Source organism: Acinetobacter sp. NyZ410, assembly GCF_022828975.1.
In the GTDB taxonomy this organism is placed as follows: domain Bacteria; phylum Pseudomonadota; class Gammaproteobacteria; order Pseudomonadales; family Moraxellaceae; genus Acinetobacter; species Acinetobacter guillouiae.
In genome coordinates this window covers 2998919-3229604 of sequence record NZ_CP094620.1, presented here as the reverse complement: position 1 = coordinate 3229604, position 230686 = coordinate 2998919, and the positions used below count along the sequence as shown (strand labels likewise).

The window sequence follows — 230686 nt, the reverse complement described above, 5'->3', positions numbered from 1 at the left end:
GACCAGATGTTCAAGAGCGTATTAAGTTTCTACAAGAAGAACGTGCGGAAGAGCTTGGGATTGATGCTTATTATGTTCTTAAGAATCTAAAGTCTATTGCCGAGCGGTGTATGCAAGGTGAGCAAGTAACTGATCGTGATGGTAGTCCTGTATTTATTCAGGGACCCGATGAAGAATATGCAGCGCTCTATAAATTCGATCAAGCAGGTGCGAATAAATCCCTTGAGATGATTGGTAAACATCTTGGTATGTTTAAAGAAGAAGTGAAGTTGACGGGTAATTTAAAGATTCAAGCGCCAACTTTTAACATTGTTGGAGTTAAGCCAGATGGAGATAAAGATACCGTTTAAGCTGACTCCAGCTTTCGAGAATTTAAATACTTGTCAATATGATGCAATTGTTTGGGAAGGTGGGCGTGGTGGTGCAAAATCTGAAGCACTGGCACACATCGGAATTTTAGAATCGTATATTGATGATGGGGTGATTCTTTGTTGCCGCGAGATTCAGAAATCAATTGATGATTCAATCTATTCGATGTTGGTTGCCAAAATTTCTCAGCTTGGCTTAGATGAGCAATTTAAAATTCTCAAAGATGAAATTACCAACCTAATAACTGGTGCACGCTTCATTTTTGCGGGATTGAAGTCAAATATCACAAGCATAAAGTCAATTACGAAATTACGTGTTGTGCTTGTGGATGAAGCTGAAAATGTGAGTCAAAACTCATGGGATATTGTTAGACCAACGCCTCGTTATGGAAAGGTTAGAATTTATGTAGTGTTTAACCCGAAATTTGAAACTGACCCAACTTGGCAAGAGTTTGTAGCTAAAAAAGATAATCGAACTCTACATATTAGTATTGGTTGGCGTGACAATCCTTGGTTTCCTGAATCTTTAAACAATCAGCGTTTACGTGATGCTAGAGGTGATGCAGGTCGTTATGAGTGGATATGGGGTGGGAAGTTTTTAAAGCTTTCCGAGGCGTCAATATTCGGCAAAAAGCTTAGACAGCGTGAATTTGAAGTTGATGAAAGTTTTGGCGATCCAATGTTGGGCGTGGATTGGGGATTTAGTACAGATCCAGTTGCGACAATTGAAGCTTATGTAAAAGGACGCACTCTATACATTCGAAATGCAGCAAGTAGAGTGGGGTTGGAGTTGGATGATACTGCTGCTTGGCTTTATCGACACATACCCAAACTCAAAACCAATACATCAAGAGCAGATAACTCTAGACCCGAAACAATCAGCAAGGTTCAAAAGGATAAAGAATGTCCACTACCGTTGTTGAAAGCGTGTGTGAAGTGGTCAGGCTCAGTTGAGGATGGTGTGGTTTACATTCAATCTTTTGATGAAATTGTTGTTCATCCTGATGCTGATAATTGCTATGCAGAATTAATGGCTTACAGCTACAAAAAAGATAATTTCGATGAAATCACTACGGAAATCTTAGATAAAGACAACCACTATGCGGATGCATTGAGATATGCCTTGGAACCTTACATAGCAGTTAAACATGTTCAGAAAGTCAAAACTCGAAGAATTCGAGGGATGGCTTAAACAGTTTGCACCTTCGGGTGTTTTTTTATTGGTAATAATATGGCAGTTACAGATCAACATCCGCAGTACGCAGCGGTCAAAAAGAGTTGGCAATTGATGCGGGATTCAAGCTCTGTTGCTGGCGAAGAAACTATAAAAGAGGCTACAACCAAGTATCTACCAAAGTCAGCAGGTCAAATCGAAGCTGAAAAACAAAGTCCACTTGGTAAAGAAATTTATAATGGATATCTGCAGCGAGCTCAATATCCATTGTGGGTCCAAGATTCTTTGCGGACCATGATTGGCTTAGTTTCTAAACTTACTCCTGAAATTCAGATCAAAAGTAATTTGATGAAGCATTTAGAAGAAAATGCAACAAATGATGGATTCGGATTAAAGCAGTTATTCATTCGAATAGTTGAGCAGATTATTGAATTTGGCCGTTGTGGGCTTTACATCGATGTAGATGGTGATGGAAAACCTTATTTTGCTCTGTATGACGCACTGTCTATCATCAACTGGAAGGAAAACAGTGTTGAAGGACGTAAAGACACCACATTGGTTGTTTTAGAAGAACAACATAGTTCAGGTGATGATAAGTTTAGCCATAGTACAAAGACAGTTCAGCGTTCTTTAGAATTGAATGATGGTAATTTTGAAGTGTTCCTACATGATGGTGGGAAAACTGAAGAAAAAACACCAAAAATTGGAAACAATAATCTAGGTTTTATTACATTTGTTTTTATAGGTGCAACAAACAATTCTTCAAATATTGGATCAATTCCATTGTTATCGATGGCAAAGGCAGCAATTAAGTATTATCAATTATCTGCTGACTATTTTCAATCACTTCATCATACGGCTCATCCGCAACCATGGATTACTGGCCTATCGGATGATGATGAAATCAGTGTTACTGGTGTAATGGCAGTTTGGGATTTACCTCAGGGTGCTGAGTGTGGATATTTAGAGATCGAAGGCGTAGGAATTGATAAAACCAAAGCTGAAATGGATTCTCAAAAGAATGCTGCATTAGAAGCAGGTGCAAAGGTTATTGATACCAATACCCAAGAATCAGGTGAAGCACGTCGAGCAAGACAAGATGATCAGCATGCAAGCTTACACAGCATTGTGACTTGTGCTGCAGAGGGTATAGAACAGGCATTAAAGTACGCAGCTCAATGGCTTGGTCTGAATCCCAATGATTATGTGTTTACGGTTAAGCCTGAATTTTCCAATCAATCCTATGACATTAACCTAGCTAAGCAACTTTATGAAGGTGCTTTGGCTGGTAAAAACTCGTTCTCAACTTATTGGGACTACATTGCTACTGGCAAACTTCCTGAAGGTGGATATCAAGAAGAATTGCTTAAGGTTGAACAAGAAACTGAAGGCACACTAAATATGGGTTAGACGATGAACAACTCGATTCAAGAACAAGCTTTTCTCAATGCATTTATTCAGCATCAAACTTATTTGCACCGGGCATCGAGTCAAACTGTTAATGAAATGTGGCAGCTTTTAAGCAATCAATCAAATGAAATGGTTGTGAGACTTCGTGATTTGCTGGAAGAATTAAGCGATCAAGAGAAAATAGCCTTATCTGGTGCACAATACACAACACCAGAGCTCAAAGAAGTACGCAGCCTTATTGATGAATGGTTCCTAAGCTTGTGTGTCGCGCTGCCTGAAACATTTGCAATTACAGCAACGGCATTCGCAGTTTACGAGTCCATATGGTTATCCAAGGCGCTAAATAACCCAGTAAAAGAGCCTGATGGCAAAAAGTTGTATACAAAGATCAAGCATAAACCTTTAACTGGTGGCGCTTTAGTTGATAGCTTACTTGAAAATATTGCCACTACAGCTCGCCAAAAAGTTGAATATGCGATTCGAGATGGAATTAATTCAGGTCAAACGAATCACGAAATTGTTAAGCGTATTCGTGGTTATGACAAAACCATAGATGGAAAGAAAGTTCATTTTGACGGCTTGATTGATCAATCTTTTAAGGATGTTGATCGAGTTGTTAGAACTGCACGAAGCCATGTGTCGAATCAATCTTATGAGTCTACTTGGGATGCTTTAGGTTTTGAATTCTACAAGTTTTTCAGTGTGCTTGATGGCAGGACATCAATGCTATGTGCGTCATTAGATCAAACTACATGGCAAAAGGGTGATCCAAATATTAGACGACCACCTTTACATCCTCATTGTAGATCAACTTTGCTTGGCGTGGATGCAGATGGGAAGATTGCAGGATTACGACCATTTGTAGCTGATAATCGAGCAGTTAAGGATATTCCGAAAGATCAACGTGATGGCAAGATAGGTCAAGTTGATGCCAATACATCATATAAAAATTGGTTTAAGCGACAAGATGAAACCTTTCAGCGTAACTGGCTCGGCAAGACTCGATATGAGCTGTATAAGTCTGGCCAGTATCCATTGGATAAATTCATTGATCCATTAAGTGGTAAGCCTTTTACCATTGCAGAGCTTAAGAAAGTGGATGAAGACACATTTAAGGAGTTGGGATTGTGAAAGTAATTAGTCGAGGCACACCATCTGAATTGCAAACCTATACAGCATCATGTGGTAAATGTCACTCAGTACTTGAATTTCAAAAGAATGAAACTCGGGTAATGATTGATCGGAATGAAACAATGTATGTATTAAGTTGCCCTGTATGTCGTAATGATATTTGGATTGCATCACAGGCATTAAGACCAGTAATGCAAGGCACGGATTTTCGAGACAAGCCATACAATCCGAAGTAAATCAAATTCAAATCACAGCACCCAATCGGGTGCTTTTTTATTGCCTTGAGACAAGGTTTAACACAATCAAACGAGAGGTTTGAAAAATGGCTTTACCATTTGTAGTTGATTCATTAGATGCAATTAAAGAAGAGCATAAAGCACTTTATGTCGAAGTGGACGGGAAGTTTCGCTTAGATTTAGATGGTTATGAAGACCCTAAAGGGCTTAAATCTGCACTTCAAAGCGAGCGTGATGCTGCGAAAATTGCAAAACAAGAATTAAAGACTTTGCAAGATCAATTTAAAGGAATTGATCCCGAGAAAACACGACAATTGCTTGAAAAGCTTAGTCTTGATGAGGACTCGCGCCTGATTGCCGAGGGCAAGATTGATGAAGTCATTCAAAAGCGAACTGAAAAAATGAAGCAGGATCATGACAGACAATTGCAGGCTGAAACTGAGCGAGCAAATAAAGCGGAAGCATATGCAAACCAGTTTAAACAGTCGGTAGTGAAAGGCCAGATCGCACAAGCATTCAGTGGTGTAGGTGGTTTAGCGGAAGCTACAGATGATGTTACGGCCTTGGCTTTATCTCAGTTTGCTTTAGATGAAAAAGGCAATGCTGTGATGATCGATGCCAATGGCGAAACAATCATTGGGAAAGATGGCTCAACCCCATTAAGCCCTAAAGAATGGGTCGAAAGCCTGCGTGAAACCAAGTCTTATTTCTTTCCTAAAGCGCAAGGTTCTGGTGCACCAGGTTCAGGAACATCAACTAAAAAATGGTCTGACTATACAGAATCAGAACGTGCAGCAATTGCGCGTGAAAATCCAAACGCATTTCAACAGTTATTAAAAACTAAGGAAAACTAATTTATGCCAGCTACTCGTATTGCGGATATTTTTGTTGGGGATTACTACCAAACATTAGATCCAGTGAACTCACCTGAAAAAACGGCAGTTTATCAATCAGGTATTGTTACCAAAAACCCAGCTTTGAGTGATATTGCAAATAATGGTCAAGGCACTTCAACAATTTCTTATTGGCAAGATCTTGATGCCAATGAAGAGGCAAACGTCTCTACAGACGATCCGGATCAAAAAGGGAAAGTGGGCAAAGCATCGCAAGGCAAAATGCAAGCTCGAACCCTTTATCTGAACAAACCTTATGGCGTGTCAGATTTAACGACTGAGCTTGCCAATAGCGAACCAATGCAACACATTCGAAACCGTTATGGTAAGTATTGGGAGCGCCAATGGCAGCGTTATTTATTGGGTGCTGCGCGTGGTGTGATTGCATCTAACCTTGCAAATAACTCTGGCGACATGGTTATTGATGCAGGTGCAACGATGACTGCTACGGCAATGCAGGATGCAGCATTTACCGCTGGTGATGCAGCTGATCAGTTTGCTGCAATTGGTGTGCACTCTGTTGTTATGAAGCAGATGGTGCAAAAAGACTTGATTGAGTATGTGAAAGACTCTCAAGGGAACATCATCTTAACCACCTACCTTGGTAAACCAATCTTTATGGATGATGGTCTTACTTATGGCGCAAACCAGTACCTTTCAATGTTCTTTGGTACGGGTGCCTTCGGTTATGGTGAGGGCACTCCAACCAATCCAGTCGAAGTTCAGCGTGATGCCTTAGGTGGTAACGGTGGTGGTTCTGAAATCATCGTGGAGCGTAAGACTTACATCTTGCAGCCTGCTGGATTCTCTTGGAAAGGTGAAGAGGATCAAAATAAAACCCCAACAATTGCTCAGTATGCAAATGCTGCAAATTGGGAACGTGTCTTTGATCGTAAACTTGTGCCTTTTGCTGCGGTAATCTCAGGTACACCTTAATAAACTTGGCGGCTTCGGTCGCCTTTGTTTTGGAGAATAAAGTGAAAGTAATTTATACAAATACAATTCCTGAAAATCAACAACCAAATGCTTGCTACCGAACTTCATTTCTGGGTGTTATTTCTGCTGCAACTTCGGTTGAAGTGGATGATGAGTTCCCGAATGCTGAAGCAGTAAAACAAGCCTATGCGTTCTTAAATGCTCAGGCTCAATCAGTTCAAGTTAATGTGGGCATCACCCCAGAATTACAGGCTGTTGTTGATGAAGCAAAAGCTGAGTGTGAAAAAGTAGTTGCAGAACGTGATGAAGCTTTAGACCAGCTTAAAACATCAAAAGGTGAATTTATTGCATTCCAAAATGATATTGAAGCAATGAAAGCCCGTATCACCGAATTGGAAGCAAACGCCGATAAAACGGATGAAGAAAAACCGAAAACAACCAAAGCAAAATAGGTGAGTTATGAGTTTTGTCACTGAATCAGAAGTTGAGCAAGCGCTTGGGGATACTTGGAACAACCAAAGTGAAAGTGACAAGGCTCAACTTCTCAAGAAAAGTCGGGCATATTTAATCGCTCGAAACGTCAAAGATTATGAAAATGTTGACGATGTGCCACAGGATTTAAAGGATGCGTCCTTTGAGATCATTAAAGGCATTATTAATAAAAAACTCTATATTGATAAAGACCAAGAGCTTAAATCTAAGCGAGTCAAAGCAGACAGTGTTGAAAGTGAAAAGGTATACCAAGATGGCTCCAAATCAATAAATGCAGTAGAACAATACATTTTGGATTTGATTAAGCCTTATACCAAAAAGTCACGTGTTCAAATGGTAAGGAAACTGTGATGGGATTGAGAGATGAACTACAAACCGACATTGCAGAGGCATTTGATACCGATTTAGCTGACACCATCACTACTTTCACTTGCTCCAAAGAAATCCAATCTGGTGATTTTGACTTTGAAACACAGACTTATCCAATGGTGACTGTTGAGCAATACTCTGGACGTGGCGTATTTGGCTCATATAAGCGAGATTTGGTAAAGCCTATTGATTATCAAGTTGAAGATGTAAAAGCTACTGTGCTTCAAAATGAAGTAACTGGTGTGCCTCAGATAGATGATGTTTGGGTGGCAGGTGGTCAATTCAAAGTTTTGAGTGTAGGCAAAGACCCAAGTGAAAGTATTTTGGTTTGTCAGTTGCGGAAAATTTAAGGTTGACATAAATGAGGTTTATGCTATTGATAAGGTCAAAATTTAATGTATTTTATTACTAGCATGGGGGTTCATCATGGAAAAATTTAATAATATTTGTGCTGTGTATGATGGGAGTATATTAAGTAAAATAAAAATAATAAAATTACTTTCAAAACTCAATTCATTAGATATTTATAAATTTAGAGAACATGTTGAGAGTTTATTAATAAAATCAATTAATGAGGATTTTGAAACGACAAAACAAAAAATTGAAAATTTTTTTCAAAATTTCATTAAGTCTGACGGTGATTCATTAGAGTTATATATGGAAACCTCTTTGGTTCTTAGCCTTTATTACCAAAGTACCAATAGAAGTCAAATAAAAGAATGGGGGCTATCTATATATTTTAAAGATTTAATTGATAAAAAAGAATACATCCTGTCTGTAGAAATTATGAGTTTATTAAAGTTTCAAAAATTAAAGGAAACATCTATTTTAAAAACAAGAACTGAAGTGTCTCAACCTAATTTTAATAAAAAAGATATGGTTAAAGATATTGAATATATCATTAAATTATTGGACATAACTAAAGAGTCAATCAGTATAGATAGTCTTTCACTTAAGTTGAGTGAAAAATTAGAAAATATAAAAATAACACCTGATATGTTTGATCACGTTTTAAAATTGATTATGAAGGAAAATGGCATTTGGTTATAAATACAAACCCACCTTGGTGGGTTTTTTAATGGGTGAAATATGAGTTGGAACGGATTAAGACCATCACAATTCACACTCCAAGTATTACGTGATGGCTCAGAACTACAAAGAAAAATCACTGCTGCAATGCTTCAAGGTGTTGTGCTTAAAAGTCCAGTCGATACAGGGGCTTTCAGAGGTAATCATCGAGTTTCAATTGGTAGTGTGGATTACACCAAAGACTTTCAGAAAAAAGATACTTCAGGCACCACAACCATTGCAGATGGAATGGCTAAGGTACTGAGCGTTCAATTAGGGATGAGAGTCTTCATTAGTAATAATCTGCCTTATGCAGTTGCTCTAGAGAATGGACATTCTGGGCAAGCACCACTAGGAATTTATTCAATCACTTTCCAGTCAGTTACGAGTAGATATAAATGATGACTTTATCAGAGGCTGAATTGGCGATATACAAGCGAATAGGTCAATTTAGTGGTGTGGAAAAAACAAATCTTCGTATTGAAAATCAGAAAACTCCAGATGGCAAACCATTTGATCCACCATCAAATAAACTTTGGTGCAAAGTTTATATTCAGTATGGCGATAGTTTGATTGCAGGTATTGGAAATGAACCCTGTATTCGAGATATAGGCACTATTTCAATTCAATGCTTTGCACCAAAGAATTCAGGCACGATTGAAATGACAAATCTATGTGTTAAATGGCGTGACTTTTTACAATCCTTTGGTGTTTCCACTCTTGAAGTATATAAAGTGCATGCGCCACAAGATATGGATGATGACAATTTTTATGCAAAAATTTTGAGAGCAGAATTTCGAGTGAATTAGCGTATGAATATTAAAATAATCTTACTAGTAGGTTCATGCATGCTTACGCAATGTGTAGCCGCTGTAGAGATTAAACGTGAAAAGTTCTGTAATAATTTTCGGGATGTAGCTTTTGCAGTTATGCATAAAAGGCAAATTGGCGTACCTATGGAAGTTGTTAAGAGTGCAGCTAAGGATGGAACTAATACGCGCTTCATACCAGTTTTAAACCGAATGATTGATTATGTTTATACAACTGATGTTGCAGCTAATGAACCATCAAGGAATGAACTAAGTTATCAATATGCTCAAAATGAATTTAAAGCCTGCCTAGATGGAGACATACCTGAATTTAAAGAAATTGAAGACGAATAACCTTGAAACATAAGGGTTTAACTTTATCCACCTCCTTAAAGGAGGTTTTTTTATGCCTAAATTAAGGAGAACTTAATGAGTTCTGGAGCCAAACAATTAACCCGAATTGGTTTTGAAGCATCGCCTGGTATGATTTCAACAACCTGGAATACATTTGCATTTACCACTAATGGTTTAGATGCATCAGCACAAACCACCGAATCACAAACGATCAAAGATTCACGAATTGCAGCTGGTACTTTAGTGACTGGTATAGAAGTGCAAGGCGATATTGAATCTGAATGGGCTTATGGCATTCAAGATGGAATCTTAGAGCTAATTGCCTTCAATGCTTGGAATAGCAACGTTTTAACATTTGGGGGTACTACTCGAAAAACGCTTTCGATTATTCGCGGCTTTAGTGATATCGATAACTTCCAAGTTTTCACTGGTTGCCACATTAACCAATGGACTTTATCAATTCCTGATAGTGGCATTGTGACTTCTAAATTCGCAATTATGGGAATGAAGCGCACAGCTTATGAGGTTGCACCGACTGGTACGGTAACACCTGCAGTGGATGCAGTACCTTTAACTAGTCTATCTACCGGCGACATTCTTATTGATGGTGAAAAGAAACCAGGAATGTGCATCACTCAGATTGAATTAACCATTGATAATACAATGCAAATTCAGAAGTGCTTAGACTATGAAAATAATATTGCTGCAATCTTAGAAACAATCATGAAAGGCAGTGGTAACTTTACAATTGCATGGTCCAAAAACACTGCAGAACTTTATGAAAAACAATTCTTAAATGAGCCGATCGGCCTTGAATATTCATTGAAAGATACTGCAGGTAATAAATACACACTCAAACTACCTAAGGTTCAAGTATCTGCGCCTTTGCCAAGTGGTGGTGCTGGTGATGTATTAACTACTCAGTTTTCATTCACGGTCGCGGATGTTGCACCGACTCTTACACGTATTCCTGTAGTTGTGGGGCCTTAATCATGTTAATTGAAATTGAAGAACAGAAGACCATTGAATACGTTCAAGAATGGTTTGATTTTAAAGATGGCGTGAAATTACTCATTGCGAGTATTGATAAGCCATCGTTTCAACGTTCACTTGAACTTAATGGGATTCAAGCCGAGCAAGAGCTTGCAGGCATTAAGGCAGTAACAGATGAAGGAGCGGTTAAGGCCAAATTAGGTTTTAACCGTGCTGTATCACATCTGTTGCTAGGATGGGTTGGGCTAGTAGGTAAGGATAAGAAGCCGATCGAATACAGCGCGCAAAATGCAGAGCTGATTTGTACAAGCTCAAAGCAATCACTTGAAATTATTGTCTTCATCATGGAAAAGGCTAAGGTGATCCATAACTCTAAGACTGAAGAGATTGTCGATGAAGTGGGAAAGTCCTCAAGCACTACGAACAAAGAAACATCAAATGGTGCGAAGAAAAAACCGCAGAAGTCTACCAAAAGCTCGGCATAAAACCACCTGAGCGTTTAGAGCCAAGTTACACCGCAAACCATATCATTAAAGCCTTTAATCTAATTTCAAAGGCTCGACGCTTTATTGCCTTTCCACAGGGTGGTGGGTTCTATGACTCACTCACTCTTGCTGATATCAAAAGTTATTTTGATGTGTACGGTTGTGACTTGGATCGAGGGCTTTTTGTTGAGTGTATTTTTGCACTGGATGGGAAGCGCTTGAGTGAAGTGAATAAGTCATAAGCGCTATCAAATCAAAACTTCTAACAAAATTTAATTAGAGGTGCACGTATAAGAGAGAACAATATTCGTATGGTTTTCTTTATTCCAAAACAAAACCCCGAGAGTTCACAGCTCTTGGGGTTTTTGTTTCCAACCCACAATGCACACTTGAGGATTAGAACATATATGAATTATACCCCCAAAAACCAATTAAAGGTAGACGGAAAAATGAGCGAATTAGGTGCTGATAAAGCTAGTAACAAATTAGCAACTGCCGCAATTATTGCATCAGTATTATTTGGAATCGCGGCAGTGATTGCTGCCATACGCTGGTGGTAATAAACATGATCATCAAACCATAAAGCCGATCTTTTAAAAGGTCGGTTTTTTATTGTCCGCAATGCGCCCTTAGGCGCTTTTTTTACGCCTAAAGGAAAAGCCATGGCTGAACAACGCAGCACACTCATTATTGAAATTAGCTCAGAACAAGCAGCACGTAATGCACGTGCTTTAGATCGAGAGCTACAAAGTATCGAACGCACTGGTAATTACGCAACTACTTCAATGAACTCTATGTCAGTGGCAGCACGTCAGTTGGCAGGGTATTTGGCAGGGGTTGTGACTGTTGGTACTGCGATCGCTAAGATGGATACTTATACTGGTTTAAATAACAAACTTAAATTAGTCACTAAAAGCCAATCTGAACTCAATACTGCAATGAACGATACCTTCAAAATCGCTCAAAACACTGCACAAGCATGGGATTCGGTTGCACAGATCTATCAACGTTTTTCCGACAATGCACAGCGCTTAAACATTACTCAAGCCAAAACTGCTGAACTAACTGATACCGTTGCTAAAGCAATCGCAATTAGTGGTGGTTCAGCTGCTTCGGCCGAGGCTGCATTAGTTCAATTTTCACAAGCTTTGGCTTCCAATGTTCTACGCGGAGAAGAGCTTAACTCTGTTATGGAGCAAGCGCCTGGACTTGCAAAGGCAATTGCTCAAGGTATGGGAATCACAGTAGGTCAATTACGTTCAGTTGCTGCAGAAGGAAAGATTACAGGTGATGTACTTGTTGACGCTTTAACAAAAGCACGTGGCTCAGTAAATGAACTATTTGGCAAAACAGATTTCACTATTGCTCAGTCATTTACTCAATTATCCAATGCCGTTACTAAATTTGTAGGCGAGGCAGGTAAAGGAAGTGGGGCAGCATCTGCAATTTCGAGTTCTTTAAGTTCTCTTGCAAACAACCTAGATACAGTAACAAACATTGCCATGATCGGTGGCGCATACTGGTTAGGAACCTACATTCCAGCACTTTATAAAAGTGTGGCTGCTCAACAAACAAGAATTACAACACTTGTCTCAGAAGTTCGAGCTGAGCAATTAGCAAATGAAATCACGGCTCAAAGAACAGCACGTATTGCACATTTATCCACTATAGAGTTGGCGAATGCTGAAGCTCAATTAGCTCGTATGACAGGTATGGCACGAATAGCATATCTAGAGAAAACAGTTTTGCCGTTAAGACAGGCGAACACAGCCGCACTTCAAGCAGATACTATTGCTCAAAATGCTAATAACGCATCTAAATCCCTAGCTACTCGTGCAGGAACATCGCTAATTGGGGTTCTTGGTGGTCCAGTCGGTTTGGGTTTAACTGTTGCTGCGGTTGGCGCATCTATGCTCTTAATGGGGGATAATACTGAATCAGCTACGAATTCCCTTGAAAATCAAAAAAATACTGTTTCCGAATTAACTGCTGAATATGGAAAATTATCAACAGCCAAACTTGTTTCTGAAATGGATGAAATTGATAAAAGAGTAAGCGCTGCTGAATCTAAAATTTCAAAGTCCAAAAATGGTCTTTTGGGGATGGTTGCAGGAAATTCTGATTCTATAAGCAATGAAGAAATTAAGCGCCAAAATCTAATACTTGATCAGCTTAAAAAGATCGAAAAGGAAGGATTAAGCACTGCATCGGCATTACAGGCAATTGATGCTTCCAAACTATTTACTGATGGTGAAATTAAACAGGCTCAAAAATTCTTTGCAAAAATGGAAGAGGGTAACAATGAGCTTGCGCGTGGAACTGCTCAACGTCAATTAGCAAATAGCGCCCTAGATAAAGCTTCAGGCATCTATGAGAACCTTGCTAAAGAAAGCAGCAATCTCACTCTTGAGCAAGAAAGATTAACGTCTAGTCTAGAATCGGCTAAAAGTGGCTTTAGCTTTGTGTCTGATTCATTATTGCAGAGCGCTGCGAATGCTGGCGTGTCTAAGGATGGTATTGAGCAGCTAAAAAAATCTATAAATGCTTATAGTGCTGGCGCTTTATCAGCAACTGCTTTACTTAAGGAGTTTCAAAAATATATTCCAATCAAAGAGTCTGATCTGAAATCATATTTGCAAATAGCAAATAATGTCGAAGCACAGCAAAAAGCCTTAACTCTTAATGAAATCCAACTGAAGAAAAACAAGTCTATTCAAGATGGCTTAAATAAATCTCTTAGTGACTCAAACGTTACTGGAGCGAATTTCAATAAAGTTTTAGAAGATGGTACTAAAAAAGCTGTTGCTACTTCAGAGAGTGTTAAAGGATTAAGTGTTGAGATTCAGAAATTCATTAATCAGTCTTTAAGTGATATCTCTACTAATAGTGAAATATTAGCTTTAAGAGCAAAAGGCATTTCAAAAGAAGTTGCTGAGAATTATGTCAAGCTAAAAGAGGCACAAGGTTTACTTGGTAAAAATCAGCCTATAGATACAGGCGCCTTTAGTTTAATGATGGCGGATCTTTCAATTAAGCAAAAGATCAAAGATTTAGATGATCTACAAGCTAAATCCGAAAAAGATCGAACTAAAGAGCTTGAGAAGCAGCTTAAAGTCTTACAGGTCAACGAAAAAGTTAAGGCTAATGCTGCTAAATATGGCTTTGAAAATATAGAGTCAAAATACGCTATTTTGCCAGGGCTGCTTTCAGGCATTCATATGCAGGAATCACGAGGTAATGCTAATGCCATTGGTCCTATGACCAAGTATGGTACTGCAAAAGGTGGATTTCAATTTCTTGATGATACAGCTAAGCGTTTCAAATTGACTGGAGGCGATGTATTTGATTTGGGTAAATCAGCAGAAGCGGCCGCTAAATATCTGCAAATTCTCTACAAAAAATTCGGCTCTTGGGATAAGGCTATTTCAGCTTACCACGCTGGCGAAGGCAATGTAGATAAAGGCACAAACATTGGACCAGTAAACCGTCAATATGTTCAAAATGTAAAAGGATATATTGCAGGAACAAATGGTTTTGATGGCTCAACTAAAGACTTTGATAATTCTATCAATGATTTGGTTAAGTTCTTGCAAGCCAAGCAAGATATTGAACTGCAATATTCAAGTGGTGAAATTCAACGAAAAACTGAACATGAGAAAAAATTAGCAGATATTCAATCTTATTTTACAGGTGAAGCTTTGGCTAAATTTGAACAAAAAGAGAATGAACGATTTGCAAATGAAAATCGACTTGCAGAACTTCAATTTGATTTACAGGTTAATGGATGGAAGTGGACAAATGAGCAGCGAATTCAAAATGAAATTGACACTCAAAAAGTAACTATTTCTTTAAACAAAGAATATTCTGATATTCAAAAACAGATTGCTAAAGAGGAGGTTGATGAAAAATTTGCGTATGAACTTGAAAAGTCAAAACTTGCTAAAAATCAGCGTTTACTTCAAGCAACTGAATTTTACATGTCAGAGCTTCAACTAGCTAAGGCTAGATATGACATAGAAAAAAAGCTTATTGCTCAGAGCAATGAAGACCCAAAAGAAAAAGCTTTTAAATCGCAGATGCTTGAACTTCAAAATCAAGTTGATATGAATCGGCGTTTAAAAGATGCCTCTATGGGATGGGATTCTGTTCAATCCCAAATGAATGGATCTACTGGTCGATACCAAGTTAACCAAGATAGATTCAGCAGAATGGGCGCATCGCAAAATCTATTCGATACACAGATTGCAGATGTTGAAAACCAAGAGCAAGAACCAGGCGCTGATTTACAAAAATTAGCAGAGGTTCGTGAACAAATTTGGGCTGCACATAATCAGCGAATGATTGATATTGAAAATCAGTATCAAACCGATTCCTTGAATCTGCAATTAACTCAAGCTCAGCAGTTAACCGGTTCATTTGCAAATATGTTTAAAGGTATTCTTGGTGAAAGTTCAGGTGCATATAAAACAATGTTTGCTATGCAGCAGGGTTTTGCACTTACTCAAGCTGGTATGAATTTATGGTCATCTGTTTCTGATGCTTATGCTAAAGAACCAGGTACTGTATGGCAGAAAGTAGCCGCAGGTGCTAAAGCTGCTTTGGATCAGGGCACTTTCTTAGCAATGATCCAAGCTATTACACCTCAAGGTTTTGCAACTGGCGGACACATCACAGGCAAAGGCACTGGAACGAGTGATGATATTCCAATCATGGCATCCAATGGCGAGTTTATGATGAAGGCTTCAGCTGTTTCCAAACTTGGTTTATCCGCTTTAAATTACATGAATCAGACGGGTGAGATACCATTTCAGCGTGAATATCTTGGCATGAAATCTCACCATTTAGGTTCTACTCAACCAGATTTAAATGCTCAAAAATTCAAAAATGGAGGGCTAGTGGGAGTTTCACGAATTAGTGGTGATGATGTTGATAGAAGGCAGTTTCAATCTATTCAGCATAATTCCCCACGGAGCAGTGAACCCAATATTATCATCCAAGTAAGTATTACTGATTCTGGTGTTAATACTTCAGGTGGTAATACTCAGGATCAGCGACAGTTTGCTCAGGTTGTTGGTAATGCTGTACGAGCTGTGATTATTCAAGAGAAGCGTCAAGGCGGTTTGTTGTCAAAATAAGAATAGCCACTTCGGTGGCTCTATTCAAAATGTAATCAATTTGTTAAATTAGGTAAATATTAAAAAATATGAGACACCCTATGAAAAATGTTGTTTTACTGGGACTTTCTATAGCTACAATTTTTTTGGGTGGATGTGCAACTGCACCAATATCAACCTCACTTGCAAAAACAACTCCTAAAGATCGAATTTTAGCTTATCAAGAGAAATTAGATGGTTATGCTGAGGTTGAGATTACGCGTGATACTGGATTTTTGGGGGGTGGTTGCTACTTGAGCGTTCTTTTTAGAAATGAAACTATTGGACGTTTCGACACTGGTGAGAAAGCAACATTTTATTTACCACCAGGGCAATGGGCAATGGCTGTAGCAAGTGATCCAGACGGCAGGGGATTATGTGCTGCAGCAGGGTTTAATCCAGCATTCGAACAACAAAATATCAAGTTGAATATTAAGAATATATTTCGTATTAGCTCAGGGCCATATCGTAGACCTAGATTATTACCATTATGATTGAGTGTAAGTAATGAAAAGATTATTATTAATAGGGGTTCTTTTGTTTTCAGGACTTGCTAATGCTGAAGCACCATTTGGATTAAAAACAGGAATGTCATTAACAGAAGTAAAAAGAATAGCAGGGGATCCAATAAAAATTAGTGATAATTATTATATGTTTACAAAAACTCCAAAGCCTGTTGCAGGTTTAAGTAGCTATGGCATGTTAATCACGCCAAAGTCAGGATTATGTAAGGTTGTAGGGGTGGGAAAAACTTTAAATACTAATGTATATGGTGATGCAATAAAGTCTGAATTTTTAGATTTAAAGAATCTATTAACAGCTAAGTATGGAAAACCAACAAGAGATTATGATTTTTTAAGAGCAGGTAGTATTTGGAAAGAACATAATGATTGGATGATGGGATTGTACAAAGAAGAAAGAACTTTGACTGCAATGTGGGGTGTTAATGAATCAAATGGCATTGAAGATTTAATGCTGAATGCGATTGCTGATAGTGGAAATACAGGTTATGTGACGATTACTTACGAGTTATCAAATATTAATAGCTGTTCAAAAGAAAGAAAATCCCGAGATGCAAGTGGTTTATAAATAAAAGCACCCTAAAGTTCTTATTATTGTTAATTGAAAAAACCCACCTAAGTGGGTTTTCCTACTTTCGCCTAATGTTTATCCAAATCACTTCTGTTAGTATGATTACAAGAACTAACAAAGTGGTTACATTATGAGAAAAGTAGTTTTGTTTTCATTTTTGGCCTTGTCTGGCTGTGCTCAAGAAGATCCAAATAGTAAGCCTGTTTATGGTAAAGACTTAGGTTTGCCTGCTAATTGTAGAGCTTATGTTCAGGTTGCTGTGGATGAATGGCGAAAGGGAACTTATGACACAGAAACAACGATGAATGCAATTGAGCGAAATTGTGGTGAGCATGGAGCGCTGTGGGATTACAAACCAAATTAATATTAAGTAATTATACAGAGACTAAAATGAGCAATCTTGCATCAACAGTTATTACTACTAAATTGTCATGCGGTAAATTTGTTTGCAATGAAGGTTCAATTAGTGGATCTAAGAAAATTTGCGGAAAATAAGCAATGGGATTAAATTTTAGAAAAAGCATTAAAATTATGCCTGGTGTTCGTGTGAATCTCACTAAAAAGGGAGTTTCAAGCGTATCTGTTGGGAAAAATGGTGCAAGAGTTAATGTAGGTAAAAAGGGCACAAGAACTACAGTTGGATTACCAGGAACAGGGCTATCCTATTCGTCTTATTCACCTAGAAATAAACAAAGTAAGGTGAAGACATCACTTTCTTCAGATCAAGACTCTAGAGATGCAGGATCATTTAAGGGAGTATTTAAATTTTTATTAATTTTAGCTGTCATCGTGTTCTTTCTTTACTTGATTTTTTAATGCTAGAGCCTTTTAGAAAGCATCGTAGGGTGCTTTAGTTACGAAGAATTATGTCGCAGTGCTATTGAACAAAAATGTAAAGATGTTAAATTATACTCAATGTTAAGATATTTATAGCTTATAGCTTATAGCTTATTGGTTAAAGGGAGGGAGTTCTTATGAAGATTAATTCTGATTACACATTTTCTCTTTATATCACTGGGATTAACTTATCAGAAATTAACCCTCTAGAATCCGCAAAACTATTAGAAGCATTATGCAAAATTGTGGGCGCTAAGAACTTAAAATGGGGTGATATTAGAGAAGGTTCAGCTGACTATGCTGTAAAATTTGATCCAGAATTTCTTGAAGAAAAAATTACGTACGCTCATAAATCTATTGCAGACCAAACAAATGCAATAAAAACAATTACTGATTTTCTTACAAAATACCCAACTGCTAAGTCAGAATTGAGATATAAAGATTCTTCAAATGAGAGCTATATTCATTTTTATGAATTTAAAAAGAAAGAAGAGGGATTTACATTTACTCAACTTGAAGTGATTCGAGGTCGAGTTATAGGTCTAAAAGAAGGGACTGATAAAACAGACCATATTCAAATTAAAACAATCACTGGAAATAATGTAAGTGTTGCTATATCACCAAATTTGTCTGCATCTTTAGGTGCTAAGTGGAGAACGGAACACCAATTAGAATTTACAGGTAAGGCTAAGTATAAATACAGAAGTTATGACGATTTAGAATTAGTGGAATTTATTGCTGATAGTATTGATGAAATTCCCGATGGGCGCCTTTCTGATTGGATAGAAGAATTTAAGAATGCTGGAGATAGTGGTTGGGATAAGTTTGACGACCCTATAGATGAATGGCTTACGGAGCGTCATGAGTGATTGTTGCTATTGATAATTGTATTTTAGTTTCTTTAGTGTCAGAAAGGGCAGTTTATAACAACCTTGAGACTTTTTTACATCAAAATAATGCAACCTTATTAATCCCAACACCAGTGATAGCCGAATTTATTGCTATTGACCATAACAATCGTCGCAATAAACTTTTAACAATTTCTCACAACAAAGTTTTAAATGGTGCTTTTGACAAGAAAACTGCATTTATTTGCGGGGAGCTAGCTAGTAAATTAGATAAAGAATTTTTACGCACTGATAAACAAAAAGTTAAAGTTGACCTACAAATTATTGCGATTGCTTTGGCTAACAATGCTGAAGTACTTTTATCAGAAGATAGAGGAATAATAAATGCTGTTAAAACATTAGAGTTGAATTTGAAGATATACAAAAGAGATGATCTTAAAATAGGATTGGATTTATTTGATAAACAATAGAAATTTATAATAATTATTACAAACCACCTTCGTGTGGTTTCTTTTTAAACCAATAATTAGTATCTTGAACTAAATACTAGAGATATATCATGAAAAGCTTATTTATAATTTTCTGCTTATTGGTTTCCAGTTTTTGTTTTGGAGCAGATTCTAAGGTTCAAGTTGAGCCAAGAACTGTAGATGAAAATATGATTATAAAATGGATGAAAAAACCGATATTTAGAATCAATAATGATGAGTTGAAAGGTTATGATAGATATCTTGTGGTGAGGATTGAGACGGATGTTAATGGTTTTGTTAAGGTTGCTGAAATAAATAAAAGCAGTGGGCTTCAGGATCTAGACAACAAGATAATCGAGGTCTTTAAAAAAGCAAAAATATTTGCAAAATATCCAAATGATAAAATCGAAAATTTTCCTATTCGCTTAACTCAACCAGTTGAATTGAGCGTATCAAGAGTTCCGGAATATGCTGAGTATCCAGAATTTAATTTTAAAAATACTGACTTAAAAGGAAGTAATAGAACTATAACATTGAGTGTAGAGGCTAATGAAAAAGGTAAATTAACCAAAGTTAAGGTTACTAAAAGCACTGGAATCCCTGCTTTAGATGAATATGTTTTAAGTGAGTTTTTCAAAAAAACAAGTTTTAAGCCTTTAGTCATCAATGGAAAGCCTCAGCGCATATCAACAACTGCAGATTTTAGGTTTAATTTAAGATCAGCAAGTGATTAATAGTCAGATACTTATTCAGCATTAAACTTAAAACCCACTCAACCGAGTGGGTTTTTTATTGGACCCAATTTATGAGCAATGAAAAATTTACATTTCCATGTGATCTAGTTGGAAACTCAAGCAAACAAAACTTCAATATTTTGACTTCAAAATTTGGTGATGGCTACGAACAGAATATCTCAGTAGGCATCAACAATAAAAGGGGGGAGTGGCCATACAAATTCACATCTACCAAGGAAGAGATTCTTCAAATCAAAGCTTTTTTTGATCGACATAAAGGGGCTGATTCATTTCTATGGAATTCTCCATTGGATGGAGAGGTGAGAGTTAAAACAGATACAAGCTATTCACCGAGTCAAGTGGGTGGAATGATCTGGACTATTTCCACAACCTTTACCCAAGTTTTTTACCCTTAAATCTAATTAACTTCACACCCCACTCGTTGGGGCTTTTTAGTGAGAAAAATATGACAATTCAAACTGGAAATTTAGGAACAGCACCGAGTGGTGCAGGCGGTGATACCTTTCGCTCATTTGCCGCCAAGATGAATGAAAACTTCACAAATAATACGCATGCTGCGAGTCGATTGGTTGGTACAGCTGCTGGCAATTTAACGGAAATAGGCTTGGATGGTTGGACAGCTGGATTAACTACCCCTGCTTATGCTGGTGGGGGTGGTATTCAAAGTTTAAGGAACGGTATATCAAACTGGATTAATAGTCGCTCTGTCTTGGTGATTAAAGGGGATCTGATATGTGCTGAATTAGCAGGAGACTTTCACTTGGGATATGCTAGGCAGCTAACCGATAAAAGTTCTCTGCTATTTGATTTGGCGTTTTAAAATCCAAACTCTTTTGAATTCTTCGCTGATTATAAAATAACACAATGTATTTTGTAATATCTGCTTTAGCTTCATCTCTGGTTTTATAGTTGCAATGATGCACTAATTCATTCTTGAGTATGCCCCAGAAACTTTCAATCGGTGCATTATCGTAACAGTCCCCACGTTTGCTCATTGAACCTTGAAAATCACATTTTTCCAGTATCTTTCGATATTCATGGCTGCAATATTGGCTGCCTCTGTCCGAATGAATAATTAAGCCTTTCGTTGGTTTTTGATTACGAATCGCCATAGTCAGTGCATTGCAAACAAGTTGTGCGGTCATACGCTCATTTAAGCTATAGCCAACCACTTGTTTCGTGTACAGGTCTTTTACTGCTGCCAAGTATAACCAACCTTCAGCAGTCCAAATGTATGTAATATCGCTTGACCATGCAAGATTGGGCTTAGTCATTGAAAACTGTTGCTCTAGTAAATTTGCGTAGATCGCTCGATTATGATCACTCTTCGTAGTTCTTTTGAAACGCTTATGACGCTTACAATACAGCTGGTTGAGCTTTTTTATTTGACGTACAGCATACGTACTGATTTTGATACCTTGCGCTTGTAAATGCTTAGTTAATCGAATATAGCCATAGCTTTGTTTAGTTTCCTCATGAGCTATTTTGACCAAAATTGTCTGTTGATTTCGCTGAACCAATCTTTTATTCATGCCTCGTTTTAGCCAATCATAAAATCGTGACACTGAAACGTGAAGTAATCTAGCCATAAAGCTAATCGGGAATAAATATCTTTGCTGTTTCATATAGGCGTACCTTACTGACTTTCTTTCGCAAAGTACGCTGCTGCCTTTTTTAGAAATTCACGTTCCATTTCAGCTGTTTTGAGCTGTTGTTTGAGCTTTTTATTTTCTTCGAGTAAGGCATTTAGATCAGGTGAATATTGTTTAGTGCCTGCTAAGGTGCCAGTCTTTGCTTTATTATTCCAATTTGAAAGAGTTTGCATTGAAATGCCAAGTTGTCTGGCTGTTTCCGATACATTGCCTTGATTGGCTTCAATCAATTTTATTGCTTCAACTTTAAATTCTGCGGTGTAAGTCTTCTGTTTCTTGCTCATGGTAAACTCCTGATGAGTGTCTATAGTTTACCAAGTTAAAACCTCCTGTTTTCTCAGCACACATCAATCAGCCATGGCGAGGTATTCATATAGGTTGTGCAAATAATGTCGGAAACCCTCGTGATTTATATATAATTTGTGGGAATGATACTGATAAGAATTGGGGGCCAAATTATTTAATTTATAATTCAGCGAATACCACGGTGGATAGTAATGGATTTATCAAAAAGGCTTCTCCTATTATCAAATTATTTTCAGATAAAATTGAAGTAAATGAAGAGGCTTATGAGCAAAATCCAGTTTTTGAAAAAGTCGATGTTGGTCACTATTTTTTAAAAAATACAGAAGGCTTTTCAGATGATGGTTGGTATATCGAAATGCCAAAGGATGCCAATGGTAATGTTTTGGTTGCGGTTCAATATCAACAGCTTGAAGATAACACCATCGAAGTTAAAACCTTTGCCAAAAAGTTTGATGAAGAAACAGGTGATATTGTTCCGAATTTTGAAAAGCCTCGAGATATACCTGCTGGTCGTTGGATCGATATTCGATTAAAGGAATTACCAAAACCTGAAATTGAAATCTCTAACACACCACCTGAATTTCAACCAACAAACTTAGCTCAAGCTGTTGCGGAGGCATTGAAAGATGACACTGAACAGTGATTTTCAAAAGCTGTACGTAGATGGATTAATCACATTATTTGAATTAGATGCCAGCGCTTTAGGTGCTGGCGTTTTACGTTTCCATGGTCATATTTCATATGAAGACTGGGAAAAGATTTACGGCTCGATAGGTTCAAATGGGCTGATTGGGTCTGATACTGGTTTGATCGGTAAAGTTTTTGATGTTGGTACAGATAAAGTTTGGCAGCGAAACATTATATTCAATGGACAGACTTTTGAGCCAATGGCGTTGCAAGTTAGTGGCTTGGAAATGCGAAGTGATGGAAAAGCCTCAGCACCGACACTCAGCATGGCAAATAATATCAAAGGTATTCAAGGTGCGGTAACTGCATATTGTTTACAGTTTGGTGATTTTGCTGGTGCAAAGATCAAAGTTATTACAACATTAGCCAAATATCTTGATGCTGAAAACTTTAGTGCTGGGAATACCAGTGCGAACTCAAGCGAGAAACGTGAGCAGATTTGGTTTATTGAACAAAAGACTTCCGAAAATGCTCAGCAAGTGACTTTTGAACTTTCTAATCCAGTGGATTTCGAAGGGCTAAAAATCCCTACACGGCAAATTTCAAACTACTGCAACTGGGAATATCGAAGTGAAGAGTGCGGATATATCGGATCTGCAATGTTTACTGAAAAAGATGAATCGACAGACAATCCAGCTTTAGATCGATGTAACTACCGAACATCAGGCTGTCGTTGCCGAGAGAATGAGCTTCATTTTGGTGGATTCCCTGCATCTTCGATGGTGTAAATATGAAATTAAATAAAAAACTAAAAGCAGCGATTCTATCTCATGCTGAACAATGTTTCCCCGCAGAATGTTGCGGGGTAATTGTTTCAGGTGATTACATTCCATGCCGCAATGTCGCTGAAAAAGGTCAGTTTCAAATTCATCATGAAGACTTGGCGAATGCTGAAGATCAAGGTGAGATTCAAGCCTATGTACATTCACATCCCAATGCTACAGCACGTGCTTCTGATTTAGATTTATTACAAATTGAACTTCATGAAATGCCATGGGTGATCTGTGCTTGGCCTGAAGTAGATTTTCAAGTCTATAAGCCATGTGGTTATAAAGCACCACTCATTGGTCGTGATTATCATCATGGATATCAAGATTGCTATTCAATTATTCGTGATTTTTATAATCGTGAGCTAGGTGTTCAGTTAATTGATTTCGAGCGTAAAGATGATTGGTGGAGTGATAAAGACCATAAATCCCTTTATCTAGAAAATTTAGACGCAGCTGGATTTTATGAGGTCAGTGAACCTCAGTATGGTGACATGTTGGTGTGTAATGTTGGCCGTACAGAACACCCGAATCATGCTGTGATTTGGTTGGGAGATCAGTGGCAATTAAAGTCAGAAGAAAGCACTAGTTGTTTTGGTGGACCATTAATCCTACATCACCCTTATGGTCGAAAGTCAGTGCGTGAAATTTTTGGGCAACAATGGCAAGAGCGTGTTGTAAAAATTGTGAGACATAAGAATGCTTAAAACGATCAAATTATATGGCGTACTGGGAAAGAAGTTTGGTAAGGAATTTAAGCTTGCTGTTGAAAGCACCCGTGAAGCTGTAAAAGCGCTATCAGTCCAAGTGCCCGGCTTTGAACAATTCATGCTAACCGCTCATGAACAAGGGCTTACCTTTGCTGTTTTTCAAGATGATGAAAATATCTCTGAGGATCAGATTGATTTTGAGACTGGCGCCAAAGTTATCAAGATTGTGCCTAAAGTCATTGGGGCTGGTGGTGACAGTGGGGTTCTAAATTTAGTTTTAGGGGTTGTGTTGATAGTTGCTGGCTATTTTACTTTTGGAGCAACAACTCCTTATGGTGCAGCATTGATTGGTGCAGGTATTGGAATGTCCATTGGTGGTATTGCACAAATGCTTACCCCAAAAGTTGATGCACAAGATCAAAACCAAGATGGAAATAAGTCTAACAAGGGATTTGGTGGAGCAGTCACCACAATCGCACAAGGCAATCCAGTTCCGATTCTTTATGGTCAGCGTGAGGTTGGTGGATTCATTGTAAATGCTGGTCAATTTGCAGTAGATACTTTTAGTTCTGCAGATGCTGGTTTCACAGGCGGTGGCAGCAGTGGTGGGAAGAAATAATTTAAGAATATAAGCGCATTAAGCGCTTTTTTATTGTGTGGGAAAAAGTATGCTTAGAACAGTAAAAGGCGCTAAAGGTGGCAGTCAAAGCCAAAGACAACCCAAAGTTGCAAATGATACCACCGCTTCAAAAACCTATGCACGTTTACAATACGGTATGAGTGAAGGAGAAGTTGAGGGCTTAGCAAATGGCTTTAAATCAATCTTCCTTGATGACACACCAGTTGAAAACGATAGTGGTGCAAGAAACTTTCAAGATGTCACTCTAGATTTTCGCTCAGGTACCAATGATCAGGCATACATGGAAGGTTTTGAAAGCATTGCTTCTGAAACTGCTGTTGGTGTTGAACTTAAAAGTGATACGCCTTGGGTTAAAGGGGTTACCAATCTTAATCTCGATGCCGTGATTGTAAGAGTGCGCTTTGGGGCTTTAAAACAGCAAGACCCAAGTAATGGCGATGTCTCAGGTATTGTTATTGATTACTTGATTGAAGTGCAGACTGATGGGGGATCATGGGAGTTAATGCTTGATACTCAAATGTCAGGAAAAACTTCAGCAAATTATGAACGTACCCATCGTATCGGCTTACCAAAAGCCAATAATAATTGGTTGATTCGAGTCACACGTAAAACACCGAATTCAAGCTCTGAATATGTCAGCGATAAGATGTATATTCAAGCCATTACTGAAGTTGTCGATCTTAAGCTGGCCTACCCAAATACTGCATTGATTGGCGTGCAATATGATGCTGAAACATTCTCAAATATTGCCAAAATTGCAGTTGATCTAAAGGGTGTAAAGATCAAAGTACCAAGCAACTATGATCCTGTAGGCCGTACTTATGTGGGGATTTGGGATGGTCTATTTAAGCGTGCTTATAGTAATAATCCAGCTTGGATTTACTACGATTTATGCACCAATAAGCGATATGCACTTGGCAACCGTTTAACCGAGCAAATGATTGATAAATGGTCGTTGTATCGTTTAGCACAATATTGTGATCAGCTGGTACCGAATGGCAAAGGTGGTCAAGAGCCACGGTTCACTTGTAATGTGTATATTCAAAGTGCCGAATCTGCTTTCGATATTTTAAGCAAACTTGCAGGTTTATTTCGTGCAATCAGTTATTGGGATGGCGCATCGATCGTATGTGAGGCTGATTTACCTCAAGATGCTATTTTTACATACACATCTGCCAATATTATTGATGGCGTTCTTGGTATCAATTACACCGGTACGCGTGCACGTGATCGGCATAATGCAGTCAAAGTTGCTTGGGATAATCCACAAAATCGCTATAAGACAGAATATGTTTTTGTGCGTGATGAAAAATCAATTGCAGAGGCTAAAGCAGTACGCTTATTAGAACTAGAGGCATGGGGCTGTACATCAGAAGGACAAGCACAACGTACTGGCCAATGGGCTTTAAAAACAGAACAACTCGAAACTCGAACTGTCACATTTAAAGTTGGGTTGGATGGCTATATTCCATTACCAGGTAAAGTGATTGAACTTGCTGATGAGTTGTTAGCTGGTCGTGCAAATGGTGGGCGTATTTCTTCAGTCAGTACTGATTTAAAACAAATCACCTTAGATCGTGATGATGTTGTATGCCGAGCTGGTGACCGTCTAGTTGTTAATGGCGAGAATGGAAAGGCACAAGCACGAGTTGTATCAAGTATTGCTGGTCGAGTTGTTAGTGTTGTGTCAGCATTTGATAGTGTTGCGCCTGAAAATGTATGGGTGATTGATGCACAAGATTTAGCGACGATGAAATTTCGTGTTACGTCAATTACCCAAGATGATGAACATCAATTCACAATAACTGGTTTGCAATACAATCCATTAAAATTTAATGCGATTGATCATGGTGCATTTATTGATGATCGACCGATATCAATTATCAATCCTACAACTCAAGATCCTGTTGAATCAGTCAGCATTTCCAGTGAGCAAATGGTTCAGCAAGGAATGTCTGTTGAAACCATGGTGATCAGTTGGCCACAAGCCCAAGGTGCAACCAAATACCAAGTTGAATGGCGTAAAGATAACGGCACATGGTTAAAGCTACCCTTAACTGGAAATAACTCAGCTGAGGTTGCTGGAATTTATGCAGGGCAATATGAAGCGCGAGTATTCGCGATCAGTGCTTTTGATATTTCGTCCTTGCCAACGTATTCAGTTTTGACAGAATTGAAAGGCAAGCAAGGAAAACCGCCAAAACTCGCCTACATTCATGCTGAAGGTATTTTATTTGGCATGAAATTAACCTGGTTGTTTCCTACTGTTGGTGCACTTGATACTGCCTATACCGAAATTGAAGTTTCACCAGATAGCACCTCAAATATTGCTCAACTTGGTTTGTTTGCTTATCCGACTACTGTTCACACCATTCAAGGTATACAGCCAAACTTACGTCAGTATTACCGTGGTCGTTTAATTGATCGTATTGGCAATGTGGGTGATTGGTCTGATTGGGTCAGTGGTGTGACTTCTGCAGATGCTTCTGATGTGCTTGAACTATTGAATGATCAAATCTCTGAAAGTCAGTTAAATCAGGATTTGAAAACTAAGATTGATCACATTGAAAATATTGATACTGATATTTCAGGTCTTAAGACATCTGTACAGCAAGCGAAAGAGTCAGCTCAAAAAGCAAATGATGATTTAGCAATGGAACGGACTGAGCGTATTGACTCAATCAATTCAACCACTTCAAAGATCAATACTGAAATACAGGATCGAAAAACTGCGATCAGTGCTTTGGAAGATGGATTAACAAAGCAAATTAAAACAGGTGATGATGCTGTTTTAGAAGTAGTGGATACAGTTAAAAAATCAAGTGACCAAGGTTTAGCGGCAGCACAATCAAGTATTAAGGTTGTTGCTGATGATTTGAAACTTACTGCAGAGAAGACTGATGGTGTTTATGCGCAACTAAATCCAAAATTGATTGGATCTACATCTGATCTGATCGGCAATGATCAAGGTTTTGCAGGGACTTGGTCACTCCAATCAGCAATGATTGAAGGTGATCTAGCCCTTAGTAAACGAGTTGATACAACAGTTGCGCAAATCAATGATGTACAGGCATTGGCACAGCAAGAAGTTCAAGCGCGTGTTGATGGAGATAAAGCGAATACAGTTGCTCTAAATAACTATATTTCGAGTAATAATTCAGCCTTGTCTTCAGTACAGCAAAAAGCTGAAACTGCTGTAACACAATCAACAGCAAACAGTAGTTCTATTGAGGCATTAGATAGTCGCGTTGATGTTGCTGAATCTGATGCATCAACTGCAAAAACTAATGCAGCCAGCGCATTAAGCAAAGCAAATACTGCGGTTACTGATTCAAGTGCGGCAGCATCTATGGCGCAACAAGCCAATGCAACCGCAACTTCCGCAAAAAATACAGCCGATAATGCATTAACCAATTCTGCAACTGCTTTATCAAAAGCTGATGTGGCTGTGACGAATGCAAGTTCTGCTGTATCGAAAGTGGATGCTGTAGAAGCGAAGCTAGGCAATTATGCGACGACTGGTGCACTAAGTACTGTTGAATCGAAAGTTGTTGATGTTGACAATAAATTGACAGCAACAACAACTAAGATCGACGGTGTTTATGCCCAAGTCAATCCACCGTTGATCGGCTCTGAATCTGATCTGATTGGTAATAGCAGTGGTTATGCTGGTGTGTGGTCTGAACAATCTGCAGGAATCGAAGCAGATATGGCGCAAGCCATTCGGACGGATACAGTCCAAACAGAATTGAATGGTAATAAAGCTGCCGTTCAAGAAGTTACACAATCTGTTAATGGTCTTTACGCGCAGAAATTTATCAAGCTTGATGTGAATGGGAAAATTGCAGGGTGGGGTGGCGCAAATAATGGTGTTGAATCTCAATTTATTTTAAATTTTGATTCATTCGCTATTGGTAGTGGAAATAGCACAGGTTATTACCCTTTTATATTTCGAACTACACCATTTACTGATCCTGTTACAGGAACTGTTTTCCCTGTCTCAGCTTATCTAAAAGCTGCAATGATGGATTACCAATCAGTGAATACATCTCATATTGTTGATTTATCTGTTAAGACGGCCAAGATTGATTCTTTGGCTGTGACAACTGCAAAAATTGACAATTTAGCTGTGACAGGGGGGAAAATAGCAAACCTTGCGGTAGATACGCTAAAGATCAAAGACAATGCTGTGACTGTTCCTGTTTCGGCATTTGCTGAAGCGAATCTGACCATTGGTACAAGTTATACCACTGTGCAAACTTTGGCTGTACCAGCAGATATGGGCCATACGATCTTAACTTTTGGATCTGTATTTAGCTTTGTGGGTTATACATCGAGTCAGCGTTTACTGTGTCGAGTACTCAAAAATGGATCTGTCATCTTTGAAGATTTAGAAGTGCATTTTATTGATTATGCTTCTGTTGGTACAACGACTCAAAACAGTGGGCAACATAATCACAGTATAACCGTCAATGTTAGTGGCTCAATGACCGATTCAGGAAGCCATTCGCATTCATTCAATGGTAATACCCAAAACTCAACAGCTGGAACAATTTCGGGTTCTTCACATAACCATAGTTACAATGGATCGACCAACACAACGGGTTCACATAGCCATAATTTAAGTTTGTCGGGAAGTGCATCAATGGGTTTAGACGGGATTCATAATCACAATGTTGAGATTAGAGGCAGTGCTCGAAGTGCAGGAACCTTAAATATTTCAAGACATGATTCCACATTGATTGCGGGAACGTTTGAGCTTCAATTGCGCTCAGATTCTGGCGGCAATGTGAATGTATCACAGCGTTATATTCACGCAATGACGATGAGGAAATAATGGCATATTTTGCAGTGTATTGTATCGAAACAGGTGTCATTCTAAATGTTGTTGAATGCCCTGAATTTTTAAAGCAAAGAATACATCTTGATCCTGGTCAGGATGTTTTTCAAATAGAGGACCAGATAGAGCAACAGCGATATCTTGTCAAAAATCAGCAGCTGGTTGAAAACCAATATTATTTGAATTGAAAGCACCTATAAAGGTGCTTTTTTATTTTCTGGAGAAATAGGTCATGGCTGAACCAGCAACATCAAGCACAGCATCATTCGGTTTAGCAACAAATTTAGCAGGGGGATCAATGGTTATATATGGGGGATTATCTACTACCGAATGGATGGCCGTTGTAGGGGGGATTTGTGCTGTAGTGGGTTTAATCATTCAGCTTTGGTCAGCATATCGCAAAGACCAGCGGGATCAGCAATTACACAATAAACGCATGCATGGGAAAGACTATGAACAAGACTAAATACATAGTAATAGGTTTAGCAGCTTCGGCTGCTTTTTTTACGTCATTAATAAAGTATGAGGGCTATGAGCCAAAACCATATTTAGACAGTGCAAAAGTTGCAACGATTGGTATCGGCTCCACTCAGTACGAAAATGGTACTAAAGTCAAAATGACTGATAAGCCGATTACCAAAGAACGTGCAGTACAAATTGCCAAGGCTCATATTACAAAGGATGAAGTAGCATTTCGCAAATCTTTATCAGGCGTAAAGCTTACTCAAACTGAATATGACGTATATCTCGACTTTGTTTACAACTATGGTCAAGCAAACTGGAATAGCTCATCAATGCTTCGTAATCTCAAAGCAGGGCAGTATAAGCAAGCTTGTTCATCTTTACTTAAATACAAATACGTTGCCAAGCGTGATTGCTCAATCCGATCTAATGGTTGCTATGGTGTTTGGACACGCCAACAAGATCGTTATAGCAAGTGTATGGGGGTGCAATGATGCAAGCATTCTTAGCGAAATTTTATGAAACCGTCATTATTATATTGGCGGTTTTTTTATTGTTGGCCATTACGGCTTTAGGTGTTCAGTCATGGCGTGTTTATCACTTCAAAAGTGAATACACATTATTGAATGCAAAATACAAAACTGAAGTTGCTGAAGTTAAAGCACTGGCAGAACAAGCAAAAGCATCTGCAGCACTCAAAGAAAAACAATGGTCTGAACAACAGTTAAAAGCGGAGCAAAACTATAATGCCAAAATTAAACAAATTGAGTCTGATAGTCGCCTTGCTAGTGCCAGCGCTGACAGCTTGTCAAAGCAACTCAAATTTGCAAACAGCCGTTTGTCCAGTGCTCCCACAAAAACCATCATTGAGTACACAAATACCAACAGTGACATACTCGAAAAGTGCGTCACTGAATATCGAACAGTGGCAGAAAAAGCTGATGGACACGCAGCTGATGCAGAAAAATTGATTGAAGCATGGCCTTTAAATTAAAAGCCATGCAAGTAGATTTATTAAGTGCTTTTCTCCACAACTTTGCAACTATCATTAATATTGTTGTTACTGCCTACAACAATACTTATTTTCTGACAGTTTTCCACCAATGGCACTGTAGTAAAATTAATTTTTTCACTACTACAACTGTTGTTTAAAATAGCCAAGCACAAAACCAAGCTAGTATGAATTATTTGTTTGTTAATTTTACGCATTAATTGAACCCTCAATTTTACATCATTTAGATTTACACCAGGGCTCAGATAACAAGAAATTTGACATACAAAAAAAGTATGCATATAATTTCTTAAGCGTTTCATACATCGATTATCTAGTCGGCAAAACTATATAATCAATTTCTAAGCCCTAAAGTTTAGAACACACAAATTTCCACCTACTTCTAAGTTTGGTGGTCTTTTGCGTTCATGTGTTTAAATATACTATATATTTTTTTAAAGCGCATCTAAGTTTTTGGTTTTGTTCAGATTCTATACATAGTTAATATTTTTTTATTTTTAATATTAATCACTTACAGTCAACAACTCATCCCAACTAAAACTTACTTAACTTTTATCATCCCATTCTTTGTAAAATAATTCTTAGATAGCATGTCTCGACTCATAGACCACTTACGATCTTTAAAGTAACACGGACCTACAGAAATCTTAGCTTTGCCGAATTTTGATTGAATATCTTCATAAGCCTGCATCAAGCTTTCATTCTCAATTCTAGTTTGATGATCTGAAAGCAAGTCGGGGATATGATTTGATTTCAGAATTAACTCTGAATAAAACACACCGCATTTCTTATATCTGATGTCTGGTTTATAAATTCTTTCCAATAGTAAGTAAGCAACTTCAACTAAATCTAAAATGCAATCAGTTGGCTCAGCGAACTTATAAGTCTGTGCTTTGCTGTAATAAGGTGCGGATGCATCAAATGGATTCGATTGAACAAAAGCAGTAATAACACCACATAGAAGTTTTTCTTTTCTCAAACGCCCAACTGCATCTTGTACATACTTCGACATTGCTTCTTTTAAGTCTTGCAGCTCTGTAATTTTCACACCAAATGATCTGCTTGCAACGATCTGCTGCTTTGGCTTTGGCTGGTCATCGATTGGCATACATGAAATACCTTGCAGCTCTAAAACTGTTCTCTGCATACAAACTGTAAACATCTTGCCCATAACTGGCGGATTTGCTTTCGACAGATCTAAAACAGTTTTAATCCCCATATCATTCAATTTCTTATTCTGCTTTCTACCCACACCCCATACTTCACCCACTTCAACAAGTGACCAGAAATAATCACGATATTTCGGGTCCATAGTTGCCAAGTCACATACCCCGTTAAAACGCTTTCCTTTCTTAGCCATGTGATTAGCGATTTTTGCTTCAGTCTTTGATCTTCCTATTCCAATAGAAACAGGTAATCCAATCCATTGTTGAATACGTTCGCGCATGCCTTGGCAGTACGCAACAAGATCATAGTTATGTTTAAAGCTTGTCAGATCTAGAAAGCATTCATCTATGCTGTAAATTTCTTGTTCATGTGGTGCGACATAACTTGCAAGTATCGAATGAAATCGACGTGACATTTCAGCATATATCGCATAGTTGCTTGAAAGTACTTGAACGTTATTTTTTTGGACTACATCCTTTATCTGAAATAGCGGAACACCCATTTTAATCCCCATTTGTTTAGCTTCATTGCTACGGGCAACTGCACACCCATCGTTATTTGAGAGTACGATGACTGGGAGGTTATTCAACTTGGGATTAAAGAAGCGTTCACACGAGACATAGCAATTATTGATATCAATAAGAGCAAATATCTTTTCTTCATGTTTCATTTAAAGTTCTTAATAACTTTGGTGACAACACCCCAAATTACAAGCTCTTGTTCATTGCGGGGGAGGATGGGTTTGTATTCAATGTTTTCAGGTTTAAGCCATACTGCGGGCAAATTTCTAAGATCACTTTCATTATGAAAAATATCAAACAATTCATCATGAGACATGCGGTTTGTAATCATCATTCTTTTCACGGTGAAATCATTGTCAATGAATGCGATAACGATGTCTTGATGCTGTGAGCGAATACTTCTATCGACAATTAAATAATCATTTATATCAATTCCGATATCTTTCATCGAAAGCGACTCAACTTGAACTATAAAAGTTGCTTCTTTATTAGAAATAAGAAGGTCATTCATGTCGACAGTTTTATCTATATAGTCTTCTGCCGGGGAGGGAAAACCTGCAGCAATTTTGTTTAAAACAAGTGGAATTGAATACTTTGTAATTGCTTGGAAAGATGAGATTTTTGATATATCAGATAGACATCTCGCTTTAGAAGAATGTGCTCTAATATCTATAACTTTAGAGTTCTTCAAGTGATCTAGACTTGCATCTTTAAGCTTTTGAAGTTTTGCTTTTGAGAAGCCTGTATTTAATTTAATATTCATAAAAAATATCACTTGAATAAGTTACGTATTCAAGATTTTAAATGTAATAGTTTTTAAATTCAAATTTAAAACATGTGGATAAACAGCATTTATTTAAAAAAGGTCACTTTGTTTTGTTGCTTCAGATGAGTGGTCACGTGGGAAAGTGACAAACTCATCACGCATTTCAAAAAAATATTCATGTGCATTTTCTTTATCAACATTCAGCCAATCTTTCCGATATTCTTCTGGTATGACTATGATCGATCTTTTCTCATCATTTGGTGCATGAAATTGCTTCATAAAAGGGTGGTTGTCAGAATTGATCGTAAGCATTGAAAATGATCTGACTTTTGAATCTTTAATTACAGCATCATCGTAGATTGCAGCAACTGTGAAAGGCTGGCCGTCTTCGCGTTTGATTGTGTACCAGTGGCTTTTACCATCAATGTATTTGGGTTCGTAAAATTCCTGTACAGGTACGAGACAAAATTTGCTGTATTTCCATGCGTGTCGAAAACTCGGCTTTTCAGCGACTGTTTCTGTTCGTGCATTATATGTATAGCTACTAAACTTGAAATCTTTAGCCCAACTCGGCAGCAATCCAAACTTACCGAAATCTAAATCAAAACCCTTCATGATTATGGGTGCGTGGTAACCCGGATAAATGTGTGATTTTAGATCCAGCTCTAACTGATCGACTTCGACATCAAGTAAGGCGAGGGCATCTTTGGTGGGAATTTCATAGTTTGAGCACATTTCTTATTCTCGACATGAAAAACTGAATGCTGTGTATAAATACCATATCCCTTATATTTATAGAATTCAGTGCCGATTTGTAGCGTTTGCTTAATGTAGAAGTAGAGCCAGTTTTTCATTTTAAACTTACCAACTATCAACGATATCAGTCCAGTCTTGAATCATTTTCCTTCTTTCATCCAAATTTTGAGCATGATTATAAGTACCACGTACAATATTTTTATCAACATGGGCAAGTTGCATTTCAATCCATTCTGAACTGTAATTTTTTTCATGCAAAATAGTGGATGCTGTGGCGCGGAAGTCGTGAGCTGTGCAATTCAAGCCCATTGTTTTTAAGGCCTGATTGATTGTACTTTTGTTCATTACTTTAGACTTATTAAAAACCGAACAAAACACATATTCATCGTTAGATTGGATTTTTTGGTTTTTAAGAATCTCAATCATCTGTCTACTTAAGGGAACCAAGTGCTGACGGTTCATCTTAATATTTCGCTCACCTGCAAGAAGTTGATCTCTAGATGCTGGTGGTATAACTATTAATTCTTTTTCAAAATCTACCCATTCCCATTTTAAGCGACAAATTTCAATGGATCTCAACATAGAGTACATGAGTAATCGAATCGAGTTTTTGACCATCTCTGTGCTTTTAGATTTAGATAGTGCAGCATTAAACTTTGCACGATCTTCCATAGATAAAGGCTGAGCAGTTTGTTTAGGTGGCTTTTCGACTGTTTGCCCCAGAGATATAGCAGGATTATCTTCACACCTTAAATTAGCGATGGCGTAATTAAATATAGAGTTCACATACTGTCTATTTCTAATTGCAGTTGTTTCACCCGTGCCATGATTCATCTGTTTGCTTATACGCGCGATAGTGTCCTTTTGCATTTTCAGAACATCATAAGGTGTAATGGATCGAATGCTTTTATGTCCAAAAGCAGGAAATAGATCCCTTTCAAAAGCTTTTTCTACATCGCGTCTAAATGACTCTGATCGCTTACTTTCCTTGGTGCTATACCACTCTAGTGCAATTTCTTTAAAGGTGGACTCAGCAGCAAGTTTAGCCCTTTCTTTTTCTTCTAATTTATACTTTGAAGGATCAATATTTTTATCAAGCAAAGCTTTCTGTTCATTTACTTTTTGTCTAGCTTGGGCAAGAGTTACAACAGGGTATTCTCCCAAACTTAGCATAGATGCCTTACCAAGAAATCTAAATCTATAACGCCACAATTTAGAGCCATTCGTACGCACTTCCAAGCACAAACCTGAATGATCTGCGACTCTATACATTTTATCTTTGGCTTTTAATTGCTTGATTTTAGTATCACTTAACATGCTTGTGAGTAACTTTATTAAAATAGCTGTTACTCACTATCTTACTCACAAACCCCATTAATGTCACTTAGACCTATTTAATGCAATTTTATAGAATGATGTTCTTTAAGGTTTTGATTAAACTGTCGTTTTTATTCTATTTAATAGTATTTTATGAAATTGCTTCTTTTCGATCATTAGAAGCATATTGATACTAACCTATAGAAATTAATCAATTTATTTTGTTTGATGGTTTTGGATACCCGTTAGGTTACCCGTTTTGAAAAAAGTACCTAGTTACAGCACAAAATATAAAAAGCCTGCTAGTGCAGGCTATGATATCAGATTCTTGTTTAAATTCTTCCACTTTTTGCTTTACATAGGACTCATACCAGAACACATCTTTTTCTGAAATTCGATTCGGCTGTTTGATATTTCCTTTCTTTATTTCAGAGTAAAATTTTTTCTGACCATATCCGCCCAGTCTTCAATATATTGACCACACATTTTTTCAAGTGATTTGCAGTTATTTCGGTTAAGAATCATTGGCTTTTATCTTGCTTGGACAAGCTACAGCATATCGGGTGTGCTTAATTGCTACAGATCAAATGGGGGAAGATTAACCTAATATTAATAAGCAACGGCAGTTGGCTTTAGGTGTTGAATCTTATAAATGGCAAATTGTGAAGGATGATCGTGTGCGTTTAGATCACCAACATAAGCATGATAAAAGCTTCCGTTGGGATGCACCGCCTAGTGGTGGACATCTTGGTGAAGCTATTTGCTGTCGGTGTGTAGTGTTGCCAAATTATGATGATATTTGGGTAGATTTACTGTATATTTTGTAAGGTCAATTTTGAATTTTACATAAAAAAGTTTAACTATGAATATTTACAAAAATCTTTTAGTTTCATCGACTATTTTTATTTCAATTTCTTGTTTTGCGATACCCGACTTTAAAGAAAAAGATATACAAACTAGAACGGAACCGCAACTTGATAAATTTCTAGGCAGGAAAATGGACTTTTCAAACGGCTTATTGTTTAAAGATGAAGTACTTTCTAATATTGAATTGGGCGATGACAGTAAAAGAGTTGTATTGAACAAAGATAAAATGGATGTAACTTTTTTTACAGATCCTAAAGATAATTTTAACAAAATCAAGGCGAATATTGGCTTAGATTTCTATGTTAATGATATTAAACAACCTGGTGAATATAACTTAAATTTACATTGCCCTGTAATTCAAGAAAAGTATATAGAAGATAAACTTTTACATAATGAACAGGTAAAAAATCATGAAAAAATATTAACGTATAATTTAATTTTTAACATCCTAGAGAGCAAAGTTGTGGATCAGGGTTCTTTCTCTTTCAGTTTTAGTCCTAATGATGTTAGCCTACTTAAAATAGAAGAGACAGACACTGATAAAGAGCAATTAAGATTGGAGCATACTTCACCAAATAAAGAACTTTTAAGGATGAATATCCTAAATATTTGCCAGTTTATTGATTTAGATTTGCAAATGTTAGATATAAGTAGGAATGTTAGAACTGAAATTATTCCCCTTAAATAAACTTGCATAATATTATCTTAAATCCTTAGATAATAGACTTCTTTCATAAATCACTTTTTACTCAGTTCTAAATTATAAATACCTGCAATCAAATTGAATCTTAAGCCAAGTCTTTTCCCTCTATTTCGATAACGCTCTGCAAGGATTTTGAAAGTTTTTAATGTACCAAATACATGTTCAATGACTCTTCTTCTTTTATTAATTTCTCGATTATATGTTTTTAGCAAAGGATCTAATTCACAACGTTTTTTAGCCTTGCACGGTAACAAGCTATTGGGATATATAGCATAAATCCCTTGATAACCTTTATCTGCAAGAATAAATGAATTTGTTGGGACTAAATGCAGATTGCGTTTGAACAGTTCAAAGTCATGTACAGCGCCTTTGCTCATGCATAAACTTAGTATTTGCTGAGTTTTACAATGAATGATCGCTTGCACCTTAAATGTGTGAGCCTTTTTCTTACCACTATAGCTTTTCTTCTGTTTTTTTAGGCCTTTGAATTGGAATTTCAGTGGCATCTACGATCACTACATTCCAGTCTATACCTTCACCTTCAGCGATTCATTGACCCTTTGACTGATCAGAAATATACGTTGAAGCATTTAAAAGAAATGGATGAAAAGACATTTATGGATTCAGAGCTTTAAGTATAATGTTGCTAAATATTTTTAAAGAATGGACAAAACTTAAATGAAATTAATAATTTCTTTCTTGGGATTTTTATTTATTACTAATAGTTTTGCAGGGTCAGTTCAGTCATTTGAAGATGAATACTACAGACTGCAAACTAAGTTTATTGAAGCTCAAACTAATAGTAATGACGTTTATAGGTATCCTGACGGGAGTATGGTTACCAAGGTTGAGGATAAAATCAAAATTCAAGCCTCTAGAGATTGTTTAACATGGAAAGCAGAAAGAGATTTTGATTTACATATTGTAAATAACTTTAAAGAGTATGAAGCTGCAAAAGAGAAAACATTTTTTATTAATGCTAGTAAAGATGAGTGGCTAGACAATTTAAAATATTTAAATGGAAAGATAAACAATCCAGAGAATAAATGTATTTAATCTCAAATTAGAGAATGCCGCCGAATGGTGGGTTTTTTGGACCCAATTTATGAGTAATGAAAAATTTACACATCTCTGTGATCTAGATGGAAATTTAGGTAAGCAAAACCTCAATATTTTGACTTCGAAATTCGGCTATGGCTACGAGCAAAGCAACTTAGTAAGGATCAACAATAGCAAGGAGATAGTGGTCATATCAGAGAACGTAAAGCAAAGATGAGACTATTCAAAACAAAGTCGTTTTTGATTAACATAAAGGTGCTGTTCGTTTCTTTGTAATTCTTCATTGGATGGAGAGGTGTGAAATTAATTGCTGTACTTCTATTTACTATTACGAACAGCCTTAGAGAGGGCAAAGTATTCTGTGTAGTTAAGTGTAGGGGCTAAAAAACCAGTTTTAAATTCTACATGCCATGCTTTGTATTTGTAACCTATAGGCTTCCATGGTGATGAGGTATTAGACCAATATTCACCATCTCCCAAACTAACCAACCAAAAGTGGGTTAGTGTGATTAACAGGTATTCACAATCTAAGTATCAGATGTATATCTTATATTCATAGCTACACTAAAAGTGTAGTTACAAGGGGTTGCATGATCGTCAGATCCTTAGTAATTTCAGTTGTGGTGATTTCCACCATACCTGGTTCTCAGAATCTGAGTACCACCTTCAATTTAATCAAATTGAATTGGCAGTCTTAATCTGGCAACAACTGCCTTGCCATTTACTTTCGGAATATCAAACTGCCAACGTTTAACCGCTGTAAGCGCCAACCAACTAAATTCATCATTATTCCCAGATACAATTTTAGGTAAAATCACCATACCATCCTGATCTAAATAAAATTCTAACATTACTTTTGATTTTTGTGATTTATCAGAACCTATAGGCATTTCAGGGTGTGGTGCATATAATGGTTTAGGTACCGAATCTAAATCTTTCAACTCATAGATTTTTGTTTTTCCACGCTCTAAATTAGCCAATATTTGAGTTGTTGAGTGGCTATTTGATGTATCTCTATTAAACTGATTAAAATTCTGTTCTTTTGTGATCACTGACCAACTATGTTTACCATCTTTTTTTGCAGGATAAAATTTCCATGACTGTAAAGAAGCCTTCGCAGCTAAGCCAAATGATGGCTCACTGGCTGAAAGCACATTGGCTTGACGCACATTTCCATCAGGATCTATAACTACATACACCTTAGCTTTACCAGTAGTTTTCGATTTAAGTAGCTCATAGGGATAAACTAAAGGGGCTGCTATACGAATCTGCGGTGCGACATCATACTGTAAATCTGCTGGAAGGTTTTTTGATGCAGCAGGGATTCTAAAAGGATCAACACCATTACTTAAACCTGCTGACACAGAAAATTCAATGGGTATTTTCACAAAGCCGCTTTGTGGCTTACCATTAATTTTTTCCGGTTCAAACAGTGCCCCCATGACAGCTTGAACAGCGGCACGTTCTAAATCGGGGTGTGGTGAATCCAGTACCTCAACTTCACTAACTCTGCCTGTTTCAGTAATTAATACTTTAAGCAGCACTTTACCCCTATTACCGAAATCGCTAAGATTTTTAGGGTAGGTGATTTTTGGTCTTTTTATGTACTTTATAGGGGTATTATTAGTGGATAAGGTTTGCATTACCCCAACATCTGGCAATGACTCTGTACTAGTAGTATTTGGTATTACTTCAGACCAACCTTCTATCGTCAACAGCAATAGTCCCAATAAATAAATTCTTTTTATTACCATCTTGATATCATCCATTTTTGTTTGAAAGTTAAACTTAAAATTATTAATGCATTTAATCTCATTGGATCAATAAAATTCACAGGATTATTCCCCAAATAGAAGTTTTATACATTTTCAAATTAATTTCATTTTACTACATCCATGGTCAATTTGATAAAAACAACGGGTCAGTTGCATAAAAATATCTAAGTAGCAAGCTCAACACTTGCTACTAGATCATTTAAGTTTCTAAAGAGTGATTCAGGCAGTACAATGATCAACGATTATTGTTTAAATATGGTTACTTTTAAATTCCATCAAATAAAACATTTAATCAAATCTAAAATAAAATGCAACAAAAACGCAACTTTTTGTTATAAGTATTTGATATTTATATTTAATAAAGGGGGTTGGTGCGCCTTTTTTTTGATATATTAGCCTTCATAAAATAAGCAATTTTATATATCGTTAAAATCCTAATACAGAAATATACGATACGCAAAAGCATATGGAATTATAAAGAAACAGTTGATGTTTTAAGAATGATAATTAAGTAACTACTATGTACAATAAGTGGAGTGCTTTGAATGATGTGAAGAATAAGGCTTTTAAATAAGGCTTTTAAATAGGGCTTTATTTCTAGGAATAATTTTGGAATAAAAAACCACCAAAAAAAAAGACAGTATTAGTCAATACTTTAATTTAATAAAAAATAGTAGTTCACCACTGCTTTTGTTTTAAAATAAAGTCGCTATTGATGTTTTGCTATCTATTACATTGAATAACTCTAAATGGCTTTCTTTAAATGATTTTTTCTAAATCACTTTGTCTATATAATCAAAGCTAATTAAAGATGGGATAAAACAAATGAACAAAATAATCTGTATTCTGATTCTCAGTTGTAGCGCACTTTCAAGCTTCAGTCATGCCTGTGATCCGACTTCATTAGACTGGGAGAAATTTTATAAAATCTATGATTCAAATAAAAATGGTACTTTTGAACTTAATGAATTTTTAAAGGTTAAAGATTTTGAACCATATCCTTGGCCAGATGATAGACGGTTTCAAGGCAAAGATAAAAACATTAAATTATTTAAATATTTAGATGAAAATCAAGATGGAAAACTTGTAGAAGATGAATTTGTCAAAATTTACGGTTTATTACCTAATCCTTGTACTAATTGGCCTGATAAAGCTTGGTGGAAATTTTGGTAAGTGATTCAAAATATATATCCTAAGGTTCGTCAGAATAAGACGTTTTGTTTTTCTTCATCACGCGGAAAAGTGACAAACTCATCACGCATTTCAAAGAAATATTCATGAGCGTTTTCTTTATCAACATTCAATCAATCTTTGCGGTATTCTTCTGGTATGACTATGATTGAGCGCTTTTCATTGTCAGGCGCGTGAAATTGCTTCATGAAAGGGTGGTTGTCAGAATTGATCGTAAGCATTGAAAATGATCTGACTTTTGAATCTTTAATTACAGCATCATCGTAGATTGCAGTAACAGTAAACTGATCAACTTCGACATCAAGTTAGGCGAGGGCATCTCTGGTGGGAATTTCATAGTTTGAACACATTTGCGTTCATTCTTAATTTTCATTTTATCTTCTCTACATTTGTTATTATTTTAATCGAATCCATATAAGTATGAACGTATGCATATTGAAAGCAAACCTTGTCTCCATTTTTAATTATTTCGTTATTTTTAATTTTATTATGAAGATCAAATTGTGGAAAAATATTAAATGCCTCAACTTTATTTTCATCATTTTTAAAAGCAAAGTAGTCTTCCTTAAATCGAGCATTTATGGTTTTTACACCTAAAAAAGTACCGCATATATTTATTTTACTCTCTGAATTTATCGTGGAATTGATTCTAGATCTTGTAGAAAAACTGTCATATAACAAAAAAACAAGTATTCCAATAATAAGCAAAATAATAAATTTCATCTTAAATTTACCAACTATCAACGATATCAGACCAGTCTTGAATCATTTTTCTTCTCTCATCTAAATTTTGAGCATGGTTATATGTACAGCGTACAATGTTTTTATCAATATGGGCGAGTTGCATTTCAATCCATTCTGAACTGTAATTTTTTTCATGCAAAATCGTGGATGCTGTGGCGCGGAAGTCATGAGCAGTGCAATTTAGGCCCATTGTTTTTAATGCCTGGTTAATTGTGCTTTTGTTCATTACTTTGGACTTATTAAAGACTGAACAAAACACATATTCATCGTTAGATTGGATTTTTTGGTTTTTAAGGATTTCAACCATTTGCTTACTCAATGGAACCAAGTGTTGACGGTTCATTTTAATATTTCGCTCACCGACAAGAAGTTGATCTCTAGATGCAGGTGGGATAACTATTAAATCTTTTTCAAAATCTACCCAATCCCATGCTAGGTCTAGTTAGATTGGCAACAAACTATCAATTTAGAAGTTGCATCATTGGGGCTTGAAAGTCAGGGTATATTGTGGCATATTTTTGTTATAGTGCGCGAAGTTATAGTAATTCACTAGATATTAAGCTCACTTTTTAGTGAGCTTTTTTGTTGGTCAAATCTTTTATGATTAACCAACATTTAGCCAATTTATTAGAGTGAATATTCACTAACTTTAAACTTAATTACTAACAATATTTATATTTTTTGATTTATTGAATCACATAAGAATAGATAGAGATGATTGCAGATATATTTAGTAAAACTCTTGGCGGGTTAAGAAAAGATTATTTCATTAGAAATCTTATAATTGGTATTGTTGCTGCTGTACTAGCTTGGTTGATGATAGATACATTAGAGGCTAGAGCAACCACACCAAAACCATTCTGGAATTTAGTTATTATAAAAGGATTTTTTATATTAAATGGGCTGTTATACCCCTATGCAAAATATTTATATGATTATGTATGGGAGGTTATTACTGGAGACGCAGTTTACGTTTACTCTATCAATATCATTACAATATGGTTCAAGCTAATTGCAAGATTAATGTGCTTCTTTTTTGCATGGGTATTAGCTCCAGTTGGACTACTTATTTTATATTTTAAGAATAGTTAATTTTTTAATTAAGCCACTTTTGAGAGTTTTTTAATACTTAAAGATTTTTAGTTTAGTTAATTAGCGAATACCTGAATCCTAGCAATCAGACAGAATGCAACCCCTGAAATAAATCCGCAAAGTAGGGAGAAGATGATCCCGTAAAGGTCAGGCATTCGTTCGGGTCCACCATTTAACAGATAAATGTAGGCTAGAATGTAACTGGTGCAAGTAGAGTGCACCAAAGGCACAATCGTGCAGAAGATAAAGCGTTTATATTGCGAAGAAAGATAGCCATCGGTAAAACCAGTGTAAAGGTGATAGTGTATGTAAAGGGAAGCCCAAACATAAGACAGAGAAAAAACATCGCAAAGGCGCCACCAAGATCTCCTTGGAAAAGCATAACTGTACCGTATGCCATTCCAATGACTAAAGGAACAACCAAAGGGGAGATAGACACCCCCTGTTTCAGGCTTCCTTCATGCTGAAGTTTAGAGTTTTTATAATGCATATTCATCAATCGAATGCTTGTAAGATTAGCTTGTCAATTGTGTCACTTTAGCATTGCAAAAGGTTTTACAAAAGATTTTCAATTAGATCAATAAATTATTGAGATTTAGTAGTAGTCCCTCACAGTTGAGGCTTTTTTAATACTTAGAGGAAAGCTATGACAGACACAGTACAGGTTAGAAAAGACTTAGAGCTTTGCAGTGTTGAGTGATTGATTAAACCTAAGCAAGTCTTGATTTAATATCAAAGTTTGCTTTATAAACAGATTTACATATTTTGGGTTAGGGAGGCTATTTATTGGATGAAATATATATTTTTCTTAGCAATAATAGTGTCACTACTCATAATTATCTATAAACCTAGTATTCCCTCAGAAAATAAAGAAAGTAAAGAATTTGGTGGTGTATCAAAAAGTATGCTAAAAAAAAGCAGGTTGAATTTTGATAAAATAGAGAAATGCAAATAACTCTAGAAATCAAATGTCCAACCTGCCTCAGTGACAGTATAAAGAAAAATGGCATCAAAGTAGATGGGAAACAAAACTACCAATGCAAAGACTGCAAACGTCAGTTTATTGGTGACCATGCTCTGAGCTATCTAGGATGTAATTCTGGCATTACTCGTAAAATATTACAGTTAATGGTCAGAGGCAGCGGTATACGAGATATCGCTGAAGTTGAGCGCATTAGTATCGGTAAAGTCTTACGGACTTTAACTGAATCGGCCTATCAAATTCAGCCTAAACAAAGTCATTATGAATCTCTCGAAGTAGATGAATTCTGGACTTTTGTTGGAAATAAAAATAATAAACAATGGCTTATTTACGCCTACCATCGAGAAACAGGTGAGATTGTTGCTTATGTTTGGGGTAAGAGAGATTTAGCTACAGTCCAAAGGTTGAAGACAAAGCTTAAACAATTAGGTATTCACTACACCCGAATTGCAAGTGATCATTGGGACAGTTTCATCACTGCTTTTAAAAACTGCAAGCAAAGTATTGGTAAGTTGTTTACTGTAGGAATTGAAGGTAATAATTGCAAAATAAGGCATCGAATAAGGCGTGGTTTTAGAAGAAGTTGCAATTTCTCCAAAAAGCTTGAAAACCATTTTAAAGCCTTCGACTTAACCTTCTTTTACATCAATAATGGCTTCATTTAATGTCAGCATACTTTTTAAAACACCACCAAGAATTTCATAGACTAGGGACAGTACTAACTGAATGCCAGGGCATAGACCCACCCAAAGAGCTGGATAAGAGAAAGTATTACGATTATTGTAAATGCGTTAAGAATCCTGTTGATGCACGTAACAAGGAAGAAAAAGAGGAGAGTTGTATTGAAGATTTAAGAGGCGCGAATTAGTCGGGATTTTTGTTTTATTTTTGGAATTCTTTATATAAGAATTATGAGTGTAGAGTAAAAAGTATGCTCATTGCACGACAATAAAGCTAAAGGATATGAGGGCGGGCGATCCAAATTTTTCGTCAGGATTAAATCAAATTATATTAATTTGGGCTTGAACAATAATTTTACTCATTTTATTAAATCCAAACTTCCTTCGAGAGAACTTTTAATAGGTGATATCAATGGAAATTAAGCAATTGTAACCGATTTATTAAGGCTCTAAATATTATTGTTTTTATTTGGACTAAGCATCTCGGTCTATACTTCGAAAGCCTTCTATTCTCCATTTTGTTAGATTGAACAATAGAGCGTGTATATTTGAAGTTGAGGACATTGGGAAAAATAGGCTAAATTAAATAAGATGAAAGTTTTTTATGACATAATTCTTTCAATGAGAACAACTTTTAAGAAATCAGTATGACAAGACTTCACATCGAAAATAAAAAAAATGCTCATTTAACAGATGAGGCTCAAGAGTTGATTTGCTTTGCAAAAATTTGTGATATTAAATCTTGGGAAGAAGTCCTGAATCAGTATGTAGAACTAAAAGAGAAAATTGCTCCCAAAAAAGTTTTATTGCTGTTAGAAGATATTGGACAATGTAACTATACTTCGATGCATGCTTCTATGGGTGATGGGCTTTACTTTGATGTATCAGAATATATTGAAGAAGGTGAAAACGAAGATGCCAGTTATGAGAATGCTTTACCTTTTGGAGTTCAGTATCATATTGAACAACTCTTAAAGCCAGAGAATCATGTAAGTATTCGTGACTTGCATGGAAAATTCAGTTATAGCCATCAAGATCTCTCTACTTTAATGCAGATTAATATGCATCCTGAGAAAATTTTGGATGAATGTGTAGAGGTAAAAGTATTAAGGAATACAACTGAAACTCAAAAGTTTGCAGCACAGCTAAATGGCTATTTTAGTTGCGATCTCAATCCATTTGAGTCTTTTAGCTTAATTCAATTTTTAGATAAAAATTTTGGCTTAGAGTACATTGGGTTAGGTGCAAGTTTATTATTCTTTATTAAAACATCAAAGTTTACAGCAAGTAGTTTAGATGAACTATTTAAAGAGTTGGATAAAATTTATAGTTTTAATCAAACTATGAGTACACAGTTGAAAGAACATTTTTTAGTTCATGATTATATCATTTTACCCTATGTAGAATCATTGGAAGTATTTGTTTTAGATTAAGATAGTTGCTGGATATGATCGCTCAGTACAATATACACAGTTTGAAAAATCACAATTAAATGTATAGCCAAACCTCCCTCAGGAGGTTTCTTTTTAACCCTATTATTAGTATCTTGGTCTAAATTTATAATTTAGGATAGGTATGAAAAAACTAATAATATATCTCTCTACAGGATTTTTGTTACTTTCTAGTATATCTAGCTTGTTTTATAGTCTTGATTTGTTTGAAAATTACCATTCAAAGGGAAGAGAATTGCCAGATAAAATATATTCTGTACCCTTAGATAGCCATGGCACAGTTCAATATGTATCCAAAGATCAAAATAATAGAATCAATTCCTTTTTTTACATCGCAGGGCTTTGTTTTATATTTTCTGCTGGAGGATTGATTTGGATTCAAAAAAATAAAGTTGGCGGTATTTGAACTGGAAAACTTAAACCAGAATGCCTGAGATATTCTTAAAACAGTATAATCATAAGCACTGGAATAGCTTTTTGCATAGACGGTTTTTGTGCATTCTTCTTAGACTGGTTCCTTTTTATCTAAATTATTAGTATCTTAATCTCATTAATTTAGGGGCATCCCATGAAAAGAATAATTTTAATTTCTGGTTTATTGATTTCAAATTTTTGTTTTGGAGCTAACTGGATAGAGGTTGAGAATAAAGAGGGGAGTTCAGTACAAGTAGATATAGACTCAGTTAAATCTATATCTAGTCAAAAAAAATTGGCATGGACTAGGGTGATAAAAAATGAAGATAATGATTTGATAAACTCGACTATGAACGTTGAAGTAGATTGTTCAAATAAAACTCTTAAAAATAAAGAATTAATTATTCGTGCAAATGAAGAAGTAGTTTTCCAAAATAGTAAAATGAATAATAAAACGTATACTCCAAAGCCTGATTCGGGTGCTGGGTTAATTCTAAAAACTTTATGTTCATAAGCATCGAAATGCATTAGTGCATTGACAATTATGTAACATTCTAAGCCAGTGGTTTTACACCACCTAAAATGTTAAATTTTATCTATTTATAAAACACTAGTTTAAGTGAACTTTATATGAAAATTTTAAATATAATTTTAATTGCATTTTTATTTTGTCTTGGATCGAATGTTCAAGCTCAAGAAGGGCAAAAAATTACAAATGATACAACTTTAGCTAGGTGGATGAGAGCACCAAAAGTTTCGTTTAAAAATGAATTATTAGAAGGCTATGACAGGAATGTTGTAATCTCATTTAAAACTGACGCGAGTGGCAGGGTTGAACACGCTGAAGTGTTTAAAAGTAGTGGATTGGAAGAATTAGATCATAAAGTATTAAGGGCTGTTCAAATGTCTAAATTACGAGTTTGGAATGAAGGAGAAGAGAAAACCAATTATCCTGCTCGTGCAAAGCAACCTTTTCAATTTAATGTTTCAAGAGAAGCTAAATTCAACTATGAACCAAGAATCGCTGTAAAAAAATCAGATTTGGAGGGGGAAAATAGATCAATAACAATCTACTCAGAAGCTGATGACCATGGGAAACTTACCAAAGCAGAGATTACTAAAAGTAGTGGATTAACTAAATTAGATAATTACGTATTAAATGAATTTCGAGAAAAAGCAAGCTTTCAACCATTAAATATTAACGGCAAACCTTATCCAATTAAAAATAAAAAGGAATTTTATTTTTCTTTAGATTCTGCTAATGAAGGGTAGACTGTTTCTTTTCTGCAGAATTTAGTAAAACGAAACCCACTCTCCCGAGTGGTTTTTTATATTCTAAATCTTCAACAATTTTCATTAGTTAATTTTAAAAAAAATTGATAGTTTTCTAATATTAAGTCAAATAAAATAATAGAAACATAAGGGGGAATAAATAAAAAAACTAATTTTATTAGCAACTTTATAGCTAGCGCAAACCAATACACGCTAAAAAAATCAATTGGGATGCATAGCAATATAAGATTAATTGATCAAATGAAAACAAATTTATTCATGTTATCGATATTAATATACAAATGTTATTAATATTTTTTAATAAAACATTTAGTTTTATTAAAATTGATTGGCATTATTACTAAGCTAAAATATCACTTGCTTAGCTTGATTTTAAATTAAATTGTTGAAATTTAATAACATATTTTATTTGTGTTATCTGGGTTAAATTTTACTTGAGATTTTTTTTAATAACTATTCTTGTATTTTATACGCTTAATAGTATATTAAATTTGTACAAAATTTTTACAGCAAATATAGTGTTTTGTATTTTATTTTTAAATAAAAATGATAAACTGTTCACACTCTATATGGGGCCATGGGGGCTAAATGAAAGAAGAAATAAAAATCGCTATATTCGGTTTGAGTTTAAATGTGCTCGATGCAATTAAGCAGAAAATACGATCTATGTATGATGACTCACTTCAAGTAAGTTGGGCGAATATTGCTGACCCTCATTTAGATATTCTTCTTGTGAATGATATGTTTTTTAGTTCACCTACAATTCAAAATTTGGTCGGTGTCAAAAAAGTCCCTTATTTACGTCTGGTCAATAAGAATGAAAAATCAGGGCAAATAGAAGGAGATAAATTATATTTACCTTTTTCACCCTCAGATGAAATTCGAAAATGGTTTAAAGATCGCTATTTACATGTACCTGTCAGTGAGAAAACCGTCAATATTGTCAATCAGATTTCTAAAAAAGCCGATTTAACCAAGGTGGTTCCTGAGCTTTTTAATGAACGAAATGGCAATGTTCAAGTATTCGACTCAAAAGGCAACATTGCATTAGTCAATATACGCACACAGCAAGTTTGGATAGATCCATTACGAAAAGTACAAGGGACGGATGTTTCTTTAAATTTTACTTATGCAACTATGCAAATGGCACAGTCTGTGAGTACTTTTCAAGGTATAGAACTTAGATCTTGGGTGTGGAATTTATTGTGGTATTCAGATGATGTCAATATTCCAATCAATTCTAGCGATTGTTATAAACTGCTAGATTGGCCGCAACCGAATCATCAAAATGAACGGCAAATGGTTTTTAAAATAGCAGCGTGTTTTGAATTGGGAGCAAGTGTTTCCCAAGTGGCTCAGAAAACAGGCTATAGCAAAGAACAAGTCGCTAAATTTGTTTCAATTGGCATATTGACCAATGCGCTGAAAAAAATAGCGCTTGAAGATGCAAAACTGCATACTGAGGAAAAACAATCTTCAGGCATTTTACGTGGGTTTTTTGGTAAGTTAAGGAAAAAATTAGGGCTTTAAGTGTGTAAAAACATACAAATCAAATAAGGCTTTTAAAAATTAACCCTTAAATCAAGTTTGTTTAAACTGACACGATAAGTAAATCTATATCCAGTTTATATGATGCAGTGATAAGTTTAAAAAATAGGTGATGATGTGATCTTACAAAAGTATAAAATTGTTTTTGGCGGTAAAATGGGTGCTGGTAAAACAGAAGCAATCAAATCATTATCTGAAATTTCAGTCTTATCTACAGAAGCACAAAATACAGATGAGCAGGCACACAGTAAGGCATTGACCACTGTTGGGATTGACTATGGCGAAATCAAATTAGATGAAGGCGTTATTGTTGGATTATATGGTACGCCAGGGCAGGATCGCTTTGATTTTGTTTGGTCAGTGATATGTAAAGGTGCAATCGGAGCGGTCGTATTGATTGACCATACGCAAAAAGATGCACTTGAAGATTTAAAATTTTATTTTCAAAGTTTTAAAGAACATCTCAATAATATTGTGGTTGGTGTGACCCATATAGATGAAAATCCGCAGCATCTATTAAAATCGTATAAAGATTGGATGCAATTAAATCAATTGACCATGCCAATTTTTGCAGTAGACGCCAGAAAAAAAGATGATGTATTGATCATGGTTGAAGCGCTCATTGCAAGGGCAGAAGTTGAATTTGGCTAATTGTCGATATAGTAGATCGTAGATTATAAAATCATATTACTTTATTAAGGGCTGTATAGAACAATGTTAAAGGCGTATACAGACTGAATACGCCTTATTTTAATGCTTTTGAAATAAAAAATTGCCATCATCTTAAAAAATAGTCGATAAAAAGTGTTGTTCGCGTAATATAAGCACCAAGATAAAACATTTTATTCAGTTTGCACAAAAATAGTGCGTTAAAATTGTGCGTAATAATTTTAAAATGAGAAGTGTGTTTGAATATGGTGCAATTCTATTTGCACTCAGTATAATAGATGGAATTTAATCGTTGCTAAGCTTATTTTCTGATAAGAAATTCAATATTTTAGCAATTATTTTAAAAGTTGGTATGCTACTTGCTATATAAATACCAACTACTAACACGCACTTCACAAGTGCAACAAAAATTCATTGGAGCAAAATGAGCATGGCGAACAAGGTCCTTCAACTCATACAAGAAAGTGGCGCAAAATGGGTCGATTTTCGCTTTACTGATACTAAGGGTAAAGAGCAGCACGTAAGCTACCCATCAGACACTATCGATGAAGATACTTTTGAAGATGGTAAAATGTTTGATGGTTCTTCAATTGCTGGTTGGAAAGGCATTGAAGCATCTGACATGATTTTACGTCCAGATCCTGAAACTGCTTTCCTTGACCCGTTCTTTGCTGAAGCAACCATCGTCGTTACTTGTGATGTTATTGAACCATCTACTGGTCAAGGCTATGACCGTGATCCACGTTCGATTGCTCGTCGTGCGGAAGAATACCTAAAATCAACAGGTATTGGTGATACTGCATTCTTTGGTCCAGAACCAGAATTCTTCGTTTTTGACGAGGTTAAATGGGACATCGATATGTCTGGCGCTCGCCATACATTAATCGCTGAAGAAGCTGCTTGGTCTACAGGTAAAGACTACGAAGCAGGTAACTCTGGTCACCGTCCTCGTGTTAAAGGTGGTTATTTCCCAGTTCCTCCAGTAGATTCTTCACAAGATATGCGTGCTGAAATGTGTGCACGTATCGAAGACATCATGGGCCCTGGTCGTGTAGAAGTGCACCATCATGAAGTTGCATCTTGCCAATTAGAAATTGGTGTAAGCTTCAATACGATGGTTCGTAAAGCTGACGAAGTTCAACAGTTCAAATATGCTGTTTGGAACGTTGCGCATCAATATGCGAAAACAGCGACGTTTATGCCTAAGCCTATGGTTGGTGATAATGGTTCAGGTATGCATGTTCACATGTCCATCTCTAAAGATGGCAAGAACTTGTTTGCTGGTGATGAATACGCTGGTCTTTCAGAAATGGCGCTTTACTTCATCGGTGGTATCATCAAGCATGCGCGTGCATTGAATGCGATCACAAACCCTTCTACTAACTCGTATAAGCGTTTGGTTCCTCATTTCGAAGCGCCAATTATGCTTGCTTATTCTGCACGTAACCGTTCTGCTTCGATTCGTATCCCATACGTTTCTAGCCCTAAAGGTAAACGTATTGAAGCACGTTTCCCAGATCCAATGATGAACCCATACTTAGGTTTTGCGGCATTATTGATGGCTGGTCTTGATGGTATTCAAAACAAGATCCACCCAGGTGAAGCAGCTGATAAAAACTTATATGATCTTCCTCCTGAAGAAGAAGCTAAAATCCCAACAGTTGCGCATAGCCTAGATATGGCACTTGAAGCACTTGAAGCGGATCATGAGTTCCTTCTTAAAGGTGGTGTATTCACAAAAGAAATGTTGGATGCATACATCGAGCTTAAAACTGAAGATGTACGTCGTTTAAATACGACGACTCACCCAGTTGAATTTGATATGTACTATAGCTTGTAATTCGTTTTCGAATTTAAGTGATGAAAAACCTGCCTTGTGCAGGTTTTTTTATGCCTGAAAATTAGAAATTCAGCATTTTAATTTTAAAATTATGAGAGGGGAGAATTGTTAGTAGTGGTGTGTTTTGATTTTGACGATAAAAAGCCAGTTAAATAACTGGCAATGAATGAAATTTAAAAATATGCTTAGTGTGAACCCGTGATATTCTGTTGATATTTCACCATATATTGTTCACGAATTTCATTACGTTCATCAGATGTTGATGCTTTTTGCATTTTTTTACGCATTTCGTTGCGCTCAGCAGTGCTCATTTGCTGCCAAACTTCACGCATTTTTTGCTTTTCTTGTTCAGGAAGCTGAGTAAACCAATCCATGCGTTGTTGCAGTGCTGCACTTTGATCAGTCGGAATTTCTTTTAAATTTTGATAGCGCTTAATCAGTGCCTTTTGCTCATCCTCAGAAAGGGCATCCCATGTTTCATTGACTTGACTGTTCGCATCTTTAGAAAAAATCCAAAAACGTTCAAATCCAGCAAAACTTGTTTGTAGAAAACCAATAGCACAAAATGCCAAAGCTAATTTTCTAGCTGCCATGAGAATTTTTATCCTCACCAAATACCGATAACATGTCTAAATCTTCCATCATTTGAGGTGAAAGTTTAGGACTAATCACCACTTGTTGTGGGGTTTGTGATTCTGGTGATATATCAAAAGCATTGGGAATCACAACAAAACCAGTAATTGCCGCTGCAAGTGCAAAACCAGTCATTTTCCAGTGACCAAAACGTGAGGTTTGTTTATCTTGGATATGGTCAAGCACATTGTTCATCACCACTGCTTTATTGCGGTGATGACGTGCAGCTTCATCCAGTTTTGCCGTCACTTGTTTGGTGAAATCATCATTATTCATGTGATGAACCTCCATACGGATTTAAATGTGAGAGCGAAGTTCTTAGTCCTTGAATAGCTCTGTGATAATGAGTTTTTACACTACCTTCTGTACAGTTCATAATAGATGCAGTGGTTTGAGTATCAAATCCTTCCCAAGCACGTAACATAAATGCTTGTTGCTGGCGTACAGGGAGGCGGCTAATAGCTTCTTGAATTTCCTCAACGGTGACATCTTGATCTAGAAATTGAAGTGGATTAGGTGTGGACTCATCCACAATTTCCATAGCTTCTTCATCATCAGAATCTAAATCAATTTTTCGAAATAACGAAAATGGAGAAGCGCGTCGTGCTTCTTTGCGTCGCCAATCTTGTAATTTGTTATTTAAAATTGTATAGAACAGTGGATACCATTCTTCAGTAGATTTCTCAGCATAAGATTTATGTAAGGAAATAAATGCTTCCTGTACCAAATCCATCGCAATCCCATTGTGACCTTGGGTTGCATTTTCCATCATCACTAGGGCACGACCCGTCACGTCCTGCATGAAAAAACGCAGGCGCTGCTCACTCGTACTCGTTTGAGCACTTGCTGTTTCAGACTGTGACTTCTTTGGTGCTAAGTCCATAGAGATGGAAAATCCCGTCATGGGTACCCACCATTATTTTAAATTCATATCTCTATAACGTTAAAAAAATGGTTTGGGTTGACATGTAAATCAATTATTTTTTTCAGTTTAAATGATTTTTTCCAATAACGGGCAATATTTAAAATAAATTAACCTTATAGTCGTTGTCTAACCATTTCAAAGAAACAAATCGAGCCAGCAACTGCAACATTGAGGGATTCTTGACCACCGGGTTGCGGAATAGATACCGCTTCTGCGCGTTTAAGGGCGAAATCTGAAACACCTTGACCTTCATTACCTAAAATCCAAACACATTGTTTGCGCAGGTTTTTAGTGTAAAGGCTTTCTGCCTGATGCGAACTGGTCACATACACAGGAATTTTAAATTGCTTGAGCAGGTCTTCAAGGATCACGTTTTCATATGTGTGTAATGAAAAATGCGCACCCATACCGGCACGTAATACTCGCGGTGACCATAATGATGCAGAACCTTTGGTACAGACAATTTGTTCAATACCCGCAGCAGCCGCTGATCTGAGTAATGTACCTACATTGCCTGGATCTTGGACATTTTCAAGAATTAGCGTGTCTTCAGTAAAATTCAGTGCCTGAGTTGAACTCGGTAAATCCACAATGGCTAGACATGCAAGGCTGGTCCCAAGGGTACTTAAATCTTTGTATAAAGATTCACCGACCACAAACACGATACCTTGATATTGGTCAAGGATGCTGCCTAAATCTTCATGATCTAAGGCATGTTCAGTGGTGAAAATTGAATTAATTTTTCGACCTTTTTCTAACCATGCAAGCGTAAGATGGGTTCCCTCAAGTACAGTTTGTCCTTGTTTTTTACGGTAAGCATTTTGTTCAATTAAACCTCTGAGGTGTTTAATTTTGGGATTGTCTTTTGATTCAAGGAAAATTGTAGGCATGGGAGAGTACGTCCAAAAAATTAAGTAGGGTCTGTGATCATTCTATAAAGAAATTGCAACAGACCCTAGCTGGCGTTACTCCCTAAATAGAGAGTAAGAAAAGAGAAGAATTAGTTATGGTAGCCGGTAACAAGCTCAACTTCATTCTTAGAACCAATGATAACAGGAACACGTTGATGTAACTCAGTCGGTTGAATCTCTAAAATACGTGTACGACCTGTAGTCGATGCGCCGCCAGCTTGTTCCATTAACATACTCATTGGGTTGGCTTCATACATTAAACGTAGACGACCTGCTTTTTTAGGATCTTTAGTATCGTATGGATATAAGAAAATACCGCTACGACATAAAATACGATGAATATCACCTACCATACACGCCACCCAACGCATATTGAAATCTTTTTCACGTATAGATGTTTTACCTGCTTGTAGTTCATCAATATAACGCTTTACAGGCGCTTCCCAATGACGTTGGTTTGATGAGTTAATCGCAAACTCTTTGGTATCCGCAGCCACTTGAATATTTTCAGAAGTGAGCAAGAATTGCTTTTCTTCAGGGTCGTAAGTGAAGAATACAACACCCGCACCAACGGTCAAAGCCATCATTGTCGATGGGCCATAAAGTACATAACCTGCTGAAACTTGTTGAATCCCTGCTTGCATGAAGTCTTCAGCTTGCGTTACGGCATTTTGAGCAGGAAGGATAGAAAAAATTGTTCCTACACACATATTAATGTCAATATTACTTGAACCATCTAATGGATCAAATAAAACCAAATATTTGCCATTGTCTTGAGCTGGGGTAAATTCATCTAATTCTTCAGATGCGAGTCCGCCTACATTTGGATTGGCTTTTAAAGCATCAATCAAATAATCATTTGAAATCACATCAAGTTTTTTTTGCTCTTCACCTTGTACATTTTCATGTTGTGCACTCCCCAAGACACCAGCTAAAGCACCTTTCTGTAAAGCCTGATCGATGGTTTTACAGGTATTGGCAATTGTTTCAATCACATTGGCAAGTTCAGGTGTTAAGTTCCCTTGTTGTTGTTCTAAATATTGGGATAGGGTGCGATATGACATATCAGAGGTGCTCCAAAAGCGATAAATTTTTACAAACCAAATAATGGAGGCTATTTTAGATGAGTTCAGCACAAAATAGAAATTATCCTGTGTTATTTGTCGTGAAATTACCCTTGAAAGTATTTTAGAAAGTGTTATGTTGAATATACGTACAATAGCGTATAGGAGCACTGACATGACAACGACAAAGTTTGAAGCGACTCCGACTCCAAATGAAAGCATTGATTTAAAAGATATTAGTGCTGAAAAAGTGAAAGAAGCATGGAAGAATTACGAAGCTAAGCCTGAATTCAAGGAATTCAATAAGCATGACATGATTGAATCTATGCAAAGCCCCAAGCCAGATGAGTCAAAGGCTTAATCAATAAAAAGCGTTCATTGCGATATGAGCGCTTTTTTCTATTCATTTATTTTATATTAACTCCGAACAATAAATCTTCATGATAGAGATTGATCACAAAACAGACATTATCATTCCATTTAATAACATTGGTGAAGCGGAGTGGGATGTTAAAACTCGCCTAATTTTAGAATCTTTTGCTGATTTAAATGATGATGAGATTGCACCTGCAATTGATGATGAGCAAATTTTAAAACTTGAACAGCGTTTAAATTGTCGCTTACCTGAATCTTTAACGATCTTCTATCAACACTTTGGGATTGCTGATATTGGTGAACAATTGCAGCAATTTGATGATATTGGCTACTTAAAAGATATTTGGGCAAATGCACCGCAATATGCGCCTGAATTTAGTCAGGCCGATTTAGCAGTTTTACCTCATCTGATTACATTTAGTGATTATCTTGGTAATGGCAATATGTTTTGCTTTCATGACATCAGCAAAGAAATCTATTACTTTGATCATGACGACACGCCTTATTTAAGTAAAATATTGGACTGTGTGGATGACTATATTAAAGGTTGTCTGATTTTAGTACAGTCTGAGTTTTTTGCTGAAGCGCATCCAGATGAGGTGGATGAATGGGTAGAGGAACGGTTTATTGCGTTATTTAATGAGCAAATACTCAAGAAATGGCGTTATTAATATAAATTACCTTGAACATGCTAAGCAGTTTCTTATTTTACTGTACTAAATCAAAATTTTATCTTGAAATAGGAAAGCGCTGAATAAGAATAAGCTCTGGTAAAAATGCCCAATTGAATTGGGCATTTTTTATGGTCTATTTTAATAATGCAACTTTGGCATTATTTTAAAAGAGGAGGAACGGCTTCGTAGTTGATTTCAACACGGCGGTTTTCTTTCCAAGCCGCTTCATCATGACCAGCATTGATCGGCATTTCCTTACCGTAGCTTACTGCTTCTAATTGGTTTGCTTTAACACCATTGGTGATCAGGTAGCTTTCAACGGCTTTAGCACGACGCTCACCTAAAGCCATGTTGTACTCACGCGTACCACGTTCATCTGTATGACCTGTTAATGCCACTTTAGAGTTGGCATTGGCAATCAAGAACTGCGCATGTGCTTGTAGTGTTTGGTAGTCATCATTGGAAAGATCACTACTGTCATAATCAAAATGTACCACACGTTTTGCTAAAAATGCTTTATTGGCTTCAGTCACGCCTTTAGATGAAGCACCATTTAAATTTTGTGCATTTAAAGCAGCATCTTCACTTAAACCACTGGTATTTACTGTCGTCGCACTATTTGGATTGGTTCCTGACTCTACAGTGGCAGCAGGTTTACGGCTTGCACAACCTGTCATCACTAAGCTTGCTGCTAATAAGGGTAAAGCTAGATATTGAATTGACTTCATGTTGATCTCCGGTATTTCAATTTTAAATAAGTGATTTACATCTTGATTAAATTATTTAGGGGCCCAAGCAGGTTCACGTACTTCACCTTGTTCGCTTGGTAAGTTCATGCGGAAGCGACCATCTGTAGACATGATTGCCAATAAGCCACGATTACCCTCACGTGTTGCATAAACCACCATTTGCCCATTTGGAGAAAAGCTTGGTGATTCATCTAAACTTGTTGGTGTCAAAATATTGGTGATACCTGTAGAAATTTCCTGAATGGCAACTTTGTAGTTACTACCAGAAGGGCGGTGTACCAATGCCACATATTTACCATCAGCACTTAATGTACCACGTGCATTAAATGCACCACGGAAAGTTAAACGTTTGGTCGAGCCATCATCAAAACTATAACGGTAAATTTGTGCTGATCCACCACGGTCAGATGTGAAAATAAATGATTTTCCATCTGGAGCATAACGTGCTTCTGTGTCAATTGCGCTATCGTTGGTCATGCGCTTCACTTGGCGTGAATCTAAATCCATTTGATAAACTTCAGGATTTCCATGCATAGACGCAGTAAACAGCATTGATTTCCCATCAGGAGAGAAACTTGGTGCACCATTTAAACCGCGAAATGCAGCGAGTTTTTCTCGTGCACCTGTGGCTAAGTCTTGGATATAAATAGCAGGGCGCTTGGTTTCAAATGAAACATAAGCAATTTTTTTCGCATCTGGCGTCCAAGCAGGTGAGAGAATAGGATCTCTTGAACTTAATACTGTTTTAGGTTGCTCACCATCGGTATCTGCAATTTGTAAGGTATAACGAGTCTCTGGTGTTGCAGGGTTACGTAACACATAAGCAATACGTCCTGTGAAGTCGCCTTGAATCCCTGTAAGCGCTTGATAAATTGCGTCACTGATCATATGTGCCGCAGAACGCACACGTGATGCTGGAATCGAGAGCAATTCATTTAATAGGAATTTCTGCTTTTCAACATCATAGAGTTGGTAATGTACTGCCAATGAACCATCTGCATTGGTTTTAGAGTCACCTAAAACCACATAAGGAACCCCAGCCGCTTTCCATGCTTCTGCATTTATATTGTTTATGTTTGCAGTAGCAGGAAGATTTTTTGATGAACTGGTAAAGCGCCCAGAGCGATTTAAATCTTGTTCAACAATAGGGTAGATAGATTGATCATTACTAAATGGAATGATGGCAATTTTAGGTGCAGATTCAGGTGCTTTGGCAATTTCTAATTGCAATTGTGCATATGATGTGGTGATCAATGCTGGACTAAATGCAACAATAATTGCGAATCCTAATAGATGTTTAGGCATGATTTTCATTGGACTTCATGTACTCAAATATCAATTTTTAACTATGCTTAGCTTTGTAGCACAAAGACATGATTTTAATCTATATAAAGCATGTAATTGTGAACAAAAGATTATCATTGAACAGATTTACTAAAAAAATTAAATTCAAATTTATTACACCAATGAATTTCGTCTTGATCTTTGGGCATTGTAAATGGTGCAGTTTTAAAAATTACTTTTTTATTGATTTGACAACAATGTCATTGTTGCTGCCATTAAAATATATTATCTCGTGTTGAATAGAGTCTTATTCAACACGGAATTTGATGCGAATCACTTTTAATAATTGATTGAGCGATGACTGTTTAGACATTTCAAAAGGTGCTGTTTGCTGAATCGCCGTTTTGATTGCGTTTGAAAACGCTTCGCTGTCTTGTTCTGTGATTAAAATATCTTTTATATTCCCGCTGTCATCTAAGTAAATAATAACATCGGCATTTTCTTGGATAATTGTTAAATTTTTCAACTTTTTAACAATCCGATTGACTCTAGCGGTATTTATCCGCTGAGCCATTTGACTTTGTTGAAGTAATGCTTCTGTTGTTGGTACAGACGGTTTGTTTTCGTATGACGCAGAAGGTGGGTGTTGTTGCGTATTTACTTCAAGTATTTTTTCTTGCTCGATATTTTTTGCAAATAATAATGCAGTTGGAAAAAATAATGAAATTGCTACAAATATGGGTTTAACTCGCATTTGATTTTTCCGAGTGATTGTTCTTGCATTAAATTACACCCTGCCAAGACAGGGTGTAATTTTAAAATTATTTCACTGTAAAATTTGCACTAAAACTTCGTGCTTCGCGTCTGGCATCTGGATCAGATGGCATTGGGAAAGGTGCAGCATTGCGAACTGCTTGTTCCACACTTGCTTTTACATCTGGATCTGATGCATTGACAATGATCGAGGCCACAGAACCGCTATCCGTTAGTGTAACACGAGCTGTTGCCTTTTGACCTGTTGAGCCAGCTGGCATACGCCAAGCATTCCGGACTTTACTTTCGAAGTCCTTTTTCGCAGAAGATGCAACTTTTCTCGCTTCTGCCTTTTTATTTGCAGCAGCTTCTTTGGCTTTTTCAGCAGCAGAGGCTTTTTCTTCATCTAATTCGCGTGCTAGATCAGCTTTACGTTTTGCGTCCGCATCCGCTTTGGCTTTTGCAGCAGCATCTGCTTTAGCCTTTGCTGCAGCATCTGCTTTGGCTTTTGCAGCAGCATCTGCTTTAGCCTTTGCAGCAGCGTCCGCTTTGGCTTTTGCATTAGCATCTGCCTTGGCTTTTTCAGCAGCGTCTGCCTTGGCTTTTGCAGCAGCATCTGCCTTAGCCTTTGCAGCAGCGTCCGCTTTGGCTTTTGCATTAGCATCCGCTTTAGCCTTTGCAGCAGCGTCAGCTTTAGCTTTTGCATTAGCATCCGCTCTGGCTTTTTCAGCAGCTTCTGCCTTAGCTTTTGCAGCAGCTTCTGCCTTGGCTTTTGCATTAGCATCCGCCTTGGCTTTTGCAGCAGCATCCGCTTTGGCCTGTTGGGCCTTATCTGCGGCTTCTTTCCTGACTTTTTCAGCAGCTTCTGCTTTGCTTTTTGCTTCGGCATTGAGTCTTGCGAGTCTAGCTTTTTCCGCAGCATCCGCTTTGGCTTTTTGAAGCGCCTCTTGCTTGGCCTTAGCTGCTGCATCTGCTTTAGATCTTGCTTCAGCTTCAGCCTTAGCTTTCTCAGCAGCATTTTTAGCCTGCTTTACTTTTTCAGCTGCCTCTTGTTTGGCTTTTTCAGCAGCATCTGCTTTAGCTTGAGAAAGTTTTAAGGCTTTTTCTTGTGCTGTTTTAGCCGCTGCCATAGCCAATTGCTGTTCTAATGCGGCTGCCTTGGCCTGTTCGGCAGCTTTTTGTGCATCTATCGCCTTAGTATCTGGTGCATTATTTGCTTCAGTTGGAATTTCTGGTGCAGTTTGATCGGGTTCCGCTGTTTGCTGAGTATTTTCTGCAACCTTGCTATCTGCCGTTTCAGTGGCATCAGTTTCTACTAAAGGCTTGGGTTCAGGCGGTGGTAAATCTTCAGGCTTAATTAAAACGGTTTTAATTTGCTTGGGTGGCTCAGGTGGTTGACTTAAACCGAGAAAAAGTAAGCCAGTAATCGCCACCACATGAATACCTAGGGTAAATCCAAGTGCAATCGCTTTTTCTTTAGATTGTGGCTTTTGAATATTTTTCATAACTTACTTTACAGACTCTGTCAGTAAACCCACTTGGCTTAAACCAGCATCTTGCAGTGTAGACATGAGTTTCATGACTTCACCATAAGGGCGTGATTCACTACCATTGATCAAGACACTCAATTGCTTGTTATTTGCTTGAGCCTGTTGCTGATTTTCTGTAAGTACTGTTTTTAACTCATCTAAAGTTAAAACCTCATTTTTATGGTTTTTGTCTTCAAGTTTAATCGTACCATCTGCTTCTAAAGTCACGATGGCTGGTCGATCTTCAGATTGAATCGGATTATTGTTTGCTTGAGGTAAATCAACTTTAACACCCGTGGTAATCATGGGTGCTGTCACCATAAAAATAACCAATAAAACCAACATGACGTCGATATATGGAACGACATTCATATCACTTTTTAAAGGTTTTTTGACGCGTTCAAAACGTCCAGAACGTTGGATTGTCATTATTCATCTTCCTGTGTAGTTCCCACAGACTGACGTTGTAATAGCGCCACCATTTCTTCTGCAAATAATGCACGATCTGAATAAATTTCTTCGCCTTTTGCAGTGTAATGGTTAAATGCTAGTACCGCTGGTATTGCAGCAAATAAACCAATCGCAGTTGCAATCAATGCTTCAGCAATACCTGGTGCAACAGTGGCTAAGGTAACTTGTTCAACCTGAGCTAAGCCAATGAATGCACTCATAATGCCCCAAACAGTACCAAATAAACCAATATAAGGTGCGACAGAACCGATACTGGCGAGAGAGCTTAAGCCTTGCTCTAAACGACCTTGGTCACGACTGAGTCCTACACGCAAGATACGTTCAGTACCTTCAATCATCGATGCAGTTTCAGCATGACGTTTTTTAAGTTTTAAAAACTCACTTAAACCCTGATAGAAAATATCTTCTAAACCGCTTCGCTTAGAATTAAGCTGAGCATTGTTATATAAGGTATTGAGTTCAGCACCAGACCAGAAGATTTTTTGGAAATGCTCATCGCCTTGATGTGCTTTCTTATAGCCCATATGCAACTTGGCAATCAAATACCAACTAAAAACGGATGCGAGTACTAAGATTAGCATCACCAATTGAACCACAGGGCTTGCTTGTAAAATTAAATCAGAGATGTGTAAAGAAGATTCTAGTTGTGTTGCCATAGTTACATGTGCCAAAAGTATTTTTTATTCGTGAGCTAATTCTCGAAGAATTAAATCACGGATTTCGTCAGGAATTCTACGAGGTTTCATATCTGTACTTAAACATGCCAATTCCACCTCGCCAGAAGCAAGCATGATTTCACCACGATATATATTCTGTTGCAACACAAATGACGAAGCTTTACATGAAACTACACTTGCTGTAACAGTAATAAGATCGTCCATGAGTATAGGGCGAGAATATTTCAATGCAATTTTATGCACGACAAAATTGTAATCTTTTTGATGCCAATAGTGGTCAATACCGGATGCACGTAGCCATTCTGTCCGTGCACGTTCCATAAAGCGGATATGATTGGCATGGTATACGATACCGCCTGCATCTGTATCTTCGATATATACACGGATTTGGAATTCGAATTTATTACTCATGTTGCTATGCATTCCTGTGTTGTTTATTGCATATCTATCAATTGCTTGCCAGTATTTACTTGCGCTGATTCAATTTCAAATCAGTCAGTTAAAAAAACAAGAGCTTTTTATATTGCTGATCTGATTGCTTGATTGAATTTTACGATATTTATAAGTGAACCTATCAACTATACCAAAAGCATCTATGAGATGTTTTGAGAGAAACGGAAATCTACATGAACAGCAGACTGTTGCTTGAACAGTACGTGTATATAAGCTTTAGAGGCTATATTGTAGAAAAGTAAATTGATTTGCCCCACTTATAAATTTGCACAAGAGTTTAACCCTGACTTTGGCGCGAATTTTAGCACAAGGCATGCTTTCTCAAATGGCACAAGATTACAATCCGAATGAGGAGAGTAGGGCTGAAGGAGATTAGCTTGTGGATTCTGTTAATGAAGTGGTATCACTGAGTACTGTATTATCCTCACGACCATACTAAAAAGTTAAATTACAAAATATCGCGCAATGGTAAAGCAGCTGATACAGAAAGATTGATTGAAGCATGGACCTCTGAGTGAGGGCTTATTTAAATTAAATTAACAAATTCTCATGAAGTTTAAGAAAAATAGCACTCCAAGAATAAGTAAAACCCCAACCGTAATCAGTGTATATTTTAGATATTTACTCAGATATTCCCTTTTTATATAGTTTTGATAAAATTGTAATGTAGAAAAGTTTCATAAAATGTTAGTTTGTGTAACTAGTTTTAGCCAATTTTTATTTAATATTTCAAATTCTAAGAGCAAAAATATGAAATTTAAAATTCTATTACTTTTATTGTTAAGTTCTTCTGCTTTCGCAAATGAAGCTGATGAATGCAAAATTGTTGAAGAGACAGCCGACATGATCATTCAAATGCGCCAAGGAGGGATTGATTTAAAGAAAGTATTTGATGATACAAAGGATGGGTTAATGGAACATCAAGTTCAATTATTAGAGGACATGATTGCTGATGCGCTATCTAAGCCCGTGTATGTAACAATGCTAGGGCAGCAGAAGGTCATAAATGAGTTTGTCACTGGCTGGAAAAAATCGTGCTTAAAATCAAATAAGGTAAATAACTCATCCCAACTAAAATAATTTTGAGTAAATTTACCAAAGTTCATTTCATCATTTTCATGTTGTTTTTGAGCATGTTTATACTAATAGGTTGAAAACAATTATTAATATTCCTTATAACCTTACAAAGAGAAAAATATACATGTTTAGAAGAATAGTAATTTTCCTAGCTTCCTTATTATTTTTATTGAATTTAGCATTGGTTAATGCTGTAACAATTAATGGATGGAATCTATTAAATCCAACTGCTGTTGGAGGATCCATCTTATATGATGCGACAAAAGGCCCAGTTATGTCGTCAGTTTTAATTACTCCAAACGCATCGCAAGTTGCTAAAGTTTTACGTGGTGGCTAGCTGGATATGCGCTAACTTTTGCAGTAGAGCAATTATTAGGTGCTGTGGAATGGGTGCTAGATCCTGCTAATAACCAAATTAAATATTATCCTCCTAACTCAGAATCAGACCCTACTTATCAATGGGTATATAATGGTGTTTTATATAATTCTGCCACTGCTGCATGCAGTGCCTTTTGGAATAAGACAGGATTTGGTTGGACGTTTGTATCTGTTGATCGATCAGATAGGGAATATCCTGTTTGTGTTGGTTATAATGCTGAACAAAATAGATATGATGCTTATCAGCCTACGCAACGTGTTGCACGTATCGAACCTATTGAACAAAAAAACCTCTCCCTCATAACCGTTGCCCAACAAGTCATTGAAAATGCAGAAAGTGATAATCTTGATGCACAGTTTACTGTTTTAGCAGCAGCTACAAATATTTTGTCAGAGGCTGAACAGGATGATTCTAAAGCTAAACCAATAGCTGATGAGTTGGATAACAATTCTAAATGTCCAAGCGGTATTGTTAGAAATGGTAGTTGCTGGGTTTGTGATAAATCTCTATTTATGCCATACACTCGCGCCACAAGAGATGCTAAAAATGCTACAAGAGGGAAAAGTTGTAAGAATGTAACAGATACAACTGTGAAAGCAGCTAATGCAACTCTTTTTAGAAATTTAATCAATGCAAGAGTTCAAGAAAATGCTTGTTGGTTACCTCCTGATCCAAACCACGCTATTGCTTTGATTGATGCACAAAATGCCTTGAGTCTATGTGAAAATTAATTATGAATGCAGATATTAAAGATCAACTTGAGAAAACTTTTCCACCTTTTGAATTGGGTGAAAATCGCTCATTGTTAGAATGTGATTTTTTCGATACTTATTATTGTTATTTTGACCAAATTGATGATGATTTCCTATCACAAAGGCAAATGTCTACTGAAGACTTGTTTCTTAAAATTAACTTTGATTGGCCAGAATTTTACTTACAAATTGGACTTGAAGCAGCTCACTCACGTAGTAGGCCAAATGAGCGGATCAGAACATGGAAAGATGTGAGCTATGAGTATTTATATTATTTTGGACAAGAGTGTTATAGTTTAAGTTCGGAAGGTTTTAAATTCTATTTCCCTGCTGCGATTTATCACTTCCTAACAACTGATAAAAACAAGGCTTTTATGGATAGTTTTGGTGTTAGGCTAAATGCACGATGGGGTGAAGATAATCATGTTTTTAGTGAAGCTCAAAAAGAATTTATTATCAAATTTAAAAGGAAACATTGTTGATACTCACAATTTGAGTATCTGAAGATAACCACACTAAAAGTGTAGTCAATAAGGGGCTGTCAATTGTACAGGCCCTTTTTTAATCTTTGTGATTTCCAAAAATGAATAAAACTAAGTTGATTTTATCTCTTAAGTCTACTTATTAAGAATATTGAAAAAGTAGACCCATAGTAGACCAAAAATAGACTGCTAAATATTCCTAAATATTGCTTGTTAAAGTTGAATTTACATAACCAATTGAATATGTTGATTTAATATTTTGTTAGTTAATTCTAATTATTGCTTGATATTGTTGGATTTTATATAAATATTAGAATTTGGAATTCGAATTTATTACGCATGTTGCTATGCATTCCTGTGTTGTTTATTGCATATCTATCAATAAAGAACATAACGATATTCCTACAATTAATTAAAGCTCGTTTGTAAGAGGATCAATACTTGCTATGATCAATTTAAATGTCGGCTTATTCATCAGAAGATTATATTGAATAAGCCGTTTAAATAACTTTTTACAACGAAATCTTTTACATCCTAAAAAGTAGGGGGCATATACGTTAAAGTACGTCCAAGAATCCACAATAAGAATAAAACCAAGGGTAAATGGAAGACAAGCTGAGTAACTGTAAATCCAATAACATCTTTGGCTTTTAACTTTAAAATTCCCAGCATAGGTAACATAAAGAAAGGGTTAATTAAATTGGGTAAAGCTTCTGCTGCATTATAAATCTGAACAGACCAGCCTAAATGTACTTTTAAATCGTGTGCAGCCTGCATGACATAAGGTGCTTCAATAATCCACTTACCACCACCTGATGGAATGAAAAAGCCTAAAATAGCCGAATATAACCCCATAACAATTGCGAAAGTTTCTTTGGATGCAATCGATACAAAGAATTCAGCAATATAATGAGATAGAGATAAATCCTGTGCGTTCATAGCACTTGTCATAATAAAAGCAATACTTCCATAGAGTGGAAATTGAATCAGTACGCCAGAAACCGCAGGGACAGCTTTAGAAACTGCATTTAAAAAATTTCGAGGCGTTCCGTGTAAAGCAATACCGAGCATTAAGAAGATAAAGTTGTAAGTGTTTAAACTGGAAATGGCAATAATCGGATTGCTTTTTGTAAATTCATTAAACATCCAGATCAGACCTAAAACCACAATTAAAATGCTCAGAATAGGGGAGTTTTCCAGCCAGTCACCTGGGCGTTTTTTGCTTTGGACTTCGGTCTTTTCATCTTCAAAATGAATATCAAATTCATCAATGGTTTTTATGCTATTGCCTTTAGGTGCAGACCAGAATGCAATGGCAATTGATACGATAATCAATACGGCAGTCATAATCATAGACTGTGGTAAAAAGATCGTTTCAGTAAAAGGAATGATACCCGTTAAGTTATAAAGTGGTTCAGGTAAGCTTGCTTTGTTTGCCTGTAACTGGGCAGCGGAAGAACTAATACCCAGTGCCCAAGTTGCACCCATACCAATAATAGCGGCTGCGGCAGCTGCACGATAATCCATATTCAGCTCTTTACGCTTGGATAGTGCAATCACCAAAAGGGCAGTTAAAACCGTACTCATGGCCCAGTTAATCAGTGAAATCAAGAGACTGACGGTCGCTACAAAAACGATAGCATTCCTTCCAGATGTGGGAATCTGAGCCATTTTTTGGATCAGCATTTCGACGGGTTTAGATACTGAAACCACATAACCAACGACAATCAACATACACATTTGCATCGTAAATGGAATCAAACTCCAGAAACCATTGCCAAATGAAATTGCGACATCCTGAACAGAGGCTCCTATTCCAATCGCAGCTATGGCAACAATGATGACGCCTAACAGGGCAAAAATATAGGAATCAGGAAACCATTTTTCTGACCAATCACTGACTTTTATTGCAAATTTTTGTAATATATTCTGAGTGTTATCCATATTTAAATATCCTATTTATTCGATTATGAAACCAGTACATCCATGTTGAAAATATTGATTTTCGGGCGATAACGATCAATATCAGCGAGTTTGAATATTTGTATAAAAGACTCTCGAATGAGCTTTAGGTATATGCACTGTTAAATTTTTTCTAAACTCACATTCCATGCAAGTTCACTCAATTTGATTCCTTTTTTGTGTTGCTCAGTCAAGATTAGCAATTGTCCTTTTATTAAATTATTAACATTGAATTGGCTTTTTTATAAATTTAAAGTTTTAAACGTACAATAAGAAAAACTCATCAATCCAAAATGTATGCCAATCTGTATTTGCAGCGTGAAATAAATGATGTCAATTGAATATCCGTTCTATATTTCATAACTTCAACGCTCGACAAAGCCCATTCATTCCAAAATTATTTTTTTGTAATTGTTTAAATAACCAGCATGGTTATATGATGCTTTGGTGTTTTTATCTTTGAACTACTTATGAGCAGCCAATTGAGTGTAGGCGTTTATATCCGGAACTGATTGAAAAGGATGTATCAAAGAGAATTTTATAAAATAATAAAATCAAATATTAACAATAACTTATTTGTTTTAAATAACAAATTTTTAATGAGATTGATGTAATTAAATCAGCCTATTAAAACCAACAAAAGTTTTTTATTAAGTTTTAATTAAATTAATGTGTAATAACTCTTTACTATGCTTGTTGTTTTTTGTATGCTTTTTATTGCAAATGATAATTCTTATCATTCATATTTAGATGTTTTATTTGTTTTCAATTGTTTATGTCGTCCATCTACTGGAATTCTATTTATGAGTAAGTTTAACCTTCGTCCTATTTCAATCGCACTTTTAGGAATTACAACAACTTCAGCCTTTGCAAATAGCAAGGTAGAATCCGATGCTACACAACAACTTTCAACGATTGTTGTTTCTGCTGCGGGTTATGAGCAAAAACTAAAAGATGCACCGGCAAGTATTACTGTGATCACCGCACAAGATCTAAAAGGCAAACGTATAAACTCTATCGCAGATGCTTTAGTTGATGTAGAGGGGGTTGATGTCAGTCTTATGGAAGGAAAAACCGGGGGATTAAATATTCGGATTCGTGGTATGAGTGCGGAATATTCTCTGGTTTTGATTGATGGTCGCCGTCAGAACAGTACTGGAGATATTGCACCAAATGGTTTTGGTGAGTCAAATAACAGTTTTATTCCTCCAATCTCAGCAATTGAACGAATTGAGATTATTCGAGGACCAGCTTCTACATTGTATGGTTCTGATGCCATGGGTGGCGTGGTCAATATAATTACAAAAAAAGTTTCAAATGTATGGACAGGCTCTATCACATTAGAAGGGACTTTACTGCCAAACAGTTCTGATTTTGGTAACCATCGTGCAGCAGATGCTTTTCTTAGTGGACCCATTGTTCAGGATTTATTGGGAGTGCAGCTTCGTGCACGAAAGGCTCAACGGAGTCAGTCCAATGTGGGGTATCTCGATGTAAATGATAATTCGGTAGAGCTAAACAGGGGGGATAACCCAACCAAATCAGATTTAGAAACTATAGGGGCACGTGTAACATTTACCCCAACTAAACAACACGATCTCTCGGTAGAATATGAAAAAACTGAACAATGGTATGACAACAGTAAGAGTCAACTTGGTACGCTTGGTGCAAATGGTGGTTATGATAAATCGAAAGAATTTAATAGAGATCGGCTAACACTTGTACACACATGGCGCAATAAAATTGGGACCTTGGAATCAAGTATAAGCAATACTCAAACTGAAACAATTGGTCGCCTTATTCCCGCACGTGCTCAAGCAGGTTCAAATGTGATCACACCGCGTCTTTTAGAAAGTGAGGATACGATTTTTGATACTAAATTGGCCACTCAATATTTTAAAGGACACAATATTACCCTTGGTGGGCAATGGTGGGATGCAAGTATTAAAGACGGATTAAGGGTAAATAAGGAGGTGTCGTTTCAGCAATTGGGTCTTTTTGCTGAAGATACATGGGCACTTACCCCAGATCTAGCTTTAACAACGGGTTTACGTTTTGACAATCATGATACATTTGGTAGTTTTTGGACACCTAGAGCATATTTAGTTTGGAATGCAAATGACAATTGGACATTTAAAGGTGGCTATAGTGAGGGCTATAAAGCGCCTCGCTTAGAGCGCCTGACCAATGGGATTTATAATGTTGGCGGACAAGGACGAACTCCTCTTTTTGGTAGCCCAAATTTAAAACCTGAAACAAGTAATAACTTTGAGCTGGGTACTTATTTTAATAACGGTTCCAATTTTGATGCTAACATCACAGCATTTTTCAGTCAGATTAAAGATAAGATAATTAATGGACCAGTGGAAAGAACCTGTGATGCCAATCTTACTAAAGCTGACTGTGAAAAAGAAATGGCAAGACTTGGTACACCATGGCTAATGCAAGCTGGAGATACTGACAAACGTGCTTGGAATATTACTCGTCCGATCAATGCTCAAAAAGCAGAAAGCTATGGTATTGAAACAGGCTTAAATTGGGAGTTTGTACCGACTTGGAAATTTGGCCTGAACTATACATGGACGGAGGCAGAAATTAAGGACAAAGCGAGTGGTAATCCACCATTAAACGATACGCCTAAACATATGATCAATGCATCATTAAAATGGCAAGCGGATGATAAAATCCAATTATGGGCGCGAGGTGAATACCGGAGTGAACGTGCGCGTTTTACACCAGATTATTATAATAGTCTACCTCAAGTTAACCAAGAAGTTTATGATGCATTAGGTGATTATAAAGCATACGGTTTGATGCATATGGGATCAAATTTTAATGTAAATAATCAGTGGGATATTGCTGTGGGTTTATATAATGTCTTTGATAAAAACTTTGTTGATTATCAAAAAGTAGGCGCAGACTATTTTAATCGGTATAAAAATACTCAAGAAGGGCGCCGTGTTCAATTGAGCACAACGTTTAAATTCTAATAAAACTTATCTTCGATTAGCATTAGAAAAGCCCTATTTGTATAGGGCTTTTCTATATAAAACTATAAAATACACAAGGGAATATTGAATATTCCTTTGTATTGATTATTTTGGTTCAGGTGGTGTCATCCCAAATTGTAAATAGGCTTGGTTGGTTGCAATACGCCCACGAGCAGTACGCATAGCATAACCTTGCTGAATCAAATAGGGTTCAATCACATCTTCTAAGGTGCCTGAATCCTCAGCCATTGCTGCAGCTAAAGCTTCAACACCAGCAGGGCCGCCATCAAAACGCTCTAATAACATCGATAAATAACGACGGTCTAATGTATCTAAACCATCTTTATCAACATTTAACATATCCAATGCACGTTGTGCCATGTGTTGAGTGACTTCACCCGTACCTTTAACTTGTGCATAGTCACGGACACGACGTAACAAACGGTTAGCAATACGCGGAGTACCACGCGCACGACGAGCAATTTCTTTTGCACCGTCTGCTGTTGTGGGAACATTCATTAATGACGCTGAACGTGCCACAATATGGGTCAAATCTTCAACTGAATAAAATTCTAAACGTTGCACAATTCCAAAGCGATCACGCAAAGGTGAGGTGAGTAGACCTGCACGTGTTGTCGCAGCAACTAAGGTAAATGGTGGTAAGTCTAATTTTATCGAACGTGCGCCAGGGCCCTCACCAATCATGATGTCGAGTTGGTAATCTTCCATCGCAGGATAAAGAATTTCTTCAATCACTGGAGAGAGGCGGTGAATTTCATCGATAAATAGCACATCACCTTCTTCCAGATTGGTCAGCATTGCAGCCAAATCACCTGCACGTTCCAGTACTGGGCCAGAGGTAGATTTAAGATTTCCCCCCATTTCACGGGCGATAATATTGGCCAATGTGGTTTTACCTAAACCGGGTGGGCCAAAGATCAAGGTATGATCAAGTGCTTCACCACGACCACGAGCAGCACCAATGAAGATTTCCATTTGCTCTCGTACAACAGGTTGGCCTATATAATCATCCAAAGAGGTTGGACGAATGGCACGATCAAAATGATCTTCGGGTTTTTCAGCCCCACTGATTAAACGGTCTTGCATGAGTGTCTTAATCTGTCTTATTTATTCATGGATTTAAGTGCAGCACGGATAATGTCGCTTGCTTCAGTATAGTCTGCTTTCACGGCATTAATCAGTTTTTGTGCTTCCAAAGGTTTATAACCTAAAGATTGCAATGCCGCTTCAGCTTCTGCAACAGCAGAATTACCCGTAAATTGTATTTGAGTTGAAGTTGAATTACTCGGTGTGGTCCCTGTAGCAAAGGCTTTAAAGCGATCACGAAGTTCAATCATTAAACGTTCGGCTGTTTTCGCACCAACGCCAGGGACTTTAACTAAAGTTTTGACATCACCATTCTCAACAGTATGTACCAACATTTCGACACTGAGTGTAGATAGAATGCCTAAAGCCATTTTAGGACCGACACCATTCACTTTTAGCAGGGTGCGAAAGATGGTTTTTTCTTGAGCATTAGAGAAGCCATATAGCAATTGAGCATCCTCACGGACGGCTAAATGTGTCCATAAGGTAACTTTTTGACCTTTTTGTAATTGGCAAAATGTTGAGAGTGGCGTGTCGATCTCATAACCCACGCCATTTACATTTAAAAGTACGGTAGGTGCTTCTAAAGCTAAGACTTCACCAATAAGACATCCGATCATTGAGTTTGTTCACTTATTTGTTAATGGTTGAATAGTAGATGCCATTTGCTCTAAACGCAAAATTGCTTTAAGAATTTCTTTGCGATTTCGGGCAGATTTTATCCAAGCAGGTAAACGATTAAAATAGGTTTTATTGGTATTTAAATAAGTTCTTTGTCTAAGGTTTGCAGAAATATAATCTTTTAAACAGTTAATATGTTCTTGATTATAGGCGAAAACAAGTCCATTTCTTGTTGCTACACATAGTGTTAGGCAATAACCAAAATAAGGATCTGTATTGAAGCCGCGATTAAATTGTTTGCGTATATCAAATTGGTTAGGATAGATCCGTTTGGAAATTGGGCAAAAGTTGCAATTCAATTCAATAAATTGAGGAACAAAACTCTTTTTTGCATAGTATTGATGAAACTGAAATTTTCCACGTTTACAACGACAAGTTTCTTCAATATCTAAATAAACCCCAGAGAAATAGCCTAAGTTATTTTCCTGTTTGGCTTTTTGGTCAAATGATTTACAACAATTTTGGCAATTAAAAAAGGGTTGCTCGAAATCAACATCATCAATTTTTTTCGTATAGACGGTGGCATTTTTTAAACAAAATGGACATTCTACTAAAATAGGTTGCCGAGAAAATCTATTCAATGTGATTCCATCATCTACAAACCGTTTCATCAAAAGAATCCTACTTTATTACCTTGGAGTTCTTGCGCTAAGTTATAGGCTTGATGGTCTGAAAATTTACTCACAATATCTAAGACTTGCATAATATTGTCATAGTGATGATCACTAAAGCGTGCACCAAACCGTTCTAAAATAGACAGTAAACGACCATCTTTAAAACTTAATGTTTTATTCGGTGTCGTAAGGGGAATAAAAGCATCTAAAATATGCTGTAAACTCTGATGGGCAATAATTTCCAAACCTGATTTTTGCGGGTGTTCAAAAATTTTTTCACGGGCAAGGTTTTTTGCTCGATCAATCCCAATCTCAATATCTTCAGCACAGTATTGCAGTAATGAACCTTTTAGCTGGCCTGACAAAATTTGATAATGTTGTTTTGCGAAAGCAGTAGTTACTTCATCGACCAAACGTTTCATAACACGACCACGCAAAGCGGCAATTTTTTGTTGCCAAGTCATATATGGCATACTGAGTTCAGCGGGAACGCCATAATCTCCTAATAAATCAAGAAAAATAGGTTCAACTTCTTCATAGCTGAGCATATTGAGAATAATGCCGTCTTCTAAATCAATTAAGGCATAACAAATGTCATCAGCAGCTTCTAGTAAATACGTCAGTGGATGACGACACCAATGATATTCACCCAATTGAATTAAACCGAGTTGATCTGCAATCTGTTTAAGAATTTCTTTTTCAGCTTGATAACAGCCAAATTTAGCCCGTTTGCTTGCAGGAGTATTCCCTTGAGATTCGATGGTTTTAGAAAGCCAAGGATACTTTAAGTAAGCTCCTAACGTTGCGTAAGTAAGACGCATACCTCCATCATGAGGATGATAGTCAATTTTAGTAAGCAGTCTTAAACCTTGTGCATTACCTTCGAACTGTCGTACATCTGCTTGTTGTTCAGGGCTGAGGTCTTGTAAAAAATTTGTATGTGCAGCGTCATCAAACCATTCACGAATCGCATATTCACCAGCATGTCCAAAGGGTGGGTTACCGATATCATGTGCTAAACAGGCGGCTTGAATAATCGCCCCTACATCTGCTGGAGAGATCCAAACGGGGAGTTCATTTTGGATTTTTTCAGCAGCGAGCATTCCCAAAGAACGCCCAATACATGACACCTCTAAAGAGTGCGTAAGCCGTGTATGAATACCATCATGTTGGGTTAGTGGATGGACTTGAGTTTTACGATTGAGTTGTCTAAAACTTTGCGAAAATATAATGCGGTCATAATCTTTATGAAATGGACTTCGTGCCTGTTCTGTACTTTGCTTTTTACTACCTAAACGAACTGTTGAAAGGAGTTCTAACCAACGCATTTGAGTCATTTATCATTATTCATTCTTTCGTTAATCGTATGATGCCAAATTTATTGAAAATGTACTAGGGGCGAGCGACATAAGTTGTCTTGGTCGGTTTATATTTGAGAAATATTTTCCCAGTATTTTTCACCCTTATATTTAAAATAATTCACAATGAAGTTATAAAAGTTGGCTTCAACACTAAACCAATCATCTCTCGTTTTAATTGGATTCACGACAACAACAGAGCCATAATCAGGTTTTTCAGAATCAAGGCGAATTAAAAGCTGTTCACCATCACCTAAAAATTATCCAATAATACAATCGCCTGTTAATTTTTGATCTTTTTTATTCACTAAATATTGAGCAGTAAATTTTAGAATGATCAGTAAACCAATTTATAATCTAGATAGTCCAAACATTAGGAAAATTTCAATGATTAAAGTTAATATGTTTATCCCTATAAACAGTTAAAATGAATAAACATTGTCCTTGTATCATTAAAAAAAGAGTAAAGCATGAATAAAAATTTCTTCTTATTAACTATGATTATTCTATTTGCAGGGTGTAGCCCAACTGATAAAAATCTATCCAATCAGAACAAAGAAATCGAAACTCAGAAAAAGATTGAAGTGAGCAAAGCTGAAATTGAAGAAAGCATTCCTGCGAAGCCTGAAGCAGTAGATCAAGCTTTCGCGACTTTTGCTTTTCAAGAAACGCCAGATGGTCATCTGACAAATAATTGTATTTGGACAGATGATCCAAATGCGCAAAATAAACAGTATTGGAGCATCTTACCAAGCAGTATGTTGAATGGAAAAGCTAAATTTACAATAGAGGATCTTACACCTAGCAAGGTGAAAATTGGGCAACCAATTAAAAACTGCAACGAAGCTTATAAAAATGATGCGGCAAACTATGCGTATGCGATCAATAAAAGTGGCGATTTGGTTAATGCGGTGGCCCTCAAGCTTGATCGAATGACTCAAAATGCAGATCATACCTATACAATTGATCTGAATAAAAACTCGCATCCTGAAAAAATCTATGTGTGCTATAACATGGAAAGTTTAGATGTATTTTTCATTGACTCTGCATCTCAAAACCCATATTTAGAACATATCAATGTCCGATTATCCTATGATATTGATGGCGAAATCGATCCTGAGATTTCTTGTGGAAAAGTCTTTTATCAAAAAAGCGGAATCATTGCGAAAGAAGATCCTAAAACGGGTGAGTTTCATTATACAGCTCAATAATTCAATTGTTACGAATCATGTTTAAAGGCGAAAGTCAAAGTAAATCGGATATTTAAAACCAAGATTTCAGCGTTTTTTAAGTGGGATATGACTAGCTGAAATCTTGCTTTCACAGTAGAATATGCGCTCTCTTCAAGTCACATTGAGGTAGGTTGCCAAAACCTGCCCGTGGAGCCAAAAACAGCATGTTTATCGTTGCCGGTGCACCTGCACACTCTTCTTTTAAGCAAACACAACTATTAACACGCCTTGCGTCGATCAGTTCTGTTCAATCAATAGAAAGCCAATGGGTTTACCTTTTCGACCAAACGCTCAACGAGCAACAACAGCAATCTGCTTTACAGCTTTTAAACGATGGCGCATCGTTTGAAGTTCGTCAGGCTGCAAGTGACGAAGTCCAGATTTTAGTCACGCCACGTGTCGGTACAATTTCACCGTGGTCATCTAAGGCAACCGATATTTTTGCCAACTGTAATACACCTGTACACCGCTTAGAACGCGGTGTTTTGTTTACTTTAAAGGGGATTTCTGAAATCTCTGATGCAGTAAAACAAATTTTACATGACCGTATGACAGAAAGCGTTTTCAATAAAATTGATGACGCAACAGCTTTATTCTCTGAAACTGAGCCTAAGCCTTTAAACTCAATTGATATTTTGGGGCAAGGTAAAGATGCACTGGTTAAAGCAAACTCTGAGTTTGGCTTTGCCTTGTCAGATGAAGAAATTGACTATTTAACCGCAGCATTTAATAAGATGGGGCGTAATCCACACGACATCGAGTTGATGATGTTTGCTCAAGCAAACTCAGAACATTGTCGTCATAAAATCTTTGGTTCAGAGTGGACAATTGATGGTGAAAAACAACCATTATCATTGTTCCAAATGATTAAAAACACTTACAAAGAATCACCTACAGATGTTTTGTCAGCATATAAAGATAATGCTTCTGTAATTGTGGGTTTTGACACACAGCGTTTCTATCCGAAAAAAGATGAAGCTACGGGCCACCATATTTATAAATACAAGAGCCAAGCTGCTCACATTCTCATGAAAGTGGAAACCCACAACCATCCAACAGCAATTGCTCCATTTGCAGGTGCTGCGACAGGTTCTGGTGGTGAAATTCGTGATGAAGGTGCAACAGGCCGTGGTGGTAAACCAAAAGCGGGTTTAACGGGCTTTACGGTTTCTAACCTTAATATTCCCGGTTTTGAACAGCCTTGGGAAGAAAACTACGGTAAACCATCTCGTATGGCATCACCACTTCAGATCATGATTGATGGTCCTTTAGGTGGTGCAGCATTTAACAACGAGTTTGGTCGCCCTGCGTTAAATGGTTACTTCCGTACTTTTGAGCAAAATGTTAATGGCGAAGTAAAAGGTTTCCATAAGCCGATTATGATTGCGGGTGGTTACGGAAATATCCGTCCTGACCATGTTGAAAAAGATGCAATTCAGCCAGGCGATTTACTGATTGTACTGGGTGGCCCTGCAATGCTCATTGGTTTGGGCGGTGGCGCAGCTTCTTCTGTAGATAGTGGTAAATTGGGTGAAAACCTAGATTTTGCTTCTGTACAACGTGAAAATCCAGAAATGGAGCGTCGTTGTCAGGAAGTGATTGATGCATGTTGGAGAATGGAAGACTTTAACCCGATCGTATCTGTACACGATGTAGGGGCGGGTGGTGTTTCCAATGCAATGCCTGAACTTGTGAATGATCACGAATTGGGTGCAACTCTTGATCTTCGTAAAATCCCATCGCTTGAACCTGGCATGTCGCCAATGGAAATTTGGTCAAATGAAGCGCAAGAACGTTATGTGCTTGCCATCAAACCAGAATCATTAGAGTTATTTGAATCGATTTGTGCACGTGAACGTTGCCCATTTGCGGTATTGGGTGAAGCGACTGAAGCACGTCAATTAACTGTAAACGATCCATTGTTTGAAAACAAAGCAGTGGATATGCCAATGCAAGTCATGCTTGGTGGCACGCCACGTATGAGCCGTTCATACGAAACGATCCAACGTAAAGGTGACGAGTTCGATGCATCTAAAGTCGATTTAAAAGATGCGATCTTCCGTGTATTGAAAAACCCGACAGTGGCTTCAAAATCATTCCTAATCACTATTGGTGACCGTTCAATCACGGGTATGGTATCGCGTGATCAGATGGTCGGCCGTTGGCAAGTTCCTGTTGCGGATGCTGCGGTAACTACAACAAGCTTACAAGGCTATACTGGTGAAGCAATGGCAATGGGTGAACGTCCTCCTGTTGCATTGTTAAATCCTGCTGCTTCGGCACGTTTGGCTGTGGCTGAGTCCATCACCAATATCATGTGTGCCAATATTGAACAGATCAGCGATATTAAACTGTCTGCTAACTGGATGGCGGCCGCAGGTCAAAAAGGTGAAGATCAAGCATTATTCGAAGGCGTAAAAGCCATTGGTATGGAAATGTGTCCTGCATTGGGTATCGCAATTCCAGTGGGTAAAGACTCATTGTCAATGCGTACGACTTGGAATGACGAAGGCGAAGATAAATCTGTAACTTCACCAATGTCTGGTGTCATCACTGCATTTGCACCTGTGTTGGATGTTCGTAAAACATTGACACCTGAATTGAAAAATGAAGATTCAGTTCTGGTACGTATTGATTTATCTAAAGGTCAGTTCCGTTTAGGCGGTTCGATCCTTGCACAAGTGTATAAGGCAATTGGTTCTGTTACACCTGATGTTGATAACTTTGATGAGTTCAAAGCATTCTTTGCATTGGTTCAAGATTGGAATAATCGCGGTTTGATCAAGGCATATCATGACATCGGTGATGGTGGCTTATTGGCAACTGTTGCTGAAATGATGTTTGCTTCACGCTTAGGTGTAGCACTTGAAGATCAATCTAATGAAAGCTTATTTGCTGAAGAAATCGGCGCAGTATTGCAAATTTCTAAAGCAGACTGGGCAAGTTTGACAGATGAAGTTGCAACTTCTAGTTTAAGAGAAGCGATTCGCGTTGTTGGTACTGTCAATGATTCTGATAAATTGTCAGTGAACGGTTTGGTACTTGATCGTGCTGAATTGCAACAAGCTTGGACTGAAGTGTCTCATCAAATTCAACGTTTACGTGATAACGTAGAAACCGCTGATTCAGAATTTGCATTAATTGCTGATAAAAACCATAAAGGTATAATTGCATTACTAACATTTGATTTAAATGAGCCTGTTGAAGCACCTTATATCAATGAACGCCGTCCAAACATGATGATTTTACGTGAACAAGGCGTAAATGGTCATGTTGAAATGGCTGCGGCATTCGATAAAGTTGGTTTTAATACGGTTGATGTTCACATGAGTGATTTACTTTCAGGTCGTGTAGATTTAGACGACTTTGAAGGTTTGGTTGCTTGTGGTGGTTTCTCTTATGGCGATGTTTTAGGTGCTGGAGGTGGTTGGGCTAAGTCTGTGCTGTTTAATCCTAAACTTCGTGATCAATTTGAGAAATTCTTTAACCGTGACAATACTTTCTCTGTAGGTATTTGTAATGGTTGTCAAATGTTGGCTCAGCTTGCACCTCTTATTCCGGGTGCAGACAACTGGCCACGTTTCCGCCGTAATACTTCAGAAGTATTTGAAGCACGTGTTGTGAATGTGAAAGTTGAGAAATCTCCATCGATTCTTCTAGAAGGTATGGAAGGCTCTATTTTACCAATCGCTGTTGCACATGGTGAAGGTCGTGCAGAAACTTCTGCTGAAAACTTTGCTGCGTTAAATGCGGGTAACCAAGTAATTTTACGTTATGTAGACAGCTTGGGTAATGCAACTCAACAATACCCATTGAACCCTAATGGCTCTCCTGAAGCGATTTCTGGGGTGACTTCAAAAGATGGTCGTGCAACGATTATGATGCCGCATCCTGAACGTAATTTCCGTGCAATTCAGCACTCTTGGAAGCCTGAAGAGTGGACTGAAGATGGTGCATGGTTACGTATGTTCCGTAATGCGCGTAAGTTTATTGGTTAATTAGACTAGACCAATAGATTAAAAAAGCCCCGTAAGGGGCTTTTTTGTTTTTAAACTGATCAATATTTTCATTATCTCCACTCAATGGTGAGATTTATGCTGCCACGTGATAGCGGCACTATGTATGATTAAATAATGAAACATCAAAATGAGTTGATTTATATCAAGTTAATTATATAGATAAGTATAAGATAATTTTAGTTACAGTTTTAACGTTGGTTTATTTTTTGCATGTTATACATTGTCTATTAAAAGACCGATGTTTTGCCCCAAAGATGTTCCATGATGTAGCAAGAATGAGGTGATAAAATGATAAGAACAGTCAATTATTCAACAGCAGATAAGGTCATCCTTCGCCAAAAAGGCTGGAAATGGTTTAGTGTTATTTTAGCTGTACAAATGCTGATTATTCTCAGTGCGTATTTAATTGCATAGCTAAAGAAACGAGTACGTTTTCTGATTGATAATTTTAAATGCTAATGACAAAAGCCACTTTATTGTGGTTTTTGTGTCTCTGATAACAATATGGTCATGAGATAAATTCAAGAGCAAGCTATTTACATGTTTACTGTAAATAGCACTTTATATTTATTTTGATTTAGATGATTTTTCTGCTGCTTGTGCTTCTCGTTCAGCAGCTTCGGCAGCATCAGCGGCTGTTGCCGCTGCATCTAAAGCAGCGGTACTTGTTGAGATGTCGAAATCAACATTTTCAGGTTCTAAAGCTGCCTCTTGAACAGCATCAAAAGATACAATCTCAGCCTCTCCACCACTAGGAATGTATTTGGAAGATTGTGCAACATCCTCGTTTTTAGCATGTGCTTGACTTAAAAATATAGTTGATAGCATGACTGCAATTAAATAGCTGTTTCTCATTGGTCTTTCTTCTATGAAATCTAAAAATATAAAGGTAGCTATTTAATAATTTAAAGTAAATATAAACCGTCTTATGTGGCTCGCTTTTTTATGGGAATACAAAAAATGCCAGATGATGAAAATAAACAAAAAAAGTATTAATATGAGAGAATTAATTTAGAAAAATCAAAAAATTTAAATAGATGAGTTTATGAAAAGAAGCATATTTCTAATACCAATACTGATTTCTTTAACTAGCTGTTATCCGATATACAAAACACAGAAGCCTCAAGTGACTGTGACTGTTGTAAATGAGCAGGGAGTAGCAATTCCTGATGTAAAAGTCGTGTTAGTAACGGCAGTACATCCTGCAAAAATAGCTGATCAATATGATGAAAAGTTCACAAATAAATTGGGGATAGTGAATTTTGAAAAACGGGCCGAATGGAAAGTTGAAAGCTTAATGATTCATGGGATGCAAGTTTACGATTGGAATGTATGTCTTGCAAAAGATGGTTATTTAACCCAAGAATTTATTAAGATAGCTTCAGATTCAAAAATGAAAATAATATTGCTCAAAGGAAACAATCCATCAAGAGAGTTTCCTTATTTTTGTTAATTAATTAGAGAAAATCACAATTAATTTATAATAAAAATATCAAAATTACGGCTGTGTTGAACATGATATTGATTCTGCAACTTATCTAATTTTAAATCTCCAGCTTTTGCAAAGACGACCAATTTTTGCTTAGATTTAATTGCTTGGTTAAATTGTGAAAACTTCCAAAGATACTGCGCTTTGTTAGCTTCAAAAAGTAAGCCATCTTTAAGTTCAAGCGAGGAACTATCAGTATTTACTTTTGACCAATCTTTTACAACATAAACAGGATTTTTGAGATTCAATAAGAAAGGAACATCATAGAAATAATTATCATAAAAAATGATAGGTAGATTCTTTGGAATATCTTGAACAAAACTAACCTGATTTGAGTTAGATTTAACATCAAAGAATTGCACGCTACTACTTGCCATACTACATAGCAGCATCATGCAAGCAACAATAAAGGTGAAAAAATCAATTTTATGTTTTTTAAACAAGACGATTAAGATACCGCAGAGAATCATCACAATTCCTGCAACTGCGAAAATTTGATTTTTCTCAGCGGAGTAAAAGCCAATATCTCGATGCATGGTAAATGGGGCAACGACTAAGCTACTCGCCAATACAAATAGTAATGTTGGAAGTACATAAACTTGGAACTTGCTCAATTTATTTTCTTCAATGATTCGATTTGTCATAAGTGCGAAAATCATTGTAAATGGGGCAATTGAGGGTAAAATATAACCTGCAAGTTTCGATGGTGGGATCGAGAAGAACAACAAAACGGACAACGCCCACCAGACGAGTAAACTAAAAATAGGTTGGGTTGTTTGTGCGCGAATGGCGGTGCTCGAAAATTTGAAGCCATTAGCGAGTATGATTGGTAAAAAATTCACAAACAGTAAGGCAGCATAAAAATACCAACCTTGTTTATTATTAAATTCGCCAGAGTTAAATCGACTAAATTGTTGCTCAATAAAAAAGTAGTGTAAAAAGTTTGGATAATGTTGTTGAACGATAAATACCCAAGGCAAAGCAATTAGCGCAAATAACAAGAGACCAAACGGGTTTAAAACTGCTGGGATTTTTTTCCATTGTCCTATGTAAATCATCCAAGGAAGAATAACCATTCCTGGAATCAGTACACCAATTAATCCTTTACTTAAAAATGCACATGCACATGCAAAATAACCGAGGAATAAAATATTTCTTTTACCACTGAGGATGAAATCTGCAAAGCAAAATACTGTTAAGCTAATCCAAGATGCAACTAATATGTCATGATTAATGTATTCAGCGCAGCCATAAAATAATAACCCAGTTGCTAAAATAGCAGTCGAAATTTGGGCAATACTTTCATTCACATGTTTCTTAGTAAAAACAAATAAACTGACCAAAATGATAATGCCAGCAAATGCAGGAACTAGACGAGCAACCCAAACATGTGAACCAAATATTTCCATTAAACTTGCTGTTAACCAGTGTAGTAAGGGTGGTTTATGCATAAATGGAATACCATTTAATCGTGGTATTAACCAATCACCACTTTCATACATCCAGCGGCTAATATCCCCATAGCGTCCTTCATCTGGCACAGACATTGGGCGAATAAAAACTGAGATGAGTAACCAAAGTGATAAGCAAATCAGCAAAGTTTTAGATGAACGAAAAATAGGTTTCATGGCGCTTATCCTGAAAATTTAAAAGCAAAAAACTTGCTTAAAAAAAATGTAAAAATTGCTGTAATCACAATAGTTAAAATGATAAGAGTTGATAAGTTTTCAGCATGGAAAAAATGCTGGGTCGTGAGTAGGAATGCTTCGTTAAAGATAAAACCTAGACAAGCAACAAGTAAAAATTTGGGTAATACATGTATATGTCGAGTTTTTTGTGCATTGAAGGTAATAATGCGATGCCCAAAGTAGCTCACCCAAAATGCAATGCTGAACGCGATTAAATTCTCTAACGCAAGTGTTATTGATGTGAGGTGGATAAGCAGCATTAACACCAAATAATGTGTTAATGCTGCAGCGCCACCAACGATACAAAACTTTGAAAATGCATAAATATTTGAATTAACCATATTTTTAAAAGATTTTATTTTTATTTGAAGGTGTGTAATGAAGGTACTTCGTATTGGAGTATTTATTGGAAACAATATAACGAGGTCGATCTTTTGTTTCCGTATAAATTCGGCTGATATATTCCCCCAATATTCCAATAAATAATAATTGAATACCGCCCAATAAGCTGATTTCAACAATTAATGTTGCCCAACCTGGGACTTTTATACCTTCGGCTAAAGTCTCAAAAATAATATAGAAGCCATAGGAAACCGAAGAAAGTGCCAACAAAGCTCCAAATGCGATACACGCTCTTAATGGAAGATTAGAAAATCCTGTAAGTCCTGAAAGGGCAAGGTTAAATAAAGCCTTGAAGTTAAAGCTTGATTGACCATTTTTTCTTTCTAACTCAGAGAAGTGAATACCAATTGATTTAAAGCCGACCCACGCATATAAACCTTTCATATAACGGTTTTTCTCGGGAAGTGTTTTAATCGCTTCTACGACTTTTTCATCTAATAAGCGGAAATCGCCTGCATTTTCAGGAATAACGACTTCTGAACTTAAATTGAGAATTCTATAATAAACATATGTAAATAAACGTTTTAGCCTAGATTCAGTATTTCTATTGCGAATTCCATAAACCATGTCATAACCATTTTTCCAAAGATTGATCATGGTGGGAATAGCATCAAGAGGATGCTGGAAATCAGCATCGATCATTAAGGTTAGATTCCCCGTTGTATGATCTAGCCCTGCACTTAAGGCGGCTTCTTTACCAAAATTTCGTGACAGTTCTAAAATTTTAAGCGGATAGCGATCCAACATACTTTCAAGCACGGTCATGGTATTGTCTTTGCTACCATCATCAATCACGATGATTTCAAAGGAAACTTTTTGCTGTTCCAAGGTTGCTGCAAGAGCTGGAATAAATGTTTTTAAATTTTCTGCCTCATTATATGCAGGCACAACACATGAAATAAATGGTTCTAATCTATTCATAGCATTTCTACTCATAGCATTTGGCCTATTGGTTGGAGTTCAATATTGAAAGTTTTACAATCCCGAAAAAATTGTTCAGAGTTGAAATATTGGTACTCATCAATACGAGCATCTTGGATTTCGTCAAATTCTTTTGGTTGAGCAGCAGCAGGGTGGCACATGATCAATAACCCATTTTGAGCGGATTTTAGCCATTCATAATTCAGTGCAGCATAATTTTCATTCTTGAAATCATAAATTCCAGCAAAATAAGTATTCGTTTTGAAATGATTTTTTTGATTAAGTTTTAGTGTCTTTTTAGCACCAAGATATTCTAATGTTTTGCTTTTGAATTGATATTTTTGAACAGAAATGGTGTGATCTAGATTGCGAATCCACCCGTTAAAGTTTTTTTCTTTTAATACATCGATTAAAACTTCACGAATGACAGGAAATTGGTGGATATGTTGGTGTCCATCTACAAAATTTGGCTGTGTACCAAGTGCTTCAACAAAAAGTTCCCATTGCTGAATTATACTTGTTCTTATTTTTTCTTTATTTAAAGTTCTTGACCATGCTCTTAACATGAGTTCATTAAGTGGATAATAAAGGAAGTTGCTATGGTCAAAATAATGGGTAAAGTTAAGATGTAAACCAATTTCAATTGGATGATTTATCTCCGCTTTAAGCGTACGTAATTTATTTGCGTGTTTATGCCAAATTGATGATTGTGTCATACAAGATGTTGCTTGCAAGGCATTTTTTTTAAGAAGTACACATACGGCATGACTGATTTCATCATTCAATGCAAAATCATCAGCACAATAACAAATCATTTTCATGTGTAGCACTTCCAATTGTTTGTAGTGATTGAAAATTAAACAAAATTGTATTCCACATGTTCTTAGAACATATTGGACTGCTACTATTAAAAAAATGACTTAAAATAACCTGAATCGGAACTTAAAACGTTTTAAGCAAGAAAAGCCTAATCAACTGTTATAATCTAAGCTTTTGAAATTTATAAAAATATTAAAATAATTATTTATCTGCAGTTTAAGCAAGTATATGCATTTATTTTGTAAGTAAATTTACCGTTTAAATTTTGATAACCATAGCGTATAAAAAAAGCCACCCGAAGGTGGCTCTTATTTATCTTAAAAATTAATGTGTGGCATCAAAATTATAAGATTTTTGTTTTTCAGTATCGAATTTGCCTTCCCATTTACTAATCACGAGTACAGCAAGTGCATTACCAATCACATTTAATACAGTACGAGCCATATCTAAAATACGGTCAATACCGGCAATAAATGCTAAGCCTTCTAGTGGGATACCCACGCTGCCTAAAGTTGCCAATAGAACCACGAAAGACACACCAGGAACGCCTGCGATACCCTTAGAGGTAATCATCAGGGTCAAGACCAAAACAAGCTGTTGAGTGATGGTTAAATCAATACCGTAAAGTTGCGCAATAAAGATAGCAGCAATACTTTGATAGAGTGTTGAACCATCTAAGTTAAATGAATAACCGATAGGAACGACAAAACTGGTAATTGATTTTGGCGCACCATAAGCTTCCATTTTTTCCATCATACGTGGTAAAACGGTTTCAGAGCTTGCAGTGGAGTAGGCAAGAATAAGTTCATCTTTTAAGATTTTGATAATTGTCCAGATACTGAAACCACAGAATCTAGCCACAAAACCAAGCACAATAAAGATAAAGAACAGGATTGCCCCATAAACTAAAACAGCAAGTTTAATTAATGGTAATAATGAACTAAAACCAAAGTTTGCTACAGTCGCAGCGATCAAACCGAATACACCAAATGGTGCAAACATCATGATCATGTGAGTTACTTTGAACATTGTTTCAGAAACAGCTTTTAACACGTCAATTAACGGTTGCTTGGTTTCTTTAGACAATGAACCTAGACCAATACCGAAAATGACTGCAAAGAAAATAATCGGCAACATGTGCCCATCACCCATTGCAGCAAAAATATTCGGTGGGATAAGTGAAAGAACTGTATTCACTAAGCCATGAGCTTCATGGCTGACTTCCTGTGTCGTTTCTTTATATTGCGAAATATCAGAGGTTGTCAGTGTAGACATATCAATGCCTGCACCAGGTTGGAATACATTGGCAGCAACTAAGCCTACAATAATTGCAACTGTCGTAATAATCTCAAAATAAACAATGGTTTTTAACCCAAGTTTACCGACACTTTTACTGTCACCCGCATTGGCAATTCCTAAAATCAGCATGGAAAGCACAAGTGGAATTACAATCATTTTGATCAGATTAATGAAAATCTTACCCAATGGTTGTAAAAAGTTTGCAATGATGTCACCGCGAATTTCAGGTGCGTTGTGCAAAAAAGCACCAACAAGAATACCTAAGAAGAGCGCAATAACAATTTGCCAAGCGAGGCTAATTCTCATTTTCTTCATACTGAGCCCTTAAAATTCAGATTTTGGCGAAAAGGAAAACTCTATCAAAAAAACACAAAAGAAATCCCGCTAAAGCATGTGGGTGCATTAGGGTGGGAGATTCTGAGTATTCAGAGTATTTCGAAAATGGCCTATTCTGACGCTATTTGCGTCAGCAATACTAACTTTTTTATCAAAAACGCGTTCAAATGATTAAAAATAGTTCAGTTTGATTAAAAGATTCGATTTTATTGTTAATTTTAATTCATTATATAAATTAAATTTCACACAACTATTCTTATTTTTTATATGTTTGCGTTAGGCGTATATATGCCCATATCATCAAAATTCCTGTTAAGCATACGAGATAAATTAACTTAGGAATAATCACCTGAATCGGCACACCCATTTGATTTAACTGAATAAATAAATTAATCCCTTGAGTGGACGGGAAGAGGTGAGCAAAATACTGCATCCAAGTTGGCATTGCTTGCAGGGGCCAAGCTGCACCTGATAGTAAAAACAATGGAATTGAGGTGAAAACGATCAGATGTCCAGCACGTTCTGAAATATCTAGATAGCTGGCTAAAAGCATTGCCATTGCAATCACGCAACTAATAAAAATCGGAACGGAAAACAGCATGCCCCAGAAATTGCCACCTCTCGGGTAATCATTGATCCAGTAAGTGAAACCAAATAGATAATAGCAGCCGAGGCAACCAATCGTGAGTGCTGCTAGATAGATTCCAAAAAACTCAGCGGTTGTGGCTCGCCATCGTCGTTCACGATACCCCGCAATCAACATGCACAGACCTAGAACAATAGTCTGGTGAATGATCAGCGGTGCAATTGCAGGAAAGATATAACTGCCATATCCTGAAAGTGTGTTAAACAACGGGATTTGATGGATCGGAAGCGCGACTTGGAAATGTGAAATTTTGCCAAACCTTTCGGCTTGCTCTGCAACCGCATTTTCAATTGCAGTGGCTAAGCCTAAACCAATCTGTTTGGTTTTAAGAAAATAAGCACTACTGAGATATAAACCAATACCACCAGCCTCACCTCGAACCACACTATTGGATAGGTTCTCAGGTAATAATAAAATACCATCGGCTTTTTGCTCTTGAACCATCCGTTTTGCTTGTTCAAAATTTCCAGTAATTTCAGTGATTTTTACATTGTGACTTTTGGAAACTTCAGTAATGATGGTATTGCTCAGATAGCTTTGTTCTTCATCTACAATAATAATCGGCAAACTTTCAGCCGTTTGTGCTTTATAGGCTGTAGGATAAAAAATGCTATAAAAAAATACTGAAAGCACCATGGTGGTCAAAATAGACGAGTTTTTCCCAATATTTTTAAAAGTGTCTATATAGTATCGAGCGAGCTCTTTAAAGAATTTAATCATGTTTTACTCCTTTTAAATTTTTATTGAGGAGTAAACTTGATAATGCAAAATAGAAAATACAATATGCGGCAAGAATAGCTAGAGGAATCATCGAAATAAAACTAGGACTGCCAACAACCCATTGCTCAGTTTGTAATTTCGCATAAGGTGTATAGGGAATAATATTGGCCCAAAATTTGGTAAAAATTGGTGCATTATTTAAGGGAAGCGTTACGCCTGCAAAACTCAGCGAGGAGCCACCATAGACTGCAATAAATCCAAAAGTTTTAGATAAATTTTTAGTTGCGAGAACGACGGTACTACTGATCAGTGCATAGGCTGAATAAAGTAAGAACTGTCCAAGTAAAATCATCCATAGACTGCCAGCAATGAACCAACCTCGGATCACCACCAGCCAAAACAGCCATACCCAAGTCCAAAAACAGAAAATTAACACATAGACCATATTTTTTGCCAAAAGTGCATTCAATACAGATTTGTCTTGGACCCATTGATTTAAAGTGCCGTATTTCAATTCTTGACCCACTGCAAAAGCCACACAACAACACAGCAATAAGTGCAAAATTGCTGGAATCATAAAGGGTTCTAAGTAGAACTCATAACTGAGATTGGGATTGAACAGGGGAGAAATTTTTATATTTGCGGTGGAAAGTTCAGCATAAGGAATTTTATTTTCAAAATATGAATTTTTGGCAAAATCAGCAATGGCTTCAACTGTAGAGAGAAGCATTGCTGAAGAAATTCCATTACCAATACTAAAATAGGACTGATTAAAAGCAATACTGATCTGTGCATCTTGTGCTTGAACCATGCGTTGTTCAGCACCTGCTGGAATATGCACATATCCCCAAATCTTGGTCTGATTGAGCAGATGCTCAACTTCATTGGGATTGTCTGATACTGTGTAGATTGAAAGCGTGTGATTATGACTAAGATACTTTTCTATATTGCGACTCAGTTCACTCTGATCTTGATCAATAATTGCAATCGGTAAATGTTCAGCTTTTCCTGCATAAAACATACTACTGAATAAAATAATCACAAAGAGCGGGGCAAGTGTGACTAAGCATAAATCCCATTTATGCTTGAGCAAATATTGAAGCTCTCTTAACATGCCTGCCCACATGTTTATTGGCTCTCTTTTAATTTAAAGATCACGCTCATGCCTACTTTTAATTCAGGCACGGCTTCAGTGGGTGTAAGCTTGACTTTAAAACTACGAATATCATATCCACCTGTCTGACGTGTGGTTTTAATAGTTGCAAACTCACCTTCAGCATCTATATTTTTGATGTTAAATGACACTGTTCTATTGAGTGCGGGTATAAAACCATCTAAGCTTTTTGCTTGATAAACTTGGGTGTATTGATCTTCACGGACATTTAAACTGACCCAATTTTCTTCATCTTGAATAATACTCACAACAGGGACACCAATAGCCACCAGTTCTGAGGGTTTACCATAAGTTTTAGATACAGTGCCGTTTACAGGAGAATATAGTTTGGTTTCTGCCTCTAAAGCATTGGCTTCCGCAACAGCGGCTTTTGCAATTTCGACTTGTGCATCAGCCCCAGATTTTTGTTCAGCGGTACTGCCACGTTTTGCACGCGCATATTGCTGGTAAGCGGCTTCACTCATTTGAGTGGCTGATTGCGCAGCGGCATGCATTTCATCACGGCGTTGACGCGAAATTACCCCTTGTGCAAAGAGGTTGGCACCACGTTGATAGGTCGTTTTTGCAAGATTTTCTTGCGCTTTTACACTTTGCCAATTGGCATATAAGGTATCAATATTTTCTTGTTGAGAACCTCTGTCTGCCGTCGATTGTAAGGCTAAGGCGGATTGTAAACTTGCCAGTGCTTGTTGTTTTTTGGCAGCAATTTCTGGACTACTTAGAGTAACTAACAGTTGTCCTTTTTCAATTTTTTGACCATCGCTGACAAAGATGCCTTCTATCCGACTTGGAACTTTAGTGCTGACATGTAATGTTTCAGCCTCAACACGTCCTTGAACATCGACTGTTTTAGGTTGATAACTTTTCCATAGACCAAACGCAATCAATCCCAATAATAGAATTAAAATTATTGCGCCAATGCCCAGAATTGTTTTCTTTTTAGAAGGTTTTTGATCAGCGTTGATGTTTGTCGCAGCACTTTGTTCCTGTGCTGAGTCTCTGATTGGTGTCTGTTTTTCAGCTTCAATTTGATCGGCTGTAGGTTGTTGTGCTACAGCTGTATCAGATAAAGCAGTCGGATCTGTATTGTTTTGTGTATTCATTTCTGGATGAACTAAATTTTCATTTGATGAAATATCTGAGTTTGCATCAGCTTGCGAAGTTGAATCATTTTGTCCATTGTGATGGTCATGCTGTTTTGTCATTTTATGCTCCATCTTAACGAATATAATCTGTATTAGTTTGATTGACGTAGTCTTTAAATTGTTCAATAGAACCATGGCTTTGTAGCAAAGTTGCTAGAGAGAGTACGTATTTATAGGCATTGAGTGCTTTTTCTGTTTTGAGTAGGCTGAGTTGATTCTGTGCATCGATGACTTGAGTGGCGGTGCCCATATCTTCTTTAAATGATAATTGTTGGATTCTTAAATTCTCTAACACTGCTTGTTCATTTTGTTGCAGTAATTGATTGGACTGCTGTGCTGTGGCGAGTTCACTATAGGATTTGTAGATAATATTCTCAATCTCTTGTTGGGTGCGTGCTGTCATAAGCTCTGTTGCATATCTTTGTAATTCAGCGGCTTGGACATTTTTGTTTTTATCAATCCCTGAAAACAGGTTGTAGCGAGCAGCAACACCCACAATCCAGTTTTGGTTTTGATCTAAACTATATTCCCCAAACGCAAAAAGGGTTGGTTTTTTTGCGGCGCTCTGTATTTTGACATTCTGATTGGCAAGCTGCGTATCCATTTGCATTTTTCGAACTAGGCTTGAAGTTTCAGGATAAGAAGCAAGGAGTTGGTTGAGTGATTGGCTTTGCTGACGATTGACAAATAAGGGTGTCGTCAGTTGATCAATTTTGGATTTATGCAATAAATTTTGAAGTTGGAACTGACTGGCTTGTAAATTTGCCGAAGCATTTTGTTCTGAACGCTGGGCATTATTGCGCGCAACTTCAAATTGCATGCGCTGTCCTTTGCTAATAAATCCCTGTTTTTCAAGTTTGAGTGAATTGTCATAGTGTTGTTGCATTGCACTCAGATTGAATTGACTGGCATTGAACAGCTGTTGTTGTAATTGCACATTAAAATACGCCTGAATCACTTCAAAACGTTGTGTATCTTGCTGTTGTTTAGCATCGAGTTGACTACGTTCAACTTTTAAATTGGCAATCTGCTTTGTTGTCGAGGTAATCCCGCCAGTATAAATTGGCATCATCACAGAAACTGTAGGGCGAACAACTTCATCTTCAAGGACAACATTGGCTGTATCTGGAATTAAGCCAATACCACTATGAATTCCTTGGTTTAGTCCTTGTTTTAAAGGATCTGTGATATTCGATGGAATGTTCTGTTCAGATTGCCATTGATCAACCCGATCATTCACCCCTTGTGAAAGCGTCTGTTCCAGATTATTTTTGACCCCGTTTAGCGGAATATCTGTTTCAGTATGAAACTTATAGGCACGTACATTTAAATCGATGCGAGGTAGACCAATATTTTTGACAGCCTCTGCTTGAAGTTTAGATGCTTGATTGAGTGCTTGATTGGCTTGGGTGGTATAAGAATTTTCAAGTAAATATTGTTCTGCTTGTACATAGCTTAGATTTTCAGCAAAGGTGACAGATACAAAGACCGTATTTAAGGCTGCAAAACTGCTTACTTGTATCAATTTTGATAATGCTTTAAGTGAATAGCAAGTTTTAAATTTCATCTGAAAAATCATCAGCATTTGTTTAAATTTGAGACTATTCTAACCTTGAATGACTAGAATAAATAATCTAAATGTATACTTTAATATGTGTGGTTTTTGTAGTTTCGATCATCAGTATAAACCCGATTAAATTATAATCAAAACTATGATAATTCAATCAATAAATTGAATCTCAAAATATATCTAGGGAGAATAAAAATGGCAAGAATTACCGTTGAGTCTGTGGTCACAGCGCCAATTGAATTGGTTTGGGATATTTATAATAATCCTGAGGATATACAGCAATGGAATACCGCTTCAGCGGATTGGCATACAGTTAACTCTAAAAACGATTTACGTGTGGGTGGTCAATTTTCAAATCGTATGGAAGCCAAAGATGGCAGTATGGGCTTTGATTTTGCGGGCACATATACTGAAATTATTCCCCATAAAAAAATTGCCTATTCTTTTGGCGAGCGAAATGCTGAAGTTCAATTTGCACAGAAAAATGATGCTGTTGTGGTGAGAATTAGTTTTGATCCTGAAACGATCTATCCGATTGAACAACAGCAAGCAGGTTGGCAAGCAATTTTAGATAATTTTGCACGCTATGTAGAAAATAAAGTTTAGTTCTGCACAAACGTACAATACAAAACATTTCCACAGATTTACTTTGAGTTTCTGAAATTCGTTTAGATCAAAGTTGAGTGTTGTTGTGGAAATCTTTCTTTATACCTTGAGTGTGATGTATAGCCCCGGTCCTGTAAATTTCATTGGATTGAATTCAGGACTGCTTGGGCAGCTTAAACAATCCATCGGTTTTTTCATTGGGGTGGGTTGTGCAATGTTATTTCTATTTCTGACCTTGGGCTATGTTGGTGAGGCTGTTATTCCTCACCACTGGCTACACTATATTTCTTTGGTTGGGGCGGTGTATACCTTTTATATGGCTGTTAAAATGTTGACAGCCTATTTAGAAAGTACTGACAAAGCCGAACATCAACTGAGCTTCTTAAATGGTTTCTTAATTCAATTATTTAACCCTAAAGGGATTCTGGTTATTTTACCCGTCACGACAATTATGTATCCTGCTGCTAAAATTACAGGCGTGATGATTTTCGTTGTATCTTTGATCATTTCAATGGGTGCTGCTGGAGCGCCATTTGTATATGCTTTGGCGGGCAGGTTTTTAGGAGATAAAATTTCTGATCCTAAATGGTTTAATTATTTAAATAAAATTATGGCAATCATACTGATTGTTACAGGGCTTGGAATGCTACGCGATTTTATTATAGGAATGAATTTGCTGTGATGAAGCACCAGTTTGAAATGAATCTGTATGTATTTTACGCCTAAGGCAAGTGATTGATCTTTTTCCAATGCGCAGGGCTGAGCCCAAACGCTTGTTTAAAATGTCGGGTCATATGGCTTTGATCATAAAATCCAGCATCTGTTGCCGCCGCAACCAAAGAAGCCCCTTTGATTAAATTGATTTTAACTTTTTCCAGCCTCCGCATGGTTAAATAACGATGTGGGCTGGTTCCAAACAATAAACGAAAGTCGCGTGACAAACTCCAACGGTCGCGTCCAATATTTTTTTCTAAATCATCCAAGCTGATATTTTGTTCAGATACAGCATGAATAAATTCTCGAGCTTGTTCTGCTGCACGATAATCAAAACTTAGTCGTTGTGATAATGGTTGAACAGAAATTTCATTTAAAGCCATGGCCAGATCATACAGCGCATCTTCTTCTTCCAAGACTTCCATATGATTTTCGATGCTTTGTAGAAAAGTATTGGTGGCTTTAAATAATCGAGGATCTGTGCTGATCCCGTGTTGGATAAAGGGGAGAGGTTTACCCTTTAAAATAGATTGAATTTTTGCAGGTTCTATATACACCATACGATAGCGGAAACCATCTTGAGTACCTGATTCACCATCATGTTTTTCATCAGGATGCAGCACCATGGTCATACCTTGCTGGCTATGTTGCATGACACCTTGATAATGAAAACTTTGAACGCCTGAAAGTGTGCGACCAATGGCATAGGTATCATGCCGATGTGGTTCATAGGCATGATCATTAAAAAATGCTTCGATACGTTCAAATCGATCTGTTTCCGATGCTGTGCGAATCCAATCCTGATGATTTGATGCTGGCATTGAACATCTACCAATGAATAAAGTTTAAGCTGGATAAATTATAACTGAGTTCAGCTGATAAATTGAGTTTTCTATTGGTATATGGTTATGCGTAACGAATGTTCTAGTCTTGTGCAGTCAGCTAGAAAAGCAGGTAGATAACAAGTCATTGTTTTAGCGTTGTGTTTAAAAATATCAATGAGCAGTCTAACTAGAATATTTTGCTTCTCTCAATATCGATAGTTAATTGAATTATCAACTCTAAATCTCTAAACATATTGAAATATTGACTGACAAAGCTACTGCATGAAAGGTCGATTTGTGGTTAAATGCGCCTATTTCATTCGTTTCACTTTTAAAAAGGGAAAAATCATGCGCGCGTACAATTTCTGTGCTGGTCCTGCTGCATTACCTACTGCCGTTTTAGAAAAAGCTCAGGCTGAGTTATTGGATTGGCATGGTAAAGGCTTATCCATCATGGAAATGAGCCATCGTAGCAAAGACTATGTGGCTGTCGCTGAAAAAGCAGAAGCAGACTTACGTAAATTGATGAACATTCCAGAGAACTATAAAGTATTGTTCTTACAAGGTGGTGCATCACTTCAGTTTTCTGCAATTCCACTCAATTTATTGGGTAAAAATTCTAAAGCTGATTATATCCATACTGGGATTTGGTCAGAAAAAGCCACTCAAGAAGCGCAACGTTATGGCGATATCAATATCGTTGAAGCGGCAACAAGCATCAATGGAAAGCTTGCAATTTCTGAGCAAAGTACATGGAATTTGTCAGACGATGCGGCTTATGTCCATTATGCTGAAAATGAAACAATTGGCGGTATTCAATTTGCCAATATTCCAGAAACAGATAAACCTTTAGTTTCTGATTTTTCATCAAGTATTTTATCTGCACCATTAGACGTATCTAAGTTTGGTTTGATCTATGCTGGAGCACAAAAGAATATTGGTCCAGCAGGTTTAACTCTTGTGATCGTTCGTGATGATTTATTGGATCAAGCAAAACCTGAAATTCCAAGCTTGTTAAAATATGGTTCACAAGCAAAGAATGATTCTATGGTGAATACGCCAGCAACTTATGCTTGGTATTTGTCTGGTTTGGTTTTTGAATGGTTACTTGAGCAGGGCGGTGTAGACGCAATGTATAAAACCAACCTTGAAAAATCTAAACTGCTATATGGTTATATTGATTCTAGTGATTTTTATAATAACCCGATCGCACTTCCAAACCGTTCAATCATGAATGTACCGTTTACATTGGTAGATGAAGCATTGGATAAATTATTCTTGAAAGAAGCTGAAGAAAATCATTTGCTCAATCTTGCTGGTCATCGTTCAGTGGGTGGTATGCGAGCAAGTATTTATAACGCTGTACCTTTGGAAGGCGTACAAGCACTTGTCAACTTTATGGATGACTTTGCTCAACGTAACGGCTAATCTCACTTCAAAACATTTATGTAGTTGAACAGGACCTTAATTTTTCCTTGATTGAATAAACAGGGGAGGGGAACTTAGGGTCTGTAGACATTTCATAAATGGCTTGCGTTGTAGGTTAAAATTGAGCAGGCAAGGCATGAAACGAAGAGAATAGCGAGACTATTTTCGAGTTTCATAACGAAGGCTGAGATAATTTTAGCCACAACCCTTCGGGACTAGCGTGTTTTTTGCCGCTACGTCGTTACGAACTACTTATTTAGAATGACTAAATTTCGTATTTCGTGCCTAGTATCGCCTAAAAAGCACACGTAGTCGCAAACGTAGACGAATTGTCAACAGACCCTAAAGTCTTAGACATAAAAAAATCCCTCCAGAGTGAGGGATTTTTTTATGTGAGATAAATGTCGTAAAACATTAAGTCGTCGGGAATATGCCTAATATATGGATCATCATTGCAGCTAAAAACATACCTAGAACAAAAAAGCAGCAGGCTCCTTTATCCAAGCGTAAGTGAAAACCACTAACTTGATTGATTAGACTAGTCGATTGTTCAGGTATAATTTTCATTACTGAGCCTAGATTTTTAAATTATTGTTTAAATCCTATTGGTTCGTCGTATTTTTAACATAATTGACTGGTTAAATAAAGTGCTAAATTACATTATTAATATGTTGCGGCTTTTATTATCTCCCGATCAATAAAAATATTATGAATTTATAATCATGGTTTTGTGGATAGATTGTGGATAACTTGACTATTTTTTAGTCTTTATATGGATAATAATCCGATTTAGGTATAAAAACGAAGTCTATTTTTTAACAAGATCATGATATTTATTGGTTTAATTGTTATGCTTAAGCTGCTGTTTTTAAATTTATTTTTAAATTCGTTTTCTTGGGATTTTTCAAATAGGGGAATGTATTTATTATTTAAATAAACAGGCGATATTCTTCAACTTAAATAGTTTTAAAAAGGGCTTATTATTTAATTTTGAATTTAAACTGTGGATAACTGGTAAATTTGAATTCAAAAAGATAAAAAGTGAAGGGATCTATTTAGATATAATAGAAATGTTACAAAACATGTAATAAAAAAGCATGATGGGTTTTCCATCATGCTGATCATGTGTTTTTTGAATCAAGCAGCAGAATAAATGTTTGCTTGAATCCAGATATTACCGCGAATATATTGTCCAATTTCAAAATTTTTGAAAGCAAGATCCTTGGTTGCGATACGGACTAAGATTGCGGGTTGGTTCTCTTCAAGAATTAAAGTCACATCATAAAGGGTATAGTCTTGTTGCATAAACTGCATTTGAGTTTTACCGACCACTTTACCTTGAAACCAAGCTTCATCCTCTTGCCCTAGCGTTTCTCCATAGAGGTATGCCACCATTTTAGAAAAATCGACAGTAACAGGCGCTTTATCATCTTCTGACTTCGCTTCCCATGCATCAATTTGCTCTTGAAGGTTCTCAGGTGCAATACCATTATTTTGTGACAGGATATCGTTTAATGCACGATGGTGTTTGATTGAAGCAGGATCATCAACAATAATTTGTTCATGGTCAGAAACTTTTTCAAGTTCATAGGCCCATGCATTCAGTTGAACTTTATATTGCTGATCTTGCAAATATTGATGGCCGTTTACACTGTACAAGCTGTCAAATGCATAAACTACGCTATTTGTTCCTACTTTTAAGCTAAGTACTGCTTGAGTATTGGTTTTACAGGTAATAATACGGTCAATAGAAGCATTTAATTGATAGGGACTTTCAAAACTTGGGAAAGCCGTTTTTACAGCTTTAGGTTTGTTATTCTCAACATCAATCACTTGACAGAGCTGTACAGAAGAACCGCTTGGACCTTGGATTAACCAAGTTGATACATCCATATCGCATTCTTTTGAACAAAGCCCCATGGGCATCACTGGTGCATCCAAAGCCAAACCTAACCATTTGGGCACTTCGGACGTTGGATTTTCAGTCAATAGACTCCAATGTTCGACATGGCTACCAAAATTCTGATCTTCTATGATAATTGTTTCAGGTCTGTTTTGATTGTTCATTTTCACGATTTTAAATGCCTCTCTTATGCTATTAAATCGAGGGTGATTGCTAGATTTCAAGTCCTGAAATGTAAAATCATAAGAAAAACCAGAATATTAAACTCAATTGCTATAAACCACGCCCGAAATTGTACTTTTAATCACCAAAAGCGAGATGCAAAATTTGATTGAATCTGAAAGTCGTTAAAGATTTGCACGATAAATAAAAGAATATGCATAGGACAGCGAAGCGGCATTTTGCTAAAATGTTGAAAAATCTTTATCAGAGATGTTGTGTGCTGCCATTTAAACTTTGGGTCGATGCAGATGCTTTACCTAAAATTCTTCGTGAAGTGATCTTACGTGCATCAGACCGTTATCAATTAGAAGTTACTTTTGTTGCAAATCAGCCTGTGGGCATTACGCCGTCTGTACGGATCAACTCAATTCAAGCAATGTCGGGTGCAGATCAAGCTGACCAAGAAATTGTTGATCGGATGGGTGAGCATGATATTGTGATTACTCAGGATATCCCTTTAGCGGCACAGGTCATTGAAAAGGGTGGTGTGGCAATTCACCCACGTGGAGAGGTGTACACTTCAGCCAATGTCAAAGCTCGCCTACATTTGCGTGATTTTATGGATACTTTGCGTGGTGCAGGTGTACAAACAGGTGGGCCACCACCGATTTCTGAGCGTGATAAACGTGAGTTTTCGAGTAGCTTAGACCAAACCATTCTCAAGCAGAAACGTAAGACTTCGATATAAGTTTAATTCATGCTTTGAATAATCATCTGCGACTGATTTTTTCCACCTTTTGAATGACTCGATCTTGCTTTTCAATAGATCTTCACGTTGCGTGATTAAGATTTAATTGAATTTGCAAAGATCAATGTAGAAATTCATTTTTAAACCCAGCACATTTTAATTCACATCCAGCAGTCATTTAGGAATCTATATGCCCTCCAAATCCAACCTGATGACGACTTATATTTTATTGGTCTTCATTTGGGCAAGTACGCCTTTGGCAATTGTATGGAGTGTGGCAGATTTACATATGATGTGGGCTTTGGTTTTGCGGTTTTTTATCGCCTTGCCGATTGCTTTAATTCTATTGCTGATTTTAAAAGTTAAATTACCGTTCAATAAAATTGCTTTACATAGTTATTTAGCCGGCTCATTTAGTCTGATTGGTTCGCAAATTTTTACCTATGCTGCGACCAGTTATTTAAGTTCAGGTATTATTGCTTTGATGTTTGGATTAGCTCCAATTATGGCAGGGCTTATTGGTCGTTTTGTTTTTGGTCAAAGATTATTGGGGATTCAATGGCTTGGGATGCTGGTTGCTGTTATTGGCCTAGCCATTATTTGTACCAGTAGTGGGGCAAGTCAACATGTGCATCCTGTTGGAATCTTGTTGATGTTGATGAGTGTATTTACCTATGCTTTTTCGATCTTTTGGGTAAAAAAAGTAAATGCAGATGTTGTTCCGATGGCGCAAGCAACAGGTTCAATCTTGGTTTCTACGCTGGCTGCAATGTGTATTATTCCTTTTATTTGGCAGTATGCACCTACGCATATTCCCGAAACCAAATCATTATTGGCGTTGATTTATACCGTATTGATGGCTTCATTACTGGCGATGTTTTGTTATTTTAAATTGGTGCAAAATATTAAAGCCACGACTTTATCATTGACGACTGTGATGACCCCGATGATTGCCATGTTTTTAGGTGCGATGCTCAATAATGAAAAACCGACAATGAGTGTGTTTATTGGTGCGGCGGTTTTGATCTTTGGACTAATTTTATACTTCTATAAAGATTTTAAAGCACGTCAATTGCTGGCTAAAAAGATTGAAAATTAGCATCGAATTTTTCTTTTGTTTTTAGATTTTATCCTGAGTGATTAACCTTAAACTAAGTTTGGATTCATGCTTTTTAAATAAGATGTGTTTTTAATTTTTATACTAAGTTAATCATGCTACTTACAAAATGATGAAAGCCAATATGAGTTATTTTAAATAAAGCACTTTGTATAAAATAGTATATTTACTTCACTATTTTAGATAAAAGCAATCATGATAATAATTGAAGATATTGAGATAAAAGAATAAAGATAAATGGCATAGGATAAAAATAATAACCAAAATGAGTTGAAGAGAAATGACGAAGCAGATCCGCTTTAACGCCTTTGAAATGAATTGTATTGCCCACCAATCTCCTGGTTTATGGCGTCATCCTTCAGATCGTTCGACAGAATATAAAGATATTGAGTATTGGACTGATCTCGCTAAAATTTTGGAAAAGGGCGTGTTTGATGGCATTTTTATTGCGGATGTACTCGGGATATATGATGTTTACCACCACAGTGCAGAACATGCATTAACAGGTGCAGTACAAGTCCCGGTCAATGATCCTTTGCAAATTGTCCCAGCGATGGCTGCGGTAACACAGAACTTAGGTTTCGGTGTAACTACATCAATCTCATTTGAACATCCTTATCCTTTTGCACGAAGAATCAGTACATTAGATCATCTTACCAAAGGTCGGGTGGGATGGAATATTGTCACCTCTTATTTGGAAAGTGGTTCTAAGAACTTGGGGCTAACTACGCAATTAAATCATGATGATCGCTATGATGTTGCCGATGAGTATTTAGAAGTGCTGTATAAGCTGTGGGAAGGGTCTTGGGAAAATGATGCTGTTTTAAGAGATAAGCAGTCTGGAATCTTTGCTGATCATACAAAAGTTCATCCCATTTTACATGTGGGGAAATACTTTAAAGTCCCCGGTATTCATATTTGTGAACCTTCACCACAACGCACACCTGTGCTATACCAAGCAGGTGCGTCAGCTCGGGGACAAAAATTTGCAAGTCAAAATGCCGAATGTATTTTTATTGCGCCACCGTCAAAAATAGCAGCTAAGAAAATTGTTCAAAGTATTCGTGAAAAATTAAAACAGGAAGGGCGAGATCCTTATGCGGTTAAAATTTATACCTTATTGTCAATTGTAACGGATGAAACGGATCAAAAGGCACAGGCGAAATTTAAAGAATATCAGTCTTATGGAAGTTATGATGGTGCTTTAACTTTGGTGTCTGGTTGGTCTGGTGTGGATTTTTCACAGTATCAACCGCATGATAAAGTTGAGTATATTGAAACCAATGCGATTCAATCGATGTTAGATGCTTATGTCAATGCAGATCCTAAGCGTATTTGGACCATTGAAGAAATTGCCCATTGGAATAGTGTGGGGGGAAATGGCCCTGTATTGGTTGGTTCAGCCCAAACGGTCGCTGATGAGTTACAACAATGGGTAGAAGATACCGATGTCGATGGTTTTAATTTAGCTTATATTCTTGCTCATCAAACTTTTATTGATATTGTAGATTTCATTGTACCTGAGCTACAACGCCGTGGTGTTTATCAAACAGAATATCGTCAGGGGACTTTACGAGAAAAACTATTTCAACAAAGTGCTTATTTGCCAGAGAATCATCGAGGCGCACAATATCGCAAAGACAATAAGAATAGCTTAGCGCAAGCAAGTTAGTCTAAGTCCAATTTTAAATAAGCATCTAAAATAATTGTTTATTGCATATTGATTGTGCTTATCCGTTAGAAATTAGTCCACATTATGTGGGCTTTTTTTATGATTTTAATAGTTATGAATTTTAATGATAAATTTATGATTTTGTTTTGAATAATAAATGCATTTATTCATATAAATAGTATAAAAAAATAGTGCTAGTTTAAATCCATGCTTATTTAAAAGAGTAACAACAATGACTGATTTAAACCAAAAAAACTTTTCTTCTCAGACAGCGGTTCCTTTGCAATTTTTTGAATTGAATCATGATGCACATGTTATTCAATCAGATGCGGAAGCTATTCAAGTGGCGAAAAATTTGGCCAAAGAATTTGCCAAAGAGGCATCACAACGTGATTATGAACGTCGTTTGCCGCTTGAAGAGATACGGCTCTATTCACAAAGTGGTTTATGGGGAATTAATATTCCTCAGGCATTTGGTGGAGCTGAAGTGAAATATCGTACTTTAGCCGAAGTGGTGAAGATCATTTCTAGTGTAGACCCTTCGCTTGGGCAAATTGCACAAAATCATTGGGCTTTTATTGAGCATCTCCGTTTAGATGCCAGTCTTGAACAGCAACAATTTTTCTTTGCTGAAATTTTAAAAGGTCGACGTTTAGGCAATGCGTTTTCAGAAAAAGGCAGCAAGACCGTTGCTGACTTAGAAACCAAAATACATAAAACATCCCAAGGTTATGAAATTAATGGTCAAAAATTCTTTGCTACAGGGGCTTTATTGGCACATTGGGTACCTGTCGTAGCAGTTAATGAAGATGGGCTGCCTGTGGTTGCCTTAACGCCACGAACCACTACAGGTCTGGAAATTGTCAATGATTGGTCTGGATTTGGACAAAGAACTACAGCGAGTGGAACTGTGTTACTAAAACAAGTTCAAGTCGATGAAAAATATATTGTGCCGATTCACAAAGCCTTTGAAAGACCTACAGCAGCAGGTGCGATTTCTCAATTTATTCAAGCCGCAGTAGATGCGGGTATTGCTCGTGGTGCAATTGATGAAACGATTCAATATGTACGCTTACATTCACGCCCTTGGATTGACTCAGGTTTAGAAAAAGCCAGCGATGATCCGTATACCATTGCAAGTATAGGGGAGTTAAAAATCAAATTACGTGCAGCCGAAGCTGTTTTAGACTTGGCTGGTGATGCAATTGATCAAGCAATTGCCGAACCATCTGAGGAGAATGCTAATCAGGCGGCATTACTGGTTGCAGAAGCCAAGGTATTAACAACTGAAATTGCCATTCTGGCTTCAAATAGATTATTTGAATTATCAGGTACTCGTTCAACATTGTCTGAATTAAATTTAGATCGTCATTGGCGTAATGCCCGTACTCATACTTTGCATGATCCTGTACGTTGGAAATTTAATTTAGTCGGTAATTATTATCTCAATAACATTCACTTACCACGCCATGCGTGGAGTTAAGAATAAAAATAACCAACAGATGGAGAGAAAAAATGGGTAACTTAGATATTCAAAACCGTTTTATTGAAGATTTATCAATCTCAGCAGATTATGAAAAGGTTGCATCAAAATATCGTGCAATTTTTGAAAAAATTGCACAAGGTGTCGTTGAACGCGAGCAACAGCGTATATTACCGTATGAGCAAATAGACTGGTTAAAACATGCGGGTTTTGGTGCATTACGTGTACCAGTCAAGTTTGGTGGAGATGGAGTGTCTTTACCTCAGTTATTTCAATTGCTCACTGAACTTGCAAAGGCCGATTCAAATATTGTGCAAGCATTGCGGGGGCATTTCGCTTTTGTTGAAGATCGATTAAATGCACATAAGTTTAAGAACCAAGAATTATGGTTTAAACGTTTTGTGCAAGGGGATTTGGTGGGGAATGCATGGACTGAAATCGGTCATGTAAAAATTGGTGATGTGATTACCCGAGTAACTCAAAATAATAATCAATTGCTGGTCAATGGAAAAAAGTACTATTCAACAGGCACAATCTTTGCGGATTGGGTTGATTTATTTGCCTATGATGAACGTACGGATCAGCATGTTATTGCTGCGATTTCTCGACATGCTTCTGGAGTTGAAGTACAGGATGATTGGGATGGTTTCGGTCAAAAAACCACGGGAAGTGGCACCTTAACGTTAAGCAATGTTGCAATCGAAGCAGACCATATTTTGCCTTTTGAGCAACGTTTTAAATATCAGACTGCGTTCTACCAAGTCATTCATTTGGCAACCTTATCAGGGATTGCACAGTCAGCAGTTGCTACATTTATTCATGAAGTACAAAAGCGTGATCGTATTTTTAGTCATGGCAATGCAGATTTAGTACGTAATGATCCACAGATTTTACAGGTAATTGGTAAAGCTTCTGCACAAGCCTATGCGAGTGAAAGCATTACCACACAAACTGCAGAGGCTTTGCAGTGTGCATATATCAGTCACTTTAGTGAATCCGAAGTAAAAAATATTCAAGCAAATAATGATGCTGAATTAGAAGCGGCACAAGGGCAGGTGGTTATTTCTGATTTAGTCTTGGATTTAACCAGTAAGTTATTTAATGCGCTTGGCGCATCTGCAAGTACAACCACAAAACAACTTGATCGCTTCTGGCGCAATGCGCGGGTCGTATCTTCACATAATCCAGTCGTATATAAGGAAAAAGTGATTGGTGATTGGGAAGTCAATCGCGAACCATTGCCTTTTGTTTGGCAAATTGGAACAAGCCCAAAAGTTGGCGCTGCCTAGAATTTAAATTTTAACCACCTTTAGTCCAAGGCTTGCTTATGCAAGCTTTTGATTTTTATAAAGACCATAAAGAACAATAATTATTGTACTCATGAGTATACAAAATGGCGGATTTGGTACTATGAGGAGAAAACAAAGTTAAGTAGATTAGTACAGCAAAAAACAAATACAACGAGGAAATCATGTCGCTTAAAGGAAAAACACTTTTTATTACTGGTGCAAGCCGAGGAATAGGGCGAGAGATTGCACTAAAAGCTGCACAAGATGGTGCGAACATTGTGATTGCTGCAAAATCTACACAAGAGCATCCTAAATTAGGAGGCTCGATTTTTACTGTTGCTCAAGAAGTTGAGGCGGCAGGTGGTCAAGCTTTAGCACTTCAACTGGATGTACGTGATCAAGATGCAGTTGCGCTTGCCATGAAACAAGCAGCAGCACATTTCGGTGGAATTGATATTTTAATTAACAATGCTGGTGCGATTAAACTGTCTGGCGTAGAGACGCTTAATCCAAACCGTTTCGATTTAATGTATCAGATTAATACACGTGCTGTGATGGTATGTAGTCAAGCTGCGTTACCGTACTTAAAAAACAGTGACAATCCACATATTTTAAATCTTTCACCGCCGTTAAACTTGGATGAAAAATGGTTTGCCAGCTATGCACCTTATACCATTACTAAATATGGCATGAGTATGCTGACTTTAGGAATGAATCAAGAGTTTGCCAGTTATGGAGTGAGTGTAAACTCACTATGGCCAAGAACGATTATTGCCACAGCTGCAATTGAGTTTTCTTTAGGCGGTAAGCAATTATTTAGCAGAGCTCGTAAACCGAACATTATGGCAGACGCCGCTTATCGTATTTTAAACAGTGAGAAACGTGCTTTAACAGGACGTTTGTTGATTGATGAAGAAATCCTACGAGAGTCGGGTATTACAGATTTTTCTGAATATCGCTATGCTGATTCTGAGGATGAGTTGATGGTTGATTTGTTTGTTAAAGAATAATTGCTGAGCGGATCGCGCCAATAATCCGTACCGATTTTAAAATCCTGGTTTGATTGTTTAAAATCGGTACATTAAAACATTGGAAATTTTTATAAAAAAGCAGAAGATATAATATTGAATCTAAAAAATGAGTGAGATGTAATTTCGTGTATGAGTTAGATTGTAAGTTGCTCAGTATTTTTTACTATATCTACAAGTTTAAAAGTGTTTCTGTTGCCGCAGATCATTTAGCGATGAGCCAACCTACAGTAAGCAATATTCTGAACAAAATTCGTGTTCATTATAACGATCCGTTATTTTTACGGATTGGTAATGAAATGGTGCCTACAGAATTATCTAAACAACTTTATCCTTTGATCAGTGAAGCACTGAGTAAAGTTGAAATTATTAATAATTTTAGTGTGGATTTTGATGAAACAGCATCTCAGCAACAATTTACAGTTGCGATGACGGATGTTTCTCACTTAGTTTTATTGCCTAAAATATCTCAATATCTCAAAGCACATGCACCACATGTCAAATTAAATGTTCGCGCTATCACTTCTGAAACCAGTTATCAGATGGCAAATGGCGAAATTGATTTGGCGATTGGTTTTTTACCGCAATTAGAAAATGGTTTCTATCAACAAAAATTATTCGAACAATTTTATGTGGTGATTGCATCTAAAGATCATCCACGATTAACTCAACAAAGCATGACCGTTGGGCAGTATTTGAGTGAATCACACATCGATATTGATGCGGGTGTGGGGCATTATCACATCGCCAATGAGCTGTTAAATTTGGACTTAAAGCGTAATGTATTGATGCGTATCCCGAGTTATCTTGGTGTTGGCTTGGTGGTGCAAGATACAGACTCGATTGCAACCGTTCCTTATTATTTGAGCGAAGTCTTGTTGTCACGAGGAAACTTACAAATTTTTCCAGCACCAATTTCGTTTCCGACTTATTCGATTAAGCAGTATTGGCATATGTCATGTCACCATAAAACCAGCCATCAGTGGTTAAGACATATGTGTTATGAGATTTTTAGTCAGGTGAACTCCATGCCTCTACCCAGTCAGTTATTAAGCCATGGCGATCAGCCTGAAGTTTAGAGGATTTTTTAAACTAAATAGCTTAAGAACAGTTATCCTTTTAAGATTAATTCGCTTGATGCTCTGAATCGGTTAGCTTATCAGGTGTCATCAATGCTTGATTAACATAGAGTTTGATTAAGCGTTCACGAGAGCCAATAGACTTTTGATAGTGCGTAGAATTTAACAATAATGATGCGCCATAAGTCACTGTCCAGATATAAGACAAGTAATCGCGGATTGACATACTACTGTTTAAGGCTTTGAGATGTGCTCCGAAAAGATCTTTAATTTCTAGAATACGTTGCTCACGTATGCTATAAAGTTCTTCGAATAAGTCTTTGAGTTTACGTTCATTATTGGTTAAACGCTCTTCAATCACATGCAGTAAAATTGTTCGATTCGAATTTAACATGTTATATAACATGTATTCGGATACATAGATTTTAATATCGTGATGATAGGCTTTAGAAATATCTAAAAGTCGTTTTTCATTCAAAATAATCAGTTCAAGATACAGCTGGTTTTTACTTTTAAAATGTTTATAGATTGTTCCTTTTGCGATATCAAGTTCAGCAGCAAGCTCACTTAACGTAATATCCTGATTATTATCAAGCAATAAGGTTTCTGCCATTGCTAAAATTTTCTCTTTGCGAAGAAGAAAATTCTGTTGGCGCACTGAACTCATTCTATTGATCCAAAACCGCTGATGAAGAACTGGACTCAGAGTATATCAGCTATTTTGCTGATTCAATAAAACTATAGTCCATCATATTCAATAAAATATTTATTTTTTTAATGTATTTAATAATTTAGCTTTTATATAAGTAAATTAGGAGAGATAAAATTTCAACGAACAATTTATAAAACTAAACTTAAGTATGGTCATACAATGAATATAAAGAAACTGTAAGAGATGTACCGTTTAAAAACATATTTAGTCAGCAACGACTTTACGAAAAAACCTGATCATTTGATCAGGTTTTTCTTTTTAATAAAGCTCTTAGAAATTAATCCGCGCGGCGCCAAATGGTACCTTGACGTGTATCTTCCAGTACTACACCTTGAGCAAGCAAAGACTGACGGATTTCATCTGCACGGGCAAAGTCTTTATTTTTCTTGGCATCTACACGTTGTTGGATGAAATCTTCAATATCAGCTTCGGATAACCCAAGTGCTTCTTGACCAATGTCTGATTTTAAAAAGTCATCTACATTGTATTGAACCAAGCCAAGGATATTGGTCAAGTGGCGTAACGTAGAATAATAAAGCGTAGATTGCGCTGCATTCTCTTCTTTAACCGCACGATTCAATTCTTTAATAATTTCGAATAAAACTGCAATTGCTTCAGATGTATTGAAGTCATCACGCATTGCTGAATTAAAGCGCTCGACGAGCGTTTCATCTAACAGGTCTGTGGTTTTATTGCCATAGACTTGTTGATACGCTTTAAATGCATGATAAAAACGAGAAAGCGTAGTTTTTGCTTCTTTTAGTGCAAAGTCCGAGAAGTTTACAGGGCTACGATAGTGTGATGACACAATAAAATAACGAATCACTTCAGGATGGAATTTCTCCATCACATCACGAATGGTAAAAAAGTTGCCTAAAGATTTAGACATTTTTTCGCCATCGACATTGATAAAGCCAACATGCATCCAGTAGTTTACATATTGTTCATCTGTTGCTGCTTCTGATTGCGCGATTTCATTTTCATGATGTGGGAATAAAAGATCTGAACCGCCACCATGAATATCGAAATGATTGCCTAAGCAGCAAGTTGACATTGCTGAGCATTCAATATGCCAACCTGGACGGCCATTACCCCAAGGTGAAGCCCATGAAGGCTCATTTTCTTTAGCATGTTTCCATAGCACAAAGTCAAATGGATGCTTCTTCTCAACTTCAACATCAACACGTTCAGAAGCGCCAGCTTGCATATCGTCAAGTTTACGTCCCGAAAGTCGGCCATAGTTCTTAAATTTTTCAACTTCAAAATAGACATCGCCATTTGCAGAAGGGTAAGCCGTGCCTTTATTGACAAGGTTACCAATCATATTCTGCATTTGATCGATGTAATCTGTTGCGCGTGGTGCCTCATCAGGTGCTAAGCATCCTAGGTTTTCGGCATCGTCATTCATCGCCTTGATAAAACGATCGGTCAAAGCTGTAATGCTTTCGCTATTTTCATTGGCACGCGCAATAATTTTGTCATCGATATCTGTGATGTTACGAACGTATTTAACATTCCAACCTTGGCTACGTAAAAAACGAATAATGTAGTCAAAAGCAACCATCACCCGAGCATGGCCTATATGACAGTAATCATAAACTGTCATACCGCACACATACATGTCGATATGTCCTTCTTTACGGGGAACAAATTCAACTTTTTTTCGTTGCTCAGAGTTGTAAAGAACAAATGGTTGCATAGGTTTTCTAAAGGCTTCAACAAAATGATGATTAATCTTAACCTAAGCTCCATATTTCATAAAGTTTTATACGTTATTTTTCTAAGAAAATGAAATTTATACATTTAGGAAAGCAGCCTATTGTATTGCTATGCTAAAATAGCAAAAATATTCCATTCGATATTCAAAACTCTTTATAGAGTTAAGGTTAGCCCATTTTGAATCCTGAAAATAAATCAAATCAAGTTGATTTTCAAAAAGTTGCACTTGAAACTTTACGCATTGAAGAACATGCCATAGAGATTTTAGCGACTCAAATTGATGAACGCTTTACGCGCGCATGTGAAATTATTTTACAGTGCCAAGGTCGTTTAGTGATTACGGGTATGGGGAAATCTGGGCATATTGGGCGGAAAATGGCAGCAACTTTCGCATCAACAGGCACACCATCATTCTTTATGCATCCTGGTGAAGCAGGGCATGGCGATTTGGGTATGTTGGTCAAAGGTGACGTGTTGATTGCAATTTCAAACTCTGGAAAGAGTGATGAGATTATGATGTTGATGCCACTGATTAAGTATTTGGAAGTGCCTTTAATTACCATCAGTGGTGATGACAAAGGACCCATGCCACAAAATGCAGATGTTGCGTTGACACTTGGAAATATCAAAGAAGCATGTCCATTAGGTTTAGCGCCAACCTCAAGTACTACTGCAACATTGGTATTGGGCGATGCACTGGCTGTGGCGCTATTAGATGCACGTGGTTTTACTGCAGATGATTTTGCAATGTCACATCCTGCTGGTGCATTGGGTAAACGTCTGTTGTTACATGTAAAACATTTGATGCGTACAGGCACTGATTTACCTAAAGTATTTCCTGATACACCTATGAATAAAGTTTTGTACGAAATTTCCAATAAGCGTTTAGGTTTAACCACTGTTGTCGATGAAAATGACACCTTATTGGGCATATTTACCGATGGTGATTTACGCCGTTTAATTGATAGACAGCAAGGTTTTGATGTGAACTTGCCTGTTTCCGCGGTGATGGTTCAAAATCCTTCAACCATTTCTAAAGAAGCACGTGCAGTTGAAGCTTTAGAAAAAATGAATGAAAAGAAAATTAGTCAATTTATTGTCGTTGATGATGCCAATAAAGTGATTGGTGTAATTAGTATGCATGACCTGATTCAAGCTGGAGTAAATTAATCAATGGCTTCTTATGTTTTACTGGAACAAGCGCGTCATATTGAAGCATTGGTTTTAGATGTAGATGGAATTTTGAGTGATGGTTTTGTGACGTTGACCAATACTGGGGATGAAATTAAATCCTTTGATATTCGCGACGGATTAGGCATGAAGCTGGTGCAAAAATCTGGAATTAAAGTCATCATTATCACAGGACGTAAAAGTAATATTGTTGAAAAACGTATGGCTGATCTGGGTGTGGATTTGGTCTTTCAGGGGCGTGAAGACAAAGGGACTGCACTTAAAGAAGCTTGTGCTCAATTCAATTTAGATCCTGAAGACTGTTTATATATGGGCGATGATTGGCCAGATCTTTCAGCCTTTGCAATCGCAGGGATGAAAGTCACTGTACCCAACGGGCATGTTGAAGTGCGTCGTCGAGCAGATTTAGTCACTCAGGCGATGGGTGGGCGTGGAGCTGTGCGTGAAGTCTGTGATATGTTGCTGATGGCAAAAGGCACTTACCAAGAATTACTTGAAAAATATACAGCTATACCGCATTAATAGCGTAAATTCAGATTGATCAAATGTTGAATGTAATTTATGGATACTAAGGTTTTATATGTGACTGCAGTTGTCATCGCGGCAATCAGTGGTGGCTATTACTATTACAGTGGGAAAGGCAAAAAGTTGGATGCGAATTCAGCCAAAAGCATGACGTATACTGCTGAGGGTATCCAGTTGGTCCAAACAGATGAAAAGGGCAATCTTTATGTTCGTGCTCAAGTGGATCGTTTAGAACAAGATTTACAAAGAAAAACTTCAACACTGAGTAACCTCAATGCTTCGATGTTTCATCAAAATAAAGTTGATTCAACTTTTTTTGCAAAACAAGCACGAGGATTTAATGACAATGAAAAAGTCGTTTTATCTGGACAAGTTAAAGCGACCAAGATTGGTGAACGAGGGACCATGGAATTTCAGACAGACGAGTTAACGGGGTATCCTAAAATACGTCAGTTTGAAACGACTCACCAAGTGACTGTTAATGCACCTGATGCAGAATTTATTAGTCAGGGTTTAAAAGCTGATTTAAACCAAGGTCAATATGAATTTGCACATATTCGAGGAAAGTATGTACCTAACTAAGCCTTTTTTAATGAAACAATCTTTCCTAATAAAAGCGATCTGCACTGCCGGTTTAATGGGCTTGTCTGCAGCAGCATTTGCATTACCGTCAGATCGTAATCAGCCAATCTCATTGGTTGCAGATAAAGCAACCTATAATGAAGCTGCGGGTGTAACGACATATACCGGTAATGTCATCATTGAGCAAGGTACAATGAAGCTTCAAGCTGCTTCAATTGTGGCTCAATTGAATAAAAATAAGCAAATTAGTACCATTACTGCCACTGGCGGCCCAGCAAAGTTTCAACAACAAGTTGATACGGCAAAGGGTGTTGCTCGTGGGGAAGCACAAAAAATTATTTATAATGCCGAAACAGGTATTATTAATTTAATTGGTAATGCTTATTTATATCAAGATGGAGCAAGTATTCGCAGCAGTTCATTAAAATATAGTATGAACAAAGGCGATATTGAAGCTTCTGGTAGTTCAAATAGCACAGGTTCAGCGAAAGGACGTGTACAAATTATTATCCCGCCAAATAGTACCAAGTCTTTCCCTGGAGCGCGTGATTAATGACAGCATCGAATCAGCCTCAAGTGCTTTGTATCAAACATTTAGCAAAAGTTTATAGTAAACGTTGGGTGGTCAAAGACGTTTCATTCAGTATGCAAAGTGGACAAATTGTGGGTTTGCTTGGGCCGAATGGTGCGGGTAAAACCACCAGTTTCTATATGGTCGTTGGTTTGGTGCGAATGGATAAGGGCGAAATTCATCTTGATAATGAAGATATTTCTGATTTAGCTATGCATCAGCGCGCACGTAAAGGAATTGGTTATCTTCCACAGGAAGCTTCAATTTTCAGAAAGTTGACGATTGCTGAAAATATCATGGCCATCCTTGAAACACGTAAAGATTTAAATAAACAGCAGCGCCAACAACGCCTCAAAGAATTATTGGAAGATTTTAAAATCACCCATATTAAAGATTCTCTTGGAATGAGTGTGTCAGGTGGTGAACGCCGTCGTGCAGAGATCGCACGCGCACTAGCAGCTGATCCAAAATTTATGCTTTTGGATGAACCTTTTGCAGGTGTCGATCCAATTTCGGTAGGTGATATTAAAGATATTATTCGCCAGTTAAAAGATCGTGGGATCGGGGTTTTGATTACCGACCATAATGTTCGTGAAACTTTAGCGATTTGTGAGCATGCTTATATTGTGAGTGAAGGTGCTGTGATTGCGGAAGGTACGCCAGAAGAAGTGTTGGCAGATGAAACCGTGCGCCAAGTGTATTTGGGTGATGATTTTACCGTCTAACCACTCAGATTTTTTTAAAAAGATGAAGGATCACCTTCATCTTTTTTTTTATTTTTTGAGACCAAAATTTTAAAAATTCCAATTTTGATTCAATATTTTATTAATTATTATTTCATTTAAATTTAACAACATAGTTTTAATGTGATGCTCTTCACATACAGAGAAATGTGTTACATGTTTTGTTTAAAATTTAATCTAAGTCAAATTCTTAAGTTTCTATAATACCCATAAAAATTAAATGGGAATTTATTATTTTTAAGCGCTATGAATAGTATGGGGATAATAGAATGTTCCGTTTTAAAAGGGTAAGACTATTAATAAAATTTAAATAAATTTATAAAAGTGATCATTGATAATGTTAGTAATGAATATAAAGTGATAATTAAATTTAATCACAATAAATTAGTAAAATAAACAAGTAAGATTTTAACTAAATGATAATTGCATCACAAAGTAATGGTTTTAAAAAAGATCAATCATTTAGCCATTATAGACAAGCACTGTTTTTTATATGTATATGTGATTTTAATATTAAAAATATACACTTGTGAAATTTATCTCACTTATTTATCTTTTTTGCATAACAGTAAATTATAAGACGGAAAAAATATTATGAAAAACATCACTATTTATGAAAAAGGAACAGCTAAGGTTCTCACTCAAGATTTAGTTAATAAACACTACTCAGTGTATAAAGTAAATCTTGATAGCGCAGAAATAGCCAAGATTGTAAAAGTTAATAATAATTTGGAGGTTTATTTAAAAAATGGAGAAAAAGTTGTTATTGATGATTTCTTTATTGGTGAAAAACCAAAAGAATTTACAATAGACTTCCGTCATAAATCAAAAAACGTACAATTTATTTGATCTTAAATTAATCAGCAAAATTATTTAATTCAAGGGATAATCCTTGGATGAAATTCAAAGATATTCAAAAATTATCAGACGTTAAGTTTCGTAGGCTTACCGGTGTTAGTTGGGCTACATTTAACCTCATGTTGGCCGAGCTAAATAAGCATTTACCTCGTCATATTGGTAAAGGACGACCGCATAAATTACCGTTGGAAGATCGCTTGCTCTTATGTATAGAATATTGGAGAGAATATCGAACATTTTTCCATCTTGGTATGAGTTACGGTGTATCTGAAACGAGTGCAATTCGTATCACACGTGTTATTGAAGATACCTTAATCCGTTCTGGAAAATTTAACTTGCCAAAACAACTTCCTAATCGAGATGAAGTGGATTGGGAAGTTGTTGTGATTGATGCAACTGAAATATTAGTTCAACGTCCAAAAAAAACAGAAGAAATGGTATAGCGGTAAAAAAAAGCGACATACCTTTAAATTTCAGCTATCTATGCACTATACAACAGGTGAAATACTGAGTGTATGTGGAAGTCATGGAAGCATGCATGATTTTAAAATATTTAAAAAAAGTATGAGGAAATTAAAATTTAAGCCCTTTTTTATCGTTGATAAGGGGTATTTAGGGATAAAAAAATTGGGTTTTGGATGCCTCATGCCATCTAAAGCAAAGAAAACTGAAAAATTAGATTCTGAATTAAAAAAGTTAAATAGAGAGATTGGTCGTAGACGAATTCAAGTAGAGCATGTATTTGGAAGGATGAAATGTTTTAAGATTTTATCTTGTGTATATAGAAATCGTCGTAAAAGATTAAACCTGCGGTTTAATTTACTTGCTGGCATATACAATTTAGATTGGGTGAAAGATAAACAATTAAATTGATTGAAAAATGATTTATGAAGGAAGTCTAATAGAAACTGCAGATGGAAAGCATTATTTACTTAACTTTCTTGAATTTGATGCAACTGGCACTGTAACTAAAATTGATTATTTAGGGATTACCGATTTTCAAGAGTATTTAGTTGGCCATCATAGTGCTGTACCTGCATGGGCATGGGTTGCAGCTGCAGCTGGGGCGATCGGAATTGCAGCAGCATCAGGGGGAAGTGGTGGCTCAAGCCATTCAGGAAGTGGTGATAAAACAGGACCAAAACTAAGCTATGATATTTTAGATAATCAGAAAATTAAAATCACTGCAGATGAAGCAAGTAAAATTACAATAGTCGATGCGAGTGGTAAAACAATTGGATCAGGACAACTAAATCAAGCAGGTGCGCTTGAAATTAATTTAACAAGACCTTTGGTTGATAATGAAAAAATTACTATTACAGCAACGGATAATGCGGGTAATAAAACAACTGAAACAATAAATGTGGGTGATGTTACAAAACCTGAAGTCGAAATAAATATTATTGATAATGATACTATTCAGGTCAATTCAAATGAACCTGGTAGTAAAGTTATAATTAAAAATGAAGCAGGACAAATAATTGCTGAGGGTGTAATTGGTCCTGATGGAAAATTAATAGTTGATTTAAATACGCCTTTAACTGACGGCAGTAAGATTATTGTTGACGTTATTGATGCCGCAGGGAATCAAACAGAAAAAGTAATTACAGTAGGTGATGTAACACCGCCAATTATTAGTACAACTATTCAAGATGCGACCCATATTCAAGTCACTTCAAATGAAGCTGGTCAAGTTAAAATCACGGATGGTCAAGGTAATGTAATTGGTACAGGTACAATTACAGGTAATAACACGGTTGATAATATTCAATTAACACGACCACTTACAGACGGTGAAACTATTAAGGTTACTGTGACAGATGGTGCTGGTAATCCAAAAACAGTTGAAATTACAGCAGGTGATGTAACTGCTCCTGTGATCACTACAACCATTCAAGACGCAACTCATGTTGAAGTTACTTCAAATGAAACGGGTCAAGTTAAAATCACGGATGGTCATGGTAATGTAATTGGTACAGGTACAATCACCGGTAATAACACGGTTGATAATGTTCAATTAACACGACCACTTACAGACGGTGAAACTATTACGGTCACTGTGACAGATGGTGCAGGTAATCCAAAAACAGTTGAAATTACAGCAGGTGATGTCACAAATCCACAATTTCAATCTGCGCATGTGGATAGTTCAGGAACACAATTAACCCTTACCTATAGTGAAGCGTTGGATAGTGCTAACTTACCTCCATCGAGCAGTTTTTCGGTTAATGTGGGTGGCCAACTTGTTAATGTGACAGGTATATCAGTCAATGGTAATGTCGTGATATTGACTCTCGGTACACCAGTGACAGCAGGTCAAGCGGTGACGGTGGGTTATACCGATCCAACCACGGCTAATGATCCAAATGCGATCCAAGATGCAGCTGGCAATGATGCGGCAACACTTCCACCGACAGCGGTAGACAATGGTTCGATTATTCCTGGTGGCGATACCACAGCACCGACCTTTGTCAGCGCGACAGTGGATCTATCGGGTACTACATTGACCCTGACCTATAATGAAGCGCTTGATCCATTACATCCACCAGTTGCAGGCGACTTTGCAGTGACTGCAGATGGTCAGCTTGTCCCTGTAACAGGTGTTGTGGTGGTGGGCAATAACGTGGTGTTAACCTTGGGTGCACCAGTGACTTTAGGTCAAGCGGTGACCGTGGGTTATACCGATCCAACCACGGCTAATGATCCAAATGCGATCCAAGATGCAGCTGGCAATGATGCGGCAACACTTCCACCGACAGCGGTAGACAATGGTTCGATTATTCCTGGTGGCGATACCACAGCACCGACCTTTGTCAGTGCCACAGTGGATCTATCAGGGACTACATTGACCCTAACCTATAATGAAGCGCTTGATCCATTACATCCACCAGTTGCAGGCGACTTTGCAGTGACTGCAGATGGTCAGCTTGTCCCTGTAACAGGTGTTGTGGTGGTGGGCAATAACGTGGTGTTAACCTTGGGTGCACCAGTGACTTTAGGTCAAGCGGTGACCGTGGGTTATACCGATCCAACCACGGCTAATGATCCAAATGCGATCCAAGATGCAGCTGGCAATGATGCGGCAACACTTCCACCGACAGCGGTAGACAATGGTTCGATTATTCCTGGTGGCGATACCACAGCGCCTACATTTGTCAGCGCGACAGTGGATCTATCGGGTACTACATTGACCCTGACCTATAATGAAGCGCTTGATCCATTACATCCACCAGTTGCAGGCGACTTTGCAGTGACTGCAGATGGTCAGCTTGTGGCTGTCACCGGTGTTGTGGTGGTGGGCAATAACGTGGTGTTAACCTTGGGTGCACCAGTGACTTTAGGTCAAGCAGTAACCGTGGGTTATACCGATCCAACCACGGGCAATGATCCAAATGCGATCCAAGATGCAGCTGGCAATGATGCGGCAACGCTTCCAGCAACAGCGGTAGACAATGGTTCGATTATTCCTGGTGGCGATACCACAGCACCGACCTTTGTCAGCGCCACAGTGGATCTATCAGGGACTACATTGACCCTGACCTATAATGAAGCGCTTGATCCATTACATCCACCAGTTGCAGGCGACTTTGCAGTGACTGCAGATGGTCAGCTTGTCCCTGTAACAGGTGTTGCGGTGGTGGGCAATAACGTGGTGTTAACCTTGGGTGCACCAGTGACTTTAGGTCAAGCGGTGACGGTGGGTTATACCGATCCAACCACGGCTAATGATCCAAATGCGATCCAAGATGCAGCTGGCAATGATGCAGCAACACTTCCACCGACAGCGGTAGACAATGGTTCGATTATTCCTGGTGGCGATACCACAGCGCCTACATTTGTCAGTGCCACAGTGGATCTATCGGGGACTACATTGACCCTAACCTATAATGAAGCGCTTGATCCATTACATCCACCAGTTGCAGGCGACTTTGCAGTGACTGCAGATGGTCAGCTTGTCCCTGTAACAGGTGTTGCGGTGGTGGGCAATAACGTGGTGTTAACCTTGGGTGCACCAGTGACTTTAGGTCAAGCGGTGACGGTGGGTTATACCGATCCAACCACGGCTAATGATCCAAATGCGATCCAAGATGCAGCTGGCAATGATGCAGCAACCCTTCCAGCAACAGCGGTAGACAATGGTTCGATTATTCCTGGTGGCGATACCACAGCACCGACCTTTGTCAGCGCCACAGTGGATCTATCAGGGACTACATTGACCCTGACCTATAATGAAGCGCTTGATCCATTACATCCACCAGTTGCAGGCGACTTCGCAGTGACTGCAGATGGTCAGCTTGTCCCTGTAACAGGTGTTGTGGTGGTGGGCAATAACGTGGTGTTAACCTTGGGTGCACCAGTGACTTTAGGTCAAGCGGTGACGGTGGGTTATACCGATCCAACCACGGCTAATGATCCAAATGCGATCCAAGATGCAGCTGGCAATGATGCAGCAACCCTTCCACCGACAGCGGTAGACAATGGTTCGATTATTCCTGGTGGCGATACCACAGCACCGACCTTTGTCAGTGCCACAGTGGATCTATCAGGGACTACATTGACCCTAACCTATAATGAAGCGCTTGATCCATTACATCCACCAGTTGCAGGCGACTTTGCAGTGACTGCAGATGGTCAGCTTGTGGCTGTCACCGGTGTTGTGGTGGTGGGCAATAACGTGGTGTTAACCTTGGGTGCACCAGTGACTTTAGGTCAAGCGGTGACGGTGGGTTATACCGATCCAACTACGGCTAATGATCCAAATGCGATCCAAGATGCAGCTGGCAATGATGCAGCAACCCTTCCACCGACAGCGGTAGACAATGGTTCGATTATTCCTGGTGGCGATACCACAGCACCGACCTTTGTCAGTGCCACAGTGGATCTATCAGGGACTACATTGACCCTAACCTATAATGAAGCGCTTGATCCATTACATCCACCAGTTGCAGGCGACTTTGCAGTGACTGCAGATGGTCAGCTTGTCCCTGTAACAGGTGTTGTGGTGGTGGGCAATAACGTGGTGTTAACCTTGGGTGCACCAGTGACTTTAGGTCAAGCGGTGACCGTGGGTTATACCGATCCAACCACGGCTAATGATCCAAATGCGATCCAAGATGCAGCTGGCAATGATGCGGCAACACTTCCACCGACAGCGGTAGACAATGGTTCGATTATTCCTGGTGGCGATACCACAGCACCGACCTTTGTCAGTGCCACAGTGGATCTATCAGGGACTACATTGACCCTAACCTATAATGAAGCGCTTGATCCATTACATCCACCAGTTGCAGGCGACTTTGCAGTGACTGCAGATGGTCAGCTTGTCCCTGTAACAGGTGTTGTGGTGGTGGGCAATAACGTGGTGTTAACCTTGGGTGCACCAGTGACTTTAGGCCAAGCGGTGACCGTGGGTTATACCGATCCAACTACGGCTAATGATCCAAATGCGATCCAAGATGCAGCTGGCAATGATGCGGCAACACTTCCACCGACTGCGGTAGACAATGGTTCGATTATTCCTGGTGGCGATACCACAGCGCCTACATTTGTCAGCGCGACAGTGGATCTATCAGGGACTACATTGACCCTGACCTATAATGAAGCGCTTGATCCATTACATCCACCAGTTGCAGGCGACTTTGCAGTGACTGCAGATGGTCAGCTTGTCCCTGTAACAGGTGTTGTGGTGGTGGGCAATAACGTGGTGTTAACCTTGGGTGCACCAGTGACTTTAGGTCAAGCGGTGACCGTGGGTTATACCGATCCAACCACGGCTAATGATCCAAATGCGATCCAAGATGCAGCTGGCAATGATGCGGCAACACTTCCACCGACAGCGGTAGACAATGGTTCGATTATTCCTGGTGGCGATACCACAGCGCCTACATTTGTCAGCGCGACAGTGGATCTATCGGGTACTACATTGACCCTGACCTATAATGAAGCGCTTGATCCATTACATCCACCAGTTGCAGGCGACTTTGCAGTGACTGCAGATGGTCAGCTTGTCCCTGTAACAGGTGTTGCGGTGGTGGGCAATAACGTGGTGTTAACCTTGGGTGCACCAGTGACTTTAGGTCAAGCAGTAACCGTGGGTTATACCGATCCAACCACGGGCAATGATCCAAATGCGATCCAAGATGCAGCTGGCAATGATGCGGCAACGCTTCCAGCAACAGCGGTAGACAATGGTTCGATTATTCCTGGTGGCGATACCACAGCACCGACCTTTGTCAGCGCCACAGTGGATCTATCAGGGACTACATTGACCCTGACCTATAATGAAGCGCTTGATCCATTACATCCACCAGTTGCAGGCGACTTTGCAGTGACTGCAGATGGTCAGCTTGTCCCTGTAACAGGTGTTGCGGTGGTGGGCAATAACGTGGTGTTAACCTTGGGTGCACCAGTGACTTTAGGTCAAGCGGTGACGGTGGGTTATACCGATCCAACCACGGCTAATGATCCAAATGCGATCCAAGATGCAGCTGGCAATGATGCAGCAACACTTCCACCGACAGCGGTAGACAATGGTTCGATTATTCCTGGTGGCGATACCACAGCGCCTACATTTGTCAGTGCCACAGTGGATCTATCGGGGACTACATTGACCCTAACCTATAATGAAGCGCTTGATCCATTACATCCACCAGTTGCAGGCGACTTTGCAGTGACTGCAGATGGTCAGCTTGTCCCTGTAACAGGTGTTGCGGTGGTGGGCAATAACGTGGTGTTAACCTTGGGTGCACCAGTGACTTTAGGTCAAGCGGTGACGGTGGGTTATACCGATCCAACCACGGCTAATGATCCAAATGCGATCCAAGATGCAGCTGGCAATGATGCAGCAACCCTTCCAGCAACAGCGGTAGACAATGGTTCGATTATTCCTGGTGGCGATACCACAGCACCGACCTTTGTCAGCGCCACAGTGGATCTATCAGGGACTACATTGACCCTGACCTATAATGAAGCGTTGGATAGTGCTAACTTACCTCCATCGAGCAGTTTTTCGGTTAATGTGGGTGGCCAACTTGTTAATGTGACAGGTATATCAGTCAATGGTAATGTCGTGATATTGACTCTCGGTACACCAGTGACAGCAGGTCAAGCAGTAACCGTGGGTTATACCGATCCAACCACGGCTAATGATCCAAATGCGATCCAAGATGCAGCTGGCAATGATGCAGCAACACTTCCACCGACAGCGGTAGACAATGGTTCGATTATTCCTGGTGGCGATACTACAGCACCGACCTTTGTCAGCGCCACAGTGGATCTATCAGGGACTACATTGACCCTGACCTATAATGAAGCGCTTGATCCATTACATCCACCAGTTGCAGGCGACTTTGCAGTGACTGCAGATGGTCAGCTTGTCCCTGTAACGGGTGTTGCGGTGGTGGGCAATAACGTGGTGTTAACCTTGGGTGCACCAGTGACTTTAGGTCAAGCGGTGACGGTGGGTTATACCGATCCAACCACGGCTAATGATCCAAATGCGATCCAAGATGCAGCTGGCAATGATGCAGCAACCCTTCCACCGACAGCGGTAGACAATGGTTCGATTATTCCTGGTGGCGATACTACAGCACCGACCTTTGTCAGCGCCACAGTGGATCTATCAGGGACTACATTGACCCTGACCTATAATGAAGCGCTTGATCCATTACATCCACCAGTTGCAGGCGACTTTGCAGTGACTGCAGATGGTCAGCTTGTCCCTGTAACGGGTGTTGCGGTGGTGGGCAATAACGTGGTGTTAACCTTGGGTGCACCAGTGACTTTAGGTCAAGCGGTGACGGTGGGTTATACCGATCCAACCACGGCTAATGATCCAAATGCGATCCAAGATGCAGCTGGCAATGATGCAGCAACCCTTCCACCGACAGCGGTAGACAATGGTTCGATTATTCCTGGTGGCGATACCACAGCACCGACCTTTGTCAGCGCCACAGTGGATCTATCAGGGACTACATTGACCCTGACCTATAATGAAGCGCTTGATCCATTACATCCACCAGTTGCAGGCGACTTCGCAGTGACTGCAGATGGTCAGCTTGTCCCTGTAACAGGTGTTGCGGTGGTGGGCAATAACGTGGTGTTAACCTTGGGTGCACCAGTGACTTTAGGTCAAGCGGTGACGGTGGGTTATACCGATCCAACCACGGCTAATGATCCAAATGCGATCCAAGATGCAGCTGGCAATGATGCAGCAACGCTTCCACCGACTGCGGTAGACAATGGTTCGATTATTCCTGGTGGCGATACCACAGCGCCTACATTTGTCAGCGCGACAGTGGATCTATCAGGGACTACATTGACCCTGACCTATAATGAAGCGCTTGATCCATTACATCCACCAGTTGCAGGCGACTTTGCAGTGACTGCAGATGGTCAGCTTGTCCCTGTAACAGGTGTTGTGGTGGTGGGCAATAACGTGGTGTTAACCTTGGGTGCACCAGTGACTTTAGGTCAAGCGGTGACCGTGGGTTATACCGATCCAACCACGGCTAATGATCCAAATGCGATCCAAGATGCAGCTGGCAATGATGCGGCAACACTTCCACCGACAGCGGTAGACAATGGTTCGATTATTCCTGGTGGCGATACCACAGCACCGACCTTTGTCAGTGCCACAGTGGATCTATCAGGGACTACATTGACCCTAACCTATAATGAAGCGCTTGATCCATTACATCCACCAGTTGCAGGCGACTTTGCAGTGACTGCAGATGGTCAGCTTGTCCCTGTAACAGGTGTTGTGGTGGTGGGCAATAACGTGGTGTTAACCTTGGGTGCACCAGTGACTTTAGGTCAAGCGGTGACCGTGGGTTATACCGATCCAACCACGGCTAATGATCCAAATGCGATCCAAGATGCAGCTGGCAATGATGCGGCAACGCTTCCACCGACAGCGGTAGACAATGGTTCAGTTGTTCTTCCGCCACTTAATGCTGTAAATGATGAGTTTGCATTAAATCTAGGTCAAGAAGTTCGTGAAAACCGTACAGAAGTTGCGGGTTCAGATATCGCAGTTGTTGATCTTTTAGGGAATAATGCTACTGGTCTAGATTTTTCAATTCCACAAACGACAGGAAGTGCAGGTAAGGCAACGACTGGTAATATTTCGGTCACAGTTTCGCAACAAGACCTGATTTCGGTCGGTGAGGCTGTTCAGATTGTTATTTATCAGCAAACCGCCAATGGACCAGTGGAGGTTGCACGTGGTAGTAGCCAAGGTGGAATTGTCACAGTTGGTGGTATTGGAATCATTGGTGTCGTGAATAGTAACGACTCAATTAAACTCGATTTCACTAATTTACCTGAAGGTAATTATACAGTTGCAGTTAAAGCAGATGATAGTGCTCTAACGACTTTACTCAAAGATGTTGCTATTAGTGATCTTGGAGGCGAAGGAGAAATTCTGGGGGCTTCAAATGCAGCAGCTATCGGAGTAGCAATTAATGCAGTACTTGGCCCAGTATTGGGTGCTCCAATTCTCGCTTTAGTCAATACAATCTTAATCCCTGTTAATACAATCGGTTTACCACTTTCAAGTGTAGTGAACCAGTTACTAGATGTATTACCAATTGGAGTAATTGATTATATTGTTAATGCTGCGGTTGCTCCTTTATTATCAAACTTATTAACGATTTATGAAAAAACAAATATTAGCGTAACGGGAACTGAAGAAGTTTTTGCTAACTATGCATTAACAGGCAATGTTTTTGCTGATAATGGCAATGGACAAGATGTAGTCAGTGGTGGTTCGATCATTGAAATAGATGGTGCGTCTGTTACACCAGGTACTGTTACGATTCAAGGAGAGTATGGAAGCCTTGAAATTAATACTCTAACAGAAGCCTTTACCTATACGGTGACAGCCGGAGAAGCAGCTCTTGGAAAAACTGAAATATTTGATTATAAGCTGTCGAATGGAACAACATCTGACACAGCTCAAATCATTATTAATATTGCAGGAACGCCAGCAGACCCAGGTGAATTAACACCACCAGATCATGTTGATCAGGTTGTTGCTCATGATGACCTTGCAACTGTTAAAAATTATCATGAATCCGCGGGTGATGATGTTGGTGTACATGGTCGAGCTTCACAATTATTGGGTGTAAATTTACTCGGATTAAATATCTCTTTAGGTAATACAGTACCATTTAATTTTGAAGTTGAAGAAAACAGCACGTCAAGTATTCATGTCAATGTAAGCGGTAGTGTTGTAAGTGCTGCGATAGGCGGTCTTATTGGTGCTTTATTAGGTACGGCAGATAAGTTTTTCAATGCTGTACTTGAACGTCAATATGTGGATGAAAATGGTGTAATACAAAAAGAACACTTCATCGTGGAAGATGCTGTAAAGCTAACTCCACCTGGATTATTGGGCATTATCTTTAATTATTCTGGTCAGATTAATTTAGATAATTTGCCACCAGGCGTTTATACCATCGCACTGCAAGAGAAACCAACGGATTCTGGTTTATTACAACAAATCTTGAATTTATTGGATTCGACAGCATCTGCACAGTTATTTGGTGGTGTTGAATTAACCATGCAAGACCAGACCAATAAATATTTAGGTTCAAGTACCATAGAAGGAAATGTAATTACAAGTGTGGATGGTGCAGATGAAGTAAATACAACAACATTTGTCACTAAAGTGGCCAATGAAGTGGGGGATCCTGCAGTCACATTATCAGGTGCAAACACGGTTGTGGTTGGTGCTTACGGAACACTTTATATTTCTCCAAACGGACATTATAAATATGTAAGTAATGGTAATCCTGCGGATATTGGTAAGGTAGATACATTTACCTATACGATCAAGGACTTTAATGGTAGTGAAGCGTCTGCGCATTTGAATATCCGTATCGATGGTGATAACTCTGGCGTGGTTTGGGATAATACAAATCCTCAAAATGATGTTTCTCTTCCAACCCCAATCATTCTAGACAATGCAGAGCATGTCGCTATTGGTGCTGTAACGAATGTGGTGCAAACAGTAAGTGAGACGACTCAAGGTGCTAGTTTTGCAGTGGCAGGTTCATTAGGTGGTGGTAGTGGTACTTATGTTCCGACAACATTTAGTGTGGCGAATACAGACTCTTCACATGTTGTAGTTAAAGTAAATATACCATCTGCAATTTCTTTATTACCTACGGTTGTTCTTACAATCAAAGATCAAAGTGGTACAGTTGTTGGTACGATAACCGGTAAGCCTCTTCTCAACGCACTTGGAAGTTCAATAACTGTTGACATGCCTAATTTAGGACCAGGAACCTATACAATTACGGCATCTGTGTCGGGTAATGTAGGTTTTGGATTTAATGCTACAGTGAGCTTAGCGCAAGACATTACTCACTATAATGAAATTGCCCCAGTAACTCCTGCTGCAATTACTGGCAATATGTTGACAGATGATACTTATAATCCATCTTATGCAAAATTCAGTATTGATACGGGGAGTGGCCACTTTGTTGAAGTGGGATATAATGGCGTAACTGTACAAGGTGAATATGGCAGTCTGTTCGTGAAAAGTGATGGAAGCTATGTGTATACACCGAGTGCAGGCGTAATTGGTCGTCAAGAAGTATTCGATTACAAACTCTCTGTTTTTGGTCAAGATCATATAGCATCTCTTACAGTAACTGTTGATGCAATAACGACTGGTGATGCTCTACGTAATACACTGATTAGTGGTGAACTGAATGATACCTTTACAGGTCATGCTGGTTCAGATGTACTTGTATATCATGTATTGGAAAGTGCAAGTGCAAGTGGTGGAAATGGTGTTGATCATTGGACAGACTTCCATTCTGGAAATGTGAACACTGATACGAATGCAGACATCATTGATATTTCTGATTTACTGATTGGTTTTAACAGTACAAATATCACAGCTGATTTAACAGCATCGGCAAACTATTTGAAAAACTATCTTGGTGTAAGAGTTGATGGTAATAATGTCACACTCACCCTAGATCGTGATGGTGCAGGAACTACGTACACTGGCAAAACTGATTTACTCCAATTGGATAATTTGGCGCAATCAGGTGCTGCATTTAACGGCAAAACTGAAGATGATATCTTAAAACTCTTGCTTCAAAATCATCAGCTTGTCCTATAATTTAGTGAGTGAATAGAAAAAACCCTAAGTTCGCTTAGGGTTTTTTATTGTCCAATGTATTTTAAAAGCACGTTATAATGGCAATATATTGAGTTTGAATGTTTTATTTTCATTATGGTTTATACACTTGTATCCGAAACGATTTTTGAGGAAGATATTAAAAAGAGTCGATTTCAAGCCATTGCAGCGTCTGTTGAAAATGAACAGCAAGTTAAAATGTTTCTGGAAAAACATTTAGATCTAACAACAACACATCAATGCTGGGCATGGAAAATAGGTCATAATGTTCGTTTTAATGACGATGGTGAACCTTCAGGTACAGCAGGTCGCCCGATCCTTGCGACCATTGAGGGCAATGATTTAACCAATGCAATTGTATTGGTCAATCGTTGGTATGGTGGCATCAAGTTGGGTACAGGTGGTTTAGTTCGTGCCTATGGTGGCTGTGCAGGGCAATGTTTGCTTTTGGCTGAAAAAATAGAACTGATTGAAAAGAAGAAAATTTATTTTCAATGCCAATTTAGCGAATGGTCAATTTTTCAGTATGAATTAAATACTCAAGGTATTGAATATACAGAACAATATACTGCTGATGGGGTTGAAGTTGAGGCATTATTACAAATACATCAAATTGATCCAATTAAGTTAAAAATTCAAGATGTAACGCGCGGGCGTGAGCAACTTAAATTGTTGGAAGACGTTGATGATTGAACAAGACCCATTATTGAAATATCGTGAACAACATAAGCATCGCTTAAATTATATGCCGTGGCTGTATTATTCACTTAAACCGAAAAATCGAGTTTGGGCTGAGCAGTGGCAGCAGCAGTATCAAGCGTATTTGATGGCAATGGAAACTGTTGAAATAGGTCAAAATTGTTTTATTTCACCATTAGCTCATATTTTTGCTGAGCCTGGTCGGAAAATTGTCATTGGGGATAATACTTTTATTGCGGCGGATTGTACCTTGCATGGACCGTTAGAGATTGGTAATGAAGTCGCGATCAATCATCATTGTATTTTAGATGGGGGCAAAGTCGGTATTAAATTGCATGATCAAGTCCGAATAGCTGCCTATTGTCATCTTTATGCTTTTGATCATGGGATGGATTTGAGTACTCCTGTTTATCAACAAGCTGTGACTTCCAAAGGCATTGAAATTGGTCAGGACGTCTGGTTGGGCGCGCATGTTGGTGTGAAAGATGGTGTAAAAATTGCTTCACATGCGGTGATTGGAATGAATAGTATGGTCACTAAAAATGTAGCTGAACGAGAAATTGTGGCAGGGAACCCAGCGCGTTTTATTCGTTATCGTGAATGAACGCACAGTTTGTACAAATACATAATTAAATTATGGAATTAATTACATAAAGTTGTCCAAACTTATAAAAACTTATGCTAATTTAAAATAATATAGACCCAAAGCTGTAAAGCTAAAGCGAGGTTAAAATGAACAGAGTAGTGGCTTGTATTGACTCTTCTCCGTGCATCAATGCATTGGCAGAAGCAGCCGCATGGATTGCTCAAAAAACTGGTCGTGAACTGGTTTTATTGCAAGTATTGGATTATTACCCTGCAAGTTATCATTTAGGGGAAATTAGTGGGGTAATTGGCTTTGAAAGTAATGCGATGTTACTTAAAGAGCTGGCTGAACTTGAACAAAAGCAAAGTGAGTTAGCACTGGATTACAGTAACAATTTACTCAAGCATATTTCTGAAATGATTCAAGAAAAATACAATATCACACCAATTCAAATTCAAGCCAAAGGTGATTTTCTCGAACAAAGCTTCAATGAATTGACTGAAGATGATATCGCTGTCATCGGTCGAGTGGGTGAGCGTTCAGCTGAGAAGAATAAAATATTGGGCAGTAATGTTGAAAACTTTATTCGTGGAACCAAAAGTACCGTATTAACTGTTGGGCAAACATTTAAACCACCTACACGGTTTATTTTTGCTTATGAGCTTTCAGAAACATGTCAAAAAATGCTAAAACGTGTTGAAAAAAGTGATTTGCTTAAACTTTTACAATGCCATTTACTCTATGTCGGTGATCATCCTGAAATTCTCAATGAGCCTGCGCAAAGTTTAAAAGATGCAGGTTTAGATGTGGTGGTAGAGTACCGTTATGGAGATGTTGCTGAAAATATTTTGGATTATCAAGATCAGCATCAAATTCAATTGATTGTTCTAGGTGCATTTAGTCATAGTAAAATTCATCAATTCTTTTTGGGTAGTGTAACGACCACTATTTTTAGAAACGCTGCAGTTCCATTGTTGGTTGCAAAATAAGTTTGATTTGAAGATAAAAGACAACGCGATTGAGCAATCGACATTGAGTCAAATGACCGATCAAACAGAAGAGATGAAATGCCACAAATAATATGATTTGTGGCATTTTTTTTGATTAAAAAATTTGATAAAAATATTGCATTTTGAAATGCAAGCACTTTTTCATGAACCATGAATTTAACTGGTTGAAAATTAATCGACGATTAAAAGTATTTTATTTTCATGGGTTTATTAAAGCATTATTGAGTTATCCACAATTCTACAAACAAGTTCAGGGGATAACTCTAAGAGAATGATTGAAGCTACGATGGACTTGTTAAAATTTTAGCTATAAAAAAACTGCTATCTAAATAGCAGTTTTAAAAATTAAATCAGCATGCTTTATTTTACTATCGCAATAGCAAAACCATCATGTCCTTTGCTACCTACAGTTTGCAAAGCTGTACATGACAGAATTTTAGGATGGTTTTGCATGGCTTTATACATGTCACGGATCCCTTCAATACTTGGTTTGATGTTGTCTGGGTCAAGAATGTCACCAGCACGAATAACGTTGTCCAAAACAATCACTGTACCTGAATGCGACAGGTTTAAGCTTAATTCTAAATATTCAGGATAGCTTTGTTTATCAGCATCGACAAAAATAAAGTCAAAAGGTTCTGTAGCTTCAGGCAACGCTTTTAAAATATCAGCTGCACGACCACACTTTAATTCAACAGTTTGTTTGAGCTTGGCCTGATCTATATTTTCTTGACCTAAAGCAGCATGCGTATCACGACCTTCAATCGTTAAAATATAGCCATCTTCAGGTAGCGCACGGGCTAACCACATGGTGCTATACGCTGCAAAAGTACCTAATTCTAAAACACGTTTGCACTTGTTCATTTGAATCAACATTTGCAATAACATGCCTTGATTTGCGGCAACAGCAAGGTGGTCTGGAAATCCTTTATCCTCAGTGTTTTTTAATGTTTGTATGAGGATTGGATCTTCAGGAATTAAATGTGATTCGATATAGGCATCGATGTCTGACCACATTTGTTGCATGTTATACCACCTAATTGGAGTCACTTCATTTATGTAATGTGCATTTTAATCTTTTAATCGAAGAGTGCAATTTTAATAGAAACTTTTGAGTTAAATTTAATCAACTGGAAAAAATATAAATATATAGAGCGATACATTCAGGTTTTATTGTTTTAAAGAAGCCTGATCAACTTCTATAAAACATGGTGATGAAACTGATTTATGCGGCGAATAATGGGCTAAATCCAATTTTCCTTAATAAACGGCGATACATACTTGAACTGCGATCAGCAGGGAAGTGCGCCTCAATGGATAAATCTAAAGGTAGATATTCTGGTTTTTGTGTCTCAACGATCAAACGATCTTCTTCAAAGATTTTAAGGTTGTATTCGTAAGCATCTTCTATTGGTAAATCTTGATCATAGTTACGACAAATGGGGGCAAATAATCGAGTACTACGTGCTGTCATGGGCGAGGCAGCATTCATAATGACCTGTTTCGCTTGATTGGGGAAATGAATGGTTAATGTTGCGGTAAAAGGCAAATGAATTTCAAAATGGCGTAACCATTGAAAATCCGCTTGTCCTAATTGATCTAGACCAATTGGGTAACGACCTACACTACTGATATAATCAGCACTAAAACCATAGTCTGTTTCTTGCGTGGTGTAATCAGGCACTTCAGTATTCTCTGGATCACCAAAAGTTTCTGGATGTACCCATGCAAAATGAGCAACATCGATAAAGCCTTCCAATTGTCGACCAGCAAAGCATTTTAAATCGACTTGAGGACAAACCAGTTGTTGGTACGTGGTCTCATCCCAATGCGGCATGTTTGGAATATTGGCTATATCCTGTTTTTTTGCAAAAAGTGAACACCAGATTAATCCATAACGTTCAACAGCAGCATAGGTTTTTAGGTGGAAACGGTCCGAAATTTTATGATTCGGGTGTGCAGGTATACGATTACATTTTCCATTTTCACCAAAGCGTAAACCATGATAACGGCAAACGATACCTTGACCATCATTTGTTCCGATGCTTAAAGGAACACCGCGATGTGGGCAGGCATCTTTGGCAACAATGATTTCAGTATCTATTTTATAAATGACCAATGGCATATCCAGCAACATGGTTCCGAGTGGTTGCTCAGTAATATCTCTTGCTAATGCAATTGGATACCAATATTGGGCTAAGAGCTGCCAGTCATGTTCGGAGAAACTCATATGAACGGGGAGGTCTGGGTTAAAGTTGTTCAGTGTTTTGCTATTCATATTCAAATCTTTTAGGGAATGCTCATTTGAATATAAAACAATGCTGTGTTCTTTGAAATTTCAATTATTGTGTGGAATGATTAAGAAAAATAGAACACTTGATTGCATAGTAGGCATGCGCAGCGGCGATCATTTATATCTGCTTAGCTGTAATAATCTTTTAACATTTTTCCAAAATTTAATAAAAATGAGCTGACTACAATAAGTACAATTGAGAAACTGCTGCAAAAGAAAATAATTTTTTGATAATTTAACCTGCAACTATTCATTAAAGGCAAATAGTAGACCTGATACATTGAACGTAAGGTTTGCATGGTTAATATAAATAAACTGATGAAGCTAAAACTAATGACAATATTTTGGATCAGATTGTATTGGCTAATTTGTGCCAATAAAAAGTAAATAATCCAACAACTCATATAGATAATAAACGTGATCATGCTGGCTGAGGCTACCATTTTTAGAAAAGTTTCATGCCATTCTTTACGATTTAATCTGATCATTTAAATTGCTCTTTTTTATTTATTTTAAGGGTTTTTAGATAAGGAAATAAGGCTATCACGACATAGAGTGTCGCTTGAAATGGGTAAACCTTAATACAGCTTTTGTGACATACACATGAAATATTACAATTTGAATTGTAATATCCTCAAATTTAAAAAATAGAACACAGTTGTTTACATATTGAATTTAAAAGATTTTTAATAAAATCAAATGTGAATTATCAAATATCATAAAAGCGTCATAAAGCTGTAACTTATTTGTCATATTTTAAAATCAAAATGCAGTTATCCGAAAAGTACGACACAACAAGAAGTGGTGTACTTCAAAATAGCAGTTTATTTAAGAGAGAAAAGAATGCGCATTAATCACATCGCACTTGCATTAGCAGTTTCAGGGGCAGCAGTAGCAGCAAACGCTCGTGATACCATCCAAATCGCTGGTTCTTCTACTGTACTTCCTTATGCGAGTATTGTTGCTGAAGAATTTGGTAATACTTTCCCTCAATTTAAAGCACCTGTAGTTGGCTCAGGCGGTAGTTCTGCTGGTCTTAAACAGTTCTGTTCAGGTGTAGGCGATAACACAATTGATATCGCAAATGCTTCACGTAAAATTAAAGATACTGAAATTGCAGCATGTAAAAAAGCTGGCGTAAATAAAATCCAAGAAATAAAAATCGGTTATGACGGTATCGTTTTTGCTTCAAATGCAAGCAAAGCAGCTTATAAATTACGTCCACAACATGTATTTGCAGCCCTAGCAGCTGAATTACCATCAAATGGTAAATTGGTACCAAACCCATATACACGTTGGAACCAAATTGATAAATCGCTTCCAAATGAGCCAATTACTTTAGTTGTTCCAGCTTCTAACCACGGTACACGTGAAGTGTTCCAAGAGAAAATGGTTGAAGCGGGTTGCGAAACTTACGATTACTTCAAAAAGTTAGACAAAGATGCACAGAAAAAAGCATGTTCTAACTTCCGTAAAGACGGTAAAGTAATTGAAATTGCTGGTGATTATACTGAAACTCTAGCACGTTTAAAAACATCTCCAAGTGCGGTAGGTGTATTTGGCTTAGGTTTCTATGACCAAAACAAAGATAAATTACGTGTTGCGACAGTGAACAACGTTGTTCCTTCTGAGCAAACTGTACTAAATGGTACTTACCCTGTATCTCGTCCTTTATACTTCTATGTGAAAGGTGAGCATTTACAGTCAATCAAAGGCTTAAAAGAATATACTGAATACTTCCTTAACAAGAAAGTATCTGGTAAAGGTTCTAAGCTAGACAAAGCTGGTTTGATTTCATTGTCTGACGCTGAACGTGCAAAAGTATTGGCTGGTTTTAAAGCTGGTAAATAATAAAACCGCAATAATGGAGCTGATGGTGGGTGACTACCATCGGCTTTCCTTGCTAAGTAGAGTTTTTTCAAATCATTAAAATTGAAAAAACGGTGGAGAATACATGAATCTGCTACTCATTGGCGTGTTATTGGCTTTAATCGCTATCGCATATCAAATCGGGCTACGAAAAAGCCGAAGCCTAGCAGGTAAGGGAAATAACACTGCAATTTTACATTCACGTCCTGGCTATTATGGCTCTTTGGTGGCGTTGTGGTGTGGAATCCCAGCTTTTTTAATTTTGATTGTTTGGAACTTGGTAGAACCAAGTGTTTTACAACATCTAATTTTAAAAAATGTTCCAGCAAATATTGCTTCATCGCTAGATACAGCTGGGGTAGATGTACTGGTAGATCGTATTAAAGCAATTGCCTCTGGCTTTGGTGTGACAGATACGCCAGCAGCTTATGAGGTTGCAGCTGCAGAACAACTCTCAAAATTTGAAAGAATTGGCTCGTTTGCAAAGTTTGCTGTGGTAACTTGTGCTGCGATCCTTGGATTGATTTGGGCAAGAAAAAGAATTAGTCAACAATTTCGTGCACGTAACGAAGTTGAAAAAACCATTAATGTTGTTTTGATCCTGTGTTCAGGTGTTGCGATTCTCACGACTGTGGGTATTGTGATGTCGATGTTCAGTGAGGCGATGCACTTTTTCCAGTTTGTAAGTCCAATCGACTTCTTCTTTGGTACAGAGTGGAATCCTGGCTTTAGTACTTCAGGTAATGCTGAAGGAAGTTATGGTTTATTACCATTACTGTGGGGAACACTCATGGTCAGTGGTATTGCACTACTGGTTGCTGTTCCACTGGGTTTAATGATTGCAATTTATCTTGCTGAATATGCTTCACCTCGATTCCGTTCATGGGCAAAGCCGACAATTGAAGTTTTAGCGGGTATTCCAACCATTGTTTATGGTGTTTTTGCCATGATGGTGATTGGCCCAATCTTCAAATCAATTGGTGATTCTATTGGTGTTGAAGTCAATGCGACCAGTGCATTAACAGCAGGTTTTGCAATGGGTATTATGATTATCCCATTCGTATCTTCTTTGTCAGATGACATTATCACTCAAGTGCCACGTGCCTTACGTGATGGTTCTTTAGGTTTAGGTGCGACCAAATCTGAAACCATTCGTCAAGTGGTTCTTCCAGCTGCCTTACCAGGTATTACGGGTGCATTCTTACTTGCAGTATCTCGTGCAGTCGGTGAAACCATGATTGTGGTACTTGCTGCTGGTAATAGTCCATTGTTACATATCAATCCACTTGAAGCTGTTTCAACAGTTACTGTAACGATTGTAAAACAATTAACAGGCGACACAGACTTTGCAAGTCCGCAGGCATTGGTTGCGTTTGCACTGGGTTTAACTTTATTTACCATTACATTGTGTTTAAACATTGTCGCACTTTATATTGTGCGTAAATATCGTGAGCAATACGAATGAGTACATCAAATACATCTCCTGTGGATCAAAATGTATTTGATCCTCAAGCTGCCGCTGAGTTGCGAGAAAAACGTAAAGCTAAAATCGCCAGCTCATTGTCAAAACGCCATCGTAAAGAAAAGACCTTCCGTTTTGCTGGTTTTTCAGCAGTGATTATTGGTTTGGCATTTGTTGCAATTTTATTTGGAAGTATCTTATACAAAGGGTTGCCAGCATTTTGGCAAGCAAGTATGACTGTACCTGTGTATTTTGATCCAAGTATGATTGATGCTGGACCAAAACCAACACAAAAAGTGGGCGAATCTCCTGCTGTATTTCAAGAGCGTTATGTCGACTGGCAAACAAAAATGGGTATGGTTGATTGGGATGCATTGATTGTAAATGCAATCATTGCAAAAGACCCTGCACTCGAAAGTCGTCGTGATGATCTTTCAAGTATTTACACCAGTTCAGAAGCATATCGTATCCGTGATATGGTCTTTAAAGACCCAGCATTGATTGGTAAAACGGTAGAACTTAATTTCCTTGCTGATGCCAATATTGATGTGTGGTTGGCTGGTCATATCGATCGTTCATTGCCTGATGAGCAGCAACAACTTAGTCCAGAAGTACGTAAACTTTCTGATGACTTGGCTGCGAAAGGGATTATTAACCGTACTTTTAATACGCAAATGTTCACCAACCCAGATTCACGCAGCTCACCAGCAACAGCAGGTTTGGCTGGTGCATTTATGGGTTCATTGTTCATGATGTTAATTGTGATCGCGATTTCTATTCCATTGGGTGTAGCAAGTGCGATTTATCTAGAAGAGTTTGCACCGAAAAACTTTATTACTGACATTATTGAAGTCAATATCAATAACCTTGCAGCAGTTCCATCAATTGTATTTGGTTTATTGGGTGCTGCCATCTTTATTGGTTGGATGCATTTACCTATATCCGCACCTTTGGTTGGTGGTTTGGTCTTAAGTTTAATGACTTTGCCTACAGTAATTATTACCACACGTGCTTCATTGAAAGCAGTACCACCATCAATTCGCCAAGCGGCGTTAGGTATTGGTGCTTCTCGTTTACAAACAGTATTCCACCATGTATTGCCTTTGGCTCTACCGGGGATTATGACAGGTGCGATTATTGGTATTGCTCATGCATTGGGTGAAACCGCACCATTACTATTAATTGGTATGAGCGCTTTCGTTGCAAATATTCCAGTATCTCCATTAGATCAATCTACGGCTTTACCTGTTCAAGTTTACTTATGGCAAGGTAATGAATTACGTAACTTCTTCGAAGGGCGTACGGCTGCAGCCATCATTGTGTTATTGGCACTTATGGTCGGTTTAAACAGCTTTGCAATTTGGTTACGTAAGAAATTTGAAGTTCGCTGGTAAAAGAGGGCAGAATAGAGATGAATACTGTAGAAACTAAAAATTCCTTAAGACAGGATACAACCGTGAATTCTGAACAATCTCAATTTACATCGACTGATAGTAAGCAAAAGCAAGCAAGCACTTCTTTTGTCTCCCAGTTTGAGTCTTCGACACCGAAGAAAGAAAAAAATACAACTGTGAAACTTAGTGCTGAAGATGTGCATGTTTACTATGGTGACGCAGAAGCGATTAAGGGTATTGATCTTCAAGTTTATGAAAATGAAGTGATTGCATTTATTGGACCATCAGGTTGTGGTAAATCAACATTTCTACGTACCTTGAACCGTATGAATGATACGATTGATACTTGCCGTGTAACAGGTAAAGTGCGCTTAGACAACCAAGACATTTATGATCCAAATCTAGATGTTGTGTTGCTTCGTGCTCAAGTTGGAATGGTATTTCAAAAACCAAACCCGTTCCCTAAATCAATTTTTGATAATGTTGCTTATGGGCCTAAACTGCATGGTTTGGCCAAAGATAAGTATGATTTAGAAGAGATTGTTGAAAATAGCTTGCGTAAAGCAGGTTTGTGGGATGAAGTTAAAGATCGTTTAAGTCAGCCAGGTACAGGTCTTTCAGGTGGTCAGCAACAACGTTTGTGTATTGCACGTACGATTGCGGTAAGCCCTGAAGTGATTTTAATGGATGAACCATGTTCTGCACTCGATCCAATTGCAACAGCAAAAGTTGAGGAGTTAATCTCTGAGCTTTCTACGCAATATACAATCGCAATTGTAACCCACTCCATGCAACAAGCAGCGCGTGTCTCTGATCGTACAGCATACTTCCATTTAGGTGACTTAATCGAAGTGAACTCTACAGAGAAAGTCTTTACTCAACCAGATCACCAATTGACTGAAGCTTATATTACCGGCCGTTTCGGTTAAATCGAGTACTGATTAAGTCAAGTTTAGATGTGAAATTAAAGGGCCGAAAGGCTCTTTTTTTTATAGATAAAGCATATAAGCGTCTAAAGCAATGAATCAAATTGATGAGAATGGTGGATCAAAAACTATTAAAAACTTAAGCTTTAAAATAATGAATGGATCGTCTAAACCTATTCATTGATGAGTACTGAAATAGGGGGTAATACGGTTTTCATTAAGTCTTTTGAATAAAGTCTTTTTGTTTAAGTCTGGTATTGTTTGAATAAAACCAATCTATTGAGAATGGGTAAATTAGACAAATGCTTTTTTAAGAAATACATCATTTTAAGCTTTATGTATTAAACCTATTTTTCAGTTAGTGCCTCATTTTATATGCGAATAGCAGTTGATTGTTAGTTGTAATTTTCTGATCTACTCATAGTTGCTTTATATAAAAAAGGAGCTCAAAAGCTCCTTCTTATTACAAATATTGCTTATCGGATGTTTTTAATCGATTGGATCTTCACGATGTTGTTCAACTGCTTTAGCATCATAGTGTGCTTTACTCGGATGAGCGAATGCAGCAGCCAGTTTGTCTTTGTCTAAAGCATTGTCCCAACGTGCCACAACAATCGTTGCACACGCATTACCAACTAAATTGGTCAGTGCGCGGCATTCAGACATAAAGCGGTCAATACCTAGAATTAAAGCCATACCTGCAACAGGAACTGCTGGAACAACAGATAATGTTGCAGCTAAGGTAATAAATCCAGCACCTGTAACACCAGCAGCACCTTTAGAGCTTAGCATTGCTACGAGCAATAATAAGATTTGGTCTTGAATACTCAAATCGATATTACATGCTTGTGCAATAAAGAGCGCTGCCATCGTCATATAGATGTTGGTACCATCGAGGTTAAATGAATAACCGGTAGGAATAACCAAGCCAACTACGGATTTTTCGCAGCCTGCTTTTTCCATTTTACGCATCAATGATGGAAGTGCGGCTTCAGATGAACTGGTCCCTAAAACTAACCATAATTCATCTTTGATATAGCGAATCAGATCTGTAATTCTAAATCCATTATAACGTGCTACAGCACCCAAAATAACCAGAATAAAGAGCAAGGCAGTGATATAGAATGTCATAATTAAAAGTAAAAGATTTCCAATACTTTCAATACCATACTTACCAATTGTAAATGCCATTGCACCAAAAGCACCAATCGGAGCAAATTTCATCAGCATTCCAACTAAATGGAATACGGGTGCTGTAAGGTTGTTTAAGAAGTCTACAATCGGTTGACCTTTTTCGCCTACCGCAGCCAAGGATAAACCAAATAATACTGCAACAAATAGAACTTGTAGAATGTCACCACTTGTTAATGGGCTAACGATGGTTGTCGGAAGAATATTCAGTAAGAAGTCGACAATCGAAGCGTCATGTGCTTTTTCAGCGTACTCAACAACTTTCTCTGATTTTAATGATGTAGGGTCAATATTTAAACCTTGTCCTGGTTTAATAATATTGGCAACAATCATCCCGACGATTAATGCGAGTGTAGAGAATGTCAGGAAATAAAGCATTGCTTTACCCGTTACTCGTCCTACAGTTCCCATATGTTTCATGCCTGATATTCCAGTGACAACCGTCAAGAAAATAACAGGCGCAATAATCATTTTGACCAGTTTAATAAATGCATCACCTAATGGTTTTAAACTTGCACCAATATCTGGCCAAAAGTGTCCAAGAAGGATACCAAGTACAATGGCAAAAATAACCTGAACATAGAGGATTTGATAAAACTTTTGTTTTTTAGGGGGTAGGTGTTCATCGTGTGAGGAGATATCCATACTCAATCCTTATCCTTGATGTTGATAAAATTAAACATTTTTTAAAGAAATGACACGCAAATGTTCATAAATTTGAAAAATGTAATTATTCTTTTTAACGTGTTGATTTTAAATAGTTTAATCAAAATAACAAATATGTTATTTAGATAAAAAAAGCTAGTAAATAACGTAATATAAATTTATAAAATGTGTGATATATGTTTATTTGTATTATCTGTTTGATATAAACATGTCTATGTTTTTTTATGTGAATTTGTCATAAGAAAAGCCAGCAAAAGTTCTACCAAGTGGCATTTGCGTTATTTTCAAGATAAAGTCGCTGAATATGCTGAAATCAGCAAAGCTTAACTTAGATGTAAAAACTATTAATAAAATCTTAATTTATTCAAAACGCTTATCTTTACTCGAATTTTCATGCGTTTTTAAATATAAAAAAAAGCTATATATTCTATAACTAAAATTTAGTTATTGTTGATTTTAAACGTATAGATAAACCTTTTGATCATGCATCAAGTCGAAGAGAATTGAGTTTTGTCGAATTTTTCAAAAAGTGTATTGAAATTTAACTGATCCGTCCGCATCTTATTAGAAAAGCATTTCCTTAGATATTCGAGATTATAAATTCTATGTTATTTCATTTACCCAAAGTACCCGCAGAAATTCGCATCAGTCATTTAAATGCTCGAATTAATGAGCAAAGAAAAAGAATTGCTCAGTCGACTGCATCGAAATTGGAATTGTTTCAACTGACTCAACAGTTTGTAAAAGAAGCACGTGTACGTAAAAAAAATAATCAAAAAATCTATGTCTTAGATTTTAAAGGAGATGTACAGGCTTCAGCTGTAGAAAACTTAAGAGAAGAAATTACATTAATTCTTGCGACAGCAAAAGCAGGGCGTGATCGTGTCATCGTACGTTTAGAAAGCCCAGGTGGTATGGTGCATGGTTATGGTCTTGCAGCTGCACAATTGGTTCGTTTACGTGATGCAGGCTTTAATCTGACGATTTGTGTGGATAAAGTGGCTGCGAGTGGCGGTTATATGATGGCGTGTATCGCAAGTGAAATCGTCTCTGCACCATTTGCTGTGGTTGGTTCGATTGGTGTTGTTGCGCAAGTCCCTAATTTTAATCGACTGTTAAAAGAACATCATGTTGATTTTGAGCTATATACCGCAGGTCAGTTTAAACGTACTGTGACGATGTTTGGTGAAAACACCCCAGAAGGTAAAGCAAAATTTGAAGAAGAGTTACAACAAACGCATCAATTATTTAAGCATTTTGTTGAAAAATATCGCCCGCAACTCAATGTCGAAAAAGTTGCAACAGGTGAACACTGGTATGGTGAAGATGCGCGCAATTTAAATTTAGTGGATAAATTGCAAACTTCAGATGAATACTTGTTGAGCTTATTGCCACAACATGACGTATATGTGATTCAAACACGTCGTAAGCCAACACTTGGCGAAAAGTTAGGTTTACAAGCTGCACAAATGGCAGATGCCTTAATTCCATCCGTTGTGAATAAATTGATGAGTGAGATCACCAAGCTAAATTCTTCTTTGCCGATGTTTAAAGACGATAAATTCTAAGTTTTGATTATTCATTGACAACCTAAGGAGTAATTGGCGAAAGCTGATTACTCTTTTTTTATGGAAAAGTCTTTTCTTTATTCGCAAAAATGCTCAGAAAAAATGACCTCATGTGGTCATGACAAGTCCGTCAAAAATGATTAGCATGCTAGGGATCATAAAATCAAAAACTCAGATTGAAAGGAATACAAGACATGTTGGCATATGATGCAGATTTAGAACTTTTTCGTGATAACTTTAAACGTTTTATGAGTGAACACGTTGCTCCATTTTATGAGCAATGGGAAAAAGAAGGTTTAATGCCACGTTCAGTATGGTCATTATTGGGTGAAAATGGCTATCTTTGTGTTGATGTACCTGAAGCGTATGGTGGTTACGGTGTTCCAACTGAATATTCATTGATGTTGGTTGAAGAGTCTGCACGTGCAGGCTATGGTGCATTGTCTACCGCGATTTCATGCCATTCAGAAATTGCAGCTCCTTATATTTTGCATATTGCCAACGAAGAACAAAAACAATACTGGTTACCGAAAATGGTGTCAGGTGAAGTTGTGGGCGCAATTGGGATGACGGAACCGGGTGCAGGTTCAGACCTACAAGGGATGCGCAGTAGTGCGATTTTAAATGGTGACCATTATGTTTTGAATGGTTCTAAAACGTTTATTTCAAATGGTCAGCATGCAGATTTAGTAGTATTGGCAGCAAAAACTGATCCTCAAGCACGTGCAAAAGGTGTGTCACTTTTATTGGTTGATACACATCTAGATGGTTTTAAAAAGGGCACCAACCTCGATAAAATTGGTTTGCATTCTCAAGATACCTCAGAACTGTTCTTTGATAATGTTAAAGTTCCAGCAAATCAATTGTTAGGTAGTGCAGGGCAAGGTTTTGCCTATTTGATGCAAGAGTTGCCTCGTGAACGTACTGCAATTGCAGCAACGGCACTTGGTGCAATTCGTGGTGCAATCGATATCACTACTCAGTATGTACAGGAACGTCAAGCGTTTGGTCAGAAAATTGGCAGCTTCCAAAATACTCGTTTTGTTTTGGCTCAAGCAAAAATTGATGAGTTGGCAACAGCAGCATTCTATAACCAAAATTTAGCTTTATATAAACAAAGTAAATTGGATGTTGAAACAGCAGCGGCTTTAAAAAGTTTTAGTACGGATATGCAGATGAAAATCATCGACAGCTTGCTACAACTGTTTGGTGGTTATGGCTATATGACGGAATATCCAATTTCTCGTTTCTTTGTAGATGCACGTATTCAGCGTATTTATGGTGGAACAAATGAAATCATGAAAGAAATCGTGGCACGTGGCATCATTGGTCGATAGTGTATATGTAACAATAATATAAATATAAGCTGTTCATGTTTTTTATGAAGCATGAACAGCTTTTTTATTTTGATGGGAATATATTGAGAAAAATCAAATAAATATATTTAAAAAACAAACATTAAAAAGTAAAGATAGAGCAAACAACAATTGATCAAATACGTAGGTGTAGGTCTTGTTTGCTTGATTGGATTTGTACAATAATAAGTCAGTGGTAATGTGCTCATGTCTTATCTAAAAAATAGAATTGGCGAATGAAATAGATATAACAACGATAAGCTGTTTAAACTTTTAAGTGAAATTAAAATGATGGATCATGAAGTTTCTTTTCAAATTGAATCAACAGTCCAGCACTATTTGGGTGTTGGTGGATAGCATTATGCTCTTATTTCCAAATTACAATCTGAAGAAATAAAAAAATACATTCATCAGAAACGAAGCTGGGGTGCTGTACCTATTACTGTCACACTAGGTAAAAGTATCTGGAAAACATCTATATTTCCTGACAAGCAATCAGAGGGCTATTTACTGCCGCTTAAAGCAGAGATTCGCAAAAAAGAGAAGATATATTCAGGAGATCATATTTCTTTTTCGATTCTGTTATAAGTTTTAATGGGCAAGCTTTGAGTAGGTATATTTGACCACTAGTGAGGCTGTATTGAATAAGTCAACTCATATCGCTGTAAAACCCTTACAACGTGATTTTAGCTTAAACGTTTAGACCCATTGGTACAGGCAATGATGCGTGAATTAATGATTTCGCTTTTTGGATGAGCTTTTAAATTTTTATATTAAGCTTCAGTCGTAAATCCTTTTTAAAGCATAGATCAACATAAACGCTCCGTCATCCTAGTCTTTTCCCAAATGGGGAATGGGCTTTCAATACCCATATGATTCATGCAACATGATCATTTTGACTTATAAAAGAGATACAAAATTTCATAAATAATGTTAAAACTAATAAACTAAGCGCTTAATACATTTAAACATTCATTAATAAAGATAGGCAGTTCAAAAGTCGAGCGTGATGAAATATATAAATTGTTGTCGTTTACCACTTCGCGATCAAAAACCACAGCGCCAGCGTCTTTAAGTTCTTTGAGGATATCTTCAATTGAGGTTAAGCGCCGTCCAATGGCAATTTGTGCATCGATAAGCAAATGGCTACTGTAACAACATAAAAAAATAGGTTTTTGCGCATTGGCAAAATTACGTAAAAAATCAATAAATCGTTCATCTTCTTTAAGATGATAAGGGGAATATCCACCCGGAATCATCAGCGCATCAAAATCCCGAACAGAGATTTCATCAATACCTAAATCTATACTGACCGAAGATTTTCTTTGTTTGCTATACACAATATTCCCCGCAGACTTTTCAATATTGCGCACAGAATGGCTTGCAGCTCGAAAAGCTTCAACGGGATGATGATATTCCGCATCTTCGAAATCATGGGTAATGAGAACAGCGATTTTTTTATTCATATTCTATGACTCGAAATGCGCTTATGCTTTTTATCATAGAGCGCAATGCTTAAAATTCTATAGCTGCTTTGTAATTCATTTTGTGGTCAGAAAAGTTATAAAGTGATGACATTTTATTCAATATATAAGTTGAAAGTGAAACATTGAAAAATGCACTATTGCCCAACAAATTAAACTGAACTATTGTTATACTGTCAGTGGTCTAAAACATAGACTTCTCGTAATTCTCGACTTTAAAGGGCGACATAACAATGATCAACGATGATCAAAAAACGACTTCTCTAGATCTTGCTCAAATCCGTGAAGATATTGACTCTGTAGATCAGCAAATCCAACAACTTATCAATCGCCGTGCAAAACTGGCGGAATCAGTTGCTAAAGCAAAATTTGCAGCAGAAGAGAATCCGTTATTTTATCGTCCTGAACGTGAAGCACAGGTTTTACGTCAAGTTATGGAGCGCAATGAAGGGCCATTGTCAGATCAAACCATGGCACGTTTATTCCGTGAAATTATGTCTGCATGTTTGGCACTTGAAGCACCACAAAGTATTGCATTTTTAGGTCCAGTCGGCACTTATACCCATTCTGCTGTATTAAAACATTTTGGTCAGGATGCTGTGGTTCGTCCACTACCAACGATCGATGAAGTGTTCCGTGAGGTTGAAGCGGGCAGTGCACATTATGGTTTAGTTCCAGTTGAGAACTCATCTGAAGGTGTGGTCAACCATACTTTAGACTGTTTTAAAGCATCGCATTTAAATGTGATTGGTGAAGTTGAATTGCGTATTCATCACCAATTCCTGATTTCTTCAAATACTCGTAAAGACAGTATTAAACAAATTTATGCACATCAACAAACACTTGCGCAATGCCGTAAATGGTTAGATGCACATTATCCGGGTGTAGAGCGTGTTGCTTTAAGCTCAAATGCAGAGGCTGCACGCCGTATTCGCAATGAATGGCATTCAGCAGCAATTGCATCTGATGTGGCTGCAAGTATCTACGACTTAGAAGTTCTCCACGGCAATATTGAAGATAACCCTGAAAATACGACACGATTCTTGGTCATTGGTCGTGAAAAAGTACCACAAAGTGGCAATGATAAAACCTCATTACTGATTTCAGCACATGACCGTGCAGGGGCTTTATTGGAAATTCTTGCACCATTTGCAAAACACAACATTAGTTTGACCAGTATTGAAACCCGTCCAGCATTACCTGAAAAATGGGCGTATGTATTCTTCATTGATCTTGAAGGTCATGTGGAACAGGACAATGTTAAAGCGGCGATTGAAGATATTCGTCCACTGGTTAAAGAAGTACGTGTACTGGGTTCATATCCGATTGCTGTGCTTTGATGTCGTTGTGAAATAGGTAGTTCAAAATCGTTATGTCACAACCTTTATTTAAAAAAGTTGCCTTTATTGGACTTGGACTGATTGGTTCAAGTCTAGCCCGTGTGATTGCAGCCGAACATCTTGCTGAAAATGTTGTTGCATCTACACGCTCAAAAAAAACATTGGAAGATGCAAAAGCTTTAGGAATTATTTCTGCGGGTTTTAGTGATCCTGTAGAAGCGGTAAAAGATGCAGATTTAATCGTTCTGGCTTTACCCGTTCGCGCGACACAGAAAGTGCTTGAAACGATTCAAGCTTATGTTTCTGAAAACGCCATCATTACCGATGTCGGCAGTACCAAAGGGAATGTGGTGGCTGCGGCACATGCTGTTTATGGTGAAAATCTTCCTGTAGGTTTTGTACCTGGTCATCCAATTGCTGGTGCAGAACATACAGGTGTCCATGCTGGTAAAGTTGACTTATTTGTGAATCATAAAGTGATTCTAACGCCGTTGCCGAGCAGTGCTGATTGGGCAGTTGAAAAACTGATTCAGCTTTGGCAGGCTGCAAAAGCAGAAGTCATTTGTATGGATGTGGACAAACATGATGAAGTGTTGGCACATACCAGTCATTTACCGCATCTGATGGCATTTAATCTGGTCGAACAGCTTGCAAATCGTGAAGATAACTTAGATATTTTCCGTTATGCCGCTGGAGGTTTTCGTGACTTCTCACGTATTGCTGCCAGTGATCCGCAGATGTGGCATGATATATTTTTTGCCAATAAAACAGCCATATTGAAAGCAGTTGATGGTTTTGAAACGCAACTTGCGACATTACGTCAACTGATTGAAGATGAGAATTCACAAGCCCTGATGGGATTGCTAGGACATGCACAAGCGGCACGACAGCATTTCAATCATATGCTCGCCAATAAACCTTTGATGGAGAAAAATAAGGTGACACAACAATTTACCATTTTGCCGGGTGAGAAGACATTTAAAGGTAAATTTACCGTGCCGGGTGACAAGTCAGTGTCACATCGTTCCATCATGTTTGGTGCAATCGCTGAAGGTACAACCCACGTTACAGGTTTCCTTGAAGGTGAAGATGCTTTAGCAACACTTCAAGCATTTCGCGATATGGGGGTCAGTATTGAAGGCCCTAAAAATGGTGAAGTGACCATTCATGGTGTGGGTATTCATGGTTTAAAAGCACCCAAAACGGCACTGTATATGGGTAATTCTGGTACATCGATGCGTTTGCTTTCAGGCATGCTTTCAGCACAACAGTTTGACTCTGTGATGACGGGTGATGCGTCTTTGTCTAAGCGTCCAATGGAGCGTATAGCAAAACCTTTACGTGAAATGGGTGCGCAAATTCAAACCACGGGTGAACGTGGTACTCCGCCTGTTTCTATCACTGGCGCTCAAGCCTTGAAAGGCATTCATTACGATTTGCCAATGGCATCTGCGCAAGTCAAATCTGGGATTTTATTGGCAGGTCTATGGGCAGAGGGTGAAACTTCTGTGATTGAACCTGAACCAACCCGTGACCATACTGAGCGTATGTTACGTGCTTTTGGTTATGCTGTAAAAACGGAAGGTAATCGTATTTCACTACACGGTGGTGGCAAGTTGGTTGGGACAGAGATTCAAGTGCCTTCTGATATTTCTTCTGCTGCATTCTTTATGGTGGGTGCTGCCATTACTGAAGGTTCAGATATTACCCTTGAAGCTGTTGGGATTAATCCAACTCGTACAGGCGTAATCGAAATCCTGAAGCAAATGGGTGCAGACTTAACTGTTGAAAATGAACGAATTGCAGGCGGTGAGCCGATTGCTGATATACGTATCCGTGGTACCCGTACATTGAAAGGCATTCATATGCCTGAAGATCAAGTACCGTTGGCAATTGACGAGTTTCCATCTTTGTTTATTGCTGCTGCATGTGCTGAAGGGCAAACGGTGTTGACAGGTGCCGCTGAATTACGGGTTAAAGAGTCTGATCGTATCCAAGTGATGGCAGATGGTTTAAAAACCATGGGGATTGATTGTACGCCAACTGATGATGGCATCATCATTGAAGGAAAAGGTAAATCGGGCGACTGGTCTGCTATTTTCTCTGGCGGTGAAATTGAATCGCACCATGACCATCGTATTGCAATGAGTTTTTCGATGGCGGGTTTACGTAACTCAGGCGAGATCAAGATTATCGGTACCGAAACTGTAGCAACAAGTTTCCCAACATTTACTGAACTCACTAATCAGGCGGGGCTTCAGATTCAAGTCACCGAATAAATCAGTCCTTGTCTAATATTTGTATAATTAATTAAAAACAGCCAAGCAAATGCTTGGCTGTTTTGTTTATATTGCTTATTCTAAAACCATACAACTATAAAGCCTTTTGGATGAAGCAATGAGAACATTACAATTTACAGCAAACTGTGAGAATCATATTAACAGTCACAACCATGGTGAAAATGTATGTTATGTCACTCAGGAATACGTGACGACCTTGTTGTTAAAACAACTGTCTCAATATGGCTTTAAAGCGGAAACAACACACTCCGATGAAGACCTTGCTGTCAGCGTAGAAAATCATCCAATTGGTTTGGGGGTTAATTGTCATTTAAATGATCAAGGATTATTAACTTGTGAAATTTCAGCCCATGCTGATGAAGAGCAAGCATGGTTTAAGAAGATTGCAACCCAGAGCATGATTAAGCAATTGGCAAATGCTGTAGAAAATACATTAAAAGAAGATGATGCGTTTAGTGGATTTGAATGGAAAGTATAAGCAGGGCTAGAGAAGATACTTATGCAATTACAAACATTTATCGATAAATTTTCAGTAGATCAGGCGGGAAACACAGTAAGCCCTGAAACTGTAAAAAAATATCAAGCGTATTTACCTGAAGCGCTCTTAGAGCTTTGGCAAAATCATGGTTTTGGCTTCTATGGTAACGGTTTGCTACAGATCATTAACCCTGAGCTTTATCAAGATGTGCTTTGGTCATGGTTAATGAAAGATCAACCTGATATGACCCGATTACCCATTGCTATTTCGGCATTTGGTTTGGTGTTTTATTATCGTTTATTGAGCGATGATGGCGATGAGGATGTATCCTTTATCGACCCGCACAACTCGGATATTGGGGTAACAGCTTGGTCATTAACAGATTTTTTTAATGACTGGATTTGTGATGATGAGATCATTGAGCAATTTTTAGAAAAATCAGCCTTAGCAAAGGCACAAACTCAATATGGTAAATTAACTGATAATCAAATGTATTGTTATCTTCCTGCACTGAGATTGGGTGGGCGTGCCAGTGATCTCAATTTAGATAAGGGTGATGCAGCTACACATTTAGATTTTTTATATCAACTTGCTGTGAATAACTGATTTAAAAATCATTCAAAATAGATGTTTAGAAATGACAGTTTGATTGAGATAAAACTGTCATTTCTATTATGAATTAAATTATGCTATTACTCGACACGTAACCATGTTTGGCTACGACCTACTGCTGAAATACCGAAATATCCACGAAGAAATAGTTTCTTGCCATTTGGGCTGACTTTACCTTTTAAGCGATAGATTTTACCTGAAACTGGGTCAATAATTTTCCCATCAGTATAACTCACATGATCATCTGTCTTTAGCCCAGAGATTACCTGTAAGCCAATAATTGGCTTGTTGGTATAAGGTGCAGGGCAATTGGTGCAAAATTCTTTTGGGGTGTAGCCTGGGCGTGGTGTTGCTTTTAATGCTGTACCCGCATAGGTACCGTTACTTTGTTTTTCAATTTTAACCAGTCCCTTTGCTTCACCAGTTTTGTCATCGATATAACGCCAAGTTCCCACGATATCTTCTGCAAAAGCTGTCGATGTTAAAAATGCGATACATGCTGACCCCAATAAAACTCTCATCATTTCCCTTATTCCTTAAGTGGGTATTTTCTACTTTAAAATCATACTTATTTAAGGCGTTGATTATATAATGAATAGTTGGGTCATTTATTTACATAATGTGCCAATAAGTATGAAATTTAAAATGAATTGGCACATAAAGATAAGCAATTGATGAGCTTGTAAACTGGATTTAGCATAGCAGTAGCTTATGTGATGACACTCACCTTAAAAATATCATTGATTGCTTCAAAGTGAATTTCACAATCTAAGAATTTTTGAATCATTTCAGCTTGTGTCGTAGTGTGTTCACTGACAACTTGAGCAGTAAATGCACCGCCTTTACCTAAAGCTAAAGGCAATAAAAGTTGGTCTGCTAGATATTCGTCAGCCACAGCATCGCAAGCTAAAAAGGATTTAACTTCTTTGGCTAAATCATGCGCTACTTTTTCTGCACTTTTCTTCATTTCACCTAACGCAGAAAATACTTGTTGGTGGTGTTGGTAATTTAACACCACAAAAGCCGTATTCCCTTGACTAATCCCTTGAAAATTTAGTCTATTACGTTGGCTTAAGCTCAATTTGTTATGCAATACTTCCAGTTCACGATCCGCAATATTCTGTTGAATATTTAAAGCAGCGGCATAGCCATGTATTTCCAGTAATTTGCCTTTATCTAATACTGAATATTCAAGCTTATCTATCCACGGATAAGTTGTAATATTGATTTGACCTGCACCAATTGGAAAGAAACCAGCACGTTCGCATTCAAAGTCGACTTTTATTCCAAGTTTATGAAGAGCAGGTAGAAAACAAGACTCTATGAAATCTGCAGTCGGTGCCATTGGATTATGTGTTCCGCCGTGGATACTGATGTGACTGATTTCATTTTGCATCATCAGCGCAGGCAGTAGTGTTTGTAAAACCAATACTGTGCTGCCCGCTGAACCAATATGAAAATCATATTTATCCGCTTGAACTTGTTGGGGTTGAAAATATAATTTTTGTGAATGTAGTTCAGCACCTTCCACAATGGCATTACTGATGCGTTGTGATGCTTGTACACAGACTAAATGCTGTCGCATTAAGCCCGGCTTTTTACGCCCTGCACGAATATTCACAAGCTCAAATGGAATACCCGTTAACATAGACAATGAAAGGGCAGTTCTTAAAATTTGCCCTCCACCTTCACCTTGTGAGCCATCAATTTGGATGGTTTTATTTTTTACTAATGTGTTCATTTTGTTCTTCATCATTTCTTTCTAAATCATTCGGTTTTCGAACATGTTTTAAAAATCGTAATTCACTTACACTATATTGTTGATAATTATCTTGTGCCTCTGCTAATGAGATTGCATTTGCACCACTTTTTGAATTTGGATGAATATTTTGTACAGGATCATCTTCCCAAAAACAAACTGGATAAATCTCAAAGTCAAAATTACCCGAAGGTTGATCTCTCGTGTAATGATGACAACAAGAACAAGGGTAATTCATTAAAAATTCCTAAAAGGGGTGAACATACTGTCAGTGCATGGTGATGCTCAGTGCATTGTAACTTTGCTTTCACAAAGGTTTGCCTTGTACGTAGTGATGGGTTGATTTGTGCTTAAAGTTTTAAGCTAACCCGCTCGCTCATCAAGCCACTACACCTTATTTTCAATCCTGTGTTGTGGAGGTGGGGGATCTTGCACTCGCCCAGTATGTTCGGGTTTTCTCAAATGACGAATCACTTGAGATAAGGTGAAATATATTGTCAGTACGTGGTAATGCAGTGTGAATAGTTACTCTGATTCACAAAGGTTTAAGTGATGAAAGGTGATGGATTTGATTGGTGCGTTTCCGCTCTAAATCCGCTTCGCTGTCATTACCCAAAAATGATGCTGACTTTTATTTCAATCTATACAGCCTTAGATCTTGTACTCGCCCAATATATTTCGAGGTCTGATAGGGTAGGCCCTATCAAAGCTTTTAAATGATGGCTTTAAACGTCAAGTAAATCAACTTGCCAATTGGTGGCTTGTATCAATACATTCAAGTCGCGTAATTTGGCACTGATATCATCGGATTGTTTTTGCAATGATGATACTGGAATGACCTTATGCCATTTTATTTCACGTGTACTATAGCGGTCAGGCTCACGTTGTGTGTTGCTGATGGCAGACGTTAAAATTTTATGGCGCTCGACAAGCTCATCACGTTGAGTAAGTAAAGCCAATAATGAACGACCATCTGTTAATTTTGCCAAAGCATTAGTTTGATGAATGGCATAAACAAGTTTTTGGGATTCTTGAGTTAATGCAAATACTTGCTTTAATAACTCGTTTGGATCCTCGGATGGCTCATCACCGTCTTGTACCAATACGTTCGCATTGATACGTTGTTTTAATGAAGCGAGTTTCTTTTGTTGATCGCTTCGTAATAAGAGTGCTTCTGCAAGTTTCATTTTATTTTCCTTATCGCTTTTAATAGTCAATAAATATTTAACACAACGATTTCATATAAAGTTTGCTGGGGGTGTATCAACTGGGATTGATTCGGCAAATTCTATAATGTCTTCTAAAATTTGAATTTCATACCAAGTGGTCATGGAATTATAATCATCGTCTTCAGGTAGATCATAATTACAAAATTCTAAATAAGAATAATCCAATGCATCATCCTAAATTGAACATTCATGGCCCCAAGCTAAAGCCCAATAGCATTGTTTAGATTTTACAATCTAAACTCGCTAATTTATGCATCAACTAACCCTTTACACAAACAATCTGACTTAAGGTATAAACAACTTCCACCAAATCGCTTTGCGCTTTCATCACATCTTCAATTGGCTTATACGCAGATGGAATCTCATCAATCACGGCTGCATCTTTACGGCATTCTACACCTTTGGTTTGTTCAATCTGATCTTCCACAGTAAACAACTTTTTCGCTGCAGTACGGCTATGTACACGACCGGCACCATGCGAACATGAACAGAAAGACTCCTGATTTCCCTTACCTTTGACAATAAAAGACTTGGCACCCATTGAACCCGGAATAATTCCATACTCACCCAAACGGGCACGTACAGCACCTTTACGTGTCACCAGTACTTCCTGACCAAAGTGTTCTTCTTTATCCACATAATTATGGTGGCAATTAACGGCTTCAACTTTGGCATTAAATGGTTTGTTGATGATGATTCGTAAAGCTTGAACCGCAGCTTCCATCATTAACTCACGGTTTTTCATGGCAAATCGTTGTGCCCAACCCACCGCAAACCAATAATCATCAAAGTGTTCGGTACCTTCCACTAAATAAGCTAAATCTTTATCAGGCAGGTTAATAAAATGCTTTTGCATATCTTTACGTGCAAGCTCAATAAAGTGGTTACCAATCGCATTTCCAACACCACGAGAACCTGAGTGCAACATAATCCATACTTGTTGATGCTCATCTAAACAGACTTCAACAAAATGGTTTCCAGTTCCCAAAGTACCTAACTGTTTATGGTTGTTGGTATTTTTTAAACGGGGATGCTTGGCACAGATATATTCAAAATCAGTCACCAACTCAGCCCAAGCCTGATCAACACGTGCAGTAGGTGTATCCCATGAACCTCGGTCACGACGACCACGACCTTTGGTCATACCATGTGGAATTAAACGTTCAAGTTCGGTACGCAGAGCGTGTAAGTTATCTGGTAAATCTGATGCGCTTAGCGAAGTACGTGCGGCCATCATTCCACAGCCAATATCTACACCGACCGCAGCAGGGATGATTGCGCCTTTGGTTGGAATTACACTCCCAATCGTTGCTCCGATTCCTACATGTACATCTGGCATTACTGCCATCCATTTATAAATAAATGGCATTTGTGCTGTCTTTAATAATTGGTCTTTCGATTTCTCATCGACAGGGACACCTTTGGTCCACATTTTTATAGGAACACCTTTAGCATCCTGAATTACGTTATAAGTACGTTCCTGTGCTAAGGAAGTTTGTTTTTCGATTTGTTCTGCGACTAACATAGACATTGCTTTGATCCTTTTCAAAACCTGCCTGCCAAGCGGTTGCAAGCAGGTGATATTTATATACATCTCATGATGTATGCTCTATATATTGCAGAGAGTGTGCCAAGTTTTATGGGTTTGAGATTTTTATTTATAAATTATTGATTTATAATTAATAAATAAATTTAAATTTTATTTTAAATGTGCATTTTAAAAAAATATGCAAATTTAAATATTATTTTAGATAGTAATTTATCTATTTTTATATTTTAAATAAAATATAAAACAACCAATTCCTAAACATAATAAGAAAAGGAGGCTAAAACCAATTGAAAAGATGAGGCTTATTTGGGAGCCTTGTAAATATGTAAATAAAGTGATTGAAAATATTAGGCTATAAATACTACTAAGGAAATATCTTCCACAATGTGGTGCAAATTTAGTTGTAAAATAGCCAAGCCAAATAGCTATTGGGAATATTGATATAATTGAAAAATAATAAATTTTTGAGCAGGTTGGGATATCTTCTTGCTGGAAACCGCAGCCCAAAGTGAGTGAAAGTAAGAAAATGACATAGAAGAAAAATAAGAATACAAAAATTACTAAAGGAAATAAGAGGAAAGCAAACCAAGTACGCATTGTTATTATTCAGGATATCTATCATGTTACAGATTATAGTATGAAATCTAGCTTGGGAGAATTTCTTCTCCCAAGCTGAGTTTGATGAAATTTGTGAATCTTAATTTTTGTTCATATCCCATACCGTATTATCATCAGTTGGTTGATAATGTTCTTCGATATGGATTTTTAACCTCAGTGCGAGAGGATCATCTTCTAGGATTTGACTATGCCCATGTAAAAGTTTCAGTTCGCTTTTTTTACGACTTTTACTTGGCGGTTTTTCATGATAGTTCTGGCACTTCTTATACCAGTGGTTAGTTTCTAAATAGTACTTTTTGACTCTTAGTTTCTCTAAAGCAAGATCAAGATTGTTATCGTCAACAATAACTTGTATAGACATAATTTGCGTTTTACAGACTGACACCTGTCTTTGGTTTTAAGTTGAGTCTCCAAGCTAGCAAATTTTTTATTGATTCACAAGCATCGCTTTTAAACATGATGAGTTTAAAAAGAAAAGCAGGCACAAACGTTAAGATCAGATTTTGTGAATGAACACGATAGGAGGGCTTAAACCCTGCACTAAGGTATTACCATGTAATCCAATCTATATTTGTGACTGCTTATTGCGTAAATCTATTTATTATAATGAGAGTACATCAACAAAAGGCTGAAGACAGTCGTGGCTCTACCAACTGAGCTACTGTATCTTGTCATACAGGGTGGTATCGAAGCACCGACAAACGCGTAATGTAGTCCTCAAAGCATTTGATCTACTTTCATTATTGCATATACAAGATCAAAAAAAGTTGGTGTTGGATATGTGCAGTACCCGAAATACTGTGCGTGAGATCGCGATGTAATCCAACAGGCATTTGATCGTTTAAATATAGGTCACAAGTCCATCAACAAATTTGATTATAAGACAAACAATTCACCGCTTTTGCTTTAAGCGACTGTATATATACAGCAGAGGAATCTAACCTCTGATCTGTGAATTCTAATGTAGTCCTATGAGTATTTGATGGACTGATGACCCCAGCATATTTTCATATACTGCCCTACAAGTGAATCAACAAGTTTTTCAAAGACATTCGTGCCTTACCACTTGGCGACCATCATCGAAATGATGGGGTGGATTCGAACCACCGATGACGTCAATTTTAAGATGTAGTCCTTGAAGCATTTGATTCTTTTACTGCTTTACATAAACAAAATGTTAAAGACGTTTCGTTGCTCTATCCAACTGAGCTACTTTTCAAACTTGGAAAAGCGTGAAAAGGGTGGATTTGAACCACCGAACTACGCATTAAAGATGTAGTCCTTAACGCATTTTATGCGATGTATTTTGCCAACAAAGGTGTCGATAAAACATCAATTATTCAAAGTAATGTAGTTCTATCTGCATTTGGCAATTTCTTACTTAGCACAACAATTAAATATAGAAACAGCATAATCTTGAAATGTAGTTCCTATGGCATTTGTGCTTTTTATCTAACCCAGTCTTATCAAGTATGGACATTGTTAAATGTAAACACTTGAAGAGACTCGATCAAATTTGTTTATACATTCAGCTTGCATAAAGCTGAGTTTGTATAATATCTATTTTTTCAATTTCGTTTACCCAATGATCTGCATGCATTTCATTTTTGGCAAAACTTTCAATCAGTTGAAATACCGTATCGGAAAATCCACCGATATTCATCACATCGCTATGTTCAGGCATTTGTGTGGTGGTATAGGGTTGCAAATCAACACACACCAGTTTTGCAGCAGGGTTATGCTGTTTTAACTGTTTCCAATAATGCATCATCCCTGTTTTTCGATGTGATCTTGGAACTTGATCTGCCCATGATTCATTATCAGAAAAGTAAATTACCATATCAACTTTGGCATTTTCTTTCACTAACAGTTCCAAAGGCTTAGAGCAATCAGTTCCTCCACCACACATGCTGGCAAACTTTTTAGCCAAAGCAAAAATATCAATTTCTGAATTTTGCTGTTTTCCAAAATTTTTTCGTTTTAAATATTCCTGTACTTTGCTGAAATTGGATAATTGACGAACTTCAGTATCAAACGGCATCAAACGAATATTTGGATTTACATATTTAAATGCACTAGCAAATAATGCAGCAGCATCTACGCAACGCAACTGAGAGGTTGCACCCTGACGATAACCCGTCACAGAACTCGACATCGAACCGGAAACATCAATCGCAATCACCACATTTCCTTCAAGTTTCGGTACATTGGCGATGGCGCGCTGCATAGCAAACTTTAGCGCATTGGCAATTTCATGTGGCATATCCTCTGCAAGTGCTGACCAAGCCATCATCAATTGATATGGAAATACTCGACTTTTGGCTATGGCTTGCTCATCCATCAATTTATCGGCAATGATTTTTGTCATTCCTTTGATTTTAAAAACATCATGGCGTAAGAAGGTATTTAAGTTCATACGTAGCATTTGCCAAGAACCATTTTTTGCAATTTCGGCCCATTGTTTCGCATTCAAATTTAAATTGGTTAGAAGCTGCATCGGCACTTTAGGTACTTGTGTTGCTGTTCCCAATCGAAACTCTTCTAATGCTTGCACTTGAGTCGGTAGTTGGACAAGTTGGTATTCTTTTCCTAGGACATAGGCAAAAAAAGCATCGTGTTGAACTGTCTTTGGTTTTGGATGGGTCATTTTTAACACATCAGCAAGTGAAGGGCTGTTTCCAATATTGGCCGCAATCAATTGTTGATCCGATGCTGAAAGAATCCATTCATTGACCATACGTTTCGGTAATGAACCTAATGACTTACGACCAATCATTCCAGAGCGCATGATTTGAACAAAATTTCTCAACTGTTTTCCATTATCAATAATCAAAGGAAAAACTTGCTTAAATAATTCTGCATCAAGTTCAGAAAGTAAAGCCAATAACACCACTGGTGTATCTTTCATATGTGCCTTTTGGCGTGCATAAATTGCAGTTTTAGCCACAAATTCAGGCTCTACTTCAAGCGCTAGGTTTAGAATATTATCAAGTTGCACTTGTGCATTTTGATAAAAGGTCTGATTCAGTGTACCTGTTGCAGCAAGCTGCGCTAATGCGGCACGAGATTTTAATTTATATGCGCGACCACCAGCTTCGTTGTATTCAATGGTTTTTGGTTTTGCCTGTTGTTTAGAGGCAAAAATTGTCTTGTTCGCCATGACAGCATCCTCAAGTGATTTTTTAATTTCTTGAGATAGATATTGCAGAGAGTGTGCCAAGTTTTGCTTTGGAATGAATTTTTATTTTTAAATGACTGATTTTATGAGTTTAAAAGTTTTAAAAGTTCAGTGGTTGTTTATTTTTAAATTTAAAAGTTATAAAATAAAATATCTTTATTTATAGGTTTTTATCTTTATTTCTATTTTTAAAGTAAAAAATCAATGAGCCTAATGTTGTGCAAATAAAAAAGGACACTAACTCCAGCTAAAAGCAAAGTTAGTTGGGATATAGTCAATCTATTAAAAAACTCAGACACAAAAAGATGTTTTTTTAATTCATATTTTTAATTAAATTAATTGCATGGCGGAATAAACTATTTGAATATAAAAAGCTTGCACTGCCATACCTTACATTTAAAGTTTAAATAGCTTTTCGTAGGGGATACCAAACCTTGCGCTGCAAACAAAGCCGTGCTTTGTTTTGCTCATGTTGGACGAGGGGTAGATCCTGTCCCCCCGCATTCCTACACACAATGGGCGATATCCATGTCGCCACACGATAGAACGATCATCTATGATTCAACAATATTGCATAGCGTTAAATTGAAGTTGGGAAAATTACTTTTCCCAAGGTTTTCCAGAGCGAAGCTGTGTTAATTCGCCGTGCATATTTAGTTCATACTGACCAAAATCATCAGCAATATAAAAATTACCATGATAGTACTGGGCAATTTCATCACCAATGCTTTGCACACCTTGTGCATCGTGGTAACGGGCACTGAGATGGGTTGCAATTAAATTGGATAGCCGAATCGATTCGGCAAACTCAGCGACCATTTTCGCAGAACTGTGCATTGGAGCTGCACCTACTTTATCCAATACAGCTTGGGTATAGGTGGTTTCATGAATCAGTAGTGCCGCATCCTGACAAGCGTTGGATAGTAATTCTGGCTGGTCGTTATCTCCACCGACAATGGCGTAAACACTTTGAGTGTTTTGAATGAGAACATCTTGACTTAAGATGGACTGCCCATTCCACTCAATATTTTGACCTTGTTGTAGATCGCCCCAGAGTTTACCTTTCGGAATTTTGAGTTGATTTAAAACCTCAGTATTGAGTTTGCGCTGAGTTTGTGTCGCTTTAAAGCCATAAGCATAACTTGTCACACGGTGGTGTAAGTGATGAACGTCAATAGAAATATGCTCATCCAATTGCAATGGACTCGTCAATGTATTTACATCGATAAAATGTATTGGATAAGGCAGGAAAAGTTCAGTGAATTGACAGGTTACTTCTAACCATTGCTGAATTTCTTTGGGTGCAATCAGCGTGATTGGATCTTTACGTGCATTCATACCAGCACTTGCCAGTAAACCCATCAAGCCATAACAATGATCGCCGTGTACATGCGTAATGCAAATGGCTTTTAAATGTTGTAAAGAGAGTTTTGCTTGTTGAATACGATGCTGTGTACCTTCGCCTGCATCAAGCAATATCCAGTCTTTGCTTTTGCAATAATGAATCGCTAAACCTGACACATTGCGTGTTAATGTGGGCACACCAGAGGATGTCCCTAAGAATGTAAACTGTAACATGAGGAATTAAAACCTATTGAATATTTAAAATGTTTTCTATGATTGTTTTTACAACAAAGCAGGGTGGATTCCATCAAAAAAGTGTCGAATCAGACGGTGATGGGAGAAGTGAGTAAAAGCTTTGTACATCAATAGTATAGTCGCATTATATTCAAAAGAGAAACTGAGATTTTTAAAATATTAAAAAATGACGGTATAAACAATATTTGATTTTTGACAAAATAAAACTATGCTTTAAGCAAGATATATAAAATTATATAGATTTATAGAAATATGCAAAAATTTAAAAAAACAGTCGTGATTGGTTTTGTGGGTTCTACTTTAGATCAAGGGAAAAAACTTGATCGCTGGCAACGCTGGCGTCCCACCATGAGTTTGTTGATGCATGAAGATTTAGTGGTTGATGAGCTGGTTTTGTTACATGATCGCCGTAATGTCAGCTTAATTGATCATTTGCGACAAGATGCTTTAGAAATCTCACCACAAACCCAGATTACTGGCCATAAGGTGAATATCCGTGATCCCTGGGATTTTTCGGATATGTATGGTGCATTATATGACTTTGTAAAATCATATTCTTTTGATACTGAGAACAATCATTATCTATTACATATCACCACAGGTACGCATGTTGCGCAAATATGTTGGTATTTATTAATTGATGCGCATTATTTACCAGCCAAACTCATTCAAAGTGCACCTACAGGTAAACAACAACCTGAGGGTGAATATCGGATTATAGATTTAGATTTATCTCGATATGCAGCATTAACCCAGCGGTTTGAACATGAACAGTCTGAAAATTGGCAGCAGTTAAAAGCCAATATTGCCACGAAGAACCAAAACTTTAATCAAATGATTCAAGAAGTAGAGCTGGTTGCAACACGCTCAAGTGCGCCAATTTTGATTATGGGTGCAACAGGGGTCGGTAAGTCGCATTTAGCCAAGCAAATTTATCAATTGAAAAAGGAAAAATTTCATCTTTCAGGACGCTTTATTGATGTGAACTGCGCAACGCTGGTTGGTGATAGTGCGATGTCGACATTATTTGGTCATAGTAAAGGTGCATTTACAGGCGCTATTGCAGCACGTACTGGCTATTTAAAAAGTGCGGATAATGGCATTTTATTTCTCGATGAAATCGGCGAGCTAGGGTTGGATGAGCAAGCCATGTTGCTCAAGGCCTTGGAGGATAAGTCATTCTTTCCTGTAGGAAGTGATAAAGAGGTTCAGGCTGACTTTCAGTTGATTGCTGGAACCAATCGAGATTTACGTGAGGAAGTCCGTGCAGGGCGGTTCCGTGAAGATCTATGGGCTCGCTTAAATACATGGACCTTCTTTTTACCGAGCTTAAAAGATCGTGTGGAAGATATTGAACCGAACATCACCTTTGAGTTACAGCGTTTTGCTGTTGCGCATCAACGGCAGTTACGTTTTCATACCGATGCCTTAGAAAAATATTTAAAATTTGCGCAATCTTTGGATGCCAGTTGGCAAGGGAATTTTCGTGATTTAACTGCAAGCGTGACGCGTATGGCAACTTTAGCCAATGGCGAGCGTATTGGTTTACATGAAGTAAATGCTGAGATTGGCCGACTACAACAAATTTGGAATATTGCTGAAAATAAAGATGCTTTAACCCAATCGTCACTGATGAAAATTTTAAGTGCTGAACAAGTGGCGCAGATTGATGAATTTGATCGTATTCAATTGCAGGGGGTGATTGAGGTTTGCCAAAAATCGAAATCCATGGCCGATGCTGGCCGGCGTTTATTTTCTGTATCTCGTGAGCAAAGACAAACCACCAACGACAGTGATCGCGTGAAAAAGTATTTGGCGAAATTTGCTCTGAGTTGGGATGATGTGAACGGATAAATAAAGTGAATCATTCACCTTATTTATCCTAGAATTCTTTTTAAATTCAGATTTATGGCACAAGAAGAAAACGCGAAATTGCGATTCTTAACTGCTTTAAATAACCTGTAAAGAAATGGTTTGCACCTGGCAATACGGTAATTAAATGGCGCTGTGGTTTCGCCCATTCAAGCAAATCAGAGAGTTTAGTCGTCGGATCTGCTTCACCGTGTACAAATAGGATATCGCCTTTAATTGCTGGGGTAACATAATGACGCAGACCATCTACAGTGGATGTTGGTAAACCACATAAGATCACTTGTTGCGGTTTAATTTCATCAGGTAGCGCATGATAGGCTTTTGCCATTACATGTGCACCAAAACTAAAACCGCCAACATAGAAAGGTAGACTTTTGTGTAATTGTCTAACGTGTCTAATGACCTCTAGAATATCTTCAGTTTCAGCAAAGCCTTCATCATGGATTCCATCGCTTTGTCCAGAACCACGAAAACTTGGGCGATAGACCACACAACCCTGTTCAGAGAGGATTTGTGCAAGTAAAGCAGGAACTTTATGTTGAGGTGTACCACCTTGCAGTGGGTGAGGATGACAAACGACAGCAAAACCTTTTACTTCGCCCACAGGATAGTCAACAAAAACTTCAATTTTGCCAACCGAACCTTGAATGAACAGTTGTTCGGACATAATTTAAACGATCATAAGCAGGGAAGTGCGATAGTTTACCGATTCTGTTCACAGAAAACATGAATTGGAATTAAAATATCCCGACTGTTATAGTTTGATTAGTTATTTTTTGATCAGGAAGACCATGCTCGCCTTAATTTCCCCTGCTAAGACGCTCGATTACCAGTCAGCACTCCCGACCGATACGCACACTCTACCAAGACTGCTGGATCAATCTCAACAGCTTATAGACCTAAGTCGTAAACTCTCCGCTTCAAATATTGCCAGTTTGATGAGTGTCAGTGAAAAAATTGCCAATCTCAATGCGGAGCGCTTTCGTGACTGGAATGCTGACTTTAGTTTTGCCAATGCGCGACAAGCAATTTTTGCATTTAAAGGCGATGTTTATACTGGTCTGGATGCATATAGTTTGTCGCAAGACGATCTCAATTTTGCGCAAGATCATTTACGCAGCTTATCTGGTCTATATGGCTTATTACGTCCTCTTGATTTAATGATGCCGTATCGTTTGGAAATGGGAATAAAACTTGCCAATACCCGTGGTCATAATCTTTATGAATTTTGGGGGGATCGAATTACCGATTTGATCAATCAGGATTTGCAACAAAGCGGCTCAACGTTATTGGTCAATATTGCTTCTGATGAATACTATAAATCGGTCAAGGAAGCAAAAATTCAGGCTGATATTATTAAACCAGTATTCTTAGATCAGAAGAATGGTAAATATAAAGTGATTAGCTTCTATGCTAAAAAAGCGCGTGGCTTAATGGCTCGATACATCATTCAAAATCAATTGAAAAAAATGGATGATCTTAAGTCCTTTAATACTGATGGTTATTATTTCGATGCCGAGAGTTCATTGAAAGGTGAACTGGTATTTAAGCGTGATGAGCAAGTTGCTTAAGTATTTCAATCGTTTAATGTATTGAAAGAGAGTTGGCTTGCTTAAGCCAGCTCTTTTTCAAAAATAATGTATTCATGACCAAGCGAATTTATCGCTTTGATTTGAACAAAATTAAACATATCTTTAATTAAATCAATTATTTGATGGTGGAAATCTAGCACTGCCACACCTTACATTCAATGTTTAAATAGCTTTGCGTAGGCGATGCCTCACTTTTCGCAGGGATTGCCAAACCTTGCGCTGCAAACAAAGCAGTGCTTTGTTTTTGCTCATGTTGTGCGAGGGGTACGTCCTGTACCCCCGCCCAACGGCGACATCCCTGTCGCCCCACGGTAGGATCACCATCTATGATTCAAAAGCACAAAAAATAAGCTTCATTTTTGATCAATGACTTGATAGAAATCACTTGTATGAATAATTAGCTAGTTTGACTATAAAATAATCTGCAGGTCTTTCGGTGATTTGTTTATGTGTAAACTCATCACCGAACATGGGATAACAACCAAAAATGTTGTATTAATATATAAAGTCTTAGATGTTCTATAAATATGATCATAGCTAAAACAGAAAATTACCCCAAACCATTCAATCAGTATTGGGCTGAATTTGCGAATCACATAGCAATCGAAACAGAGCAGTTTATTTTTTTACAGCAGTTGCTTGTTGCTGCTTATACCGAGCCACAACGTCATTATCATACGGTTCAACATATTGTCGAATGCCTTGAGTTATTTCACCAAGTAAAAGCGCAATTGAATGATCCTGTTGCTGTTGAGTTGGCAATTTGGTTTCATGATGCCGTTTATAATCCACAAGCAAAAGATAATGAACAACAAAGTGCTCAATTAATGCACAAGCATTGTGTGGGTATTTTAACGCAATCGGTCTTAGACAAAGTTTCTCAATGGATCATTGCAACACAAGAGCATCAACCGTCTAAAGAGCATGATTTAAATTATTTACTTGATATCGATTTAGCAATTTTAGCTAGCTCTGTTGAACGTTTTGCAGAATATGAACAGCAAATTCAACAAGAATACGCGTGGGTTGATGCAGAAATCTATAAAGTCAAAAGAGCAGAAGTTTTACAGCATTTTTATCAAATGCAACCTTTGTATCAGACTGAATATTTTAGAAAACATTTTGAGCAAAATGCGAAAGTAAATTTGTCAAAATTTTAAAAGTGAATTTATATCAGAGCAGAAATCGTTATTATTCGGTCTTTTATAAATTTTCTGATTTCATTTTTATAGTTAAATTTCATAACTTTAAGTATTTATTTTATTAAGAAACCTTAGTTTATATTTAGGAAAATATTTTGAACATTGTCAATATTTTGAGTTTATCAGGGCTTGTTTTCTTAAGCGCTTGTTCTCAACAAAATTCTCAGAATGCAGCTCCAGCGGAGTCTACGAAAAAAGCAGCGATTGCAGCAGATAATAATGACAAAGTTGATCGTGCAAAAGCTGATACAGGAAAGGCAAGCAGTGAAGTTGAAGTCGAAATTCCTACGACTGTTACTGAAGCAAAAATAGAGCATAAATCTAAAGGATTAAATTATCCTGATGAGCTTATACAGCAGGTAAAAAATGCACAGAAACATTGTAAGCAAGCTGTAGCGGTTGATATGAAAGATGTTGTTACGGTTGTGGATTTAATTGGGGATGATCAGCCAGAATATATTTATGAACCTGACTCGATTAGGTGTATTGAAGATGGTGTATTTAGAGGGCATGGGGGAGATCAGCTGGTGATCTATCAATCTAAAGATCATAAAACCATACAAGAAATTTTTAACAGTGCAGTATTTTCTTATCAGATTATAAATAATCAAGCCAAAGCTATCGTTCAAGTCGAAGTTGGTGGGGGATATTGTGGGCAAAACATGGCAGAAATTAGCCGTGCAGAAGCAATCAATTGCAAGCGTAATCTGGAATGGGATGAGAGCCTAAAACAGCTGAAGATGGGTAAGATGTATGTTGATGAACCGAAGGCTAATGCTGAATAAGTGCTATTCAATATAAATAGCACTTTAAGCAGCCAGTTATGCACGAATAATCATACAGGTCGCTGTTGCATGTGCATATAATTTGCCATCTTCATCGACCAGTTTCCCTTCAGAAATGGCCAGGCTTTTACTTAAATTAATCAACTGTCCAATAGCAAATAATTGCTTATTTTGAGGTACAGGGCGGCACATTTTTACATTTAAATCGATGGTCCCATAACCTACGCCTGCTTCTAGGGTGGTATGTACAGCACAGCCAGTTGCTGAATCTAAAACTGTTGCTGCAAAACCGCCATGTACGCCACCTAAAGGATTTAAATGACGCTGATCCGCTTTGACTTTAAAACTTGCATGACCATGCGAAATTTCATGTAAATCCATCGGGATGGTTTCACTAATCGATGCTCTAGGAATTTGTCCATCAACCATTGCTTGTAGAAATTCAAGCCCTGTCATTTCTTTTGGGTGTTTCATATATTTATCCTTTATATAGGGTTCTAAAAGAGAACTTAAAATAAAATATGATGTTGAGGGATTTACTGTCAAACTTTTTATTGAATTTGAACGATTGAGTTGATCTTTTTAATGTTCAAAATCGTAGAATTTTTCAATATGGTTGGATTGATGAATGATTTTTAAATCAATTCTTTCACCCGTTGCCCACGTGGCAATCGATGCTTGTAAGTCGACATCAATAATATCGAGCTCTTTACATAAGGTTTGATCACTTTCAATCACAATGAATTGAGGTGATTGTGTCTTTAGACACTTTGCAATATACCGTTGAATATTTTGGAGCTGATAAACATCTATAATTTTATAACGCATACTTTTCCAAATATTATATTTAAATTGTTGTATTGACTAATTTAGAGCGAATCATTTCGCTTTTCAATTAAAAAACATGCGTATGATGAAAAATATCTGTTTCACTATAATTTCACTACATCATTGTAGTATCTTTATGGAAAATTTATAAAACAAGGAAATCATTATGAAAGGGCAATGTGTTTGTGGGGCAACAACTTTTACGGTTGAATTAAAAAATCATGATGTTCATGCGTGTCATTGTTCAATTTGCCGAAGACAAACGAGCGGTGTAATTATGACGATTGATGTCGAACAGGGCAGTTTACAGTTTACTCAAGATCAGCACTTAAGCATTTATAATTCTTCTGATTGGGGCGAGCGAGGCTTTTGTAACTGTTGTGGTACAAATTTATTTTGGCGGACTAAAGACCAGAGTTATTGCAATATCAATGCATTTGCATTGGATCAACAGCCTCAAGATATAAAATTCGATATGGAAATTTTTATAGACAATAAACCTGAGTTTTATGCTTTTAACAATGAGACAAAAAAACTAACCGAAGCAGATGTGATTGCACTATTTGCCGGAACCACTGATTCTTAAGTGAGTTATTCACTGATTCTGATAAGACCTTAAGTTTTTATAAGACCAATAATTCCATGCCAGCCAATTTAAGATTGACTGGCATTTTTATGTGCTTGGACGCTGAGTTTAAGGTTTATAAAGCCCAAGTTCCGTCAAATGTAATCTTAAAATCCGTCTAAGTTCCAATACCGCTTCAGGTGTCTCTTGGATCGAATGACCACCTTTGATAATTTTCTCAGATACTGCGCCGTCCAAATGTGAGCTGGTATATGGAACGATTCCATCCGTCATCACGTTAGGATCGTTGCTATTGGTGATATTGCCCATAATTGAATGATAGATCATGTCTTTCTTTGGCATAACGTTTTCAGTCAATTTGGTGAAGTTTGAGCTATGACTTAAGTCACTTGGACCATTTTGAATTAGTCCATGCCCAACATCTTTTAAAAAGTTTTTTGCATTTAAATCACGCTCATCAATAGAATCAGCTAAGGCCCCTAAGAATGCACCTGGCAGCTTAATAATCCGACGAGCAGCCAAAGTGAACCAGCGATCAGCAAATGCAGTACCACAATGTGGTGCTGAAATAAAAATAGCACGATCAAAATTAGGCACAGATTGAATGGTCAAACGAGATTTGAACATTGGATCATCTTTAAATTTATCAAATTTACGATTGTTCAACATCTTTAAGGCAGGTTGCGTCAGATTAGCATCACTGACTAATAAGCGCGCAATAATCCCGCCCATACTATGCCCAATCAGTACGGCATCTTTAGCAGAAGCCGAATTTTGATTAATTGAAGCAAAACCTTGATTAATGATGGCATTGATCTGAAAACGGCTTTCTAAGATTGGCATATTGGTTGAATAAAAAACCTGCCAGACTTGATAGTGCTCACGTAATACATTGTCACCCATAATATCATTGGTTAAGCGAATCCACGCTTCAGGGCTACTGGCTAAACCGTGTACCAAAACAATCACTTTCTTATTGGGGTTATACGGTTCAAGCATATATAAATGAGGCATGGTCAGGCTTTGATCGCGATCAATTAAGCTCAAATAAGCCGCAATACCTAAGTTGTTTTGAGCCAGCCATAGACCATAGGGTGCTGAAAAGTTTGCAGCAAGCGGGTATTGTTTACCACCAATTTTTAAATTTTCAATGCTATAAGGGTCATACACATTCAGTTGAAAATTTGGATTATGTAAGATGTTCTGTAATGATTCATTTGCATTTTCAGGTTGCGCTGCAATACTGACCGATAAATAACGCGGTTGATGAATATTGGGATTCATGCCATTTTTGTATTTATAATCAAACGGATTCACAATATATTTGTTTTCTTCAGGTGCTGTCGTGTTGGGTAAAATTGCGACAAATTCTGCACCGAAACCGTCTCTACGGTTGATCGAACGTAATCCTGAGAAGTTTAAATTATAGCTTGAAACGAGATCTTCAAGTTCAATTTGAGCCAGTGCTGGGTAGCCATTAAAATTAATACGATAAGTGCTTTTGCCCACTTTAATTTGTTTTGCCACTTTTTGGTTTTTATTTCTTATGGCATATGTCGAAATCAGTTTGGCTAAGGCTTGATTATAAAAGTCACGTATCTGAACTTGTCGGTTGTTAAAAATACGGTCTTGGGGTTGGCGTTCAGTTTTAAACAAATAGGCATAACTATAACGGATACTATTATCTAACATCACCATTTGCTGATCTAAACATTGCTCATAGTTTTTCTGAGAGGCTTGCTGCTTTTCAGTGGATTGATGTTTTGAAAAAAGACTGACTTTACAATTAGATGAGTCACCAAGATTGATTGCTTTGGTTAAGTAAATTTCACTTGCGGTGGAAAGCAGTTGTTCATCTTGAATCTGTGGAATTTCGGCTAAATCAGCCACACATTTTTCGGGTTCATCTGTACACGATTTGGCTTCACGTCCAGTCATTGATAAAACATTTAAGCTGGCTTCACTCATTTTTGAACGTGTCAAAATGCTGTCACGTTCATTGGCAATGGTTACGTTCACCTTTTGATTTTTTACACTGACAACTTGGCATCCAGATAAAATCAATGGGCTCATTGCTAAAGCACAAAGCAAAATATTGTTTTTTGAGTATTGCATAATCATTAACTAGATCAATCTTTGTCTGAATCATACGTTAGTTTTATTCAATTTATAAACAAAAAAATAGACTGAATGTTCAGCCTATTTTTTCAAAAATTTATAAATTTATTTTGCCAGAGCTGGGTTTTTCAAAACCTGCCAAACGTTGTAACGACCTTGTTTTTCAATTTCTTGAATTAAACGATCAGCAACTTCAGCTTCTTCTGGGTATTTCACTTTATAGTTTTTCAAGGTTTGGATCGCATTTTTCTTTTGCTCCATACCAATAAAGTTGTTTGCAGAAGATAAATAGGCTTCTTGAACACCTTGTTTGATGGCTTTATCTAAATATGGAATCGCTTCTTTTTGACCGCCACCCTCAGATAAAGAGAAACCAAACCATAAGTTTGCTTCAGCATCATCTTTGTTGATTTTGAGAATACGTTGAGCATATTCTAGTGACTTGGTGGTATAAGAAGAACCTAGGTCAAGGTTACGTCCTAAAACACTGGCTTTAAATGCACGAATCAAAATATCAAAAGAAGCATTTGGTGCCGCAGCCAATTGGTCAAGCTGAGTAGAGACTTCTTTCAACTTGCCTTCAAAGCCTTTACGTTCTTTACGGTCACTAAATTGTGGTGGGTAATGACGTGCTTTACCTTCAACCATTTGCAAGAAATCATCAATGGCTGTGATGTCAATTTCATTGTTTCCAGCAAGTACTGCATATTTCATAGCACGTTGTGCGCTATTTACTGTAGGTACAATCAGTTTATTGGTATCTAAAATGATTTTTTGGCTTGGATTTGCAGGATCAGTCACTTCGAGTTTGTTTACAGGTTGAGCCGCTGCTTTTTTTAACTCTAATTCAAAAACTGGCGGTTGCGAGTAATCGAAAGGGTTTAATGCATAGAACGGAGGAGACAATTCAGGCTCAGTGTAAATAAACGGCTCGTTTGCATCTATTTTATTCTGTTGCTTGGTCGGTGTTGTTGAACACGCAGTAAGTAATGATGTTGCGAGCAATGCATATGCCAAAGGCTTAATCGTCATGTGTTTCTTCCATTAATTTATATTAAAAAACGTGCATGCGCATCAGTCTATGAAAAGACGTCTGAACATGCAACTTGATTTGGTTCGTATTATTAAAAATTATACATTACAGTCTATTGACACTTCATTTTGTGAAGTATTAGGAAACCTTATGCTTTCGATGAGTGGTTTTGTGCTTCACATTCACGTCTAACTTCTTCAATAATTTTGATTTCATCTTCACTTAAAGGCTGTTCAATATTGTGTTGTAAATTAAAGGTTGGGTCTAAAAGTGATAAACGTTGGCACAAACTATTGATGCGTTTTTCATTTTGTTCCAAACGATCTAACAAAACACGCATACCATCAAGCATAGGGTCGGATTGTTCTGGTACGGCTGCGTAGGCTTGAAATTCTGTGTTTTCAATACCACTGGTCATTTCTTCTGGACAACTTGGTTCTGGTGTAGTGACGATTTCTTTATCTTTGCTAATAAAGCGAGCAGGATTACCTACCGCCGTGACGCCATCAGGTACAGCTTTAGTCACCACAGCATTTGAGCCGACTTTAGCATTTTTACCGACCACAAAAGGGCCTAGGATTTTTGCACCAGCGCCTACTACAACACCGTCTGCTAAAGTCGGATGACGTTTACCTTTATTCCATGTCGTGCCACCTAAAGTCACCCCATGATACAAGGTGACATCATCACCAATTTCTGCTGTCTCACCAATCACCACACCCATACCATGATCGATAAAAAAGCGTTTACCTATTTTAGCGCCAGGGTGAATCTCAATACCTGTGGCAAAACGACTAAAAGAAGACAAAATGCGTGCTGAAGTTTTACAATCTTTTTCCCATAATTCATGGGCAACACGATGCATCATTAATGCATGTATCCCAGGATATGTGGTTAAAACTTCAAATGTATTACGCGCAGCAGGATCTCGCGCAAATACAGCTTGGATATCTTCTTTAAGCTGTTTTAGCATTAGTTTTGATCCTCATCTTTTGACTTTTTCCATGTACCATTATTTAAGGCTTGAACTCGGCTAAAAATGCCTCTTAATAAATGATATTCCATCTTATCTAATTGTATACGCCCAAATAATCGACGCAAGCGTAAAGGCAGTAAACGCGGGTTTTTAGGGTCTAAAAATTCGATATCAGCCAACATTTTTTCAATATGCGGATAAAACTGTTCCATTTGTTCGTGTGTGACCAAAGGTTCATCCCAATGCATATCTGCTGAATCTGTTACCCGCATCATTGCTTCAGTATCCAGTTTCTTATCAGCCAGTTCTAATGTTGCCATACGCATTTCATAGCACAGTACTTGAATGGCTTGGGCAACATTTAACACACCATATTCACTATTCACTGGTACGGTGACATGAAAGTTTGCCAGTGCAAGCTCTTCATTGGTTAAACCACGATCTTCACGACCGAAGACAATAGCGATTTCTTGCTGATGTTGAATAACCGCTTGCATAGATTTTTGCGCCGCAGGGCGTGCATCAAGCAAAGGCCACGGAATGGTGCGACTACGCGCACTGGTTCCAAATACGATATGACAATCTTTAATGGCATTTTCTAAGCTGTCGACAATTTCTATGTGCTTAATCAGATCTGCCGCACCCGCTGCCAAGGCATCTATATCTGGGTGAGGGTAGGTTTTAGGTGCAACGAGCACAAGTTTAGTTAAGCCCATTGTTTTCATTGCACGTAGAGCACTTCCGATATTGGCAGGAAGTGTCGTATTGACCATGACAATACGTACATGACTTAAATGCTGTGAAATCACAGCATTGTCGAAAATATCCATGAATATTCCAAAATATTAAGCTTTAAATTCAAATAGAGAGGTTAGGAGAATTGGCCTGCATCTGCCATATAGTCATCCATTGCATCATCCATACTCATATTTTCTGGCGGTGGTGCAACTTGAGTCGGTTGGGCAAGTCCACGATGATCCACGGCTTTTGCCGCTTTAGATTTGACTTGGTATTCAATATGAATAGATTCTTTACCAAAGTAATCACGTAATTTTGAAAGTAACTCATCCAATGGGGCAACTTTCCATTGTTGACCTAAATGTAACTCAGCAGTGGCATAGTCATAATCTAACTGGATCTGCATTGGAATGTGTTGACACATATCGACATTACAGAAAGGCAGTAAGATCTTTTGAATATCCGAGGCTAAAGTTTTCGTCATCACTTCAGTATTTAGTGTGATGGCAATGCTATTGGCACGCTTTTGTCGAATTTCATTGAGGGTGAATGCTTTGGTCAAACGACCCATAGGGCGGTCAAAACCTTCACGTTCATAAATTTCACCTTCAATCACCACCACTTTTTCATTTTGAATAATGTCTTTAAAGCGTTGGAAGCGTTCATGATTCGCAGAGACTTCGATTCGTGCTGTGCCGTCATCAAGGGTAATCATCATTCGATTTGGGAAATTGGCAATATCGACCACTAAACCAGCGAAAACAGTGGTTACACCACGACGAGTAGGGGTTAATTCATTAATTTTATTTGGAATAAAGGATTTTAATTCTGCACGATAGACATCAATTGGATGACCTGTCAGATATAAACCCAATGTATCTTTTTCACCTTTTAGACGCACTTCATCAGACCACGGTTTTACAGGTTTAGCTGGCTTACGTTGAACTTCTTCAACTTCACCAAATAAGTCCATAATGCCCGTTTCACGATTAGAACGCGCCTGTTCAGCGGCTTGGACGGCTTCTGGAAGTTGAGCCATTAAACTTGAGCGTTCAATTCCCAAACAGTCCAGTGCACCAGCGCGAATCAATGCTTCTAATGTTCTTTTATTGATTTTCTTCAAATCTACACGGTGGCAGAAATCGAATAAATCTTTAAAAGGACCATCTTGCTCACGTGAATCAATCACGGATTGCATGGCTTGTTCGCCGACACCTTTAATTGCACCTAAGCCATAAATAATGGTGTTTACATCACTGGCATAGAATTGGTAGAACGACATATTTACCGATGGCGGCAATACCACTAAGTTGTTGATTCGGCAGTCATCAATTAAAAATACAATGTTATCTGTATTTTGCATTTCCGAAGACATCACCGCAGCCATAAATTCTGAAGGGTAATGTGCTTTTAACCAAGCCGTCTGATAGGCAACTAAAGCATACGCAGCGGCATGTGATTTGTTAAAACCATAGCCTGCGAATTTTTCCATATAGTCAAAGATATGGTTGGCTGTACCTTCATCAATATCTTTTTTCGCAGCACCTTCAATAAAGGTGGCACGTTGCTTGACCATTTCCTCGACTTTCTTTTTACCCATCGCACGACGAAGTAAATCTGCACCACCCAGTGTATAGCCAGCACAGAACTGTGCGGCTTGCATCACCTGTTCCTGATATACCATGATCCCATAAGTGGGTTCGAGTACACTTTCTAACAGCGGATGTAAGTATTCAAATTCACCACCATGCATACGATGGATAAAGTCAGGAATAAGGTCCATTGGACCCGGTCGATATAAAGATACGAAGGCAATAATTTCTTCAAATTTACTTGGACGTGCTTCTTTAAGCATTTTTTTCATGCCCACGGATTCAAACTGGAATACCGCGGTGGTATTTGCGTCAGCAAATACTGCATAGGATTTAGGATCGTCTAAAGGAATGTTTGAAATATTTAACGGCTTATCAGATTGAATACGCTTATTAATATTTTGAATCGCATCTTCAATTACAGTAAGGTTACGTAAGCCCAAGAAGTCGAATTTTACTAAGCCCGCAGCTTCTACATCATCTTTATCGAATTGGGCAACCCGTCCTGTACCATCAGCTTCACACAAAATTGCCGAATAATCGGTGATTTTGGTTGGTGCGATGACTACACCACCTGCGTGTTTACCTGTATTACGGGTAATGCCTTCAAGCTTGAGTGCCATTTCCCAGATTTCAGCAGCATCGTCATAATCTGGGTTGGATGGATTGGTCACAATATCTTTAAGTTGTGGTTCAGCCTCAATAGATTCTTCTAAGGTGAGTCCTAAAGGTTTAGTCGGAATCATTTTAGAAATACGATCTGCCAAACCGTAAGATTTACCTAAAACCCGTGCTACATCTCGAATCGCACCTTTAGCAGCCATGGTACCGAAGGTTGCAATCTGAGAAACCGCATCACGACCATAATGGCGTGCTACATAGTCGATGACCTTATCACGTCCAGCGATACAGAAATCGATATCAAAGTCGGGCATGGATACACGTTCTGGGTTTAAGAAACGTTCAAAGAGTAGGTCATAACGCAGCGGGTCTAAGTCAGTAATTTTTAAACTATAAGCGACGAGTGAGCCTGCACCTGAACCACGACCGGGACCTACAGGAACCCCATTGTTTTTAGACCATTGAATAAAGTCCATGACGATGAGGAAGTAACCAGGGAAATCCATTTTATTGATAATGCCAAGCTCATAGGCCAGACGTTCATCATAAGGCTTACGAATTTCAGCCCAATCTTCATCACGTGTTTCAACAGGGTAAAGGAAGTCTAAACGTTCTTCTAAACCAATTTCAGAAAGATGCTCAAAGTAAGAATGGATAGTATGACCTTCCGGAATTGGATAGTCTGGTAGATCATGGAATCCTAAACGGAGTGAAACGGTACAACGCTTTGCAATTTGTAAGGTGTTTTCTATGGCACTTGGAATATCTGCAAATAGCTTAATCATTTCAGCAGAGGTTTTAAAATATTGCTCAGGGCTGTAATGCTTAGGACGTTTACTATCGCCTAGAACATAACCATCTGCGATACAAACGCGTGCTTCATGTGCTTCATAATCTTCTGGTCTAACAAAATGCACATCATTATGTGCCACAACACCAATATTATATTTTGCAGCGAGTTTAACCGCTTCTTCGTTGAAGCTTTCTTCTAATGGGCGACCTGTACGTGTCAGTGCTAAATAAACACGATTGCCAAATTTTTCGATCCATTGTTCTAACAGCGGTTCGGCTTTTTCAGGATAAGCTGCACAGAGCATTTCTCCGACATCACTATGTAGGCCCAAAAGTACAATGATGTCTTGAGACTGTTCAAGTACCCAATCTTTTTGTACACATGGAATCGACAGCTGTTGTCCTTCAATAAAGCCGCGAGAGACAATTTCAGTCAGACCACGCCAGCCTTTATTGGTCATTGCCAGTAAGGTTGCTTTATGGTTTGCATCATTTAATCGAATTACACTGCCGAAAATAGGTTTAATCCCTTTCCCCAGCGATTTGTTGTAAAACTTGACTGCTGCATGCAGGTTGGATAGGTCTGTAATGGCTAAAGCAGGCATTTCATCAGATGCGGCAGCTTTAATCAGATCAGGTATACGTACGATCGATTCTGTAATCGAGAATTCGGTATGAATACCAAGATGAACAAACTGCATAGACCTATCCTATATGAAACTGTCGGCTATTTTATCACGCTTAAACTGTGATGTGCTGAAATAAAACGTTCTGGATGAATTATTGTTTTGTATTTAAGTGTTTGAAATATATTTAAATATATAGAAATTTTTAATTTTGACTTTTAGTTGCATGATTAACCAGCAGTCAGTTTGAGTTGTGTGTTGATGGTCTTTTTTACATAGAAACGAATAATTTAAGCTTTATTTGAATAATATGGATTGAATGAAACAGGGTAATCCATTCAAGCTATTGTTATCAAATGAGACAAAGAAGCAGTGAAATTTTATCGGGTGATAAAAGGGTTTAGGATGCCTAAGGTGATAATAATAAAAGCCCTGACTATTATTCAGTTAGGGCTGTGTATATCTAAAAAGTTGGACTTATAAAGCCTTTAAACGTTCTGAACCAATCCAATGTTTAGAGAATTGATATGCTGCACGCCCTGAGCGTTGACCACGAGCTTGACACCATCTTAATGCTTCAGCACGAACATCATCAGCAAAGGGCATATCAGCTTTTGCTAAATAATGCTCCACAATTTCTAAATAAAGATTTTGATCCATTGGATAAAACGACAACCACATACCGAAACGATCTGATAATGAAATCTTTTCTTCGATGGCTTCTTGCGGATGCAACTCTTTATATTGCGGCACATCGACTTTGGTTACAGGTGTGTTTTCATGCATAAATTCAGGCAATAAATGACGGCGGTTACTGGTTGCGTAAATCACAAAATTACTTGAGCCAGATTGTAGCGAGCCATCTAACACACTTTTTAAACTACGGTAATTTTCATCTTCAGCATTAAATGCCAAGTCATCACAATAAACGATGAACTTTTCTGGGCGATCTTTAATAATTTTTTGAATTTCTGGCAAGTCAGACAAATCATCTCGTTCAATTTCAATTAAACGTAAGCCTTGTTCTGCATACTGAGTAAGTAAAGAGCGAACAATGGATGATTTTCCTGTGCCACGTGAGCCAGTCAGTAAAATGTCGTTGGCAGGTAAACCGTGTAGAAATTGTTCAGTATTTTGTAAAATTTTAGCTTTCTGACGTTCAATCCCTTTAAGATCATCCAAATGCATTGCTTTCGGGTTATAAATCGCTTTGAGTTGTTTATCGTGCCACCTAAAAGCCACTGCTGCAAAGTCAGTATCTTGTTTCTTTTCAGGAAGGACTTGATGTAACTGATCAAGAACAGTGGATAATTTTTGGATGATATTGTCAGGTAAGTCGAAAGTTGCCATATCCGTTCGCTATTTTCAGAAATTACAATGTGTGGTTGATATTAGCACAGTAATTTTATTGAGCTAATCTCAATAGGCGATAATTGGAATCTAAAGCAAGAATTAAATGACTTATGGTAATTGATTATCTGGTTATTTTTCAGCATAGTTTATCGACAGGTATTTAAAAGTGTCGGATTAAAAATCAAAGGAATATTAGAAATGTTATTAGAACTCACTCAAGATTTAAATCCGCATCAGGCTTATCGTATTAAAAAACTAAAAAGAAAACTGAAACATGCGGAAAACTATGAAGAGTGGAAATCTATAGCGTTAAAACTGGATGAAGAAACGGGGGCACAGGAGTGGAAGCTGGATAATACCTCACCATATTTTGATGCTGAAATTATTTCCCATCGGTTAAATTTATTGCGCCGTTACCGTCTGCAAAATCGCACCCAAGATTTGATGTATATCCTAAGAGAAGGATTTAGTCACGATGTTGCCAACATCGGGCATCCGATGCTATTTGCACATACCTATGTTGGAACTAAAAAAATAATTGAAGATTATATCGATGAAGTGAGCAATAGCTTGGCATTCATTGCTTCAGAAAGTTGCCAAGCCTTATGTCATGAAAGCAAAAGGAAGTTTTTTGAAAACTGTGAAAAGGCCTATGGTCAGCCCGCACTGATGTTTTCAGGTGGTGCAACATTAGGTTTATTCCATAGCGGTGTCTGTAAAGCATTAATGGAACAAGACTTAATGCCAAAAGTACTTTCTGGTTCAAGTGCTGGGGCAATCATGACGGCGATGCTGGGGGTAAATGAACCGGGTGAGATTCCAAACTTGCTGAGTGGTGACCAGTTTTATAGTGAAGCTTTTCACTTCCGAAGCTTAAAAGAATTAATCAAAGGCAATGGTGGTTTTGCAGATGTCCGATATCTTAAAAAGTTCTTGGTCGAAAATTTAGGTGATGTAACCTTTCAGGAGGCGTTTGAAAAATCAGGCTTAGATATCAATGTCACCGTTGCGCCTTATGATGTTTCCCAAGAAGATGTACGAATCATGAATAAATATACCTCACCAGATTTATTGGTCTGGAGTGCAGTATTGGCATCATGTGCTGTACCGGTTTTATTTCCACCTGTGCGTTTGATCAGTAAACGTTATGATGGTGTACATACTCCTTATTTGGCAAATACGCGTTGGGTAGACGGCAGTGTCCGCAATGATTTCCCCCAAGAGCGCATGTCACGTCTTTATAATTTGAATTACACCATTGCCAGTCAGGTTAATCCACATATTGTACCGTTTATGCAGAATGATGAAGAACGTTACCGTAGAGATTTACTGAGTTGGCCTGAACGTATTGTGCGTAGTCAAGGACGCATGGCTGCAATGGGGATCATGGACTTTGCCAGAGGCCGTATGGGACGGATTCCTTCTATGCGTCGTTTACTCGATCACGGTTACGGTATTATTGACCAGCGCTACTATGGTGATGTCAATATTATTGGGGAGTATAGTCTGCGCCATTATAGCTATATGTTACAGAACCCACGCCCATATCTATTTAAGCTGTTGCAACGAGAAGGTGAGCGTGCAACTTGGCCAAAAATTTCAAGTATAGAAACACATGCACGTATTGGTAAAACAATCCAACATTGTCTAGAAGTTTTGAATCATCCAATGACGAAAGATATACCCGCAGAACAATTGACAGAAGTATGAGCCAAAGCAGAATTCTTCCGGTTGCATATAATTCAATCCAAAGTCAAAAATTTGGTCGTCGTGTTTATCAAATTCAGCAGGGACAGCAATTGTTTTGGTTGAAATTACAGCTCAAAAATTCAAATCGCTGTTATCAACAGCACTTTTTCAATGAGCTGAACTGTTATAGCGAGTTGAATGCATTAGAGACTGAAACTCAACCTGTATTGTTAAACTTTTCAATATTTGATCCATTTCAGCAATTTCAAATGGATGTAGAGGTCATTGATCAAGCTTTATGGGTGGAAGATGCCCCAAAGCTCTTTCAGGATCTACCTGATCAACTTAGCTTGGCTGAAATTGGTAAGCGATTAGTGCTCAGCTTAGATGTGCTTGAACATTTGCATGACTATGGTTATCTGCATGGTGATATCAAAGTTGAGCATTTTCGCGTTAAAGATGAGAAAAGTTATTTGATTGACTTTGAACAGGCTGTAAACACCGCTCACGACGCAAATTTAACAAATATCGCAACACATACAGCAACACCACGGTATATGGCACCAGAATTGTTTCATGCGCAACCAAAATCATTTCAATCCGATATTTATGCGTTGGGAATCGTTTGGTTGGAGTGGTTGACACAACAGCGCTTATCGGCAAAAAGCTATCAAGATTGGGCATTTTTGCATTGTCAGCAGTTAAATGTGGTGTTACCAGAGCGATTTAAAATTTTTGAAATGGTTTTAACAGCGATGTTAATGAAAAAAGCAGGGCAACGTTGCTCAAATATTTATCAAATAAAACAAGTATTAAGCCAAATTGTTTAAACAAAAAGCAGTATTTGCAACATTTGTTTTTTATTTAAACAAACGAGTGTCTTTTTCGAAAAAAGGGCTTGTCATAATAAAACGATCTCTATAATATACACAGCCATTGGGGACGTGGCGAAATTGGTAGACGCACTGGATTTAGGTTCCAGCGCCGCAAGGTGTGAGAGTTCGAGTCTCTCCGTCCCCACCAAGCATTCATTTTGTGGTACTAAAACAAAATGAAGGGTTATAGAGGATTGGTGTAATGGTAGCATGACGGTCTCCAAAACCGTTCGTCAAGGTTCGAATCCTTGATCCTCTGCCAAGTTATTTAAAAGACTACAGCGTTAGTTTTTATTCGGGGACGTGGCGAAATTGGTAGACGCACTGGATTTAGGTTCCAGCGCCGCAAGGTGTGAGAGTTCGAGTCTCTCCGTCCCCACCAAATTTAAAAAAGCATGATGAAAATCACGCTTTTTTTTATGCCTAAATTTTTATTCTAACTATGCTGTATCTTGATTAAAGGTTTTTAGAATTAGAATTTTAGCCAGATCAATAAAAAGACCTAAACGAAATCGTTTAGGTCTTTTCAAAGAGAAACTTCATTTAGACACTTACTAAGCTTTTAAGTGATCTTCAAATTCTTCACCGAGCTGCATTGCTAAGTTATTACCAGATAAATCACAAGTGACTAAACCATATTCTTTTTTAAAGCTGAAAGTAAATCCTTTTCCATCAGCTAAATTTTTTACTGAATAGCCTAATTTTTCTAACCAAATACGAAAAGCGATTAAATTCTTTGCCTTTACAACCTTTTTCACAGAAGATCTCCTTAATTCCTGCCTATAAATTTAATAGGGGTGATCATTAAATTTTTAAAGGGGAAATTTGATGAAACTTATTTTTTATATCAATATTTGAGCAATTTGAGAAATGAGGCTTTTGTATCAATGCGTATTTTTTTGCTGCCAATATGGATAAAATGTGAATTTAATAAAAAATATTAAAATAAAACAAAGGATTAATTAATTATAAAAACTGTGTTTGTAATATTTTGATGCAAAGATATCAGTTTAAAAAAGCAGAATTTTTCTCATTTTCACTGTGGTTAAATGTAAGTAAATTTAACAGAAGCATGGGGATTACAGCTGTACAGGATGATGTTGATCTAAGAAATCTAAAATATCGCCAAACAGTTGTGTCTGATCTTTACCTAAAGTCATGAGATGCCCAGTATTGGGATAACTTTTAATTTGTTTTTTTGTAGAATTCACATGATTATAAATGGTTTGTGCACTGGATTGATAATGTGCATCATCTAACTCACCATACAATAAAAAGATAGGTGCACGAATTAAAGAAACATCACTTATGGTTGCGGCAACAAATTGATGAAATGGCTGTAGTTGTATTGCTGCTTTATTTTCTAAGCTTTTTAAGTCTAAACCTGTATGAGTGTTTTCAAATTGGTGGAGATATTCAGCATAGTGCTTTAGTCGCTTAAAAAGATCATTTACACTTCGATTCTGTGGCGCAGACATGCTAATACATGCATCAATTGGAAAGTGCTCAGTGAGTTTTAACGATAAAATTGCACCTAAAGAAACCCCAATGACAGCAATATGCTTATAACCCTGATTTTCTAAGAATTGATAAGCATTATATGTATCTTGCCACCAATCCGCTGTCGTGTAATTGAGAAACTCATCAATCGTTAAACCATGCCCAGCGTAGCTAGGCACATAGCAAGTGTAGCCATGTTGATGCAGAAATTTTGCTAAGGCCTTCATATCTTGAACGGTACTGGTATAGGCATGTAATAACAGTACCGCCCGCTGCGAGGCTTTTAAAAACAGAGGCTTAGGCTGTCGCAGTTTAACATTGTAAAAACAATAATCGTGATTGCTTAAAAATGATCTTTCAATGCACGAATACGTGCAAATTCTTCAGCACTTTCAACACGTAAAAAGGGATTGGTTTCAAGTTCAAGTTCAATGGTGCTGGGCAAGGTGATTTTCCCTTGTTCACGAAGCTGTTTGATTTCTTCGGCACGTTGTTGTATCGCTCGGTTCTCTGGCTCGATATGCAAAGCAAATTGTGCATTAGAAAGCGTATATTCATGGGTGCAGTAAACTTTGGTTCTTGGTGGTAAAGCAGCAAGGCGATTGAGAGAGTGATAAAACTGTTCAGCAGTTCCTTCAAACATACGTCCACACCCCATAGCAAAAAGGGTATCACCACAGAAAACGCTGTCTAATGCATCAATAAAGTAAACGACATGCCCTAGGGTGTGACCTGGCACAGCAATAATGTCGATGTTTAATCCATGAAATTCAAATTGATCATCGTGTTGCAGCGGGTAGGTAATAAAAGGAATGTGACTTAGTTCAGCACGAGGCCCATAAACAGGGATATTATGATCTGCAATCAATTCTGGAACACCACCAATATGGTCTTTGTGCCAGTGTGTAAGCCAAATTTGTTTTAAATTCAGTTGATGCTCAAGGCAATAATCTTCAACCAGCGATGCTTCTGTGGGGTCAATTGCAACGACATCGTGGCTGTGACTGTCTTCGATCAGCCAAATATAGTTTTGTAATTGATTTTTTACATCTATGACGTGAATTTTAAATTGCATCGTTGAATTCCATATATATGCTGATACAAATTTAATAGTAAAATTAGGCTATAGACAAGTTGGAAAGCTGATTGTAGGCATATTTATGTGAAAACATATGTAATTCGGCTGTACGGCATTGTATTTGATTGAACAAACAAGTCTTGCGGTAGGTTATTCTTTTAGAGAATAGCATATAGACCAATACGCTATTCTCAATAAAATTTAACAGGTCAAGCCTTGGCTGATTTCTAATTTACTGAGTTTGCCATTTTTAAAACTAAAATCGACATAACTGCGATAGCCTGTTTCAAATTCAGCAGGATTTTTTAAAAACTCTTTGGCTTCTGACGCAGTTAACATTAAAACATGGGTGCCAGTTTTGGCACTGTTTGGAAAGTCTTTTTTAAATTGATTGATGCTATACAGATTGGTGATGGGTTTGTTGTTAATCAAAACGGTATCTGTCATCTTTTGTGCATTTGTCCAAGAAAGCCAGATTCGCCCTTTGGTCGTACCAAGTTGTTGAAAAGTATTTTTGCTTTTATAAAAAGCGTCAGATTTAATTTGTGGATTTTCTTCACTAAAAATGTCAAATGTTAGATTTTTTCCTGATGCAGTAGAGATTGAGTATTCATAGTTTCCTGTACATTCTGAAAATGTTTTTATGGGTTTTTGAGAGGTTTTTCCAAGCAATTTTTCAATTTGTGTTGCACTTACTGCTTGGTTGAGCTCAACACCATTAACTTTCACTGTGGTGGTGTAATCTTCTGAATGTTGCGCAGCAAAACTGCAAATAGGTAGCATAAGGAGTAACGGGGCGATGGTTTGGGTAAAATTATTCATTTCAAATATTTCTTAAGTTTTCTATAACTTAATCAGTTCTGAAGGATTGATCAAGAGCAGTTGATCAAATGAGTAGAATTAAAAAGGATCTATAAATTTTATAAGTATTTATGTCTGTAGCTAACTCAAGAAATAAAAAAATACCCTCAACAAGGAGGGTATGATTTTAGAACGAAGAACAACTGGAAATGGCAAGCAAGGATTATCGAAGCTTAGATAACCAATTTCCAAGACTCTGTACAATTTGTACAAGGATCAATAAGACAATCACAGTGAGATAAACCACACTTTGATCGAAACGTTGATAACCATAAGAAATTGCTAAATCACCAATACCACCAGCGCCTACAGCACCCGCCATCGCTGTTGCACCAATCAAGCTAATGGTTGCTGTGGTAAGGCTCAGGATGAGTGAGCTACGAGATTCAGGGATAATAAATTTAAAAATAATCTGCCAAGGCGATGCACCCATTGCCTGTGCAGACTCAATAATCCCTTCATTCACTTCAAGCAATGATGTTTCTACAAGACGACCAATATAAGGACCAACATAAATGGTCAACGGTACAATCGCTGCCCAAGTACCAATAGTTGTACCCACGATCGCTTTGGTAAGTGGGAAAACCGCAATCAATAGGATAATGAAGGGTAGGGAACGTAGCGCATTGACGATAGGATTTAAAATCTGATAAACAGCGCGATTGGGTAAAATGCCATTAGGGCGAGTGACCAACAAGGTAATTGCTTGAATAAAGCCCCAAATGGTACCAAACAGCATTGCAAAAATGACCATTTGAATGGTTTCTTGCATCGCTGTAACAAATTGGTCAATGCTTAAAGAGCTTTTCCAAAATGGTGCTGTGAGTGTAGTGAGCCATTGTACAATGAGTTCTCTCATAGTCTAACTCCTGACTGTTCCACCTTGACCCCATTTTTTTCAAAGAAATCTATGGTTTGGCGAATGCTTTCAGCATCTCCCAAAAGTTGTATAAACATTTGACCGATCACTGAACCATTAATTTCAGTCATATTGGCAAATAAAATATTTAAGCTGACATCAAATTGCTTAATTGCTGCTTGTACCACGGTCTCTTGCGCTGAGGTACCCAAAAATTGCAGACTATAAATACTTTTATGATTTTGATTTTCGAGATTGTTTAAGATATTAACAGGGAGCTGTTGCTGTAAAACGGTTTGAATAAAGTTTTTCGTCGTCGGGTGTTGCGGTTGACTAAAAATTTCTAAGGTAGAACCAGTTTCAATCACTTTGCCTTGTTCCATAACCGCAACAAAATCACAAACAGATTCAATTACATCCATTTCATGCGTAACCATGACAATGGTAATCCCTTGCTCTTGATTAATCTTTTTAAGCAAAGCAAGAACAGATTTCGTGGTTTGTGGATCAAGCGCAGAGGTTGCTTCATCACAAAGTAAAATTTTGGGGTGGTTGGCCAAGGCGCGTGCAATACCGACACGTTGCTTTTGACCTCCCGAGAGTTCATCTGGAAAAGCATCTTTTTTGTGCTTTAGATCAATAAACTCAAGTAACTCATTTAAACGTTTTTCACGTTGGTCTTTACTGACACCTAGCAACTTTAACGGCATTTCAATATTGTCAGCTACAGTTTTGGTTTGTAGTAAATTGAAATGCTGAAAAATCATGCCTATATTTGCACGTTCTTGACGTAATGCACGTGCATCAAGTGCCGTAAAGTCTTTTTGATTAATGATGACTTGCCCTTGGTTGGGACGCTCAAGCAAGTTAATCAAACGGATTAAGGTACTTTTACCTGCACCACTATAGCCGATAATGCCAAAAATACTGCCCGCTGGAATCTCAAGATTAATCTGATCCAGTGCACGTATGGTTTGACCTTTCAACTCATAGTGTTTTGAAATATTTTTAAATTCAATCATATCGTCAAAAACTATAGCAAAAAGAAAAAACAGGCAAATTCACTTTGCCTGTTTTATGAGGGTCTACAGACCTTTCATAAAAGAATGGTCAATAGACCTGATTCATTATAAAACTATTTTGATTCTGTAAGATAGCTTACAGGTTTATTCACATCAACTTTAGTTCCACCGAAGTGTTCTTGAACATATTTACCTACAGCAGGAACATGATATAACTCACCCACTTTTTTCAAAAGGGCGTCGTCTTTACGTGCATCTGCAACAGCAAGTACGTTGACATTCATTTTGGTTGTTTGGTCAACTGGCTCATAATAAACCGAATCTTTAAGCACGTTTAAACCGCCTTCCATTGCCAAAGTATTACCTAAAACAATTGCATCAACTTCATCTTTAGCACGTACCGCAGTCGCCATTTGAATAGGTTTGATGACAATTTTCTTCGCATTTTCAGTAATATCAGCAGGCGTGCCTTTAACTAAATCAAAGCCATCTTTCAATTTGATGAGACCAGCAGATTGTAAAAGTAACAATGCGCGTGATTCATTTGCGCCATCATTTGGAATAGCAATGGTTGCACCATTGGCAAACTCTTCAACTTTTTTAATTTTACTAGAGTAAATACCCATTGGCTCTAAATATGTTGTAGAGATTGGTGCAATTTTTTCTTTGTTGGATTGATTGAAAGCAACAAGATATGCATAAGATTGGAATGCATTGATATCGACTTCTTTGTTTGCCACAGCAGTATTCATTGCAACATAGTCAGTAAAGTTTTTAACTTCTAGTTTAATTCCAGCTTGTTTTGTTTCTGGTAATGTTGCGATATAGCGCCAAATATCTGCATCTGAACCTGTAGAAGCCATGGTAACGACTTGTTCTTTACCTGCATCTGCTTGGGCAGCATCATTTTTTGGAGCTTCTTGTTTTCCACAAGCAGAAAGAGTGAGCACAGACGCGCTAAGTAAAACGCCAAACAGCTTTTTCATGAATAAGTCCTAAGTAGCAAATGCAGTAGAATTTTGTCCTTTGCATTCTCGATCATTTAAATCGAATTTTTAACATTTTGAAAATAAATAATGCGGTGACGTACTTGTCTGATTGCGCTATCTATATTCTTTACATTTGAGGATTAGCAGTCTGTTTTAAAAGAATTTTAATTGTTTAAAATAGACTCTAAAGATTTGTTTATCATATCAATAAATGAAAATTATACATAGTGGCTGCGTGTTGACATTGGGTAGTGATGTCGTTGTTTGAATATCAATGTTTTTATTAATTTAATAAAGAAAACAAATGCTTTTGTTGAATGCTAAATGATAAATGTTTAAATTTTATACTTATTCATAATATATAAATTTTTTAGGATTTATTATCTTTTTTTTGAATAAGTAAAATAAAATTAGATCTGTACCTATAGCAGTACAGTGATAAACATTATTAGGGGTTGCTAGGCGAAATGGGGGGATTTTATTCAAACAGTGATTGACATTGACACCACTGTCATACTTTAGCATGCAGATCTTATCTAACTCAAAGAGATCGATAAATGAAATTAATCATCTTTCTTTTAAGCAGTTTTTTATTGCTAAATACTGCATATGCTCAAAATAATGTCTATATCATTCATGGTTATGGTGCAAATGTGGATGATCATTGGTTTAATTATCTTGAGGAAAATTTACAAGATAAAAATACTAAAGTTGTAAAGATCGCATTGCCGAACTCCAGCAATCCAAAGCTTTTACAGTGGAAGCAAACCTTAAAAAATAATATTGCTCAAATTGATCAGCATACATTTTTTGTTGCGCACAGTTTAGGATGTATTACGCTGCTTGATTTCCTATCTGAATCTGATTTTCAACAGATAGGTGGTGTTGTCTGTGTATCGGGATTTTCGAATAAATTGGTAGTACTACCTCAACTGGATTCATATATCACTGAAATAAATAAGGATTTTTCTTTTAAAAATAAAATATTGAATCGGAAAATGTTTATATCGAGTAATGATCAATATGTTCCAGCTGATTTAAGTATCTCGCTGGCAGAAAAATTAGAGTTTCCTTATGAAATTATTCCCAATGCTGGACATTTTCTAGCCAGTGATGGATATCGGGAATTTCCTCAATTATTAGATTGGCTTCAAATGGTCATTGGTGGTGTTGATGAGGTAGGTGATTCAAATGATTCAGCGCAAAATCAATCAAGGTAATTAATCTTATATTTATTATTCTGGAAGAGCATTACTCACTAAAAATTTACCAAATAAAAAAACCCGCCTAGGCGGGTTTTACAACTCAATCAGATTTAAGCATTTTCACGAGCAATTGCACGGTAACCAATATCTTTACGATATTGAACACCATCAAAAGTCACTTTTTGGCAAAGTTCCAAGGCTTTCGCTTGCGCTTCACCAATTGTGTTGCCTAACGCTGTTACGCAAAGTACACGACCGCCAGCAGTCACTACATCACCATTGGCATTGTTTGCTGTACCTGCATGGAAAATTTTCGCATCTGTCATTTGGGTATCTAAACCCGAAATCACGTCATCTTTGCTCGAAGTTTCAGGATAGCCTTTAGACGCAAGCACAATACCAACAGTTTTACGCTCATCCCACGCAGCTTCAGCGGGTAAGTTACCAGCAATACCGGCTTCTACTAAATCAACCAGAGAAGATTTTAAGCGCATCATGATCGGTTGAGTTTCAGGGTCACCAAAACGGCAGTTAAACTCAATGACACGAGGTTGCCCTTGCTCATCGATCATCAAACCAGCATACAAGAAACCTGTGTAGGTATGACCATCAGCCTTCATACCATCTACAGTTGGACGCATGACTTCTTTCATGACTCTGTCAAAAACATCTGCAGTCACAACTGGGGCAGGGGAATACGCACCCATACCACCCGTATTTGGACCTTGGTCAGCTTCAAAGATACGTTTATGGTCTTGTGACGTTGCCATGGGAAGGATGTTGTCACCATCAATCATACAAATGAACGATGCTTCCTCACCCTCAAGGAATTCTTCAATAACAACACGCGAACCTGCATCACCAAATTTATTGCCTGCAAGCATGTCATCAATTGCATCAAACGCTTCTTGATTGGTCATCGCAACAATGACGCCTTTACCCGCAGCAAGGCCATCTGCCTTAATTACGATTGGTGCGCCATTTTTTTCTACAAATGCTTTGGCTGCATCCACTTCAGTGAATACATCATAGAATGCTGTAGGAATGTTATGACGTTTTAAAAAGTGTTTGGCGAAAGCTTTAGAGCCTTCAAGTTGTGCTGCAAATTGGGTTGGTCCCCAAATTTTAAGGCCAGCTGCTCGTCCTGCATCGACCACACCATTTACAAGCGGTGCTTCAGGACCAACAATAATGAGGTCAACGGCATTATTTTTTGCAAAGTCGATAATGGCAGGGTTGTTGAGAATATCTAAAGCAACATTTTCACATTTATGTTCAGTTGCTGTACCCGCGTTTCCTGGTGCAACAAAAACTTTAGTGACTTGATCGTCTTGCGCAATTTTCCATGCCAATGCATGTTCACGACCACCACTACCCAAAACTAATATGTTCATCTTATGTATCCTTTTTTAATCCCTCCCAACCTCCCTTTATACAGGAAGGGGTATCACGAATTTAAAGAGTCCTGTAGTTCGTGACAAGTCCCTCTTATGAAAAGAGGGACTTAGGGGGATTTTTAAATAATGATTTATTGTGAATTAGTGACGGAAATGACGCATACCCGTGAAGACCATTGCAATACCAGCTTCATCTGCTGCTGCAATTGTTTCTTCATCACGCATTGAACCACCCGGTTGGATAATACATTTGATACCAGCTTTTGCAGCGTTATCAATACCATCACGGAATGGGAAGAATGCATCAGATGCCATAACAGCACCTTCAACCACTAAACCTGCATGTTCAGCTTTGATAGCGGCGATACGTGCAGAGTTTACACGGCTCATTTGACCAGCACCAACACCAATGGTTTGACGGCCTTTAGCATAAACAATAGCATTGGATTTAACGTATTTGGCAACTTTCCAAGCAAAGATTAAATCATCAATTTCTGCTTCAGTAGGGGCACGCTTAGTCACTACTTTAAGATCATCTTTAGTGATCATGCCGAGGTCTTGGTCTTGAACCAATAAACCGCCATTGACACGTTTATAATCGTATTGTGAAGCACGTTCATCAATTTTAGGAAGTTCGCCACATACCAGAACACGGACGTTTTTCTTTGCGCCAGTCACTTCAAGTACACCATCGGCAATACTTGGTGCAATAATCACTTCAACAAATTGACGGTCAACAATTGCTTGAGCTGTAACAACATCTAACTCACGGTTAAATGCAATGATGCCACCAAATGCTGATTCTGGGTCAGTTGCATAAGCAAGATCGTATGCAGCTTTAAGACCGTCTAACGATACTGCAACACCACATGGATTTGCATGCTTAACAATGACACACGCTGGTTTTGCAAATGATTTGACACATTCAAGTGCTGCATCTGTATCCGCGATATTGTTATAAGAAAGCTCTTTACCTTGTAACTGCTTAGCAGTTGAAACCGATGCTTCAGTTGCAGTCGATTCTACATAGAAAGCAGCGGATTGATGTGGATTTTCACCATAACGAAGATCTTGTACTTTATTTAACTGGGTATTGAAAGTACGAGCAAATTTGTCAGCTTGACCTTCTTCTTTACCAACACGTGCACCGAGGTAAGAAGCAATCATGCCGTCATACTGGGCAGTATGTTCAAATGCTTTAACCGCTAAATCGAAACGAGTCGCATAAGATAAAGCACCATCCGCTTTAAGTTCTGCAATTACAGTTTCATAATCAGTTGCATTTACGATGATCCCCACGGAAGCATGGTTTTTCGCAGCTGCACGAACCATTGTTGGGCCACCAATGTCAATATTTTCAATTGCATCTGCAAGCGAGCAGTCTGGTTTAGCAACAGTAGCAGCAAAAGGATAAAGGTTTACGACAACAAGATCGATTGCATCGATGTTGTGTTCAGCCATGACAGCTTCGTCTAGACCACGACGAGCCAAAATGCCTCCATGAATTTTAGGATGCAGTGTTTTTACACGACCATCCATCATTTCTGGGAAGCCTGTGTGCTCTGAAACTTCAACTACAGCCACATTGTTGTCTTTAAGCAACTTATATGTACCGCCAGTAGATAAAATTTCCACCCCAAGAGCAACAAGGTTTTGGGCAAATTCAACGATCCCGGTTTTATCAGAAACAGAGATTAAAGCGCGTTTAATAGTCATGATCTTCGTCAACAGTTTTTAAGTCTAGAGATTGAACAGGTAGGCAAAATATAGGTAAAAAAAATGCCCACGCAAGCCGTGAGCATTTTATCATTTATTCACTCATTAAACCGTGAGCTTTTAACTTTTTGCGTAAAGTGCCACGGTTCAGTCCGAGAATCTCAGCAGCGCGAGTCTGATTCCCGCGTGTGTATTCTAAGACAACAGATAAAAGAGGTTTCTCCATTTCTGCTAGCACCATGTCGTACACTTGTGATGGTTGCTCACCTTGCAATTGTGCAAAATAGTGACGAACTGCGCGATCTACGTGAATACGAAGAGCGACGTCAGATTGTGCAGTAAAAATAGGAGATTTGCTATTCATGCGAGTTAATCCGAAAATCAAAATATTACTTGGGTAAAGTAATATATAAATGTGGTCTAAAAAAAATCTGAGCTCCGTTTTAGATCCTAAAACGGTTGGCTCTAAAACAAGAACAATTAGCTTGCCACAAATCGTCGAGTTGAGTGAAAAATAAGCGTAACAATAGATTAATATTTGTTACAACACTCTTTTAAACAAAAAAATGTTCTACATGCGCGATATTGGATATAAAGCACATAACAAAACAGTATTTTTTTTGAAAAAATGCGAGGAGTTTGCAGGACAAAGCTTTCGTGGCGCGTATGATACCATTGTCTAAGAAAAAATGAGCAAGAAAACTACATTTTTTTTCATTTTTTTATAATTTTTTTTAATTTTAAGGGTGAATAATGTCTAATTGGTACTGATCAAAACTTTTTCTTGGCTCTGTAACAACAAATTTAAAAGGATATGGGCTATTTTTAGGAATACGCTTAATTCCAACTAAACTTTCAATCAGATATTGCTCAGGTGTAATCACATGTGTAGCAATGACCTTATTTTGAGCTTTTAAAGTGACTCTTATGAGGGGTAATTCTAAGCTTTTAGAATATTGGTTATTGAGTTGACCTGAAAATTGAGTCTCCTGTCTATCAAGTGCTTTAACTTTAAGATGACTAATCACAATTTGTTTATAGCGTTGATCAACAGTATCACACTGTAAGACGGCACAGGTTTGGGTAAAGACAGTATTCAAAAACGGATAACGATCAGTTAAGTTTGGATTAAACCAAAGGATTTGAAATAATAAAATGCTGAGCAGAGCAAGATTGATCAAGCTCCACGCCAGATAATAAAACGTACTTTTGGGTTTTACTAAATGTTGCCCGTGGTTATTTAAACCTTGTGATAGGTTTAAGCTTGGAATGTTATTGACGGGCTCATTGTTGAAATAATTCAAATTGTTTAAGTATGTTCTTAAATCAATATTGGAGTTTTCAATTTTACGATTAAAAATATCTAAAACATTGGTTTCGATTTGTCGTTTCGTCGTAATGAGGTTTTGTGCCTGACTTTGCACGACAGTCTCAGGATCGATCTTGGGTTGAGCAGGTTGACTGTTTTGTAGATGGATTAATGCATTAAAATTATGTGAACATTTCGGGCAACAAACCATACCCTGCGCAACAGTGAGTTGCGTAACTGATACTTTATAAACTGAAGCACAATTTGGGCATCGGGTTTGTTTTTCGGTCATAAATATTTATATTTTCATAGATTAAACAGCCTTACGCGACCCAGAAATTCTGCACCAGGTTTCTTCACGTTTCTCGACTTCTACTATATCAAAAAATTCAGAATAAATACTAGAAACATCAGTAACTTGCTCTTCAATTACGCCAGCAAGTGCGAACTCTCCCTCAGATTTAATCAAAGTTGAGAATTCTTTAGCAAGTGACATAAGTGGACCTGCAAGAATATTTGCAACCAAAATATCAGCCTGTTGGTTTTTAAATTCTGCATTGAACTCTTCAGGTAATCCAACATAAAGATTTTCAAGAACGCCATTCAGCTCAGCATTTTGTTTGGTCGCCAAGACAGCTTGTGGATCGATATCTGTTGCATAGACTTTCTTTGCACCTAAAAGCAGTGCTGCAACACCGAGGATGCCTGAACCACAACCATAATCAATCACGACTTTATCTTTAACATCGGTTTTGCCTAACCATTGTAGACAAAGGAAAGTAGATGCATGGTTACCCGTACCAAATGCTAAGCCTGGATCAAGTTTGATATTGACTGCATCCGCTTCTGGTGGTTCTATCCATTCAGGTACGATCCAATACTTTTCACCAATTTGAATTGGTTCATAGTAATCCATCCAAGAACGTTCCCATACTTGGTCTTCAAGAAATTCACTACGCATCGGTTCAGTTGGGAGTTGGGTGCGAATAAATGTTTCTAGTGCTGTTACATCAATGTCTTCGCCTTCTTCTTGCGCGTAGATTCCTGTAACAATCACTTTATTCCATAGCGGAGTTTCGCCAGGGAGTGGTTCAAGCAAGTCTTGGTTTTCAGCATCATCTAATGTCACGCTGACTGCGCCTAAAGAACTTAACAAGGTTTCAGTAAAATCAACTTGAGCTTGTTCTACAGTAATATGAATTTGTAACCACTTCACGGCAAAGACCTAAATCGTTTTCTTAAAGGCAGTATTGTAGCCGAAACTGGGAAGTTACGCTTATATTCAGTAGGAAATAAAAAATGGATGCTTAAGCATCCATTTTAGTTGAGGCACATGATGGCTTTATATCGCAGGTTCAGTTTCAGTTGCTGCATGTCTTGAAATTAAGGCACCAAAAATAGCAGCGAAAATATACATAAAGATTGAGTAAACCGCGGCAGGCATTGCGACAGTAGAATTTGCGATCACAGTCAAAGCAATCGTCATGGCTAAAGTACTATTATGAATGCCGATCTCAAATGCGCATGCGCGTGCTTGAGCACTATTAATACCGAGTAATCTTGGAACAAAGTAGCCAATAACCAGACTGCAAATACAGAAAATCACCGTGGCTAGGCCGACTTGAGTTAGGTATTCCATGATATGTGCACGTTCTTTGGTGATTGCCCCAATAATAATGAGAATCAAAAACACCACTGAGAAAATTCTTAAAGGTTTACTTAATTTTTCAGTAAAGTGTGGCGCATAATGTCGAATGAGCATGCCGATACACACAGGAATTAAAATAATTGCAAAGACTTGCAGTATTTTACTGAACTGCATGGTGATTTGTTGCCCATCATTCATAAAGTATTGAATCGAAAAGTTTACGATCAAAGGCAAGGTGAAGGCAGCAATGACCGAGTTAATTGCAGTTAAGGTAATATTAAGTGCAATGTCACCTTTAAATAAATAACTAAATAGATTGGCGGTACTTCCTCCAGGTGAGGCTGCAAGCAACATTAAACCTACGGCAAGCAAAGGCGGGAGTGCAAGCACCTTACAAATGATAAAAGCGATACCGACCAAAAGTACCAATTGACAGAATAACGCAATCAATACAGCTTTAGGGTGTTTAGAAACTCGCGCAAAATCTTTTGGAGTAAGTTCTAAACCTAGTCCAATCATAATAATGGCGAGGGCGAGGGGAAGCATTATGGTAATTATCCCTGAATCCATAGTTTCATCCTTTTTGTTGTTTTACATTAGGGTCTGTTGACAAATCGTCTATTTATTAAATGTCAACAGACCCTGATTCAATATGTGAATATTCCGTTCTCGATTTGAGTGTAATCGAAAGGTATCGAATTGAAAAATGAAATCTATGACTCAGAAATCTTCTTGAAAATATGTGTTTTAAATATATAGCATTAGGCCGAATAACAATTGATTCATCGTAGACGTAAAACTATATGAATACTGATATTAATCAAGTCTACGCACAGACTTGAAATAAAAAAGGTGCTCCATTTTTTAATGGAACACCTTTTTTGCTCATACATGCTATTTATAAAAGCAGGTATTTATAAAAGCACGTATTTATGCCTAAAGCAGATTATTGCGCTTGGATCGGATCTTCGCTTGGAGCGGCTTGACTCGGTTGCTCCATTGCAGGTTGTTCTGCTTGTGATGCATCATTTGTTGCTGGTGCATCGGCACTCGCTGGAGCAGATTGTTCTACAGCTGGGCGGTTTTCAATGGCTGGTTCAGGCGCTGCAGCAGCGGCAGTTGGGTTGCCACCTGCAGGTGCTGGGAAGCTAAATTGTAATTTACCATTTTCATTTGGTTCACATGTACCGTTAAAAGTTACACCTTTGTTGGCGTAGGTGACCCAGTCACCTTGTTTTTTCTTGGCACATACCTGAATTTGCTTTTTCACTTCGGCTTTGCTGGTGTTTTCATCAGCAGCATGGGCAAAACTAAATGCAACACAACTGAGTAAAGATGCTGTAATTACTTTAGACATGGTATTTTTCATCATGATATTCCTTATATATAAAGTCTCGAAAAAAATAATTTGTCCGTGTATTGTCTATCGTATCGTGAGTTTTTGATAAGTTAAATTCTATTTGTAGGGCAGTCATGAAACGAAGTGTCAATTTATGTTGCCTATGTATAAGAGATGTTTAATCGTTCATACGCATGATTGAGGGAAATAATATTTGTAAAACTGCCTAAAACTAGAAGTAAAATTTTGCTATAATTTCCTGTCATTCTTTTATCTCTCATTTATCACTATGCATTATCCTAAAGTTTACGATGTCATTGTTATCGGTGGCGGTCACGCAGGTACGGAAGCGGCACTGGCTGCGGCGCGTATGGGTCGACAGACTCTGCTTTTGACTCATAACATTGAGACTTTAGGGCAGATGAGCTGTAACCCAGCCATTGGTGGTATTGGTAAATCTCACCTTGTTCGCGAAATTGACGCCTTAGGTGGTGCAATGGCATTGGCTGCAGACAAGGGCGGTATTCAATTTCGTATTTTGAACTCGCGTAAAGGCGCAGCTGTACGTGCAACTCGTGCACAAGCTGACCGTATCCGTTATAAAGCCGCGATTCGTCATACACTTGAAAATCAAGCCAATTTAGATATTTTTCAACAATCTGCAGATGACTTAATTGTTGAAGGCGATACGGTTAAAGGTGTAGTGACCCAAATGGGTATTCGCTTTGATGCGAAAACTGTGGTGTTAACCACAGGTACATTCTTAGGTGGCGTGATTCACGTTGGCCTAAATAATTCTTCAGGTGGACGAGCAGGCGATCCACCATCAATTTCGTTAGCAGCTCGTTTACGTGAATTAAACTTGCCAGTAGGTCGTCTAAAAACTGGTACACCACCACGTATTGATGCACGTTCTGTCGATTTTTCTGTGATGATTCCACAACCGGGTGATTTCCCATCACCAACCATGTCATTTATGGGGGATGCTTCGATGCATCCTGAGCAAGTTAATTGCTATATCACGCATACCAATGCGCGTACTCATGAGATTATTCGTGGTGGTTTAGACCGTTCGCCGATGTATACCGGGGTGATTGAAGGTGTAGGTCCACGTTATTGCCCATCGATTGAGGATAAAATTCATAAATTTGCAGATAAAGATTCGCATCAGGTATTCCTTGAGCCAGAAGGCTTGGATACACACGAGCTTTATCCAAATGGTATTTCAACATCTTTACCATTTGATGTGCAGTTTGAGTTGGTACGCTCTATCCGTGGTATGGAGAATGCACACATTCTTCGTCCAGGCTATGCAATTGAATATGATTATTTCAATCCGCAGTCTTTGAAATTCTCACTTGAAACCAAATCGATTAATAACTTGTATTTTGCAGGTCAAATTAACGGTACAACAGGTTATGAAGAAGCTGGTGCACAAGGTTTATTGGCGGGCTTAAATGCTGCACGTCGTGCGTGGGATCAAGAGCAATGGACGCCTAAACGTGATGAAGCGTATATGGGCGTTTTGGTCGACGATTTGATTACCTTAGGTACCAAAGAACCGTACCGTATGTTTACCTCTCGTGCGGAATATCGTTTGATGCTTCGTGAAGATAATGCTGATCAACGTTTAACAGCAATTGGCCGTGAAATGGGCTTGGTTGATGATGAGCGATGGGCTTCTTATTGTGAAAAAATGGAAGCAGTCGAAAAAGAAACAGGTCGTTTACAACATCTTTGGGCTGCACCGAACAATCCAATGGGGAAAAAATTCGTTGAATTGACAGGCGCTGATCTTTCTAAAGAATGTTCTGCAATCGATTTACTTAAACGCCCAAATATCAACTTTGCACAAATTGCTGAATTAACCGGTTCTGAAGTATCTGCATTTGTCGGTGAGCAGATTGAAATTGCTGTGAAATACGAAGGTTATATCAATCGTCAGCAAGAAGATGTTGCGCAAATGAAGCGTTTGGAAGATACCAAAATTCCAGCTGATTTTGATTATGATATCGTTTCAGGACTTTCTCGTGAAATCACTATGAAACTGAAAAATGTATTACCTGAAACATTGGCACAAGCCAGCCGTATTCCGGGTGTAACACCTGCTGCTGTTCAATTGGTGATGATTACAATTCGTAAAAATAACCAAGCGAGAAAATCAGCTTAAGATGTTGAATTGTAAGAAACCCGCTATATGCGGGTTTTTTATTGTCTATAGCAAAGGGGAATTTTTATTGAAAATATATTGTCATTATGACAATATAAAAAGTAAATAGGTTTTAGAGTAAAACATGACAAAACAAGATCAATTAAAAGGTGCAATCTATGGTTTGTTAGTAGGTGATGCTGTAGGGGTATCATATGAATTTCTCTTAGCTGAGCAGTTACCAGCCTATGACCAAATTGAAATGCTCCCACCGAATAATTTTGCAAAGACCTATCCTCATATTCCAGTAGGGACATGGTCAGATGATGGCGCACAAGCTTTATGCCTTTTGGATTCATTACTTTATAAAAATAAAATGGATACAGAAGATTTTATGAAACGTATATGCAACTGGTATCAATGTGGTTATATGGCTGTGGATTTTCAAGTATTTGATGTTGGAGTACAAACTGCTGAAGCCATAAGAAACTATCTGTCTGGTGTGCCATTATTACAGGTTGCAAATAATGATGTACTTGCAAATGGCAATGGTTCATTGATGCGGGTATTACCTCTAGCAATTTGGCATCAAGGTTCAGATATACAGTTGATTGAAGATGCTTATGCGCAATCACATGTCACACATGCGCATTTACGTTCTAAAGTTTGCTGTGCTTTATATTGTTTATGGGCAAGGTCTATATTAAATGGTTTGGATATTGCAGCTGCTTGGTCTGATGCAGTGACAAAATTACGTGCTTATTTAAAAGATAAGCCAGATGATCTAGAACAACTAGAATATTATATTCGACCTGATGAATTGGAAAAGGGAACAGGCAGTGGTTATGTGGTTGATTGTTTAAAATCGGCTAGATATGCATTAAAACAAACAACATATCAAGATGTCATTAAAACAGCCATTGCATTTGGTCGAGATACAGATACAACGGCTTGTGTCGCAGGAGGAATCGCTGGATTATATTTTGGTTTTGATTCAATTCCAGAATCATGGTTAGCGCAGCTCAGAGCTAAAGATTTAGTTGAACCCTTATTGACCAAACTACTCTCCAATGTGCCAGCTTAAAGGCAAATATTTATGTAAATCAAAGGAAAATCTTAATGATGACCCTTTGATTTTATAAATTCTACAGGCCAACTTGGCCATCTAAGTAATCATCTTTTAATACGCCATCTAGTTTTATTTTACTAAAGTTAAATGTAAACGTTTTTGGATTAAATTGGATGTTTTTTAAAGAGTCTGCTTTTACTTTGGGTGATGGGACAATATTTGAATAAATATTAAAGTGTGATTCAGTAGCCTGATTATCAATGGTTTTTATATATAAGTTATCAAATGGGCTCAAAGAGCTTGACCAAAACTCAATGATATTATGATTTGTAAAAGAGATTTTAAAATGTTTTCCATTAAAGTTGGTTGAGCTGTTATTTAGGGTGTTATATAGCACAATATTATTTTTTATATCAGTTTTTTCAATATTTTGAATTTTTATAGGTGGTTTGGATAAGGTACCTGAAATTTTTCCATTGAGTTTAATTTCTATTTTCTCTGAAGTATCTTCATTATATAACAACGTGTTGTTGAATGTAGCATAACTACTTCCTGAATTTGGATCGATTGACATTGTTATATTCTTACAACCAGTTCTATAAGAATAACAGATATATTCAATAGGATTCGTTATGGAGGTAACATCCATTAATCGAGTAATTTCAGGTTCTTTAGTGAGATCTTGTTTATCAAAAAGTACGCCAACTATATAGCTGTGGTTTTCATTCAATTGATTTTTTGCATTGAATTGAAATTCATAATAATTGTAACTTAGTTCATAAGTGCCTACTTCATTCAGATTTGGAGCTTCAAAGCTTTGCATTACTCTATATAATGGCTTCGTTTGGTCTTGAGTTTCAACATTTGCTTGTAATGAAGTAATTTGATTATCTTTAGTAATGAGTAACTGGCTTTCAACTTTATTTGGCGGGAGTTGCTCAGACGGTGAATTGTTATTATTGGAATCATTTCCACCACCACAACCTGTTAAGTACAAACTTGTTATTGATAATATAAGCATTTTTTTAATCATTGAATATTTCTCATTGGTTACTTTTGATTTTTAATCAAGTGTAGTGTGTTTAACAGATTTAATAAACAGATCCAATCTAACTTTATAAAAATAACTCCTAAACAGAATTGATGAAAAACAAAGCAGTTTTAATTATTTTTCAGTTTGCAAAATCATGGTTATAGTCAATTTACATTCAAACGAGAGGTGAACATCATGACAATGAAATCGATCCGCTACAATAGTGCTGAACTCGCGTGCTGTAACATGTGATGTTTAACATACTCCAATAAATCCCATGTCTTGTGGACATGTAAAAATGTGATATGGGTTTTATATCAGCGCAAAAACAATAAAATTTAAAAACAACAATCAAAACAATAAATCAAAGAGCCGAAAGGCTCTTTTTATTTTGATTGTTTTCGCTTGGATGAAGTCGATAGATTATTCAATTTCATGTACCGCATTAAACACTTCAACAGGCTCAATTCGGACGATCTTTTTACCAAAACTTCTTAACCACCATACCAGTTGTGAGGTAAATGGAACCACAGCACTGACTTGATATAACTCTTCATTCAGTTGTTCAACTTTTTGTTCTTTACTCAGTTGGCTTTCCGTGAAGTATTGTGCATCATCTTCGTGCATGACTAATTTTAATTCAACATTTTCGGTCGGTCGAGAAAAGTCGACTCTAAAGCCTAGCGCACCAGAATCGATATATTCATCAATATCGAATTTGACTGGGTGTAAAGCACGTAAATCTAAAACAGTTGCAGATTTAAAACGATGTAATGCAAAGGTCTGAACTTCTGTCTTGTCATGACGCGTACAAATCAAATAAATAATTGCACCTTTTTGAACCAAACCTAAAGGATTTAGAGTATAGGTTTTTTCTTCACCCTGATAACCACGTGCACGATAGACACATTCAATTTGTTTATCTTGTAGTAGTCCTTCATAAATGGCTTGCTGTGCATGTCTTTCCACCAGAGGTGGGATTACTGGTTGGCTAGCAGGCACAATTCGAACACGGTTAATCCATTGTCGAACATTGTTCTGCGTAGAAAGGCTACGCCGTGCCAAATCGAACCAAGGGTTCATTTCATCAATTAAACTCGGTGGAAGCAGGTGTTTTAAATGTTCTTCAACCATCATAAACGTGACTGCTTGCGAGCTGGTCATATGCGGCAGACTTTGAATCGGGGCATCTGAACGCCAACGCCAGCCTTGTGGTACGGTTTTGTTACTCTCGATCGGAAAGCGTTGAGCAATTTGATTTAGATCACGCTGAATCGTACGTAAACTGATTTCGATCCCTTCACGTTCTAAAACTTCTTGTAATTCACGTGTGCCCATCCACTTCCCCGTAGAGAGTCGGGACAGGATTTGCCATTGGCGATAGAGGCTATTGGAAGTTTCTTTTTCTTGTGCAGACATGGTTTGGTATCAATGGAATCGTGAATGTTTAAGGGAAATAAATCAGCTACACAATAGAAAATTAAAACTGATTCTGCAAGTTATATCCTGTGACTAGTCGCTTAGGTGTTGAAAATATTAGCTAAAAAATTTTGAAACAAGTTCGATCAAAACTCACATTGAGTGCAATAGCAAACAATGAATTAATAAAACTGAGCCAGAAAGATTTAATTGTACAAGTGAAGAATACAGGATATGGCGATTTAATAATATTTTGGCATTGATATTGCATTATTAAAGAAGCCATTAGAGAAGATAAAAAGAGGTTTGTATGCTAAAAGAAACCATAGATACAAATTCAAGCAATGAGAATTATGCAGATCGCTTCGCTTTGCCAATTGCTGAGGCAGAAGAAAAAACTGAAACGACGAATCAACAACAGATAGGAAATATTCAACAGGCCATTAATCTAAATATCGATGCACAACAAGCCTCACATCATTTACTTAAACAGATGAATTCGGTTTTTTTTAATGAAATGACGGATGATCACGTTCTTTCACCCGAAACTGCTGAAAAAATCGAAGATTGGTTATCTCAACACAGCATTTACCAACTTGAAAAACTCAATGAAACAGCCAAAGCGCATTTTTTATATCAAGGAATTACTTTTGCAGTTTATGGTGAAAAATCGGGAATTGATCGCACCATACCATTTGATTTAATCCCACGTGTGATTGCCAAGCAACAGTGGAACAAGGTTGCAGCAGGCTGTACACAACGTATTCAAGCCTTAAACCTATTTTTAGCGGATATCTATAATCAACAAAATATTTTAAAAGAAGGTTTAATCCCAGCAGTACAAGTGCTTTCTCATGAAGCTTATCAACCGGTGATGATGAATCATCGCTTGAATGGAAATATTTACAGTCAAATTAGTGGAATTGACATTGTACGGGACTGCAAAGGTGAATTTTTTGTCTTAGAAGATAATCTACGTACGCCTTCAGGTGTGTCCTATATGCTTGAAAGCCGTAAGATGAGTCAAAAACTTATGCCTGAATTATGCAATCAACACGTTGCCAATATTGAGTTGTATCCTCAATTGTTGCGGGATGTTTTGGCTGAAAATTCAAAAGTAGATTGCCCCACAATCGTGGTTTTAACACCAGGACGTTATAACAGCGCCTATTATGAACATTCATTTTTAGCAAGGGAAATGGGTGTGCCATTGGTGACATCACGTGATCTTTTTGTTGAAAACGACAAGGTTTATGTGAAAACTATCCGTGGGCGTCAACAGGTTGATGTAGTTTATAGGCGTTTGGATGATGGTTTTTTAGACCCATTAAGCTTTAGACCTGATAGCACTTTAGGTGTTGCAGGGCTAATGTCTGCTTATTTAAGTGGAAATGTGGTGATTGCTAATGCACCTGGTACAGGCGTTGCAGATGATAAGTCGATTTATCCCTATGTGGATCAAATGATTGCTTATTATTTAAATGAAAAACCAATTTTGTCCAATGTACCGACGTATCAATGCCGTGAAGCTGAAGCTTTGGATTATGTTTTGGCAAATCTGGATCAATTGGTGGTAAAAGAGGCTCAAGGTTCAGGTGGTTATGGGATGCTCATCGGTCCTAAAGCAACTGAACAAGAAATTGACCTATTTAAAATGAAGTTAATGGCTTCACCCTCTGCGTATATCGCTCAACCCACCTTAAATTTATCTGTTGCACCAACACTAACTTCCCAAGGAATTGCTGAACGTCATATTGATTTACGACCATTTATTCTCAGCTCACCAGAACGCATAGAAATTGTTCCAGGTGGCTTGACTCGTGTTGCGATGCAACAAGGTTCACTGGTGGTCAACTCATCACAAGGTGGTGGAATTAAGGATACATGGGTAATTGATGAATATTCAATTTAGCCCCACCTTCAAATAATCCCAGCCAAAGGAGAGCAAACATGATTTTACTCAGTACCAATGCACAGAATATTTTTTGGTTAGGACGCTATTTAACCCGTATTCAATATTTGTGTAGCCAATTTCCATTTAAAACCAATGAATTGGCTTTAGACTATGCACATGCTTTTTGTTTACCCGCATTTGATGCAAGTTCTTTAAATGAATTGATTTTAGACAATGAGCAACCTGCATCATTTCATCAGCATTTTTTATGTGCCAAAAATAATATTCATGATTTACGTGGGGTGATTTCAGCACAGTCCTTTGCCGAATTAAATCAGTTATTACAACAGGCAGAGCAAAATGCTGGTTTTATTTGTGATGTTTGTGAAGAGTGTAATGATGTATTGGAGGCAGAGGATGATGAATTATTGTTTCTATTTTTTAGCTTAGGGCAAAAAATGGAACAATTTGATCGTCAATTGCGTCTGAATCAAGATAAATCAGTGACTTTGACACAATTGAATCATTTGATTGATCGTTTAGATCAACATGGTATGTGTAGTTTGCCTGAAGTTTGGGAAGAACTAAAAAACCAACCAGACCGTATGAATTATTATCATTTTAGTGACCATATTGACTCATTATTTGAATTGGATCGCTTATGAAACTGATGATTAATCACCAAACGCATTACCAATATTCTGAATGGGCAAAAAATAGTATTCAGTATATCAAGATGACACCACAGTCTAATTTGCATCAACAGGTGACGGGTTGGCATGTCAGTGTTCCCGGTGAAAAACACATTAAAAAAGATGCTTTTGATAATGTTTGGTTGACCAGTTCGCAAATTGAGCCTTATCAACAAATGTCCATTATGGCGCAGGGGATTGTCGATATTAATGTAGGCAATCAATTTGGTATCGAAGATCAGGTATCGCCTGTGGTTTTTTTACAGCCAACCACTGCAACCTTGTGCAATATAGAAATGATTGCTTTTGCTGAACAGTATATAACGCATAAGCGTTGGGCGAATTTCCAAAAATTAGCAGAAGCTTTGTTGCAACATATGCCCTATATCAGCGCAAGTACTACAGTAACGCATACCGCAATGGAGTCTTTTTCAGCACGGCAAGGGGTATGTCAAGATCATAGTCATGTCTTGATTGCGATGGCGAAAGCATTGGGGGTACCAGCTCGCTACGTTTCTGGTTACTTATATGTAAATAATCAATCGCATTTGGCGAGTCATGCTTGGACAGAGATATTTTTAGACGGTAAATGGCATGTTATTGATGTCAGTAATCAATTATTCCGCCCAGAATCACATGTCTATGTGGCGATTGGACGCGACTATTGGGATGTTGCACCCGTTCGTGGAGTAAGAGAGCAAGGTGGCACTGAAACCATGTACTCTATTGTTCAAGTGCTTGCATGTTAGTGGTGGCAATGGTAAATAGTGTGAATAATTGCAGAATGTGATTAATCTCAAATTTAGTTGTATAGGTAGTTTCATGACGTATTGCTGTGCTTTAAGACTCAAACAAGGTTTAGTATTTATTAGTGATACCCGAACCAATGCTGGAGTCGATCACATTTCTGTATATCGAAAACTTTATACGTTTGGGGTAAAAGGCGAACGCTTTATTTGTATTCAAACTTCTGGCAACCTTGCAACGACACAAGCGGTGATTGGACATTTAGAAAATCATTTGGCACTTAAGCAAGAACCCAATTTGTATAGCGTGAATACGATGTTCGAGGTTGCAGGATTGGTTGGGCAAACCCTACGCAAAGTCATTGCTGATGTCACTGAAGATACTCAAGAGCAAAGTAACTATTATTGTAGTTTATTGGTTGGTGGCCAGATCAGTGGAGAGGAAATGCAGCTTTATAATATTTATCCGCAAGGTAATTTTATTTCTGCAACCAGTGATACACCTTATTTTCAAATTGGTGAAAGTAAATATGGTAAACCAATTTTAGATCGTGCCTTAAGTTATGATATGCCTTTAGATGAAGCGTTACGTTGTAGTTTAATTTCATTTGATTCGACTTTACGTTCAAATGTATCTGTTGGTATGCCATTAGATGCGATGATTTATCTTAAAGACAGCCTAGAGGTACCAAAAGGCAAGCGAATTAACGACAGTGATCCTTATTTTCAACACATCAGCAAACAATGGTCTGAAACTTTAAAGAAAGGTTTGCAAGATTTACCTAAACCGACCAATGATTATTTTGAATAATACTCTATGTGCTTTAAAGCGAGTTTAATCTCGCTTTTTTTATATTAAAAATTATAAAGAGGTCGCATAAATTCAATTCTATGTTTCTTTTATTCTAAAATTTATATCGAGACAATTGACTAGGTGGATCATGATTTACTTTGTGTTTTTAATGATAAATATATATTAAATCACTGTTTTAAATTAAAAAAATTAAAGAGCACAGTTGCTATGTATGTACTGTAAAGCAATCCGAATAAAAAAATGATAAACAATTAAATAATAAAATGTTAAGACTTGTATGATCGCAAATAATTGTTTATAAATAATGAAAGTTAAAAATAGAAGAATTACATGACTTTTCAATTATGCTATGCAAGTAAAACAACTTCACCCCATCATCAAATACTCAATGATTTAAGAGATATTTTAGGTGAAGCGAGAGATTTTAATATACTTCATCAAGTTCAAGGCGTTCTGTATTTTGCAGATGAGCATTTTTTTCAATGCCTAGAAGGTGAGGAAGTGGTTATCTTACATGTATTGGAAAAATTGCATAAAGATCCAAGACATCATCAGATCAAGCTGTTTAGAGCAGGCCATGTTGAGCAAGGGCATTTTTCACAGTGGTCTATGAAATACGTGAGACGAAATGGCAAAATTCAACAATACTTCGAGAGTAAGGGTTATAACCATTTTCGCCCATTAAGTTTAGATGAACAGGATATCCCGACATTACTTAAACTACTCTATGAGATTGAACAGCCAGAAGAATTTGTCTGAAATCTGAAAACTCTTAAAAAATCCAAGCGATGGCTTGGATTTTCATCTTGAATCGAGAACGCGTGTTTAAAGTTTTTTACGGATAGGGCGAGCACTCATACGACAGAGTAACTCATAACCGATCGTACCATTGGCAGCAGCCACATCATCAACCAAACGATCTTTGCCCCACAGTTCAACGACTGTACCTAGGGGGGCATCTAAGCCAGTGACATCAATTGCGATCATATCCATTGCGACACGACCAATGATCGATGCCATTTGGCCATTGATGCTGACATAGTTTTGTTGAGGAAAAGCACGCGGATAACCATCCCCATAGCCTATTGAAACAATGGCGATATCCATTTTATTTTTTGAGACAAATGTAGAGCCATAACCTACAGATTCACCTGCTTGAATATGATTGAGTGCAATGATTTCAGCGGTAAAGCTCATGACAGGTTTAATGTCTAATTCAGCAACGCTTCGATCTGCAAAGGGAGACGCGCCGTAAAGCATAATACCTGGACGTACAAAATCAAAATTCAGTTCAGGCCATTTAAAAATAGCAGCTGAATTGCAGCATGAAGCTAAGATTGGTTCACAAGCAGCTTTTACCTGTAAGAATTGATCTTTCTGTTGTTCATTTAACGGGTGATGATCCGCATCCGCATTGGCAAAATGCATGGCCAGCACACAGGTAAAGCCTTCTGCTTTGAGTGATTGAATCACTTCAATAATTTCAGCCACCTTAAAACCCAATCGGTTCATACCACTATTGAGTTTTACCCAGACTTTTAAACCTTTGTCGATATATTGTTTTTTATGTGCACGTAACCATGCCAATTGTGGCTGATGATGTACAACGATTTCAAGGTTATTTTCAAGAACACTAATCATTTCATCAGCGCTGAAAATACCTTCGATGAGAGTAATCGGTTGTTGATAGCCTAATGCTCGAATCTCTAAGGCTTCAGCAAGGCAGGCGACACCAAAGGCATCAGTCGCATTTAAGGCGGCTAAACAGTCCTTGACGCCATGTCCATATGCATTGGCTTTAACCATACTGACAATTTTAGCGCTTGGTGCAAGTTGTTTGACTCGGTTTAAATTATATTGCAGTGCTTCACTGTCAATATAAACTGTTGCTTGACGCACCCTAGTTACTCCTGAGGAATGGCAAAGATTGAATAATGCTAAATCGCATAAATAGAGATAAAAGCATAACTTTAAAAAAGTGCAGCTTTAAAACGCTAAATATTGTAGTCCTATCAGCTTTAAATAAACATAAACATTTGTGTTTTTAATGGTTTATTGATTTTGTATCGATAAAATTTTTGTTAAGCGCTTTGCACATAATTTGTAAAGATATTGCACTTTATTTTTTAAATAAAATCGTACATTTTATATTTAAATTTAAGGATTTATTTCGGAGGGTATATGGGAACATGGTCACATGAACCATTTGGAAATGATACTGCAAGTGATTGGGCCTATGAGTTTGAAGAGCAAGATGGGCATGTTGTCATTGAACAAGCTTTTGATGAAATGATTGATATGGCAACCGAAGAGTTTATCGATGCCGATATTGGTTGTATTGCGCATGCTGCAGCAGATGTTTTAGCTAAATCATTTGGTGAAGGGATTGAAGAAAATGAATATTATCCTGAACCTGTAGAAAAATGGCTTGAACAGAATAAAAACAATGTCAATTATGCGCTTATTCCCAAAGCCTTGACTGCATTATTATTATTGACCAGTGAAAACTCTGAATTGGATGAGCTTTGGCAAGATTCAGATGATTATGATGAATGGACTAAAAATATTGAAACGTTGAGAGAGACTTTAAGTTCCAAGATTTGAAGATTAAAATCTCACCTCAACAGCAGTGTTAAATGATGCTAAATCTATTGATCAGCATTATTCTTCATCTTGATATTGCGCATAATACTCAGGCGATAGATTACTAAAGCGCGTGTATTGACCTTCAAAGGCTAAACGCACAGTCCCGATCGGGCCATTACGTTGTTTACCAATGATAATTTCAGCTGTGCCTGCTTCTTTCGACTCTTTGTTATAAACCTCATCACGGTAAATAAACATAATTAAATCGGCATCCTGCTCGATTGCACCTGATTCACGTAAGTCGGACATTACCGGGCGTTTATTTGGACGGTTTTCCAGAGAACGGTTAAGCTGTGACAGTGCAATAACAGGGCACATCATTTCCTTGGCAAGGGCTTTTAAGCTTCGTGAAATTTCACCAATCTCACCGACACGGTTATCACCCATGCCTGGTACTTTCATCAATTGTAGATAATCGATCATGATACAACCCAGCTTGCCGCCATGTTGTTTGGCAATACGTCGTGCACGTGCTCGAAGTTCCGTTGGTGGCAGTGCAGATGAATCATCAATATAAAGATGTTTTTCTTGTAGCTGTAAAATGGTTCCTGTGACTTTAGACCATTCATCGCCATCAAGCTTACCTGAACGTAAATGCCCTTGATGGACTTTACCGTATGCTGAAATGAGACGCATGGCGATAGAATCTGCTGGCATCTCCATAGAGAAAACCAGTGCTGGCAGATCACAGTTAAATAACACACTTTCTACAAGGTTCATGGCAAAGGTTGTTTTACCCATCGACGGACGTGCAGCAACAATGATCATATCACCAGCTTGCATACCAGAGGTTTTATTGTCTAACTCCATAAAACCTGTGGTTAAACCAGTGATATTGCCTTCCATTTGAGAAAGTTCATTTAACTTGTCAAAAACATCTGCAACAACTGAGGTAATGGCTTTTGGCCCTTGTGCTTTGGCATTATTATTATGTTGTTCTGCAATAGAGAAAATATTGGTTTCAGCAAGATCTAGAATTTCACTGACTTCACGACCTTTGGTGTCATAAGCATTTTGCAGGATTTCATTGCCTACTTTAATCATGCTTCTTAACGTTGAAAATTCTTTGATTTTGCCCGCATAGGTTTCTAGGTTGTAGAAACTTGAAGGTGAATCGGACATCAATTGCATTAAATATTCTTCACCGCCAATTGCATCAAGCAAGTTTTGCTTAATCAGCCAATCGTTGACTAAAACTGCATCATATGGAGAGTTTTCTTGTGCCAGTTTTTCGATTGCACGGAAGATATATTTGTGACGTGTTGCATAAAAATCAGTTTCATTCAAAGTATCACTGACTTGTTCAAAAGACTCAGCAACCGTCATCAATGCAGCCAGTACAGCTTGTTCAATTGCCAAGTTATGAGGAGGCGTACGAAACTCTTTTAACTGAGCATTGTCTTTGTTTTTTGCATCAGTGCTGAAGGGATTCTGTTGAGCTGTGGCAGTTGCCTGAGACATATAAAACCTTGATTTTTAAATCGTGCAAAAACATTATTTACGTAATGTACGTGTGTACTGAAGTACTCACTTATCTTAATGCAAAATACTAAAAGTATCTAACAGTAATACCGATAAGTAGGGGAATGAATCAACTAGAAACAATTTCAGCTGATCCGAGGTAAAATTTAAAGATAAAAAAAGAGCATACAAAAGTATGCTCTTTTTTTCTGCAAGAAATTACTCAGATACGATAGTAACGAGAACTTCAGCAGTAACATCATGATGCAATTGGATTGCGATGTTAAATTCGCCAGTGTGACGAAGTGCACCGTTCGGTAAACGAACTTCAGCACGGTCAACTACAAGACCAGCATTTGTTAACGCGTCAGCGATATCACGAGTACCGATTGAACCGAATAATTTACCTTCATCACCAGCTTTCGCAGTGATAACGATGTTTACTTCGTTCAATTGGTCAGCACGTGCTTGAGCAGCAGCTAAAACTTCAGCTTCACCTTTCTCAAGTTCTGCACGACGAGCTTCAAATGCAGCAGTATTCGCTTCAGTCGCTGCAACTGCTTTACCTTGAGGGATAAGGTAGTTACGGCCGTAACCAGCTTTAACTGAAACTTTATCGCCTAATTTACCAAGGTTTTTAATGCGTTGTAATAAAATAATATCCACGGCTCAACCTCACTTATGATTGTCAGTGTAAGGAATCAACGCTAAATAGCGAGCTTGTTTGATAGCAAGCGCTAATTGACGTTGGTAACGAGCTTTAGTACCTGTAATACGGCTAGGAACAATCTTGCCGTTTTCAGTGATGTACTGTTTTAAAGTGTCGATATCTTTGTAGTCGATGTACGTAACGTTCTCAGCTGTAAAGCGGCAGAACTTGCGACGACGGTAAAAACGTGCCATTGATGTTCTCCTTATGCTTCAACAGAATCTTGAGCTTGTTGTGCTTCTTCACGTTGAGCTTTACGCGCACGTTTTTCTTCAGCACTCTTAGCGAGTAAAGATTCTTCAGTGATTGCGTTTTCACGACGGATAATCACGTTACGAAGGATTGCATCGTTATAACGGAACAATTCTTCTAATTCATTAAGCGTAGTTTGGTTACATTCAATGTTCATTAAAATGTAATGCGCTTTATGGATTTTGTTAATTGGGTAAGCCAATTGGCGACGGCCCCAATCTTCAAGACGGTGAATTTGACCTTCAGCATCTTTGATGTGAGAAATGTAGCGTTCTACCATTCCCACAACTTGATCGCTTTGGTCTGGGTGTACCAGAATTACGATTTCGTAGTGACGCATTGTCAGCTCCTTACGGTTTATACAGCCCCAACCTTAAAAAGATTGAAGCAAGGAGTCACAATCAGCATAAACTTTAAACAACAGTTTAAAAGCCAATAGATTGTGCCGCAAAAATTGCGAGCGCCTATTATAGGAAAGTTTGCGCGCAAACACAATTTAATATTCAAATATTTATTGGAATAACCACTAAAATTTTACAGACCCGAGATTGAATTTCATCTTGTACCTATTTAGATTAAAAATGAATAAAAATATGGATCGCTAAAATGACAAACTACAGCGCTGAAAAACTGGAAACCATTGAATCTTATATCGAAAACCCTACACAAGACTTCTACTTTGATGTTTTTGATGGTCGTTATGACATTGTCATGGTGGTGGATTGGAGAGAAGAGGATGATGCAATTATTGGCTATTGTGAAAATATTTTAGAAACTGGACAATTGTCTGCTGAACTTGAAGATGCTGATAATCAACAAGGTTTTAGCATCACAATTCATTATGGTGAAAAATCATTGTTGATTCCTTATCAAGGAGAAGGTGCTGATCGTGATACCACACTACGGGCACTCAATGAAATTTTACAACCTGAGTATGAAATCCGTTTCTGTAAAGCTTCTGATGGTTCCGACACATTAGAATTTATTCCACTTCCGAAAAAATTATGGCATCAACTGGATATGAAATATGCGGGAAAAATGGATGCGTTATTTGCTCGGTTTGAGCATGATTCTGTTTTTTTTGGAAGTTAATTGGGTCACTCAATTAGAAGTTAAATTGAATAAAAACGTGAATTTATTGATTAGATTAATTCATGATTTATTTTGTGGTAATAAAAACACCACAAAACCCTTAAAGTTTGGATCAGTATCAAATTTAAGTTGCTGATCCCATTTACCATGTTGTACCAAGCCAATTTTATAAGGCAGTTTCAATGTTGAAGCCTTAGTTAAATAAGTCTGATAATTTGAAATAGTCGTAGTGCCTTGATAGGTTTGAATCACCATTTCATCAATATTTTCTCTAAATAGCCTAAGTGTAACTGGATCACGCAGATTGGCCCAATCCATCAAACTGGTGATGCTGAGTTGATAATGCTGTGGTAACTGCTTTCTAAGCTGTTGTAGAAATAAGCCATACGCTTTTAAATTTTTAGTTGGTGCATCAAAGTCGATTTGAATACCTTGAATGTGATTGCCTGCGCTTTCCCACTGTCGGACGCGTTGTAAAATTTTTTCTATTTCAGCGCCTTGCCAATTTAAATGATGATTTCGAAAAACTAACCATACTTTTTGATGTGGAATCTTAACCACAGAAATGCCTTGTTGGATCAAGATAGATTGGCTGGAATTTTTCTCCAGCCTAACTTCACCTTGTAAAATATAGATTTCCTTTGCTTTACTTAAATAAGGCGCAGACTTGATATTTCCCCAAATCCAAAAGGTATCATAGTCATTTGCATTGACCTGATCTGAGGCTGTTGCGGATTGACTCGGTTGACACGCCATTAATCCTAAACAACATTGGATTGTCAGTAGAACCGAGAAAATCTGTTTAAGCATGAATCAACTACCAATAATATTTTAAAGATTTTGCCCATGTGGTATTTGGATAGTCACGTTTAATTTGTGCGTACCATTGTTTGCGTGTGGATTTTGTGGCCTCTTTTCCACCACAGACATTTATACTACTCGGCGAATAACACATAACAGCGCGATAAAGCGCATAAGCTTGTAATTCACTTTTAGAATTCGATTTAATAATTTCTTTATAGACCTCACCACGACTAAAAGTTTCACCTGTAAAGGCATTTTTCGGCTGGCTAAAACTTGGACCATAGTAATAGTCACCATAAAAACTTTCTAAAGCAGTGCCTTGATTACGCATATATTCGCCTAGGCATAAACGATAAGTTAAATTTTTCGGATTTTTTTCTAAGCCAGCTGTTAAGGTGCTTAATTTAGGGCATTTGAGCGTTGGTGTAATTTCATGACCATTCCAAACAAAAACTTCGAAGTGGGGTTCTGACTTATAAGCTTTAATTTTGCTGTTGTATGCTTTGTATTCTGAGGCATCTTGAGGTAACCATGTGGTATATGCTTTATTGAATACCGCATAGTTTTGACTCATTAAGCTTTTATCTAATAATGTATATAAAGCCAGATTCTTTTTATCAGCTGAACTGTCTTTGGCAGTAATGATACTTTCTAAAGCTTTGACATCGGCAATTTGAGTAATGAATGCTTTCTGTAAGCTTGCTTGTTTGATTTTTGAATGATTTCCTAAAAAGGCATTTTGGTTATTGGTGTTTTTATAGTGAATCGCTAGGGCGACTTCTGCCAAAGCTTTTTGATAAGGATTAGCAGAAATTGCGAGTAAATGATCCCAATATTGTTCAACCAGATTTTTATCACTACTTTTTTCAAGAATGACCCCTTTAAGCGTATATTGGCTGAGTTCTAAATAATTTTGAATGGAATTGGGTTTTTGTTTCGGTAAATAATTTAACGCATCTTGCGGTTTTTTCTGAATAAAATATAAATGAACGGCTTGTAAATAACGGAACAACTCAGGTTGCTCCTTAAATACAGGTTTTTGTGCATTTAACTCGGACCAGCTAATTGGCCGGTACTGCGTAGAATCACTCTGACGCATATACATCAGATCATAAATGGCTAAAAAGAAAGGATCGTTGAGTGTTTTTGCATTGAAGTTTTCTAAACCAAATACCTTGCGATCTATTTCGGCCGCCAATGTGGACATGTCGAGATTGTAATAATCTGATCTGGGGTGATCCATCTGCCAAATCATCTCTTTGACTAGCGCATCTTGTTGATTGGCAATCCAGTAGCCTCGGCGTAAAAAACCTCTGGCACTGGCTACGTATTGACCTTTAGGGTAAAGCTTAAAATAATCAGTAATGCGATTAAAAAAAGTTTTAAGAAGCGCTTGATCAACTTTTTGAGTATCTAAATCACCGTAAGTTCCTAATGACTGGCTATACAGCTCATTTAATGATGTGCGGATCAGCATGTATTGAGCGGTTTCTTTTAACCAAGGGTCATCAACTTGGCTTAAGGCTGTAAATATTTTAGTTGCTGAGGAATAGTTAGCTTTGTAAAATAAAATGATCCCATTTAAATAAGAAGCATACTGTTGAGCGGATTGTGTCCATTGTACATTGACCGGAATCAATGGAATAGTTTGTTGACAATCTTTGATCTGATTACGTTGTTCTAACAAGCTGCTTTTTTCGTTTTGAGATATTTTCTTGTGATTTGAAACTTGTTGAAGAAAAACTTCAGCACCAGATTTGAGCGTTATACAGCGCTCATCATAGACGTGATCATTTGCATCATAAAAAGCACGTTTGTTTGGAATCTTATTTTCAGATGCTTGAGTTAGTTCGGTAGGGTAAAAAGGGACTAAGCCACTAGACGTATCCCATAAACTCATTTTATCAACTTCAAATGCTTTGATACTTGCTAAACCTTTGTCACTTAGCAGTAGCATCATGTTGGTTCTATTGTCATTGGCTGGATAGAGTATGGGGAGATTTAATATACGATATTGATTGTTGTTTAGGTCAAAAGTTGGTGATGCGATTTCTTCTGCAGCGCCAGCAAAGCTAGAAGTAGGGTGAACTACCAAAGGTAAACCGACAAGAAAGACATATTGCAGTGTTTTATTTTTAAAAAGCATAAAGTGCCTATCGTTATAATAAAAATTTTAATATTTTAATTTTATTTATGCAGATAAAAAAAAGATAGAGAGAACTCTATCTTTTTTTAAAACAGTGGCAAATGAGGTGCAGGGGAGACATAACTAAAACTAAAGCTCACACTGAGCGCTGTAATTAGAATGACGGAATACAAAAAATATTTTTTTGCCCAGACCTGATCATTTTCAGCTTTAAATCCAATAATCGATAAATATACCCAATAGGCACATAAAGCATTAAAGGTAATAAGGAAGAAAATGTTGGTATAGCCAAAACAATACAATCCATTTAAAACTGCAGCAAACAGAATAACGTAAATTAAACTTTCAACTTTCGTGCGAAAAATTGAACGGGCTACAGGTAAAATTGGAATATTTGCATTTTTATAATCATCAAATCGATAGATTGCAATTCCCCAAGAATGTGGCATTTGCCAGAGTGCATAAGCTAAAAAAATCAGCAAAGCGGCAACATCAAATCCGTTGGAAACAGCAGTATATCCAATTACAGGAGGGCTTGCGCCAGAAATACTTCCAATCACAGTTTGGTGAATGGTAGTACGTTTACTCCAAAGACTATAAAAAATCACATACACAACAAAGCCGAGTACAGCAAAGCCAAATGCGTAGGCGTTGACAAAAAACCACAACAAAGCAAAGCCAATTAAACCGAGCACAGCAGAAAAAATTAAAGCAACTGTTGGGCTGATGGTTTTTTTGACGAGCGCACGATTCATTGTACGTTGCATTTTTTGGTCAATGTCTTGGTCAATGACATTATTCACCACACAGCCAGAGGCAACGACAAGCGTAGTACCTAGTAATGTGATGAGAAGTAAAAGGAAATCTACAGAACCTTGAGCGGCTAAGAAAAAGCCGCCCAAAGTGGTAACGAAGTTACCAAAGAGAATTCCTGGCTTAGTCAGGAATAGATATTTTTTCAACATGACACCCTAGAGCATCATGTTTGAATGTAAGTAGTTCATGATCCATACAGAACCAATTAAGAGAACTGCAATCGTCAGAATCGTATAGATGAATGCAATCACATTCCAGCGTTGTTCAGAAGATGAATTCATGTGCAAGAAGAAAACTAATTGTACAAGAACTTGAGCAATCGCAGTGATCGCAATCGTTGCAACAACTGCACCACCAGTCATTCCTTTCATCACCATCCCGAAAGGGATGATGGTCAATACGACAGAAAGAATGAAGCCGATAGAGTATTGTTTGATGTTTCCGTGCGAAGCACCAGCAGCATTATGATCATGACTCATTATAAAGCTCCCAGTAAATAAACTACGCTGAATACACAGATCCAAACGATGTCAAGGAAGTGCCAGAACAAACTTAGGCAAGCAAGACGACGTGTATTTGGAACAGTCAAACCATTTTTCTTGATTTGAACCATTAACACGATCATCCAGACCAAACCAGATGTTACGTGGATACCATGCGTACCTACAAGGGTAAAGAACGCAGATAAAAACGCACTGTGGGTAGGACCATGACCAGCGTGAACTAAATGATTAAATTCATAAAGTTCCATACCGATGAATGTTGCACCAAAGAGCCAAGTGATAATTAACCACATAAGCACTTGGTTGACATTTTTCTTGTAAGAAGCAAGTACCGCAAAACCGAAAGTCACAGAAGAAATCAAGAGAGCAAAGGTTTCAACAAGTACGAAACCTAAAGACTCACCAAATAACTCTTTTGGACTTGGAGTACCAGGCGGAATATGACTGCTTAATACAGCGAACGCGATGAAGAGTGTACCGAATAAAATCAAGTCACTCATCAAGTATGTCCAGAAACCAAAGACGGTGATGTCTGTATCATCGTGATGATGATGTTCATCGTGTCCGTGGTTGTCGTGATGAAGTACTTCAGCCATATCCTTAGTCCTTCTTCAAGTGTTTTTCAAGTAAAGCATAACGCTCGTTTTCGATACGTTCTACTTCAGCAGCTGGTACGTAGTAGTCCACTTTTTTAGTGAATGAACTTACGATGAAGCTGATAACAGCACCAAGGAAAGTTGCAACGACTAACCACCAGATATGCCAGATTAAAGCGAAGCCCATTGCTGTAATGAACAAGGCAATAACAAAACCAGCAGCACGGTCAGTTGGCATATGAATATCTTCATATTTCTCAGGGCGTGCATACGCTACACCATTCTCTTTGTCATTCCAGAAAGTATCAATACCATTGATTTTTGGAATTTCAGCAAAGTTATAGAACGGAGCAGGGGATGAAGTAGACCATTCAAGTACACGACCATCCCATGGATCGCCTGTGTTGTCCATGTTGTCGTGACGTTGTAAGAAACCAACAATAACTTGCATTAAGAAACAAGCAATACCGATTGCTACAAGCACAGCACCAAACAAAGCAATTGCTAAGTATGGGTCCCATTCAGGGTTGTCATATGTATTCAAACGACGTGTCATACCCATGAAACCAAGGATATAAAGTGGCATGAATGCAAAATAGAAACCAAAGAACCAGAACCAGAACGATGCTTTACCCCAAGTTTCATTTAACTTCCAACCAAACATTTTTGGCCAGTAGAAAGTGATACCTGCGAACATACCGAATACAACACCACCAATAATTACGTTATGGAAGTGAGCGATCAAGAATAAAGAGTTGTGTACCAAGAAGTCAGCTGGTGGAACAGCCATCAATACACCCGTTAAACCACCGATACCGAAAGTCACAAGGAAGCCAAGTGTCCAGTACATTGGTGATGTAAAGGTAATACGACCCTTATACATAGTGAATAACCATGAGAAGATTTTCACACCAGTAGGAATCGCAATAATCATGGTCATGATACCGAAGAACGCGTTAACGTTGGCACCAGCACCCATGGTAAAGAAGTGGTGTAACCATACCACGAAAGCAAGTACTGTAATCGCAATCGTTGCATACACCATAGACTTGTAACCGAACAACGTTTTACGAGAGAACGTTGAAACGATTTCAGAGTAAAGACCAAAAGCAGGTAATACTAAGATATATACTTCTGGGTGACCCCATGTCCAAATCAAGTTCACATAAAGCATTGGGCTACCGCCAAGCTCATTGGTGAAGAAGTGGAAACCGAAGTAACGGTCTAGCGTTAACATTGCAATTGTTGCAGTCAATACTGGGAAAGATGCAATGATCAATACTGCTGTACAAAGTGCAGTCCAAGTAAAGATCGGCATGTCCATAAGTTTCATACCAGGCGCACGCATTTTGATGATGGTAACAAAGAAGTTAACACCCGTTAAAAGCGTACCTAGACCAGAAACCTGGAGTGCCCAGATATAGTAGTCAACACCAACACCAGGAGAATATTGAATGCCAGAAAGAGGTGGATAAGCCATCCAACCTGTTGCAGCAAACTCACCTAATACAAGTGAAACCATCATCAAACCAGCAGCACCAGCAAATAACCAGAAGCTCACAGAGTTTAATAATGGGAATGCAACGTCACGCGCACCAATTTGAAGTGGTACAGTGATGTTCATCATACCAACAACAAGACCCATTGCTACGAAGAAGATCATGATTACACCATGTGCGGTGAAGATCTGATCGTAATGGTCTGGATGTAAGTAACCTTCACCGCCACCTTTTGCAAGGAACAGTTGAAGACGCATCATGATTGCATCTGCGAAACCACGAAGTAGCATCACAACAGACACAAGGATATACATAATACCAATTTTTTTATGGTCTACAGATTTAAACCATACATTCCAGAGGTAACCCCATTTTTTGAAATAGGTGATACCGCCGAAAACTGCAATTGCACCAAGAGCCATAATGACCATTGTTACAAGTACAATCGGCTCTTTAGGGATTGCATCCCAATTGAGTTTACCTAATAACAAAGACATGTCTTATTCCCCTACAGAAGCAGTTGCATGTTCAGCACCTGCATGTTCAGCACCTGCATGGTCTGCACCATGGTAGTTGCTCATGTAAGTGTTGATAATGCTTTTGAACAAGTCAGGCGTAACTGAAGAATAATAAGTCACAGGATGAGGCTTAGTAGGGAATGGACCTTTACGTTCAGCTTCGTGTGCAGCTTTAAGTTCTTCTGGAGTATGCGCATTGTTCAGCATTGCTTCAATTTGGTGTTTAGAACGATCACCATCTTTGAGCGTAGCAAATTCAGTCGCATCAAGCGTGGTTTTTTGGATCGCTTCAGGATTAATTGAAGTACCTTTACCTGCTTTAATAGCGTCTACCCAAGTGTTGAAGTCAGCATCTGAAACAGCATGAGCTCTGAAACGCATTTGCGTAAAGCCATAGCCGCTATAGTTTGCTGAGAATCCACGGTAGCCATCTGCTGGACTTGGATGTTCTGCAAGCATATGTAACTTAGTTTGCATACCTGCCATTGCATAAACCTGACCTGCTAACTTAGGAATGAAGAATGAGTTCATTGTAAAGTTAGAAGTGATTTGAAATTCAATTGGTTTATTGACTGGGAAACGAACTTCGTTAATTGTAGCTATTTGTTGTTCAGGATAGATAAATACCCATTTAAATTGTTCAGCGACTGCTTGAATTTTTAAATGTTCTTCCATCTGACCTTGAGTATTCGTTAATGGTCTGTAAGGGTCATATTTGTGTGAACCCCACCATGTTAAATACGCAAGAATAGCAATAATAATACACGGGATACCCCATACTACAATTTCAATCGCAGTAGAGTGTGCCCATGTAGGTTTATAGTCTGCATCTTTATTTGACGCGCGATATTTCCAACCAAACCACAATGCCATCAAGATCGAAGGAATTACGACCAATAGCATTAAGTAGATCGCAGTCATCATCAGGCTACTTTGACCTTCAGCGACTGGACCTTTAGAGTTTAGAAGTACTATATCACCACCACACCCAGTTAAGAGTGCGGCGATCGCAGATAAAGACAATACAGCTAAAGTCGTTTGTCTCATTTTACAACCTCGGTGAAGAGTCCCATTCCCTATATAAATATGGGATAGCGATTAAAGTGCCGCATGATTGAAAATGACTATTATTTCTAAATAGAAAACATTCTCAATGATCTGACACCGCTACGTTGTAGGGCATTATGCCTCATATCGTCAAACTTAGCTATACATAGAGGTTGAATATATTGATGTAAAAATACCTGATATTTTTAGTCGGAATTATAAGGAAAACAAAAACATAAATTATTATTTTGTGCTTGGCTAGCGATAAAAAATGGCGGTATAACCGCCATTTGAATTATTCTGAAAGATCAATAACTTTGGTTTTAGAAATACGATCATGTAATGCATAATTCTCTTTAGAGAAAAACATGAACAAATCAACAATGAAAATGATGGCAATCAGAGGTAATACGCTCATAACTTGAGACAGGATAAGAAATAAAAATGAACGAACAAAAAATCCTCTTAGCGACCCTGGCAATTGATTGGTATTGACATCAACAATCTGCAGTTTGAATATTTTTTTACCAATAGATTGTCCAAATTTGGTAATCATAAAGCATTGAGTGATCAAGAGAATAAGTACAAAGACCATCAGAGCAATATTCAGATAGGCTGGCATACTTTGACTGATCATTTCAGCAATTTTAACTTGGTTGTCTACTGAAAAACCATCTGAAGCAACTTTGATTGCATCTTCAGGCATAAAATAAGCAATAGCGATGAATTGGGGTAAAAACAAAAGGGCAAAATCGATAAGTTTGGCTGAGATTCGTTTACCTACAGGTGCCGCTTTAATGATTTTTTTTGTACTTTTTTCAATTTTTATATTGGTGATAGCAGGATTTTGTTGACGATCAATTTGTTCGTTGTTTGATGACGTTGGTGTGACATAACCAATAGGCTCATAAACAAGTTTACCTTGTGTAAGTTCACCAAGCGCTTTCCATTCCGTTAATCCTTGATGCCAAGCTAAATCTGTTAAAAGTACTTGCTGGCTTGCAAGCATTTGATTCAGTTGTTCAATTGAATACGGACCAGCTTGTTGGTTATTTCTCGCCAAGTAAATTTGCATAAAACTCAATTCTCAAAATAAATCTAAAAGTACAAAATTGGTAGATGAAAATGAACATAACCGCAACTTTGTTCACCTACTTTTTTAAACCACTATGTATACTAGATTTTTGAATGTATTAACATTAAATTTACACGAAATCTTAAAATATCAAGAAAAATTAACCTATTTAGCAGCAGAGGAGTGACTGTAAAACTTGGTTCAACATTCAAACACAGATGTGAAAACTGAATACACCAACGATATATCGAATATTTGCATCTACGTTAAAAACTACCAATCTTAAATCTGATATTTCATGGAATATTAAAATCAAAGTTTAAAAAATATACATAAAAAAGACCCTACTAGAGGGTCTTTTTAAACAGCTTTGATTAAGATTGTTTAATCTTTTCTTCAGCAAGGAAGAACCAAGTATCTAAAACTGAGTCTGGGTTTAATGAAACAGATTCAATACCTTGTTCCATTAACCATTTTGCAAGATCAGGGTGATCAGAAGGACCTTGACCACAGATACCTACATATTTACCCGCTTTACGGCAAGCATGAATTGCCATAGAAAGTAATGCTTTTACTGCTGGATCACGTTCGTCAAACAAGTGAGAAACGATACCAGAGTCACGGTCTAAACCAAGTGTTAGCTGAGTTAAGTCATTTGAACCGATAGAGAAACCATCGAAGTGTTCAAGGAATTGTTCAGCAAGTAATGCGTTTGTTGGTAACTCACACATCATGATCACTTTAAGACCGTTTTCACCACGTCTAAGACCGTTCTGAGCCAATAACTCAATAACACGTTTCGCTTCAGATACTGTACGTACAAAAGGAATCATGATTTGAATGTTGGTTAAACCCATTTCATCACGTGCTTTTTTCAATGCACGGCATTCGAGTTCAAAGCAGTCACGGAAGTTATCAGATACATAACGACTCGCACCACGGAAACCAAGCATCGGGTTTTCTTCTTCAGGCTCGTAAAGCTTACCACCAATCAAGTTCGCATATTCATTCGACTTAAAGTCAGACATACGAACAATTACTGGTTTGTCAGCAAATGCAGCTGCAAGGGTAGAAATACCTTCAACCAATTTTTCAACATAGAATTCAATCGGTGATGCATAACCAGCAGTACGTGCCAGAACGGCCGCACGTGTTTCGCGTGGTAGGCTGTCAATGTTTAACAACGCTTTTGGATGCACACCAATCATACGGTTGATGATGAATTCTAAACGTGCAAGACCAATCCCTTCGTTTGGAATTTGAGCAAAGTCAAATGCACGGTCAGGGTTACCTACGTTCATCATAATTTTGAACGGAAGTTTAGGCATAGATTCGATCGAGTTACGTTGAATTTCGAAATCTAACGCACCTTCATAAATAAAGCCTGTATCACCTTCAGCACAAGAAACAGTGACTTCTTGACCATCAACAAGCACTTCTGTTGCATTACCACAACCTACGATGGCAGGAACACCAAGTTCACGGGCAATAATTGCCGCATGACAAGTACGACCACCACGGTTAGTTACAATTGCAGCCGCACGTTTCATCACTGGTTCCCAATCTGGGTCAGTCATGTCAGATACAAGAACATCACCTTCTTGTACTTTGTCCATTTCTTTAATTGAGGTAACAATACGAACTTTACCAGAACCAATACGTTGACCAATTGAACGACCTTCACAAAGAACTGTACCTTTTTGTTTAAGGAGGTAACGTTCCATTGTGCCGACATTTTCACGGCTTTTTACCGTTTCAGGGCGTGCTTGAACGATATAGATTTGACCATCATCACCGTCTTTTGCCCATTCGATATCCATCGGCGCTTGATAATGTTCTTCAATGATCAAGGCTTGTTTAGCAAGTTCTTGAAGCTCTAAATCATTTAAAGCAAATTGCTGACGATCTGTTTTTTCAACATCAACAACCACAACAGATTTACCCGCAGCACCTTCTTCACCATAAATCATTTTTTGGTGTTTAGAACCAAGATTACGGCGAATAACGGCATGTTTGCCATTTCTTAGAAGTGGCTTAGAAACATAGAATTCGTCAGGATTTACTGCACCTTGTACAACCATTTCCCCTAAACCGTAAGAAGCAGTAATAAATACTGCTTCACGGAAACCAGATTCTGTATCAAGTGTAAACATTACACCTGCAGCACCCGTTTCAGAGCGAACCATACGCTGAATACCAGCAGAAAGCGCAACAATATCATGTGCAAAATTTTGGTGTACACGGTAAGCAATGGCACGGTCATTATAAAGTGAAGCAAAAACTTCTTTAATTGCGATAAGAACGTTGTCAATCCCACGAATGTTTAAGAAAGTTTCTTGTTGACCCGCAAATGAAGCATCTGGTAAGTCTTCAGCAGTTGCAGAAGAACGTACCGCAACAGCGATGTCAGGATTACCGTTAGAAAGGGCAGCAAATGCTTCGCGAACTTCAGTCTCTAGACCTGTAGTAAGTGGAGTTTCTACAATCCATTGACGGATTTTTGCACCAGTTTCTGCCAGTGCGATTACATCATCAACATTTAATGCTGCAAGTTCTGCATTGATTTTAGCATTTAGGCCACTTTGCTCTAGGAATTCGCGATATGCATCAGCAGTCGTTGCAAATCCACCTGGAACCGATACGCCAGCATTTGCTAAATGACTGATCATTTCCCCAAGTGAAGAGTTTTTACCACCCACGATCTCAACGTCGTGTTTACCTAGTTTTTCCAGACCGATTACGCGTGCTTCCAAAGTTGTTACTCCACTTATGCAGTATTAATCACTATCTTGGCATGAAATTATAACAAAAAACTTAGCATTTTGATTCAACTAAGTGATAGTCATGTAAGATGGGCTTACTATAAAGATTATACATCGCTAAGACAAATGTTTGAGGAGATTTTTAATGTCAGAAAGTAACCAAATAAAGCGGAGCGTATTTTTTATTTCTGATGGTACAGCGATTACGGCTGAAACCCTTGGGCATTCATTATTAGCGCAATTTCCTCATGTAAAGTTTGATATCCATATTATTCCCTATATTACCTCTGAAGAAGCTGCAATGAATGTAGTCGAAGAAATCAATAAAAGGGCGGATAAAGATGGTCAACAACCTTTGGTATTCGATACTTTGGTTGACCCTTATGTTCGTGACATTATTAACACTGCAAATGCTGTAAATCTTGATGTTTTTGAAGGGCTTATTAGTAAGTTGTCAGACGTTTTAGGTACACCACCTACAACTTTAGTCGGACAAACCCATGCTGTGACGGATTCTGAGTCGTATAAAGCACGTATTGATGCTGTTCATTTTGCTTTGGATAACGATGATGGGGCACGTACCCGCCATTATGACAAAGCAGATTTAATCCTGATCGGCGTATCGCGTTCTGGTAAAACTCCAACTTCAATTTATTTATCTTTGCAGTTTGGTATTCGAGTTGCAAACTACCCATTGACCGAAGAAGATTTAGACGATAACCGTTTACCTGCGGTACTGAAAGAACATAAAAATAAACTATTTGGTTTGATGATTGATGCTGAACGTCTCGTTGCCATTCGTTCTGAACGTAAAGCCAATAGCCGCTATGCGAGCTTTTCGCAGTGTCAGATGGAGCTACGCGCAGTTGAAGGAATCTATATTTCTGAAGGGATTAAATATTTAAATGTTTCAGAGATGTCGATTGAAGAAATTTCAACACGTGTTTTGCAAATGACAGGTCTTAAACGTCGTATTGGATAATCCATCATTATACTTTTTGGTGTGTGTTGTGGTTTAACAACAGTATTGAGCTGAATCAAGGTTTGGCTCATTTTCTTTTATGTTTATTATTTTTTATAGTGTGATTTGTTATATGAATAAGATATTAAAAGTAAGTTCATTTTTCATACTTGTAAGTGGACAAAGTATATTTGCACAACAAACCAATGCTGAATCATTGAGCAACTTTGAAAATGGGTTGGTTGAAAAATATTATCAAAAAACCTGTTCAGGGCGTGCTGAATGTGATCAGTACAATGAAAAAATTTCCAATGAAATTGAAAATAAAATAAAAAATGATTCATCGAGTTTTGCATATTCGTTTGCAAAACTCGATGAAAAAAATATGCTGGATATCCATTACAGCCCTGATCGAAAAATCAAATTTTATACAATGGACGTTTCTGCTGGGGGAACGATGAGAGAACCATATAGTTTAATTCAGGTGAAGCGAAGCAATGGTTTGGCGTCCCAAGCGTTAGCTCAAGTGGGATTTATCGATAAAATTGCGCAAGTCAAAATTAAAAATCAGGACGTTTATTTAGTCACCAGTCTATTTATTAATAGTACTTGTTCAAGGGGCTATCGCATTAACTCCTTTATATTGAACAACGGCAAATTTGTCGCGCACCCCATTTTTGAAACCAAGACTCAAAAACTTGATTCAATTGGTGTTGAAAATGATTGTCAGGAATGGGAGCGTTCTGCTGAAGATTTTATCCGTATCTCAAAAGACTTAAAAAATATTGATATATTGGTGGTGAATGCTTCAGGAAAATTGACCAATAACTATTTACGTTATCAAAAAGCTCCACAGGGTTATCGTTACAGTGGTGTGGTCAAATAATTAAATAAAAGAGGCCTAAAAGCCTCTTAAATTCAAACCTTCTCAAACTATTATTCGTAAGTGGTAATAATCACATCCACTAAATGTTCAATTCCTTCCATACTTTGTACTGCATTTTCAGTAATTTTAACGACTGGCCAAGTGATTAATTTACAGTTTTTATGTTGTAATGCTGTGTAGTAAGTATCTGATTTTAAAAATACTTTACTCTTTAACGCAGAGTTCGGCATCAACTGACGTTTTAACCATTGTTCCTGAACTTGCGACTCTAGATAACGAATCGCCAACATTGATTTAACACGATGATTAAACAAACGACGATTTTTGATAATCAAAGGGTGCGAAATTAACTTTTGAACCCCTTTTTCAGTTTGCGGTAAAATAAAAGCGGGTGTGATTTGAAACACTTTTACAAATTCAGCACTGTTTAAAACGTGGCTAAGGTGTGTGACTGTAAGTTGATTTGCACCAATAATTGCCACGTTTAAACCGGTAAAATCGGTGAGTTTAATCTCAGTAGATGCAATAATTTTACCTTTATAATGCTTAAAAAATTCCGGCTGATTTTGAAAAAAACCTTCATTTTGACTCTTTTTCCTATCGAGCATATTATTTCCTTTTTATACTAATTGGTCGCAGTGGGTTCTGACGTTAATTGATATATCCAACTTGGGACTTTAGGTAAAGACTTTTCAGGAATCTTGTCAGTCACGCTAACCATGGCATCAATCGGGATATGGAACCATTTTTTATTGCGATCTACTACATTTTTGCCATGAAATTGAATGATTTGAAACCACGGGTTACGGCGTCCTTCCACTGTTCTTCCGCCAATTTTCGAAAATTTATTCATTGCTGCATATAATTTTTCTTCAGGAAGCCCGAGCTTAATGACGTTGTCACGCATTTTATTGATTAATGGTAAGTAGGCCAAAATACCCAGCATCAAACGTGGGTCGATTACTCGTGCAGCCATTTGGGCAAGCTCAATGACGCTTTTATTGATCCCTTGTGCTTCCATTACACTGAAACCCACACCTAAATGCCGTGCTTCATCGCCATTAATCAGTTCAAAGGCTTGGTGGCAAACTGGATCATCTACAGTATCCAATAAAAAGGTACATAAAGCGCCATCCAAAGCCACTTCAAGCATGGGAATCACTGCGCCTAAAATATAAAAAGGCATTTCATCGGCATAGGTATCTAGCCATTCAATAATCAAGCGTAAATTTTTATTTGGTTTAGGGATATCACCATCTAACATTCCCCAGCGTTTCATGAGCGCCATTTCTGCATTGGCATGGCGTTGTTCTTCGGCATGAAAGATGGCGTACATCTCCCGTAAAGTTGCCGTTGGCGCTTTTTTTGACATTGCTGAAAATGCACGGGCACCTACATGCTCAATCCACATCAGATCTGCCATAAAGTCTTTAAGTTTTGGCCATTGTTCAGCTGTAACCAGCTCACGGCCTGGTGCATCCCAATCAATATCGGATAAAGTCCATTGTGTGTTTTTGACTTTATCTAACATTTTTTCTAAGTCAATTGAAGCCATAGCAAATCTATCAAAAATAAGGATTTCATTGCATTTTATTTAATATTTCTGTGAATCAATTGGCAAAGATATTCATTGTGGAATGATGAAAAATATCAACCCAGTAATGGTTTGATTTTGAATGTGAAAATTTAGCTAAGTGATTGAGATAAAAAGAAAGACTTGTCATAAAAGGACAAGTCTTATCATTTGGAGCAATAGATTGTTTAACAATTAAAATTTATCTTCTGGTGTTTCAAGTTCTTTAACTTCAACTTGTTGAACAGGGTGGGGCTGAGGCAATTCAGGCTGTGAATTTGTTCTGAGATATTCCAAGTCTCGAATATTCTTTTGTACAGCAACAGCGCCGAAGAGGCTAAGTAAAAAAGCCATGATATAAAAACCTTTCTCACTGAGTGCCATGGTCGCATTCCATAAACCCAATGCGAGCAGAACGATACAGATCACCACTGAAGCCCAACATAGTCCATAATAAATTGCTGTGACTGGCTGACCTTCAAGTTTATCCCGAACAACTTTTTGTAGTGAAACAGCAGAAAATAGACCATAAAGGATCAGGATTAAATAATAGCCTTTTTCATTTAATAGAATTTGTGCATTGAATAAACCGACACAGTAGGCTGCCGCACCAGCAAGTAAAGCCACCCAACTGACTGCAATAAAAGCAGGGGTGGGTTTATTGATATATTGGTTCATTGTTGTTCCTTATTACTATTTTACTGATTTTTCTATGTTCTATTATGCTGATTTGAAATGAGATGGCAAATCTTTTCAATTTATGAGAGCTAATTCAAATAGAGTTTAAGTGTGGGAAATAATAAATAGTATTTTAAATCAATTGGATATTTCAGCTATAGAACAGTTAAATCAAAAAAAACCAAAATGAAATTTGTCATTTCATTTTGGTAAAGAGGAAAACATGATTGATTTGTATTATTTTTTTAAATCCATCAATAAACTAAAGTTGTCTAGGCGCTTCTGTGTATCATAAATATCGCAAGTGAAAATAAATTCATCTACCTGATATTTTTCTAAAAGTTGCTTTAAACCGTTCTTCACTGTGTCTGGTGAGCCAATTTGCGCCATACCTAAGAAGTTTTGTACTGACATTTTCTCTGATGCTGACCATCGGCCTTCCATTGTTGCTACAGGCGGTTTCAGTTTTAAACTTTGTCCTGTCAGTAATGCAAGAATACGTTGATACACACTTGTGGCTAGATACTCTGCTTCCTCATCGGTTTGGGCGACCACAGTAGGAACCCCCATAGATACAAACGGTTTATCTAAATAGGCGGATGGTTCAAAATTGTCACGATAGAGCTGAATGGCTTGTCCTAACATTCTCGGTGCAAAATGTGAGGCAAATGAATAAGGAAGCCCCAATTTAGCCGCCAGTTGTGCGCTAAAAAGACTCGATCCTAAAAGCCATACAGGCACATGCGTACCTTGTCCTGGTGTTGCTTTAATTCTTTGCTGAGGCACTGCATCGGCGAAATAGCTTAAAATTTCTAAAACATCTTGTGGAAATTGCTCTTCAGTTTCTTGACGGCCACGTCTTAATGCACGCATGGTGGTTGGATCTGTTCCGGGCGCACGACCTAAGCCGAGTTCAATACGATTTGGATAGAGTGTTGCCAAGGTACCAAACTGTTCAGCAACCACTAAAGGTGCATGGTTGGGTAACATAATCCCTCCCGAGCCCACTTTAATATTTTTTGTATTGGCTAAGATGTAACCCAGCAATACAGCAGTTGCGGAGCTGGCGATACCGTCCATATTATGATGTTCAGCTAACCAAAGGCGATCAAAGCCTAACTGTTCTGCATGCTGAGCAAGTTGCAATGCATGCTTAAGTGAAAACTCAACTGTTTGATCTTCTCGAACAGGTGCGAGTTCTAGGATAGAGAACTTCGTATTCTTTAATGCGGTATCTGTTAAAGACGACATTTTTAAACTCGAAAATAATATATATCGAAATAATACGATATAAGTGTGCAAATGTATATCGGAAATTGTCGATATTTGGTGGTTTTGATGTTGATTTTATTATCCAAAAAAATTAAGCACCCGAAGGTGCTTGATTTAAATAATTGGATATTAATTTTGGACTGAAATTAATTTTTCCAGTTATTCCAATGATTCTTGTTTTTGTAGTGACCATAATGATTGCCATTGTCTTTACGATAGCCACGGTCATTATAGCGATAATCAACATTACGGTAACCGCCACGATCATATCGATCATTGTAACGTCCATAACGGTTGTCATAGCGATCATCATAACGACGGTCGTCACTGACTTTTTGACCTAATGCCGAACCACCTGCAGCACCAAGACCTGCGCCAATATAGCCACCAGTTGAAGTACCCGTCACATTACGACCTACGGTATAACCACCAGCACTACCTAAAGCACCACCGATGATCGCACCATTACGGTCACGCTTATTTGATGAAGCGCCTGCGCCAACACCACCACCGATTGCAGAACCAATCATCGCGCCTGTTGAACCACCCATTTGTTGGCCAATCGCAGCACCCACCACACCACCAAGTGCAGATGTTAATGCTGTATTGGTTGAGTTGCCTGCATGTGCAGTCGTCATCATTGTTGCTGCAATTACAGTTGCACCAAGGATTGCTTGTAATTTCATTTTAAACTCCTGATCGAAGCTTCTTCGAATTCTTTATCTTGAGGCTAGAATAACGAAACATTTAGCAATAATTATGGATTTGAATGTAAGCAATTTCTGTGTTTTGTGTGTGGATTGTATATTTGGCTGATTAATTTATTCATATTATGTGAATATTAAACTTAATTTTAAGTAAAACCTTATTTTGTACAAGTAATATTAAGCTATGAATCATTACTTGTAGTTCTACAAGATTGACAGTTTATCTAAGATGAAACAAAACAAAAAAGCACCCGAAGGTGCTTGATATCATTCACGGATCATTTAGTGATGACGGCGGTGTTTTTTGTAGTACTTTTTATTGTACTTACGTTGATCTGCATGGCGGTCTTGAGAAACTTTTTTACCGAGAACCGAACCACCCGCCGCACCAGCAGCAGCACCAATATAACCACCTGTGGTACCACCCATATTTTTACCTACGGTATAACCACCAACACCACCTAAACCACCACCGATTGCAGCCGCAGTACGGTCTTTTCTATTGGTTGATGCTGCAGCACCACCTGCACCACCCACTGCTGAACCAATCATTGCGCCAGTGTTACCACCGATTTGTTTACCTACAGCAGTACCAACGACACTACCTAGAGCAGAAGTTGCTGCAATACGTGTTGAGTTATCAGCATGAGCACTTACTGTAAATATTGAAGTTACTGCTAATACAGTACTAAATATGATCGTATTAAATTTCATGTGTTGCTCCATGTCCTTATCTGGACAGTTCTATCTCTATTCGATGTGGCAAATGTAACAAAAATTTTTCCAAAAAATGTGGAGAGGGATCTGAAAATTGATAGCGTTTGGTATCTGAATGTATGTTTTCTATTAAAAGTGATTTTAAAACACCCATATTAGTCAACAAATAGCATGAATAATGGAGAATAAAAGCATCTAATCAAAAATCATGCGGATCATCTTGTTATAAATTCTACAGCTTATCTTGATGGTGCTTATATAAATGTGTCATTTAAATGGCAGAATCGGTAAACTAGGCACAATTTTAGAATTTTCTTACCAATTTTAAATGGGCTGTTATAAAGCTCAATGTTTTTTGGTAAGGCTTAGCTTGAGAATGTATTTAAAATGAAAGAATCGTTACGTTTACGATTAGACCAACTTTGTGATCGACATGAAGAGTTAGAAGCATTATTGGCAGATGTTGAAGTTATTTCAGACAATAAGCGTTTTCGTAATTTGTCCCGTGAGCATAATGATTTATCAGAAATTACTGATGTTTGGAAAAAGTACAAGCAAGCTGAAGAAGATATTGAAACAGCAGAAGCAATGTTAACTGATCCGGATTTTAAGGATATGGCTGTTGAGGAAATCAAAGAGAACAAAGCTTTAATTGAACAACTTGAAGCTGAGTTGAATATTCTCATGATTCCTAAAGACCCAAATGATGCCAACTCGGCATATTTGGAAATCCGAGCTGGTACCGGTGGTGATGAAGCTGCGATTTTCTCGGGTGACTTATTCCGTATGTATAGTAAATACGCTGAAACTCAAAACTGGCGTATTGAGATCTTATCTGAAAATGAAGGTGAGCATGGCGGATATAAAGAGATTATCTGTCTAGTGAATGGTGAAGGTGTTTACGGTCGCTTGAAGTTTGAAAGTGGGGCGCATCGTGTACAACGTGTTCCAGCCACTGAGTCACAAGGTCGTGTACATACTTCGGCATGTACTGTGGCAATTCTTCCAGAAGTTGATGTAGACACCACAGTAGAGATTAATGCTGCGGATCTACGTATCGATACTTACCGTGCTTCTGGTGCGGGTGGTCAGCACATTAACAAAACTGATTCTGCTGTACGTATTACCCACCTTCCAACAGGTACTGTGGTGGAATGTCAGGATGAACGTTCACAGCATAAAAACAAAGCAAAAGCCATGGCGTTACTGGCTTCACGTTTAGAGAATGCGAAACGTGCTGCAGCCGATGCAGCAACATCCGAAATGCGTCGTGATTTGGTGGGTTCAGGGGATCGTTCGGAACGTATCCGCACATATAACTATCCACAAGGTCGTATGACAGATCACCGTATCAATTTAACTTTATATAAGTTAGATGCAGTAATGGAAGGTGATTTGACTGAGCTACTTGACAGCTTACATCGCGAATATCAAGCAGATCAGTTGGCGATGCTTGCACAACAAAATGGTGGTTAATGAATATTGCACAGGCTTTGGCCTTACGTGGAGAAGCTGAAAGTTATGAGCGTCAAGAAAATGCTTGGTTACTTGAGCATATTTTAAAAATTGATGCTTTTGATTTGTCACTTAAATCTACGCAAGAATTAACTGCTGAGCAAGAACAGCAATATGTTGAGGGTCTAGCGCGGATTGCTGCGGGTGAACCCTTGGCTTATGTAACTGGCTCACAACCATTTTGGACTTTGGATTTAACCGTTACCAGAGATACTTTAGTTCCACGTCCAGATACTGAGGTTTTGGTTGAAACGGTTTTAAATCTTGATTTGCCTGAAGATACTCGTATGGTTGATTTAGGTACGGGTACAGGTGCGATCGCATTATCGCTGGCAAGTGAGCGTCCAAATTGGTCTATTATTGCCACAGATATTTATGAACCGACTTTAGAAGTTGCTTTACATAATGCTGAAAAGCATGACTTGGGGCAGGTCAAGTTTTTTCTAGGAAGTTGGTTTAAAGCTTTGAATCGTCAATTTTTTGATGTGATAGTTTCTAATCCACCTTATATTGATGCTGCTGATGAGCATATGCCGCATCTTGCTTCTGAGCCTGAAAGAGCTTTGGTTGCTGAGCAGCATGGTTTGGCGGATATTGAACATATTGTTCAGCAAGGTAAAAAATGGTTGGCGACTCAAGGTTGGATCGTACTTGAGCATGGTTATGATCAAGCTGAAGCGGTACAAAACATTTTTAAAGGTGCTGGTTTTAAACAAGTCAGAACCGTTAAAGACTATGGCGGTAATGATCGTGTCACACTAGGTCAGTGGCCAAATTAGTTTTGCATTGCTATATCTAAAAAGACTTTGTTGGATTGCGGAGGTTGCTTATCCAACAAAGTCTTTTTTATTGGCGAATAAAAAGTATTAAAAGAATTCGCTGTATTTTAAAGCTAAGGGGGGAAATATAGCCTTTAGAAAAACCAGCTAAGTCAAATTACTTTTCACCAATTGAATCGGCTCTAAGAGTTTTTCACCCAAAGAGCTGTGCATTTCTCTTTCAATTAAACGAGTAATTGAATCTAAAGGTAAATCATTTTCTTGTAGGCCAAATGGTTCTTCAAGCTGAGCACTCAAAGCATCTAGTCCCAAAAATAAATAAGCAATTAAACTGACGATGACGGGTGTCCAAATCCCTAAACTTGCTTCTAAACTAAACGGCAAAATCAAACAAAAGCAATATACTGTGCGATGTAATAAGACTGAATAAGAATAAGGCAATGGGGTGGTTAGAATGCGATCACAGCCAGCCTGAATATTACCCATAGCAACAATATGATGATTTAAACCTTGATAGATAATGTCAGAAATTTCACCTGATTTAAGTGATTGCACTAAAGATTTTTGGATTTCTTCTAAAACAAATTGTGCAGCATTAATGTGGTTTGCCAGTTGGCTAAAGCTTAATTCATCTAAATCAACTTTATTTTTATAAAATTCAATGGACTGATTTTGATTGCGTAAACGATTTCTTAATAAACGGGTAAATAGCATTACACGATACATTAAAACTTTACGCTGGTTTTCTTGTAAAACATGTGTGTCACGAGAAAGATGGCGTGAGGTTGCAATCAAAGCACCCCAGAGTTTACGACCCTCCCACCAACGATCATAACATGCAGTATTTCTAAAGCTTAAGAAAATAGAAAGGATAATCCCGAACACGGTAAACCCAATTGCAGGTACAGCAGGAATTGTAAAATAGTGATGTGATGATAGGTAAACCAGAACTGTCGAGATCAGCACAACAAAAGTTAATGCGGGTAAGACTTTGGGAAGAATGGTGCCGTGCCAAGCAAAGAGAAGTGCGAAGCTGTTACTTTTATCACGAATGATCATACTGTCTACCTAACTATTACTGCGACAGTGTTTCATAGAGAAAAGCAGAAATGCAAGTTGCAAATAAGCAATTTAAAAAATACGGCTGATCAAAAGCCGTATTTTGAACGGTTTATGTTCTCCAACGTAAAAACCAGTTTTCAATCAATTTCATCAGATTGTCAGTGAGTTTACCGAGAACAGCCAGTAAGATGATCGCAATAATCACAATATCAGGTCTTGAGGTTTCTCGACCATCACTGAGCAGATAACCGATACCTTGTGTCGCTGCAATCAGTTCTGCTGCAATCATAAACATCCACGCTAGGCTTAAACTGTTTCTGAGTCCAACGAGAATTCCAGGCGATGCAGCAGGCAGAACAATTTGGAAGATACTTTGTAGATAGGTCAGACGGTATACTTTTGCCACTTCTAACAACTTTGAATCAACACCATGTATGGCAGATACGCTATTGGTATAGGTAGGAAAGAATGCACCAATCGCAATTAAGGTAATTTTTGAGGCTTCATCAATGCCTAACCACAAAAGCAATAACGGAATCCAAGCAAGACTTGGAATAGATTTGATCGCTGAAAATGTAGGTTCTAAAAATTCTTCAATGTGTTTGTTTAAACCCACTGCAATTGCAAAAATGAGCCCCAATAAGCTACCAATAAAAAAACCTAAAAAAACACGCCAAGTACTGGTATAGATATGGGTCAATAAATCACCTGCGGCAAGCTGTTTGAATGAGTCAACTAAGCTACTTGGGGCAGGGAGCAGATAAGACTCAATCCATCCAAAACGAACTAAATACTCACATAATAAAATGAGCAGCAACGGAAGTGTAATTCCTTTTACCCATTTTAAAACATTGGCCTTAACGGCAGGTTTGTTTAAACTCGCCTGCGCTATACGTACATTTGATTCGCTTTGCGTCGATTGAGTATGTGTAGACTTTGTCATTACTTCTCAGCAACCTTGTCAATGACCTTTTGTGCATATTTGCTGTCAAATAGTTGATCTACAACTTGATTTACATTGGTGCCTTTTCGAACCAGTTCCTCTTCAGTCAAAATAGTGCCTGCTTTCTTTAGCGCATTAAGCTGTTTCGCGGTTGGAATGTTTTGATCTAGGTTAGTTCGGCTCAATTGCAACTTCGCCACTTCAAGTGGCAATTTTGCTTCACGTGCTAATAATTCTGCAAGTTTATCTGGATTGGCTTTTGCCCATTTACGTGCTTGTTCATAAGCTTTAATTACAGCCTCAACTGCTTCTGGGCTTTGGGTGCTAAATTGATCTTTTACACTTAACACGCTGTAACTATTAAAAGCGATATTGCGATAGAGCAGTTTTGCGCCTGATTGCAATTGTGCAGATGCCATCAGTGGATCAAGACCAGCCCAAGCATCTACCTGACCACGTTCTAAAGCTGTTTTCCCATCTGGATGTTGTAGATGTACCAATTGCACATCGCGTTTATTTAACCCGACGGTTTCAAGTGCTTGAAGCGTAAATAAGAATGGGTCTGTCCCTTTAGTTGCAGCAATTTTTTTCCCTTTGAGGTCTTTTAAGGATTTGATTGCTGAGTTTTTAGCAACCACTAATGCAGTCCATTCTGGCTGGCTTTGGATATAAACCGTTTTAATCGGACTGCCATTGGCACGACTCAATACTGCTGCTAAACCCGCGGTAGAGGCGAAATCGATACTGCCACTGTTTAAATATTCAAGTGAACGGTTACTGCCTTGGCTAAACACCCATTTGACCTCTGTTTTGGGTAAGGCTTTTTCTAACAGCTTTTGTTCTTTAACCACTAAACTTGTTGGGGCGTAATAGGCGTAGTCTAATTTCAATGTTGTTGGGATGGCTGCAAAAGAAGACATTGCGGTTAAGCTTAAGGCTAAGGTGGAAACTAAGCGCGTCATTTTTTTGCTAAAAACGTTCATACATACCCCATAAAATTCAAAGAGAAACACAGAGCTAGATATGTATATTTTTTAGGGTGAAAGTACAAAAAAGAAAAACAGATATTCACTTCTTAAAATATGAAATGTAAAAAATATTGATTTAACTATATGAATAAATTTATTTTTTTAAAGTATGCATATTTGCTTGTTGAATAGATGATTATTGAAATGAGTTATAAAAAAATATTCTAATTAAATTTTAGTCATTAGACATAAAAAATGCCTCTATACAGAGGCATTTTTGGATTGGGCAAATTAAACTGGATAATCTTCCAGACTGTCTGCAATTTCAACTTGGTCTAATGCATTGGTTTCAAGTGCCAGACAAAGCGCAACAATTTTTGCAGTATCAGCAATGTTTTCTTTTTTCATTGCTAAGCCTGATTGAATTGCATCTAATCGCTCTTGGTGAATATCAAGCGCTTGTGCGACTTCTGCAGCATCATTGGTTTTGAAAAAATCATTCATGGCATGTTCAAAGTCATGATCTGAAGCTTTTAAAATACCTTCGATAAGCTCATCTAAATGTTCAGTTTGAGCAGAAAGGGAATGGATAAAGTTTTGAACTAGATTTTGCTCTAGTACATCAATCATCTTAATCATGTTAGTGACCTAAAAGTGATTAAAGGGGAGGAGGGTACCACAGGAAATAAGCAGAAAACCTGCTTTAAATTGGGTAATAAATATACCATTATTGATTAATTTGCAACCTTATTCAGATAAGCTGTAAATATCGAGCTTGTCTTTATATTGATATATCTTTTATTATAATTTTGATTTTAAATAAATTTTTTAAAATATTATCTTTTGCATTAACAATGCTTTCAATGTTATTTGAGTTCTCTATAAGTACCTGGACTTACCCCAGTCCATTTTTTAAATGCCCGATGAAATGCGCTGGCATCCTGAAAATTCAACAGCTCACTGATGTCTTGTAAGGTATGTGTGGTTTTACCAAGCAGTTCAATCGCCATATCTCGCCGTATATCATTTTTGAGTTGTTGGTAACTGCTGCCTTCATTTTTTAAACGGCGTTGTATGGTGGCTTCTGAAATATTGAGCTGCGCTGATAGTTCACCGAGTTCTAACCATTCAGCAGGAGCAATAGAAAGTAATTGCTTGCGAATCATTGAACTTAAAGCCAAAGGATTCTTAAATCTTAATAGTAGATTTTCAGGGGTGTTTTTAATAAAACCATACCAAGATTTTTGATCACGTTTGATTTG

213 protein-coding genes, 3 tRNA genes and 7 pseudogenes (2 of these 223 cut by a window edge) are annotated in these 230686 nt (G+C 37.7%); 117 read left to right on the top strand and 106 right to left on the bottom strand.

Annotated features, from left to right (window positions below; genetic code table 11):
• From MTO68_RS15325 to MTO68_RS15250, 16 genes and pseudogenes are all read left to right on the top strand, one after another.
• Positions 1–350 carry the 3' portion of a terminase small subunit gene (locus MTO68_RS15325; protein WP_244013244.1) on the top strand. It extends 154 nt beyond the left edge of the window, so the window shows 350 of its 504 coding nt (coding positions 155–504); its start codon lies beyond the left edge, outside the window; the stop codon is at positions 348–350.
• Positions 328–1560 carry a PBSX family phage terminase large subunit gene (locus tag MTO68_RS15320; protein ID WP_244013242.1) on the top strand — a complete coding sequence of 411 codons (1233 nt, stop codon included), beginning with the start codon at positions 328–330 and terminating at the stop codon, positions 1558–1560. Before MTO68_RS15325 ends, MTO68_RS15320 begins: the two co-directional genes overlap by 23 nt.
• 39 nt (positions 1561–1599) lie before the next feature.
• Positions 1600–2952, top strand: a complete 1353-nt coding sequence (locus MTO68_RS15315) for a DUF4055 domain-containing protein (RefSeq protein ID WP_244013240.1) — start codon at positions 1600–1602, stop codon at positions 2950–2952.
• Positions 2953–2955: 3 nt separating this feature from the next.
• Entirely contained in the window at positions 2956–4083 is a 1128-nt protein-coding gene (locus MTO68_RS15310; RefSeq protein ID WP_244013238.1) for a minor capsid protein, read from the top strand.
• Positions 4080–4319 carry a hypothetical protein gene (locus MTO68_RS15305; RefSeq protein WP_244013236.1) on the top strand — a complete coding sequence of 80 codons (240 nt, stop codon included), beginning with the start codon at positions 4080–4082 and terminating at the stop codon, positions 4317–4319. The genes MTO68_RS15310 and MTO68_RS15305 overlap by 4 nt, the downstream gene beginning before the upstream one ends.
• An 86-nt stretch (positions 4320–4405) precedes the next feature.
• Entirely contained in the window at positions 4406–5173 is a 768-nt protein-coding gene (locus tag MTO68_RS15300; protein WP_244013234.1) for a hypothetical protein, read from the top strand.
• 3 nt (positions 5174–5176) lie between these two features.
• Positions 5177–6148, top strand: a complete 972-nt coding sequence (locus MTO68_RS15295) for a major capsid protein (protein WP_244013232.1) — start codon at positions 5177–5179, stop codon at positions 6146–6148.
• Between the two features lie 41 nt (positions 6149–6189).
• Positions 6190–6549 (top strand): annotated as a pseudogene (locus MTO68_RS15290) (hypothetical protein); the annotation flags it as partial.
• Between the two features lie 58 nt (positions 6550–6607).
• The gene (locus MTO68_RS15285) at positions 6608–6991 is read left to right on the top strand and encodes a hypothetical protein (protein WP_244013228.1); all 384 of its coding nucleotides are present in this window, start codon (positions 6608–6610) and stop codon (positions 6989–6991) included.
• Positions 6991–7359 (top strand): glutamate 5-kinase, encoded by a 369-nt coding sequence (locus MTO68_RS15280; RefSeq protein WP_244013226.1) that lies wholly within the window; start codon positions 6991–6993, stop codon positions 7357–7359. The genes MTO68_RS15285 and MTO68_RS15280 overlap by 1 nt, the downstream gene beginning before the upstream one ends.
• Positions 7360–7435: 76 nt before the next feature.
• On the top strand, positions 7436–8059 hold the full coding sequence (locus tag MTO68_RS15275) for a hypothetical protein (RefSeq protein WP_244013224.1): 624 nt from the start codon (positions 7436–7438) through the stop codon (positions 8057–8059).
• 39 nt (positions 8060–8098) lie between these two features.
• Entirely contained in the window at positions 8099–8479 is a 381-nt protein-coding gene (locus tag MTO68_RS15270) for a hypothetical protein (RefSeq protein ID WP_244013222.1), read from the top strand.
• The gene (locus tag MTO68_RS15265; protein WP_244013221.1) at positions 8476–8886 is read left to right on the top strand and encodes a hypothetical protein; all 411 of its coding nucleotides are present in this window, start codon (positions 8476–8478) and stop codon (positions 8884–8886) included. Before MTO68_RS15270 ends, MTO68_RS15265 begins: the two co-directional genes overlap by 4 nt.
• A 3-nt stretch (positions 8887–8889) precedes the next feature.
• The gene (locus MTO68_RS15260) at positions 8890–9240 is read left to right on the top strand and encodes a hypothetical protein (protein ID WP_244013219.1); all 351 of its coding nucleotides are present in this window, start codon (positions 8890–8892) and stop codon (positions 9238–9240) included.
• A gap of 75 nt (positions 9241–9315) precedes the next feature.
• Positions 9316–10230 carry a phage tail tube protein gene (locus MTO68_RS15255; RefSeq protein WP_244013217.1) on the top strand — a complete coding sequence of 305 codons (915 nt, stop codon included), beginning with the start codon at positions 9316–9318 and terminating at the stop codon, positions 10228–10230.
• A 2-nt stretch (positions 10231–10232) separates the two neighbouring features.
• On the top strand, positions 10233–10718 hold the full coding sequence (locus MTO68_RS15250; protein WP_244013215.1) for a hypothetical protein: 486 nt from the start codon (positions 10233–10235) through the stop codon (positions 10716–10718).
• Positions 10719–11130: 412 nt separating this feature from the next.
• Here the strand turns inward: MTO68_RS15250 and MTO68_RS15245 are convergent, their stop codons facing one another.
• Entirely contained in the window at positions 11131–11382 is a 252-nt protein-coding gene (locus MTO68_RS15245) for a hypothetical protein (protein WP_244013213.1), read from the bottom strand.
• 175 nt (positions 11383–11557) lie between these two features.
• Here MTO68_RS15245 and MTO68_RS15240 point away from each other — a divergent pair, with 175 nt between their 5' ends.
• From MTO68_RS15240 to MTO68_RS15195, 10 genes are all read left to right on the top strand, one after another.
• A complete protein-coding gene (locus MTO68_RS15240) occupies positions 11558–15853 on the top strand; it encodes a tape measure protein (RefSeq protein WP_244013211.1) in 4296 nt (1431 codons plus the stop codon).
• Positions 15854–15933: 80 nt separating this feature from the next.
• Complete coding sequence (locus MTO68_RS15235) at positions 15934–16365, top strand: hypothetical protein (RefSeq protein WP_244013209.1); 432 nt, start codon at positions 15934–15936, stop codon at positions 16363–16365.
• A gap of 13 nt (positions 16366–16378) precedes the next feature.
• Positions 16379–16960 carry a hypothetical protein gene (locus MTO68_RS15230; RefSeq protein ID WP_244013207.1) on the top strand — a complete coding sequence of 194 codons (582 nt, stop codon included), beginning with the start codon at positions 16379–16381 and terminating at the stop codon, positions 16958–16960.
• Positions 16961–17093: 133 nt separating this feature from the next.
• Positions 17094–17327, top strand: coding sequence for a kynureninase (locus tag MTO68_RS15225; RefSeq protein ID WP_244013205.1), 234 nt, complete (start codon positions 17094–17096; stop codon positions 17325–17327).
• Positions 17328–17461: 134 nt separating this feature from the next.
• Positions 17462–17779, top strand: a complete 318-nt coding sequence (locus MTO68_RS15220; protein WP_244013203.1) for a DUF4236 domain-containing protein — start codon at positions 17462–17464, stop codon at positions 17777–17779.
• Between the two features lie 158 nt (positions 17780–17937).
• Positions 17938–18669 carry a hypothetical protein gene (locus MTO68_RS15215; RefSeq protein WP_244013201.1) on the top strand — a complete coding sequence of 244 codons (732 nt, stop codon included), beginning with the start codon at positions 17938–17940 and terminating at the stop codon, positions 18667–18669.
• Positions 18666–19118 carry a PIN domain-containing protein gene (locus MTO68_RS15210; protein WP_244013199.1) on the top strand — a complete coding sequence of 151 codons (453 nt, stop codon included), beginning with the start codon at positions 18666–18668 and terminating at the stop codon, positions 19116–19118. Before MTO68_RS15215 ends, MTO68_RS15210 begins: the two co-directional genes overlap by 4 nt.
• A gap of 89 nt (positions 19119–19207) precedes the next feature.
• Positions 19208–19852 (top strand): TonB family protein, encoded by a 645-nt coding sequence (locus MTO68_RS15205; protein ID WP_244013198.1) that lies wholly within the window; start codon positions 19208–19210, stop codon positions 19850–19852.
• 71 nt (positions 19853–19923) lie between these two features.
• Complete coding sequence (locus tag MTO68_RS15200) at positions 19924–20268, top strand: phage tail protein (RefSeq protein WP_244013196.1); 345 nt, start codon at positions 19924–19926, stop codon at positions 20266–20268.
• A gap of 50 nt (positions 20269–20318) precedes the next feature.
• On the top strand, positions 20319–20693 hold the full coding sequence (locus tag MTO68_RS15195) for a hypothetical protein (protein ID WP_244016017.1): 375 nt from the start codon (positions 20319–20321) through the stop codon (positions 20691–20693).
• On the opposite strand, the gene MTO68_RS15190 is transcribed toward MTO68_RS15195, so the two are convergent.
• A protein-coding gene (locus tag MTO68_RS15190) for an IS3-like element ISAba21 family transposase (RefSeq protein ID WP_085947552.1) occupies positions 20644–21809 on the bottom strand; the annotation gives its coding sequence in 2 pieces (ribosomal slippage) (positions 20644–21551 and positions 21551–21809; 1167 coding nt in all). The genes MTO68_RS15195 and MTO68_RS15190 overlap by 50 nt on opposite strands.
• A gap of 203 nt (positions 21810–22012) precedes the next feature.
• Between MTO68_RS15190 and MTO68_RS15185 the strand changes: the two genes are divergently transcribed.
• The 9 genes from MTO68_RS15185 to MTO68_RS15145 are packed head-to-tail and all read left to right on the top strand — an operon-like array spanning position 22013 to position 30931.
• The gene (locus MTO68_RS15185; RefSeq protein WP_244013194.1) at positions 22013–22474 is read left to right on the top strand and encodes a hypothetical protein; all 462 of its coding nucleotides are present in this window, start codon (positions 22013–22015) and stop codon (positions 22472–22474) included.
• Positions 22458–23246, top strand: coding sequence for a phage minor tail protein L (locus MTO68_RS15180; RefSeq protein WP_244013192.1), 789 nt, complete (start codon positions 22458–22460; stop codon positions 23244–23246). Before MTO68_RS15185 ends, MTO68_RS15180 begins: the two co-directional genes overlap by 17 nt.
• 2 nt (positions 23247–23248) lie before the next feature.
• Positions 23249–23992, top strand: coding sequence for a C40 family peptidase (locus tag MTO68_RS15175; protein ID WP_244013190.1), 744 nt, complete (start codon positions 23249–23251; stop codon positions 23990–23992).
• On the top strand, positions 23985–24614 hold the full coding sequence (locus MTO68_RS15170; RefSeq protein ID WP_244013188.1) for a tail assembly protein: 630 nt from the start codon (positions 23985–23987) through the stop codon (positions 24612–24614). The genes MTO68_RS15175 and MTO68_RS15170 overlap by 8 nt, the downstream gene beginning before the upstream one ends.
• 49 nt (positions 24615–24663) lie before the next feature.
• The gene (locus MTO68_RS15165; RefSeq protein ID WP_244013186.1) at positions 24664–29472 is read left to right on the top strand and encodes a phage tail protein; all 4809 of its coding nucleotides are present in this window, start codon (positions 24664–24666) and stop codon (positions 29470–29472) included.
• Positions 29472–29663, top strand: a complete 192-nt coding sequence (locus MTO68_RS15160) for a hypothetical protein (protein ID WP_244013184.1) — start codon at positions 29472–29474, stop codon at positions 29661–29663. The genes MTO68_RS15165 and MTO68_RS15160 overlap by 1 nt, the downstream gene beginning before the upstream one ends.
• Before the next feature lie 44 nt (positions 29664–29707).
• A complete protein-coding gene (locus MTO68_RS15155) occupies positions 29708–29941 on the top strand; it encodes a hypothetical protein (protein WP_034618350.1) in 234 nt (77 codons plus the stop codon).
• Positions 29928–30431: a lysozyme gene (locus MTO68_RS15150; RefSeq protein WP_244013182.1), complete on the top strand. Its 504-nt coding sequence runs from the start codon at positions 29928–29930 to the stop codon at positions 30429–30431. Before MTO68_RS15155 ends, MTO68_RS15150 begins: the two co-directional genes overlap by 14 nt.
• Complete coding sequence (locus MTO68_RS15145) at positions 30428–30931, top strand: hypothetical protein (protein ID WP_244013180.1); 504 nt, start codon at positions 30428–30430, stop codon at positions 30929–30931. The genes MTO68_RS15150 and MTO68_RS15145 overlap by 4 nt, the downstream gene beginning before the upstream one ends.
• Positions 30932–31490: 559 nt before the next feature.
• Here the strand turns inward: MTO68_RS15145 and MTO68_RS15140 are convergent.
• From MTO68_RS15140 to MTO68_RS15120, 5 genes and pseudogenes are all read right to left on the bottom strand, one after another.
• Complete coding sequence (locus MTO68_RS15140) at positions 31491–32786, bottom strand: Y-family DNA polymerase (protein ID WP_244013178.1); 1296 nt, start codon at positions 32784–32786, stop codon at positions 31491–31493.
• On the bottom strand, positions 32783–33400 hold the full coding sequence (gene umuD / locus MTO68_RS15135) for a translesion error-prone DNA polymerase V autoproteolytic subunit (RefSeq protein WP_244013176.1): 618 nt from the start codon (positions 33398–33400) through the stop codon (positions 32783–32785). Before umuD ends, MTO68_RS15140 begins: the two co-directional genes overlap by 4 nt.
• 93 nt (positions 33401–33493) lie before the next feature.
• Positions 33494–34138, bottom strand: a complete 645-nt coding sequence (locus MTO68_RS15130) for an SOS response-associated peptidase family protein (protein WP_244013174.1) — start codon at positions 34136–34138, stop codon at positions 33494–33496.
• Between the two features lie 126 nt (positions 34139–34264).
• Positions 34265–35476, bottom strand: a complete 1212-nt coding sequence (locus MTO68_RS15125; protein WP_244013172.1) for a tyrosine-type recombinase/integrase — start codon at positions 35474–35476, stop codon at positions 34265–34267.
• 307 nt (positions 35477–35783) lie between these two features.
• Positions 35784–35939, bottom strand: a pseudogene (locus tag MTO68_RS15120) (transcriptional regulator); the annotation flags it as partial.
• Between the two features lie 76 nt (positions 35940–36015).
• On the opposite strand from MTO68_RS15120, the pseudogene MTO68_RS15115 reads away from it, so the two are divergent.
• Together MTO68_RS15115 and MTO68_RS15110 are read left to right on the top strand one after the other, a co-directional pair.
• Positions 36016–36303, top strand: a pseudogene (locus tag MTO68_RS15115) (phage minor head protein); the annotation flags it as partial.
• 35 nt (positions 36304–36338) lie between these two features.
• Positions 36339–37031, top strand: a complete 693-nt coding sequence (locus tag MTO68_RS15110; protein ID WP_244013170.1) for a hypothetical protein — start codon at positions 36339–36341, stop codon at positions 37029–37031.
• A gap of 50 nt (positions 37032–37081) precedes the next feature.
• Here MTO68_RS15110 and MTO68_RS15105 read toward each other — a convergent pair whose 3' ends face one another.
• A complete protein-coding gene (locus tag MTO68_RS15105; RefSeq protein ID WP_244013168.1) occupies positions 37082–37552 on the bottom strand; it encodes a transposase family protein in 471 nt (156 codons plus the stop codon).
• Between the two features lie 172 nt (positions 37553–37724).
• Between MTO68_RS15105 and MTO68_RS15100 the strand changes: the two genes are divergently transcribed.
• Positions 37725–38102, top strand: coding sequence for a hypothetical protein (locus MTO68_RS15100; RefSeq protein WP_244013166.1), 378 nt, complete (start codon positions 37725–37727; stop codon positions 38100–38102).
• A gap of 49 nt (positions 38103–38151) precedes the next feature.
• Positions 38152–38350 (top strand): annotated as a pseudogene (locus MTO68_RS15095) (phage tail protein); the annotation flags it as partial.
• A gap of 426 nt (positions 38351–38776) precedes the next feature.
• Here the strand turns inward: MTO68_RS15095 and MTO68_RS15090 are convergent.
• Entirely contained in the window at positions 38777–39874 is a 1098-nt protein-coding gene (locus MTO68_RS15090; protein WP_244013164.1) for a TonB family protein, read from the bottom strand.
• 831 nt (positions 39875–40705) lie between these two features.
• Between MTO68_RS15090 and MTO68_RS15085 the strand changes: the two genes are divergently transcribed.
• Complete coding sequence (locus MTO68_RS15085; protein WP_244013162.1) at positions 40706–41053, top strand: EF-hand domain-containing protein; 348 nt, start codon at positions 40706–40708, stop codon at positions 41051–41053.
• Between the two features lie 29 nt (positions 41054–41082).
• Here the strand turns inward: MTO68_RS15085 and MTO68_RS15080 are convergent.
• The 3 genes and pseudogenes from MTO68_RS15080 to MTO68_RS15070 form a co-directional block, all read right to left on the bottom strand.
• A pseudogene (locus tag MTO68_RS15080) lies at positions 41083–41361 on the bottom strand (SOS response-associated peptidase); the annotation flags it as partial.
• A gap of 79 nt (positions 41362–41440) precedes the next feature.
• A complete protein-coding gene (locus tag MTO68_RS15075) occupies positions 41441–41794 on the bottom strand; it encodes a hypothetical protein (RefSeq protein WP_244013161.1) in 354 nt (117 codons plus the stop codon).
• 7 nt (positions 41795–41801) lie between these two features.
• A pseudogene (locus MTO68_RS15070) lies at positions 41802–42242 on the bottom strand (site-specific integrase); the annotation flags it as partial.
• A 287-nt stretch (positions 42243–42529) separates the two neighbouring features.
• Here MTO68_RS15070 and MTO68_RS15065 point away from each other — a divergent pair.
• From MTO68_RS15065 to glnA, 9 genes are all read left to right on the top strand, one after another.
• Positions 42530–42907: a hypothetical protein gene (locus tag MTO68_RS15065; protein ID WP_244013159.1), complete on the top strand. Its 378-nt coding sequence runs from the start codon at positions 42530–42532 to the stop codon at positions 42905–42907.
• Positions 42908–43852: 945 nt separating this feature from the next.
• A complete protein-coding gene (locus MTO68_RS15060; protein ID WP_005005861.1) occupies positions 43853–44554 on the top strand; it encodes an IS1 family transposase in 702 nt (233 codons plus the stop codon).
• Positions 44555–45216: 662 nt separating this feature from the next.
• Positions 45217–46002, top strand: coding sequence for a hypothetical protein (locus MTO68_RS15055; protein WP_244013157.1), 786 nt, complete (start codon positions 45217–45219; stop codon positions 46000–46002).
• Between the two features lie 142 nt (positions 46003–46144).
• Positions 46145–46426 (top strand): hypothetical protein, encoded by a 282-nt coding sequence (locus MTO68_RS15050; protein ID WP_034611761.1) that lies wholly within the window; start codon positions 46145–46147, stop codon positions 46424–46426.
• A gap of 162 nt (positions 46427–46588) precedes the next feature.
• A complete protein-coding gene (locus tag MTO68_RS15045; RefSeq protein ID WP_034611759.1) occupies positions 46589–46948 on the top strand; it encodes a hypothetical protein in 360 nt (119 codons plus the stop codon).
• 116 nt (positions 46949–47064) lie between these two features.
• Positions 47065–47706: a TonB family protein gene (locus tag MTO68_RS15040; RefSeq protein ID WP_034611757.1), complete on the top strand. Its 642-nt coding sequence runs from the start codon at positions 47065–47067 to the stop codon at positions 47704–47706.
• 609 nt (positions 47707–48315) lie between these two features.
• Positions 48316–49257: a hypothetical protein gene (locus tag MTO68_RS15035; protein ID WP_244013155.1), complete on the top strand. Its 942-nt coding sequence runs from the start codon at positions 48316–48318 to the stop codon at positions 49255–49257.
• Between the two features lie 135 nt (positions 49258–49392).
• Positions 49393–49926 (top strand): ATP/GTP-binding protein, encoded by a 534-nt coding sequence (locus MTO68_RS15030; protein WP_244013153.1) that lies wholly within the window; start codon positions 49393–49395, stop codon positions 49924–49926.
• A gap of 442 nt (positions 49927–50368) precedes the next feature.
• Entirely contained in the window at positions 50369–51784 is a 1416-nt protein-coding gene (gene glnA / locus MTO68_RS15025) for a type I glutamate--ammonia ligase (protein ID WP_016539490.1), read from the top strand.
• 185 nt (positions 51785–51969) lie between these two features.
• Here the strand turns inward: glnA and MTO68_RS15020 are convergent, their stop codons facing one another.
• The 5 genes from MTO68_RS15020 to MTO68_RS15000 all read right to left on the bottom strand — a co-directional run bounded on the left by MTO68_RS15020 (position 51970) and on the right by MTO68_RS15000 (position 55317).
• Entirely contained in the window at positions 51970–52377 is a 408-nt protein-coding gene (locus MTO68_RS15020) for a DUF3106 domain-containing protein (protein WP_004724554.1), read from the bottom strand.
• Positions 52367–52693, bottom strand: a complete 327-nt coding sequence (locus tag MTO68_RS15015) for a hypothetical protein (RefSeq protein ID WP_105714121.1) — start codon at positions 52691–52693, stop codon at positions 52367–52369. Before MTO68_RS15015 ends, MTO68_RS15020 begins: the two co-directional genes overlap by 11 nt.
• Complete coding sequence (locus tag MTO68_RS15010; protein WP_016539489.1) at positions 52686–53300, bottom strand: RNA polymerase sigma factor; 615 nt, start codon at positions 53298–53300, stop codon at positions 52686–52688. Before MTO68_RS15010 ends, MTO68_RS15015 begins: the two co-directional genes overlap by 8 nt.
• 155 nt (positions 53301–53455) lie before the next feature.
• Positions 53456–54232, bottom strand: coding sequence for an RNA methyltransferase (locus MTO68_RS15005; protein WP_004822686.1), 777 nt, complete (start codon positions 54230–54232; stop codon positions 53456–53458).
• A gap of 110 nt (positions 54233–54342) precedes the next feature.
• A complete protein-coding gene (locus MTO68_RS15000) occupies positions 54343–55317 on the bottom strand; it encodes a class 1 fructose-bisphosphatase (RefSeq protein WP_004822685.1) in 975 nt (324 codons plus the stop codon).
• A gap of 175 nt (positions 55318–55492) precedes the next feature.
• Between MTO68_RS15000 and MTO68_RS14995 the strand changes: the two genes are divergently transcribed.
• Together MTO68_RS14995 and MTO68_RS14990 are read left to right on the top strand one after the other, a co-directional pair.
• Complete coding sequence (locus tag MTO68_RS14995; RefSeq protein WP_004724542.1) at positions 55493–55678, top strand: NF038105 family protein; 186 nt, start codon at positions 55493–55495, stop codon at positions 55676–55678.
• 79 nt (positions 55679–55757) lie between these two features.
• On the top strand, positions 55758–56363 hold the full coding sequence (locus MTO68_RS14990; RefSeq protein ID WP_244013151.1) for an SMI1/KNR4 family protein: 606 nt from the start codon (positions 55758–55760) through the stop codon (positions 56361–56363).
• A gap of 161 nt (positions 56364–56524) precedes the next feature.
• Here the strand turns inward: MTO68_RS14990 and pal are convergent, their stop codons facing one another.
• The 7 genes from pal to ybgC form a co-directional block, all read right to left on the bottom strand.
• Positions 56525–57094 carry a peptidoglycan-associated lipoprotein Pal gene (gene pal, locus MTO68_RS14985; RefSeq protein WP_004822680.1) on the bottom strand — a complete coding sequence of 190 codons (570 nt, stop codon included), beginning with the start codon at positions 57092–57094 and terminating at the stop codon, positions 56525–56527.
• Between the two features lie 51 nt (positions 57095–57145).
• Positions 57146–58429, bottom strand: a complete 1284-nt coding sequence (gene tolB / locus MTO68_RS14980; protein WP_004724537.1) for a Tol-Pal system beta propeller repeat protein TolB — start codon at positions 58427–58429, stop codon at positions 57146–57148.
• Positions 58430–58706: 277 nt separating this feature from the next.
• Positions 58707–59153 (bottom strand): hypothetical protein, encoded by a 447-nt coding sequence (locus MTO68_RS14975; RefSeq protein WP_244013149.1) that lies wholly within the window; start codon positions 59151–59153, stop codon positions 58707–58709.
• A gap of 67 nt (positions 59154–59220) precedes the next feature.
• Positions 59221–60657, bottom strand: coding sequence for a cell envelope integrity protein TolA (gene tolA, locus MTO68_RS14970; protein WP_244013147.1), 1437 nt, complete (start codon positions 60655–60657; stop codon positions 59221–59223).
• A gap of 3 nt (positions 60658–60660) precedes the next feature.
• A complete protein-coding gene (tolR, locus tag MTO68_RS14965) occupies positions 60661–61110 on the bottom strand; it encodes a protein TolR (RefSeq protein WP_004724530.1) in 450 nt (149 codons plus the stop codon).
• Positions 61110–61808 carry a protein TolQ gene (gene tolQ / locus MTO68_RS14960; protein ID WP_004724528.1) on the bottom strand — a complete coding sequence of 233 codons (699 nt, stop codon included), beginning with the start codon at positions 61806–61808 and terminating at the stop codon, positions 61110–61112. The genes tolR and tolQ overlap by 1 nt, the downstream gene beginning before the upstream one ends.
• A 24-nt stretch (positions 61809–61832) precedes the next feature.
• Positions 61833–62240, bottom strand: coding sequence for a tol-pal system-associated acyl-CoA thioesterase (gene ybgC / locus MTO68_RS14955; RefSeq protein WP_004724526.1), 408 nt, complete (start codon positions 62238–62240; stop codon positions 61833–61835).
• A 792-nt stretch (positions 62241–63032) separates the two neighbouring features.
• Here ybgC and MTO68_RS14950 point away from each other — a divergent pair.
• From MTO68_RS14950 to MTO68_RS14935, 4 genes are all read left to right on the top strand, one after another.
• Complete coding sequence (locus MTO68_RS14950; RefSeq protein WP_244013145.1) at positions 63033–63362, top strand: hypothetical protein; 330 nt, start codon at positions 63033–63035, stop codon at positions 63360–63362.
• A gap of 121 nt (positions 63363–63483) precedes the next feature.
• A complete protein-coding gene (locus tag MTO68_RS14945; RefSeq protein ID WP_244013143.1) occupies positions 63484–63696 on the top strand; it encodes a hypothetical protein in 213 nt (70 codons plus the stop codon).
• 53 nt (positions 63697–63749) lie between these two features.
• On the top strand, positions 63750–64469 hold the full coding sequence (locus MTO68_RS14940; RefSeq protein WP_244013142.1) for a hypothetical protein: 720 nt from the start codon (positions 63750–63752) through the stop codon (positions 64467–64469).
• A 2-nt stretch (positions 64470–64471) separates the two neighbouring features.
• Positions 64472–64972 carry a hypothetical protein gene (locus MTO68_RS14935; RefSeq protein WP_244013140.1) on the top strand — a complete coding sequence of 167 codons (501 nt, stop codon included), beginning with the start codon at positions 64472–64474 and terminating at the stop codon, positions 64970–64972.
• A gap of 534 nt (positions 64973–65506) precedes the next feature.
• Here MTO68_RS14935 and MTO68_RS14930 read toward each other — a convergent pair.
• Positions 65507–66916: a TIGR00366 family protein gene (locus MTO68_RS14930; protein ID WP_004822659.1), complete on the bottom strand. Its 1410-nt coding sequence runs from the start codon at positions 66914–66916 to the stop codon at positions 65507–65509.
• 821 nt (positions 66917–67737) lie between these two features.
• On the opposite strand from MTO68_RS14930, the gene MTO68_RS14925 reads away from it, so the two are divergent.
• Positions 67738–69924: a TonB-dependent receptor gene (locus tag MTO68_RS14925; RefSeq protein ID WP_244013138.1), complete on the top strand. Its 2187-nt coding sequence runs from the start codon at positions 67738–67740 to the stop codon at positions 69922–69924.
• A 105-nt stretch (positions 69925–70029) separates the two neighbouring features.
• Here MTO68_RS14925 and ruvB read toward each other — a convergent pair whose 3' ends face one another.
• The 4 genes from ruvB to MTO68_RS14905 are packed head-to-tail and all read right to left on the bottom strand — an operon-like array spanning position 70030 to position 73663.
• Positions 70030–71031 carry a Holliday junction branch migration DNA helicase RuvB gene (gene ruvB / locus MTO68_RS14920; protein ID WP_004724408.1) on the bottom strand — a complete coding sequence of 334 codons (1002 nt, stop codon included), beginning with the start codon at positions 71029–71031 and terminating at the stop codon, positions 70030–70032.
• A gap of 17 nt (positions 71032–71048) precedes the next feature.
• Positions 71049–71651, bottom strand: a complete 603-nt coding sequence (gene ruvA / locus MTO68_RS14915; RefSeq protein ID WP_004724404.1) for a Holliday junction branch migration protein RuvA — start codon at positions 71649–71651, stop codon at positions 71049–71051.
• A 9-nt stretch (positions 71652–71660) separates the two neighbouring features.
• Positions 71661–72323 carry a hypothetical protein gene (locus MTO68_RS14910; protein WP_244013137.1) on the bottom strand — a complete coding sequence of 221 codons (663 nt, stop codon included), beginning with the start codon at positions 72321–72323 and terminating at the stop codon, positions 71661–71663.
• Positions 72323–73663, bottom strand: a complete 1341-nt coding sequence (locus MTO68_RS14905) for a deoxyguanosinetriphosphate triphosphohydrolase (RefSeq protein WP_244013135.1) — start codon at positions 73661–73663, stop codon at positions 72323–72325. Before MTO68_RS14905 ends, MTO68_RS14910 begins: the two co-directional genes overlap by 1 nt.
• A gap of 491 nt (positions 73664–74154) precedes the next feature.
• Between MTO68_RS14905 and MTO68_RS14900 the strand changes: the two genes are divergently transcribed.
• The 3 genes from MTO68_RS14900 (at position 74155) to MTO68_RS23125 (ending at position 79349) form a co-directional block, all read left to right on the top strand.
• Positions 74155–74895, top strand: a complete 741-nt coding sequence (locus MTO68_RS14900) for a hypothetical protein (RefSeq protein WP_244013133.1) — start codon at positions 74155–74157, stop codon at positions 74893–74895.
• Positions 74896–75080: 185 nt separating this feature from the next.
• Positions 75081–78914 carry a phosphoribosylformylglycinamidine synthase gene (gene purL, locus MTO68_RS14895; RefSeq protein ID WP_244013131.1) on the top strand — a complete coding sequence of 1278 codons (3834 nt, stop codon included), beginning with the start codon at positions 75081–75083 and terminating at the stop codon, positions 78912–78914.
• A gap of 309 nt (positions 78915–79223) precedes the next feature.
• On the top strand, positions 79224–79349 hold the full coding sequence (locus tag MTO68_RS23125) for a KGW motif small protein (RefSeq protein ID WP_004822645.1): 126 nt from the start codon (positions 79224–79226) through the stop codon (positions 79347–79349).
• A 153-nt stretch (positions 79350–79502) separates the two neighbouring features.
• Here MTO68_RS23125 and MTO68_RS14890 read toward each other — a convergent pair whose 3' ends face one another.
• The gene (locus tag MTO68_RS14890) at positions 79503–79790 is read right to left on the bottom strand and encodes a hypothetical protein (protein ID WP_244013129.1); all 288 of its coding nucleotides are present in this window, start codon (positions 79788–79790) and stop codon (positions 79503–79505) included.
• 271 nt (positions 79791–80061) lie between these two features.
• Here MTO68_RS14890 and MTO68_RS14885 point away from each other — a divergent pair, with 271 nt between their 5' ends.
• Positions 80062–80388 carry a hypothetical protein gene (locus MTO68_RS14885; RefSeq protein WP_244013127.1) on the top strand — a complete coding sequence of 109 codons (327 nt, stop codon included), beginning with the start codon at positions 80062–80064 and terminating at the stop codon, positions 80386–80388.
• 20 nt (positions 80389–80408) lie between these two features.
• On the opposite strand, the gene MTO68_RS14880 is transcribed toward MTO68_RS14885, so the two are convergent.
• From MTO68_RS14880 to MTO68_RS14840, 9 genes are all read right to left on the bottom strand, one after another.
• Positions 80409–82052: a glycosyltransferase family 39 protein gene (locus MTO68_RS14880; RefSeq protein ID WP_244013125.1), complete on the bottom strand. Its 1644-nt coding sequence runs from the start codon at positions 82050–82052 to the stop codon at positions 80409–80411.
• A gap of 5 nt (positions 82053–82057) precedes the next feature.
• Entirely contained in the window at positions 82058–82453 is a 396-nt protein-coding gene (locus tag MTO68_RS14875) for a GtrA family protein (RefSeq protein WP_034613645.1), read from the bottom strand.
• A gap of 4 nt (positions 82454–82457) precedes the next feature.
• Positions 82458–83435 (bottom strand): glycosyltransferase family 2 protein, encoded by a 978-nt coding sequence (locus MTO68_RS14870; protein WP_244013124.1) that lies wholly within the window; start codon positions 83433–83435, stop codon positions 82458–82460.
• An 11-nt stretch (positions 83436–83446) separates the two neighbouring features.
• Entirely contained in the window at positions 83447–84256 is an 810-nt protein-coding gene (locus tag MTO68_RS14865) for a ChbG/HpnK family deacetylase (protein WP_244013122.1), read from the bottom strand.
• Positions 84257–84578: 322 nt separating this feature from the next.
• Positions 84579–85868 carry a glutamate/aspartate:proton symporter GltP gene (gltP, locus tag MTO68_RS14860; RefSeq protein WP_004822623.1) on the bottom strand — a complete coding sequence of 430 codons (1290 nt, stop codon included), beginning with the start codon at positions 85866–85868 and terminating at the stop codon, positions 84579–84581.
• A 277-nt stretch (positions 85869–86145) separates the two neighbouring features.
• Positions 86146–87255: an ABC transporter permease gene (locus MTO68_RS14855; protein ID WP_244013120.1), complete on the bottom strand. Its 1110-nt coding sequence runs from the start codon at positions 87253–87255 to the stop codon at positions 86146–86148.
• Positions 87248–88381: an ABC transporter permease gene (locus tag MTO68_RS14850; protein WP_034613636.1), complete on the bottom strand. Its 1134-nt coding sequence runs from the start codon at positions 88379–88381 to the stop codon at positions 87248–87250. The genes MTO68_RS14855 and MTO68_RS14850 overlap by 8 nt, the downstream gene beginning before the upstream one ends.
• Before the next feature lie 2 nt (positions 88382–88383).
• Entirely contained in the window at positions 88384–89634 is a 1251-nt protein-coding gene (locus tag MTO68_RS14845) for an efflux RND transporter periplasmic adaptor subunit (protein WP_244013118.1), read from the bottom strand.
• Between the two features lie 13 nt (positions 89635–89647).
• Positions 89648–91141, bottom strand: coding sequence for a TolC family protein (locus MTO68_RS14840; RefSeq protein WP_244013116.1), 1494 nt, complete (start codon positions 91139–91141; stop codon positions 89648–89650).
• A 198-nt stretch (positions 91142–91339) separates the two neighbouring features.
• Between MTO68_RS14840 and MTO68_RS14835 the strand changes: the two genes are divergently transcribed.
• Complete coding sequence (locus MTO68_RS14835) at positions 91340–91750, top strand: SRPBCC domain-containing protein (RefSeq protein ID WP_244013114.1); 411 nt, start codon at positions 91340–91342, stop codon at positions 91748–91750.
• Positions 91751–91835: 85 nt separating this feature from the next.
• Positions 91836–92432 carry a LysE family transporter gene (locus MTO68_RS14830; RefSeq protein ID WP_004822610.1) on the top strand — a complete coding sequence of 199 codons (597 nt, stop codon included), beginning with the start codon at positions 91836–91838 and terminating at the stop codon, positions 92430–92432.
• Between the two features lie 40 nt (positions 92433–92472).
• Here MTO68_RS14830 and MTO68_RS14825 read toward each other — a convergent pair whose 3' ends face one another.
• A complete protein-coding gene (locus tag MTO68_RS14825) occupies positions 92473–93285 on the bottom strand; it encodes an AraC family transcriptional regulator (RefSeq protein ID WP_244013112.1) in 813 nt (270 codons plus the stop codon).
• Positions 93286–93636: 351 nt separating this feature from the next.
• Here MTO68_RS14825 and serC point away from each other — a divergent pair, with 351 nt between their 5' ends.
• The gene (serC, locus tag MTO68_RS14820; RefSeq protein ID WP_004822607.1) at positions 93637–94716 is read left to right on the top strand and encodes a 3-phosphoserine/phosphohydroxythreonine transaminase; all 1080 of its coding nucleotides are present in this window, start codon (positions 93637–93639) and stop codon (positions 94714–94716) included.
• Between the two features lie 1137 nt (positions 94717–95853).
• Here serC and MTO68_RS14815 read toward each other — a convergent pair.
• Positions 95854–96783, bottom strand: coding sequence for a hypothetical protein (locus tag MTO68_RS14815; RefSeq protein WP_244013110.1), 930 nt, complete (start codon positions 96781–96783; stop codon positions 95854–95856).
• A gap of 245 nt (positions 96784–97028) precedes the next feature.
• Between MTO68_RS14815 and MTO68_RS14810 the strand changes: the two genes are divergently transcribed.
• From MTO68_RS14810 to MTO68_RS14780, 7 genes are all read left to right on the top strand, one after another.
• Entirely contained in the window at positions 97029–97529 is a 501-nt protein-coding gene (locus tag MTO68_RS14810) for a YaiI/YqxD family protein (protein WP_171066881.1), read from the top strand.
• Between the two features lie 190 nt (positions 97530–97719).
• On the top strand, positions 97720–98628 hold the full coding sequence (locus MTO68_RS14805) for an EamA family transporter (protein ID WP_004822597.1): 909 nt from the start codon (positions 97720–97722) through the stop codon (positions 98626–98628).
• Between the two features lie 298 nt (positions 98629–98926).
• Entirely contained in the window at positions 98927–100318 is a 1392-nt protein-coding gene (locus MTO68_RS14800; RefSeq protein WP_244013108.1) for an LLM class flavin-dependent oxidoreductase, read from the top strand.
• Between the two features lie 232 nt (positions 100319–100550).
• Positions 100551–101801 carry an SfnB family sulfur acquisition oxidoreductase gene (locus MTO68_RS14795; RefSeq protein ID WP_244013106.1) on the top strand — a complete coding sequence of 417 codons (1251 nt, stop codon included), beginning with the start codon at positions 100551–100553 and terminating at the stop codon, positions 101799–101801.
• A gap of 32 nt (positions 101802–101833) precedes the next feature.
• Positions 101834–103090 (top strand): acyl-CoA dehydrogenase family protein, encoded by a 1257-nt coding sequence (locus tag MTO68_RS14790; protein ID WP_244013105.1) that lies wholly within the window; start codon positions 101834–101836, stop codon positions 103088–103090.
• 182 nt (positions 103091–103272) lie between these two features.
• Positions 103273–104100: an NAD(P)-dependent oxidoreductase gene (locus MTO68_RS14785; RefSeq protein ID WP_244013103.1), complete on the top strand. Its 828-nt coding sequence runs from the start codon at positions 103273–103275 to the stop codon at positions 104098–104100.
• Between the two features lie 146 nt (positions 104101–104246).
• Complete coding sequence (locus tag MTO68_RS14780; RefSeq protein ID WP_244013101.1) at positions 104247–105197, top strand: LysR substrate-binding domain-containing protein; 951 nt, start codon at positions 104247–104249, stop codon at positions 105195–105197.
• A 46-nt stretch (positions 105198–105243) separates the two neighbouring features.
• Here the strand turns inward: MTO68_RS14780 and MTO68_RS14775 are convergent, their stop codons facing one another.
• The gene (locus tag MTO68_RS14775) at positions 105244–105864 is read right to left on the bottom strand and encodes a TetR/AcrR family transcriptional regulator (protein WP_004822589.1); all 621 of its coding nucleotides are present in this window, start codon (positions 105862–105864) and stop codon (positions 105244–105246) included.
• A 322-nt stretch (positions 105865–106186) separates the two neighbouring features.
• Complete coding sequence (gene cysS, locus MTO68_RS14770; protein WP_004822587.1) at positions 106187–107608, bottom strand: cysteine--tRNA ligase; 1422 nt, start codon at positions 107606–107608, stop codon at positions 106187–106189.
• Positions 107609–107805: 197 nt separating this feature from the next.
• Here cysS and MTO68_RS14765 point away from each other — a divergent pair, with 197 nt between their 5' ends.
• The 12 genes and pseudogenes from MTO68_RS14765 (at position 107806) to MTO68_RS14710 (ending at position 126529) form a co-directional block, all read left to right on the top strand.
• Positions 107806–108798, top strand: coding sequence for a KpsF/GutQ family sugar-phosphate isomerase (locus tag MTO68_RS14765; RefSeq protein ID WP_004822585.1), 993 nt, complete (start codon positions 107806–107808; stop codon positions 108796–108798).
• A gap of 3 nt (positions 108799–108801) precedes the next feature.
• Positions 108802–109341: an HAD-IIIA family hydrolase gene (locus MTO68_RS14760; protein WP_004724342.1), complete on the top strand. Its 540-nt coding sequence runs from the start codon at positions 108802–108804 to the stop codon at positions 109339–109341.
• Between the two features lie 39 nt (positions 109342–109380).
• Complete coding sequence (gene lptC, locus MTO68_RS14755; RefSeq protein WP_004822582.1) at positions 109381–109926, top strand: LPS export ABC transporter periplasmic protein LptC; 546 nt, start codon at positions 109381–109383, stop codon at positions 109924–109926.
• 10 nt (positions 109927–109936) lie between these two features.
• Positions 109937–110479, top strand: a complete 543-nt coding sequence (lptA, locus tag MTO68_RS14750) for a lipopolysaccharide transport periplasmic protein LptA (RefSeq protein WP_085942773.1) — start codon at positions 109937–109939, stop codon at positions 110477–110479.
• Positions 110479–111222 carry an LPS export ABC transporter ATP-binding protein gene (lptB, locus tag MTO68_RS14745; RefSeq protein ID WP_004724336.1) on the top strand — a complete coding sequence of 248 codons (744 nt, stop codon included), beginning with the start codon at positions 110479–110481 and terminating at the stop codon, positions 111220–111222. The genes lptA and lptB overlap by 1 nt, the downstream gene beginning before the upstream one ends.
• 612 nt (positions 111223–111834) lie before the next feature.
• The gene (locus MTO68_RS14740; protein ID WP_244013099.1) at positions 111835–112089 is read left to right on the top strand and encodes a BapA prefix-like domain-containing protein; all 255 of its coding nucleotides are present in this window, start codon (positions 111835–111837) and stop codon (positions 112087–112089) included.
• A gap of 47 nt (positions 112090–112136) precedes the next feature.
• Positions 112137–112541, top strand: coding sequence for a transposase family protein (locus MTO68_RS14735; protein WP_008942454.1), 405 nt, complete (start codon positions 112137–112139; stop codon positions 112539–112541).
• A gap of 37 nt (positions 112542–112578) precedes the next feature.
• Positions 112579–112971, top strand: a pseudogene (locus MTO68_RS14730) (transposase family protein); the annotation flags it as partial.
• Between the two features lie 7 nt (positions 112972–112978).
• Positions 112979–124237: a BapA/Bap/LapF family large adhesin gene (locus tag MTO68_RS14725; protein WP_244013097.1), complete on the top strand. Its 11259-nt coding sequence runs from the start codon at positions 112979–112981 to the stop codon at positions 124235–124237.
• Positions 124238–124351: 114 nt separating this feature from the next.
• The gene (locus MTO68_RS14720; RefSeq protein ID WP_244013095.1) at positions 124352–124948 is read left to right on the top strand and encodes a YigZ family protein; all 597 of its coding nucleotides are present in this window, start codon (positions 124352–124354) and stop codon (positions 124946–124948) included.
• Complete coding sequence (locus MTO68_RS14715) at positions 124941–125558, top strand: acyltransferase (protein ID WP_244013093.1); 618 nt, start codon at positions 124941–124943, stop codon at positions 125556–125558. The genes MTO68_RS14720 and MTO68_RS14715 overlap by 8 nt, the downstream gene beginning before the upstream one ends.
• A gap of 128 nt (positions 125559–125686) precedes the next feature.
• Complete coding sequence (locus tag MTO68_RS14710) at positions 125687–126529, top strand: universal stress protein (protein ID WP_244013091.1); 843 nt, start codon at positions 125687–125689, stop codon at positions 126527–126529.
• A gap of 381 nt (positions 126530–126910) precedes the next feature.
• On the opposite strand, the gene MTO68_RS14705 is transcribed toward MTO68_RS14710, so the two are convergent.
• Together MTO68_RS14705 and MTO68_RS14700 are read right to left on the bottom strand one after the other, a co-directional pair.
• A complete protein-coding gene (locus MTO68_RS14705; RefSeq protein ID WP_244013090.1) occupies positions 126911–127576 on the bottom strand; it encodes an O-methyltransferase in 666 nt (221 codons plus the stop codon).
• A gap of 199 nt (positions 127577–127775) precedes the next feature.
• Complete coding sequence (locus MTO68_RS14700) at positions 127776–128828, bottom strand: Rieske 2Fe-2S domain-containing protein (protein WP_244013088.1); 1053 nt, start codon at positions 128826–128828, stop codon at positions 127776–127778.
• Between the two features lie 858 nt (positions 128829–129686).
• Between MTO68_RS14700 and MTO68_RS14695 the strand changes: the two genes are divergently transcribed.
• The 4 genes from MTO68_RS14695 (at position 129687) to pstB (ending at position 134497) form a co-directional block, all read left to right on the top strand.
• Positions 129687–130694, top strand: a complete 1008-nt coding sequence (locus MTO68_RS14695) for a substrate-binding domain-containing protein (RefSeq protein ID WP_004822573.1) — start codon at positions 129687–129689, stop codon at positions 130692–130694.
• 103 nt (positions 130695–130797) lie between these two features.
• Positions 130798–132177, top strand: coding sequence for a phosphate ABC transporter permease subunit PstC (gene pstC / locus MTO68_RS14690; RefSeq protein WP_004822570.1), 1380 nt, complete (start codon positions 130798–130800; stop codon positions 132175–132177).
• Complete coding sequence (gene pstA, locus MTO68_RS14685) at positions 132174–133568, top strand: phosphate ABC transporter permease PstA (protein WP_004822568.1); 1395 nt, start codon at positions 132174–132176, stop codon at positions 133566–133568. The genes pstC and pstA overlap by 4 nt, the downstream gene beginning before the upstream one ends.
• Before the next feature lie 17 nt (positions 133569–133585).
• Positions 133586–134497, top strand: a complete 912-nt coding sequence (pstB, locus tag MTO68_RS14680) for a phosphate ABC transporter ATP-binding protein PstB (RefSeq protein ID WP_004719228.1) — start codon at positions 133586–133588, stop codon at positions 134495–134497.
• A 486-nt stretch (positions 134498–134983) separates the two neighbouring features.
• Here the strand turns inward: pstB and MTO68_RS14675 are convergent, their stop codons facing one another.
• On the bottom strand, positions 134984–136330 hold the full coding sequence (locus MTO68_RS14675) for a dicarboxylate/amino acid:cation symporter (protein WP_004719230.1): 1347 nt from the start codon (positions 136328–136330) through the stop codon (positions 134984–134986).
• A 626-nt stretch (positions 136331–136956) separates the two neighbouring features.
• On the opposite strand from MTO68_RS14675, the gene sohB reads away from it, so the two are divergent.
• The 3 genes from sohB to MTO68_RS14660 all read left to right on the top strand — a co-directional run bounded on the left by sohB (position 136957) and on the right by MTO68_RS14660 (position 139862).
• Positions 136957–137919 (top strand): protease SohB, encoded by a 963-nt coding sequence (gene sohB / locus MTO68_RS14670; RefSeq protein WP_004822565.1) that lies wholly within the window; start codon positions 136957–136959, stop codon positions 137917–137919.
• Between the two features lie 194 nt (positions 137920–138113).
• Positions 138114–139256: an acyl-CoA dehydrogenase family protein gene (locus MTO68_RS14665; RefSeq protein WP_004719235.1), complete on the top strand. Its 1143-nt coding sequence runs from the start codon at positions 138114–138116 to the stop codon at positions 139254–139256.
• Between the two features lie 387 nt (positions 139257–139643).
• Positions 139644–139862, top strand: a complete 219-nt coding sequence (locus MTO68_RS14660; RefSeq protein WP_347814814.1) for a DUF1905 domain-containing protein — start codon at positions 139644–139646, stop codon at positions 139860–139862.
• A 359-nt stretch (positions 139863–140221) separates the two neighbouring features.
• Here MTO68_RS14660 and MTO68_RS14655 read toward each other — a convergent pair whose 3' ends face one another.
• On the bottom strand, positions 140222–140740 hold the full coding sequence (locus MTO68_RS14655; protein WP_004719237.1) for a DJ-1/PfpI/YhbO family deglycase/protease: 519 nt from the start codon (positions 140738–140740) through the stop codon (positions 140222–140224).
• A gap of 251 nt (positions 140741–140991) precedes the next feature.
• Between MTO68_RS14655 and pheA the strand changes: the two genes are divergently transcribed.
• From pheA to MTO68_RS14635, 4 genes are all read left to right on the top strand, one after another.
• Positions 140992–142098, top strand: coding sequence for a prephenate dehydratase (gene pheA, locus MTO68_RS14650; protein WP_004719240.1), 1107 nt, complete (start codon positions 140992–140994; stop codon positions 142096–142098).
• Between the two features lie 32 nt (positions 142099–142130).
• On the top strand, positions 142131–144377 hold the full coding sequence (locus tag MTO68_RS14645) for a bifunctional prephenate dehydrogenase/3-phosphoshikimate 1-carboxyvinyltransferase (protein WP_244013086.1): 2247 nt from the start codon (positions 142131–142133) through the stop codon (positions 144375–144377).
• A 118-nt stretch (positions 144378–144495) separates the two neighbouring features.
• Positions 144496–144876, top strand: coding sequence for a hypothetical protein (locus MTO68_RS14640; RefSeq protein WP_004822559.1), 381 nt, complete (start codon positions 144496–144498; stop codon positions 144874–144876).
• A gap of 21 nt (positions 144877–144897) precedes the next feature.
• Positions 144898–145482 carry a GAD-like domain-containing protein gene (locus MTO68_RS14635; RefSeq protein WP_239045365.1) on the top strand — a complete coding sequence of 195 codons (585 nt, stop codon included), beginning with the start codon at positions 144898–144900 and terminating at the stop codon, positions 145480–145482.
• An 86-nt stretch (positions 145483–145568) separates the two neighbouring features.
• On the opposite strand, the gene MTO68_RS14630 is transcribed toward MTO68_RS14635, so the two are convergent.
• The 8 genes from MTO68_RS14630 to MTO68_RS14595 all read right to left on the bottom strand — a co-directional run bounded on the left by MTO68_RS14630 (position 145569) and on the right by MTO68_RS14595 (position 155399).
• A complete protein-coding gene (locus tag MTO68_RS14630) occupies positions 145569–146012 on the bottom strand; it encodes a DUF2147 domain-containing protein (protein WP_244013084.1) in 444 nt (147 codons plus the stop codon).
• Between the two features lie 185 nt (positions 146013–146197).
• Entirely contained in the window at positions 146198–147229 is a 1032-nt protein-coding gene (rtcA, locus tag MTO68_RS14625; RefSeq protein WP_244013082.1) for an RNA 3'-terminal phosphate cyclase, read from the bottom strand.
• Positions 147207–147485 (bottom strand): CPCC family cysteine-rich protein, encoded by a 279-nt coding sequence (locus tag MTO68_RS14620; RefSeq protein ID WP_244013080.1) that lies wholly within the window; start codon positions 147483–147485, stop codon positions 147207–147209. The genes rtcA and MTO68_RS14620 overlap by 23 nt, the downstream gene beginning before the upstream one ends.
• 487 nt (positions 147486–147972) lie before the next feature.
• Positions 147973–148434, bottom strand: a complete 462-nt coding sequence (locus MTO68_RS14615; protein ID WP_004822548.1) for a DIP1984 family protein — start codon at positions 148432–148434, stop codon at positions 147973–147975.
• Positions 148435–148735: 301 nt separating this feature from the next.
• On the bottom strand, positions 148736–150001 hold the full coding sequence (locus MTO68_RS14610) for an RtcB family protein (RefSeq protein WP_244015981.1): 1266 nt from the start codon (positions 149999–150001) through the stop codon (positions 148736–148738).
• Positions 150002–150722: 721 nt separating this feature from the next.
• On the bottom strand, positions 150723–151004 hold the full coding sequence (locus MTO68_RS14605) for a hypothetical protein (RefSeq protein WP_209828500.1): 282 nt from the start codon (positions 151002–151004) through the stop codon (positions 150723–150725).
• A 1167-nt stretch (positions 151005–152171) separates the two neighbouring features.
• Positions 152172–153803 carry a TROVE domain-containing protein gene (locus MTO68_RS14600; protein WP_244013078.1) on the bottom strand — a complete coding sequence of 544 codons (1632 nt, stop codon included), beginning with the start codon at positions 153801–153803 and terminating at the stop codon, positions 152172–152174.
• Between the two features lie 618 nt (positions 153804–154421).
• Entirely contained in the window at positions 154422–155399 is a 978-nt protein-coding gene (locus MTO68_RS14595) for a ribonuclease Z (protein WP_244013076.1), read from the bottom strand.
• A 273-nt stretch (positions 155400–155672) separates the two neighbouring features.
• Here MTO68_RS14595 and rtcR point away from each other — a divergent pair, with 273 nt between their 5' ends.
• A complete protein-coding gene (gene rtcR / locus MTO68_RS14590) occupies positions 155673–157274 on the top strand; it encodes an RNA repair transcriptional activator RtcR (RefSeq protein WP_244013074.1) in 1602 nt (533 codons plus the stop codon).
• 52 nt (positions 157275–157326) lie between these two features.
• Here the strand turns inward: rtcR and MTO68_RS14585 are convergent, their stop codons facing one another.
• Positions 157327–157959, bottom strand: a complete 633-nt coding sequence (locus tag MTO68_RS14585; protein WP_004719268.1) for an alpha/beta fold hydrolase — start codon at positions 157957–157959, stop codon at positions 157327–157329.
• A gap of 124 nt (positions 157960–158083) precedes the next feature.
• Here MTO68_RS14585 and yaaA point away from each other — a divergent pair, with 124 nt between their 5' ends.
• On the top strand, positions 158084–158863 hold the full coding sequence (gene yaaA, locus MTO68_RS14580; RefSeq protein WP_244013072.1) for a peroxide stress protein YaaA: 780 nt from the start codon (positions 158084–158086) through the stop codon (positions 158861–158863).
• A 154-nt stretch (positions 158864–159017) separates the two neighbouring features.
• Here the strand turns inward: yaaA and MTO68_RS14575 are convergent, their stop codons facing one another.
• Positions 159018–159194, bottom strand: coding sequence for a hypothetical protein (locus MTO68_RS14575; RefSeq protein ID WP_244013070.1), 177 nt, complete (start codon positions 159192–159194; stop codon positions 159018–159020).
• A 217-nt stretch (positions 159195–159411) separates the two neighbouring features.
• Here MTO68_RS14575 and MTO68_RS14570 point away from each other — a divergent pair, with 217 nt between their 5' ends.
• Entirely contained in the window at positions 159412–160044 is a 633-nt protein-coding gene (locus MTO68_RS14570) for a metal-dependent hydrolase (protein WP_244013068.1), read from the top strand.
• A gap of 137 nt (positions 160045–160181) precedes the next feature.
• Entirely contained in the window at positions 160182–160871 is a 690-nt protein-coding gene (locus tag MTO68_RS14565; protein ID WP_244013067.1) for a hypothetical protein, read from the top strand.
• Between the two features lie 36 nt (positions 160872–160907).
• On the opposite strand, the gene MTO68_RS14560 is transcribed toward MTO68_RS14565, so the two are convergent.
• The gene (locus MTO68_RS14560) at positions 160908–161345 is read right to left on the bottom strand and encodes a PaaI family thioesterase (RefSeq protein WP_034618304.1); all 438 of its coding nucleotides are present in this window, start codon (positions 161343–161345) and stop codon (positions 160908–160910) included.
• 108 nt (positions 161346–161453) lie between these two features.
• Positions 161454–161699, bottom strand: a complete 246-nt coding sequence (locus tag MTO68_RS14555; protein WP_004719281.1) for a hypothetical protein — start codon at positions 161697–161699, stop codon at positions 161454–161456.
• A gap of 166 nt (positions 161700–161865) precedes the next feature.
• Here MTO68_RS14555 and MTO68_RS14550 point away from each other — a divergent pair, with 166 nt between their 5' ends.
• The gene (locus MTO68_RS14550) at positions 161866–162285 is read left to right on the top strand and encodes a GFA family protein (protein ID WP_034618305.1); all 420 of its coding nucleotides are present in this window, start codon (positions 161866–161868) and stop codon (positions 162283–162285) included.
• 108 nt (positions 162286–162393) lie between these two features.
• Here the strand turns inward: MTO68_RS14550 and MTO68_RS14545 are convergent, their stop codons facing one another.
• The 6 genes from MTO68_RS14545 to MTO68_RS14520 form a co-directional block, all read right to left on the bottom strand.
• Positions 162394–164406 (bottom strand): alpha/beta fold hydrolase, encoded by a 2013-nt coding sequence (locus MTO68_RS14545; RefSeq protein WP_244013065.1) that lies wholly within the window; start codon positions 164404–164406, stop codon positions 162394–162396.
• 102 nt (positions 164407–164508) lie between these two features.
• Positions 164509–165435, bottom strand: a complete 927-nt coding sequence (locus tag MTO68_RS14540; RefSeq protein ID WP_244013063.1) for a hypothetical protein — start codon at positions 165433–165435, stop codon at positions 164509–164511.
• 149 nt (positions 165436–165584) lie between these two features.
• Positions 165585–166409 (bottom strand): serine O-acetyltransferase, encoded by an 825-nt coding sequence (gene cysE / locus MTO68_RS14535; RefSeq protein ID WP_244013061.1) that lies wholly within the window; start codon positions 166407–166409, stop codon positions 165585–165587.
• Positions 166409–167242, bottom strand: a complete 834-nt coding sequence (locus MTO68_RS14530) for an RNA methyltransferase (protein WP_244013059.1) — start codon at positions 167240–167242, stop codon at positions 166409–166411. Before MTO68_RS14530 ends, cysE begins: the two co-directional genes overlap by 1 nt.
• Positions 167243–167283: 41 nt before the next feature.
• Positions 167284–170856 carry a DNA polymerase III subunit alpha gene (gene dnaE, locus MTO68_RS14525; protein WP_004822504.1) on the bottom strand — a complete coding sequence of 1191 codons (3573 nt, stop codon included), beginning with the start codon at positions 170854–170856 and terminating at the stop codon, positions 167284–167286.
• Between the two features lie 402 nt (positions 170857–171258).
• Positions 171259–172131, bottom strand: a complete 873-nt coding sequence (locus MTO68_RS14520; RefSeq protein WP_034618149.1) for an ATP-binding protein — start codon at positions 172129–172131, stop codon at positions 171259–171261.
• A 201-nt stretch (positions 172132–172332) separates the two neighbouring features.
• Between MTO68_RS14520 and MTO68_RS14515 the strand changes: the two genes are divergently transcribed.
• The 5 genes from MTO68_RS14515 to MTO68_RS14495 all read left to right on the top strand — a co-directional run bounded on the left by MTO68_RS14515 (position 172333) and on the right by MTO68_RS14495 (position 175080).
• A complete protein-coding gene (locus tag MTO68_RS14515) occupies positions 172333–173844 on the top strand; it encodes a DUF3336 domain-containing protein (RefSeq protein WP_244013057.1) in 1512 nt (503 codons plus the stop codon).
• On the top strand, positions 173841–174653 hold the full coding sequence (locus MTO68_RS14510; RefSeq protein ID WP_004822498.1) for a protein kinase: 813 nt from the start codon (positions 173841–173843) through the stop codon (positions 174651–174653). The genes MTO68_RS14515 and MTO68_RS14510 overlap by 4 nt, the downstream gene beginning before the upstream one ends.
• A 108-nt stretch (positions 174654–174761) precedes the next feature.
• Positions 174762–174846: transfer RNA gene (locus tag MTO68_RS14505), tRNA-Leu, on the top strand.
• Positions 174847–174886: 40 nt separating this feature from the next.
• Positions 174887–174960, top strand: a tRNA-Trp gene (locus MTO68_RS14500).
• A 35-nt stretch (positions 174961–174995) separates the two neighbouring features.
• Positions 174996–175080, top strand: a tRNA-Leu gene (locus tag MTO68_RS14495).
• Positions 175081–175252: 172 nt separating this feature from the next.
• Here MTO68_RS14495 and MTO68_RS14490 read toward each other — a convergent pair.
• The 7 genes from MTO68_RS14490 to MTO68_RS14460 form a co-directional block, all read right to left on the bottom strand.
• Positions 175253–175456, bottom strand: a complete 204-nt coding sequence (locus MTO68_RS14490; protein ID WP_004719296.1) for a hypothetical protein — start codon at positions 175454–175456, stop codon at positions 175253–175255.
• Positions 175457–175777: 321 nt separating this feature from the next.
• Positions 175778–176491, bottom strand: coding sequence for an alpha/beta fold hydrolase (locus tag MTO68_RS14485; protein WP_279578608.1), 714 nt, complete (start codon positions 176489–176491; stop codon positions 175778–175780).
• A gap of 50 nt (positions 176492–176541) precedes the next feature.
• Positions 176542–177273 (bottom strand): hydroxyacylglutathione hydrolase, encoded by a 732-nt coding sequence (gene gloB, locus MTO68_RS14480; protein ID WP_034613366.1) that lies wholly within the window; start codon positions 177271–177273, stop codon positions 176542–176544.
• 204 nt (positions 177274–177477) lie between these two features.
• The gene (locus tag MTO68_RS14475; protein WP_004822493.1) at positions 177478–178098 is read right to left on the bottom strand and encodes a hypothetical protein; all 621 of its coding nucleotides are present in this window, start codon (positions 178096–178098) and stop codon (positions 177478–177480) included.
• Positions 178099–178300: 202 nt separating this feature from the next.
• Positions 178301–178996 (bottom strand): methionine ABC transporter permease, encoded by a 696-nt coding sequence (locus MTO68_RS14470; protein WP_034613374.1) that lies wholly within the window; start codon positions 178994–178996, stop codon positions 178301–178303.
• On the bottom strand, positions 178993–180018 hold the full coding sequence (locus MTO68_RS14465; protein ID WP_004719301.1) for an ATP-binding cassette domain-containing protein: 1026 nt from the start codon (positions 180016–180018) through the stop codon (positions 178993–178995). Before MTO68_RS14465 ends, MTO68_RS14470 begins: the two co-directional genes overlap by 4 nt.
• A 113-nt stretch (positions 180019–180131) precedes the next feature.
• A complete protein-coding gene (locus tag MTO68_RS14460; protein WP_004719302.1) occupies positions 180132–181004 on the bottom strand; it encodes a MetQ/NlpA family ABC transporter substrate-binding protein in 873 nt (290 codons plus the stop codon).
• Between the two features lie 560 nt (positions 181005–181564).
• On the opposite strand from MTO68_RS14460, the gene MTO68_RS14455 reads away from it, so the two are divergent.
• A complete protein-coding gene (locus MTO68_RS14455) occupies positions 181565–182227 on the top strand; it encodes an alpha/beta hydrolase (protein WP_244013053.1) in 663 nt (220 codons plus the stop codon).
• A 95-nt stretch (positions 182228–182322) separates the two neighbouring features.
• On the opposite strand, the gene purD is transcribed toward MTO68_RS14455, so the two are convergent.
• From purD to MTO68_RS23155, 7 genes are all read right to left on the bottom strand, one after another.
• A complete protein-coding gene (purD, locus tag MTO68_RS14450) occupies positions 182323–183606 on the bottom strand; it encodes a phosphoribosylamine--glycine ligase (RefSeq protein ID WP_239045386.1) in 1284 nt (427 codons plus the stop codon).
• 144 nt (positions 183607–183750) lie between these two features.
• Positions 183751–185325 carry a bifunctional phosphoribosylaminoimidazolecarboxamide formyltransferase/IMP cyclohydrolase gene (gene purH / locus MTO68_RS14445; protein WP_034613392.1) on the bottom strand — a complete coding sequence of 525 codons (1575 nt, stop codon included), beginning with the start codon at positions 185323–185325 and terminating at the stop codon, positions 183751–183753.
• A gap of 94 nt (positions 185326–185419) precedes the next feature.
• Complete coding sequence (fis, locus tag MTO68_RS14440) at positions 185420–185689, bottom strand: DNA-binding transcriptional regulator Fis (protein WP_001086304.1); 270 nt, start codon at positions 185687–185689, stop codon at positions 185420–185422.
• Positions 185690–186065: 376 nt separating this feature from the next.
• The gene (locus MTO68_RS14435) at positions 186066–186926 is read right to left on the bottom strand and encodes a zinc-ribbon and DUF3426 domain-containing protein (protein WP_004822471.1); all 861 of its coding nucleotides are present in this window, start codon (positions 186924–186926) and stop codon (positions 186066–186068) included.
• Positions 186927–186947: 21 nt separating this feature from the next.
• Complete coding sequence (gene prmA / locus MTO68_RS14430) at positions 186948–187850, bottom strand: 50S ribosomal protein L11 methyltransferase (protein WP_004822468.1); 903 nt, start codon at positions 187848–187850, stop codon at positions 186948–186950.
• 126 nt (positions 187851–187976) lie between these two features.
• The gene (locus tag MTO68_RS14425; RefSeq protein WP_004822467.1) at positions 187977–188852 is read right to left on the bottom strand and encodes a bile acid:sodium symporter family protein; all 876 of its coding nucleotides are present in this window, start codon (positions 188850–188852) and stop codon (positions 187977–187979) included.
• A gap of 376 nt (positions 188853–189228) precedes the next feature.
• Entirely contained in the window at positions 189229–189651 is a 423-nt protein-coding gene (locus MTO68_RS23155; RefSeq protein WP_004719309.1) for a hypothetical protein, read from the bottom strand.
• A 259-nt stretch (positions 189652–189910) separates the two neighbouring features.
• On the opposite strand from MTO68_RS23155, the gene mnmG reads away from it, so the two are divergent.
• Both mnmG and MTO68_RS14410 read left to right on the top strand, forming a co-directional pair.
• Entirely contained in the window at positions 189911–191791 is a 1881-nt protein-coding gene (mnmG, locus tag MTO68_RS14415) for a tRNA uridine-5-carboxymethylaminomethyl(34) synthesis enzyme MnmG (protein WP_004719311.1), read from the top strand.
• Positions 191792–191915: 124 nt separating this feature from the next.
• Positions 191916–192854, top strand: coding sequence for an ADP-ribosylglycohydrolase family protein (locus tag MTO68_RS14410; protein WP_034613399.1), 939 nt, complete (start codon positions 191916–191918; stop codon positions 192852–192854).
• Between the two features lie 61 nt (positions 192855–192915).
• On the opposite strand, the gene MTO68_RS14405 is transcribed toward MTO68_RS14410, so the two are convergent.
• Positions 192916–193872: a hypothetical protein gene (locus tag MTO68_RS14405; RefSeq protein WP_244013051.1), complete on the bottom strand. Its 957-nt coding sequence runs from the start codon at positions 193870–193872 to the stop codon at positions 192916–192918.
• A gap of 423 nt (positions 193873–194295) precedes the next feature.
• A complete protein-coding gene (locus tag MTO68_RS14400; protein ID WP_004719313.1) occupies positions 194296–195291 on the bottom strand; it encodes a WYL domain-containing protein in 996 nt (331 codons plus the stop codon).
• Positions 195292–195601: 310 nt separating this feature from the next.
• On the opposite strand from MTO68_RS14400, the gene MTO68_RS14395 reads away from it, so the two are divergent.
• The 5 genes from MTO68_RS14395 (at position 195602) to MTO68_RS14375 (ending at position 200196) form a co-directional block, all read left to right on the top strand.
• On the top strand, positions 195602–197203 hold the full coding sequence (locus tag MTO68_RS14395) for a circularly permuted type 2 ATP-grasp protein (RefSeq protein ID WP_244013050.1): 1602 nt from the start codon (positions 195602–195604) through the stop codon (positions 197201–197203).
• A gap of 38 nt (positions 197204–197241) precedes the next feature.
• The gene (locus MTO68_RS14390) at positions 197242–197850 is read left to right on the top strand and encodes an alpha-E domain-containing protein (protein ID WP_004822456.1); all 609 of its coding nucleotides are present in this window, start codon (positions 197242–197244) and stop codon (positions 197848–197850) included.
• Positions 197847–198626, top strand: coding sequence for a transglutaminase family protein (locus tag MTO68_RS14385; protein WP_244013048.1), 780 nt, complete (start codon positions 197847–197849; stop codon positions 198624–198626). The genes MTO68_RS14390 and MTO68_RS14385 overlap by 4 nt, the downstream gene beginning before the upstream one ends.
• 73 nt (positions 198627–198699) lie before the next feature.
• Positions 198700–199434, top strand: coding sequence for a proteasome-type protease (locus MTO68_RS14380; protein WP_004822453.1), 735 nt, complete (start codon positions 198700–198702; stop codon positions 199432–199434).
• A 333-nt stretch (positions 199435–199767) separates the two neighbouring features.
• Positions 199768–200196, top strand: a complete 429-nt coding sequence (locus tag MTO68_RS14375; protein ID WP_004719325.1) for a BLUF domain-containing protein — start codon at positions 199768–199770, stop codon at positions 200194–200196.
• Between the two features lie 66 nt (positions 200197–200262).
• Here MTO68_RS14375 and alr read toward each other — a convergent pair whose 3' ends face one another.
• Positions 200263–201336: an alanine racemase gene (gene alr / locus MTO68_RS14370; protein ID WP_244013046.1), complete on the bottom strand. Its 1074-nt coding sequence runs from the start codon at positions 201334–201336 to the stop codon at positions 200263–200265.
• 282 nt (positions 201337–201618) lie between these two features.
• Here alr and MTO68_RS14365 point away from each other — a divergent pair, with 282 nt between their 5' ends.
• Positions 201619–202041 carry a DUF4259 domain-containing protein gene (locus MTO68_RS14365; protein WP_004719330.1) on the top strand — a complete coding sequence of 141 codons (423 nt, stop codon included), beginning with the start codon at positions 201619–201621 and terminating at the stop codon, positions 202039–202041.
• A gap of 57 nt (positions 202042–202098) precedes the next feature.
• Here MTO68_RS14365 and dnaB read toward each other — a convergent pair whose 3' ends face one another.
• The 4 genes from dnaB to rpsF form a co-directional block, all read right to left on the bottom strand.
• On the bottom strand, positions 202099–203544 hold the full coding sequence (dnaB, locus tag MTO68_RS14360) for a replicative DNA helicase (RefSeq protein ID WP_004719332.1): 1446 nt from the start codon (positions 203542–203544) through the stop codon (positions 202099–202101).
• Between the two features lie 219 nt (positions 203545–203763).
• The gene (gene rplI, locus MTO68_RS14355) at positions 203764–204210 is read right to left on the bottom strand and encodes a 50S ribosomal protein L9 (RefSeq protein ID WP_004719333.1); all 447 of its coding nucleotides are present in this window, start codon (positions 204208–204210) and stop codon (positions 203764–203766) included.
• 9 nt (positions 204211–204219) lie between these two features.
• Complete coding sequence (rpsR, locus tag MTO68_RS14350) at positions 204220–204447, bottom strand: 30S ribosomal protein S18 (RefSeq protein ID WP_004719336.1); 228 nt, start codon at positions 204445–204447, stop codon at positions 204220–204222.
• 11 nt (positions 204448–204458) lie between these two features.
• Positions 204459–204845, bottom strand: a complete 387-nt coding sequence (gene rpsF / locus MTO68_RS14345) for a 30S ribosomal protein S6 (protein ID WP_004719337.1) — start codon at positions 204843–204845, stop codon at positions 204459–204461.
• 266 nt (positions 204846–205111) lie between these two features.
• Here rpsF and MTO68_RS14340 point away from each other — a divergent pair, with 266 nt between their 5' ends.
• Complete coding sequence (locus MTO68_RS14340; RefSeq protein WP_244013044.1) at positions 205112–205597, top strand: hypothetical protein; 486 nt, start codon at positions 205112–205114, stop codon at positions 205595–205597.
• 60 nt (positions 205598–205657) lie between these two features.
• Here MTO68_RS14340 and MTO68_RS14335 read toward each other — a convergent pair whose 3' ends face one another.
• The 9 genes from MTO68_RS14335 to ppsA all read right to left on the bottom strand — a co-directional run bounded on the left by MTO68_RS14335 (position 205658) and on the right by ppsA (position 217354).
• On the bottom strand, positions 205658–206407 hold the full coding sequence (locus MTO68_RS14335) for a DUF3142 domain-containing protein (protein WP_244013042.1): 750 nt from the start codon (positions 206405–206407) through the stop codon (positions 205658–205660).
• A gap of 7 nt (positions 206408–206414) precedes the next feature.
• Positions 206415–208547 (bottom strand): hypothetical protein, encoded by a 2133-nt coding sequence (locus MTO68_RS14330; RefSeq protein ID WP_244013040.1) that lies wholly within the window; start codon positions 208545–208547, stop codon positions 206415–206417.
• An 86-nt stretch (positions 208548–208633) separates the two neighbouring features.
• Positions 208634–209512: a heme o synthase gene (gene cyoE / locus MTO68_RS14325; RefSeq protein WP_004719345.1), complete on the bottom strand. Its 879-nt coding sequence runs from the start codon at positions 209510–209512 to the stop codon at positions 208634–208636.
• Between the two features lie 6 nt (positions 209513–209518).
• Positions 209519–209845, bottom strand: coding sequence for a cytochrome o ubiquinol oxidase subunit IV (gene cyoD / locus MTO68_RS14320; RefSeq protein WP_171066910.1), 327 nt, complete (start codon positions 209843–209845; stop codon positions 209519–209521).
• The gene (cyoC, locus tag MTO68_RS14315; RefSeq protein WP_004719350.1) at positions 209842–210462 is read right to left on the bottom strand and encodes a cytochrome o ubiquinol oxidase subunit III; all 621 of its coding nucleotides are present in this window, start codon (positions 210460–210462) and stop codon (positions 209842–209844) included. Before cyoC ends, cyoD begins: the two co-directional genes overlap by 4 nt.
• A 4-nt stretch (positions 210463–210466) precedes the next feature.
• Positions 210467–212458, bottom strand: a complete 1992-nt coding sequence (gene cyoB / locus MTO68_RS14310) for a cytochrome o ubiquinol oxidase subunit I (RefSeq protein ID WP_004719352.1) — start codon at positions 212456–212458, stop codon at positions 210467–210469.
• A gap of 3 nt (positions 212459–212461) precedes the next feature.
• Positions 212462–213526: a ubiquinol oxidase subunit II gene (gene cyoA, locus MTO68_RS14305; protein ID WP_004822435.1), complete on the bottom strand. Its 1065-nt coding sequence runs from the start codon at positions 213524–213526 to the stop codon at positions 212462–212464.
• Positions 213527–213821: 295 nt separating this feature from the next.
• Entirely contained in the window at positions 213822–214601 is a 780-nt protein-coding gene (locus MTO68_RS14300; RefSeq protein WP_034613420.1) for an RDD family protein, read from the bottom strand.
• A gap of 374 nt (positions 214602–214975) precedes the next feature.
• Positions 214976–217354, bottom strand: a complete 2379-nt coding sequence (gene ppsA, locus MTO68_RS14295) for a phosphoenolpyruvate synthase (RefSeq protein WP_004719359.1) — start codon at positions 217352–217354, stop codon at positions 214976–214978.
• A 154-nt stretch (positions 217355–217508) separates the two neighbouring features.
• On the opposite strand from ppsA, the gene MTO68_RS14290 reads away from it, so the two are divergent.
• Positions 217509–218345 (top strand): pyruvate, water dikinase regulatory protein, encoded by an 837-nt coding sequence (locus MTO68_RS14290; protein ID WP_004719361.1) that lies wholly within the window; start codon positions 217509–217511, stop codon positions 218343–218345.
• Positions 218346–218457: 112 nt separating this feature from the next.
• Positions 218458–219210, top strand: coding sequence for a hypothetical protein (locus tag MTO68_RS14285; RefSeq protein WP_244013038.1), 753 nt, complete (start codon positions 218458–218460; stop codon positions 219208–219210).
• Between the two features lie 50 nt (positions 219211–219260).
• Here MTO68_RS14285 and MTO68_RS14280 read toward each other — a convergent pair whose 3' ends face one another.
• From MTO68_RS14280 to MTO68_RS14255, 6 genes are all read right to left on the bottom strand, one after another.
• On the bottom strand, positions 219261–219818 hold the full coding sequence (locus MTO68_RS14280; RefSeq protein ID WP_034613434.1) for a hypothetical protein: 558 nt from the start codon (positions 219816–219818) through the stop codon (positions 219261–219263).
• 17 nt (positions 219819–219835) lie between these two features.
• Positions 219836–220765: a ferritin-like domain-containing protein gene (locus MTO68_RS14275; RefSeq protein WP_034613436.1), complete on the bottom strand. Its 930-nt coding sequence runs from the start codon at positions 220763–220765 to the stop codon at positions 219836–219838.
• Positions 220766–220978: 213 nt separating this feature from the next.
• A complete protein-coding gene (gene yiaA, locus MTO68_RS14270; protein WP_034613439.1) occupies positions 220979–221461 on the bottom strand; it encodes an inner membrane protein YiaA in 483 nt (160 codons plus the stop codon).
• 237 nt (positions 221462–221698) lie between these two features.
• On the bottom strand, positions 221699–222712 hold the full coding sequence (locus tag MTO68_RS14265) for an LLM class flavin-dependent oxidoreductase (RefSeq protein ID WP_004822422.1): 1014 nt from the start codon (positions 222710–222712) through the stop codon (positions 221699–221701).
• A gap of 167 nt (positions 222713–222879) precedes the next feature.
• Positions 222880–223419: a glycine zipper domain-containing protein gene (locus MTO68_RS14260; RefSeq protein WP_004822419.1), complete on the bottom strand. Its 540-nt coding sequence runs from the start codon at positions 223417–223419 to the stop codon at positions 222880–222882.
• Between the two features lie 303 nt (positions 223420–223722).
• The gene (locus tag MTO68_RS14255; protein ID WP_004822418.1) at positions 223723–224154 is read right to left on the bottom strand and encodes a hypothetical protein; all 432 of its coding nucleotides are present in this window, start codon (positions 224152–224154) and stop codon (positions 223723–223725) included.
• A 390-nt stretch (positions 224155–224544) separates the two neighbouring features.
• Between MTO68_RS14255 and prfA the strand changes: the two genes are divergently transcribed.
• Together prfA and prmC are read left to right on the top strand one after the other, a co-directional pair.
• Positions 224545–225633 (top strand): peptide chain release factor 1, encoded by a 1089-nt coding sequence (gene prfA, locus MTO68_RS14250; protein WP_004719378.1) that lies wholly within the window; start codon positions 224545–224547, stop codon positions 225631–225633.
• A complete protein-coding gene (gene prmC / locus MTO68_RS14245; RefSeq protein WP_244013036.1) occupies positions 225633–226451 on the top strand; it encodes a peptide chain release factor N(5)-glutamine methyltransferase in 819 nt (272 codons plus the stop codon). Before prfA ends, prmC begins: the two co-directional genes overlap by 1 nt.
• Positions 226452–226598: 147 nt before the next feature.
• Here the strand turns inward: prmC and MTO68_RS14240 are convergent, their stop codons facing one another.
• The 5 genes from MTO68_RS14240 to MTO68_RS14220 all read right to left on the bottom strand — a co-directional run.
• Positions 226599–227510, bottom strand: coding sequence for a bestrophin family protein (locus tag MTO68_RS14240; protein WP_004822414.1), 912 nt, complete (start codon positions 227508–227510; stop codon positions 226599–226601).
• A gap of 112 nt (positions 227511–227622) precedes the next feature.
• The gene (locus MTO68_RS14235) at positions 227623–228456 is read right to left on the bottom strand and encodes an ABC transporter permease (protein ID WP_244013035.1); all 834 of its coding nucleotides are present in this window, start codon (positions 228454–228456) and stop codon (positions 227623–227625) included.
• Positions 228456–229439 (bottom strand): aliphatic sulfonate ABC transporter substrate-binding protein, encoded by a 984-nt coding sequence (locus MTO68_RS14230; protein ID WP_244013033.1) that lies wholly within the window; start codon positions 229437–229439, stop codon positions 228456–228458. Before MTO68_RS14230 ends, MTO68_RS14235 begins: the two co-directional genes overlap by 1 nt.
• Before the next feature lie 276 nt (positions 229440–229715).
• Positions 229716–230063 (bottom strand): hypothetical protein, encoded by a 348-nt coding sequence (locus MTO68_RS14225; RefSeq protein WP_004719389.1) that lies wholly within the window; start codon positions 230061–230063, stop codon positions 229716–229718.
• Between the two features lie 227 nt (positions 230064–230290).
• A protein-coding gene (locus MTO68_RS14220) for an AraC family transcriptional regulator (RefSeq protein ID WP_244013032.1) crosses the window boundary here: on the bottom strand, positions 230291–230686 show its 3' end. Its footprint extends 633 nt past the window's final position; 396 of the gene's 1029 nt are visible here — the last part of the coding sequence; its start codon lies beyond the right edge, outside the window; it ends in the stop codon at positions 230291–230293.

What these genes read in the sequence shown, in the direction of transcription:
- MTO68_RS15320 (WP_244013242.1), top strand. Translation starts at nt 328, where the DNA reads ATGGAGATAAAGATACCGTTTAAGCTGACTCCAGCTTTCGAGAATTTA.
- MTO68_RS15315 (WP_244013240.1), top strand. Translation starts at nt 1,600, where the DNA reads ATGGCAGTTACAGATCAACATCCGCAGTACGCAGCGGTCAAAAAGAGT.
- MTO68_RS15310 (WP_244013238.1), top strand. Translation starts at nt 2,956, where the DNA reads ATGAACAACTCGATTCAAGAACAAGCTTTTCTCAATGCATTTATTCAG.
- MTO68_RS15300 (WP_244013234.1), top strand. Translation starts at nt 4,406, where the DNA reads ATGGCTTTACCATTTGTAGTTGATTCATTAGATGCAATTAAAGAAGAG.
- MTO68_RS15295 (WP_244013232.1), top strand. Translation starts at nt 5,177, where the DNA reads ATGCCAGCTACTCGTATTGCGGATATTTTTGTTGGGGATTACTACCAA.
- MTO68_RS15285 (WP_244013228.1), top strand. Translation starts at nt 6,608, where the DNA reads ATGAGTTTTGTCACTGAATCAGAAGTTGAGCAAGCGCTTGGGGATACT.
- MTO68_RS15280 (WP_244013226.1), top strand. Translation starts at nt 6,991, where the DNA reads ATGGGATTGAGAGATGAACTACAAACCGACATTGCAGAGGCATTTGAT.
- MTO68_RS15275 (WP_244013224.1), top strand. Translation starts at nt 7,436, where the DNA reads ATGGAAAAATTTAATAATATTTGTGCTGTGTATGATGGGAGTATATTA.
- MTO68_RS15270 (WP_244013222.1), top strand. Translation starts at nt 8,099, where the DNA reads ATGAGTTGGAACGGATTAAGACCATCACAATTCACACTCCAAGTATTA.
- MTO68_RS15265 (WP_244013221.1), top strand. Translation starts at nt 8,476, where the DNA reads ATGATGACTTTATCAGAGGCTGAATTGGCGATATACAAGCGAATAGGT.
- MTO68_RS15260 (WP_244013219.1), top strand. Translation starts at nt 8,890, where the DNA reads ATGAATATTAAAATAATCTTACTAGTAGGTTCATGCATGCTTACGCAA.
- MTO68_RS15255 (WP_244013217.1), top strand. Translation starts at nt 9,316, where the DNA reads ATGAGTTCTGGAGCCAAACAATTAACCCGAATTGGTTTTGAAGCATCG.
- MTO68_RS15250 (WP_244013215.1), top strand. Translation starts at nt 10,233, where the DNA reads ATGTTAATTGAAATTGAAGAACAGAAGACCATTGAATACGTTCAAGAA.
- MTO68_RS15245 (WP_244013213.1), bottom strand. Translation starts at nt 11,382, where the DNA reads ATGGCTTTTCCTTTAGGCGTAAAAAAAGCGCCTAAGGGCGCATTGCGG.
- MTO68_RS15235 (WP_244013209.1), top strand. Translation starts at nt 15,934, where the DNA reads ATGAAAAATGTTGTTTTACTGGGACTTTCTATAGCTACAATTTTTTTG.
- MTO68_RS15230 (WP_244013207.1), top strand. Translation starts at nt 16,379, where the DNA reads ATGAAAAGATTATTATTAATAGGGGTTCTTTTGTTTTCAGGACTTGCT.
- MTO68_RS15225 (WP_244013205.1), top strand. Translation starts at nt 17,094, where the DNA reads ATGAGAAAAGTAGTTTTGTTTTCATTTTTGGCCTTGTCTGGCTGTGCT.
- MTO68_RS15220 (WP_244013203.1), top strand. Translation starts at nt 17,462, where the DNA reads ATGGGATTAAATTTTAGAAAAAGCATTAAAATTATGCCTGGTGTTCGT.
- MTO68_RS15215 (WP_244013201.1), top strand. Translation starts at nt 17,938, where the DNA reads ATGAAGATTAATTCTGATTACACATTTTCTCTTTATATCACTGGGATT.
- MTO68_RS15205 (WP_244013198.1), top strand. Translation starts at nt 19,208, where the DNA reads ATGAAAAGCTTATTTATAATTTTCTGCTTATTGGTTTCCAGTTTTTGT.
- MTO68_RS15200 (WP_244013196.1), top strand. Translation starts at nt 19,924, where the DNA reads ATGAGCAATGAAAAATTTACATTTCCATGTGATCTAGTTGGAAACTCA.
- MTO68_RS15195 (WP_244016017.1), top strand. Translation starts at nt 20,319, where the DNA reads ATGACAATTCAAACTGGAAATTTAGGAACAGCACCGAGTGGTGCAGGC.
- MTO68_RS15180 (WP_244013192.1), top strand. Translation starts at nt 22,458, where the DNA reads ATGACACTGAACAGTGATTTTCAAAAGCTGTACGTAGATGGATTAATC.
- MTO68_RS15175 (WP_244013190.1), top strand. Translation starts at nt 23,249, where the DNA reads ATGAAATTAAATAAAAAACTAAAAGCAGCGATTCTATCTCATGCTGAA.
- MTO68_RS15170 (WP_244013188.1), top strand. Translation starts at nt 23,985, where the DNA reads ATGCTTAAAACGATCAAATTATATGGCGTACTGGGAAAGAAGTTTGGT.
- MTO68_RS15165 (WP_244013186.1), top strand. Translation starts at nt 24,664, where the DNA reads ATGCTTAGAACAGTAAAAGGCGCTAAAGGTGGCAGTCAAAGCCAAAGA.
- MTO68_RS15160 (WP_244013184.1), top strand. Translation starts at nt 29,472, where the DNA reads ATGGCATATTTTGCAGTGTATTGTATCGAAACAGGTGTCATTCTAAAT.
- MTO68_RS15155 (WP_034618350.1), top strand. Translation starts at nt 29,708, where the DNA reads ATGGCTGAACCAGCAACATCAAGCACAGCATCATTCGGTTTAGCAACA.
- MTO68_RS15150 (WP_244013182.1), top strand. Translation starts at nt 29,928, where the DNA reads ATGAACAAGACTAAATACATAGTAATAGGTTTAGCAGCTTCGGCTGCT.
- MTO68_RS15145 (WP_244013180.1), top strand. Translation starts at nt 30,428, where the DNA reads ATGATGCAAGCATTCTTAGCGAAATTTTATGAAACCGTCATTATTATA.
- MTO68_RS15140 (WP_244013178.1), bottom strand. Translation starts at nt 32,786, where the DNA reads ATGAAACATGAAGAAAAGATATTTGCTCTTATTGATATCAATAATTGC.
- umuD (WP_244013176.1), bottom strand. Translation starts at nt 33,400, where the DNA reads ATGAATATTAAATTAAATACAGGCTTCTCAAAAGCAAAACTTCAAAAG.
- MTO68_RS15130 (WP_244013174.1), bottom strand. Translation starts at nt 34,138, where the DNA reads ATGTGCTCAAACTATGAAATTCCCACCAAAGATGCCCTCGCCTTACTT.
- MTO68_RS15125 (WP_244013172.1), bottom strand. Translation starts at nt 35,476, where the DNA reads ATGTTAAGTGATACTAAAATCAAGCAATTAAAAGCCAAAGATAAAATG.
- MTO68_RS15110 (WP_244013170.1), top strand. Translation starts at nt 36,339, where the DNA reads ATGAATATTTACAAAAATCTTTTAGTTTCATCGACTATTTTTATTTCA.
- MTO68_RS15105 (WP_244013168.1), bottom strand. Translation starts at nt 37,552, where the DNA reads ATGCCACTGAAATTCCAATTCAAAGGCCTAAAAAAACAGAAGAAAAGC.
- MTO68_RS15100 (WP_244013166.1), top strand. Translation starts at nt 37,725, where the DNA reads ATGAAATTAATAATTTCTTTCTTGGGATTTTTATTTATTACTAATAGT.
- MTO68_RS15090 (WP_244013164.1), bottom strand. Translation starts at nt 39,874, where the DNA reads ATGGATGATATCAAGATGGTAATAAAAAGAATTTATTTATTGGGACTA.
- MTO68_RS15085 (WP_244013162.1), top strand. Translation starts at nt 40,706, where the DNA reads ATGAACAAAATAATCTGTATTCTGATTCTCAGTTGTAGCGCACTTTCA.
- MTO68_RS15075 (WP_244013161.1), bottom strand. Translation starts at nt 41,794, where the DNA reads ATGAAATTTATTATTTTGCTTATTATTGGAATACTTGTTTTTTTGTTA.
- MTO68_RS15065 (WP_244013159.1), top strand. Translation starts at nt 42,530, where the DNA reads ATGATTGCAGATATATTTAGTAAAACTCTTGGCGGGTTAAGAAAAGAT.
- MTO68_RS15060 (WP_005005861.1), top strand. Translation starts at nt 43,853, where the DNA reads ATGCAAATAACTCTAGAAATCAAATGTCCAACCTGCCTCAGTGACAGT.
- MTO68_RS15055 (WP_244013157.1), top strand. Translation starts at nt 45,217, where the DNA reads ATGACAAGACTTCACATCGAAAATAAAAAAAATGCTCATTTAACAGAT.
- MTO68_RS15050 (WP_034611761.1), top strand. Translation starts at nt 46,145, where the DNA reads ATGAAAAAACTAATAATATATCTCTCTACAGGATTTTTGTTACTTTCT.
- MTO68_RS15045 (WP_034611759.1), top strand. Translation starts at nt 46,589, where the DNA reads ATGAAAAGAATAATTTTAATTTCTGGTTTATTGATTTCAAATTTTTGT.
- MTO68_RS15040 (WP_034611757.1), top strand. Translation starts at nt 47,065, where the DNA reads ATGAAAATTTTAAATATAATTTTAATTGCATTTTTATTTTGTCTTGGA.
- MTO68_RS15035 (WP_244013155.1), top strand. Translation starts at nt 48,316, where the DNA reads ATGAAAGAAGAAATAAAAATCGCTATATTCGGTTTGAGTTTAAATGTG.
- glnA (WP_016539490.1), top strand. Translation starts at nt 50,369, where the DNA reads ATGAGCATGGCGAACAAGGTCCTTCAACTCATACAAGAAAGTGGCGCA.
- MTO68_RS15020 (WP_004724554.1), bottom strand. Translation starts at nt 52,377, where the DNA reads ATGGCAGCTAGAAAATTAGCTTTGGCATTTTGTGCTATTGGTTTTCTA.
- MTO68_RS15015 (WP_105714121.1), bottom strand. Translation starts at nt 52,693, where the DNA reads ATGAATAATGATGATTTCACCAAACAAGTGACGGCAAAACTGGATGAA.
- MTO68_RS15010 (WP_016539489.1), bottom strand. Translation starts at nt 53,300, where the DNA reads ATGGACTTAGCACCAAAGAAGTCACAGTCTGAAACAGCAAGTGCTCAA.
- MTO68_RS15005 (WP_004822686.1), bottom strand. Translation starts at nt 54,232, where the DNA reads ATGCCTACAATTTTCCTTGAATCAAAAGACAATCCCAAAATTAAACAC.
- MTO68_RS15000 (WP_004822685.1), bottom strand. Translation starts at nt 55,317, where the DNA reads ATGTCATATCGCACCCTATCCCAATATTTAGAACAACAACAAGGGAAC.
- MTO68_RS14995 (WP_004724542.1), top strand. Translation starts at nt 55,493, where the DNA reads ATGACAACGACAAAGTTTGAAGCGACTCCGACTCCAAATGAAAGCATT.
- MTO68_RS14990 (WP_244013151.1), top strand. Translation starts at nt 55,758, where the DNA reads ATGATAGAGATTGATCACAAAACAGACATTATCATTCCATTTAATAAC.
- pal (WP_004822680.1), bottom strand. Translation starts at nt 57,094, where the DNA reads ATGAAGTCAATTCAATATCTAGCTTTACCCTTATTAGCAGCAAGCTTA.
- tolB (WP_004724537.1), bottom strand. Translation starts at nt 58,429, where the DNA reads ATGAAAATCATGCCTAAACATCTATTAGGATTCGCAATTATTGTTGCA.
- MTO68_RS14975 (WP_244013149.1), bottom strand. Translation starts at nt 59,153, where the DNA reads ATGCGAGTTAAACCCATATTTGTAGCAATTTCATTATTTTTTCCAACT.
- tolA (WP_244013147.1), bottom strand. Translation starts at nt 60,657, where the DNA reads ATGAAAAATATTCAAAAGCCACAATCTAAAGAAAAAGCGATTGCACTT.
- tolR (WP_004724530.1), bottom strand. Translation starts at nt 61,110, where the DNA reads ATGACAATCCAACGTTCTGGACGTTTTGAACGCGTCAAAAAACCTTTA.
- tolQ (WP_004724528.1), bottom strand. Translation starts at nt 61,808, where the DNA reads ATGGCAACACAACTAGAATCTTCTTTACACATCTCTGATTTAATTTTA.
- ybgC (WP_004724526.1), bottom strand. Translation starts at nt 62,240, where the DNA reads ATGAGTAATAAATTCGAATTCCAAATCCGTGTATATATCGAAGATACA.
- MTO68_RS14950 (WP_244013145.1), top strand. Translation starts at nt 63,033, where the DNA reads ATGAAATTTAAAATTCTATTACTTTTATTGTTAAGTTCTTCTGCTTTC.
- MTO68_RS14945 (WP_244013143.1), top strand. Translation starts at nt 63,484, where the DNA reads ATGTTTAGAAGAATAGTAATTTTCCTAGCTTCCTTATTATTTTTATTG.
- MTO68_RS14935 (WP_244013140.1), top strand. Translation starts at nt 64,472, where the DNA reads ATGAATGCAGATATTAAAGATCAACTTGAGAAAACTTTTCCACCTTTT.
- MTO68_RS14930 (WP_004822659.1), bottom strand. Translation starts at nt 66,916, where the DNA reads ATGGATAACACTCAGAATATATTACAAAAATTTGCAATAAAAGTCAGT.
- MTO68_RS14925 (WP_244013138.1), top strand. Translation starts at nt 67,738, where the DNA reads ATGAGTAAGTTTAACCTTCGTCCTATTTCAATCGCACTTTTAGGAATT.
- ruvB (WP_004724408.1), bottom strand. Translation starts at nt 71,031, where the DNA reads ATGCAAGACCGTTTAATCAGTGGGGCTGAAAAACCCGAAGATCATTTT.
- ruvA (WP_004724404.1), bottom strand. Translation starts at nt 71,651, where the DNA reads ATGATCGGATGTCTTATTGGTGAAGTCTTAGCTTTAGAAGCACCTACC.
- MTO68_RS14910 (WP_244013137.1), bottom strand. Translation starts at nt 72,323, where the DNA reads ATGAAACGGTTTGTAGATGATGGAATCACATTGAATAGATTTTCTCGG.
- MTO68_RS14905 (WP_244013135.1), bottom strand. Translation starts at nt 73,663, where the DNA reads ATGACTCAAATGCGTTGGTTAGAACTCCTTTCAACAGTTCGTTTAGGT.
- MTO68_RS14900 (WP_244013133.1), top strand. Translation starts at nt 74,155, where the DNA reads ATGAATAAAAATTTCTTCTTATTAACTATGATTATTCTATTTGCAGGG.
- purL (WP_244013131.1), top strand. Translation starts at nt 75,081, where the DNA reads ATGTTTATCGTTGCCGGTGCACCTGCACACTCTTCTTTTAAGCAAACA.
- MTO68_RS23125 (WP_004822645.1), top strand. Translation starts at nt 79,224, where the DNA reads ATGATAAGAACAGTCAATTATTCAACAGCAGATAAGGTCATCCTTCGC.
- MTO68_RS14890 (WP_244013129.1), bottom strand. Translation starts at nt 79,790, where the DNA reads ATGAGAAACAGCTATTTAATTGCAGTCATGCTATCAACTATATTTTTA.
- MTO68_RS14880 (WP_244013125.1), bottom strand. Translation starts at nt 82,052, where the DNA reads ATGAAACCTATTTTTCGTTCATCTAAAACTTTGCTGATTTGCTTATCA.
- MTO68_RS14875 (WP_034613645.1), bottom strand. Translation starts at nt 82,453, where the DNA reads ATGGTTAATTCAAATATTTATGCATTTTCAAAGTTTTGTATCGTTGGT.
- MTO68_RS14870 (WP_244013124.1), bottom strand. Translation starts at nt 83,435, where the DNA reads ATGAATAGATTAGAACCATTTATTTCATGTGTTGTGCCTGCATATAAT.
- MTO68_RS14865 (WP_244013122.1), bottom strand. Translation starts at nt 84,256, where the DNA reads ATGAAAATGATTTGTTATTGTGCTGATGATTTTGCATTGAATGATGAA.
- gltP (WP_004822623.1), bottom strand. Translation starts at nt 85,868, where the DNA reads ATGAAGAAAATGAGAATTAGCCTCGCTTGGCAAATTGTTATTGCGCTC.
- MTO68_RS14855 (WP_244013120.1), bottom strand. Translation starts at nt 87,255, where the DNA reads ATGATTAAATTCTTTAAAGAGCTCGCTCGATACTATATAGACACTTTT.
- MTO68_RS14850 (WP_034613636.1), bottom strand. Translation starts at nt 88,381, where the DNA reads ATGTGGGCAGGCATGTTAAGAGAGCTTCAATATTTGCTCAAGCATAAA.
- MTO68_RS14845 (WP_244013118.1), bottom strand. Translation starts at nt 89,634, where the DNA reads ATGACAAAACAGCATGACCATCACAATGGACAAAATGATTCAACTTCG.
- MTO68_RS14840 (WP_244013116.1), bottom strand. Translation starts at nt 91,141, where the DNA reads ATGAAATTTAAAACTTGCTATTCACTTAAAGCATTATCAAAATTGATA.
- MTO68_RS14835 (WP_244013114.1), top strand. Translation starts at nt 91,340, where the DNA reads ATGGCAAGAATTACCGTTGAGTCTGTGGTCACAGCGCCAATTGAATTG.
- MTO68_RS14825 (WP_244013112.1), bottom strand. Translation starts at nt 93,285, where the DNA reads ATGCCAGCATCAAATCATCAGGATTGGATTCGCACAGCATCGGAAACA.
- serC (WP_004822607.1), top strand. Translation starts at nt 93,637, where the DNA reads ATGCGCGCGTACAATTTCTGTGCTGGTCCTGCTGCATTACCTACTGCC.
- MTO68_RS14815 (WP_244013110.1), bottom strand. Translation starts at nt 96,783, where the DNA reads ATGAACAATCAAAACAGACCTGAAACAATTATCATAGAAGATCAGAAT.
- MTO68_RS14810 (WP_171066881.1), top strand. Translation starts at nt 97,029, where the DNA reads ATGTTGAAAAATCTTTATCAGAGATGTTGTGTGCTGCCATTTAAACTT.
- MTO68_RS14805 (WP_004822597.1), top strand. Translation starts at nt 97,720, where the DNA reads ATGCCCTCCAAATCCAACCTGATGACGACTTATATTTTATTGGTCTTC.
- MTO68_RS14800 (WP_244013108.1), top strand. Translation starts at nt 98,927, where the DNA reads ATGACGAAGCAGATCCGCTTTAACGCCTTTGAAATGAATTGTATTGCC.
- MTO68_RS14795 (WP_244013106.1), top strand. Translation starts at nt 100,551, where the DNA reads ATGACTGATTTAAACCAAAAAAACTTTTCTTCTCAGACAGCGGTTCCT.
- MTO68_RS14790 (WP_244013105.1), top strand. Translation starts at nt 101,834, where the DNA reads ATGGGTAACTTAGATATTCAAAACCGTTTTATTGAAGATTTATCAATC.
- MTO68_RS14785 (WP_244013103.1), top strand. Translation starts at nt 103,273, where the DNA reads ATGTCGCTTAAAGGAAAAACACTTTTTATTACTGGTGCAAGCCGAGGA.
- MTO68_RS14775 (WP_004822589.1), bottom strand. Translation starts at nt 105,864, where the DNA reads ATGAGTTCAGTGCGCCAACAGAATTTTCTTCTTCGCAAAGAGAAAATT.
- cysS (WP_004822587.1), bottom strand. Translation starts at nt 107,608, where the DNA reads ATGCAACCATTTGTTCTTTACAACTCTGAGCAACGAAAAAAAGTTGAA.
- MTO68_RS14760 (WP_004724342.1), top strand. Translation starts at nt 108,802, where the DNA reads ATGGCTTCTTATGTTTTACTGGAACAAGCGCGTCATATTGAAGCATTG.
- lptC (WP_004822582.1), top strand. Translation starts at nt 109,381, where the DNA reads ATGGATACTAAGGTTTTATATGTGACTGCAGTTGTCATCGCGGCAATC.
- lptA (WP_085942773.1), top strand. Translation starts at nt 109,937, where the DNA reads ATGAAACAATCTTTCCTAATAAAAGCGATCTGCACTGCCGGTTTAATG.
- lptB (WP_004724336.1), top strand. Translation starts at nt 110,479, where the DNA reads ATGACAGCATCGAATCAGCCTCAAGTGCTTTGTATCAAACATTTAGCA.
- MTO68_RS14740 (WP_244013099.1), top strand. Translation starts at nt 111,835, where the DNA reads ATGAAAAACATCACTATTTATGAAAAAGGAACAGCTAAGGTTCTCACT.
- MTO68_RS14735 (WP_008942454.1), top strand. Translation starts at nt 112,137, where the DNA reads ATGAAATTCAAAGATATTCAAAAATTATCAGACGTTAAGTTTCGTAGG.
- MTO68_RS14725 (WP_244013097.1), top strand. Translation starts at nt 112,979, where the DNA reads ATGATTTATGAAGGAAGTCTAATAGAAACTGCAGATGGAAAGCATTAT.
- MTO68_RS14720 (WP_244013095.1), top strand. Translation starts at nt 124,352, where the DNA reads ATGGTTTATACACTTGTATCCGAAACGATTTTTGAGGAAGATATTAAA.
- MTO68_RS14715 (WP_244013093.1), top strand. Translation starts at nt 124,941, where the DNA reads ATGATTGAACAAGACCCATTATTGAAATATCGTGAACAACATAAGCAT.
- MTO68_RS14710 (WP_244013091.1), top strand. Translation starts at nt 125,687, where the DNA reads ATGAACAGAGTAGTGGCTTGTATTGACTCTTCTCCGTGCATCAATGCA.
- MTO68_RS14705 (WP_244013090.1), bottom strand. Translation starts at nt 127,576, where the DNA reads ATGCAACAAATGTGGTCAGACATCGATGCCTATATCGAATCACATTTA.
- MTO68_RS14700 (WP_244013088.1), bottom strand. Translation starts at nt 128,828, where the DNA reads ATGAATAGCAAAACACTGAACAACTTTAACCCAGACCTCCCCGTTCAT.
- MTO68_RS14695 (WP_004822573.1), top strand. Translation starts at nt 129,687, where the DNA reads ATGCGCATTAATCACATCGCACTTGCATTAGCAGTTTCAGGGGCAGCA.
- pstC (WP_004822570.1), top strand. Translation starts at nt 130,798, where the DNA reads ATGAATCTGCTACTCATTGGCGTGTTATTGGCTTTAATCGCTATCGCA.
- pstA (WP_004822568.1), top strand. Translation starts at nt 132,174, where the DNA reads ATGAGTACATCAAATACATCTCCTGTGGATCAAAATGTATTTGATCCT.
- pstB (WP_004719228.1), top strand. Translation starts at nt 133,586, where the DNA reads ATGAATACTGTAGAAACTAAAAATTCCTTAAGACAGGATACAACCGTG.
- MTO68_RS14675 (WP_004719230.1), bottom strand. Translation starts at nt 136,330, where the DNA reads ATGGATATCTCCTCACACGATGAACACCTACCCCCTAAAAAACAAAAG.
- sohB (WP_004822565.1), top strand. Translation starts at nt 136,957, where the DNA reads ATGTTATTTCATTTACCCAAAGTACCCGCAGAAATTCGCATCAGTCAT.
- MTO68_RS14665 (WP_004719235.1), top strand. Translation starts at nt 138,114, where the DNA reads ATGTTGGCATATGATGCAGATTTAGAACTTTTTCGTGATAACTTTAAA.
- MTO68_RS14655 (WP_004719237.1), bottom strand. Translation starts at nt 140,740, where the DNA reads ATGAATAAAAAAATCGCTGTTCTCATTACCCATGATTTCGAAGATGCG.
- pheA (WP_004719240.1), top strand. Translation starts at nt 140,992, where the DNA reads ATGATCAACGATGATCAAAAAACGACTTCTCTAGATCTTGCTCAAATC.
- MTO68_RS14645 (WP_244013086.1), top strand. Translation starts at nt 142,131, where the DNA reads ATGTCACAACCTTTATTTAAAAAAGTTGCCTTTATTGGACTTGGACTG.
- MTO68_RS14640 (WP_004822559.1), top strand. Translation starts at nt 144,496, where the DNA reads ATGAGAACATTACAATTTACAGCAAACTGTGAGAATCATATTAACAGT.
- MTO68_RS14635 (WP_239045365.1), top strand. Translation starts at nt 144,898, where the DNA reads ATGCAATTACAAACATTTATCGATAAATTTTCAGTAGATCAGGCGGGA.
- MTO68_RS14630 (WP_244013084.1), bottom strand. Translation starts at nt 146,012, where the DNA reads ATGATGAGAGTTTTATTGGGGTCAGCATGTATCGCATTTTTAACATCG.
- rtcA (WP_244013082.1), bottom strand. Translation starts at nt 147,229, where the DNA reads ATGAACACATTAGTAAAAAATAAAACCATCCAAATTGATGGCTCACAA.
- MTO68_RS14620 (WP_244013080.1), bottom strand. Translation starts at nt 147,485, where the DNA reads ATGAATTACCCTTGTTCTTGTTGTCATCATTACACGAGAGATCAACCT.
- MTO68_RS14615 (WP_004822548.1), bottom strand. Translation starts at nt 148,434, where the DNA reads ATGAAACTTGCAGAAGCACTCTTATTACGAAGCGATCAACAAAAGAAA.
- MTO68_RS14610 (WP_244015981.1), bottom strand. Translation starts at nt 150,001, where the DNA reads ATGTTAGTCGCAGAACAAATCGAAAAACAAACTTCCTTAGCACAGGAA.
- MTO68_RS14605 (WP_209828500.1), bottom strand. Translation starts at nt 151,004, where the DNA reads ATGTCTATACAAGTTATTGTTGACGATAACAATCTTGATCTTGCTTTA.
- MTO68_RS14600 (WP_244013078.1), bottom strand. Translation starts at nt 153,803, where the DNA reads ATGGCGAACAAGACAATTTTTGCCTCTAAACAACAGGCAAAACCAAAA.
- MTO68_RS14595 (WP_244013076.1), bottom strand. Translation starts at nt 155,399, where the DNA reads ATGTTACAGTTTACATTCTTAGGGACATCCTCTGGTGTGCCCACATTA.
- rtcR (WP_244013074.1), top strand. Translation starts at nt 155,673, where the DNA reads ATGCAAAAATTTAAAAAAACAGTCGTGATTGGTTTTGTGGGTTCTACT.
- MTO68_RS14585 (WP_004719268.1), bottom strand. Translation starts at nt 157,959, where the DNA reads ATGTCCGAACAACTGTTCATTCAAGGTTCGGTTGGCAAAATTGAAGTT.
- yaaA (WP_244013072.1), top strand. Translation starts at nt 158,084, where the DNA reads ATGCTCGCCTTAATTTCCCCTGCTAAGACGCTCGATTACCAGTCAGCA.
- MTO68_RS14570 (WP_244013068.1), top strand. Translation starts at nt 159,412, where the DNA reads ATGATCATAGCTAAAACAGAAAATTACCCCAAACCATTCAATCAGTAT.
- MTO68_RS14560 (WP_034618304.1), bottom strand. Translation starts at nt 161,345, where the DNA reads ATGAAACACCCAAAAGAAATGACAGGGCTTGAATTTCTACAAGCAATG.
- MTO68_RS14555 (WP_004719281.1), bottom strand. Translation starts at nt 161,699, where the DNA reads ATGCGTTATAAAATTATAGATGTTTATCAGCTCCAAAATATTCAACGG.
- MTO68_RS14550 (WP_034618305.1), top strand. Translation starts at nt 161,866, where the DNA reads ATGAAAGGGCAATGTGTTTGTGGGGCAACAACTTTTACGGTTGAATTA.
- MTO68_RS14545 (WP_244013065.1), bottom strand. Translation starts at nt 164,406, where the DNA reads ATGATTATGCAATACTCAAAAAACAATATTTTGCTTTGTGCTTTAGCA.
- MTO68_RS14540 (WP_244013063.1), bottom strand. Translation starts at nt 165,435, where the DNA reads ATGACGATTAAGCCTTTGGCATATGCATTGCTCGCAACATCATTACTT.
- cysE (WP_244013061.1), bottom strand. Translation starts at nt 166,409, where the DNA reads ATGCTAAAACAGCTTAAAGAAGATATCCAAGCTGTATTTGCGCGAGAT.
- MTO68_RS14530 (WP_244013059.1), bottom strand. Translation starts at nt 167,242, where the DNA reads ATGGATATTTTCGACAATGCTGTGATTTCACAGCATTTAAGTCATGTA.
- dnaE (WP_004822504.1), bottom strand. Translation starts at nt 170,856, where the DNA reads ATGCAGTTTGTTCATCTTGGTATTCATACCGAATTCTCGATTACAGAA.
- MTO68_RS14520 (WP_034618149.1), bottom strand. Translation starts at nt 172,131, where the DNA reads ATGGCAACTTTCGACTTACCTGACAATATCATCCAAAAATTATCCACT.
- MTO68_RS14515 (WP_244013057.1), top strand. Translation starts at nt 172,333, where the DNA reads ATGTTATTAGAACTCACTCAAGATTTAAATCCGCATCAGGCTTATCGT.
- MTO68_RS14510 (WP_004822498.1), top strand. Translation starts at nt 173,841, where the DNA reads ATGAGCCAAAGCAGAATTCTTCCGGTTGCATATAATTCAATCCAAAGT.
- gloB (WP_034613366.1), bottom strand. Translation starts at nt 177,273, where the DNA reads ATGCAATTTAAAATTCACGTCATAGATGTAAAAAATCAATTACAAAAC.
- MTO68_RS14475 (WP_004822493.1), bottom strand. Translation starts at nt 178,098, where the DNA reads ATGAATAATTTTACCCAAACCATCGCCCCGTTACTCCTTATGCTACCT.
- MTO68_RS14470 (WP_034613374.1), bottom strand. Translation starts at nt 178,996, where the DNA reads ATGAGAGAACTCATTGTACAATGGCTCACTACACTCACAGCACCATTT.
- MTO68_RS14465 (WP_004719301.1), bottom strand. Translation starts at nt 180,018, where the DNA reads ATGATTGAATTTAAAAATATTTCAAAACACTATGAGTTGAAAGGTCAA.
- MTO68_RS14460 (WP_004719302.1), bottom strand. Translation starts at nt 181,004, where the DNA reads ATGAAAAAGCTGTTTGGCGTTTTACTTAGCGCGTCTGTGCTCACTCTT.
- MTO68_RS14455 (WP_244013053.1), top strand. Translation starts at nt 181,565, where the DNA reads ATGAAATTAATCATCTTTCTTTTAAGCAGTTTTTTATTGCTAAATACT.
- purD (WP_239045386.1), bottom strand. Translation starts at nt 183,606, where the DNA reads ATGAACATATTAGTTTTGGGTAGTGGTGGTCGTGAACATGCATTGGCA.
- purH (WP_034613392.1), bottom strand. Translation starts at nt 185,325, where the DNA reads ATGACTATTAAACGCGCTTTAATCTCTGTTTCTGATAAAACCGGGATC.
- fis (WP_001086304.1), bottom strand. Translation starts at nt 185,689, where the DNA reads ATGAATAGCAAATCTCCTATTTTTACTGCACAATCTGACGTCGCTCTT.
- MTO68_RS14435 (WP_004822471.1), bottom strand. Translation starts at nt 186,926, where the DNA reads ATGACCGAAAAACAAACCCGATGCCCAAATTGTGCTTCAGTTTATAAA.
- MTO68_RS14425 (WP_004822467.1), bottom strand. Translation starts at nt 188,852, where the DNA reads ATGGATTCAGGGATAATTACCATAATGCTTCCCCTCGCCCTCGCCATT.
- MTO68_RS23155 (WP_004719309.1), bottom strand. Translation starts at nt 189,651, where the DNA reads ATGAAAAATACCATGTCTAAAGTAATTACAGCATCTTTACTCAGTTGT.
- mnmG (WP_004719311.1), top strand. Translation starts at nt 189,911, where the DNA reads ATGCATTATCCTAAAGTTTACGATGTCATTGTTATCGGTGGCGGTCAC.
- MTO68_RS14410 (WP_034613399.1), top strand. Translation starts at nt 191,916, where the DNA reads ATGACAAAACAAGATCAATTAAAAGGTGCAATCTATGGTTTGTTAGTA.
- MTO68_RS14405 (WP_244013051.1), bottom strand. Translation starts at nt 193,872, where the DNA reads ATGATTAAAAAAATGCTTATATTATCAATAACAAGTTTGTACTTAACA.
- MTO68_RS14400 (WP_004719313.1), bottom strand. Translation starts at nt 195,291, where the DNA reads ATGTCTGCACAAGAAAAAGAAACTTCCAATAGCCTCTATCGCCAATGG.
- MTO68_RS14395 (WP_244013050.1), top strand. Translation starts at nt 195,602, where the DNA reads ATGCTAAAAGAAACCATAGATACAAATTCAAGCAATGAGAATTATGCA.
- MTO68_RS14390 (WP_004822456.1), top strand. Translation starts at nt 197,242, where the DNA reads ATGATTTTACTCAGTACCAATGCACAGAATATTTTTTGGTTAGGACGC.
- MTO68_RS14385 (WP_244013048.1), top strand. Translation starts at nt 197,847, where the DNA reads ATGAAACTGATGATTAATCACCAAACGCATTACCAATATTCTGAATGG.
- MTO68_RS14380 (WP_004822453.1), top strand. Translation starts at nt 198,700, where the DNA reads ATGACGTATTGCTGTGCTTTAAGACTCAAACAAGGTTTAGTATTTATT.
- MTO68_RS14375 (WP_004719325.1), top strand. Translation starts at nt 199,768, where the DNA reads ATGACTTTTCAATTATGCTATGCAAGTAAAACAACTTCACCCCATCAT.
- MTO68_RS14365 (WP_004719330.1), top strand. Translation starts at nt 201,619, where the DNA reads ATGGGAACATGGTCACATGAACCATTTGGAAATGATACTGCAAGTGAT.
- dnaB (WP_004719332.1), bottom strand. Translation starts at nt 203,544, where the DNA reads ATGTCTCAGGCAACTGCCACAGCTCAACAGAATCCCTTCAGCACTGAT.
- rpsR (WP_004719336.1), bottom strand. Translation starts at nt 204,447, where the DNA reads ATGGCACGTTTTTACCGTCGTCGCAAGTTCTGCCGCTTTACAGCTGAG.
- rpsF (WP_004719337.1), bottom strand. Translation starts at nt 204,845, where the DNA reads ATGCGTCACTACGAAATCGTAATTCTGGTACACCCAGACCAAAGCGAT.
- MTO68_RS14340 (WP_244013044.1), top strand. Translation starts at nt 205,112, where the DNA reads ATGACAAACTACAGCGCTGAAAAACTGGAAACCATTGAATCTTATATC.
- MTO68_RS14335 (WP_244013042.1), bottom strand. Translation starts at nt 206,407, where the DNA reads ATGCTTAAACAGATTTTCTCGGTTCTACTGACAATCCAATGTTGTTTA.
- MTO68_RS14330 (WP_244013040.1), bottom strand. Translation starts at nt 208,547, where the DNA reads ATGCTTTTTAAAAATAAAACACTGCAATATGTCTTTCTTGTCGGTTTA.
- cyoE (WP_004719345.1), bottom strand. Translation starts at nt 209,512, where the DNA reads ATGTTGAAAAAATATCTATTCCTGACTAAGCCAGGAATTCTCTTTGGT.
- cyoC (WP_004719350.1), bottom strand. Translation starts at nt 210,462, where the DNA reads ATGGCTGAAGTACTTCATCACGACAACCACGGACACGATGAACATCAT.
- cyoB (WP_004719352.1), bottom strand. Translation starts at nt 212,458, where the DNA reads ATGTCTTTGTTATTAGGTAAACTCAATTGGGATGCAATCCCTAAAGAG.
- cyoA (WP_004822435.1), bottom strand. Translation starts at nt 213,526, where the DNA reads ATGAGACAAACGACTTTAGCTGTATTGTCTTTATCTGCGATCGCCGCA.
- MTO68_RS14300 (WP_034613420.1), bottom strand. Translation starts at nt 214,601, where the DNA reads ATGCAAATTTACTTGGCGAGAAATAACCAACAAGCTGGTCCGTATTCA.
- MTO68_RS14290 (WP_004719361.1), top strand. Translation starts at nt 217,509, where the DNA reads ATGTCAGAAAGTAACCAAATAAAGCGGAGCGTATTTTTTATTTCTGAT.
- MTO68_RS14285 (WP_244013038.1), top strand. Translation starts at nt 218,458, where the DNA reads ATGAATAAGATATTAAAAGTAAGTTCATTTTTCATACTTGTAAGTGGA.
- MTO68_RS14280 (WP_034613434.1), bottom strand. Translation starts at nt 219,818, where the DNA reads ATGCTCGATAGGAAAAAGAGTCAAAATGAAGGTTTTTTTCAAAATCAG.
- MTO68_RS14275 (WP_034613436.1), bottom strand. Translation starts at nt 220,765, where the DNA reads ATGGCTTCAATTGACTTAGAAAAAATGTTAGATAAAGTCAAAAACACA.
- yiaA (WP_034613439.1), bottom strand. Translation starts at nt 221,461, where the DNA reads ATGAACCAATATATCAATAAACCCACCCCTGCTTTTATTGCAGTCAGT.
- MTO68_RS14265 (WP_004822422.1), bottom strand. Translation starts at nt 222,712, where the DNA reads ATGTCGTCTTTAACAGATACCGCATTAAAGAATACGAAGTTCTCTATC.
- MTO68_RS14260 (WP_004822419.1), bottom strand. Translation starts at nt 223,419, where the DNA reads ATGAAATTACAAGCAATCCTTGGTGCAACTGTAATTGCAGCAACAATG.
- MTO68_RS14255 (WP_004822418.1), bottom strand. Translation starts at nt 224,154, where the DNA reads ATGAAATTTAATACGATCATATTTAGTACTGTATTAGCAGTAACTTCA.
- prfA (WP_004719378.1), top strand. Translation starts at nt 224,545, where the DNA reads ATGAAAGAATCGTTACGTTTACGATTAGACCAACTTTGTGATCGACAT.
- prmC (WP_244013036.1), top strand. Translation starts at nt 225,633, where the DNA reads ATGAATATTGCACAGGCTTTGGCCTTACGTGGAGAAGCTGAAAGTTAT.
- MTO68_RS14240 (WP_004822414.1), bottom strand. Translation starts at nt 227,510, where the DNA reads ATGATCATTCGTGATAAAAGTAACAGCTTCGCACTTCTCTTTGCTTGG.
- MTO68_RS14235 (WP_244013035.1), bottom strand. Translation starts at nt 228,456, where the DNA reads ATGACAAAGTCTACACATACTCAATCGACGCAAAGCGAATCAAATGTA.
- MTO68_RS14230 (WP_244013033.1), bottom strand. Translation starts at nt 229,439, where the DNA reads ATGAACGTTTTTAGCAAAAAAATGACGCGCTTAGTTTCCACCTTAGCC.
- MTO68_RS14225 (WP_004719389.1), bottom strand. Translation starts at nt 230,063, where the DNA reads ATGATTAAGATGATTGATGTACTAGAGCAAAATCTAGTTCAAAACTTT.